This is a genomic window from Leptospira kobayashii (assembly GCF_003114835.2).
In the GTDB taxonomy this organism is placed as follows: Bacteria; Spirochaetota; Leptospiria; order Leptospirales; family Leptospiraceae; genus Leptospira_A; species Leptospira_A kobayashii.
Genome location: NZ_AP025028.1, coordinates 2,079,731 through 2,310,416, shown reverse-complemented (window position 1 = coordinate 2,310,416; position 230,686 = coordinate 2,079,731). Strand labels below are relative to the sequence as shown.

239 protein-coding genes, 8 tRNA genes and 2 pseudogenes (2 of these 249 cut by a window edge) are annotated in these 230,686 nt (G+C 41.2%); 164 read left to right on the top strand and 85 right to left on the bottom strand.

Annotated elements, in window-relative coordinates:
* From rplX to DI077_RS10245, 19 genes are all read left to right on the top strand, one after another.
* Positions 1-122: the final stretch of a 50S ribosomal protein L24 gene (gene rplX, locus DI077_RS10335; RefSeq protein WP_109019464.1), read on the top strand. The gene continues 262 nt to the left of window position 1, outside the view; the window shows 122 of its 384 coding nt (coding positions 263-384); the start codon falls outside the window, past its left edge; it ends in the stop codon at positions 120-122.
* A 2-nt stretch (positions 123-124) separates the two neighbouring features.
* On the top strand, positions 125-676 hold the full coding sequence (rplE, locus tag DI077_RS10330) for a 50S ribosomal protein L5 (RefSeq protein WP_109019465.1): 552 nt from the start codon (positions 125-127) through the stop codon (positions 674-676).
* A 10-nt stretch (positions 677-686) separates the two neighbouring features.
* On the top strand, positions 687-872 hold the full coding sequence (locus tag DI077_RS10325) for a type Z 30S ribosomal protein S14 (RefSeq protein ID WP_108973195.1): 186 nt from the start codon (positions 687-689) through the stop codon (positions 870-872).
* 22 nt (positions 873-894) lie between these two features.
* Complete coding sequence (gene rpsH, locus DI077_RS10320) at positions 895-1,293, top strand: 30S ribosomal protein S8 (protein ID WP_109019466.1); 399 nt, start codon at positions 895-897, stop codon at positions 1,291-1,293.
* A 24-nt stretch (positions 1,294-1,317) separates the two neighbouring features.
* Positions 1,318-1,857 (top strand): 50S ribosomal protein L6, encoded by a 540-nt coding sequence (gene rplF / locus DI077_RS10315; RefSeq protein WP_109019467.1) that lies wholly within the window; start codon positions 1,318-1,320, stop codon positions 1,855-1,857.
* A 9-nt stretch (positions 1,858-1,866) separates the two neighbouring features.
* On the top strand, positions 1,867-2,235 hold the full coding sequence (gene rplR, locus DI077_RS10310; RefSeq protein ID WP_109019468.1) for a 50S ribosomal protein L18: 369 nt from the start codon (positions 1,867-1,869) through the stop codon (positions 2,233-2,235).
* A gap of 1 nt (position 2,236) precedes the next feature.
* Complete coding sequence (gene rpsE, locus DI077_RS10305) at positions 2,237-2,743, top strand: 30S ribosomal protein S5 (protein WP_109019469.1); 507 nt, start codon at positions 2,237-2,239, stop codon at positions 2,741-2,743.
* A gap of 13 nt (positions 2,744-2,756) precedes the next feature.
* Complete coding sequence (gene rpmD, locus DI077_RS10300) at positions 2,757-2,936, top strand: 50S ribosomal protein L30 (RefSeq protein ID WP_109019470.1); 180 nt, start codon at positions 2,757-2,759, stop codon at positions 2,934-2,936.
* 5 nt (positions 2,937-2,941) lie between these two features.
* Positions 2,942-3,481 carry a 50S ribosomal protein L15 gene (gene rplO, locus DI077_RS10295; RefSeq protein ID WP_109019471.1) on the top strand — a complete coding sequence of 180 codons (540 nt, stop codon included), beginning with the start codon at positions 2,942-2,944 and terminating at the stop codon, positions 3,479-3,481.
* A 3-nt stretch (positions 3,482-3,484) separates the two neighbouring features.
* Positions 3,485-4,864 carry a preprotein translocase subunit SecY gene (gene secY, locus DI077_RS10290; protein WP_109019472.1) on the top strand — a complete coding sequence of 460 codons (1,380 nt, stop codon included), beginning with the start codon at positions 3,485-3,487 and terminating at the stop codon, positions 4,862-4,864.
* Positions 4,865-4,866: 2 nt separating this feature from the next.
* Positions 4,867-5,430, top strand: coding sequence for an adenylate kinase (locus DI077_RS10285; RefSeq protein ID WP_109019473.1), 564 nt, complete (start codon positions 4,867-4,869; stop codon positions 5,428-5,430).
* A gap of 10 nt (positions 5,431-5,440) precedes the next feature.
* Complete coding sequence (gene infA, locus DI077_RS10280; protein ID WP_012476295.1) at positions 5,441-5,659, top strand: translation initiation factor IF-1; 219 nt, start codon at positions 5,441-5,443, stop codon at positions 5,657-5,659.
* Positions 5,660-5,667: 8 nt separating this feature from the next.
* Complete coding sequence (gene rpmJ / locus DI077_RS10275; protein WP_002974084.1) at positions 5,668-5,781, top strand: 50S ribosomal protein L36; 114 nt, start codon at positions 5,668-5,670, stop codon at positions 5,779-5,781.
* 6 nt (positions 5,782-5,787) lie between these two features.
* Positions 5,788-6,168 (top strand): 30S ribosomal protein S13, encoded by a 381-nt coding sequence (gene rpsM / locus DI077_RS10270; RefSeq protein WP_109019474.1) that lies wholly within the window; start codon positions 5,788-5,790, stop codon positions 6,166-6,168.
* Between the two features lie 11 nt (positions 6,169-6,179).
* Positions 6,180-6,593 carry a 30S ribosomal protein S11 gene (rpsK, locus tag DI077_RS10265; RefSeq protein WP_109019475.1) on the top strand — a complete coding sequence of 138 codons (414 nt, stop codon included), beginning with the start codon at positions 6,180-6,182 and terminating at the stop codon, positions 6,591-6,593.
* 20 nt (positions 6,594-6,613) lie between these two features.
* A complete protein-coding gene (gene rpsD, locus DI077_RS10260; protein ID WP_109019476.1) occupies positions 6,614-7,246 on the top strand; it encodes a 30S ribosomal protein S4 in 633 nt (210 codons plus the stop codon).
* 31 nt (positions 7,247-7,277) lie between these two features.
* Positions 7,278-8,255, top strand: a complete 978-nt coding sequence (locus DI077_RS10255) for a DNA-directed RNA polymerase subunit alpha (protein WP_109019477.1) — start codon at positions 7,278-7,280, stop codon at positions 8,253-8,255.
* A gap of 1 nt (position 8,256) precedes the next feature.
* Positions 8,257-8,775: a 50S ribosomal protein L17 gene (gene rplQ, locus DI077_RS10250; protein WP_109019478.1), complete on the top strand. Its 519-nt coding sequence runs from the start codon at positions 8,257-8,259 to the stop codon at positions 8,773-8,775.
* A gap of 106 nt (positions 8,776-8,881) precedes the next feature.
* Complete coding sequence (locus DI077_RS10245; protein WP_109019479.1) at positions 8,882-10,696, top strand: ATP-binding protein; 1,815 nt, start codon at positions 8,882-8,884, stop codon at positions 10,694-10,696.
* A 35-nt stretch (positions 10,697-10,731) separates the two neighbouring features.
* On the opposite strand, the gene DI077_RS10240 is transcribed toward DI077_RS10245, so the two are convergent.
* Positions 10,732-12,747: a 1-acyl-sn-glycerol-3-phosphate acyltransferase gene (locus DI077_RS10240; RefSeq protein WP_109019480.1), complete on the bottom strand. Its 2,016-nt coding sequence runs from the start codon at positions 12,745-12,747 to the stop codon at positions 10,732-10,734.
* A gap of 120 nt (positions 12,748-12,867) precedes the next feature.
* Between DI077_RS10240 and DI077_RS10235 the strand changes: the two genes are divergently transcribed.
* From DI077_RS10235 to DI077_RS10220, 4 genes are all read left to right on the top strand, one after another.
* Entirely contained in the window at positions 12,868-13,902 is a 1,035-nt protein-coding gene (locus DI077_RS10235; RefSeq protein WP_109019481.1) for an ATP phosphoribosyltransferase regulatory subunit, read from the top strand.
* Positions 13,903-13,905: 3 nt separating this feature from the next.
* Positions 13,906-15,180 (top strand): adenylosuccinate synthase, encoded by a 1,275-nt coding sequence (locus DI077_RS10230; protein WP_109019482.1) that lies wholly within the window; start codon positions 13,906-13,908, stop codon positions 15,178-15,180.
* A gap of 79 nt (positions 15,181-15,259) precedes the next feature.
* Positions 15,260-15,332 (top strand) — tRNA-Lys (locus DI077_RS10225).
* Between the two features lie 19 nt (positions 15,333-15,351).
* A tRNA-Glu gene (locus tag DI077_RS10220) sits at positions 15,352-15,426 on the top strand.
* Here the strand turns inward: DI077_RS10220 and DI077_RS10215 are convergent.
* Positions 15,405-16,319 (bottom strand): TIGR02757 family protein, encoded by a 915-nt coding sequence (locus DI077_RS10215; protein WP_109019483.1) that lies wholly within the window; start codon positions 16,317-16,319, stop codon positions 15,405-15,407. The genes DI077_RS10220 and DI077_RS10215 overlap by 22 nt on opposite strands.
* The gene (locus DI077_RS10210) at positions 16,285-17,199 is read right to left on the bottom strand and encodes a hydroxymethylglutaryl-CoA lyase (protein WP_109019484.1); all 915 of its coding nucleotides are present in this window, start codon (positions 17,197-17,199) and stop codon (positions 16,285-16,287) included. The genes DI077_RS10215 and DI077_RS10210 overlap by 35 nt, the downstream gene beginning before the upstream one ends.
* A 74-nt stretch (positions 17,200-17,273) precedes the next feature.
* On the opposite strand from DI077_RS10210, the gene DI077_RS10205 reads away from it, so the two are divergent.
* From DI077_RS10205 to tgt, 3 genes are all read left to right on the top strand, one after another.
* Positions 17,274-18,041: an ABC transporter ATP-binding protein gene (locus DI077_RS10205; RefSeq protein ID WP_109019485.1), complete on the top strand. Its 768-nt coding sequence runs from the start codon at positions 17,274-17,276 to the stop codon at positions 18,039-18,041.
* Positions 18,042-18,134: 93 nt separating this feature from the next.
* Positions 18,135-19,631, top strand: a complete 1,497-nt coding sequence (locus DI077_RS10200) for an ABC-F family ATP-binding cassette domain-containing protein (RefSeq protein WP_109019486.1) — start codon at positions 18,135-18,137, stop codon at positions 19,629-19,631.
* Positions 19,632-19,668: 37 nt separating this feature from the next.
* Entirely contained in the window at positions 19,669-21,726 is a 2,058-nt protein-coding gene (gene tgt / locus DI077_RS10195) for a tRNA guanosine(34) transglycosylase Tgt (protein ID WP_109019487.1), read from the top strand.
* Here the strand turns inward: tgt and DI077_RS10190 are convergent.
* Both DI077_RS10190 and DI077_RS10185 read right to left on the bottom strand, forming a co-directional pair.
* Entirely contained in the window at positions 21,721-21,942 is a 222-nt protein-coding gene (locus tag DI077_RS10190; protein ID WP_109019488.1) for a hypothetical protein, read from the bottom strand. The two genes, tgt and DI077_RS10190, sit on opposite strands and share 6 nt — an antisense overlap.
* Before the next feature lie 284 nt (positions 21,943-22,226).
* Positions 22,227-23,243, bottom strand: a complete 1,017-nt coding sequence (locus tag DI077_RS10185; RefSeq protein ID WP_109019489.1) for a tetratricopeptide repeat protein — start codon at positions 23,241-23,243, stop codon at positions 22,227-22,229.
* A gap of 8 nt (positions 23,244-23,251) precedes the next feature.
* Here DI077_RS10185 and DI077_RS10180 point away from each other — a divergent pair, with 8 nt between their 5' ends.
* The 18 genes from DI077_RS10180 to gshAB all read left to right on the top strand — a co-directional run bounded on the left by DI077_RS10180 (position 23,252) and on the right by gshAB (position 39,550).
* On the top strand, positions 23,252-23,872 hold the full coding sequence (locus tag DI077_RS10180; protein ID WP_109019490.1) for an ABC transporter ATP-binding protein: 621 nt from the start codon (positions 23,252-23,254) through the stop codon (positions 23,870-23,872).
* Positions 23,844-24,518, top strand: coding sequence for a heme exporter protein CcmB (locus DI077_RS10175; protein ID WP_242935163.1), 675 nt, complete (start codon positions 23,844-23,846; stop codon positions 24,516-24,518). Before DI077_RS10180 ends, DI077_RS10175 begins: the two co-directional genes overlap by 29 nt.
* A gap of 53 nt (positions 24,519-24,571) precedes the next feature.
* Entirely contained in the window at positions 24,572-25,270 is a 699-nt protein-coding gene (gene ccsA / locus DI077_RS10170; RefSeq protein WP_109019492.1) for a cytochrome c biogenesis protein CcsA, read from the top strand.
* Positions 25,271-25,276: 6 nt separating this feature from the next.
* Entirely contained in the window at positions 25,277-26,416 is a 1,140-nt protein-coding gene (locus DI077_RS10165; protein WP_109019493.1) for a PP2C family protein-serine/threonine phosphatase, read from the top strand.
* Positions 26,401-27,276: a phosphoribosylaminoimidazolesuccinocarboxamide synthase gene (locus DI077_RS10160; RefSeq protein WP_174705619.1), complete on the top strand. Its 876-nt coding sequence runs from the start codon at positions 26,401-26,403 to the stop codon at positions 27,274-27,276. The genes DI077_RS10165 and DI077_RS10160 overlap by 16 nt, the downstream gene beginning before the upstream one ends.
* Positions 27,252-27,500: a phosphoribosylformylglycinamidine synthase subunit PurS gene (gene purS / locus DI077_RS10155; protein ID WP_109019494.1), complete on the top strand. Its 249-nt coding sequence runs from the start codon at positions 27,252-27,254 to the stop codon at positions 27,498-27,500. Before DI077_RS10160 ends, purS begins: the two co-directional genes overlap by 25 nt.
* The gene (gene purQ, locus DI077_RS10150) at positions 27,497-28,153 is read left to right on the top strand and encodes a phosphoribosylformylglycinamidine synthase subunit PurQ (protein ID WP_109019495.1); all 657 of its coding nucleotides are present in this window, start codon (positions 27,497-27,499) and stop codon (positions 28,151-28,153) included. Before purS ends, purQ begins: the two co-directional genes overlap by 4 nt.
* A 51-nt stretch (positions 28,154-28,204) precedes the next feature.
* The gene (locus tag DI077_RS10145; protein WP_109019496.1) at positions 28,205-29,488 is read left to right on the top strand and encodes a sugar phosphate nucleotidyltransferase; all 1,284 of its coding nucleotides are present in this window, start codon (positions 28,205-28,207) and stop codon (positions 29,486-29,488) included.
* Between the two features lie 120 nt (positions 29,489-29,608).
* The gene (locus DI077_RS10140) at positions 29,609-30,847 is read left to right on the top strand and encodes an EAL domain-containing protein (RefSeq protein ID WP_109019497.1); all 1,239 of its coding nucleotides are present in this window, start codon (positions 29,609-29,611) and stop codon (positions 30,845-30,847) included.
* Positions 30,848-30,943: 96 nt separating this feature from the next.
* On the top strand, positions 30,944-31,696 hold the full coding sequence (gene sufC, locus DI077_RS10135) for a Fe-S cluster assembly ATPase SufC (RefSeq protein ID WP_109019498.1): 753 nt from the start codon (positions 30,944-30,946) through the stop codon (positions 31,694-31,696).
* Positions 31,697-32,881, top strand: coding sequence for a SufD family Fe-S cluster assembly protein (locus DI077_RS10130; RefSeq protein WP_242935162.1), 1,185 nt, complete (start codon positions 31,697-31,699; stop codon positions 32,879-32,881).
* Complete coding sequence (locus DI077_RS10125) at positions 32,881-33,192, top strand: Rieske (2Fe-2S) protein (RefSeq protein ID WP_109019499.1); 312 nt, start codon at positions 32,881-32,883, stop codon at positions 33,190-33,192. The genes DI077_RS10130 and DI077_RS10125 overlap by 1 nt, the downstream gene beginning before the upstream one ends.
* 9 nt (positions 33,193-33,201) lie before the next feature.
* Positions 33,202-34,446 (top strand): cysteine desulfurase, encoded by a 1,245-nt coding sequence (locus DI077_RS10120; RefSeq protein WP_109019500.1) that lies wholly within the window; start codon positions 33,202-33,204, stop codon positions 34,444-34,446.
* Entirely contained in the window at positions 34,430-34,840 is a 411-nt protein-coding gene (locus DI077_RS10115) for an iron-sulfur cluster assembly scaffold protein (RefSeq protein ID WP_135354861.1), read from the top strand. Before DI077_RS10120 ends, DI077_RS10115 begins: the two co-directional genes overlap by 17 nt.
* A gap of 9 nt (positions 34,841-34,849) precedes the next feature.
* Positions 34,850-35,173 (top strand): metal-sulfur cluster assembly factor, encoded by a 324-nt coding sequence (locus DI077_RS10110; protein ID WP_109019502.1) that lies wholly within the window; start codon positions 34,850-34,852, stop codon positions 35,171-35,173.
* A gap of 8 nt (positions 35,174-35,181) precedes the next feature.
* On the top strand, positions 35,182-36,942 hold the full coding sequence (gene ggt / locus DI077_RS10105; RefSeq protein WP_109019503.1) for a gamma-glutamyltransferase: 1,761 nt from the start codon (positions 35,182-35,184) through the stop codon (positions 36,940-36,942).
* A 2-nt stretch (positions 36,943-36,944) separates the two neighbouring features.
* Positions 36,945-38,546: a glutamate--cysteine ligase gene (gene gshA, locus DI077_RS10100; protein WP_109019504.1), complete on the top strand. Its 1,602-nt coding sequence runs from the start codon at positions 36,945-36,947 to the stop codon at positions 38,544-38,546.
* Complete coding sequence (gene gshAB / locus DI077_RS10095) at positions 38,510-39,550, top strand: bifunctional glutamate--cysteine ligase GshA/glutathione synthetase GshB (RefSeq protein ID WP_423241789.1); 1,041 nt, start codon at positions 38,510-38,512, stop codon at positions 39,548-39,550. The genes gshA and gshAB overlap by 37 nt, the downstream gene beginning before the upstream one ends.
* Here the strand turns inward: gshAB and DI077_RS10090 are convergent.
* The 9 genes from DI077_RS10090 to DI077_RS10050 are packed head-to-tail and all read right to left on the bottom strand — an operon-like array spanning position 39,547 to position 45,402.
* Entirely contained in the window at positions 39,547-39,789 is a 243-nt protein-coding gene (locus DI077_RS10090; RefSeq protein WP_109019506.1) for a glutathione S-transferase N-terminal domain-containing protein, read from the bottom strand. The genes gshAB and DI077_RS10090 overlap by 4 nt on opposite strands.
* 2 nt (positions 39,790-39,791) lie before the next feature.
* The gene (grxD, locus tag DI077_RS10085) at positions 39,792-40,100 is read right to left on the bottom strand and encodes a Grx4 family monothiol glutaredoxin (protein ID WP_109019507.1); all 309 of its coding nucleotides are present in this window, start codon (positions 40,098-40,100) and stop codon (positions 39,792-39,794) included.
* A 1-nt stretch (position 40,101) separates the two neighbouring features.
* The gene (locus DI077_RS10080) at positions 40,102-40,326 is read right to left on the bottom strand and encodes a BolA/IbaG family iron-sulfur metabolism protein (protein WP_109019508.1); all 225 of its coding nucleotides are present in this window, start codon (positions 40,324-40,326) and stop codon (positions 40,102-40,104) included.
* A 2-nt stretch (positions 40,327-40,328) separates the two neighbouring features.
* On the bottom strand, positions 40,329-41,000 hold the full coding sequence (locus tag DI077_RS10075) for a glutathione S-transferase family protein (protein ID WP_109019509.1): 672 nt from the start codon (positions 40,998-41,000) through the stop codon (positions 40,329-40,331).
* A gap of 20 nt (positions 41,001-41,020) precedes the next feature.
* Positions 41,021-41,293 carry a BolA family protein gene (locus DI077_RS10070; protein ID WP_242935161.1) on the bottom strand — a complete coding sequence of 91 codons (273 nt, stop codon included), beginning with the start codon at positions 41,291-41,293 and terminating at the stop codon, positions 41,021-41,023.
* On the bottom strand, positions 41,277-42,047 hold the full coding sequence (locus DI077_RS10065) for an ABC transporter permease (RefSeq protein ID WP_109019510.1): 771 nt from the start codon (positions 42,045-42,047) through the stop codon (positions 41,277-41,279). Before DI077_RS10065 ends, DI077_RS10070 begins: the two co-directional genes overlap by 17 nt.
* Positions 42,047-42,979 carry an ABC transporter ATP-binding protein gene (locus tag DI077_RS10060; RefSeq protein ID WP_109019511.1) on the bottom strand — a complete coding sequence of 311 codons (933 nt, stop codon included), beginning with the start codon at positions 42,977-42,979 and terminating at the stop codon, positions 42,047-42,049. Before DI077_RS10060 ends, DI077_RS10065 begins: the two co-directional genes overlap by 1 nt.
* 6 nt (positions 42,980-42,985) lie before the next feature.
* Positions 42,986-44,017: an oxygen-dependent tRNA uridine(34) hydroxylase TrhO gene (trhO, locus tag DI077_RS10055; RefSeq protein WP_109019512.1), complete on the bottom strand. Its 1,032-nt coding sequence runs from the start codon at positions 44,015-44,017 to the stop codon at positions 42,986-42,988.
* On the bottom strand, positions 44,017-45,402 hold the full coding sequence (locus DI077_RS10050) for a dihydrolipoyl dehydrogenase (protein ID WP_109019513.1): 1,386 nt from the start codon (positions 45,400-45,402) through the stop codon (positions 44,017-44,019). The genes trhO and DI077_RS10050 overlap by 1 nt, the downstream gene beginning before the upstream one ends.
* Before the next feature lie 295 nt (positions 45,403-45,697).
* On the opposite strand from DI077_RS10050, the gene DI077_RS10045 reads away from it, so the two are divergent.
* Positions 45,698-46,846: a DUF819 family protein gene (locus tag DI077_RS10045; RefSeq protein WP_109019514.1), complete on the top strand. Its 1,149-nt coding sequence runs from the start codon at positions 45,698-45,700 to the stop codon at positions 46,844-46,846.
* A gap of 48 nt (positions 46,847-46,894) precedes the next feature.
* Here DI077_RS10045 and DI077_RS10040 read toward each other — a convergent pair whose 3' ends face one another.
* The 3 genes from DI077_RS10040 to DI077_RS10030 are packed head-to-tail and all read right to left on the bottom strand — an operon-like array spanning position 46,895 to position 49,129.
* Positions 46,895-47,686: an SDR family NAD(P)-dependent oxidoreductase gene (locus DI077_RS10040; protein ID WP_109019515.1), complete on the bottom strand. Its 792-nt coding sequence runs from the start codon at positions 47,684-47,686 to the stop codon at positions 46,895-46,897.
* Positions 47,687-47,702: 16 nt separating this feature from the next.
* Positions 47,703-48,710: a zinc-binding alcohol dehydrogenase family protein gene (locus DI077_RS10035; RefSeq protein WP_109019516.1), complete on the bottom strand. Its 1,008-nt coding sequence runs from the start codon at positions 48,708-48,710 to the stop codon at positions 47,703-47,705.
* The gene (locus tag DI077_RS10030) at positions 48,707-49,129 is read right to left on the bottom strand and encodes a MauE/DoxX family redox-associated membrane protein (protein ID WP_109019517.1); all 423 of its coding nucleotides are present in this window, start codon (positions 49,127-49,129) and stop codon (positions 48,707-48,709) included. The genes DI077_RS10035 and DI077_RS10030 overlap by 4 nt, the downstream gene beginning before the upstream one ends.
* A gap of 107 nt (positions 49,130-49,236) precedes the next feature.
* Between DI077_RS10030 and DI077_RS10025 the strand changes: the two genes are divergently transcribed.
* Positions 49,237-50,133, top strand: coding sequence for a LysR family transcriptional regulator (locus tag DI077_RS10025; protein ID WP_109019518.1), 897 nt, complete (start codon positions 49,237-49,239; stop codon positions 50,131-50,133).
* Here the strand turns inward: DI077_RS10025 and DI077_RS10020 are convergent.
* The 4 genes from DI077_RS10020 to serA all read right to left on the bottom strand — a co-directional run bounded on the left by DI077_RS10020 (position 50,123) and on the right by serA (position 53,594).
* Positions 50,123-50,848 carry an endonuclease gene (locus tag DI077_RS10020; protein WP_242935160.1) on the bottom strand — a complete coding sequence of 242 codons (726 nt, stop codon included), beginning with the start codon at positions 50,846-50,848 and terminating at the stop codon, positions 50,123-50,125. The genes DI077_RS10025 and DI077_RS10020 overlap by 11 nt on opposite strands.
* A gap of 71 nt (positions 50,849-50,919) precedes the next feature.
* On the bottom strand, positions 50,920-51,312 hold the full coding sequence (locus tag DI077_RS10015; RefSeq protein WP_109019520.1) for an MAPEG family protein: 393 nt from the start codon (positions 51,310-51,312) through the stop codon (positions 50,920-50,922).
* Positions 51,313-51,567: 255 nt separating this feature from the next.
* Positions 51,568-52,362, bottom strand: a complete 795-nt coding sequence (locus DI077_RS10010; protein WP_109019521.1) for a hydroxyacylglutathione hydrolase — start codon at positions 52,360-52,362, stop codon at positions 51,568-51,570.
* 2 nt (positions 52,363-52,364) lie between these two features.
* Positions 52,365-53,594 carry a phosphoglycerate dehydrogenase gene (serA, locus tag DI077_RS10005; RefSeq protein WP_109019594.1) on the bottom strand — a complete coding sequence of 410 codons (1,230 nt, stop codon included), beginning with the start codon at positions 53,592-53,594 and terminating at the stop codon, positions 52,365-52,367.
* Between the two features lie 58 nt (positions 53,595-53,652).
* On the opposite strand from serA, the gene DI077_RS10000 reads away from it, so the two are divergent.
* Positions 53,653-54,204 carry a hypothetical protein gene (locus DI077_RS10000; RefSeq protein WP_109019522.1) on the top strand — a complete coding sequence of 184 codons (552 nt, stop codon included), beginning with the start codon at positions 53,653-53,655 and terminating at the stop codon, positions 54,202-54,204.
* A 66-nt stretch (positions 54,205-54,270) separates the two neighbouring features.
* Here DI077_RS10000 and lysS read toward each other — a convergent pair whose 3' ends face one another.
* Together lysS and DI077_RS09990 are read right to left on the bottom strand one after the other, a co-directional pair.
* Positions 54,271-55,761: a lysine--tRNA ligase gene (gene lysS / locus DI077_RS09995; protein WP_174705623.1), complete on the bottom strand. Its 1,491-nt coding sequence runs from the start codon at positions 55,759-55,761 to the stop codon at positions 54,271-54,273.
* A 9-nt stretch (positions 55,762-55,770) separates the two neighbouring features.
* Positions 55,771-56,403, bottom strand: a complete 633-nt coding sequence (locus DI077_RS09990; RefSeq protein WP_109019524.1) for a hypothetical protein — start codon at positions 56,401-56,403, stop codon at positions 55,771-55,773.
* A 109-nt stretch (positions 56,404-56,512) separates the two neighbouring features.
* On the opposite strand from DI077_RS09990, the gene DI077_RS09985 reads away from it, so the two are divergent.
* Positions 56,513-56,594: transfer RNA gene (locus DI077_RS09985), tRNA-Leu, on the top strand.
* Between the two features lie 623 nt (positions 56,595-57,217).
* Complete coding sequence (locus DI077_RS09980; protein WP_109019525.1) at positions 57,218-58,975, top strand: SBBP repeat-containing protein; 1,758 nt, start codon at positions 57,218-57,220, stop codon at positions 58,973-58,975.
* Between the two features lie 221 nt (positions 58,976-59,196).
* On the opposite strand, the gene DI077_RS09975 is transcribed toward DI077_RS09980, so the two are convergent.
* Positions 59,197-59,871, bottom strand: coding sequence for a CDP-alcohol phosphatidyltransferase family protein (locus tag DI077_RS09975; protein WP_109019526.1), 675 nt, complete (start codon positions 59,869-59,871; stop codon positions 59,197-59,199).
* Positions 59,872-59,977: 106 nt separating this feature from the next.
* Between DI077_RS09975 and DI077_RS09970 the strand changes: the two genes are divergently transcribed.
* Positions 59,978-60,054, top strand: a tRNA-Asp gene (locus DI077_RS09970).
* A 68-nt stretch (positions 60,055-60,122) separates the two neighbouring features.
* Here the strand turns inward: DI077_RS09970 and fliG are convergent.
* Positions 60,123-61,142: a flagellar motor switch protein FliG gene (gene fliG / locus DI077_RS09965; protein WP_109019527.1), complete on the bottom strand. Its 1,020-nt coding sequence runs from the start codon at positions 61,140-61,142 to the stop codon at positions 60,123-60,125.
* 131 nt (positions 61,143-61,273) lie between these two features.
* Here fliG and DI077_RS09960 point away from each other — a divergent pair, with 131 nt between their 5' ends.
* Positions 61,274-61,483 (top strand): hypothetical protein, encoded by a 210-nt coding sequence (locus DI077_RS09960; protein WP_109019528.1) that lies wholly within the window; start codon positions 61,274-61,276, stop codon positions 61,481-61,483.
* Positions 61,484-61,565: 82 nt separating this feature from the next.
* Here DI077_RS09960 and DI077_RS09955 read toward each other — a convergent pair whose 3' ends face one another.
* From DI077_RS09955 to pdhA, 3 genes are read right to left on the bottom strand one after another with little or no spacing between them, the layout of a single operon-like run.
* The gene (locus tag DI077_RS09955) at positions 61,566-62,894 is read right to left on the bottom strand and encodes a pyruvate dehydrogenase complex dihydrolipoamide acetyltransferase (RefSeq protein ID WP_109019529.1); all 1,329 of its coding nucleotides are present in this window, start codon (positions 62,892-62,894) and stop codon (positions 61,566-61,568) included.
* Between the two features lie 3 nt (positions 62,895-62,897).
* On the bottom strand, positions 62,898-63,872 hold the full coding sequence (locus tag DI077_RS09950) for a pyruvate dehydrogenase complex E1 component subunit beta (protein ID WP_109019530.1): 975 nt from the start codon (positions 63,870-63,872) through the stop codon (positions 62,898-62,900).
* Positions 63,873-64,796 (bottom strand): pyruvate dehydrogenase (acetyl-transferring) E1 component subunit alpha, encoded by a 924-nt coding sequence (gene pdhA, locus DI077_RS09945; RefSeq protein ID WP_242935437.1) that lies wholly within the window; start codon positions 64,794-64,796, stop codon positions 63,873-63,875.
* A gap of 173 nt (positions 64,797-64,969) precedes the next feature.
* Here pdhA and DI077_RS09940 point away from each other — a divergent pair, with 173 nt between their 5' ends.
* Complete coding sequence (locus DI077_RS09940) at positions 64,970-66,253, top strand: hypothetical protein (protein ID WP_109019532.1); 1,284 nt, start codon at positions 64,970-64,972, stop codon at positions 66,251-66,253.
* A 46-nt stretch (positions 66,254-66,299) separates the two neighbouring features.
* Here DI077_RS09940 and DI077_RS09935 read toward each other — a convergent pair whose 3' ends face one another.
* Positions 66,300-66,563 carry a hypothetical protein gene (locus DI077_RS09935; RefSeq protein ID WP_109019533.1) on the bottom strand — a complete coding sequence of 88 codons (264 nt, stop codon included), beginning with the start codon at positions 66,561-66,563 and terminating at the stop codon, positions 66,300-66,302.
* A gap of 94 nt (positions 66,564-66,657) precedes the next feature.
* A complete protein-coding gene (gene fbp, locus DI077_RS09930) occupies positions 66,658-67,692 on the bottom strand; it encodes a class 1 fructose-bisphosphatase (protein WP_167837113.1) in 1,035 nt (344 codons plus the stop codon).
* 73 nt (positions 67,693-67,765) lie between these two features.
* On the opposite strand from fbp, the gene DI077_RS09925 reads away from it, so the two are divergent.
* The 6 genes from DI077_RS09925 (at position 67,766) to DI077_RS09900 (ending at position 74,164) form a co-directional block, all read left to right on the top strand.
* Positions 67,766-68,593, top strand: coding sequence for a hypothetical protein (locus DI077_RS09925; protein WP_135354862.1), 828 nt, complete (start codon positions 67,766-67,768; stop codon positions 68,591-68,593).
* A gap of 84 nt (positions 68,594-68,677) precedes the next feature.
* Positions 68,678-68,896: a 30S ribosomal protein S21 gene (gene rpsU / locus DI077_RS09920; RefSeq protein WP_109019595.1), complete on the top strand. Its 219-nt coding sequence runs from the start codon at positions 68,678-68,680 to the stop codon at positions 68,894-68,896.
* Positions 68,897-68,917: 21 nt separating this feature from the next.
* Entirely contained in the window at positions 68,918-69,373 is a 456-nt protein-coding gene (locus tag DI077_RS09915; protein WP_109019536.1) for a GatB/YqeY domain-containing protein, read from the top strand.
* 10 nt (positions 69,374-69,383) lie between these two features.
* The gene (gene dnaG, locus DI077_RS09910; RefSeq protein WP_109019537.1) at positions 69,384-71,207 is read left to right on the top strand and encodes a DNA primase; all 1,824 of its coding nucleotides are present in this window, start codon (positions 69,384-69,386) and stop codon (positions 71,205-71,207) included.
* A gap of 16 nt (positions 71,208-71,223) precedes the next feature.
* Positions 71,224-72,996, top strand: coding sequence for an RNA polymerase sigma factor RpoD (gene rpoD / locus DI077_RS09905; RefSeq protein ID WP_109019538.1), 1,773 nt, complete (start codon positions 71,224-71,226; stop codon positions 72,994-72,996).
* 106 nt (positions 72,997-73,102) lie between these two features.
* The gene (locus DI077_RS09900) at positions 73,103-74,164 is read left to right on the top strand and encodes an NADase-type glycan-binding domain-containing protein (protein WP_109019539.1); all 1,062 of its coding nucleotides are present in this window, start codon (positions 73,103-73,105) and stop codon (positions 74,162-74,164) included.
* A gap of 3 nt (positions 74,165-74,167) precedes the next feature.
* Here DI077_RS09900 and DI077_RS09895 read toward each other — a convergent pair whose 3' ends face one another.
* Positions 74,168-75,772, bottom strand: coding sequence for a glycerol-3-phosphate dehydrogenase/oxidase (locus DI077_RS09895; RefSeq protein WP_109019540.1), 1,605 nt, complete (start codon positions 75,770-75,772; stop codon positions 74,168-74,170).
* Between the two features lie 92 nt (positions 75,773-75,864).
* Here DI077_RS09895 and tyrS point away from each other — a divergent pair, with 92 nt between their 5' ends.
* The 3 genes from tyrS (at position 75,865) to DI077_RS09880 (ending at position 78,741) form a co-directional block, all read left to right on the top strand.
* Positions 75,865-77,091, top strand: a complete 1,227-nt coding sequence (tyrS, locus tag DI077_RS09890) for a tyrosine--tRNA ligase (RefSeq protein WP_109019541.1) — start codon at positions 75,865-75,867, stop codon at positions 77,089-77,091.
* A gap of 61 nt (positions 77,092-77,152) precedes the next feature.
* Positions 77,153-78,343: a polysaccharide deacetylase family protein gene (locus DI077_RS09885; protein ID WP_109019542.1), complete on the top strand. Its 1,191-nt coding sequence runs from the start codon at positions 77,153-77,155 to the stop codon at positions 78,341-78,343.
* A gap of 23 nt (positions 78,344-78,366) precedes the next feature.
* Positions 78,367-78,741, top strand: a complete 375-nt coding sequence (locus DI077_RS09880) for a lysozyme inhibitor LprI family protein (RefSeq protein ID WP_109019543.1) — start codon at positions 78,367-78,369, stop codon at positions 78,739-78,741.
* A gap of 73 nt (positions 78,742-78,814) precedes the next feature.
* Here the strand turns inward: DI077_RS09880 and DI077_RS09875 are convergent, their stop codons facing one another.
* The 3 genes from DI077_RS09875 to DI077_RS09865 all read right to left on the bottom strand — a co-directional run bounded on the left by DI077_RS09875 (position 78,815) and on the right by DI077_RS09865 (position 82,843).
* A complete protein-coding gene (locus tag DI077_RS09875) occupies positions 78,815-82,075 on the bottom strand; it encodes an efflux RND transporter permease subunit (protein ID WP_109019544.1) in 3,261 nt (1,086 codons plus the stop codon).
* A gap of 30 nt (positions 82,076-82,105) precedes the next feature.
* A complete protein-coding gene (gene def / locus DI077_RS09870; protein ID WP_109019545.1) occupies positions 82,106-82,645 on the bottom strand; it encodes a peptide deformylase in 540 nt (179 codons plus the stop codon).
* 122 nt (positions 82,646-82,767) lie between these two features.
* Positions 82,768-82,843 (bottom strand) — tRNA-Ala (locus DI077_RS09865).
* 72 nt (positions 82,844-82,915) lie between these two features.
* On the opposite strand from DI077_RS09865, the gene DI077_RS09860 reads away from it, so the two are divergent.
* The 5 genes from DI077_RS09860 to DI077_RS09840 are packed head-to-tail and all read left to right on the top strand — an operon-like array spanning position 82,916 to position 90,778.
* Positions 82,916-83,227 (top strand): hypothetical protein, encoded by a 312-nt coding sequence (locus tag DI077_RS09860; protein ID WP_109019546.1) that lies wholly within the window; start codon positions 82,916-82,918, stop codon positions 83,225-83,227.
* Positions 83,228-83,235: 8 nt separating this feature from the next.
* Positions 83,236-85,980: a SpoIIE family protein phosphatase gene (locus DI077_RS09855; protein WP_242935159.1), complete on the top strand. Its 2,745-nt coding sequence runs from the start codon at positions 83,236-83,238 to the stop codon at positions 85,978-85,980.
* Positions 85,977-86,318 carry an STAS domain-containing protein gene (locus DI077_RS09850; protein ID WP_109019548.1) on the top strand — a complete coding sequence of 114 codons (342 nt, stop codon included), beginning with the start codon at positions 85,977-85,979 and terminating at the stop codon, positions 86,316-86,318. The genes DI077_RS09855 and DI077_RS09850 overlap by 4 nt, the downstream gene beginning before the upstream one ends.
* Before the next feature lie 47 nt (positions 86,319-86,365).
* Positions 86,366-88,018, top strand: a complete 1,653-nt coding sequence (locus tag DI077_RS09845) for an acyl-CoA carboxylase subunit beta (RefSeq protein WP_109019549.1) — start codon at positions 86,366-86,368, stop codon at positions 88,016-88,018.
* Positions 88,019-88,021: 3 nt separating this feature from the next.
* A complete protein-coding gene (locus DI077_RS09840) occupies positions 88,022-90,778 on the top strand; it encodes an ATP-binding protein (RefSeq protein ID WP_109019550.1) in 2,757 nt (918 codons plus the stop codon).
* Here DI077_RS09840 and DI077_RS09835 read toward each other — a convergent pair whose 3' ends face one another.
* The 11 genes and pseudogenes from DI077_RS09835 to ispH all read right to left on the bottom strand — a co-directional run bounded on the left by DI077_RS09835 (position 90,779) and on the right by ispH (position 103,509).
* Positions 90,779-91,834 (bottom strand): protein-glutamate methylesterase/protein-glutamine glutaminase, encoded by a 1,056-nt coding sequence (locus tag DI077_RS09835; RefSeq protein WP_109019551.1) that lies wholly within the window; start codon positions 91,832-91,834, stop codon positions 90,779-90,781.
* Positions 91,831-92,349: a chemotaxis protein CheD gene (locus DI077_RS09830; protein WP_242935158.1), complete on the bottom strand. Its 519-nt coding sequence runs from the start codon at positions 92,347-92,349 to the stop codon at positions 91,831-91,833. The genes DI077_RS09835 and DI077_RS09830 overlap by 4 nt, the downstream gene beginning before the upstream one ends.
* A gap of 18 nt (positions 92,350-92,367) precedes the next feature.
* Positions 92,368-92,847 (bottom strand): chemotaxis protein CheW, encoded by a 480-nt coding sequence (locus DI077_RS09825; RefSeq protein WP_109019552.1) that lies wholly within the window; start codon positions 92,845-92,847, stop codon positions 92,368-92,370.
* Between the two features lie 11 nt (positions 92,848-92,858).
* A pseudogene (locus tag DI077_RS09820) lies at positions 92,859-94,529 on the bottom strand (methyl-accepting chemotaxis protein); the annotation flags it as partial.
* Positions 94,530-94,586: 57 nt separating this feature from the next.
* Positions 94,587-95,711 (bottom strand): annotated as a pseudogene (locus DI077_RS19915) (PAS domain-containing protein); the annotation flags it as partial.
* Between the two features lie 75 nt (positions 95,712-95,786).
* On the bottom strand, positions 95,787-97,913 hold the full coding sequence (locus DI077_RS09815) for a chemotaxis protein CheA (RefSeq protein ID WP_242935156.1): 2,127 nt from the start codon (positions 97,911-97,913) through the stop codon (positions 95,787-95,789).
* The gene (locus tag DI077_RS09810; protein WP_109019952.1) at positions 97,894-98,262 is read right to left on the bottom strand and encodes an STAS domain-containing protein; all 369 of its coding nucleotides are present in this window, start codon (positions 98,260-98,262) and stop codon (positions 97,894-97,896) included. The genes DI077_RS09815 and DI077_RS09810 overlap by 20 nt, the downstream gene beginning before the upstream one ends.
* Positions 98,263-98,270: 8 nt before the next feature.
* Positions 98,271-98,636: a response regulator gene (locus DI077_RS09805; RefSeq protein ID WP_109019951.1), complete on the bottom strand. Its 366-nt coding sequence runs from the start codon at positions 98,634-98,636 to the stop codon at positions 98,271-98,273.
* The gene (locus DI077_RS09800) at positions 98,633-99,949 is read right to left on the bottom strand and encodes an ATP-binding response regulator (RefSeq protein WP_242935155.1); all 1,317 of its coding nucleotides are present in this window, start codon (positions 99,947-99,949) and stop codon (positions 98,633-98,635) included. Before DI077_RS09800 ends, DI077_RS09805 begins: the two co-directional genes overlap by 4 nt.
* A 67-nt stretch (positions 99,950-100,016) precedes the next feature.
* Positions 100,017-102,554 (bottom strand): PAS domain-containing sensor histidine kinase, encoded by a 2,538-nt coding sequence (locus tag DI077_RS09795; RefSeq protein WP_109019949.1) that lies wholly within the window; start codon positions 102,552-102,554, stop codon positions 100,017-100,019.
* Positions 102,555-102,561: 7 nt separating this feature from the next.
* The gene (gene ispH, locus DI077_RS09790) at positions 102,562-103,509 is read right to left on the bottom strand and encodes a 4-hydroxy-3-methylbut-2-enyl diphosphate reductase (protein ID WP_109019948.1); all 948 of its coding nucleotides are present in this window, start codon (positions 103,507-103,509) and stop codon (positions 102,562-102,564) included.
* A gap of 241 nt (positions 103,510-103,750) precedes the next feature.
* On the opposite strand from ispH, the gene DI077_RS09785 reads away from it, so the two are divergent.
* Positions 103,751-104,599: a flagellin N-terminal helical domain-containing protein gene (locus tag DI077_RS09785; RefSeq protein ID WP_109019947.1), complete on the top strand. Its 849-nt coding sequence runs from the start codon at positions 103,751-103,753 to the stop codon at positions 104,597-104,599.
* A gap of 68 nt (positions 104,600-104,667) precedes the next feature.
* Here DI077_RS09785 and DI077_RS09780 read toward each other — a convergent pair whose 3' ends face one another.
* The 4 genes from DI077_RS09780 to DI077_RS09765 form a co-directional block, all read right to left on the bottom strand.
* Positions 104,668-106,113, bottom strand: coding sequence for a lipid A-modifier LpxR family protein (locus DI077_RS09780; protein WP_135354871.1), 1,446 nt, complete (start codon positions 106,111-106,113; stop codon positions 104,668-104,670).
* A gap of 309 nt (positions 106,114-106,422) precedes the next feature.
* Positions 106,423-106,737 (bottom strand): DUF3817 domain-containing protein, encoded by a 315-nt coding sequence (locus tag DI077_RS09775; RefSeq protein WP_109019945.1) that lies wholly within the window; start codon positions 106,735-106,737, stop codon positions 106,423-106,425.
* Positions 106,734-107,204 (bottom strand): hypothetical protein, encoded by a 471-nt coding sequence (locus DI077_RS09770; protein WP_109019944.1) that lies wholly within the window; start codon positions 107,202-107,204, stop codon positions 106,734-106,736. Before DI077_RS09770 ends, DI077_RS09775 begins: the two co-directional genes overlap by 4 nt.
* Positions 107,205-107,819: a TetR/AcrR family transcriptional regulator gene (locus DI077_RS09765; protein ID WP_109019943.1), complete on the bottom strand. Its 615-nt coding sequence runs from the start codon at positions 107,817-107,819 to the stop codon at positions 107,205-107,207.
* Positions 107,820-107,961: 142 nt separating this feature from the next.
* On the opposite strand from DI077_RS09765, the gene ilvA reads away from it, so the two are divergent.
* Positions 107,962-109,209 carry a threonine ammonia-lyase IlvA gene (ilvA, locus tag DI077_RS09760; RefSeq protein ID WP_174705630.1) on the top strand — a complete coding sequence of 416 codons (1,248 nt, stop codon included), beginning with the start codon at positions 107,962-107,964 and terminating at the stop codon, positions 109,207-109,209.
* A gap of 30 nt (positions 109,210-109,239) precedes the next feature.
* Here the strand turns inward: ilvA and DI077_RS09755 are convergent, their stop codons facing one another.
* From DI077_RS09755 to DI077_RS09740, 4 genes are read right to left on the bottom strand one after another with little or no spacing between them, the layout of a single operon-like run.
* The gene (locus tag DI077_RS09755; RefSeq protein ID WP_109019942.1) at positions 109,240-109,434 is read right to left on the bottom strand and encodes a hypothetical protein; all 195 of its coding nucleotides are present in this window, start codon (positions 109,432-109,434) and stop codon (positions 109,240-109,242) included.
* Positions 109,431-110,057, bottom strand: a complete 627-nt coding sequence (metW, locus tag DI077_RS09750) for a methionine biosynthesis protein MetW (RefSeq protein ID WP_109019941.1) — start codon at positions 110,055-110,057, stop codon at positions 109,431-109,433. The genes DI077_RS09755 and metW overlap by 4 nt, the downstream gene beginning before the upstream one ends.
* Positions 110,050-111,198 (bottom strand): homoserine O-acetyltransferase MetX, encoded by a 1,149-nt coding sequence (metX, locus tag DI077_RS09745; RefSeq protein ID WP_109019940.1) that lies wholly within the window; start codon positions 111,196-111,198, stop codon positions 110,050-110,052. Before metX ends, metW begins: the two co-directional genes overlap by 8 nt.
* A gap of 14 nt (positions 111,199-111,212) precedes the next feature.
* Positions 111,213-112,517: an O-acetylhomoserine aminocarboxypropyltransferase/cysteine synthase family protein gene (locus DI077_RS09740; RefSeq protein ID WP_109019939.1), complete on the bottom strand. Its 1,305-nt coding sequence runs from the start codon at positions 112,515-112,517 to the stop codon at positions 111,213-111,215.
* Positions 112,518-112,682: 165 nt separating this feature from the next.
* Here DI077_RS09740 and DI077_RS09735 point away from each other — a divergent pair, with 165 nt between their 5' ends.
* Complete coding sequence (locus DI077_RS09735) at positions 112,683-114,266, top strand: hypothetical protein (protein ID WP_242935154.1); 1,584 nt, start codon at positions 112,683-112,685, stop codon at positions 114,264-114,266.
* On the opposite strand, the gene DI077_RS09730 is transcribed toward DI077_RS09735, so the two are convergent.
* From DI077_RS09730 to DI077_RS09715, 4 genes are all read right to left on the bottom strand, one after another.
* Complete coding sequence (locus DI077_RS09730; RefSeq protein ID WP_109019938.1) at positions 114,231-114,992, bottom strand: RsmE family RNA methyltransferase; 762 nt, start codon at positions 114,990-114,992, stop codon at positions 114,231-114,233. The genes DI077_RS09735 and DI077_RS09730 overlap by 36 nt on opposite strands.
* On the bottom strand, positions 114,993-115,454 hold the full coding sequence (locus tag DI077_RS09725; RefSeq protein ID WP_242935153.1) for a hypothetical protein: 462 nt from the start codon (positions 115,452-115,454) through the stop codon (positions 114,993-114,995).
* A gap of 58 nt (positions 115,455-115,512) precedes the next feature.
* Complete coding sequence (gene fcpB, locus DI077_RS09720; protein WP_109019936.1) at positions 115,513-116,343, bottom strand: flagellar-coiling protein FcpB; 831 nt, start codon at positions 116,341-116,343, stop codon at positions 115,513-115,515.
* 119 nt (positions 116,344-116,462) lie between these two features.
* Positions 116,463-117,713, bottom strand: a complete 1,251-nt coding sequence (locus DI077_RS09715; protein WP_109019935.1) for an AAA family ATPase — start codon at positions 117,711-117,713, stop codon at positions 116,463-116,465.
* Between the two features lie 84 nt (positions 117,714-117,797).
* Here DI077_RS09715 and fliN point away from each other — a divergent pair, with 84 nt between their 5' ends.
* From fliN to DI077_RS09695, 4 genes are all read left to right on the top strand, one after another.
* Positions 117,798-118,313 carry a flagellar motor switch protein FliN gene (gene fliN, locus DI077_RS09710; protein ID WP_109019934.1) on the top strand — a complete coding sequence of 172 codons (516 nt, stop codon included), beginning with the start codon at positions 117,798-117,800 and terminating at the stop codon, positions 118,311-118,313.
* Between the two features lie 6 nt (positions 118,314-118,319).
* Positions 118,320-118,766 (top strand): GNAT family N-acetyltransferase, encoded by a 447-nt coding sequence (locus tag DI077_RS09705; RefSeq protein ID WP_242935152.1) that lies wholly within the window; start codon positions 118,320-118,322, stop codon positions 118,764-118,766.
* 60 nt (positions 118,767-118,826) lie between these two features.
* Positions 118,827-119,510: an Lsa25.6 family adhesin gene (lsa25.6, locus tag DI077_RS09700; protein WP_135354870.1), complete on the top strand. Its 684-nt coding sequence runs from the start codon at positions 118,827-118,829 to the stop codon at positions 119,508-119,510.
* 245 nt (positions 119,511-119,755) lie between these two features.
* Complete coding sequence (locus DI077_RS09695; protein WP_109019932.1) at positions 119,756-120,211, top strand: RNHCP domain-containing protein; 456 nt, start codon at positions 119,756-119,758, stop codon at positions 120,209-120,211.
* Between the two features lie 76 nt (positions 120,212-120,287).
* Here DI077_RS09695 and DI077_RS09690 read toward each other — a convergent pair whose 3' ends face one another.
* The 3 genes from DI077_RS09690 to DI077_RS09680 all read right to left on the bottom strand — a co-directional run bounded on the left by DI077_RS09690 (position 120,288) and on the right by DI077_RS09680 (position 122,719).
* A complete protein-coding gene (locus DI077_RS09690) occupies positions 120,288-121,220 on the bottom strand; it encodes an SPFH domain-containing protein (protein ID WP_109019931.1) in 933 nt (310 codons plus the stop codon).
* Positions 121,221-121,222: 2 nt separating this feature from the next.
* Positions 121,223-122,149, bottom strand: coding sequence for an SPFH domain-containing protein (locus DI077_RS09685; protein ID WP_109019930.1), 927 nt, complete (start codon positions 122,147-122,149; stop codon positions 121,223-121,225).
* Positions 122,150-122,257: 108 nt separating this feature from the next.
* A complete protein-coding gene (locus DI077_RS09680) occupies positions 122,258-122,719 on the bottom strand; it encodes an NfeD family protein (protein ID WP_109020000.1) in 462 nt (153 codons plus the stop codon).
* Between the two features lie 98 nt (positions 122,720-122,817).
* Between DI077_RS09680 and DI077_RS09675 the strand changes: the two genes are divergently transcribed.
* From DI077_RS09675 to DI077_RS09640, 8 genes are all read left to right on the top strand, one after another.
* Entirely contained in the window at positions 122,818-123,258 is a 441-nt protein-coding gene (locus DI077_RS09675; protein WP_109019929.1) for a heme-binding domain-containing protein, read from the top strand.
* Positions 123,255-124,691, top strand: a complete 1,437-nt coding sequence (argH, locus tag DI077_RS09670) for an argininosuccinate lyase (protein WP_109019928.1) — start codon at positions 123,255-123,257, stop codon at positions 124,689-124,691. The genes DI077_RS09675 and argH overlap by 4 nt, the downstream gene beginning before the upstream one ends.
* A 25-nt stretch (positions 124,692-124,716) precedes the next feature.
* Positions 124,717-125,565: a peptidylprolyl isomerase gene (locus DI077_RS09665; RefSeq protein WP_423241787.1), complete on the top strand. Its 849-nt coding sequence runs from the start codon at positions 124,717-124,719 to the stop codon at positions 125,563-125,565.
* Complete coding sequence (locus DI077_RS09660; RefSeq protein WP_109019926.1) at positions 125,565-126,161, top strand: hypothetical protein; 597 nt, start codon at positions 125,565-125,567, stop codon at positions 126,159-126,161. The genes DI077_RS09665 and DI077_RS09660 overlap by 1 nt, the downstream gene beginning before the upstream one ends.
* Before the next feature lie 64 nt (positions 126,162-126,225).
* A complete protein-coding gene (locus tag DI077_RS09655) occupies positions 126,226-127,212 on the top strand; it encodes a hypothetical protein (protein WP_109019925.1) in 987 nt (328 codons plus the stop codon).
* Positions 127,209-128,234 carry a flagellar motor switch protein FliM gene (fliM, locus tag DI077_RS09650; RefSeq protein WP_109019924.1) on the top strand — a complete coding sequence of 342 codons (1,026 nt, stop codon included), beginning with the start codon at positions 127,209-127,211 and terminating at the stop codon, positions 128,232-128,234. Before DI077_RS09655 ends, fliM begins: the two co-directional genes overlap by 4 nt.
* A 54-nt stretch (positions 128,235-128,288) precedes the next feature.
* Positions 128,289-129,671, top strand: coding sequence for an alkaline phosphatase family protein (locus tag DI077_RS09645; protein WP_167837132.1), 1,383 nt, complete (start codon positions 128,289-128,291; stop codon positions 129,669-129,671).
* Positions 129,672-129,677: 6 nt separating this feature from the next.
* Entirely contained in the window at positions 129,678-130,337 is a 660-nt protein-coding gene (locus tag DI077_RS09640; protein ID WP_109019922.1) for a hypothetical protein, read from the top strand.
* Positions 130,338-130,407: 70 nt separating this feature from the next.
* Here DI077_RS09640 and DI077_RS09635 read toward each other — a convergent pair whose 3' ends face one another.
* Complete coding sequence (locus DI077_RS09635) at positions 130,408-131,088, bottom strand: type 1 glutamine amidotransferase domain-containing protein (protein ID WP_109019999.1); 681 nt, start codon at positions 131,086-131,088, stop codon at positions 130,408-130,410.
* Between the two features lie 222 nt (positions 131,089-131,310).
* Here DI077_RS09635 and DI077_RS09630 point away from each other — a divergent pair, with 222 nt between their 5' ends.
* Positions 131,311-132,210, top strand: a complete 900-nt coding sequence (locus tag DI077_RS09630; RefSeq protein ID WP_109019921.1) for a LysR family transcriptional regulator — start codon at positions 131,311-131,313, stop codon at positions 132,208-132,210.
* Here the strand turns inward: DI077_RS09630 and DI077_RS09625 are convergent, their stop codons facing one another.
* The 3 genes from DI077_RS09625 to queF are packed head-to-tail and all read right to left on the bottom strand — an operon-like array spanning position 132,211 to position 133,092.
* Entirely contained in the window at positions 132,211-132,432 is a 222-nt protein-coding gene (locus DI077_RS09625; protein ID WP_174705633.1) for a ferredoxin, read from the bottom strand.
* Complete coding sequence (locus DI077_RS09620; protein WP_109019919.1) at positions 132,432-132,689, bottom strand: SemiSWEET transporter; 258 nt, start codon at positions 132,687-132,689, stop codon at positions 132,432-132,434. Before DI077_RS09620 ends, DI077_RS09625 begins: the two co-directional genes overlap by 1 nt.
* A 1-nt stretch (position 132,690) precedes the next feature.
* Positions 132,691-133,092, bottom strand: a complete 402-nt coding sequence (gene queF / locus DI077_RS09615) for a preQ(1) synthase (RefSeq protein WP_109019918.1) — start codon at positions 133,090-133,092, stop codon at positions 132,691-132,693.
* A 42-nt stretch (positions 133,093-133,134) separates the two neighbouring features.
* Between queF and guaA the strand changes: the two genes are divergently transcribed.
* Positions 133,135-134,946 (top strand): glutamine-hydrolyzing GMP synthase, encoded by a 1,812-nt coding sequence (gene guaA, locus DI077_RS09610; RefSeq protein WP_109019998.1) that lies wholly within the window; start codon positions 133,135-133,137, stop codon positions 134,944-134,946.
* A 1-nt stretch (position 134,947) separates the two neighbouring features.
* On the opposite strand, the gene DI077_RS09605 is transcribed toward guaA, so the two are convergent.
* Complete coding sequence (locus DI077_RS09605) at positions 134,948-135,358, bottom strand: LIMLP_04285 family protein (RefSeq protein WP_109019917.1); 411 nt, start codon at positions 135,356-135,358, stop codon at positions 134,948-134,950.
* 140 nt (positions 135,359-135,498) lie between these two features.
* Between DI077_RS09605 and DI077_RS09600 the strand changes: the two genes are divergently transcribed.
* Positions 135,499-135,572 (top strand) — tRNA-Cys (locus DI077_RS09600).
* Between the two features lie 60 nt (positions 135,573-135,632).
* Positions 135,633-135,716, top strand: a tRNA-Leu gene (locus DI077_RS09595).
* Between the two features lie 15 nt (positions 135,717-135,731).
* Here DI077_RS09595 and DI077_RS09590 read toward each other — a convergent pair.
* A complete protein-coding gene (locus tag DI077_RS09590) occupies positions 135,732-137,687 on the bottom strand; it encodes an O-antigen ligase family protein (protein WP_242935150.1) in 1,956 nt (651 codons plus the stop codon).
* On the opposite strand from DI077_RS09590, the gene DI077_RS09585 reads away from it, so the two are divergent.
* The 10 genes from DI077_RS09585 (at position 137,677) to DI077_RS09540 (ending at position 146,423) form a co-directional block, all read left to right on the top strand.
* Entirely contained in the window at positions 137,677-138,501 is an 825-nt protein-coding gene (locus DI077_RS09585) for a glycosyltransferase family 2 protein (RefSeq protein WP_242935149.1), read from the top strand. The two genes, DI077_RS09590 and DI077_RS09585, sit on opposite strands and share 11 nt — an antisense overlap.
* Complete coding sequence (locus tag DI077_RS09580) at positions 138,485-139,246, top strand: LBBP_01157 family protein (protein ID WP_109019915.1); 762 nt, start codon at positions 138,485-138,487, stop codon at positions 139,244-139,246. Before DI077_RS09585 ends, DI077_RS09580 begins: the two co-directional genes overlap by 17 nt.
* Positions 139,236-139,823, top strand: a complete 588-nt coding sequence (locus DI077_RS09575; RefSeq protein ID WP_109019914.1) for a D-sedoheptulose 7-phosphate isomerase — start codon at positions 139,236-139,238, stop codon at positions 139,821-139,823. Before DI077_RS09580 ends, DI077_RS09575 begins: the two co-directional genes overlap by 11 nt.
* A gap of 3 nt (positions 139,824-139,826) precedes the next feature.
* Complete coding sequence (locus DI077_RS09570) at positions 139,827-140,603, top strand: ATP-binding cassette domain-containing protein (protein WP_109019913.1); 777 nt, start codon at positions 139,827-139,829, stop codon at positions 140,601-140,603.
* Positions 140,563-142,059: an FHA domain-containing protein gene (locus DI077_RS09565; protein ID WP_109019912.1), complete on the top strand. Its 1,497-nt coding sequence runs from the start codon at positions 140,563-140,565 to the stop codon at positions 142,057-142,059. The genes DI077_RS09570 and DI077_RS09565 overlap by 41 nt, the downstream gene beginning before the upstream one ends.
* A gap of 50 nt (positions 142,060-142,109) precedes the next feature.
* Positions 142,110-142,916, top strand: coding sequence for a hypothetical protein (locus DI077_RS09560; protein ID WP_242935148.1), 807 nt, complete (start codon positions 142,110-142,112; stop codon positions 142,914-142,916).
* A gap of 78 nt (positions 142,917-142,994) precedes the next feature.
* Entirely contained in the window at positions 142,995-144,389 is a 1,395-nt protein-coding gene (leuC, locus tag DI077_RS09555) for a 3-isopropylmalate dehydratase large subunit (RefSeq protein ID WP_109019910.1), read from the top strand.
* 10 nt (positions 144,390-144,399) lie between these two features.
* Positions 144,400-145,026, top strand: a complete 627-nt coding sequence (gene leuD, locus DI077_RS09550; RefSeq protein ID WP_109019909.1) for a 3-isopropylmalate dehydratase small subunit — start codon at positions 144,400-144,402, stop codon at positions 145,024-145,026.
* A gap of 11 nt (positions 145,027-145,037) precedes the next feature.
* Positions 145,038-145,418: an FKBP-type peptidyl-prolyl cis-trans isomerase gene (locus DI077_RS09545; RefSeq protein WP_109019908.1), complete on the top strand. Its 381-nt coding sequence runs from the start codon at positions 145,038-145,040 to the stop codon at positions 145,416-145,418.
* Between the two features lie 3 nt (positions 145,419-145,421).
* The gene (locus DI077_RS09540) at positions 145,422-146,423 is read left to right on the top strand and encodes a PLP-dependent cysteine synthase family protein (RefSeq protein ID WP_109019907.1); all 1,002 of its coding nucleotides are present in this window, start codon (positions 145,422-145,424) and stop codon (positions 146,421-146,423) included.
* Positions 146,424-146,482: 59 nt separating this feature from the next.
* Here the strand turns inward: DI077_RS09540 and DI077_RS09535 are convergent, their stop codons facing one another.
* The 4 genes from DI077_RS09535 to DI077_RS09520 form a co-directional block, all read right to left on the bottom strand.
* On the bottom strand, positions 146,483-147,565 hold the full coding sequence (locus tag DI077_RS09535; RefSeq protein WP_109019906.1) for a DUF5777 family beta-barrel protein: 1,083 nt from the start codon (positions 147,563-147,565) through the stop codon (positions 146,483-146,485).
* A 4-nt stretch (positions 147,566-147,569) separates the two neighbouring features.
* Positions 147,570-148,109 (bottom strand): YceI family protein, encoded by a 540-nt coding sequence (locus DI077_RS09530; protein WP_109019905.1) that lies wholly within the window; start codon positions 148,107-148,109, stop codon positions 147,570-147,572.
* Entirely contained in the window at positions 148,106-148,552 is a 447-nt protein-coding gene (locus tag DI077_RS09525; RefSeq protein ID WP_109019904.1) for an LIC11213 family lipoprotein, read from the bottom strand. The genes DI077_RS09530 and DI077_RS09525 overlap by 4 nt, the downstream gene beginning before the upstream one ends.
* A 128-nt stretch (positions 148,553-148,680) precedes the next feature.
* The gene (locus DI077_RS09520) at positions 148,681-150,405 is read right to left on the bottom strand and encodes a patatin-like phospholipase family protein (protein ID WP_109019903.1); all 1,725 of its coding nucleotides are present in this window, start codon (positions 150,403-150,405) and stop codon (positions 148,681-148,683) included.
* Between the two features lie 131 nt (positions 150,406-150,536).
* On the opposite strand from DI077_RS09520, the gene recN reads away from it, so the two are divergent.
* The 8 genes from recN (at position 150,537) to DI077_RS09480 (ending at position 160,958) form a co-directional block, all read left to right on the top strand.
* Positions 150,537-152,246, top strand: coding sequence for a DNA repair protein RecN (gene recN / locus DI077_RS09515; protein ID WP_109019902.1), 1,710 nt, complete (start codon positions 150,537-150,539; stop codon positions 152,244-152,246).
* Between the two features lie 75 nt (positions 152,247-152,321).
* Positions 152,322-152,942, top strand: a complete 621-nt coding sequence (locus tag DI077_RS09510; protein WP_109019901.1) for a MotA/TolQ/ExbB proton channel family protein — start codon at positions 152,322-152,324, stop codon at positions 152,940-152,942.
* Positions 152,943-152,948: 6 nt separating this feature from the next.
* The gene (locus tag DI077_RS09505; RefSeq protein ID WP_109019900.1) at positions 152,949-153,380 is read left to right on the top strand and encodes an ExbD/TolR family protein; all 432 of its coding nucleotides are present in this window, start codon (positions 152,949-152,951) and stop codon (positions 153,378-153,380) included.
* Between the two features lie 4 nt (positions 153,381-153,384).
* Positions 153,385-156,261, top strand: a complete 2,877-nt coding sequence (locus tag DI077_RS09500; RefSeq protein ID WP_109019899.1) for a BamA/OMP85 family outer membrane protein — start codon at positions 153,385-153,387, stop codon at positions 156,259-156,261.
* The gene (locus DI077_RS09495; protein WP_423241741.1) at positions 156,261-158,450 is read left to right on the top strand and encodes an ATP-dependent helicase; all 2,190 of its coding nucleotides are present in this window, start codon (positions 156,261-156,263) and stop codon (positions 158,448-158,450) included. Before DI077_RS09500 ends, DI077_RS09495 begins: the two co-directional genes overlap by 1 nt.
* 48 nt (positions 158,451-158,498) lie before the next feature.
* Positions 158,499-158,939 carry an LIC11625 family surface-exposed protein gene (locus DI077_RS09490; protein WP_109019897.1) on the top strand — a complete coding sequence of 147 codons (441 nt, stop codon included), beginning with the start codon at positions 158,499-158,501 and terminating at the stop codon, positions 158,937-158,939.
* The gene (locus tag DI077_RS09485; protein WP_242935147.1) at positions 158,911-159,834 is read left to right on the top strand and encodes a 3'(2'),5'-bisphosphate nucleotidase CysQ family protein; all 924 of its coding nucleotides are present in this window, start codon (positions 158,911-158,913) and stop codon (positions 159,832-159,834) included. Before DI077_RS09490 ends, DI077_RS09485 begins: the two co-directional genes overlap by 29 nt.
* Positions 159,828-160,958: a glycosyltransferase family 4 protein gene (locus tag DI077_RS09480; RefSeq protein WP_109019895.1), complete on the top strand. Its 1,131-nt coding sequence runs from the start codon at positions 159,828-159,830 to the stop codon at positions 160,956-160,958. The genes DI077_RS09485 and DI077_RS09480 overlap by 7 nt, the downstream gene beginning before the upstream one ends.
* Here the strand turns inward: DI077_RS09480 and DI077_RS09475 are convergent.
* Positions 160,940-161,353 carry a hypothetical protein gene (locus DI077_RS09475; RefSeq protein WP_109019894.1) on the bottom strand — a complete coding sequence of 138 codons (414 nt, stop codon included), beginning with the start codon at positions 161,351-161,353 and terminating at the stop codon, positions 160,940-160,942. The genes DI077_RS09480 and DI077_RS09475 overlap by 19 nt on opposite strands.
* A gap of 14 nt (positions 161,354-161,367) precedes the next feature.
* Between DI077_RS09475 and DI077_RS09470 the strand changes: the two genes are divergently transcribed.
* From DI077_RS09470 to DI077_RS09460, 3 genes are all read left to right on the top strand, one after another.
* Positions 161,368-161,868: a TlpA family protein disulfide reductase gene (locus tag DI077_RS09470; RefSeq protein WP_109019893.1), complete on the top strand. Its 501-nt coding sequence runs from the start codon at positions 161,368-161,370 to the stop codon at positions 161,866-161,868.
* Between the two features lie 219 nt (positions 161,869-162,087).
* Complete coding sequence (locus DI077_RS09465; protein ID WP_109019892.1) at positions 162,088-164,022, top strand: AMP-dependent synthetase/ligase; 1,935 nt, start codon at positions 162,088-162,090, stop codon at positions 164,020-164,022.
* A 98-nt stretch (positions 164,023-164,120) separates the two neighbouring features.
* On the top strand, positions 164,121-164,783 hold the full coding sequence (locus DI077_RS09460; RefSeq protein ID WP_109019891.1) for an LIC11631 family protein: 663 nt from the start codon (positions 164,121-164,123) through the stop codon (positions 164,781-164,783).
* A gap of 3 nt (positions 164,784-164,786) precedes the next feature.
* Here DI077_RS09460 and DI077_RS09455 read toward each other — a convergent pair whose 3' ends face one another.
* Positions 164,787-165,416, bottom strand: a complete 630-nt coding sequence (locus DI077_RS09455) for an LON peptidase substrate-binding domain-containing protein (RefSeq protein WP_167837128.1) — start codon at positions 165,414-165,416, stop codon at positions 164,787-164,789.
* A gap of 42 nt (positions 165,417-165,458) precedes the next feature.
* On the opposite strand from DI077_RS09455, the gene rfaE1 reads away from it, so the two are divergent.
* From rfaE1 to DI077_RS09315, 28 genes are all read left to right on the top strand, one after another.
* The gene (gene rfaE1 / locus DI077_RS09450) at positions 165,459-166,475 is read left to right on the top strand and encodes a D-glycero-beta-D-manno-heptose-7-phosphate kinase (protein ID WP_278321634.1); all 1,017 of its coding nucleotides are present in this window, start codon (positions 165,459-165,461) and stop codon (positions 166,473-166,475) included.
* Entirely contained in the window at positions 166,472-166,960 is a 489-nt protein-coding gene (gene rfaE2 / locus DI077_RS09445) for a D-glycero-beta-D-manno-heptose 1-phosphate adenylyltransferase (protein WP_109019889.1), read from the top strand. Before rfaE1 ends, rfaE2 begins: the two co-directional genes overlap by 4 nt.
* A gap of 65 nt (positions 166,961-167,025) precedes the next feature.
* Positions 167,026-168,648 carry a CTP synthase gene (locus DI077_RS09440; RefSeq protein WP_109019888.1) on the top strand — a complete coding sequence of 541 codons (1,623 nt, stop codon included), beginning with the start codon at positions 167,026-167,028 and terminating at the stop codon, positions 168,646-168,648.
* Position 168,649: 1 nt separating this feature from the next.
* Positions 168,650-169,498 (top strand): 3-deoxy-8-phosphooctulonate synthase, encoded by an 849-nt coding sequence (gene kdsA, locus DI077_RS09435; RefSeq protein WP_109019887.1) that lies wholly within the window; start codon positions 168,650-168,652, stop codon positions 169,496-169,498.
* Between the two features lie 6 nt (positions 169,499-169,504).
* Positions 169,505-170,056, top strand: a complete 552-nt coding sequence (lptC, locus tag DI077_RS09430; protein ID WP_278321633.1) for an LPS export ABC transporter periplasmic protein LptC — start codon at positions 169,505-169,507, stop codon at positions 170,054-170,056.
* Positions 170,053-171,441, top strand: a complete 1,389-nt coding sequence (locus DI077_RS09425) for an LptA/OstA family protein (RefSeq protein WP_109019885.1) — start codon at positions 170,053-170,055, stop codon at positions 171,439-171,441. Before lptC ends, DI077_RS09425 begins: the two co-directional genes overlap by 4 nt.
* Before the next feature lie 46 nt (positions 171,442-171,487).
* Positions 171,488-172,195 (top strand): LPS export ABC transporter ATP-binding protein, encoded by a 708-nt coding sequence (gene lptB, locus DI077_RS09420; protein WP_109019995.1) that lies wholly within the window; start codon positions 171,488-171,490, stop codon positions 172,193-172,195.
* A 4-nt stretch (positions 172,196-172,199) separates the two neighbouring features.
* The gene (gene rpoN, locus DI077_RS09415; RefSeq protein WP_109019884.1) at positions 172,200-173,621 is read left to right on the top strand and encodes an RNA polymerase factor sigma-54; all 1,422 of its coding nucleotides are present in this window, start codon (positions 172,200-172,202) and stop codon (positions 173,619-173,621) included.
* Between the two features lie 3 nt (positions 173,622-173,624).
* Complete coding sequence (hprK, locus tag DI077_RS09410) at positions 173,625-174,587, top strand: HPr(Ser) kinase/phosphatase (RefSeq protein ID WP_109019883.1); 963 nt, start codon at positions 173,625-173,627, stop codon at positions 174,585-174,587.
* Complete coding sequence (locus DI077_RS09405) at positions 174,562-174,840, top strand: HPr family phosphocarrier protein (RefSeq protein WP_109019882.1); 279 nt, start codon at positions 174,562-174,564, stop codon at positions 174,838-174,840. The genes hprK and DI077_RS09405 overlap by 26 nt, the downstream gene beginning before the upstream one ends.
* Positions 174,827-176,647, top strand: a complete 1,821-nt coding sequence (locus DI077_RS09400; RefSeq protein WP_109019881.1) for an LIC_11548 family sensor histidine kinase — start codon at positions 174,827-174,829, stop codon at positions 176,645-176,647. Before DI077_RS09405 ends, DI077_RS09400 begins: the two co-directional genes overlap by 14 nt.
* A 4-nt stretch (positions 176,648-176,651) precedes the next feature.
* Entirely contained in the window at positions 176,652-178,010 is a 1,359-nt protein-coding gene (locus DI077_RS09395; RefSeq protein ID WP_109019880.1) for a sigma-54-dependent transcriptional regulator, read from the top strand.
* Between the two features lie 3 nt (positions 178,011-178,013).
* The gene (locus DI077_RS09390) at positions 178,014-178,835 is read left to right on the top strand and encodes a hypothetical protein (RefSeq protein WP_109019879.1); all 822 of its coding nucleotides are present in this window, start codon (positions 178,014-178,016) and stop codon (positions 178,833-178,835) included.
* Positions 178,836-178,842: 7 nt separating this feature from the next.
* Positions 178,843-180,801 carry a replication restart helicase PriA gene (priA, locus tag DI077_RS09385; RefSeq protein ID WP_109019878.1) on the top strand — a complete coding sequence of 653 codons (1,959 nt, stop codon included), beginning with the start codon at positions 178,843-178,845 and terminating at the stop codon, positions 180,799-180,801.
* A gap of 44 nt (positions 180,802-180,845) precedes the next feature.
* On the top strand, positions 180,846-181,799 hold the full coding sequence (gene fmt, locus DI077_RS09380; RefSeq protein WP_109019877.1) for a methionyl-tRNA formyltransferase: 954 nt from the start codon (positions 180,846-180,848) through the stop codon (positions 181,797-181,799).
* Complete coding sequence (locus DI077_RS09375; RefSeq protein WP_109019876.1) at positions 181,796-182,815, top strand: PASTA domain-containing protein; 1,020 nt, start codon at positions 181,796-181,798, stop codon at positions 182,813-182,815. Before fmt ends, DI077_RS09375 begins: the two co-directional genes overlap by 4 nt.
* Positions 182,816-182,819: 4 nt before the next feature.
* Entirely contained in the window at positions 182,820-183,467 is a 648-nt protein-coding gene (gene rpe / locus DI077_RS09370; protein ID WP_109019875.1) for a ribulose-phosphate 3-epimerase, read from the top strand.
* Between the two features lie 60 nt (positions 183,468-183,527).
* The gene (gene rpsP / locus DI077_RS09365) at positions 183,528-183,785 is read left to right on the top strand and encodes a 30S ribosomal protein S16 (protein WP_109019874.1); all 258 of its coding nucleotides are present in this window, start codon (positions 183,528-183,530) and stop codon (positions 183,783-183,785) included.
* 15 nt (positions 183,786-183,800) lie between these two features.
* A complete protein-coding gene (locus DI077_RS09360; protein WP_109019873.1) occupies positions 183,801-184,031 on the top strand; it encodes a KH domain-containing protein in 231 nt (76 codons plus the stop codon).
* Complete coding sequence (rimM, locus tag DI077_RS09355; RefSeq protein ID WP_109019872.1) at positions 184,021-184,560, top strand: ribosome maturation factor RimM; 540 nt, start codon at positions 184,021-184,023, stop codon at positions 184,558-184,560. The genes DI077_RS09360 and rimM overlap by 11 nt, the downstream gene beginning before the upstream one ends.
* Entirely contained in the window at positions 184,550-185,203 is a 654-nt protein-coding gene (gene trmD / locus DI077_RS09350; RefSeq protein ID WP_109019871.1) for a tRNA (guanosine(37)-N1)-methyltransferase TrmD, read from the top strand. Before rimM ends, trmD begins: the two co-directional genes overlap by 11 nt.
* Positions 185,204-185,211: 8 nt before the next feature.
* The gene (gene rplS / locus DI077_RS09345) at positions 185,212-185,658 is read left to right on the top strand and encodes a 50S ribosomal protein L19 (protein ID WP_109019870.1); all 447 of its coding nucleotides are present in this window, start codon (positions 185,212-185,214) and stop codon (positions 185,656-185,658) included.
* A complete protein-coding gene (locus tag DI077_RS09340) occupies positions 185,640-186,350 on the top strand; it encodes a ribonuclease HII (protein ID WP_341461798.1) in 711 nt (236 codons plus the stop codon). The genes rplS and DI077_RS09340 overlap by 19 nt, the downstream gene beginning before the upstream one ends.
* Positions 186,334-186,990, top strand: a complete 657-nt coding sequence (locus tag DI077_RS09335; protein WP_109019868.1) for a hypothetical protein — start codon at positions 186,334-186,336, stop codon at positions 186,988-186,990. Before DI077_RS09340 ends, DI077_RS09335 begins: the two co-directional genes overlap by 17 nt.
* On the top strand, positions 186,987-187,247 hold the full coding sequence (locus DI077_RS09330; RefSeq protein ID WP_167837127.1) for an EscU/YscU/HrcU family type III secretion system export apparatus switch protein: 261 nt from the start codon (positions 186,987-186,989) through the stop codon (positions 187,245-187,247). The genes DI077_RS09335 and DI077_RS09330 overlap by 4 nt, the downstream gene beginning before the upstream one ends.
* A 34-nt stretch (positions 187,248-187,281) precedes the next feature.
* On the top strand, positions 187,282-188,466 hold the full coding sequence (locus DI077_RS09325; protein ID WP_109019866.1) for a cyclic di-GMP phosphodiesterase: 1,185 nt from the start codon (positions 187,282-187,284) through the stop codon (positions 188,464-188,466).
* Between the two features lie 7 nt (positions 188,467-188,473).
* On the top strand, positions 188,474-188,818 hold the full coding sequence (locus DI077_RS09320; protein ID WP_109019865.1) for a YraN family protein: 345 nt from the start codon (positions 188,474-188,476) through the stop codon (positions 188,816-188,818).
* A 102-nt stretch (positions 188,819-188,920) separates the two neighbouring features.
* Positions 188,921-189,121 carry a hypothetical protein gene (locus tag DI077_RS09315; protein WP_109019864.1) on the top strand — a complete coding sequence of 67 codons (201 nt, stop codon included), beginning with the start codon at positions 188,921-188,923 and terminating at the stop codon, positions 189,119-189,121.
* 1 nt (position 189,122) lies between these two features.
* Here DI077_RS09315 and DI077_RS09310 read toward each other — a convergent pair whose 3' ends face one another.
* Positions 189,123-190,604 carry an ATP-binding protein gene (locus DI077_RS09310; RefSeq protein WP_109019863.1) on the bottom strand — a complete coding sequence of 494 codons (1,482 nt, stop codon included), beginning with the start codon at positions 190,602-190,604 and terminating at the stop codon, positions 189,123-189,125.
* Positions 190,605-190,725: 121 nt separating this feature from the next.
* Here DI077_RS09310 and DI077_RS09305 point away from each other — a divergent pair, with 121 nt between their 5' ends.
* The 14 genes from DI077_RS09305 (at position 190,726) to gspN (ending at position 204,189) form a co-directional block, all read left to right on the top strand.
* Entirely contained in the window at positions 190,726-191,106 is a 381-nt protein-coding gene (locus DI077_RS09305) for a type II secretion system-associated lipoprotein (RefSeq protein ID WP_109019862.1), read from the top strand.
* 11 nt (positions 191,107-191,117) lie between these two features.
* Positions 191,118-192,104, top strand: coding sequence for a M23 family metallopeptidase (locus DI077_RS09300; protein WP_109019861.1), 987 nt, complete (start codon positions 191,118-191,120; stop codon positions 192,102-192,104).
* A gap of 30 nt (positions 192,105-192,134) precedes the next feature.
* On the top strand, positions 192,135-193,049 hold the full coding sequence (locus tag DI077_RS09295; protein ID WP_109019860.1) for a general secretion pathway protein GspC: 915 nt from the start codon (positions 192,135-192,137) through the stop codon (positions 193,047-193,049).
* Complete coding sequence (gspD, locus tag DI077_RS09290) at positions 193,027-194,826, top strand: type II secretion system secretin GspD (protein WP_423241739.1); 1,800 nt, start codon at positions 193,027-193,029, stop codon at positions 194,824-194,826. The genes DI077_RS09295 and gspD overlap by 23 nt, the downstream gene beginning before the upstream one ends.
* A complete protein-coding gene (gene gspE, locus DI077_RS09285; protein ID WP_109019859.1) occupies positions 194,823-196,499 on the top strand; it encodes a type II secretion system ATPase GspE in 1,677 nt (558 codons plus the stop codon). Before gspD ends, gspE begins: the two co-directional genes overlap by 4 nt.
* Positions 196,500-196,506: 7 nt before the next feature.
* Complete coding sequence (locus DI077_RS09280) at positions 196,507-197,733, top strand: type II secretion system F family protein (protein WP_109019858.1); 1,227 nt, start codon at positions 196,507-196,509, stop codon at positions 197,731-197,733.
* Between the two features lie 19 nt (positions 197,734-197,752).
* A complete protein-coding gene (locus DI077_RS09275) occupies positions 197,753-198,226 on the top strand; it encodes a type II secretion system protein GspG (RefSeq protein WP_109019857.1) in 474 nt (157 codons plus the stop codon).
* Positions 198,227-198,325: 99 nt separating this feature from the next.
* Positions 198,326-198,865 (top strand): general secretion pathway protein GspH, encoded by a 540-nt coding sequence (locus DI077_RS09270; RefSeq protein WP_109019993.1) that lies wholly within the window; start codon positions 198,326-198,328, stop codon positions 198,863-198,865.
* Positions 198,819-199,361: a type IV pilus modification PilV family protein gene (locus tag DI077_RS09265; RefSeq protein WP_109019856.1), complete on the top strand. Its 543-nt coding sequence runs from the start codon at positions 198,819-198,821 to the stop codon at positions 199,359-199,361. Before DI077_RS09270 ends, DI077_RS09265 begins: the two co-directional genes overlap by 47 nt.
* Positions 199,361-199,993, top strand: a complete 633-nt coding sequence (locus DI077_RS09260; RefSeq protein WP_109019855.1) for a type II secretion system protein GspJ — start codon at positions 199,361-199,363, stop codon at positions 199,991-199,993. Before DI077_RS09265 ends, DI077_RS09260 begins: the two co-directional genes overlap by 1 nt.
* Positions 199,956-201,056: a type II secretion system minor pseudopilin gene (locus tag DI077_RS09255; RefSeq protein ID WP_242935144.1), complete on the top strand. Its 1,101-nt coding sequence runs from the start codon at positions 199,956-199,958 to the stop codon at positions 201,054-201,056. Before DI077_RS09260 ends, DI077_RS09255 begins: the two co-directional genes overlap by 38 nt.
* Before the next feature lie 3 nt (positions 201,057-201,059).
* The gene (locus DI077_RS09250) at positions 201,060-202,679 is read left to right on the top strand and encodes a cell division FtsA domain-containing protein (RefSeq protein WP_109019853.1); all 1,620 of its coding nucleotides are present in this window, start codon (positions 201,060-201,062) and stop codon (positions 202,677-202,679) included.
* Entirely contained in the window at positions 202,679-203,203 is a 525-nt protein-coding gene (locus DI077_RS09245) for a hypothetical protein (RefSeq protein WP_109019852.1), read from the top strand. The genes DI077_RS09250 and DI077_RS09245 overlap by 1 nt, the downstream gene beginning before the upstream one ends.
* Positions 203,204-203,205: 2 nt before the next feature.
* The gene (gene gspN / locus DI077_RS09240) at positions 203,206-204,189 is read left to right on the top strand and encodes a type II secretion system protein GspN (protein ID WP_242935143.1); all 984 of its coding nucleotides are present in this window, start codon (positions 203,206-203,208) and stop codon (positions 204,187-204,189) included.
* An 88-nt stretch (positions 204,190-204,277) separates the two neighbouring features.
* Here gspN and DI077_RS09235 read toward each other — a convergent pair whose 3' ends face one another.
* Entirely contained in the window at positions 204,278-207,925 is a 3,648-nt protein-coding gene (locus tag DI077_RS09235; protein ID WP_109019851.1) for a vitamin B12-dependent ribonucleotide reductase, read from the bottom strand.
* A 226-nt stretch (positions 207,926-208,151) separates the two neighbouring features.
* On the opposite strand from DI077_RS09235, the gene DI077_RS09230 reads away from it, so the two are divergent.
* Both DI077_RS09230 and DI077_RS09225 read left to right on the top strand, forming a co-directional pair.
* A tRNA-Asn gene (locus DI077_RS09230) sits at positions 208,152-208,227 on the top strand.
* 162 nt (positions 208,228-208,389) lie between these two features.
* The gene (locus DI077_RS09225; RefSeq protein WP_109019850.1) at positions 208,390-209,094 is read left to right on the top strand and encodes a L,D-transpeptidase family protein; all 705 of its coding nucleotides are present in this window, start codon (positions 208,390-208,392) and stop codon (positions 209,092-209,094) included.
* 32 nt (positions 209,095-209,126) lie between these two features.
* Here DI077_RS09225 and DI077_RS09220 read toward each other — a convergent pair whose 3' ends face one another.
* Complete coding sequence (locus DI077_RS09220) at positions 209,127-209,408, bottom strand: hypothetical protein (RefSeq protein ID WP_109019849.1); 282 nt, start codon at positions 209,406-209,408, stop codon at positions 209,127-209,129.
* A gap of 15 nt (positions 209,409-209,423) precedes the next feature.
* A complete protein-coding gene (locus DI077_RS09215; RefSeq protein ID WP_109019848.1) occupies positions 209,424-209,732 on the bottom strand; it encodes a DUF1272 domain-containing protein in 309 nt (102 codons plus the stop codon).
* 126 nt (positions 209,733-209,858) lie between these two features.
* On the opposite strand from DI077_RS09215, the gene DI077_RS09210 reads away from it, so the two are divergent.
* Positions 209,859-211,043 carry a serine hydrolase domain-containing protein gene (locus DI077_RS09210; RefSeq protein ID WP_109019847.1) on the top strand — a complete coding sequence of 395 codons (1,185 nt, stop codon included), beginning with the start codon at positions 209,859-209,861 and terminating at the stop codon, positions 211,041-211,043.
* 184 nt (positions 211,044-211,227) lie between these two features.
* On the opposite strand, the gene DI077_RS09205 is transcribed toward DI077_RS09210, so the two are convergent.
* The 3 genes from DI077_RS09205 to DI077_RS09195 are packed head-to-tail and all read right to left on the bottom strand — an operon-like array spanning position 211,228 to position 212,753.
* Positions 211,228-211,692 carry a hypothetical protein gene (locus DI077_RS09205; RefSeq protein ID WP_109019846.1) on the bottom strand — a complete coding sequence of 155 codons (465 nt, stop codon included), beginning with the start codon at positions 211,690-211,692 and terminating at the stop codon, positions 211,228-211,230.
* Positions 211,693-211,702: 10 nt separating this feature from the next.
* Positions 211,703-212,539, bottom strand: a complete 837-nt coding sequence (locus DI077_RS09200) for an SPFH domain-containing protein (protein WP_135354868.1) — start codon at positions 212,537-212,539, stop codon at positions 211,703-211,705.
* Positions 212,529-212,753 carry a hypothetical protein gene (locus DI077_RS09195; protein WP_109019845.1) on the bottom strand — a complete coding sequence of 75 codons (225 nt, stop codon included), beginning with the start codon at positions 212,751-212,753 and terminating at the stop codon, positions 212,529-212,531. The genes DI077_RS09200 and DI077_RS09195 overlap by 11 nt, the downstream gene beginning before the upstream one ends.
* A 239-nt stretch (positions 212,754-212,992) precedes the next feature.
* On the opposite strand from DI077_RS09195, the gene DI077_RS09190 reads away from it, so the two are divergent.
* Genes DI077_RS09190 through DI077_RS09180 form a run of 3 tightly spaced genes read left to right on the top strand, consistent with a single transcriptional unit; the run spans position 212,993 to position 216,371 of the window.
* Complete coding sequence (locus DI077_RS09190) at positions 212,993-213,682, top strand: succinate dehydrogenase cytochrome b subunit (protein WP_109019844.1); 690 nt, start codon at positions 212,993-212,995, stop codon at positions 213,680-213,682.
* An 18-nt stretch (positions 213,683-213,700) separates the two neighbouring features.
* Positions 213,701-215,626: a fumarate reductase/succinate dehydrogenase flavoprotein subunit gene (locus tag DI077_RS09185; RefSeq protein ID WP_109019843.1), complete on the top strand. Its 1,926-nt coding sequence runs from the start codon at positions 213,701-213,703 to the stop codon at positions 215,624-215,626.
* A gap of 13 nt (positions 215,627-215,639) precedes the next feature.
* Entirely contained in the window at positions 215,640-216,371 is a 732-nt protein-coding gene (locus DI077_RS09180; RefSeq protein WP_109019990.1) for a succinate dehydrogenase/fumarate reductase iron-sulfur subunit, read from the top strand.
* A 92-nt stretch (positions 216,372-216,463) separates the two neighbouring features.
* Here the strand turns inward: DI077_RS09180 and DI077_RS09175 are convergent, their stop codons facing one another.
* Genes DI077_RS09175 through lepA form a run of 4 tightly spaced genes read right to left on the bottom strand, consistent with a single transcriptional unit; the run spans position 216,464 to position 220,775 of the window.
* Positions 216,464-217,438 (bottom strand): glycosyltransferase family 2 protein, encoded by a 975-nt coding sequence (locus tag DI077_RS09175; RefSeq protein WP_242935142.1) that lies wholly within the window; start codon positions 217,436-217,438, stop codon positions 216,464-216,466.
* Positions 217,419-218,378, bottom strand: coding sequence for a PALP domain-containing protein (locus DI077_RS09170; protein ID WP_109019841.1), 960 nt, complete (start codon positions 218,376-218,378; stop codon positions 217,419-217,421). The genes DI077_RS09175 and DI077_RS09170 overlap by 20 nt, the downstream gene beginning before the upstream one ends.
* A gap of 54 nt (positions 218,379-218,432) precedes the next feature.
* Positions 218,433-218,909, bottom strand: a complete 477-nt coding sequence (locus tag DI077_RS09165) for a DUF6790 family protein (protein WP_135354867.1) — start codon at positions 218,907-218,909, stop codon at positions 218,433-218,435.
* A 60-nt stretch (positions 218,910-218,969) separates the two neighbouring features.
* A complete protein-coding gene (gene lepA / locus DI077_RS09160; protein WP_109019839.1) occupies positions 218,970-220,775 on the bottom strand; it encodes a translation elongation factor 4 in 1,806 nt (601 codons plus the stop codon).
* A gap of 124 nt (positions 220,776-220,899) precedes the next feature.
* On the opposite strand from lepA, the gene eno reads away from it, so the two are divergent.
* The 8 genes from eno (at position 220,900) to DI077_RS09120 (ending at position 228,195) form a co-directional block, all read left to right on the top strand.
* On the top strand, positions 220,900-222,201 hold the full coding sequence (eno, locus tag DI077_RS09155) for a phosphopyruvate hydratase (RefSeq protein WP_109019838.1): 1,302 nt from the start codon (positions 220,900-220,902) through the stop codon (positions 222,199-222,201).
* A gap of 1 nt (position 222,202) precedes the next feature.
* Entirely contained in the window at positions 222,203-222,664 is a 462-nt protein-coding gene (locus DI077_RS09150) for an FtsB family cell division protein (protein WP_109019837.1), read from the top strand.
* A 1-nt stretch (position 222,665) separates the two neighbouring features.
* A complete protein-coding gene (locus tag DI077_RS09145; RefSeq protein WP_109019836.1) occupies positions 222,666-223,274 on the top strand; it encodes a ClpP family protease in 609 nt (202 codons plus the stop codon).
* A gap of 82 nt (positions 223,275-223,356) precedes the next feature.
* Entirely contained in the window at positions 223,357-224,286 is a 930-nt protein-coding gene (locus DI077_RS09140) for a YheT family hydrolase (RefSeq protein WP_109019989.1), read from the top strand.
* A 19-nt stretch (positions 224,287-224,305) separates the two neighbouring features.
* A complete protein-coding gene (locus tag DI077_RS09135; RefSeq protein WP_109019835.1) occupies positions 224,306-225,691 on the top strand; it encodes a TldD/PmbA family protein in 1,386 nt (461 codons plus the stop codon).
* 3 nt (positions 225,692-225,694) lie between these two features.
* On the top strand, positions 225,695-227,068 hold the full coding sequence (locus DI077_RS09130; protein ID WP_109019834.1) for a TldD/PmbA family protein: 1,374 nt from the start codon (positions 225,695-225,697) through the stop codon (positions 227,066-227,068).
* On the top strand, positions 227,068-227,616 hold the full coding sequence (locus tag DI077_RS09125) for a DUF4416 family protein (protein ID WP_174705629.1): 549 nt from the start codon (positions 227,068-227,070) through the stop codon (positions 227,614-227,616). The genes DI077_RS09130 and DI077_RS09125 overlap by 1 nt, the downstream gene beginning before the upstream one ends.
* A 24-nt stretch (positions 227,617-227,640) precedes the next feature.
* Positions 227,641-228,195, top strand: coding sequence for a hypothetical protein (locus DI077_RS09120; RefSeq protein ID WP_135354866.1), 555 nt, complete (start codon positions 227,641-227,643; stop codon positions 228,193-228,195).
* A 41-nt stretch (positions 228,196-228,236) separates the two neighbouring features.
* On the opposite strand, the gene DI077_RS09115 is transcribed toward DI077_RS09120, so the two are convergent.
* Positions 228,237-228,989 carry a diacylglycerol/polyprenol kinase family protein gene (locus DI077_RS09115; protein ID WP_109019832.1) on the bottom strand — a complete coding sequence of 251 codons (753 nt, stop codon included), beginning with the start codon at positions 228,987-228,989 and terminating at the stop codon, positions 228,237-228,239.
* Between the two features lie 6 nt (positions 228,990-228,995).
* Positions 228,996-229,352 carry an STAS domain-containing protein gene (locus DI077_RS09110; protein WP_109019831.1) on the bottom strand — a complete coding sequence of 119 codons (357 nt, stop codon included), beginning with the start codon at positions 229,350-229,352 and terminating at the stop codon, positions 228,996-228,998.
* Between the two features lie 76 nt (positions 229,353-229,428).
* Between DI077_RS09110 and DI077_RS09105 the strand changes: the two genes are divergently transcribed.
* Positions 229,429-229,746 carry a hypothetical protein gene (locus DI077_RS09105; protein ID WP_109019830.1) on the top strand — a complete coding sequence of 106 codons (318 nt, stop codon included), beginning with the start codon at positions 229,429-229,431 and terminating at the stop codon, positions 229,744-229,746.
* A 31-nt stretch (positions 229,747-229,777) separates the two neighbouring features.
* Positions 229,778-230,686, top strand: partial view of an LIC12015 family putative lipoprotein gene (locus DI077_RS09100; RefSeq protein WP_109019829.1) — the 5' portion only. The gene runs 612 nt beyond the window's last position; only the first 909 of its 1,521 coding nucleotides appear in the window; its start codon is at positions 229,778-229,780; its stop codon lies off the right edge, out of view.

Sequence of the window (230,686 nt, the reverse complement as noted above, 5' to 3'; positions counted from 1 at the left end):
GCGATCCTAAGGCTGAAAACAAAGCGAAGCCTAAGAAGAAAATTAAGGCTGTACGCCTTGGTTTTTCCAAAAAGGATGGTAAAACGATCCGCGTGACACGTCCGGAAGGTAAAGAAGTATAATTATGGTACCTAGACTTAAACAAAGATACGAAAAGGACATTCGCCCGAACTTGCAAAAGCAACTTGGCTTTGAAAGTGTGATGCGAGTTCCTAAATTAGAAAAGATTGTGATCAATGTTGGTATGGGTGAAGCTCATACCAATCCGAAAGCAATGGAAGCTTGTCTTGTGGAGATCGGTCAGATTACTGGCCAAAAGCCGGTGAAAACTTTCGCAAAGAAGTCGATCGCCGGTTTTAAAGTGAGAGAAGGCATGGTCCTTGGTTGTAAAGTAACTCTTCGCGGAAACTATATGTATGAATTCTTAGACAGATTCATCAACATTGCTCTTCCAAGGGTTCGTGACTTTCGCGGAGTCAATCCAAAAGGATTTGATGGACGTGGTAATTACAACTTATCCGTAAAAGAACAAATCATTTTCCCTGAGATCCATTTTGATAAAATCAATACGATCTACGGAATCAATATCACCTTTGTCACGAACACTGAAGAAGACAAAGAAGCGTACGAATTATTTCACGCCTTCGGTATGCCTTACCGAACGGCAAGTAAGTAGGAGGCAGATTATGGCGAAAAAATCGATGATGGAACGCCACGCCAAAAAGCAAAAATTCAAAGTGAGAGAGTATAATCGTTGCCCTCTTTGCGGTCGTTCGCGCGCATATTTGCGCCGCTTTGATATGTGTCGTCTATGCTTCCGTGATTTAGCTAGTAAAGCTCAGATCCCTGGCGTGAAAAAATCCTCCTGGTAGAATATAGGAAAGGTTATTATAAATGAGTCTTTCAGATCCTATAGCAGATATGCTAACCCGCATCAGAAACGCACAACAAGCGAAACACGAGTTGTGTGTGATTCCGGGAAGTAAAATTAAGAAATCCATCCTAGAACTTCTAAAAGAAGAAGGTTTCGTGGATGAGATTCAAACGGTAAAGAACGGTAGTTTTGATGATTTTCAAGTAAAATTGAAATATGATCCAGACAAAAGACCTGTCATTCGTATGATTGAAAGAGTTTCTACTCCTGGTAGAAGAGTTTACATTCAATCGGAAGAGATTCGTCCGTTCAAAAACAACATTGGAACTCTCATCCTCTCCACTTCGAAAGGAGTGATGACTGGGAAACGTGCGCGTAAACTCAGAGTAGGAGGAGAAGTTCTTTGTAAGGTATTCTAACCTTAGAAAGGATATTGCATCATCATGTCTCGAGTTGGTAAAAGTATTATTAAATTGCCTGCAAAGGTAGAAGTAAAAACGGAATCAAATTTCATTACCGTAAAAGGCCCATTAGGTGAGTTGAAATCACCTCTTTATGAAGGCGTAGTAGCGAAAGTGGAAAATGGGGAATTGGTTTTTACTCGAACAAGTGAAGACCAAAAGACTGTTTCATTGCACGGGCTTGTAAGATCCCTTGCGATGAATAATGTAAAAGGTGTAACCACCGGTTGGGAAAAAAACCTTGAGATCACTGGGGTCGGTTACCGAGCTCAGAAGAAAGGCAAAGACCTAGTGATGAGCTTAGGTTATTCCCATGAAGTGGTTTTCCCTGAACCTGAAGGTATCAAAATCGATGTAGCCGATCAGTTGAAAATTAAAATTTCAGGAATTGATCGTCAATTGGTGGGCCAAGTTGCCGCTGATATTCGTTCTAAAAGACCACCGGAGCCTTACAAAGGCAAGGGTGTGAAATACAGCAATGAATACATCCGCAGAAAAGCTGGAAAAACTGGTAAGAAGTAGTAAGTCGTTATGATTAACAAGACAGCAAAATACATTAAAAGAGAAAGACGGGCAGAAAGAGTACGTTATAAACTACAAGCAAACTCTGGTCGTCCTCGTTTGGTTTTTAACAAATCCAATCGTTATCTGACTGCTCAAGTGATTGATGACACCAAAGGTGTTACAGTCGCTTTTGTTACTACACAAAGTAAGGATTTTCCGAAACATGAAAATTCTAAAAAGAGCAAAGCCGCAGCAGTGCAATTGGGAAAACTGATCGCAGAAAAAGCTAAAACCGCCGGGGTTTCTCAGGTAGTTTTGGATCGTTCTGGTATGGTTTACCACGGTCGTATCGCTGCCTTCGCAGATTCCGCTCGTGAAGGTGGTTTGGAGTTCTAATATGATCCTAGAAGAAGAAACAAAAGAATTTACTGAGAAAGTAGTAAAGATCGACCGTGTTGCAAAAGTAGTGAAAGGGGGACGTCGTTTCTCCTTCAACGCACTTTCTGTAGTAGGGGATTCCAAAGGAAAAGTAGGAATCGGATTCGGAAAAGCTAACGAAGTTCCGGATGCGATTCGTAAATCGATCGAATCCGCTAAAAAGAATTTAAAATCCATTCATTACATCGGACATACCGTTCCACACGATGCGATCGGTAGTTTTAAATCGGCCCGAGTGATTTTGAAACCGGCGACTCCGGGAACAGGAATCATTGCAGGAGCTTCCGTTCGTTCCGTATTGGAAAGAGCGGGGATCCAAGATGTTCTTACAAAATCCTGGGGATCCTCAAATCCGATGAATATTGTTAAGGCGACTATGGATGCACTCCAACAATTGGAAACTCCTTCTATGGCGGTAAAACGTCGTGGTGTGAGCCTAAAACACTTGTTCGGTCAAGATCTATAAAGGAAAGATTGATATGGAAGAAGTATTGGTAACCCAAGAAAAAAGTTCTATCGGTATCATTCCGATGCACAAAAAAACTTTGATCGCTCTCGGTCTTAAGAAAAAAGGCCAAACCAGAAAGCACAAAGTAACTCCTCAATTGAAGGGAATGCTTCGTCAGGTAGGATACCTACTGAAAGTAGATAAGGTATAATTGAAATGGCTCAAACAGAAAAAATTGAACAAGGAAGAGGATTTGGCAAAAAAAGAGCTAAAAAATCCACTTCTTTAGGAAATAAAAACCTAATCCCGATCCCAAAAGGTGCTAAAACCTCCAAGAAAAGAGTAGGTCAAGGTCCGGGTTCCGGACTTGGTAAAACATCTGCCCGTGGTTCGAAAGGACAAAGAGCACGTGCTGCCTCCATGAAACGAGGGTTTGAGGGTGGTCAGATGCCACTTCACAAACGTTTGCCGAAACGCGGATTTACAAATATTTTCAAAGAAGAATTTCAACCGGTTAACCTACTTGCTTTAACAAAAGCGGGTCTTTCCGGTGAAGTGACTCCTTCTGTCCTAAAAGCAAAAAATTTGATCAAAAGTGAAACCGACCTGATCAAAGTTTTAGGAACGGGAGAAATCACTGCGTCGATCACTATTACTGCTGACGGTTTTTCAGAATCCGCGAAAGCGAAGATTGAAAAAGCCGGTGGAAAAGTTGTGATTCGTGAAAAGAAAAAAGAAGAGAAGAAAAAAGCATAACCAATGTTTCAAACAATAGCAAACATCTTTAGAATTCCTGAACTACGCTCCAAGATTTTTTTTACAATCGGTATGTTACTACTTTTCAGGATGGGTACTCACGTTACTATCCCTGGAATCAATAGTTTGATCGTTACAGGAATCACAGCAGATCCAAGTGAAGGTTTTCTTGGGATGGTGGATTTGTTTGCAGGTGGTGCTCTTCTCAAATTTTCTATTTTTGCTCTTGGGATTATGCCTTATATTTCTTCTTCCATCATCATGCAACTTGTGATGGTTCTCATTCCTTCTTTGCAAAAAATGCAAAAGGAAGGAGAAGAGGGAAGAAAGAAAATCCAACAGTACACTAAGTACGGAACTTTGATTTTATGTGCGGTTCAGTCACTTGCAGTGATTCAGCTTGCCAATTCCTGGTCTACAGGATCGGGAAATTCTCCTGCAAAATATCCTGGTTTGATTAACCCTTCCGTAGAAGCTTATTTCCTACCTTTAGCAATGCTTTCCATTACAACAGGAACAGTGCTTTTGATTTGGTTAGGTGAGCAGATTACAGAACGTGGGATCGGTAACGGGATTTCCCTGATTATCTTCGCAGGTATCATCGGTCGTATGCCGGAAGCACTTATCTCTATGTTTACTTCCGATACTTCGGATGCTCTTTCCGTATTGATTCTTTTGATTATTTTTATACTACTTATCGCTCTTACTGTAATCCTTACACAAGGTGTGAGACGAGTTCCGTTGAATTACGGAAAACAAATGGTAGGAAGAAAGATGGTGCAGGCGCGTAGCCAATCCATTCCTTTCAAAGTAAACAGTGCCAACGTAATGCCGATTATCTTCGCATCATCTTTGATTCTGTTTCCTCAAACCATCATTCAATGGTTGTCGTCTAAGGGCGGTCAGTGGGCTGGCTGGGCTGTGATTATGGATTATTTCAATCCTTTCTCTCAGATCTGGTATCATGCTCTATTTTACTTTGTTATTTATACATCTCTCATTATTTTCTTCGCATATTTCTATACTGCGATTCAGTTCAACCCACAAGAGTTAGCTGACAATCTAAAGAAATACGGCGGGTTTATCCCGGGTGTTCGCCCTGGATCGCAAACAAAAGAAATGATTGAAAAGATATTAAATCGGATCACTCTACCCGGCGCGTTATTTCTCGCGGGTCTTGCTCTTGCTCCCTATTTGATTATCAAGTTTCTCAACCTAGGTTCAAACACAGGTGGGGGAACTCTTGTATATACTTTTGGGGGAACTTCGCTTCTCATTATGGTGGGTGTGGCTTTGGAAACATTGAAACAAATTGAAGCCCAACTTCTGATGAGAAATTATGAAGGATTCATGAAAAAGACCAAGATTAAGGGTAGGGCATAGTAATGAAGAGACTCATCTTTATGGGACCTCCAGGAGCTGGAAAAGGTACCCAAGCAGATATCGTTAAAGAAAAGTTTAAAATTCCCCAAATCTCCACCGGTGATATTCTTAGAAGTGCTGTAAAAAATGGCACTGCTATGGGTGTAGAAGCAAAAAAATATATGGACGCGGGAGACCTCGTTCCAGATGCTGTCGTTATAGGCATCATTCGGGATCGTTTAGTCGAGTCCGATTGTGCGAATGGATTCATACTGGATGGATTTCCTAGGACGGTGGAGCAAGCAAAGGCTCTCTCGGAAATCCTCAAAGAGCTTCATATGGAGCTCGACTCCGTTGTCAACCTAGACGTTCCCGATGAAGAATTGGTGAAACGGTTGCTAGGTAGAGCGATCAAAGAAGGACGCTCGGATGACAACGAAGAGACCATCAAAAACCGTCTGCATACTTACAACACAAAGACTCTGCCCCTGATCGATTTTTACAAGGGAACAGGTATCCTTCGGCAGATCAATGGCTTGGGAAGTATGGAACAAATCACCGATTCTATTTTAAAATCGATTCAATAGGAGAATCACCCTGGCAAAGGAAGAAGCAATAACCATTGATGGAACCGTTTTGGAGCCACTACCGAACGCTATGTTTCGTGTAGAGTTGGAAAATGGTCACAAGGTATTAGCGCATATCTCCGGTAAGATGAGAATGCACTATATTCGGATTCTTCCAGGTGATAAAGTTACAGTGGAACTTTCTCCGTATGATTTAACCAAAGGTCGAATTACCTACAGAAAGAAATAGGAAAGAAAATGAAAGTTAGAGCATCAGTAAAAAAAATCTGTCCTGAATGCAAAGTCATTCGCAGAAAAGGTGTGATCCGAGTGATCTGCACAAACCCAAAACACAAACAAAGGCAAAGATAAGAATATATGGCACGTATCGCGGGTGTTGATTTACCATCAAACAAAAGAATTGTGATCGGTCTCACTTATGTCTTCGGAATAGGTAAGACGTCTTCTCAAGAGATCCTTAAAAAAGCAGGGATCGATGAAAGCATTAGAGTAAAAGATCTAACGGACGAACATGAAGCCGCGATCCGTCGGGTTATTGAAGAAGGATACCAAGTAGAAGGGGACCTTCGCTCCGAAGTAAACCTGAACATCAAACGATTGATGGATGTTGGTTGTTATAGAGGTCTTCGTCATAGAAGAGGACTTCCTGTCAATGGGCAAAGAACACGCACAAACGCCCGTACCAGAAAAGGTATTAAAAAGACAGTAGCGAATAAGAAAAAAGCTCCAGGTAAATAGAGGAATCATTCATGGCTGAGAAAGAAGCAAAAGGCAAAAAAGATACCAAGAAAGTCAAAAAAAAGGAAAAGAAAAACGTTCCGAGAGGAAAGGTTTATATTCAAGCTTCCTTTAACAATACCATCGTATCTATTACGGATATGGCGGGGAATGTTCTTTCCTGGTCTTCTTCCGGAATGATGGGGTTCCGTGGTTCTAAAAAATCCACCCCTTATGCAGCTCAAATTGCTGCAACAAGTGCGGCAGAGAAAGCAATTGAAGCTGCCGGACTTTCCGAAGTAGACGTTATGGTTTCAGGACCTGGTATTGGAAGAGAATCTGCGATTCGTTCCCTTACAACAAAAGGTCTACTCATTAAATTGATTAAAGATGTTACCCCTCTTCCACACAATGGATGCCGTCCACGTAAGAGAAGAAGAGTTTAGTAAGGGGATAAGGAAGACATATGGCACGTTATAGAGGACCAGTTGTAAAGTTAATGAGAAGAGAGGGCTTAAACCTCTTTCTTAAAAACAGTCACACTCTTCACAAAGAGAAATCATCATTAGAAAAAAGAAAATACCCACCGGGTTTACCTCCTAAGAAAAAAGGAAAGATAACTGAATACGGTGCGCAACTTCGTGAGAAACAAAAAGTAAAAAGAGCGTACGGAGTTTTAGAAAAACAATTCCGTCGTTATTTCGAAGAAGCTTCTCATACTCCGGGGATTCCTGGTGAAAACTTACTCCAATTCCTCGAAAGAAGATTGGACAATGTTCTTTATCGTATGGGTTATGCGGTAACTAGAAGACAAGCGCGTAACTTTGTCGCTCACAGACATGTTATGGTAAATGGAATTCGCGTAGATATTCCTTCTTACAGAGTGAATATTGGCGATAAGGTTGAAATTCGAGAAAAATTTCAAAAATCCACTTTCATTGAAGAAAATATCAGATTGGCGCAAGCAATCAACAGAACTGCATCTTGGGTTTCGGTTGATTATGCACAGTTCTCTGGGGAAATTTTATCTCTTCCAACAAGAGATCATATCGATATCCCAGTTAAAGAACAGGTAATCGTAGAGTTGTACTCTAAGTAAGCTAACGAATCTAGAGAAGAAGGATACGACATTGTCCCCAAAGAATTTACTAAAAGGTTTTAAAAGACCGAAAAAAATCGAATTCACTACTGATGTGAATACTCCTAATTATGGTAAGTTTGTAGCCGAGCCTTTCGAAAGAGGGATTGGTACAACCATAGGGAATTCTTTAAGAAGAACTCTTATGTCTTCGATCGAGGGAGCGGCTATTTCCGCAATCCGAATCGAAGGTGTGACTCATGAGTTTGCTTATATTGAGGGAGTTGCGGAAGACGTAACTCGTATCATCCTCAACCTCAAACAAGTTCGTATCAAATACGAGCCTGAGGACAAAGAAGCAAGCAAAGTCATTCATATTGAATTGAAAGGTGCTGGATATTTCCGCGCCGGGGATTTGGCGATTGATTCTTCCATAGAAATCATGAACCCGGATCTTCATATTGCTACTTTGAACGAAGACGCAAATCTTATCCTTGATTTGGAAATCCAAAGAGGAAGAGGATATGTTCCTGCAGAAGACAAAAAGAAAGATATCGAAGTTTTGGGAACGATTCCTATCGACTCTATCTTTTCACCGATTCAAAAAGTTCTTTTTGAAGTGTCTGAAACTCGTGTAGCGCAAAGATCCGATTATGAGAAATTAACTTTAGAAGTTTGGACAGACGGTTCCGTATCTCCCGAAGACGCGGTAGCTCAAGCTGCGAAAATTTTAAAAGATCATTTAACCGTATTCATCAACTTTGAAGAAGAAATCGAAGAAGAAGAAGAAGAGTTGGATGAAGCTGACGAAAAATTAAAAGCATCCCTTTCTAAACATGTGGAAGAATTGGAATTATCCGTTCGCGCAACGAACGTTTTGCGAAGCCTTGAAATCGATTTTATCGGTGAGCTTGTGAAACGCAGTGAAGAGGAAATGACGAAATCCAAACATTTTAGTGAACAGAGTTTGCAAGAATTAAAGATCAAACTACAATCGCTTGGTTTGTCTTTCGGAATGAGAGATTTTTAAAATGAGAAAACGTAATAAAGTAAGCCAATTAAACAGATCAGCGGATCATAGAAAAGCAATGATCCAAAATATGGTAATCTCACTCTTTCGTTATGAGAGAATCGAGTCCTCAGTTGCAAAATTGAAAGTTGCTCGTTCTTATGCGGAGAGAATGATTTCCCGTGCGAAAAGAAATTTGGATTCTGCTTTAGGGACTCTTGATGAGAAACAAAAAGCAGAAAAAATTCTACACAACACTCGTTATCTCTACAGTCACTTAGGTAGCCAAGAGATCGTGAACAAACTTCTTGAAGATCTTTCCAATAGATACGCAACTCGTCTCGGCGGATACACTAGAATCGTTCGCCTTGTGAATCGCCAATCCGACAACACGGAAATGGCAATTCTTGAATTAGTAGAACGCAAAACTGCGGATGAGCTGAAAGAAGAAAGAGCTGCTAAACGTGCAAAGGCTGCCGCTCCAAAAGCGAAAGCAGATGCAAAACCTAAAAAGGAAAAGAAAGAGAAAAAAGCGAAATAAGCTTAATATCTTATCCATTTTGTTTTTAAGAAAAGTCCGCACTTTAGCGGACTTTTTTTTTCTTGCCACATAACAGCTTAGTCAATAAATTTTGGCACACTAACCTATGGACTTACAACAATTTCCATCCACTCTTTGGGAAAAAGTGTTCCGGTTAAGTCCTATAGGGGCCACCATTTCCAGCTTGGATGGAAGATATATTCATATCAATGATGTATTTTTAAGCTGGATTGGAAGATCCGAAGACGAAGTCGTAGGTAAAACTCCTTTGGAACTTGGTATCTATTATCATCCCGAAGATAGAGAAAGAATTCGAAATGAGCTATTTACTGCGGGTTTTGTTCATAATTTTGAAGTTAAATTCGAAACAAAAGACGGAGTTGTTCATACGAGTCTCCTCAATGCAAAATTAATCGAAGACGGGCAGTACATTCTTGCTACCGGTCAAGACATTACCGAAATAAAAGACAAAGAAAAAAAGAACTACGAATTGCAGGAAGAGCTTCGGCTCAGTAAGGATCTATTCGAACGAATATTTCGGCTCAACCCAGCCGCAGTGAGCTTATCAGATGCGGAGACGGGGAGATATATCGACGTAAATGCTGCATATGAAACATTAGTAGGCTTCAACCGAAATGAAATTATAGGTAAAACTTCTTTGGAGTTGGGGATCTGGAAAACAAAAATCGATAGAGCTACCTTGCTTGCGGAAGTTTTGAAAAAAGGATGGACCACCGGGCTTGAGGCATCCATCAACCATAGCTCCGGAGCAGAGAAACATGTAATCTCAGGGAATGCGATTTTGCAAATGGATGGAAGACCGAGATTACTTGCCATACTCATTGATATTACCGATTCGAAAAATGCGAAAGCGTTTTTAGAGGAAGCCGTAGTCGCTAGAACCCGAGAACTTGCGGAAACATTGGATGATTTGAAAAAAGCACAAAACCAATTGATTTTTTCTGAAAAAATGGCGGCACTGGGACAATTGGTGGCAGGGGTTGCTCATGAGATCAATAATCCTCTCGGTGCAATCTCGGCTCTTAGTGGGGAAATCCAATCCCATTCTCTCAAAATCGCAAATAGATTGATGGAACTCCGAAAAATATTCGGAAGTCTTTCCGAGACCGACTTACAAAGATGTTGCGAGTTCGTTTCAAAAGTATTTGTTCATAAGCCGATTACATTAGGATTTTCCGATTCGCGCAAAATCAAAAAAAAACTAGAGCTTACATTTTTGGATTGGGGTTATGAAAAAGCGTATGATTGGGCGGATAGACTTCTCGACCTCGGGATTCATTCTTATGTGGGGGAATTTTCCGATCTGTTTGGAAATTTGAAATTCAAAGAGATGTTGGATATTTTGCTCGTGGAATTGCAAATGAATAGAAACCACGAGTCCATTCAATTGGCGGTGGAAAGAACTTCCAAAATCGTTTTTTCTTTGAAAAGTTATTCCCGATTGGATTCCAGTTTGGGAAAACAGGAAACGGATATTGTCGATACGATCGAAACCGTATTAACACTTTATAATAACCAAATGAGAGACGGGGTAAAAGTAAAAACATCTTTTCCTTCCCGGCCTAAAATCAAAGCCTTTCCGGATGATCTGATTCAAGTTTGGACAAACCTAATCTATAATGCGCTTCAATCCATGCAGTTCAAAGGCAATATCTCCATCGAATTGGAAAATCTGAAAGATGTTGTAAAGGTACGGGTCTGTGATGACGGGCCTGGGATTCCGGATGAAATCAAAGAAAAAATATTCGATCCTTTCTTTACTACCAAAGCATTGGGAGAAGGTAGTGGTCTCGGGTTACTAATTGTTAGGCGATCAATAGAAGAAAAACACGGGGGCGAAATAACTTTTCATTCCGTCCCCGGAAAAACAGTGTTTTGCGTTTCTTTACCGAAAGGCTAATGCACCCGTTTCGGTGATATAAATCCGAACAATCCTTATAATCTAGCCAATTGCAACTGGAGGAGCTCGGCGATTTTATCAAAATCCTCGTTCTGAATCACTGCCTTATAAGAAGATGCGACGATAGGATGTTTTTTCTCATCCAAATGAATCAAATTCGGTAGAACTTTCAGTCCATAAAAACCGTTCGTGATTTTTTCAGGCCTTGTTCCATGAGCTAGATCATATCCGTACTTTCTGTCTCTTGTGTCCGATCCGAAACAAGCCAACATAAAATCGGTCATTCCCGAAAGTCCGTTGAAAGTAGCTTGGTCGCCTCCGAGAGTCACTCCGATAGATACCATTTCATTGAAGAAACGATTGGAAAGATGGAATAAAGTATTGTCCACATTTCCACCTAATTCCCGTTTGAAGTATCCTTCGACGAGTCCCATCGCTACGGCGTAGATTGTTTTCAAGGCGCCGCCCAACTGAACTCCTTTCGTATCGTGAGGATTGATCGCGGGTCTTGTAAAAACATAACTGGTATTGAAAAGTAATTGTATCTTTTCGATGAGAGCATCGCTGGAAGCGGAAACCTCAAATCCGGAAATCTTTCTTTCCATAATCTGATCAGGGTAACATGCTCCCGATACCACTGCCAATCTGTCCCTTTCAATTCCCAACAAATCGGTAAGGTCTTCCAAGATGAGTCCTTTTTTCGAACCTGTGAATCCTTTGATCACATTGGCAATCGGGGATTTATTATTTTGAAGATAGGGTTTGATCTTTGGAAAAATAGAATCGAATTCCCAAGGGTTTGTTCCCTGAACGAAAAGAGTAGCTTTTTCGAAAACGGAAGGGTCATCCGAAAAATCTATGTTTGGCGGTAATTTGTAAATCGGATAGTGTATAACGTCTCTTTTTTCCTCATTACTTTGTTTCACAAATTCCGAATTCGGATCATAGATTGTTACTTTTACATTCTTATTGGCTAGTACGCAAGCAACTGCAACGGACATATTGGAAGAACCTATGATCACTATATTTTCTTCCGGAGTCTTCGGCAGGCTGATCAGTGAATTTGATTTTCCGTTTCCTTTGTATAAATTGCGATATGTTCCGTGTTTGTGTTTGTTTAAATTGGAACCTACTAGAAGCGCTAGATTGTCTATGATGAATTGTTTTTTGTCTCCGACTCCCGGAAATTGAATTTGTTCTATGTGTGACGGAAAATGTTCCATCTCCTTTCTTGTTAATTCACCGACTAATACCGGTTTTCCGATAACGAGTTTTCCCACCGCCTGATTGAATAATAACCCTTCAATAGGAAGGATTTTATCGGTTCCTTCCAAAGAGATGGGAAGGATCACTTGATTCGCTACATAATGATATACCGTGTCCACAAACGGCATCAATCTTCCGTCTCTGGAACGAGTCCCTTCCGGGAAGATGGAGATGATTCTACCTTCCGATTTAAGTTTTTGAGAATGTCGGAAAGCACGCATATTGATTTTGGTCATCACATCCGATAGGGAAGGATTGTCCGCCATGTCCTTTTTGGAACATACTAGAAGTGTCCCGAACATATAAAGACCGAGTCGGGTGAAGTCCGGTTCGAAAGCAAGACGACCTGCAATGAATACCAAAGATTCCGCGATCTTTCTTCCTTCCTCGCCGGTATTGTAGAGTAGGGTAAAGATGGCAGGTGCATCCAGATGGCTGAGGTGGTTGGAAATCAGGGTGACGGGGAATTTTCCGATGACTCCGTTCAATAATTTGAGGTTTTCGGCCCCTTCTACAGTGAACTTTTTCATGATCGGATCCAGAAATTTCAGCATAAAATCTCTGGGTTCCTTTTTGATGTCGGTGTAGACTCCGATTTCTTCCAATCTGTCCGGTTCCTGGAAAATCTCCATTACCTGAGGTTTGGGAGTTGCTTGGGAAAGAACTAAAAACTCTTCTAAGATGGATTTTGCCTCTGCTTGCGAAAGGCCGGATTTCATAAATAAGTGAATATTTTCAAAAAATTCTTTGTGCCATCGCCCCAATGTGGCTTCTTTTTCTGTCATGTTTGCCCCTAAACCGACATTAATGTAATGAAAGATATTGATTTGTCTATCCGATTTTTACAAGTGATTGCATAAATCATGTATTTCTCTAATCTGTCTTCTTGGGCATAGTTCCCAATCATGAATTCAGCAAAAAAATTGAAACTTGCAGAAAGAAGATGGATCCCGGACGGATTCCATTTTTTAGGACCGGAAGAAACAAAGAATAGAAGAGTTCTACTCGCAGGACTCATGCAAATATTCGAAAATCATAATTATTCCGAAATCACTCTACCTTCTTTTGATTATTCATCTTCCTTCCATTCTCACCTGGGAGCTTCCGAATCCGCATCTATTTTGCGCGCTCGTGATTGGGACGGGTATGAGCTTTCTCCCAGCGTAGACATCACCTTGCAGGTGGTAAAGGGCATGGCGGCCCGTTCCCATTGGGAAGAGAACCAAAATGTATATTACGTAGGTAGAAAGATTCGGGACCATAAAAAACGGAATGCTTCCAGAAGAGAGATCCTCCAAATCGGAGGGGAGTCCATAGGAAATAGCAGCATAGGAAACATTCTCTCGCAGATTCAAATCTTAGAAAAACTTTGGTTATTCGCTACTGAAAAAGAAAGGGTTAGTTTTGCTTTAGGTCATGCGGGGCTTCTGTCTCTTGTTACCGAGATTTTGGGTTGGGAAGAAGAGTGGGAAGAAATTACAGCTCAGTTATTATTTACAAAAAATCATACGGAGCTGATCAATCTAGCGAGCCGTAAAAATACGGACTCCCATTCCATTGAAATTTTAAAATTATTTTTAAAGCCTGTTTCTTTTTCCGGATTTGAAGAGTTCAAAAAAACATTTTTGTCTTTTGATTTTGCTTCGGATCAAAAAAAGAAAGCGGAAACTTATCTTAATGAAGTCTCCGCTTTAATCAAGGAATGGCAAAAAGCGAACGTTAGTTTTTCCGGGGTTTGGGACCCGGCATTGATTCGGGATGTGAATTATTATACCGGAATTGTTTTTCAAGGGTATAGGGAAGGTCATTCGGAACCGGTATTTGCCGGAGGAGTTTATGACGGACTTTATGAGACCTATACCGAATTGAAGAAAGAGGCCTGTGGCTTCGCATTACATATAGATCCAATAGAAGAAGTATTTTCGGCAAAGGTAAGGTAGATTATGCCCGCAAATTTAGTGGTTGGTGCCCAATGGGGCGATGAAGGGAAAGCAAAGGTAATAGATTATCTATCCAAAGATACTGATATCATTGTACGTTATCAAGGTGGCGCTAACGCAGGTCATACGGTTGTCGTCGGCGGAAAAAAATATGTTTTTCATTTGGTTCCCTCCGGAATCATTTATGATAATACGGTTTGCGTTATCGGAAACGGAGTTGTCCTCGATCCCGATTATTTTTTACAAGAATGCGCAGAATTGGAAAAAAGCGGTTTCAGAGTTTCTGAAAAAATCTTAATCAGTGATTCCTGTCATATTCTTCTCCCCTTTCATAGAATGATCGATGAAGCAAGAGAGCTCGGTTCCAGTCCCGAAAGAAAGATCGGTACTACAAAAAAAGGAATCGGTATGTGTTATGCGGACAAGATGCTCCGTATGGGTCTTCGTGCGGGAGATCTTCTGGATAAAGAAGGTCTCAAGAAAAAATTAGAACATATCCTGGATGTGAAAAATCAGGAACTGGTGAAATACTACGATTTGGAACCGGTTCGTTTTGATGAAATTTATCAAAACCTGCTTCATTTTACGGAAAAGATGGGTAAAAACATCATCAACACCATCTATTACCTCAATTCGGAATTGGAAAAAGGAAAACGAATTCTCTTGGAAGGGGCACAAGGGACCGGACTGGATATCGATTTCGGAACCTATCCTTACGTAACAAGCTCCAATCCCACGACAGGTGGAGCTTTGGCTGGTTCCGGGGTGAATTTTCGCCACCTAAAGGATGTTATTGGTATCACCAAGGCTTATGCTACCAGAGTAGGAGAAGGTCCCTTTCCTTCCGAGATCTTGGGAGAAGCAGGGGATGTGCTTCGTAAGCTCGGAGGAGAATACGGTTCTACCACTGGCAGACCCAGACGTTGCGGTTGGTTTGATGTTCAAATGATCAAACATTCCATTACCGTAAATGGAATCAATTCCCTCGTTCTTACGAAGATTGACGTATTATCCCATTACGAATCTATCCCTGTAGTTATCGGTTATGAGTTGAAAGGCAAGAGATTGGATCATTTTCCATCTCAAGGACTGGAAGACGTCAAACCGGTGTTTGCTGACTTTAAAGGTTGGAAGGATGATATTTCCGGAATTTGTGATTTTGCCAAATTACCACCAACTTGCCAGAGTTATATTAACAAATTGCAAGAGCTGGTGGGAACAAAAATAGGTATTGTTTCCACAGGGCCAGATCGAGAACACACGATTATAATGAAATAAATTCTTTTAGGATTTCGATTATTTTATGTAGTATTGATTGACCGAGTACCCTATGCCATTATTCTTGGCAACAGAGCACGAGTCGTTAGCTCAGCTGGTAGAGCAATTCCCTTTTAAGGAATGGGTCCGGGGTTCGAATCCCCGACGACTCACGAGTTTTAGTCCTGTAATGGTGCCATCGTCTAATGGTTAGGACACAAGGTTTTCATCCTTGCAATCGGGGTTCAATTCCCCGTGGCACTACCAATCTTACAAACACTTCTGATTTTACACCCTGAGCAAATGGATTCTATCTTTACTCCTTTGCATTTCTGAATCATTCCGATTCGAGTCAGATAAAAATCATACAAGAGCGGATCTTCCGGATTTAGTTTTTGAAAAAAATTTCGAACATCAATCGCTTCTTTCATCCCGAATGTTTTTCTTTCCGAGATTCCTAAAATCTTAATCAGTCTTTGGATATGCACATCCAATGGAAAGGGGAGCTCACTCGCACGGATGATCTTGTAGATAGCAAAATCAGGGAACTGTGACCGCACCATCCAACGAAGAAATAAACAGATTCTTTTTTTCGCGGAGGCGGAATTCGGCTCACCGATTAAAAATTTCAAGCCGTTGGAGATCTGATTTGTTCCCTCCAATGAAAGAACTTCGTTTTGCAGCACTTCCTGGAAGCGGGAGATCCCGGGAATCGGATCAAATGTGTCTTCCGAATCCAAAAAATATCTTTCTAAAATTCCAATATTCTTATCGTTGTTAAATGGTATTGTTTTGCGGATTAATCCGGCGATGGCTCTGAGAAAGTTCTGATTGTCCTCTTTTGTTTGAAATCTATAATATCCCATTTTTCGAATGGTATCTTCAAAATAGGAATCTTCCCCGTTTATGGAATCGTAAGGATGCGGACCCAAATTTTCAAACAAGGGAGTTAAAAATTGTTTGATCGCCTTTACATTGCCATATGCATATAAGGCGGAGAAGAGGGAGATGATTTCTTTGTCCTTAACATCTTTGTATCCGTGCGCAAAGATAATGGGATCTGTAGAAAGGTATTTTATATCACTGTATTCCCGGATGGCGTTGTCTAGAGCGGACTTTAATTCCTTAGGAAGATTCTTTTGCTTTGGATTTGGCAACATAGGTTCTGGAAAGAAGAGGACGGTTTAATGCTTTCTCCATAAGAGACGATGCATTTACAAGCGCGTCCAAATCGACTCCCGTGTGATAACCTTCTCTTTCTAGGAAATACACCAGATCTTCCGTAGCTAGATTTCCGGAAGCTCCTTTGGCGTAAGGGCATCCTCCTAGTCCTCCTGCGGAGGAATCGAAAGATCTAAGTCCCATATTCAAAGATTGTTTTACGTTGGAGATCGCCATTCCGTAAGTATCGTGAAAATGGCCTGCCAAAAGACGGGAAGGGATTTCTTTCAAAAGAACGTTTAACAAGGATTCCACTTCGCTCGGAACGGCAACTCCTATGGTTTCTCCGAGAGAAATTTCGTAAACACCCGCTTCCAAAAGTTTTTTTGCCACGGTGAGTGTTTTTTCAGGGGAAATTTTTCCTTCATAAGGACACGCGATGACTGTGGAAATATAGCCTCTAACTTTTACTTTGTCCTCTTTCGCTCTTTGAAAGATTTCCTGAAAGGCGGTTATGGATTCGTCTATCGTCTTATTTATATTTTTTTTGGTAAATGATTCGGAGGAAGCAGTGAATACAGCCACCTCTTTGAACCCGAGTGAAACCGCTTTTTCATAACCTTTGATATTGGGGGTGAGGCTAGAAAGTTGGATTTCAGGATCAATCGGGTTTCCACCAAATATGAGTTTGGTGAGTTCCTCCGCATCTCCCATTTGAGGGACCCATTCTTTTTTTACGAAAGAAGTGGCTTCAATATGTTGCAAGCCTGTCTTAGCCAAAGCTTGGATAAATTCAAATTTGGCGTCTGTGGGAACAATCGCCTTCTCATTCTGAAGCCCGTCTCGCGGACCTACTTCTGTGATTTTTACGAAATTCACTTGCCTTTAGACCTTTCTCTGTAACATCTTTCTTTGGGAAAGGGAACGCAATAGTTTTTCGTATCAAAAATACAGTGCTGGAAATTCGAAATTTAAGTGTTCATTTGGGAAAATCGGAGATTCTTTCCGGGATTCATCTAACTGCAAATAGGGGAAAAATCACCGGTATTGTGGGTCGTTCGGGCTCCGGGAAATCCACATTGTTCAGGAGTATTTTGGGGATTCGAGAGCTGGTTAAATCCTACCGGTTCCAAGGAGAAATTCTCTGGAATGGCGAATCATTACAGTCGAAACAGTTTCAGTCCAATCCACCCATACAGCCGGTCTTTCAAGATCCTTATTCTTTTTTCTCTCCCTTTCAGTCCCTTTTGGAATCCCTTCTGGAACCGACCAAAATCAAAAGGGGAATTTTCCTTTCACCTTCTATTCGTAAGACGGCCATAGAAAACATCGAATCTTATTTGGATCGTTTTCAATTGGATGGATCACTTCTGAATAAAAAGCCTAAAGAACTAAGTGGAGGACAGCTGCAAAGATTTGCCATCTTACGGGCTATACTTTCCGGACCTGAATTGATTTTGTTGGATGAGCCTGTGACTGCTTTGGATGCTCTTGTTCAGATCAAAATCGTATCTCTTATCAAGGAGTTGAACGGGAAAGACAACTTGGGATTTGTATTGGTATCGCATGACTTGGGGCTTGTGAAAAATTTATGCGATGATTTGTACATTCTGGAAAAAGGTAGGATCATCGAATTCGGAAATGCGAGAGAGGTATTTACTAATCCGAAAGAAAATTTTACCAGGGAATTGATCCAAGCTCGGAACCTGAGCGATTTATAAAAATCGAACAGGAATCGCAAATCATCTAAAACAAATTTTGTAGTATTCCCATACCTATATAAAACTTTGGATAAGAAGTAAGGGACAAAGTAGATGATCAAGATTGTAGGCCTAAATAAATCTTATGGGAAACAAGTACTTTTCGATGACTTGAATTTAAGCATCAATCGAGGGGAAAAGATAGGAATCGTAGGAAGAAACGGACATGGTAAATCCAGCCTTTTTCAAATCATCTTAGGATCTGTAGAAGCCGATTCGGGAACAGTGTCCGTTCCTAAAAATTACAAGATAGGACATTTACAACAGCATCTTCAATTCACGCAAAATACGGTTCTCGAAGAATGTGCTCTCGGTCTTCCGGAAGATGAAGAATACGAAACTTGGAAAGTGGAAAAGATTTTATTCGGTTTGGGTTTTACGGAAAAGGATATGGAAAGACATCCTTCCGAATTTTCCGGCGGTTATCAGATCAGGATGAATTTGGCCAAACTGCTTGTGTCAAGTCCCGATATGCTGATGTTAGATGAACCGAACAATTATCTTGATATTGTAACTATCCGTTGGCTTGAAGATTTTTTGAGAACCTGGGAAGGCGAGATTGTACTCATCACTCATGATAGAAGTTTTATGGACAGTGTAGTCACACATGTGGTTGCGATTCACAGAACCAAAGCGATCAAGGTGGAAGGGGATACCGAAAAACTTTATACTCAGATCAATCAGGAAGAAGAGATCTACGAAAAAACCCGTTTGAACGAAGCTAAAAAGCGCAAACAGGAAGAGATATTCATCGCAAAATTCAAAGCTAAGGCTAGTTTTGCGAGCCGAACCCAATCCAGAGTGAAAAAACTGGAAAAACAAGGGGAAATGAAGGCACTGGAAAATATAGAAGATCTGGAATTGTATTTTAACAGTGCCAGTTTTGGCGCCAATCAAATGTTATCTGCTGAAAATCTATCCTTTTCTTATGACGGAAAAGAGCCTCTTCTAATCAGTGATTTTTCCATCAGCGTGGGAAAGAGAGATCGGATCTGTATCATAGGTAAAAACGGAAAAGGTAAATCCACTCTATTGAAACTTCTCGCGGGCGAACTTACAACAACCAAGGGAACCGTTACAAAACATCCCATCCTCAAAGAAGGTTATTTCGGTCAGACGAATAAGCTCAGTATGAATGAGACCGCCACAGTTGTGGAAGAGATCATGAGTGCTGATAAATCTTGTACGGAAGGGAAGGCGAGAAACATTGCCGGGGGACTGATGTTCTCCGGGGACACAGGTTTGAAAAAAATCAAATTTTTGTCGGGGGGAGAAAGGAGCAGAGTGATGCTTGGCAAAATCCTTGTGACTCCCTGTCATCTTTTGTTTTTAGATGAACCTACGAACCATTTGGATATGCAGTCTTGCGATTCATTGATAGAAGCGATCGATGAATTCGACGGATCAGTCGTCATGGTTACGCATAATGAAATGCACCTTCGAAGCGTTGCCACCAAACTCATCGTATTTGACAATAACCAGATCACCGTTTATGACGGTTCTTACGATGATTTTCTTTCCGACATCGGTTGGTCGGATGAGGACGAGTAGGAATTAAAATTCTTCCGACTCAGGTTTTATCTCATCCATGTCCAGATTGAATTTCATCTTAGAAGCCGAAGCGCCCGGAACCAAGGCACGTGCGGGAAGATTTACCACCTTACATGGAGAAGTTTCCACTCCTATTTTTATGCCAGTGGGAACGCAAGCTACTGTCAAAGCGCAGAACGTGGAAACTTTAAAATCAGTCGGCTCCCGCGTCTTACTTGCCAATACCTATCATTTGCTGCTTCGGCCGGGCGCCGAAGTATTTAGAAAATTAGGCGGGATTCATAAGTTTATGAATTGGGACGGCCCGGTTTTGACCGACTCGGGAGGGTTTCAGATTTTCAGTCTTCCCAATGCAAGAAAGATAACCGAAGATGGTGCCGTTTTTCGAAGTTATGTGGATGGACAGAATGTGGTCCTTTCTCCCGAAGTCAGCATTGAAATGCAAAAAGCAATCGGTTCCGATATTATGATGGTTTTGGATGAATGTGTTCCTTCCACAGTGGAACATAAGGAAGCAAAACGCGCGATGGAGGTCACTCACCGTTGGGCAAAACGAAGTTTGAATGCAAGAGGAGAATCCCTTCAGTCAATGTTCGGGATCGTCCAAGGCGCATGTTTTGAAGATCTTCGCAAACAAAGCGCTGAAGTTTTGACTCAATTGCCGTTTGACGGTTTTGCTATCGGGGGGCTTGCGGTTGGTGAGACAAAGGAAGAAAGAAACGATTTTTGCGAACTGTCTGCGTCCTTTCTACCGAAAAACCTTCCGCGTTATCTGATGGGAGTGGGAACTCCATTGGATTTATTGGAAGCGGTACATCGGGGCGTCGATATGTTTGATTGTACCATTCCTACGGAACTTGCCCAGAGAGGGGTGGCATTTACAAGTATCGGAAAATTACAATTGCATAGGACCCTTTATAAGTTCGAAGATTCCGTTCTCGACGAAAACTGTGATTGTATCTGTTGTAAAAATTATTCAAAAGCATATCTTCATCACCTAACAAAATCGAATGAAGTTCTGGGTTGGCAACTTCTTGCCATTCATAATTTGTATTTTTATCATAGACTGATGAGTGAAATGAGAAGCTCCATCTTTCAAGGCAATTTTCTTTCATATTATACCGAGAAAAAAGATAGTCTAAGCCAAAGTGATAATGTATATCCTTCCCATCATATTTTAAAGCCATCGAAAGCAATTCGCAAAAGAAGTCTCGGAGATTATGAAATCATTGAAAATGAAGCAAAAGGATATTGGAGTGTTCGTCAGAAAAGTTCCGGAGAAGTGATGCATTCCGTAAATTCTCCCATGGAGGAAGCAAATCGTCTTTATATCGACCAATCGAATCTAAAGAAGAGGATTTCTTTTTCTGATAATACTTTCGAGAAGTACACTCCTTCTTCTCATGAGGAAATGAATCCGATCATTATATGGGATGTCGGTTTGGGTGCAGCGACTAATGCTATGTCGGCAATACATTCTTTCGAAGAAATAGTGAATCCTAATGCGATGCATTTGATTAGTTTTGAATCCGATTTGGATCCCTTGCGACTTGCTTTAAAAAACAACGGACGTTTTCCTCATTTGTTTCATAAAGCGCCGAAAGAAGTTTTGGAAAAATCAGTTTGGGCATCCGACTCGGGGAACCTAACTTGGAAACTAGTGTTAGGTGATTTCGCGGCTACATTTTCCGGGGAAGAAATTCCCGACATCGTTTTTTACGATCCCTTTTCGTTCAAAACGGATTCTATTTTATGGAAACCTGAATTTTTCAGACTGTTATTTTCATATTTTCAAACACAAGAAAAAACAGTTAGTCTTTATACATATTCTGCAGCAACTGCAGTCCGAGCTGCACTTCTTTCCGTTGGGTTTTGGGTAGGGAGGGGAGTTGGCTCCGGGCCGAAATCCGAAACCACTATTGCGTATTCAAGATCTCCGGAAGGAATTGGAGAAAAAGAGGGACTTTTAGGAAAGGAATGGATCGGGCGTTGGGAAAGAAGTGACGCGCGTTATCCGGTAGATTTGGGTGAAGGGAACAAAGCGGATTGGGACAAACGAATCCTGACACATCCGCAGTTTCAAAAAAACTTATAATTGTTTGATTAGAGATTTCAGATCATTGATCAAAGAAAAAGGTGTGGGTTTGATTGATTCCGCAAGAGTGATCGCGTCTTGAATCATCTTTACCAATACTTGTTTTTCGGCCTGATATGCAGTCTGGGGGATTTTGTTTTTGTTCTTTTTGAAAAGGCCTGCTTTCGTGTCGATGATCTCTATGATTTGGTTTAAATATTGAACTTGATTGTCCATGAATTCGATTCAAAGCACTCTTAAATAAGAAAGCAATCGCTTTTTACCGGATCTCCCGTTTCCGCTACGAATTCGGAAAGTTTTTATTTGATATGCTCAGGTAAAAAGGCGAACTTATTTTAAGAAAAATCCTTAAAACTCCGACTTCGTTTTACAGGAAAGAGGTGATGTGATAGAGAGGATGCATTGGGTGGCGGGTCTAGTTCCCCACCCAAATTCGGGCGGGGTATAACAGAAGCCTCCGAAGACAGCAAAAAAATCCCGTCTCCTAACTTCCTTAAAGTCTATTCGGAATTTTCCGGGGTGACTTCTTCCGAATCGTCCAACTGAGTTCGTTTTGCTTCGGCAAATTTGCGGGCGATGTCTCTTCTTCTCATGATTACTTTTGCCGAGATACTTGCAAAAAAAGGATCGTTTTTGAATTGTAACATCTTTGTATACTCTTGTTCGGCGGTCTCGTAGTCCGTGATTTTAGAAGCGGTCTCCGCAAAATAATAATGAAACTTCTTATCGTAAGGCTTTTGTTTTCCTTCCCCGGTTGTAAGAGAAGTGCGGTTGAAAATTTTATAAGCAATATGATAATTTCCTTTTTCCATTTCCAATCTTCCGAATCCGAGTCTGACATTCGGACTCTCTTCATCAATGGTGAGTGCTTTGTTTAAATAGATAAGCGCTCTGTTTTTCAACCCTGTCGCCAGATAATGATCACTCATTCGAATCAACGCTTCGGTATCATACGGATTTTTTTCCGCGGCAAGTTTGTAATTCATTATCGCATAATATACTTGCCTTGTTAGTTCGGAAAGAATCGCAATATGGAGATAGGTTTTGAAATATTCGGGTACCTCTGCCTTTGCATATTCGAATTGAACGAGCGCACCTTCATACTTGAAATCCAAAGAATACAATCTTCCCAGGTTGTAACGAAACGGGAAAAATTGAGGATCAAATCGAACCCCCGCTTCCAGCATCTTTTTCCCTTCCGCTTTTTCTTTTTCCTTTCCGTTTAAGATAAGTCCGATCGCTTCATTATTCCATTCCCCTGAGTTTTTAATTGTGCGGTCCCCATAGGTGAAGCTCCCTACGGAAGGAGGAGGCGTGCCTTGGAATAATTTTCCTCTGGCTAAGATAAAATCCTCTTTGTGGTAAATAAAGGAACCGTTCGGAAAGTCGGAAGTATCGAATTCCTGGTCTTTTCCCCAAAGGATCTCAGGATATTCCTTATCCCCGATCTGTTTTTGGGCAAGTAAGGGCAGAGACCCAAAAAACAGAAGTGCGAATAGAAAGAGATATCGAAACATGGTGCTTGATGCCGAAAACGATTCTTGAATGTAAGTCTCTCAACTTAACTGTCGGCTACAAAACTCTTTTTCGTAACCTATCTCTTTCTTTTTCGGGGCCTGGGTTGTACATCATTCAAGGAGAAAACGGCGCCGGCAAATCCAGTTTTCTGAAAGAGATCTATCATTATGCTAAGATCAGCGAAAACTGGCATTTCCCCGAAGGGGAAAAAACAATCAGTTACCTCGGCCATGAATTGGGATTGTACACTTCCCTCAGTCTTTCCGAAAATATCAGCTATTATTCTTCCTTAAGTGAAATCAGTTTGAGTGAAGAGGATGTTCTCGCTTGGATCAACCGCTTCAAATTGGAAAAAAGAACGAGAGAACCCGTGTATATGTTTTCCCGAGGAATGAAACAAAAAGCCGCTCTCATCCGAACCTTCTTATCCTCACCGGAAATCGTTTTGCTCGACGAACCTTATACGGGACTTGATCTCAAATCAACGGAACTATTTACAAAGATTCTCAATGAAGAAATGGAAAAGAGAATGATTCTGATTGTCTTACATGAAATCCCGAAAGGATTGAATCATACCGAAATTATAAATCTCTCCGATTATGGCAACGTCTCCTATCATGTTTCTTAAAATCCTAAAAAAAGAATTTTTACTCATTGGTCGTTCGTTAGGTGGTCTTGTTTCCTTATTATCACTTAGCCTTTGCGTTCTTTTTATATTTTATTCGGCAATCGAAGTAAACGAATCTTTGTCTGCGAGAAGTGTTCGCGGACTGAAATGGGCGATCATCTTTTTGCTGAATTTCATTTTGGTAGGGCAATCTCTTTGGGAAGAAAGAGAATCGGGAGGATGGACCGCATCGCTTGCGCATACCTCCGCGGTGTATTTGTATTTGGCAAAATGCACTGTGATCTGGGTTTGTACAAACATTGTAAACGCAGTATTGATTCTTAGCTTCAGCGTTTTTTTTCAATCCTCCGACATTTCCCGATTCGGAGGGGAATGGTTGTTTGCCTGTTTGGGAAGTCTTTCCCTTGTATTTTTGGGAGTTTCTTTAGGGCTCATTGCGGAAGAAAGCCGTTTGAAGGAAATCGTCCTGCCTTTGCTGCAAGTTCCTTTTTCGATCCCTTTGTTTCTATTCGGTTTGGAAGCTGAGGAAAGATTTTGGCTGGAACCGGGATTTCATTGGAAGAGTGTTCTTTTGCTTCTGTTTTTCAGTCTTTTTTACGGAACGATGGGAGGGCTTTTCATTGAGATCACCAAAAAAGAATCCTGATGCCCGCAACTTTTTTCCTAGAATTATTAATAACTGCCTAGAGTCTGGATAGGGTGAGAAATCAAATTCGTATTTTTCCTTTTCCCGGCGATCTTTTCCTGCTCCTCCTGGTTGTCATATCCATACCTTTTATCGTGGTATTCTCCCTTACCTATCCCAACGTTATTTTGGAACAAGGGATGAGTCACAAAATATTCTACTTTCATGTCCCTGTCGCATGGGTGGCGTTATATGGCCCGGTCCTTGCCAGTTTATTTTCTATCGTATATCTTATTACAAAAAAATCAAAATGGGATAATTTAGCTTACACTTCTACACAAATATCCTTTCTATTTGCCTTGGGTGTGCTTTTTTCGGGCCCGATTTGGGCTTACAGTGCCTGGGGTGTTCCTTGGGATCGAACGGATGCCCGCCTTCAGTCTTTTTTTATACTTTGTCTTTCTCTGGTTTCTTATTTTGTGCTCCGTTTTTTAATTTTAGATGGAAAAAGAAAAGCATTAGTATCTTCTTATTTATCACTTCTATGTGCGATCAGTGCGGTTTTGACTTGGGGAGCCATTCGTTGGATTGAAAACCCGGGCAACCATCCCGGAAGCGTGCTTGGAAAGGGAGGAATGGACTCTGATATGAAACTTACTTTTTGGTTGTCCGTAATTTCCTATCATTTTCTGTTTTTGATTTTGTTTTTGGTCGCATACCGTAACCAAAAGATTTTAAAGTTTAGAGACGAACTCCGCGCAAAACAGTCTTAGGAATTTGTGACCAGGTTAAGAGAAAATACAAGCGCAAACCATACCATCCTGATCGTGGATGATGTACCTGAAAATGTAGAGTTATTAAAATATCTACTTACCAGCGAAGGTTTTAAAGCTCTCTGTGCGTATTCTGCAGAAGAGGCTCGCCTAATTTTGGTTAATACATCTGTGGATGCACTCCTTTTGGATGTGAATATGCCGGAGCAGGACGGATTTTCCTTTTGCCGGGAGCTTCGCACAATCGAAAAATACAAACTACTTCCCATCCTATTCATCACTTCTCTGGATCGTGATATCGGCTTCGAAGAAGCTATGAAAAACGGAGGAGATGATTTTATCAACAAACCCTTCAACAAAAGAGAGTTAGTTGCCAAAATCCGTTCCGTTGTGCGAATCAAGGATTTGCAAGATGAACTATTAAGGGAAAAAGCAAAATACGAAAGGGAACTTTTGACCGCGCGCAAAGTACAGGAACAATTGATTCCTGAAAAACAATTCATCTGGAACGGAGTCAAGGCCCAGACTCTTTTTCATCCTTTCTTTCAGATAGGAGGGGATTTTGTGGATTGTTGGGCGGATGCCAAAAAACTTCATATTGTCATTGCCGATTGTTCCGGTCATGGTCCGAGTGCTGCGCTCATCGGCGCCATGTTTAAAATGCAATTATTCAATCTTTCTCCCATGATGAGTCTGAAGGAAAGAGTGGACCACCTTCGTCAAAATATGGAAATCGTTTTACCCGAAGACTATTCGATTACTTTCTGTTATGCGTTTCTGGATCAGGATTTGGTTCTGACTTATATCAATGGCGGTCATCCCGCTCCTTTGCTTTATTCCGAAGGAAAAACAATCGCTCTTTCGGGAATGAGCCCGATGATTATGGGAATCAACTTGAATGCTAAAGATGAAGTTCAAACCGTACGCTTGAGTCCCGGTTCCAAAATTTTCATGTACACTGACGGCGCGAGCGAAGCCATGAACGAAAGTTCCCATTTTATCACGGAAGACGGAATGAAAAATATTTTTAATGAAGCGGTCGAAGAGGGGGGGGATATTTTGGGAATCGTGCAGGAGAAAATTTTGAAATTTTGTGGAAACCATACCCCGGGCGACGATATGGCAATGGTATGCATTCAAATTTGAATACAGAGCCCAGTTACCGTGGGAAAGTCAGGGACGTTTATGATCTGGGAGACAAACTCATCCTTTGTGCATCCGATAGAATTTCCGCATTCGATGTAGTTTTTAAAGAACCGGTTTCGGAAAAAGGTAAGATTTTAAATCGGATCTCCAGTTCCTGGTTCCATTATTTTTCTCATTTTAAAAATCATCTCCTCGAAACCGATTTGAAAAACTTTCCGGAACCTTTTGCCAGTAAACCGGAGTTCGACGGTAGATCCGTTTTGGTTAAAAAAACAAAACGAATCGATTACGAATGTGTGGTTCGAGGTTATATCTCCGGTTCCGCTTATAAGGAATACAAATCATCAGGGACAGTTGCATTTCTTCCTTATCCCAAGGGAATGCTTGAATCTGAAAAATTCCCGGAACCTATTTTTACACCGGCTCGCAAAAACGACGAGGGACATGACGAAAATATCAGCGAAGAAACGATGAAAAACGAAGTAGGAGCGGAACTTTTCAATCAATTGAAAAACACTTCTCTCTCTTTGTTTACGGAAGCACATAATAAAATCAAAACGCAAGGCATCATTCTTTGCGACACAAAGTTCGAGTTCGGGATTTTGGACGGTGAACCCATTTTGATTGATGAGCTTCTCACTCCCGATTCTTCCCGTTACTGGGATGCGGATTCCTATGTTTTGGGAACTACCCCTGCCAGCTTTGACAAACAGATTTTGCGCAATTGGTTGGAAGGAACGGGCTGGGATAAAAATCCTCCTCCACCGAGCTTGCCGGATTCTTTGATTGCTGAATTAAAAGAGAAATATTTATTATTAGAAAAGAAGATCAATTTATGTTTATCGCAAAAATCAATATAACTTTAAAAGACTCCGTACTGGATCCGCAAGGCCAAACAGTCCTTCGTGCCCTCCATGACCAAGGTAAATCCATCGTAAGTGACCTCCGCGTAGGAAAATATCTGGAAGTGAAGATCAATACGGATGACAAGTCAGAGGCGGACGCACTTGCGAAAGAACTTTGTGAGTCCACTCTCGTGAACCAAGTGATCGAAACATACCGATTTGTGACTGAAAAACTATGAAAGTGAACGTGGTTACATTTCCAGGTTCCAATTGCGATCAGGACGTAGGAACCATTCTTTCCAATGTCTATGGGGCAGATGTGAATTACGTCTGGCACAGAGAGCAGTTCAACGATCTTCCGGATCTGGTAGTGCTGCCGGGAGGATTTTCCTTCGGGGATTATCTTAGAACGGGCGCTATGGCAAAGTTTAGCCCAGCTATGGAATCCGTATTCGCCTATGCCAAAAAAGGCGGTCGGATTCTTGGAATTTGCAATGGATTTCAGATTTTAACGGAAGCAGGACTTTTACCGGGCGCACTCCTTCATAACCGTTCTCTGAAATATGTTTGTAAAGACGTGAACCTACTCCCGGTTGCAAACAACAAGATCGCGAAGACGATCCGACAACCTTCTTTAAAGATTCCCATCGCCCACGGGGAAGGTGCCTATTATGCGGACAAAGAAACACTGCAAACTCTGGAAGACGAAGGGAACATTGTATTTCGTTATGAGGAAAATCCGAACGGATCTCTTCATGATATAGCAGGTATTTCCGACAAAGCCGCAAAAATCATAGGAATGATGCCCCATCCCGAAAGAGCGGTCAATCCTTACATTGGAAATGAAGACGGCAAATTGATACTGGATGCGATTTTAGAAAAATTATCATAAATTTTTTTAGACAATTCTTGCTTTTTCAGGATTCTCTTTTATAAACTTTTTATGCGTTTTAAGGAAGACTCCATCGATTCCGTAGACTTTATCTTAAGAAAAGATGAAGTTCTCACCGTGATTCTAGGTGGGGGAAAGGGGACCAGACTTCTTCCCCTAACGGAAAAACGTTCCAAACCTGCTGTAAGTTTCGGGGGTAAATACAGACTCATCGATATCCCTATTTCCAATTCCTTAAATAGCGGCTTCGAAAAGATATTTGTACTCACTCAGTTCAATTCCTATTCATTGAACCGTCACATTCACAGAACTTATTCCTCCAACTCCATCAACCAAAAGAGTTTTGTAGAGATCATCGCGGCAGAACAAACCGTTTCCAGTGTCAATTGGTTCGAAGGAACTGCGGATGCGGTAAGAAAGGTGCTTCCTTACATCCGGGAGCAAAAACCGAAATACGTACTCATTTTATCCGGCGACCAACTTTATAATATGGATCTAGCCAATTTTATGCAGACCCATCTTTCTGATCCGGATACGGAAATCAGTGTCGCTTCCAACGGAGTTTCCGAAGAACAGATTTACGGACTGGGAATTGTAAAAACAACGGAAGACGGATTTATCCGCGAGTTTATAGAAAAACCACAAGACATTCATCAGGTGGAATCTTGCAAACAACCTAATGGAAGTTATTTGGCAAATATGGGGATTTATATTTTTAATACCAAGACCTTGATTGAGGTTTTGGAAGATCCCGGAATGACTGATTTCGGAAAAGAGATTTTACCCAAAGCCATCCGGGAAAAAAAGGTAAAGTCCTATGTGTATGAAGGATATTGGGAGGATATAGGAACGATACGCGCATTTTATGAAGCGAATCTGATGCTCACCGATGATGTTCCTAAATTCAATTTGTATCTGGAAAAAACTCCTTTTTACACCCGACCAAGGTCTCTTCCTCCCACCAAAATCAACCAGGCAGTAGTGAATAAAGCTTTGATTTCGGAAGGGACGATTTTGAACCGATGTGAAGTCCACCGTTCCGTCATAGGAGTCCGCCAGTACATCGATCAGGGAACCAAAATTTATGATTCGGTGATTATGGGACTCGACAATTACGGATCTTTTGACCGAGTGCATGGAAAAATTCCCAATGGAATCGGGCCGGATTGTGAAATCAGAAACGCGATCGTAGACAAAGACTGTGCGATTGGAACAGGTGTTAAATTATTGAATCTGCATTCCTATACCGAATACGAAGACGAATTCGTAAAAATTAGGGACGGAATCATCGTCGTTCCTCGACATACCACTGTGCCGGACGGATATTCTATTTAGCATTGCACAATTTTGCCACAAATGGGTCAAAATATGTCCAAAGTGAGACAGAAATAACGAAAAATTCTTGTCTTACTTTGGACACAAATGAGCATGGAAGCCTAGGGATATCACCGAACCATGTTCATTACAGAAACACATAAGGGTGGCCAGTTCTGGAACGAGTCTCATTTTGTTCCTCACTTCCAGCCAATCGTGAATGCGATCAATCGTTCCATCTCGGCTTACGAGGTACTCGGACGACAATTTGATCCGGACGAAAATACCTACCAATCTCTAGGCGGGCTTTTTCATAACCGCGAGCAGGACATGGTACCTGTTTATAATATTGACCGGGTCCTTCGGGAAAAAGCTGTAAAGCACCTGAAAGACTCTGGGTTACGCACCAAATTGTTTTTTAATATGATGCCCAACTTTCTTTCCCGGGTGCATCACACGGATCTTTTCGCAGAAAATTTTCATATCATCCAACTTATTGAAAAATACGGAATCAATCGCAACCAGGTTGTGATCGAGATCACCGAAGACGAGTTTGACGGTTCGATCGAAAGGTTGATTCAAATTGTTCAAATTTTCAGAGACTACGGTTTGAAGATTGCCATTGATGACTTGGGTTCTGGTTTTTCCAATTTGGAAAGAATCGGTTACCTTCATCCGGATATTATGAAAGTGGATATCCAGATCATGAGAGAAAGTTTGAATAAAAATTCGTTCAAACAAGTATTAGGTGCAATCTCCGAAATGTCCCAAAAATTGGGCTCCCAGCTGCTATTTGAAGGAATCGAAACGGAAGAGGAGGTGAATCTTGCACTTTCGATGGGCGCCAATCTTTTACAGGGATACTATTTTTCAGTTCCCAATCCTCATTTTTTAAATAGAAGTACGTTTTCTGAAAAGATGACCACTGTGCTTGAAAATTTTTCCAATCACAGGTCCAAGGAGCTGATTGAAAAAGGAATCCGCGAACAAAACATCATCGATAAATTGAATGAAGTTTTCAACGGTTTCGAAGAAACAAGCAATGAAGATTTTGCGTTTAACTTCAAAAAGATCGTGGATTCTCTTCCATCTAACATACTGAAGATTTTCGTATGTGACAAGGACGGATATCAAATCACCCCTACTTATGATTTGGTAAAGGAAGCGGGAGAATACCAGGAAAAGATGAACCAGATTGGAAATAATTACGCCTGGAAGCCTTATTTTCTAAAACACAAAGCGGAAGCGGATCGTTTCCGTAAAAAATGGGGGGTCACTTACCCCTTATATGACATTAGGAATCAGAATCAATATGTGATTTTCACATTTTCCCTTTCCGAAAACCGAATTCTAATCGCACAAGTGGATTGGATGGAATAGGAATGGTTTGTTTTTTTCGACTGTCTTGATTTCCTGGTAGTAGGGATTCGTCTAAAAATAGAATCGTTCTAAATAATACTACCAGGGATACCCACCTTGTCCTTCATTCTAGAAATCCGCGACCTACGTGCCGCCGTCGGAGATAAAGAGATACTGAAAGGGGTCAATCTAAACATTGGTCCGGGGCAAGTGCATGCCATCATGGGACCAAATGGTTCTGGCAAAAGCACATTATCAAATATCATACTCGGCCACCCGAAATATAGGATACTTTCCGGAGACATTTTATTCAAAGGTCAGTCCATACTCTCGATGCCCACAGACGAAAGGGCAAGACTCGGTATCTTTTTATCCTTTCAATACCCGACCGCATTACCAGGTGTTAGTATTGGAAATTTTCTGAAATCCATTTTGAAAGCCCATCGGGGAAAAGACATTCCCGTGCGGGAGTTTAAGTCGGAACTGAAGAGTGCCATGTCTCTTCTGGAAGTGCCTGATTCGTTTATTGCCCGTTATGTGAACGACGGTTTTTCCGGTGGTGAAAAAAAACGAGCCGAAATTTTACAGATGAGCCTTCTCAAACCCACTTTGGCAATCCTGGATGAAACCGATTCCGGTTTGGATATTGATGCTCTTAGAATCGTTTCCGAAGGAATCATGGCAAACCGTTCCAGCGAACGTTCCGTCCTTCTCATTACCCATTACCAAAGAATGTTGAATTATGTGATCCCTGATTTTGTACATGTTTTTGCAGACGGAAGAATTTTGGAAACCGGAGGCAAAGAACTTTCTTTGAAATTGGAAGAAAAAGGTTATGATTGGATTTTGGAAAGAGAAGGAGTAAAGTAATTGGCTATCTCCCTGGCAAAATACCCTGGAAATAATTTGATCTCCGCAAACCTACTTGCCGAGTTCAAATCCAAAGTGGGAAAGTCACTAGAGAATACCATACCTCCCGGGCCTCATGATGAGTCTTGGCGCAAATTCCCTTTAGGTCAGTTCAACCTTTCCGACTTCAATTCTTCTTTTGCCGAAGGAGAATTCATAAATATACATTCCAATCTCAGCCGTACGGAATGGACGGAAGAGAACACTTCCAAAGTTTCGCAGGTTTTGGAAGAACTATTGAAACAAGCGAATGGAAATTATTTCGCACTCTTCAGTCTCTTTCATGCAAAAGAATATTATTATTTTGAAGTAGATGAAAACCGGGCGGATATTTTGGATTGGGGGTTTCATTCGGAAGAGACCCTTTCCGTTTCTTCCGTGTTTTTGGTGAGGGTGGGAAAAAACACTTCATCTAAAATCAAAGAAGGTTATAAAACGATTTCCAAAACGGGAAACTTACATCTGTTTGGCTCCGTTAGTTTTTATTGGTTGGAGGAATCTTCCGATTTGAAATTACAAATCAGAGAAGATTACGATTCCGATCTTTATCATTTTCGATCCGTATTTTCGCATCAGGAAAGAGATTCCAAATTGAATTTATCCGCTTTGCCATTGGGAGGGTTTCGGGGAAAAACATTCTATTTTCCCAGGCTTGCTGGAACCGGTTCCGAGGCAAATATCTCCGGACTCACTGCGCTTGGCAAACGGGAGTTTAACGATGTGGAAATACTTGTGACTCATCTGGCCGACCATACAAATAGCAAACTGATTTATAAAACCATTGTCGCAGACAAGTCCCATCATATTTTTACAGGCAATCTGCATATCCCCGCGAACTTGAAAAAAGTCACCGCTCATCAGGAATCCCATAACCTTTCCATGAGTAAAAAAGCGAGAGCTGAGGCGATCCCCAAATTGGAAGTTTTTGCAGAAGATGTTTCCTGTACCCACGGAGCTACCGTCGGGGATATTGACGAAGAACAATTATTCTACCTTCTTTCCCGCGGACTCAATTCCAATGAGGCGAAACATCTACTCGTGTCCGCTTTTTATAATGAAATGATTTCGAAAATCGCATTTTCCGAAGAAGACGCGGCAGTTCTCTCCGTTCTTATTCAGGAAAAGATTTTGGCGGGAGGTGATTGATGGCATTTCAAAAGCTGGCAAAACTCCATGAGATCAAAGAAGGGGAAATGAAAGTGGTGAGCACTCGTTATACGAGAGTTGCACTCACTAAAATAGGCGAAACCTATCTTGCTTTCGAAGATCTTTGCACTCACGACGGTGAAGAGATCTCTTGTGGAAAACTGGTAGGCGAAGTGATCACATGCCCCCGTCATTTTGCAAAATTCAATATCAGAACGGGAGAAGTGGTTTCTTTGCCTGCCACGGAAAATCTCCCCGTGTTCAAAACCAAATTGAACGGTGATGATCTGGAAGTGGATTTGGAGGATTAGAAAAACAATATGAAATTAGATCCTTATCGAATCAAAGAAGATTTTCCCATCCTATCTACGTTGACTCCCAATGGGAAACCTCTTGTGTATTTGGACAATGGCGCATCTTCTCAAAAACCGAAGTCGGTGATCGACGGCACTTCCAAATACTACGAAGAAGAGAATGCAAACATCCACAGAGGGATCTATCATCTCTCCCAGCATGCCACCGAACTATTTGAAAAATCCAGAATCAAAGCATCTCATTTTTTCGGATCCCCTTGTGCCAAATCCATGATCTTCACACGTGGCGCGACTGAGTCCATCAATCTGGTCGCACAAGCCTGGGGAAGAGCCAATGTAAGCGAAGGGGATGAAATTGTACTCAGTGTACAGGAACATCATTCCAATCTGGTTCCATGGCAGATGCTTGCCCAAGAGAAAGGTGCAATTTTACGTTTTATTCCTATCAAAGAAGACACCACTTATGATCTTTCCAACTTGGATTCCATCATAAACCGTAGAACTAAGATCGTTGCAGTATCACATATGTCCAATGTGACCGGAACCATCCATGATGTGAAACCGATCATAACTAGGGCCCACCAAGTGGGTGCTAAAGTGCTTTTGGACGGAGCGCAAGCTGCATCCCATCTGAAGGTGAACTTAACTTCCTTGGATGTTGATTTTTACGCTTTCTCGGCTCATAAGATGATGGGGCCGACGGGAGTAGGAATGCTTTACGGAAGAGAAGAAATTCTGGAAGCTATGCCTCCCTGGCTCGGTGGAGGGGATATGATTGAAAACGTGGATTTGGAAATTTCCACTTATGCAAATCTTCCCGCCAAACTGGAAGCAGGCACACCCAATATCGCGGGTGTGATAGGATTCGCTTATGCATTGGATTATCTCACCAAATTGGGAATGGAAAATATCCATGAACATGAAATGGAAATCACGGAATATGCGCTTACCAAATTAAATCGGTTAGGTGGTATTACCATTTACGGAACGGATGATCTGGACAAAAGAGGAGGAGTGATTTCCTTCACTTTGGAAGGAGTACATCCTCATGACGTGGGTTCGATTTTGGATGAAGAAGGGATTGCCATTCGGGTGGGACATCATTGTTGCCAACCGCTTATGAAACTATGGAAAATTCCAGGAACTTGTAGGGCTTCCTTTTATGCTTATACAACTAAAGAAGATGTTGATTCTTTGGTTGCGAGTTTGGAGAAAGTGAAGTCCATATTTTCCCGTGTTGCCAAAAGATAGTCATATCGATCTTTTTCTCGGTTGGAAAGCATCCGGCAATTGGATTTTACCTGAAACATACGACTCCATTTTAAATGCAAAAAACTCCATGTGCGGAGATGAATGTGATCTCTACATCGAGAGAAAAGAGGATCTGATTCGAATTTTATCTCTCAGAGGAGAATCCTGCTCTATTTGCCAAGCATCTATGGGAATTTTATTTTCAAAACAAACTCTCTGGTCCAAGGATTTTTTTCTGAACCAACTGGAGATTAGAAAAAGCACACTTCAGGACCAAACACTCTCGGACAGGATTCCCGTTGACGAACGAAGGTTCTGGGAGTTAATATTTACTTATCCGAATAGACATCGTTGTGCTCTTTTGCCTTGGGTTGCCCTTGGCAAGGGTTTTTAGGAGGCCAAAATGATTACAATGCCGAACACTTCTTTGGAATGGGAAGTTTATAATAACATACGTGAAGTGGAAGATCCTGAAATCGGAATTACTCTGGTGGAACTAGGGCTTATCTATCAAATCACCGTAGAAGAAAAAAAAGCAATCATAGTAATGACTTATACTTCCATGGCATGCCCCGCGGGCCCTCAAATGAAACAGGAAATAGAAGATCAGGCATTACGAGTCGATGGGATTGATGAAGTCGTTGTGGAAGTAGTGTGGAATCCCAAATGGGACCCGAGAGAGATGGCAAGCGAAGAAGCAAAAATGCAGATGGGAATTTACGATTAGGGACTGTTATGCGGATACCGAGTAAAGTATTTCCGGCTCTTTTACTACTGTTTTCCTTTGGATTTTTTTTCTGTATCCCCGGAACCAAATTCGATATTACCAAACGAAACATTGAGCCGGTTTATATTCCTCAGATTGAAGGATCCGGAGACAAAAAAGACCGTTATGAAATCTCCGGGAATGAATTTATCATTTCAACCGACCATCCTCTCGCTTCCAAAGCGGGAATCGAGGCATGGAAGGCGGGTGGGAATGTAGTGGATGCATTTGTTTCCGCGAGTTTTGCCGTTTCCATTGTTCGTCCTCAATCCACTGGATTGTTAGGTGGAGGATTTGCCATTATCCATTTTCCGGGCAAAAAAATCAAAAAAGCATTCGATTTCAGGGAAAGATCTCCAAAGAACGGTAAGGCGGAACTTTACGTGGATAAAGACGGCAAACCGATTCAGGGGAAAACATTGAATGGGCCTTATGCGGCAGGAGTTCCGGGAATGATCCAAGGGCTTGTGCTTATTCAGAAAAAATATGGAAAACTTCCATTGGAAAAGGTGATTGAGTCTGCGCTTAGTTATGCGAGACAGGGTTTCCCCGTTTATTCCGATTTGGCAAAGACGGTTGAATTCAATTGGAAACATATGAACCCCGAAATGCGATCCATATTCGGAAAGGAAAACAGACCTCTTCGGGAAGGGGAAACCCTCGTCCAGGAAGATCTTGCAAAAGTATTGGAACGGATTCAAACCAACGGAGATTCGGAAATCCGCAAAGGTTTCACTGCGGAAAAGATAATAAGTTATTATTCCGAGTTTGAAAACTATATGGATGCGAATGATTTGGAAACCTATCAGGTTTTTGAAACGGATCCGATCTCAGGTTCGGCTTTCGGGAAAACTCTTTTAACAATGCCTCCACCTTCTTCCGGTGTTCATATGATTACCATATTACAAACTTGGAATGAATTGAATCAAAAAAAATCCCTGCCTACCGGAGAAGTGGGAAAAATAATTAATCTAACGGAAGCAATGCGAGTAGGTTATAGGGATAGGGCAAATTTCGGAGGAGACCCCCGTTTTACGAATGTGGATGTTTCCAAATTCATATCCCATGAATATGCAAAATCGGAAGCAAATGAAATTGAAAAAAAAATCGTTTCTGGTGCTTGGTCGAATGAATCGGGAGCTCTAAAATCGGAATCTTATAATACCACTCATATATCCGTTTTGGATAAAGAGGGAAATGCGGTTTCATCCACTCAGTCCGTCAATGGGAGTTTGGGCGCCAAAGTAGTAGTTCCCGGAACCGGACTCATTCTCAATAATACGATGGATGATTTTTCCGTCGCTCCGGGAGTTCCCAACCTCTACAAACTCATCGGTTCGGAAGCAAATAAGATAGCTCCAGGCAAAACACCTCTTTCCAGCATGTCACCTTCCATCTTGCTCGATGAAAACGGGAAAAGTGAAATCGTAATCGGTGCCCCCGGCGGTTCTCAAATTCCAACTACAATCATCAATACTTTGATACGTTACAAAAAAGACGGATACAGCCTGTACGAAAGTGCATCTTACCCGAGGCTTCATCACCAGTTCCAACCTGATATTTTATTTGTAGAACCTGAATTAAAATCCGTATTTCCGGAAGCGAATTTACCTTTTTACAAAGTCCAATATATTAGACATAGGGCAAAAGTTTTTGCCGTTGCCAGAGAAGGAGACAAACTCATTGGAGTATCCGATCCGCGGGGAGAAGGAATACCTCTTAGTTTTTAAAAATGGCCAAACCTAAATTACTTTCAAGATTTCATAAAAAGACTGCAAAAACTCTGCTGACCGCAGATCATATCGATTGTTTGCTTTCCGCAAAACATGGGTTAGAGAGAGAATCTCTTCGGGTGGATTCCAAAGGAAACATTTCCAGAAAAAATCATCCTACGGCTCTAGGGTCGGCTCTCGTCCATCCTCTGATCAAAACCGATTTTGCGGAACCACAGATTGAATACGCCACGGAAGCCCGCAAAACAATTCCTGACACCTTGCGAGAGTTGACCGAACTTCACGCATTTACACTTCGCAAACTGGAAAAGGAAACGCTTTGGCCTTTCAGTATGCCGAGTCCCTTGCCTAAAGATAATGAAATTCCTATCGGAGTTTACGGAACAAGTAAAGAAGGTAGAAAAAAGAATATCTACAGAAGAGGTCTTGGTTTTCGTTACGGCAGAAAAATGCAAACTATTTCCGGAGTGCATTACAATTTGTCATTTGACAAATGTTTGCTCGGAAAGCTTTCTGAAATCCGTTATAAAAAACCATTGGGTAAAGAAACCCAAAGCCAGATTTACTTTGATACGATTCGGAATTTCAACAGGCTTTCTCCCGCACTACTTTATCTTTTCGGGGCTTCCAGTCTGATAGACGAATCTTTTGTCAAACTGGGAAAAGAATTTAAAAAACTCGATAAAAAAACATATAACGCGCCTTTTGCTACGACTCTTCGTTTGTCTAATATCGGTTACACGAGTGATGTGCAGGCAAAACTTCCCATTTCGGTCAACTCCCTAAAAGATTATGCGACCGATATGTGTATCGCTGTATCCAAACCCTATCCCGGTTATAAAAAGTATTCGGTGAAACCGGAGAACCAATTGAATGATCATTATCTGCAGATAGAAAATGAATTTTATTCGTTGGTTCGCCCCAAACAAGTTCCCCATGGAGACGAAAGAGTTTTGGATGCGCTTATGGAACGGGGAGTCGAGTATTTGGAGATTAGGCTTTTGGATCTGGATCCTTTTTCTCCGATCGGTGTGGAAGAAAATAGACTCTATTTCATTCATATGTTGCTTTTGTATTGTTTGCTATCCGATTCCCCTCCCGCCGATAAAAAAGAGATTAAAATTTGGAGATCCAATCAGGAAAAAACTACTTGGTTGGGTAGAAAACCGAATACATCCATTCAATTTTTAGGTGAAACCTGGAATTTGCACGAGTTCATTTATCAGTTGTTAGCTGAACTGCAACCTCTTGCCGATCTATTGGACAAAAACGATACCGAGAACGGACCTTATTCCAAAGCTTGGGAAGTTCAATGGGAAAAATGGAATGATCCTTCTTTGCTTTCTTCCTCGGTCTCCGAGTTGGATCTGAAAATCAACAAAATGAGTTTTCATGAATTCGGATTAAAACTTTCCGCAAGCCATAGCCAGTTTTTAAGGGAATATCCTTTGACAAAAGAAAAAATGGAATACTTTGAAGCATTGGCTAAAGAATCTTTGGAAGAGCAGAAAGCAATGGAAAACCAGGAAGGTTCCCATTTGAAGAAAAATCAAAAACCGATCCAATTGAAACCGTTAAATATTTGTTCGGCGGGTATTTGATGAGTTCTTTCGAATTGCCTAAAGGTTACGAAGATCTAGAGATCTCCACTCAAATCATCATCCGCGATGCGATTCATCGAAAGATGGAGGTGGAAATCATCGACAGGGGTGAAAACTTTCTAAGACTAAAGCAAGGCAATCATGTTGAATTTATAAAAGAAGCAAGTAAAACCAGACTCGATAGTCTTATGAGCTATCTTGTAATGGAAAATAAAATCGCTTCGAAGTTGATTCTATCGGAAAAGAAAATCAGAGTTCCTATCGGGAAAAATTATTCGAATTTGCAATCCGCTCTCGGTGATTTTAAAATCTTCGAAGATAAAAAGAAAGTAATCAAACCTGTAACGACCAATTTCGGAATCGGAATCGGAATTTCTCCGATAGGAGATAGTTTTGAGAACTTTAAAATATTTGTGGAAAGAGCTTTGTCGTATTCTTCCTCCATCATCATAGAAGAGTTCATCGAAGGGCCCGAGTATCGTTTTTTAGTATTAGGCGATGAGGTGGTTGCTGTTTGCAACCGGGTGCCTGCGAATGTAACTGGGGATGGGAAATCTACTATTTCCGATCTGATTGCCCGAAAAAATGATGATCCTAGAAGAGGGGAAGGTCATAAAACGGCGTTGGAAAAAATTCAGATGAGTGAAATCGAAAAAGAAGTGTTACAAAGCCAAGGTTTCAATTTTGATTCGGTAATTCCATCCGGCCGGATCGCCTATTTACGAAAAAATTCAAATATTTCCACAGGTGGGGACTCCGTTGACTATACAGATACGGTGCATCCCGATTTTAAGAAGATTGCTTTGGATTCAGCGAGAGCGGCAGGTGCGACGATTTGCGGAGTAGATATTATTTCAAGTGAGATTGAGAAGAAGCCGGATCCAAACACATTTGCAGTTTTGGAAATCAACTTCAATCCTGTGCTTTACATTCATGAATTCCCCTATAAGGGAACACCGCGTTCAGTGGGATCGAAAATCCTCGACTTACTCGGGTTTAACTAGGAAAATTTTTTTTGTAAGTAGGCGATGATATCGCCCGACTCGTACATCTTTGTATCTCCGTCCACCAGAAATGGTACTTGAGAAATTCCACCTAAACTCACTACTTCATCACGTCCCTCCGTTCCTCGGGATGCTTCCACCAGAACGAAGTCTTTGTTTTCAACTAGCCCTAGATTTTTCATTGTCCTTATTACCATTTGGCAATAAGGACAAGTTGCATACTGATAGAGCCGAAACATGATTAACCGATTTTTTTGGAAAGTTCACCGGACTGCGCCATTTGCACAGTGATGTCGTGGCCACCAATGAACTCCCCGTTGATATAAAGTTGAGGAATGGTCGGCCAATTTGTAAATTCTTTGATCCCTTCTCTAACCTTCATATCGGAAAGTACGTTAAACGATCCAAAATCAACTTGCAGTTGTTTGAGCACAGTTACGATTCCCGCAGAAAAACCGCATTGTGGCGCATCCGGAGTTCCTTTCATAAACAAAAAAACCTTTTTGGATTTGATCAGGTCTTCGATTTTACTTTTTAATTCGCCATCCATATTATTCACTCCTAGTTTCCAAGCCAAGGGCATGGATCTCCTCTTTTAATTCATCTTTTAATGTTGCGTATACCATTCTATGTTGTTCGACCATGGACTTGCCATTGAATCCGGAATAGGTGACGAGAGCTTTGATATGTACTCCGTCTCTGTACGGATCCAAAATCTCCACCTTCGATCCCGGTAAACCGGTTTGGATTCTGGATTGGATTTCCTCTAGTGTCATGATTAGATTAAACTTCCTAAATAAGAATTATGATCTTTGATATATCGAATGTACTCTTCCGGGACTTCAGGTAAAACAGAATTCTTTACCGAATCTTTGGAAAGTAAAGTTTTTGACCAAAGAGCAAGCTTCGGGAAATTTTCAAAAAATTTCAAATTGGCCTTGGATTTTTCCAAAAAATCAAAACGCATAAATGCAGGTGCGAAAGAAGTATCGATCAATTGAAATGTTTTTCCACTGAAATAAAGGGAATCGGAAAATCCATTCGGTAAAATCGCTTCCAATTGGCTGAACTTTGCATTCAGATCGGAAAGTTTTTTATCGAACTCTTGTTTATCTTTGGTCATTGTGAGCAGATATTGATCCATATTGATGGCACTTGCAAATTCGATCCAAGCACGTTGTTTCGCTTTTTCAATCGGAACCGTAGGGTGTAAGGAAGGAGGATTCACTTCATCCAGATATTCATTGATCACTGCCGATTCAAAAAGAACATGTTCTCCCACTTGCAAAACGGGAACTCTTCCGAATGGAGAGATCTTTAAAAACCAGTCCGGTTTGTTAGCAAGGTCAATATATTTGATTTCATAATCTACTTTCTTTTCCAAAAGAGTAATGACCGATCTTTGAACAAAAGGGCAAAGTTTAAAACTGATAAGTGTAGGTTTTTCCATATATATCCATTAGACGGTTTTTAAGTCGGATAACTAGAGTCAATTTCCAAAGCATGCAGTCCCGTTTTCCATTCCTTTCCGAGAGCTTCGTAAATCGAACGGTGTTGTTCCACCAAAGTTTTATTTTTAAACTGATCCGAGCGAATGTAAATTTTGTAATGAGTTTCTCCGCTGGGGCTCGATCCTACATGGCCTGCATGAAGAAGGGAATTGTCGGTTACTTCAAGTGCAGCAGGCAAAAATGCCTCCTGCAAAATAAGTAGGATTCTTTCTTTTCTAACTTCGGATTCCATATCCTCTTTCCATAAGTTTGACATTAAAGATAAATAGAAAAGCGGAAATGATAAAAAGAAGACTGAGCGAAAAAATGATACTAACATCGCTTATTCCAAGGAATCCGTAACGGAAACTATTCACCATATAAAGAATCGGGTTTGCATAGGATACTACTTGCCAAAACTCAGGAAGTCTTTTCACGGAATAAAAAATCCCTCCTAGATAGGTGAGTGGAGTAAGCACAAACGTGGGAATGATTGTGACATCGTCAAAGCTCTTAGCAAAGAGTGAATTTAAAAAACCGCCCAAAGAAAATAAGATCGAGGTAAGTATTACGGTAACGATGATTACGAACAGATTGTAGATTCGTAAGTCTGTAAAAAACATAGAAGTAAGTGTTACTAAAAATCCGACGAACAGACCTCTTACCACACCACCCAAAGTGTAACCGAGTACGATCGTATAGGGAGAAGTGGGAGAGACCAAAAGTTCTTCTATGTATTTCATAAACTTACTGGAATAAAAGGAAGATACTACATTATTATAGGAGCTGGTGATCACACTCATCATAATGAGACCCGGAACTATAAATTCAATATAAGTGAATTCGCCGATATTGCCGATTTGTTTTCCTACCAGCTCTCCGAAGATCAGAAAATAAAGTGCCATTGTGATGACGGGAGGGATCAGAGTTTGAAGCCAAATTCTGGTGATTCGAATCCATTCCTTGCGGACAATCGTTTGTAAGGCGATCAGGTTTTGTTTTAACATTAGGAAATTTTCCTTCCTACCAAATTGATAAATAATTCTTCCAGACGATTCGCTTTATTGCGAAGACTTACGACTTGTAACTTTTGTTTGGTTAATTCGGAAAACAGATCGTTGATGGATTGTTTTTTGTTGATTTGAACTTCCATTGTCCTTTCATCGGGCCATGTAAACGTGAACTTTTTGGAAGCAGGTTTTGTTTTAGGGACAGATTTTAAATCGATTAGAAATGTTTCCGAATCCAATCTCTGCAATAGTTTTTTCATAGAAGTATTTTCTACAATTTTTCCCTGATCGATGATTGCTATGTTTCTGCAAAGAGATTCCGCTTCTTCCAAATAATGGGTAGTGAGTATGATTGTTTTTCCCTGAGAATTGAGTTCCGTTAGAAATTCCCACATGGAACGTCGGACTTCAATGTCCACTCCTGCGGTCGGTTCATCCAAAATCAGCAATTCCGGTTCGTGAACTAAAGCGCGTGCAATCATAAGTCTGCGCTTCATTCCTCCGGAAAGTTGGCCGGCGGGAGATTTCCTTTTTTCGTATAACGAAAGTTTTTCTAAGTAATAATCAGCTCTTTCTTTCGCTATCTTCAATGGAATTCCGTAATAACCAGCCTGGTTGATTATGATTTGGCTCACCGTTTCAAAGATTCCGAAATTGAATTCCTGAGGAACAATTCCCAGATATGTTTTTGCTTTTTCCTGGTCTTCGTCTATGTCAATTCCGAAGATTTTCACTTTCCCTTTCGATTTGGTGATGAGAGAACTTAGTATTCCTATTACCGTGGATTTGCCTGCGCCATTGGGACCGAGTAGTGCGAAAAAATCCCCTTTCTCCACTTTCAGATCGACTGAGTTCAATGCTTTTACACCTGTCTTGTAGGTTTTTTCCAAACCTTGGATGTCGATTGCATAGGTTTCGTTTGATTTCATATTTGTTTATTTGCCTACTAGTTTACGGGTTAGGTGGTGCGTGGGGTAAAGGTGGCTTCTGCCGGATTTGCGAAGTAATCTTTGTTCTTCCGTCGGGAGCCTGACTATGGATTTACATTCTTCAGAACAGCAATTCTCCATTTTTTCCTGGCAGCTTGTACATTGAACGAATAATACATGGCAGCCTAAATTGGCACAATTGGTATGTCGATCGGAAGGATTTCCGCATTGATAACAAACGGTTAGAATGTCTTCCGTGATTTTTTCTCCCAAGCGGTCGTCGAATACGAAATTTTTGCCTTTGAACTTGGACTTTAACCCTTGTTCTTCGATTTCTTTCGCGTAAGAAATAATTCCGCCTCTGAGTTGATGAACCTTTTCAAACCCTTTGTGTTTTAAATAGGCGCTCGCTTTTTCGCAGCGGATTCCTCCCGTGCAGTAAAGGAGGATCTTTTTATCTTTCTCTTCTTTTAAAATATCTTCTACCATCGGTAGTTCTTCCCTAAAGGTTCCAGCGTCCGGCAGAATTGCATTTTCAAAATGGCCTACTTCAGATTCATAATTGTTCCGCATATCCACGATGATGACACCGGGCTCATCCATTGCTTTATGAAATTCTAAAGGAGATAAATGGGTTCCCACATCGGATGCGTTAAATGTGGAGTCGTCCAAGCCGTCAGCTACGACTTTGTTTTTTACTTTAATGGCAAGTTTCAAAAAGGATTCTTTTTTATCTTCCACTGCATCATTGAAATAGATTCCTGATAATTGAGGAATGGAATTGACGAGTGTTCTTAAATGTTCGTATTCGTCTACGGGAATGGAAATTTGCGCGTTGATTCCTTCCTCTGCCAGATAGATTCTACCTAATGTTCCCAGATCGGACAAGGATTCATAGAGAAAATCTCTGAACTCCTTAGGGTTCTCAATCAGAACATATCTATAAAAAGAGAGAACTCTTCTTTCTCTGGGATCGGAAAGAACTTGTTTTAGTAATGTTTCTTTATCGTAGCGGTTGCAAAGATGTTTTTTAGTCATTAGTATCCCTTCTCTTTGATACGTTCTTCTTTTACTTTACGAAATGCGTTTCTTACAACTTCCGGAAGTGCCGGATGAATGTAGATCATTCTTAACATTTGATCCAAGTTGGCTTTTAAACTCATTGCCAAAATCAATTGGTGAATCATATCACTTGCTTCGTCTCCGATGATATGTGCCCCCAAAATGGTTTCCGTTTCTTTATCAACCAGAACTTTTACAAAACCCACTTCGGACATTCTAGCCATTCCCATTGCGGAGGAAGAATAACGGTTCACTCCTTTCCAATAGGGAATCTTTTTTGATATCAATTCTTCTTCCGTAAGACCTACGGTTGCAATCTGAGGGTGTGTAAATACAGCTCCCGGAACGGGAGGATATTCTATTTTCGTTTTTTTCTTATCTGCAATCAGAGTTTGAAACAGATGTTCTCCTTCAAAATTGGCAGTATGACGGAAGAAATATCTTCCGATTACATCACCAAACGCGTATACGTCGGTGGAACCGGTTTCAAGATATTCATTTACTTTGATATACCCTCGTGAATCCAATTCTATCGATGTACTTTCTATCCCCAAATCGTCGGTGTTGGGTCGAACTCCGGTAGCGATCAAAAGTTTTTCGAAAGATCGGGAGTAGGAATTTCCATACTTATCTTTTCCTGTCAGTGTAAACAGGCCTTTTTCAAAGCTGATTTTCTGCATTTGAAAATGATCATTGATAGGATAGGGGGGATGTTTTTTGAATTCTTCTCTAATTTCGGAATCTACGGAACTTAAAATTTCAGCTCTGGCAAAACCTTCGACTTCCGTTCCATACGCTTTGTATGCAGAGCCAAGTTCCAGTGCAATGTAACCCGCTCCGATCACTGCGAGAGACTTCGGTAAAGATTCCGAACGGAGCGCCTCTCTGGAGGTCCAATAAGGAGTTCCTTCTAACCCTTGTATATCGGGTATATTCGGTCTTGTTCCTACGGTGACAAATATATGTTTGGCTGTGAAAGTTTCTCCGTTTGCTTCTATGACTTTATCCGAAACAAAACGGGCATAATACGGATAATAGTCTATGTTCGGATTTTTTTCATAAGCAATCGGAATGGACCTGGAATCCGCATCCACAGTCTCTGACACCCGTTTGACGATGGTCGAAAAATCCGCTCTGGGTTTCGAGTCGAAATGGAGCGGAAATTTGGAACTATCCTCCGAGAAACGTATGATTTCCGTGGGATAGATCAGCATTTTGGAGGGAATGCAGCCACGGTTCAGGCAAGTCCCGCCGGGGGATTCTTTTTCGAAAGCAGCAACCTTTAGCCCTAGTTTGGAAGGAGGAGTGACCAATTTTGTCCCACCACCCGTTCCAATGACAATGATGTCGTATTCTTTCATGCCTTTGTTCCAGGATTCGAATACCGATGTTTTCTGTAAATGAAGCTAAAATCGATCTGGTGAAAAATCAATAGGGGGGAGTGTTTGGATTTCTGCATAGGAACAGAAATCGTTCCGAAGGAATCCATTTTTATGTAAATTTCGTCGTTTTGGTGGAAAAATATCTAATAAAACGGATTTTATCTGGTAAATTCAGATTATATTTCAAAAAATAGCAGAATTAAGATCTTTTCAGTTAGAATTTACGAGTGATTTCCGGAAATTCTAATTTTAGATTCTTTTCCCGAGGCAAAACATGGAAGTCGTTTTTAGTTCTATTAAAATTTTGATCATCTTGCTCGCGCTAGTCGGTTTCCCGAAAATTGCTTATTTACTTGCAAATCGTTATCGTTTTTTTAAAATACTCGGACCGGTAATCCTTTGTTATGCGGCTGGAATTTTGATCGGCAATATTTTTCCATCGGGTTTTTGGCCCGGAAAGATTCCTGAACTTGTAGCCGATCTTTCCATTCCACTCGCTATTCCTCTACTACTTGCCTCAACCGATTTTTTATATGGAATTAAAAATACGAAAACGGCGCTTATCTCTTTCGCACTTTCTTCGCTCGCTGTCGCCATTTCCACCTTACTGGTTGCCCGCTTTTTGGGTTACTTGCACCCTGAGTCCGATAAAATCGCAGGGATGCTGGCAGGATTGTACACCGGAGGCACTCCGAATCTAAATGCTCTGGGGCATGCCTTGGATACGAACAGATCCACAATCGTACTTGTAAACACAGTAGATGTGTTAGTTGGTGGAACCTATCTTGTTTTTTTACTCAGTTTTTCCAAAAGATTTTTTTCCCAGTTTCTGAAACCGGAGCCTGAGACGGAAGGCTCACATGCGACAACGCCTGAACCTTCCAAGGAAGAAAACAGTTTAAAAGGATCTGTTCAGAGATTTTTAATCGGATTTGTTTTGTCTGCCATCGGATTCGGTATTTCCGTAGGGGTATCCATTCTTCTTGTCGGGAAATTGCACGCCCCCATTATTTTACTTGGAATTACCAGTTGGGGGATAGGAATTTCTTTCGTGAAAAAAATCCGGTCGCTTCGAACGTTTCCGTTCGGCAGTTATTTGATCCTGATTTTTTCCGTTGCAGTGGGGGCACTTGCCGATTTTAGAAGTTTGGTGACTGACGCACCGGGTGTGATTTTATTTGTCGCAATTACAATGTTTGGTGCCATTCTGATTCATTTGCTTTTGGGAATCTTATTTAAGATACCTACGGATACTTGGATAATTACTTCTGTTTCCAGTATTTACGGCCCTGCGTTCGTTCCTCCGGTGACCCAAGCGATTGAAGGAAAGGAAGGAATTTTACTTTCCGGAATCCTTACGGGCCTTATCGGATATGGTGTGGGGAACTACTTAGGTCTTGCGATCCACGCCGTCTTACAATAAACAAAGAGGATTTTGTTTATTGTAAGTTTTTCAAATTTGCTATTTGGGCTAAATCGACTTAATGACTCCTCCGTCGACCCGAACGGCTGATCCGTTGATCATAGATGCCTTTTCACTAGCAATAAAAACTGCAACATCCGCAACCTCTTCCGGTTTTGCAAATCTTTGATTGATGGAAGAAGGGCGGTTTTCTTTGATAAAATCATTTGCCATGTCTTTGTCCGACTTACCTGAGCTTACCGCCAAACTATGAATAAATTCTTCCACTCCTTCGGAAAGTGTCGGCCCGGGAAGGATTGAATTTACTGTCACATTGGTTCCTTTGCAAAGTTCAGCACTTCCTCTTGCTATGGAAAGTTGAGCTGTTTTGCTCATTCCATAATGCACCATTTCTACCGGAATGTTGATCGCAGATTCGCTGGAGACAAAAATCACTCTTCCCCAATTTCTTTTTATCATTCCTTTCAGATAAATTTGGGTCAGTCTAGCTCCGCTAAGCACATTGGTTTCATACATTTGTGACCAATCCTCTCTTGTGATTTCAAAGAAAGATTTCGGTTCGAAGTAACCTGCATTATTGATGAGTACATCCACTTCACCGATCGTTTTATGTAATTTGGAAATACCTTCCTCGGTCGATACATTTCCCACGGCTTCCAGAAATGTTCCGTTTGAAACGGATTGTTTTAATTCTTTGATCGCTTTGTCCACGGCTTCTTTCGTTCTACCGTTGATGTAAACGATACTTCCTTCTTTGGCGAACCCTTCTGCGATCTTGAATCCGATTCCCTTTGTTGAACCCGTAATCAAAATTTTTTTGTCTTTTAAACCTAAATCCATTTTCCTTACTCCTTTTTTATTTCAGTCCGCCTAAAACGATCTTACCTATTACATTACCTTCTAACAAAAGTTTGTGTGCTTTTTCCAGATTCTCTTCCGTCATATCTCCCAAATCGATTGTTTGAGTGGATTTGATTTTACCTTTGTCGACCAAAGACCCGACTTCCGTCAGTAACTTTTGTTGTTCCATTCTGTCCGCTGTTTGAAATAAAGATCGGGTAAACATAAACTCATTGAGAAAACCCGCGCTTTTTTGTTTGAGAAGGTTCAAATCCAAAGGTTGTTTTGTCTCAACAATGGAACAAATATTTCCGAAGGGGAGTATTGCCTTTGCCATATTGGAATAATGCATATCCGTATCATTGAAGCAAAGAATCTCGTGAGCTCCCTCTATGCCTTTTTCCTTCAACTGTTCCGAAAAATCTTTTTTATAATCTATAATTGTATCTGCACCGAGAGATTTGACCCAATCAGCGGACTCTTTTCTACCCGCAGTAACGATGACTTTTGCCCTTGTCATTTGTTTTAAAATTTGAATCGCGATGGATCCGACACCACCCGCACCGCCGACGATTAGAACGTTTTTTTCCAAGGTTCTATCCAATTTCAATTTATGAAAGATCGCTTCATAAGATGTAATCGTTGTTAATGGAAGTGCGGCGGCTTCTTTGTAGGAAAGTGTTTTCGGTTTTTCCGAAACTAAAAACTCATCCACAATATGAAACTTCGAATTTCCACCGGGACGTTGGATTGCGCCCGCATAATATACTTCCATTCCTTTGTGTAAGGTTTTGACCTGCGAACCCAATTCAACTACGGTTCCGCTTACATCCCAACCCAGGACTTTAGGACCGGGGTTGGTAGCGGATAAGGAAGATTTTACTTTATAATCCACCGGATTGACCGAGATGGCTTTTACCTCGACTCGCACATCATGTTCACCGAGAACTTCTTCCCGGTTGTTTATTTTTTGAAATATCGTTTTGTTTTGAAGCGGATCGAATACGGCTGCGATGGAATTCATTTATTTCCTCCGAAAAGATTGTCCAAGGAAAATATCTGATGGGAAAGATTGGTTAATAATAGAAAATAACAAATCATATAAATCATTTGTATTCCTACGATCTCCCATTTTTCCAGAAGGCACATTCCGAAAATCAAACTGCACATAAGTAAACTTGCAATCGTTAAACTCCACTTGATTTGAAATCCCAGCAGTAAAGTAACACCTAATGCAAGTTCCAAGGGAGGGATCAGGTAACCCATAGGTTTTACGATTACTCCGGGTAAAATACTCGAAGCGAACAAATTGTTAATCCAAATTTGAAAACTTTCGTATTTGCTCCCCACCCGGACGAGTCCATGTGCCAGAAGATTTGCCCCTATGGCAAGTCTCATCAAGAGACTTGCGATTTGTAATCCGTTGATTTCTTGTATGTTCATATTTTACCCTATGAGCAATGGGTTCAATTTTGTAAATTTAAAATATACTATCATGTGTTTAGTTGACATATTGTATATTAATAGTATACAATATAAAATGAAACCTTATGAAAATCAGAGATATAGAAGACCTATTTGCTTTTTCTTATGTTTTTGAAGAGAGAAGCTTTACCAAGGCAGCGGAAAGATTAGGCGTAACTAAAGCGGCTGTAGCCAAACGAATTGCCTCTTTGGAATTGGAATGGAAAACCCAGCTTTTCCGAAGAAGCACTCGGATCGTAATGCCGACGGACGAAGGAAATTCCATTTACAGAAACGTGCAAACCGTATTGGATTCTGTGAAGGATTTGGAAGCAAGTTTCGCCGGATCGGAAGAGATGGAAGGAAATCTTCGGATTACTTGCGCGGCTGCTCTTGCAAACCGTTTTGTTGCGGAAACTCTGGGACGTTTCCAGGATCTTTATCCGAAAATTACGATTCAATTGATTGTTACGGACAGTCTTTTGGATTTGGTGGAAGAGAATATAGACATTGCGATCCGGATTGGAAAAAATCCCGCTGCATCTTTGAGTGCGAAAAGACTATTCACAAATGAGATTGCAATCGCGGCAGCTCCTTCCTATTTGCGAACTCATCCGAAGCCGGAAAGACCGGAAGATTTATTTCAACATAATCTCTTGTTTCTGGATATGCATGAGGAAGTTTCTTTTTTAAGCACAAAACTTTCCTTAAGTGAGTTAAAAAACAATCGTCGATTTGTTTGCAATGATGCGGCAAGTCTTATCAAACAAGGACTTTCAGGTAAGGCTCTCCTGATTCGTTCTATTTGGGATTTTCAAGAATACATCCATCGGGGTGAGCTTGTACAAATTTTAGCGAATCATCCTTTGGAAAATTTCGGTGATGTTTGGCTGTTAACACCTATAAGTCGGGTACCTTCCCGAAAGGTAAAAGGGTTGGTTCAGTTTTTTGAAGAAGAAACGAAAAAAATCTTCAATCAATAAACGGATTTCTTCTGCCTTGCGACTTTTCAATCAAATCGTTTTTTCGGATTTCAAAAGTACTGGGCGGATCGAGTCTATTCCATTTTTCGTATAGCATTCGTTTATCGGATGGAATGGGGATATTCCATTGTTTTTCCATATAAAAAAAGATTCGGGCTATATCCCCTCGAATTTCCTCTCGTGGTTCCGCTATTTGATTTTTGAAATCCACTTCAAAATCACAAGTTCCGTATTCTCTTTTTTCTCCTTCTATTTCTCCAAAAAAATAATGAGCACGATCATTATTGATTTCCCCCGGAACAGGGACAAGGTTATGAAGATCGGCTTCGATCAATTTGAATTCAGAGTCTGTTTTTTCGCAGCATTTGCGCCCTCTGATCTTTCTGCCGTCGAATTCACAATCTTTTCTCGTCCAACATTCTCTATCTTTTCCGAAGGAATAAGCTGGGACGATGTGTTCCCATTCGATGAGTAATGCACGGGGACTTGCCGTTCTTGCACTCAATCCGCAGGAACTATCAATTCTGAATCGACCGGTCAATTCTTCATCATCGTCAAATCTGCAGCCGCAATAAAAATCGACCCCGACTTTTCTATAGATTCGTTTCAGAACTTTTTTGGCAGTCGGATAGTCGCTGATTTCGGTTTTCGTCTTTTGGTTGTTTCTCTCTTTCTTTTCGAAAGAAGAAGATTCCTTTTGATCTTCCGCATTCAATCGACAGGAAAAAGAAAATATAAGGGAAAAAAGGAATAAATATACGGATGCGGATTTGATGGTTTTGTCCTCTAAGAATAAAAGGGAAGAAGGTAAAGGGATACGGATAAAATAAGTCCGAAGGTCCAGACTATAGATCGGAACCGGGCCAGATCTGTCAGATAAAAGACCGAGTATGCGATCCTTGCCAGAACGAATGCAACGGAGATGTAAGTCATTAAGGATTGGTTTGCATGATTGATGCTGGAAACGAAAACTCCTATCGCAAATATAGGGAACGCTTCGATAGAATTCTGATGGGCAGCTAAGGCTCGTTTACCGATTCCTGTTAGGCGGGCTTGTTGGTCTCTCGGGTAATGATTGTCGGCCCCACCTTCTTCTTTTGCCATGGCCAAACTGACTGGGATCTTATTTATATAGATAAGCAAAAGAGAAAATAGAATACATACATACGGAATGGTCATAATGCCCCTTGGATTTTTAGTGTATATTTTAAAAATAAAAAGCGAAAGTCAAGTAAAGAAAGATTTGCGAGGGGAGGGGGAGATGGGATTTATTTTTCCCCGCCCGATTTGGGTGGGGAACTAGACCCGCCACCCAATGCATCCTCTTTATCACACCACCTTTCTCTTGTAAAACGAAGTTACGGATTTTCGAAATTTTATTTCGAAAGGTTCGCCTTTTTGCCCTTTGGGGTTTTGGAGTCGACCGATCTCAGCCTACCAAGAGTCTCTGAGTTTGCGCAGTTTGATAAAAAGTTCCTCTTCGGAAAGAGTTTCGGCCGGAGAGAGTTTCGCTGAATTAAGAATAGAGTTTTCCTTCAACCGGAAGAATGGATTGATTTTTCTTTCCATTCCGAAATCGGAAATTAAAAATTCGACATCTTTTCTCTTTGTTTGCATCATGGAACGAACTTTCGTTATGTTATTGTTTTTCGGTTCTATGGATTCGGAAAAACCCAAGTTGTTCTCCCAGTAATCATGTCCGGGATAAAGTAGTACTTCATCGGGGATGGAATAAAATCTATTTTTAACAGTATGATACATTCGGGAAGGATTTCCACCTCTTGTGCAATTTCCCACACCTGCATTGAAAATCATATCTCCGCTGAATACGGAATGGATGCGTGTTCGGGATTGTATTGCAAAACAAAAATGGCAATCGGTATGTCCCGGTGTTTCCCAAGCAACGAGTGAGTCCCCTTCGTTTTCAAAATAAACTCCCGATTCTTTCAGTGTTTCGTCCATGCCCGGAATTTTGCCTCGGGCATCGGGATGGCCGAAGACGTTTGCCTTTGTTTCTTCCTTGAGTTCCAGGTTCCCATGAACATGATCGGGATGTTCATGCGTATTCAGAATGGATTTGAGTTTCAGTCCGTGTTTTTTTAAAGCGGTGATGATTTGTTTTGCATCGTAGGGATCAATGCAAACCGCTTCTCCGTTACGATCCGAATAAATCAGATACGAAAAATTCCGTAAAGGAGAAGCGGAATATAGCTGTAGAACAGACAGCATATCTAATCCAAATAGAGAATCCTTGTTCGTATGGAATGTTGGTGCGCTTTGATTTTGTTTTTCAATTCATCTCCCAAATTCCGATCTATCTCCATGGATAAATAACCTATGTTAGTGGAAGTGCTGAGGTGTTGACTCAGGATATTTCCTCCCATTTCCGAAATGATGGAGTTGATGTCCCTTAGGAAACCCGGTTGGTTTTTATGAATGTTCAGAATTCGATGAAATCCCGGTTTTAAATTTCCAAGTTCGATATTGGGAAAATTTACCGAGAAAGTGGTGGAACCGTTATTGATGAATTTAAGCAACTTTTGAGCCACTTCCGTCCCTATATTTTTTTGCGCTTCTTCCGTAGAGCCTCCTACGTGAGGAGTTAAGATCACATTATTCAAACCTTGCAAAGGACTTTTGAAAGGATCATCATTGGATTTAGGTTCTTCCGGATATACGTCGATTCCCGCGCCTGCGATCCTTCCTGATTTTAAACCTTCCGCCAATGCTTCGATATTGACTACTTTTCCCCGGGAAAGGTTGAGTAGGTAAGAGTTCGGTTTGATATGAGCCAGGTGTGCTTTGTTGAAAAGATTTTCCGTTTCTTCCGTTTCCGGCACATGAAAGGTGATGAAATCGGATTGTTGCAATAATTCTTCGTAGGTTGCTACGGGGCTTGCGTTTCCTAATGGAAGTTTGGCGATAACATCGAAGAAAATCACTTTCATACCCATGGATTCCGCTAGTACGGAAACTTGGGATCCTATATGGCCGTAACCTACGATACCTAAAGTTTTTCCTCTGACTTCAAAACAACCTTTTGCGATTTTATTCCATTTTCCCAAATGAACGTCTCTCGATTGATCGGTAGCCTTTCGTGCAAGCATGATAATTTCGGCTATCACTAGTTCTGCGACGGATCTTGTGTTGCTATAAGGTGCATTGAATACAGGCACTGCTATTTTTTCAGCACCTTCCAAATCGACCTGGTTTGTTCCGATGCAGAAACAACCGATGCTGAGAAGGCGGCGTGCATTCGCCAAAACTTTAGGTGTAACGTTAGTTTTGCTGCGAATTCCGAGAATGTGGATCTCGCCGATACGTTTCGCCAAATCGTCTTCGTCCAAAGCGTCTTTTTCCAATGTAACATCGAACCCGTCTTTTTTAAAGAGTTCGTAGGCATCTTTATGAATATTTTCGAGTAAAAGGACTTTTATTTTTCCCTTGGGATAAGATATCATATAAGAACAGGATTTTTTTCTTTGCGAAACCTTGCATCTCGAAAAACCTGAAAATGATATGGAAAGAAATGACAAGAAAGTCCGGTTCCTCGTTTTAATCATTGGTTTAGTCGCATTCAGTCTCGCCGGCTGCTCCGGGTCCAGGTCCTTTGTAATCCAACACGAACCCAGTTTGGAACAGATCACTGCGGAATCCGAAGAAATCTGCATCGGTAGCAGACTCTATTTTTTTTCCGGCAGACCTTGTATTAAATTGAAAGGCGAAAAGGACAATAATTCGGGAGTCACTCAGTATTACCTTCGTTATGAAATCGGTAGTTTCGACGTGGATCTGGCTTTGGGAACTTCTTTGAAAATCGGCGATACTTGGTTCAATTTGAAAAAATCCTCAACGGATTATTCCAATACGATCGTCGTGAGCTCACTTCTGGAACCTGAAGTTTTGAATGCAATTACTGCGGGAAAATCGTTTGTTGTAAGTTATACGAATCGTGCAAAAACGGAAAATTACACTTTGACCGGCTCACAAGGAACTTATTTGAAAGAAGGACTCATTCGATTGCAAAGACTTTTGGAATCGGAACAAAAAATGGTAATTCAGAAAAAATAATTCTCCAATTGCAAATCCGTCCTGTCCGAATTTGCTTCGGACAGGAACGGACTTTCATTCCGGCTTTTACTCAGGTCTCATCAAAGGAAATAAAATCGTATCCCGAATGGAATGAGAGTCTGTGAGTAACATCACCAAACGATCGATTCCGATTCCCAAACCTCCCGTAGGTGGCAGACCGAACTCCAAAGCACGAATATAATCTTCGTCCATCATAAATGCCTCATCGTCTCCGGCTTCTCTTTGTTTTACCTGTTCTTCGAATCTTTCCCGTTGGTCGAAAGGATCGTTTAACTCAGTAAAGGCATTTCCGATTTCCCTGCCTGCCACATAAGGCTCGAATCGTTCCACATAACGCGGATCGTCTTCCCTGGATTTGGCGAGAGGGGATAGTTCTTTCGGAAAATCAGTGATGAAGATCGGTTGAATCAAATTCGGTTCCACAAGCGCACTGAAAACTTCGTCGCATACTTTCCAAATGGATACCGAGTCGTCCGCATCCACTTTTACCGCTTTCGCTTTTTCCTTTGCTTCGGCAAGGCTTGTTACTTTGCTGAAATCAATTCCCGAATATTCATTTATGATATCCACATAACGCACCCGTTTCCATGGGGGGGTGATATCGATCATCTCTTTGCCATAAGCGAATTTCAAACCTTTGCCGATGGACTCCGCAACGGATACGATCATGTTTTCCGTGAGTTTCAGCATCGATTCCATATCACCGAACGCCATATAGGCTTCCATCATTGTGAATTCAGGATTGTGTTTTGTGGAAATCCCTTCATTTCTGAAGTTTCTATTGAGCTCGAATACACGGTCGAGTCCTCCCACGATCAATCGTTTGAGATACAATTCGGGTGCGATTCTGAGAAACAAATCCATATCCAAAGTATTGTGATGAGTGACAAACGGTTTTGCCGCCGCACCTCCCGCAATCGATTGCATCATGGGAGTTTCTACTTCTAAAAATCCTTCGTTGGTTAAAAACTTTCTAATTTCGGATACGATTCTGGAACGCATCTTGAATGTTTCTCTGACGGAATCATTTACTACAAGATCCACATAGCGCATTCTGTAACGTTGTTCCACATCCGAGAAAGCATCATAGATCACTCCGTCTTTTTCCTTTACAACGGGAAGAGGGCGTATACATTTTGCAAGCAATTGAACAGACGTTAGATGAAGTGTTGTTTCCCCTTTCTGGGTTTGAAAGAGCCAACCTTCCACTCCGATCCAGTCTCCCAGATCCAGGGATTTGAAAAGGGAATAATTCTCTTCACCCAAATCGTCTCTTGTCGCGTAGAGTTGAATGGTTCCTTCTTTATCTTTCAGATGTGCGAAAGATGCTTTTCCCATCACACGTTTTGCGTGCAATCTCCCACCTAATTTGAAACTTTTTTTCTCGGAACCTTCCGGCTCCGGCTGAAAGGAATTTACGAGCGAGCTTGAATGAGAATCGGGAAAAAAGCGCAACGGATAGGGATTGATTCCCTTTGCCTTCCAATCTTTGATTTTTTGAATGCGTTGCCCGACTAGCTCGTTTGTGTCTTTTATATCATCCATTTAGATGACCCCTCGAAAAATAGAATAGATATATCGTAAAAATTCAAGTGATACTTCCCTAAAGCCCGGTTCCGATAAAAACCAATTCGTTGCAGTGAGTTCGGAAGGAAAAGGATAGGCCGAAATTTGCAAAGGTAGAGAAGCTAAGTTTTTTTGGTATGTTTTCAGGATGCGTTTGGTTTCAAATTCCCGTGCCAAAATCAGAACGGATTTCAAATTGTCCGATACAACCAATTTCAAAATATTTTTTGCCGCCTCATCCGTATCTCCCAATTTGTTCGAGGAAATTTTAATCACCTGGACGGAACCGGGAGGAAGTTGAAAGGAAACCAATTGGAGCAAAATCCGATCCTCTCTTTCCTTGGAACCTAAAAGAGAAGAGTCCCCGTCGTCCCGAACAACTAATATCAGTTTTGTGAAGATCTGTTTTTGGTATAAGGATGCGATCTGCTTTAAAAATTTTTTAGAAGGCAGTGGCGAGGTTTCCAGAACTGCAATATCGGATTTATGATAGGGCTCCGAAGTTTTCAACCAATAGGGCGCTGAAATAAATAAGCCTAATAAAATAAGAAGCGGTGATAAAAATCCGAAGGTGAACAATTTCAATCGGAATGTAAGATCTGATACTTGCATGGGACTCTTCTCAACCTTACACGGTGAGGTAAGGGGTGTGACAAGATAAAATTGATCTCCTTGACGAAAGAGAGGTTTTTCTTAACCTGGCAGATAAACAAATCATCTCGCTCGGATGGTGGAATTGGTAGACACGCTACTTTGAGGTGGTAGTGCCGCAAGGTGTGGGGGTTCGAGTCCCCCTTCGAGCAAACAAATCCCCGACATTATAATCTAACTTTGGCTAACTAAAAAACACTTGGGGCTCGAACAGTTTTGCGATCCAAAAATCGTGGCCGATAGGGAACGATTTGCAGGCTTCGAGGACAGGATATCCGAGAAAGAGCAAAACCGTAACTCGTTCGATGTTTCACGCTCTTGTGCGCGTAACCTCCTGTTACGACGCACGAGCTCCGGCCGTCCTGGCCTCCGCCACCGCGAGAAACATCTCACTTACTTTTAAGAGAAGAGGGCGAGTCTCCCTTCGAAGAGACAAATCGCCCGCTTTCTATTTTTCGGGCGAGTCCCCGAACTCTCCGCTTAAACCATCATTAGTTACTTGTTTGGTGACAAATTCGTCCGGGTCAGGGGGACCTGGCTACTCCGGGCTCCGCTAACGCTCCGGTCGCAAACATTTTGCGACCAGGCCCTACGTATCCATCTCGCAAGGCTGATATTTTCTTCGATCGAGACGGCTTTTATTTCCTAGATCCTGGAAGTTTCCCCATTGGATGCGTTTTTCATAATGTAAATAATTTTTTTCTGGTATCCTTTTTTCTGCAAATCACCGCTAATTATCCACTGAGAGCATTTTGACTTCGGGGATTCGATAAAAATGATTACTAGGTTTCATCTATTATTTGTTATCCTTAGCACGATTTTATTTTGCAAATCCCCTGCAATGAACAATCCTTGCGATTTTCATGCACAAGCCTATCATGAGTTATCTGTTTTCCGCACTTTGCTTGGACTCACAATCGGGCCCTGTCTTTCCGTCACCTCCGGTTCGGGGAAATCGACCGCACCTCCCCATATAACCGGTTTCGGTTCCTCCTCCGCCCAATTGAAATTAATTCCTTCGGCAACGGTTCGACTTCTTCCCGTATATACTGGCGACGTATCTTCCTGGACACTTTCCGGATCTTTGCCTTCCGGGTTGACATTCAATCAAACTACAGGGGACATATCGGGAACTGTTCCTGTCATTTCCGGAGGAATGCCTTCTACTAATTATACGATCACCGCCTCCAATCCATACGGAAGTTCTTCCTATGATTTCCCTTTGCAAATACTTGCTTCAGGAGATATCGTATGGACCAAGTTAATCGGTGTAAGCGGATCGAATACTACATCTGCGAACAATGGAATTGCATACGATTCCACCACAAAGAGCGCATATATTTCAGGAACGAGCACGGGGGGAGGAAACCTGGACGGGGAGATTAACTCAAGCCTACCTGGATGGTCTTCCGCACTTGTTTCCCGTTATTCGGAAGACGGAATACGTGCCTGGACCCGCCTCACGGGATTCGGCACCGCTCAGATCAATATTTTCGCAGGACAGATCGCGGTCGATAGTTTAGGAAATATGGTTGTTTCTACTTATGCAGATTTGCAATCAAGTGGTGTTTCTATCACAGTGGATGGCAACCTTGCCAATGCAGGATTCAGGATTCCTTTGGTTATGAAATATGATAAAAATGGAAATCGAATTTGGACCCGATCTAGAAGTTCATCTATCAATGGAGTAATTGTTGGAGCGGGCGTAGATAGCAGTGGCAATGTTTTTGCCGCAGGGGGGTTGTATGCTCCTGGTATGGATGCCCAAACTAATACGGCTTGGACGGATGGAGCTCTACTTTTCTTCAAACATGATTCTTCCGGAAATTGGGCAAATACAGCAGTCCTTTCTAGTTCTTCCGCCAGTGCGAGTCAACATGTGGAAGCAGTTGCGCTAAAAGTAGATAGTCTAGGAAGTATCTATATATCAGGATATAGTAGAGCTACTTCCGTTTGCGCTACTGTCAATGCTCAAAATTCGATTCTCTTGGCCAAGTATGCAAGTAACATGACTTATGTGGGATGTCAAGGTTCAGGCGTTTCAGGTTCCGATTCCAACGGATACGGGATTGCGATAGATTCTTCCGACAATACGTATCTGTCGGGAGCCACACTCGGAAACTTGGATGCAGTTGCGAGAACCGGCACGCTGGACGCTGTACTTATCAAATACAATTCCTCTATGGTAAAACAATTCACCCGATTGTACGGAGTGTCTGCTGGCGCTACCACTTCCAATTCCGTAACTGTTGATAGTTCCGGTAACCTATATATGACGGGTTATACGACAGGAAATTTGAACGGGCAGACCAAATCGGGAACCCAAGATGCGTTCGTTATGAAATTGGATTCTTTGGGAAATGTCATATGGACGAAGCTCCTCGGTGTCGCGACGAAAAGCACTACCGGGAGCGGTGTTGTATTGGATTCGGATGGCGCCGTCTATGTTACAGGTTATACGGATGGAAACCTGAACGGAGAGACCAATGTAGGCACGAATCAATCCGCTTTTCTTATTAAAATCGTGAAGTAGGTTTTGCCCGGTTGCTAACCGGGTAAAAAGGCGAACTTTTTGAAATAAAATTTGGGAAAAAGGTAACTTCGTTTTACAAGAAAAAGGCGGTATGATAGGTAGGAGCCATTGGGTGGCGGGTGGTTAACCCCACCCAATGTCGATAGGGCGGGGATAATATTCTAAAAACTTCCCAACGCAAGTGAGACGTTCCGCGAAAAAGAGCGAGGAACATCGAACGCTTAGAGTTTTCTATATTTCTTGGCCTGTTTTTTATTTTCCGGATCAATCACTAGTTTTTCCGGATGAAACACTACATCCCAATACCTGGTGATATAGGCAATCATCCCGCAAATCAGAACGACCAAAAGCAAGTAGGCGGATAATTCGGGTTTGAGGTAATAACTAGGAACCGAGTCCAGGGTTTGCAAATAAGGCAATAGCATATACCATAACACGGACAAGGCGACAATTCCCACTCCGAATTTACCCCACCAATTGGGTCTGCCTTGGAGTCCCCGTTTCAGATATAAAAATCCTCCGAGCCAGACTCCCAGCACTTCCCGAATCAGATAGATGATTACGATCCAGATGGGAAATCGAAAATAATAAGATGCCACACCCAGGCCTCCGAGAGTTACGAATTTATCGCAAACCGGGTCGAGATATCTTCCCAAAGTTGTTTCTTGGTGGAGTAGTCTGGCAAAAAGCCCGTCCAGGTAATCGGAAAGGACTGCCGCCAAACAAAGAATAATGGAATAGAGTAGATAATCCAGATTTTTCGGTTCTTTTGCATACTTTGCTGTCGTATAAAAAAAGAAAGGCAACATCAGAACACGAGAAACGGATAAAAAATTGGAAACAGTAAAGATCTGTTCTTCAAATAATTCTTTAGCTTTTTTTCCTTCAACCTGCATAATTTCTATACATTCCAGGTTTTAAAAAATCAGTATATAAGCAAGAAAACAATACAATTTCAGTTTGACTCACCGGCCAATTTAAATACTATGGCTACTGGATCGGGGAGTTGTAGCTCAGCTGGTTAGAGTGCCTGCCTGTCACGCAGGATGTCGCGGGTTCGAGTCCCGTCAACTCCGCCACGATCTATCTTTTTTTCACAAATTTCCACTCATCTCCAGCTGTTATGTGGCAAATCGGGAAAGGAATTTCATTCCACGTATTCCTCTTTTTCCTTCTTAAACAAAATCAAATTTTCATCTTCCAATTCCCGTGCAATTTGTACGATTTTGCTTCTGGCTTCGTTGATTTCCCTGAGAGTCACTCTTGGTTTTAAATCAAGTGCATCAAGTATGTCGGAAGCTCTGTTCGCAGACATATTTTTCAGAAATTTGGATCGTATTTCATCTCCTGCTCCTCGGATCGCAAGGGAAATCGCTTCATCATCCGCCAATTTGTTGATTAGTATTCTCATTTCCTTTGCATCCAATTGAAGAATATCTTCAAAAGTATATAATTGTTCCCGAACCTGGCTTGCCACTTCCGGAGAATTTTCGTCTAATTCTTGTAAGATGGTGTCCTCTATTCCTTTTTCCATATAATTGAGGATATTTGCGAGTACATGTGCTCCACCTGCTTCCGAATATTCCCTTTGGTCCCTTTCTTCGTAACGTTTCTTTAGGATTCGTGCAATATTTTGAATCACATCTGGATGTGTTTTGGAAGTTGTGGCAAGCCTCATCGCGATTTTTGTCTGATCTGCCTTGGGAAAAAGTTTCAATACGTCCGCAGCATTTTTCGGATCCAGATTGGAGAGTGTAACGGCGATGACTTGGGGAGACTCGGAAGATAACATGGATTGCAAAACACTTGGTTCCACTCCGTTCAAAAACTCAAAGTCGTTTTTAGTTTCTTCTTTATTGATTTTTTTTAGGATTACATTCGCCTTTTCCGAACCGACTGATTTTTCCAAAAGAGATTTTGCAGTAGCAAGTCCTCCTTTGGCTCCGTCTTTGAGTTCGGTCAGTGTGGAATGAAATTCTGTGAGAATTTTTTCCCTTTCTTCTTTGGAGATCGCCCGAATTCGGGACATTTCCAGAATCACTGACTCGAGCATCGCATCGTCTAGATGTTTTAGGATTTCAGCAGCTTGGTCTCCACCCAAGGAAAGTAGGAGGAGGGCGGCCTTTCGGACACCTGTGGGAGTGGATAGATCATTCGGCTTCTGCATGAGACATAATTCTCCAAATTCAATGCTTATGTCAAAAAAAACTTCTAAACTGAGACAAAAATTTCTAAAGGATTCATAAAACCGTACGATACCTTGCGTAAGTTACAAGACATAAAAAGGAAAAACATCGGATGGATAAAGCAGGTAAATTTAAAAGCACATTGGAAAGATACATTCACTACAGAGGAATTGATATCGTTTTGCACCTCAAAGACGGAAAAGTTGTCGAACTAGACAAAAACCGCCAAATGGAAAATGACACAGTCATCGGAAATCTTGCCGAAGGTGTAGTTCGTATCCCTATCACTGACATTCGTAGCGCTGATTTTTTCGCAGCTTGATCGGAAGAGACCGAACCGTTCAAAATTTACCACAACCGGCGACGATCCTGTCGCCAGGTTTGTGTTTCAAAATCCCTTACATTTAAAATCCCCCGAGTAGACTTGGATTTTCCAAAAACGATTTTAAAGTTCTTAGAAACTCGGCCCCCACAGCTCCATCAATCACTCTATGATCACAAGACATCATAAGGGATAAAACTCTTCCGGCTACCACCTGTCCGTTTTGCACCACAGGTTTGTCCTCGATTCCACCCACAGCCAAGATGGCGCTTTCCGGTTCATTGATGATAGCAGTGAAACGACTGATTCCGTACATCCCCAGATTGGAAATGGTGAAAGTTCCATTGGAAAATTCTTCCGGTTTTAATTTCCGATCTCTTGCTTTTTTCGCCAGATCTTTGACTTCCCCTGAAATGGCAAAAATGGATTTAGAATCCGTATTTCGAATAACAGGTGTAAGTAGCCCGCCTTCCAAAGAAACGGCCACTCCCACATCTATCCTTCCGTATTGCAAAATGGAATCTTCCTGCCAGCTGGCATTTACTTTGGGGTGAAGTTTCAAACTACTTGCCACCGCTTTGATGATGATATCATTTACGCTGACCTTGGGATAGGAATCGCCTAAGTTTTTGTCTTTAAAATCATTCAATGCAGCTCTGAATTTTTCAAGCTCGCTTGCATTCACATCTACATTCAAATAAAAGTGAGGGAGATTTTGTTTGGATTCTTTCAATCGTTTGGCGATCGTTTTTCTCATTCCTCCGATCGGGATGGATTCATCTTTTGCGGCGGTAAAACCCGAAGCCACAAAACCACCTGAGGATTGTTTGTTGCCAAGTGAATCCAATACATCTTTTTTAGTGATCCTACCTTCCGGTCCCGTTCCGATGATGGAATGCAAATCGATTCCGTTTTCAATTGCAATCGACTTGGCAAGGGGGGAAGCTAGTACTCTTGCTTGGCCTCTGATTTCGGGGGAAACTGATTTTGTTTCCGAGACAGTTTCTCTTTTGATTTCAATGACTGGTTTTGTTTCTTCTTTGACCTGAGGAGCCGGGGTTACTTCCGATTTGGATTCTTTAGAGCTAGTTGTTTCTTTTGCTACAGCTACAGTTGAAGGCACAGAAGAACTCTGTGATTTTGCTTTTTCCAGGAGGGAAGTGATGTCTTCCCCCGGTTTTCCGATAATGGCAAGTGCGCGTCCTACTTTTAATTTGGCTCCTTCCGTTTCCAAAATCTTTAACAAGACTCCCGAATCGTAGGCTTCCATTTCCATAACGGCTTTGTCCGTTTCCACCTCGGCCAACACTTCACCGGGAGAAACGGAATCTCCTTCCTTTTTAATCCATTTAACAATAGTTCCTTCTTCCATAGTGGGAGAAAGTTGAGTCATTTCCTGTATTTTAGCCATATATTACCTCAAGATCTCCCTTACCGCTTGCGCGACCCTTTCTGCATTGGGAAGACTTTCCCTTTCCAAATTTGCCGCATAGGGCATAGGAACATCTTTTTGAGTCACTCTTTCCACTGGGTGATCCAGATAATCAAAAGCGTTTTTCTGAATCAGGTAAGCTACTTGCGCACCGAATCCGGCTACCGGCCAACCTTCTTCCACAACCAAAGCTCTGTTTGTTTTTTTAACAGACTCGTAAATTGCCTGTTCGTCTAGCGGACGTAAGCTCCTTAGATCTACGATCTCTATTGAGATTCCTTCTTTTTCCAATATTTTTGCGGCTTCTTCTGCGAAACCGAGTGCCCTCGACCAAGTGATGATGGAAAGATCGGTTCCTTTTCTTTTGATGTCAGCGAGACCTAAAGGGATTGTGTATTCCTGTTCGGGTACTTCTCCTTTGGTTCCGTACAATACTTCCGATTCGATGAATATGGTAGGGTTGTTGTCCCGAATGGAAGATTTGAGAAGACCGTAAGCATCTTTCGGAGTTGCGGGACAGACTACTTTCATTCCGGGGCAATGGGCATACCAGGATTCGAAGGCTTGCGAATGTTGGGCTCCCAGTCTCCCTCCCACACCACCTGCACCTCGAAATACGATCGGCATGGGAAATTGTCCTCCACTCATATAATTCATCTTAGCTGCCGAATTGATGATCTGGTCGATTGCTACGAGTGAAAAATTCCAAGTCATAAATTCGATGATGGGACGAAGGCCGGTCATTGCCGATCCGACTCCTATCCCTGCAAATCCGTTTTCTGAAATAGGAGTGTCGATCACTCTTTCTTCTCCGAATTTGTCGAGCATCCCTTGGGAAACTTTATAAGCACCTTGGTAATGTCCTACTTCTTCCCCCATCAGATAAATCAATGGATCTTTTTCCATCTCTTCCACCATGGCACGATTCAATGCTTCTCTATAAGTAAGAATCGCCATCTATTTGTCCTCCGCGTAAACGCTTTGGTAGAGTTGGGAAAGAGGAGGTTCGGGAGATTCGTCTGCAAATTGATATGCTTCGTCCACTTCTTCCTGAATGGATAAATCCAGCGCGTCCAAATCCTTTTCCAAAATCCCCGCACTGATAAGTTCGGTCCGGGCACGAAAGAGAGGATCTTTCTTTTTATAAGAATCCAATTCTTCTTTGGTTCTGTATTTGGCCGGGTCGGACATAGAATGTCCCCGAAAACGGTAAGTTGAGATTTCAATGAGAGTAGGGCCTTCGCCTCTTCGGGCACGGTCCACAGCCACTTTCACATGGTCGTGTACTTTGCGCACCTCATCTCCTTCTATATGATCGCGAGCCATATCGTAAGCATAAGCGCGAACGGATACGTCCTTTACGGCTAATGCGCGATATTCGGGAGTTCCCATGGCGTAATGATTGTTTTCGCAGATAAATACAACGGGAAGTTTCCAGATGGCGGCAAGGTTCAAACCTTCGTGGAAAGAACCTATGTTAGCCGCTCCTTCTCCGAAAAAACAAATGGTAACGGAATCTTCTTTTTTGTATTTGGAAGAGAACGCAATTCCCGCAGCGAGGGAAATATGCCCTCCCACGATTCCATGTCCTCCCATAAAATGTGCGTTTTTATCGAAGAAATGCATGGAACCTCCGTTTCCTTTGGAGATCCCCGTGGCTTTTCCGAAAAGTTCAGCCATAAGAGGTTTGGGTTTCAGACCTCGGGCCAGCGCATGTCCGTGATCCCTATAGGTAGAAACGATATAATCTTTAGGTTCGAGTGCGGCGATGGAACCGACTCCCACCGCTTCTTGACCGATGTACAAATGTAAAAATCCTCCGATCTTTCCGATGCTGTACGCTTTTGCAGCAGCCTCTTCAAATTTGCGGATAAGTACCATCTGTCTGTAAAATTCATTTAATTCTTGAATCGAAGTTTTGTCTTTCGGGACGGAAGAAACCAAATTTTTGCCTCCAAAAACCTATAAAAAACTACACCATTTAGACGAGATTGGAAAGCAAAAATCTTGCGATCTGATCTGGTATTCTGATACTACTATTAAAGCAAGGTTTCATGAAAATTACAAGCACTGGAATAGAATTTATCGACTTCAATGAATTTAAACGGTTTGCGACAGATTATGATCTGTTAGGTTCCGTTGCCCTAAGCGAGCCGATCATTGATAAGAACGGAAATATTCTCATCAAAGAGAAAGTAGCAATCAAAGAAAATCTTCTGAAAAAACTGGAAGCGATGGAAGGAAAATACATTCCTTCTTTCAAACTTGGAATGTCCCGCGATCTGATGCGTATGCTGAAACAGGTTTTGACAAAAGCGGTTCTAGCACGCATCAACGATAGGAGTAACGAATTTATCAATCATCTTTATGAACAGAATGCGGAAAAGATGGCAAGCCTTATCGGAATCATCCAGAATTCCTTTTATTCCAAACCTTTGGCACTTGCTTTTTTCAAAATACTATTAAACCACAAGGAATTTTTCAATCATCTCTCCGATTTGGGACTATTATCTTTGGGCTCCGTCATTCAAAAACAGTATAATTTGAAGATGGTCAATAGGTATTCGTTTCTTGCGGGATTATGTGCGGATATTTGTACTTTCAAAGACGGAATCTATAAGCAATCGTTAGGTGGTCAAAGCCTTGGGAGAACTTCTTCCCTTTCCGTCGAGATTGCAAGGAAACTTGGACTTCCCGAGGAAATATTGTCCGCGATAGGAAGTCATCCCATTGCCAAATTTGAAATTCCGGGGGCAGTCATTGCAGAGATTAACTCGGAAGAGTTAAGAAGTCATCCTCTCAATCAGGATCTACTTGCGGGGAGCGCACTTGACGGAGACTCGGGAGACGATGATGATAACGAGGATTCCGAATTTTCGGGGGAGACCTCCGAAGTTGTACTCGAGTCTCTTAAGATTGCCCGTTATGTGATTGAAAATTTAAAAGTGACTGCGGATAGGGACACTGTTTCCGAAAAGCTATTGGTGATGTTTACTTATAGTGTGGAGAGAGGACTTTTTCGAAAAGATATCGCCGATCCGATGATCAATTGTTTCAAAGAATTCGATGTTGCGATTAAAAAAATCCGACTCGTTGCCTCAGTAGAAAACAAATGCAAATTTCCTCCCTCTGCCTGGGCTTACCCCAAACCGAAATCCGCTCAGATCTTATGTAAGGATAGAAATTACCAATGCCCTTGGATTGTGAACGGTTGGGATTTGAAAATCATTACTGCTCAGGATCCTTTCGGATATATAGGAACGGCACTTTCTGTGGGAACTTATCCAAAATGTGCTTTGGAAGAAGAATTGCATGAAAAGGTGAAGATTTCGGATTGAAAGGAAAAGAGCCAACCCTGCTGGGTTGGCTTATTGAGATGGTTTCTTAGAAACTAGGTTTTTTTGCGTTAATTGCGTCTTTCGCAGCATCAGCACCAGCTGCTGCTTGTTTTTTTACTTCAGTTTCTGCTTTTTTTACAGCTTCGTTCGCTACAGCTTTTGCTTTCGCTTCTGCATCAGAAACTGCCGCTTTTGCTGCATCTTCGATTGCCGCAGGTGCTTCTTCCACTTTTGCTTCTTCTTTTTTACAGAAAGAAAGACCAGTTGCTAAAACAAGTCCAAATACTAGAATCAATGTTCTTTTGTTCATTTAGAGAATACTCCTTAATCTAAACAGATTTGCCAATTTTAAAGAACTTCCATTTCACGGAAAAGTACATTTGTAAATTTTTTACCGGGCCCCGTTATTTTTTTGGAATAAATTTCAAAAATTCTTCCACTTCGTTTTTGCTTCCGATGATGAGAGTTGTTCTCTCATGAAGATCGGTCGGCTGTAAATCGAGGATTCTTTCTCCTTTTACGGTAACCGCCATCCCTCCGGCTTGTTCTGCGATCAAAGCCATAGGTGCGGCTTCATATAACAATCGTAATTTACCATTGGGGTATTTGGAAGATTTCGTATCGTTCGGGTAGAGAAAAATTCCACCTTTCAATAGATTCCGATGGACGTCCGCTACAAGAGAGCCGATGTAACGGCCTGTTTTCGGCTTTTTTCCACCTTCAATCGACTTGATATGAGAGATATAATTTTGTACTTCAGGACTCCAATACCCCGCATTTCCCTCGTTCGCCGAATATATGTCTCCTTTCTCGGGAGTTTTCATACTAGGGTGGGAAAGTAAAAACTCACCCAAACTTGGATCGAGTGTAAACCCTGTGACTCCTTTTCCTGTCGTAAGCACAAGCATTGTAGAAGAACCGTAGATAATATAACCGGCGCAGATTTGTTTGGAACCTTTTTGGAGTAGGTCTTTGTGTTCCCCGGGTGCTTTTGAACTGGGATCCAGTCTTTGGTGGATGGAAAAAATGGTTCCGATGGAAACATTTGTGTCTATATTGGAGGATCCGTCCAAAGGATCGATCGCCATGGTGTATTTCCCGATGGTGTAACCTTCCGGAATTTGGATCACTTCTTCGTGTTCTTCGCTTGCCAGTACACACAAATGCCCGCAGATTTTCAGAGAGTTGTTGAATGCATTGTCTGCGTATTGGTCCAATTTCATTTGGGTTTCCCCTTGGACATTCGTATCTTCGGTAGCACCTAAAATACCATCCAAAAGACCTGCTTTTCTCACTTCTCTCCCTACAATTTTTGCCGCATAAACCAGATGATTTAAGAGAGCGCTAAATTCTCCCGAAGCGTAAGGGATTTTGAGTTGCTCTTCTATGATGAATTGAGATAGAGAGATGAGTTGTTTTTGTTTTGGAGATGCGTTCACTAATTGCCCCGAGATGGTTTTTCTCTTCATTTTTAGAGCCAAGGCGCACAGGCAATCCGATAATTAAATGAATATGGAATTCCAATCCCCTTATCCGGTCACTGCCACTGAGGATCTAAAGATCACAGAATATCATTTGCGTCGTTTGAGTTATGCATTTTGGAACATGAATGCAGTTTCCGGGTTTCTTTTTTTGGAAAATGAACCTGTATTTCGTTTGGGAGGGGCTGAAAAACAAAACCAACTTCTCCGCCAGATTCTCACCAATATTGAGACTTTAGAGAGAGAATCGGAGGAAATGGTTCCGCTCAAAATCGGAAACTGGGAAGAGGAAGGAATCGCTCTCCAGGCAACTCTGATTCGTTTTCCTCATAAGGAATTATTTGTATTTGCGGTACTAGTTCAAAAAGGGGAAACCGATTTCCCGGAAGCCAAATGGAAACAGCTGGCAAATTCGGTTTTAATCTATCTATCCGTAGGAATTTCCAAACAGGAAAAGACATTACTTAGCTTTCGAAGCTTTACAGAAGTCTTTCGGACCAAAATGGAATCTTCTCTGGAAGAGAGTAAAACCGGTGTTCTCGCATTATTCTACCTCCAGGACTTGTCTCCCTTTTTTAAACCCCTGGGAATTGTCAAAAGCCAGGAAATCATCCGGGAAGTGTCTTCCACACTTCAGGCGATGGCAAAAAACGGAGAATTGTTTTTTCAAATGAATTTGCGTTCCTTTTATCTGTTTTGCCCTCGGGAAACTATGGAGCATGCGAACAAAAGGTTGGAGGGGCTCTATTTTCCGTCCAAACATATGATTTTGGACTACAAATTGCAATTATTCCCCGTCAGTTTGGAAGTAGTCCAGGATTTGAACCAATTTAGTTCATTATTTATGGAAAATTTCTAGTTTTGAATTCTCCCTTATTGACAAGGGAATGTGTTTCGAATTACTGTAAAATTTAAACCATTTCGAGAGGACAGTGATTCGTCTATGACCCCACAAGTAGGGATTTATTTAAAAGAAGGTGAATCTATCGAGGCAGCGCTTCGAAGATTCAAACGTGATTGTGCCAATGCTGGTATCATGAGTGAGATTAAGCGTAGAGAATACTTTGAAAAACCAAGTGTTGTCAAAAAGAAAGCTGTAGAAGCAGCAAGACGCAAAAGAGATAAAAAGAAGAGATTGTTCGCGAAGAAAGACAAACTCTAATTCTTTGTCATTCCATCTCTCATGACCCTCCAAGAGACAATAAATGTTGATCTGAAGCAGGCTCTTAAATCAAAAGAAGAGCCTACTCTTGGAACCTTGCGCCTACTCAAAGCAGACATTCAATATGAGCTTACAAAAACCGGGGCATCGGAACTTTCCGATACTGCGGTGATGCAAATTCTGAAATCTAATTACAAAAAAAGAAAAGATACGGCTGTAGAGTACGATAAAGTAAATCGAAAAGATTTAGCAGATAGAGAAAGATCGGAAGCTGAAGTGATTTTGCGTTACATACCTGCTGAAATTTCGGATGAAGAAATACAAAACGCCGTTTCGAAGCTTGTAAAAGAGTTAGGTGCTAGTGGTCCATCGGACATGGGCAAGGTTATGGGAAAAGTCATGGCAGAATTCAAAGGTCAAAACATCGACGGTTCAAAAGTATCTCATTACGTAAAACAAGCATTATCCAGTCTCTAAAAGCGGTAGCATGAATTCGTATCAGAATTTCAAAGAACGCGTCCGCAGAGAAGTCTCCATCGACTCTTATATCAATCGTTTTGTACCCTTAAGACGTGCAGGCCGTAACCTAACAGGTCTTTGTCCATTTCATAATGAAAAAACTCCTTCTTTCAGTGTAAACGCGGAATCCGGATTTTATCATTGTTTCGGATGCAAGGCATCCGGTGATATCTTCCGCTTTGTTATGGATTACCAGAAAGTGGATTTTATCAAAGCTCTGGAAATTCTCGCCGATTACTCGGGCATTCCCCTTCAGGAAAAAACCCAAAGCGAAGAGGAAGAAGACCGCAAGAAAGAAGCATTGTATCAAATCTCCCAAAGGGCGAAAGAATACTTTCAGAAAAATTTTGCAACCACAGCAGGGGAAGTAGCTCTTAAGTATTTGCAGGAGCGGGGGTTATACGAAGAAGATATCAAAGTTTTTGGAATCGGATTCGCATTGCCCGGATTTGCCAATATCATAAAAGATCTGTTTCGAACTGAGTCTGAAATCAAATTAGGTGAATCTCTCGGTCTTTTGAAACGTCAGGACAAAAACAGGGATCCTTATGATTTTTTCAGAAGTAGGGTGATGTTTCCTGTGATCGATTCCAAAGGAAGGGTGGTTGCCTTTTCGGGGAGAATCGTAGGTCAATCCGAAGAAGCAAAATACATCAACAGTCCCAATTCGCTTATCTATGACAAAAGTCGTATTTTTTATAATTTGAATTTAGCCCAGGATTCCATCAGAAAACACAGGGAAGCGGTTGTCGTCGAAGGAGTGTTTGACGCCATCGGGCTTTTCCGAAAAGGAATCGAATCCGTAGTTGCACCTCTCGGAACCGGATTTACGGAAGGGCATGCCAGAATCCTGAAAAACATGTCGGACAGAGTTGTTCTCATGATGGATTCGGATTCCGCAGGTGTCAAAGGTGCTTTCCGTGCTGTGAATTTACTCAGCAAAGAAGGGATCGAAGTAAGAGTAGCTTCCGTTCCGGAAGGAAAAGACCCTTACGATTATTCATTAAATCATAACAAACAGGAAATCCGTTCCATTTTGGAAAATTCGAGTTCCGCTTCCCAATTTATGATCGGTCAGATTTTATCGGGAACCAGTTCCGTCTCCCAACCGGAGGCTAAACAAGCCAGTATCAAACGGTTGCTAGATTTTGTAAAATCTATGGAAAAAGAGACCGACAAACAAGTCTATTTACAAGAGGGAGCAAAACAATTGGGGCTCTCTTTTTCTGCACTTTTTCGTGATTTTGAGGGGACTGTTCAGAAAAGTTCACCCCCTCCCGGAACCGATAATAAGAGAGCAAGTCAGGGACCGGTTGCCACTAAAAAAGCAAACTCCGCCCAACTTTGTGAAAGAAAGATGATCGCCAAACTGATTCAAAACCAAGAGCTGTTTTCCTTTGCGGATGATGTATTGCAATTGGAATTTTTAGACGAAGCCTCTTCGTTTCTATGGGATTATCTTTATACTAAATTTTTACAAAATGAGCCGATTAGCCCGGCAGAGATTCTTTCCAAAGAAGATATTCCTAAAGAATACCTGGGACTTGTGGCGGAACAGTTTTCTTCGGAAGAAGCGAACGCGGGCAATGGCGATTCTATTTTTAGAGAGCTACTTTGGCAACATAAAGCGCATCAGTACGATTTTGCGATGAACGATATTACAAAACGAATGGGAGATAGTTCTCTCTCACTTGAAGAGAAGAGAGATCTTCTCACCGAACTTTCATTTCTAAAGAATGAAAGGGATAAGATTTGGGAGTATCTCCGAAAACTCCAACCCCAAGAAGTATAAGAGGATATATAGAAAGATGGAAAATTTAGCAGGCCTTCCCGAAGTACAAAAGATTATCTCCATTGGAAAGGCGAATCGGGAAGTATCTTATGATGAAATCAACGAAATCCTTCCGGACAAAATCTTAAATTCCGAAAAAATCGACGACGTCTTTACTCTGTTACATGAGATGGGGATTGAGATCGTTGAGGAATACTCAAAAAAATCTTTGGAAGAATCCAGCAGTCTTACGACTACGAAAGAAGATACTTCCAAAGAGCCGACGGTCAAACCGGCTCGTAAAAAAAGAGAATCCACCGTTTCTTCCAGTTCGGAAGATCCGATTCGACTCTATCTGAAAGAGATCGGTAAGGTTTCTCTGATCTCGGGAGAAACGGAAGTTTTCCTTGCGAAACGAATCGAAAAAGGTGAGAAGATCATCGAAGAAACCATACTAGGTTCTTCCATTCTTCGCCAGAATTTTGCAAAACTCATTCCTAAGATCAAATCCAAAAAGATCAAAGTTTACGATCTAGTCAAAGTGGACAAAATGTACGCTCTGAATCAAGAGCAGGCGGACAAATTAGAAAAAGTATTCTTTGAGAATATGGATCTGATCCAACAAGACGAAAAGGTTTTGAATGAATCGGTCAATCGCATCCGTAAGTATTCCGAAAATTCGAAGAAGTTCAAAGAACTCAAAGAAAAGATAGATGCTTCTTACGGCAAAATCGATGAAGCCATTCGCAAGATAGGAGTCTCTCAGAAAGAGATCCAAAAGATTTCTCAGAAAATCAAATCGATGGTTTTCCGAGTCAAAGAGATCGAAAAACATTTCTTAAAAATCAAAGCCAAATACGGTCATGATGTTCGCGAGATCAAAGGTTTGAATCGTTTCATCGAAAAGAACGAAAACCTGGATGAAATCGAAAAGATGATGGGTTGCGATATTGATGAAGTCAGAGAAGTCATCAAAGACATTCGCAATAACGAGCGTAAACTCCGCCGTATGGAACAGGAAGCGGGTTCTCCTGTCAATGAAATCAAAGATTGGGGCGAAAAGATCATCAAAGGTGAAAGGGAAATTGCACAAGCAAAACGTGAGTTAGTTCGTGCAAACCTAAGACTTGTTGTTTCCATCGCAAAACGGTATGCAAACAGAGGGATGCATTTTTTCGATTTGATCCAGGAAGGAAATATCGGTCTCATCCGAGCAGTGGACAAATTCGAATACAAAAAAGGTTATAAGTTTTCCACTTACGCAACTTGGTGGATTCGCCAAGCGATCACTCGCGCTATTTCCGACCAGGCTCGTACGATCCGGGTTCCAGTTCATATGATCGAACAAGTGAATAAAGTAATTCGTGAAACGAGACTTTTTGTCCAAGAGTTCGGTCGTGATCCTTCCAATGATGAAATTGCAGAAAGATTGGGCTGGCCTGTACAAAAAGTTAAGGCAGTGAAAAACGTAGCACGCGAGCCAATCTCCCTCGAGATTCCTGTCGGCTCGGAAGAGGATTCGGAACTAGGGGATTTTATCGAAGACAAGGATGTGATTTCTCCGCTCAATTCTGCGGCGACTTCCATTCTTTCCGAGCAGATCCGCCAAGTTTTACAAACCCTTCCTGCCCGTGAGCAGAAAGTCATCCGAATGAGATTCGGTTTGGATGACGGATATGCTCAAACATTGGAAGAGGTCGGTTATCAATTCAAAGTGACAAGGGAAAGGATTCGTCAGATCGAAGCGAAAGCACTTCGCCGTCTTCGTCACCCGAGCCGTTCCAAAAAACTCAAAGATTATATCGATTAATCCAAGTGAGGTGGAAAGGAAACTTTCCACCTCGCGCTACTTTCTCCTCTCCCTTTCCCCGTCTTTTTTTCCTTGCCAAACGATAAAAATAGTTTAGTGGTAAGGAATGTTTAAATTCCAGAAGAGCCCAGCCATTCTCATCCTTGCACTTCTTTTTGCTTGCGGACCCAAGTCGGAAAAAGCACTTACTTACCAAAGTTCCGCCTCTGTCGGACAAGTTAGCCCCGAACAACCATGGCGTTATAGCCCGGAGTATGTTTTGGATGGAAAGGTAAACACGGGATTTTGCGCAGATCCCAAATTACCTGATTCAGGATTTACTTTATTTTTGGAAAACCCTTCCGAGTTTTCCGCCATCCAAGTGACCAATGGTTTTGCAAAATCGGCAAATGATGCGATTCAAAATGCCCAGGCGAAAAAAATAAAAGTCAGTTCACTCATTGTTAGTTTTCCGGAAGGAAAAACGAAAATCCATTCTCAGGAATCCGTCACTGTGGAATTGAAACCTGTCTCTTTTTCCGGAACGACTCCCAATGCGGAGTCGGTGGATTTGGGCCAGAAGCTAAAAGGAAATTGGATTCGAATCGAACTTTTGGACTTTCATAAAGGAACCAAATACAAGGATGTTTGTATTTCCGAATTGAAAGTAGGTGAATTAAAAGATTCCAAATTCACCGCTTTTCCGGTCACTAACGAAGAGAAGGTAAAAGCAGTGATAGCCGGCTACGAAGAAGGCTCCAGACATTTCTGGGCATTCCGCAAACTAATCACTGCTAACGAAGCAGGTTCCATTAATTTTTACGACCAGGACTTGGTGTTACCGGTTTATTTTAAATCGGACAACACATTCAGTTTTTCCGAAATGTTCGGTGGAGACCCGAGTGCGGGAGGATTCCAGCCCGCCATCCAGGGAAGGTATTCTATTTTTTCTGCGGGAACCGAAGGCGTAGAACTGATGTTAAACTATTTTGACGCAAACGGAGTGGAAAGAAATGATTCCTGGATTTTCAAAAGAGCGGTTGCTGATGATGAAGATTTTGAAACTTTCAAAACCAAACTGGGAACCAAGTTTTCCGAAGTATTCGACTCCAAATCTTTTTATCTGCTTTTTCTAAAAGAAAAGGAATCGAATCGTTCTTTCTATAATTATGAAATTCCTTTGAAATAAAATCTATCCGATTGTTTTTTCCAAAGAAAGGATCAGATCTTTTAATTCTTTAAGAGATTCCTTTCTTTGGACTTCCGTCCAACCCAAGGTTTTTGCCAGAGATTTGGAAACAGGATCTGCCAATTTTTTTGCAAGTTGCAAATCGAGAAACAATACCCTCCATCTCCTTGCGATGACGTCCGATACGGAATGAGCAAATTCCTTTTCGATAAAATGCTGAATCTCTTCTTCGAAATAACCGCTTCCTTTCAAAATCTCTTTCGGTTTTTTTCCCAGAATACTTTCTGCTTCTCCACCCAGACTATCGGCGATTCGTATTGCATCATCTTTTGTTAGGTTGTACTTGTTCTGAAGTGATTTGTAAAGATTAGGGGAGTAACCTTCTTTTCCGGGGAAAGAAAAATTCATCGTAGAACAATCTTTCTTTTCTGCGAGTCCGCCTTCTTTAATGAGTCGATCCGTCAGATCTTCTCCCATCTTGCGATAGGTGGACCATTTTCCTCCGGACATGGTAACAAGTCCTGAGTCGGAAACCAGGATTGCTTCTTCTCTGGAAATGGATTTCGTGTTTTGCGATCCTTCCGGAGAGATAAGAGGTCTCAGTCCTGAAAATACGGAAAGTATATCGCCTTTGGAAAGTTTGGTGTCGAGATAATCATTTCCCGTTTTTAAGAGAAATTCCACTTCGTCTTTCAAAGGAAGAGGTTCATCGTCAATGGACTTGATGGCGGTGTCCGTTGTTCCGAGCACCACTTTCCCTTCCCAGGGAATTACAAATACGACTCTTCCATCTGCAGTTTTGGGAATGATCATCGCGGATGTGCATGGAATTTTTTCTTTGGAAAATACCAAATGGATCCCTTGGCTGGGAGAAAGAACTGAGTTTGCGTTCGGATCGTCCAATTTTCTGATCGCATCGATCCAAACCCCAGTCGTGTTTGCCACCACCTTAGCCCGGATGGAAACTTTTTTCTTTGTCAAAAGATCCACAGCTTTCACCCCGACGATCTTTCCGCCTTCTTTCAAAAATCCTTCCACTTCCATTCTGGAAACGATGTCGGCGCCCGCTTCTTTTGCCCCCCGGATGGTAGCAACGTTCAATCTGGCATCATTGAATTGAGCGTCGTAATAGGAAATCCCTCCCTTTAACGACTGTTTTTTGAGTGCCGGAAAAGCCTGAAGCGCTTCTTCTTTGGAAATTCGTCTGTGTCCCGGAACCGTAGAGGTGCCGGCCAAAAAATCATACATAGTAAGCCCGATGGAAAAATAGGGTTTTTCATACCAGGAGTAAGTAGGTAAAACGAAGGGGAGGGGTTTTACCAGATGGGGAGCATTTTGAAGCAGTCGCTTTCTTTCTGTTAATGCTTCGTGAATTAATTTGAAATGAAACTGGGCGAGGTAACGAACCCCTCCGTGAATGAGTTTGGTGGAACGGGAAGATGTGCCGCTCGCAAAGTCTTTTTTTTCAAGTAGGGCAACCTTGTAGCCACGGAGACTTGCATCTAAAGCAGTGCCGGCACCGGTTGCGCCTCCTCCGAGGATCAGAATGTCGTAATCGGTGTTTGCTAGGGTTTGGAGGGTTTTGGATCTTTCTTTGGATACTGCCATTTGTACAATTTGCTTTTCTTGCCTATAGAGATTCTTAGGCAAGTGTTGTCATAAGTCACCATTTCATCCATCTAAAAATTTTATAAGTAACTATGAAAACCGAATCAGAGATCAATTTAGAACTAGAAAAAATTCGCCGCGGAACGGTCGAAATCATTAGCGAGCCGGAACTAAAAGAAAAACTGAAAACCAAAGGCAAGTTGAAAATCAAAGCCGGCTTTGATCCCACGGCGCCCGATCTTCATTTGGGGCATTTTGTTCTACTTCGAAAGCTCAGACATTTTCAGGAATTGGGTCATGAGATTTTATTTTTGCTCGGAGATTTTACCGGAATGATCGGTGATCCCACGGGCAAGTCGGAAACAAGAAAGAGACTTACGAAAGAAGACGTTCTCGCCAATTCAAAAACCTACCAGGAACAGGTATTTAAAATCCTGGACAAAGAAAAAACAAAGATTGTCTACAACTCCGCTTGGTGCAGTGAGATGAAATTCGAAGAGGTTCTGATACTTACATCCAAATACACTGTATCAAGAATGTTGGAGAGGGATGATTTTACCAAAAGACACCAATCTGGTAATCCCATTTCCATGATCGAATTTTTATACCCACTTGTGCAAGGTTATGATTCGGTGGCACTTCACGCAGACGTGGAGTTAGGTGGAACGGATCAAAAGTTCAATCTTCTTGTGGGTCGCGACTTACAGAGAGAATACGGTCAAGCTCCACAGTCCGTTGTAACTATGCCTCTTCTTGTAGGACTGGATGGAGTTAAAAAAATGTCCAAGTCTTTGGGCAATTATGTGGGAATTACGGAAAGTCCTTTGGATATGTACGGAAAAATCATGTCCATCTCGGATGAGCTTATGTGGAACTATTTTGATCTATTGACTGACCTTCCGAAAAATACCATTGAAGAAAAAAAGTCCTCCATCAAAAACAAAACGGCGCATCCTAAAGAAGTAAAAACAGAATTAGCATTACTCATCATGGATCAGCTTCATCCGAGTGACGAGAATCGAAATGCCGTTTCCGAATGGCAAAGGATCCACGATCCTAAAAACCGTGCATTGCCGGATGAGATACAAACGGAAAATTTAGGTCCGGAGTTTTTTGCGGAAAAAGCACCTATGCTTGTTTCCGTTTTGGCTCAACTGAAATTCATCCCTTCCGCTTCGGAAGGAAGAAGGCTCATCCAGTCGGGCGGTCTCTATTTGAACGAAGAAAAATTGACAGACCCTGTTTTGGTTTTGGAAAAGGGAAAAGAATACCTGATTCGCCAAGGCAAAAAAGGCAAATTTTTAAAATTAATTACTTAAACCTCCCGAAAGATCGGGGGGGAGAAAGACCGATAATTTACATAAGGTTTCCTATTTCCAGATGTCCGTTGATCCAACCAAAGAAGAAAAAGAAATTCAAGACATCGTCCATGAATTGTCTCAGGACATAGAGAAACACCGCAACTTTGTCAAAAAAGCCCAAAAATTTGTAATTCTATTTTTATCCGGTTCCCTTGTCATGGGGATCGTTATTTTGGTGGGATACTTACTCTATTTGAATTTTTCCGTTTCCAGGCTTGAATCTGTTGTGGAGGAAAAGGATCGCAACTTACAGGAGTTAGAACAAAGTCTTTTTTCTCTTATGTATCAGGAACAATTGAGGGAAGAACAAAGTCTTTCCGCAAATGCCGACTCCGATGAAGAGTTAAAAAGGCAGGTTCAGGAAAATATAGATTACCTAAAGGAAGCAACTCTCGGTAGCAAAGGTAAAAACATACTCCGAGGAAACGAATCTTATCCTGAGATTGCTTTGACCTTCGACTTGGCAACCGGAGAGGAACTTGCCACCTTACTTCAATACATCAAAGATTATGATATCAAGGTGACGGTATTTTTATCGAACGAGAGACCATCGGACGTAAGCGGAAGTTTTTTTATCCGGCAAAACCTGGATATCATCAAAAAGATGGCTAAGACCGGAAAAGTCGAATTTGCAAATCATACCTGGAGTCATTTCAATTATTTCAGATCCGTTACGGAAACCTCCAAAAGAAAACGAACCGTTTTGGAATATCTTTCCAAGCAGGTTTTGGATCTGCCTCGTATGGCGGAGGAGTTGAAAAGAGTGGAAGATATTTATTCTTCTCTCACAAAACAAGAGTTAACAAAGTATTATCGTCTTCCTTATGGGGCAATCAACCAATTGATTTTGGATGCTCATGCCAAAGTAGGGTATACGGATCATATCATGTGGTCCAGAAACAACAAAGGATCTCTGGATCTCCCCGATTATATCCATAGACCTTTTCTGTACAAGCTGAACGGAAAAGGAAAAAAGGAAGTGGTGAAAAATCCCCATTACAAAACGAGCAGGGAGACTTTGGACTATTTGGACTTATGGGAAGCAGGGGATCCGAACGGAATGAACGGAGCCATCATCTTGATGCACTTAGGCGGTCCTCGTAAATTCGACAAATTGATTTATATTTTACCTGAGTTTATCGATAAGATGCAAAAAAAAGGTTATAAATTCGTTACACTCACGGAAGTTTTGAACGAAAAGAAAGATTAAATATTTTAGATAAGGGATATTTTATGAAAACCATTTTAGTCGGAATTTTTGTGTTAGTTGCAGGTTCTTCCTTGTATGCGGACAATTGCGATCATCCGAAGGACGATTTTGACGGTCTGTATTGTTTGAACAAAGTATACATTCAAGCGGACAAGGATCTTAACGATGCTTATAAAAAGTTGAATTCCTCTTTGGCCGCTGATGCGAAGAAAAAATTGAAAGAATTTCAGCTTTACTGGATTCAATCCAGAAACTCGGAATGCAGCTGGAAGGACGAAAGGGGATTTTTCGTAAACCTGAGTTGCGCCGCAAATAAAACCATCTCCCGCACCGATTTTTTAAATGCTCGGATCAGAGAGTGCAAAAGCACGGGCTGCCAACCCAGCCGATTGGAATGACCAGCTAACTTATTTAATCATTTCGGGAAAGGTATCCGGGATAAGATAAATACTATCCCGGATACCTTTTCGATCAAACTTTCGCCAGTTTCTTTTTACTGGGAAACTTGGAGTGAAACCAATCAAAGAAATCGTATAAGGTTTTATAGAATACCGGCACCATGATCAATGTGATAAACGTTGCGAAAGCCAACCCCCATCCGAAAGCAAGCGCCATGGGAACCAGAAAAGGATCTCGTCCTCCGATCCCATAGGCGGTCGGTAATAATCCGAGCACAGTCGTCACCGTAGTAAGTATGACCGCTCTGAGTCGGATCGAGCCAGTTTCAATTAACAAATCGTAGGTGCCCATGTTCGGATTTTCACTTTTCAGTTGATTCGCACAATCCACAAGCACGATGGAATCGTTTACTACGACTCCCGCAAGACCGATGATTCCCAGAAAAGCAAGAAACGATAGATACTCTCCGTGAAGTAAAAAAGCGAAGATAACTCCTATGACCGCAAATGGAATGGCGCTCATAACGATCAGTGGCTGGGAGAGAGACCGAAAAAGTGATGCCAATATCATAAAGATGATGATGAGTCCCACCAGGAAAGATCTTCCCAAGGAAGCCATGGACTCTTCCGTATCCTTGTTTTCACCGGAAAATTTTACCGTATAACCGGGATATTTCGAAATCAGATTTCCCGCCGCATTCTTCGCATCCAAGTTGACTTGTCTGGAAGAAGTTGCGGTCTCGTCGATATTTGCAGTGACAGTGAGTAGTCTTTTTCCGTCCAAATGATTGATGGAAGCTCTGCCGGGGGATCTGTCGTAATTGGTAAGTCTGGATACCGGAATCAAATTTCCCGTCAGGTTGTTTACGTACACTTTGTTCAGATGGGTGAGTGAGCTTCTGTATTCTTCCGGAAAACGTACTCTTACATCCACTTCTTCATCGGCCCGTTTGATTTTTGTGGAAATGGTCCCTTGTAACGCGGTGTTGATGGCAAGTGATACGGATTGTACGCTCACTCCTGCAAAAGAAGCCAGGGATTCGTCTACGGACACACGGATTTCATCTTTGCCTTCGTTGAAATCGTCTCCTATATCATTGACTCCTTTCAATTTTGCGAGAACGTCTTTGTATTCTTGTCCGATTTTAAGCAGAGTATTGAAATCATCTCCTTTGATTTCGATCGCCACCGGTTTACCCACGGGAGGACCACCTGCCAATTTTTCAAATTCCAGATTTACCAACTTTCCTTGAAGGGATAAAAATTGGGGAGGGATCGATTCTTCCTTAAGTTCTCTCATCTTCTTGGAAGAATTCTTTTTTTCCAAACTGATTTTCTCTTCCAGAATTAATAACGATTTGTCATTTAACAAATATTTGGTATTGTTTCGTATCCGATCGATGATTTCTTCCGTAGATATCTCTCTCGATTCTTCGGGAGTCAGATAGACCATGACTTGCGCATAGTTTTTTCCCCGTTTTGTGAAAGGATCGTTCGGATCTTTTTGAATGATCCCTACGCGAGAGATAAAATTTTCCAATTCTTCCTTTGGCAATTGTTTCAAGCTGTGTTCGATCGCTTGGATGTAACGATCTGTCTCTTCCAAGGTAAGTCCTGTTTCTGCAGTCACTCTGACTTGGAACGTTTCGATGGCTCCCGGGAAAAGTTTGAATTTGCCGAACTTGGCCTGCAGAAAAATGGAAAAGATAAATACTCCGAAAAGTATCGAGGTCATCATCAGTTTATGGCGAAGTGCAAAACCTAGAAAGGGTAGATATTTGGTTTTTTTGAACCTTTGAAACCAATCCGATTCTTCCTTTACCTCTCCTTTGAGACTGGAGGATTTGCTGATGTCATAAAGATGGGAAGGGAGCATAAAGAAAGCTTCGAAGATGGATGAGCTGAGAGAGATAATGACCACTAAGGGAATCGAATTGATGAACTTTCCGAAGATCCCGGTCATAAATAGCATAGGACCGAAAGCGGCGATGGTAGTTGTTACTGTAGCTGTCACCGGGGCGATCACTTCGCTTGTTCCCCGTAAGGCGGCCTCGAAAGGCTCCTCTCCCATTTCCAAGTGGCGGTATACGTTTTCACAAATGATGATCGCATCGTCCACTAGAATTCCCACAACTATGATGAGTCCCATCATGGAGATCAAATTCAAAGTAACTCCCAAATAATTCATCACGATGAACGTCATTGCAACCGAAATGGGAATTCCCAGAGCAGTCATCAAAGCCATTCTCCAGCCGAGAAAAACGAATAGAGAGGCAGTAACCAGAACAAGTCCGCCCAATGCATTGGAAGTCAAAACCCCCAAACGTCTGCGGATGTATTTGGAAAGGTCGTTTACAAATGCATAACTCACCGTTCCGTTCGTTTCTTTGATAAACTCCGTAACGATCTTTTTGGATTCATCAACTACGTTGATCGCATCCGCTTTTTCTCTTTTGATGATGGTGAGCGCGATTGCAACTTCTCCGTTCGATTTGTCCAGATAATCCGAATCCTCGAATCCTTCCGTAACACGTGCTATATCTTTGATTCTTACGGATCTGCCGGCATCGTTGGATCTTACGAATACGTTTTCGATCTGATCTGCGGTATCGAATTCTCCTACGGTTCTGACTATGATTTCTTTGGAACGTTCCGAAATGTTTCCACCGGGAAAATTGATATTTCTAAGCCGAAGTGCATTCACCACTTGGGTGGAGGAAATGGACAGTGCAGTAAGTCGATCCGGCATCAGATCCACCTTCATCTCTCTTTCTCTCCAACCTCTTTTGGTAATACGGGCCACTGCGGGAATGTTTTTCAATTTGTCTTCCAGGATCTTTGCCTGGTCTCTCAGTTGTTTGGGCGAAAGAACCGGTTTTCCATCTGCGACTGCGGATGCTAGGTGAACTTCTATGACCGGCTGCCTTGCCGTTGTGATTTCCGTCACTACCGGATCTTCCGCATCTACGGGAAGATCTTGAACCCGATCTACTGCGGATTTGATATCATCCACTACCTTCTTGGTATCTTTGACATTCGGATCTATGGTGATGACTATACCGGAACGATTTTCCAAAGAACTGGATCTGTATTCTTTGATCCCGTCCACTTCTTTCAATGCGTCTTCAATCGGTTTTGTAACTAATTTTTCTACGTCGGAAGGGGAAGCGCCCAGATAGATGGTGTAAACACTTACTATATCGAAGTTGATATTGGGAAATGCTTCCCTGTTCATTGTAGCCGCGGTGAAACCGCCTACCAGAAGGATGAGCGCGGTGAGTAAGTTTACGAATAAACTTTTGGAAAGAAAATATTGAACAAACGAAGAACCCATGTTAGGCCCCAGTGTATTAGATTTTAAATATTAATCAAGAATTTTCCCTTCGGTATCAATGTCTTCATTATAACCGAACAGTTTGGTACTTTTGAGCCGATCCACGTACAAAACCCCGAATAAATGATCGATTTCATGCTGCATAACGATCGCTCTGTAACCTTCGATCGTTTCTTCATGAGGTTCGAAATTTTCATCTCGCCATTTCAGGTTGATTTTGCTGGGTCTTTCTACATATCCTCTCATTCCGGGAACGGAAAGACAACCTTCCCAAAAACCGTCGCCTGCCGGAGCGAGGGGAGTGATTTCGGGATTTATAATCACTTGATTGGGAACTTCCGGAGTTCCTTTGTAGCGCTGGTTATCATCTTCTTGGCCAACGACTACGATTTTTTTTAAAATTCCAATTTGCGGAGCGGCAAGTCCCACTCCTTCTGCAAATCGCATTGTCTCGAACATATCCCGGATTAGTTTTTTGAAATCCTTCGTCTGCACTTCGGACTCCAGAACATCTTCCGCTAATTTTCGAAGTAAGGGATTGCCAATGCGTAAAATTTTTCTAACTGCCATACCTAATAAGGATGAGATTTCAACAGCTCTCCAGGAGATCAAGTGATCTGCGGGTACGAACCGGAAAAAGAATTTGACAACATAAGAAAAACTGAAACTTTTTAAGGAAAAAATGGGAAGCGTGGTGGAGACGAGGGGAATCGAACCCCCGACCTTTTGAATGCCATTCAAACGCTCTCCCAACTGAGCTACGCCCCCGATCAGTCCAGACTTAAGGGCGTCTCCGTGCTTGTCAATCTTAGAATCAGAGGAAGAAGGAACCATTAGTCCATGTCTCAAGAAATCATAGACGAACTTAACAAAAAACTGAAGATCCAGTCTGATATCATCAAAGGCTATGAGAAAGTTCTCCGCCTCAATGAACAAGAGTTAGCTAACGCGGATGAAATCATTCGAATGTATGAGCAGATTAGCGAATACTCGCGAGGAGAACTTCGTGAAGCGAAAGAAACGGTTCAGGCAAGCAGTATAGTTTCCAACTTAAGTAGAGATGAACTCTTGCATGCTTTTGATAGAATTAAATCTCTGGAAGACGCTAACAAAAAACTGCGGGAAGAATCTCTTAACTTCGGCAAAGACTAATCAAATTGGTGTCCAGTTCTTTACCTCCTGTTGTCCAAAGATCAAAAGAGGGAGGTTTTTTCGTTTCTTCCTCTCACGAGCTTACGGATTTATACCATTTCATCTTAAGTCAAGCCAAAAGGCTTGTCTCCGCAAAACACGGGTCATTCTATCTAAAAAACGAAAGAGGCAATTTATCCAGAGTAGGTCTTGTAAAAGACACCCAGGCCGCCGGGAAAATTGCAAAACATGTTTTTTTATCCAAAAAAAGTTTCCTTCTTAAAAAAGGTTCCCATATTACTAAAGATTCTCCTCCTCTGGCCGAATCGTATCTTGCCTGTTATCTGGGAGATGAGATAGGCGATCTTTCTTTGGGAGTGCTTTTGCTGGAAGGCATCAGGCATTTCGATCATTTTTCGGAGCAAGATCTCGATCTTATCAATTATTTCTCTTCCAACCTTACCGCATTATTCAAAGACACCGTTTACTCGGAAGGTGAAAATCGATTCTTCAGCACTTTAAACACCGCAATACTACTTTTATTAGACAATTCGAATATTCATAATAATAACAACCGTTTGGAGTATTTTTTGGAAGAGATCATTCGGGTTTCCGTTTTGATCAACTCTTCCTTGGATCTAAACAAGGTTCTGGAAATGGTGATGGAGTCCGCAAAATCCGTATTCAGAACGGAAGCGAGTTCTCTACTTCTTTTGGATGAGAAAAAGGAATTTCTATTATTCAATACGGTAACCGGAGAAAAAAAGGAAGAGATTTCCAAACTGAAAGTTCCCGTCGGCCAAGGAATTGCGGGAACGGTTGCCATTACAAAACAACCTATGATCATCAATGACGCTCAAAATGATCCGAGAGTGTTTCGTGATGTGGACAAAGCGTCCAATTTCATTACCAGAAATATTTTAGCGGCGCCTCTCATCGCAGGTGACGAAGTGATCGGCGTGATCGAAGCGATCAATACCATTGATCGGAATAATTTCAGCCAAAACGATATAGATTTCTTTTTGTCTTTCTCTTCCGCTTGTGCGGTAGCGATTCAAAAGACAAGCCTACTGGAAAACCTGAATACCGCGAACATAGAACTCAAACAAAAACTCAGTACTTTGGAATCCATTTTCGAACTCGGACAGGCTGTGCTTGAGTCCCATGATGAATTGGGACTTATGTCCAGATCTCTTGCGATTCTAACCAAAGAATTGAATGCGGATGATGCGGGAATGGTCATATTGCATGAAGGGAAACAAAATCTGATTCAGGTTTATGCCAGACAAAACGGAATGGTTTTCGAATCTTTTTACGATTTATCCGAAAGCACTCAGATCATAAATTCGATTCTAAACAGGGAATTTTTTACAGGAACAGTCTCCAAAGAGTTGGAAGAAAGTTTCAACGGATTGGAATCCTTCGTTTTAAAAGACAATTTTGTCGTTTTACCTGTATCACCTAGCGGTAGTTCGTTGAAAGCGGCTCTCTATATCTGCGGTAAAAGGAAAAAGGAACTTTTCGGGGAAGCAGACGTTCGTATCTTGAAAACGATCTCTTCTCCTTTGGCGAAAGCCTATGAAAACCTACGTTTGAATCAGGAAATCATAACCAAAAAATCCATCGAAAAAGAAATCGAGATTACGAGAAAAATTCAAAACAATATTCTTCCCAACTCCATTCTGCAATCGGTTAATTTCGACTTGGGGGTTAAGTCCGTTGCCGCAAAAGAAGTGTCAGGTGACTTCTTCGATTTCCATCCCTACGGTTCCGAACAATTTTCTTTTTTAGTGGCGGACGTTTCCGGAAAAAGTCTTCCCGCAGCTATTTTTATGGCTATGTCGTCTTCGATCATCCGGACACTTTCCCGAACTTCGTCGCTTTCTCCTTCGGAGCTTCTCACGGAAGCGAATAAACTGATCTACGAGGACTCCCAGTCCGGGATGTTCGTAACTTTGTTTTTTGTCAGTTTTGATTCCTCCACGCATAAGATTCGGTTTGCCTCTGCAGGACACAATGATCAGATTTGGATCAGAAAAGATCATAGTTACGAACTGTTAAAAGGTAAGGGAGCTCCTTTGGGTGTTATGCCTGCCGGTCATTATATCGGTGGGGAAATTGATATTTTACCCGGGGATATGCTTGTTCTTTATACAGATGGGGCAATCGAGGAAAAGAACCAATTCGAAGAAGAATTTGGATTGGATCAGCTGATCCGGGAGATAATTGCTCGTAAAGAGAAACCTTCTCAGGTTATAATAGAAGAGATCTACCAAATCATACGCCAATTTTCAGGAAACTCTGAGCAGTATGATGACTTTACAGTGATGATTTTGAAGTTTCCAGAACAAAAGCCGGAGTCATTCGTGAAAAGATTCAATGCAGTTTCCTCTGAAATTCCAAAGATGCGCGAATACTTATCCGAACTTTTGCAGGACAAAATTTCTTTACCGTTCGCGTTTGATGATATTTTGGTCTCGGTGGACGAAGCTGCGACGAATATAGTGATGCACGGCTATAAAAACACAAATATTCCCAATCCGTATTTCGATTGTATGATAGAAATGTTAGGTGATCGGATCATAATTACCCTGGTTGATGAAGGTAAACCGTTTCAGAGGGATAATGTTCCTTCTCCTTCGATCGATGCCAATTTAAAAGGGGAAAGAAAGGGTGGTTTCGGTGTGTTTCTTATGGAAAAACTAATGGATAAAGTCAGTTACGAATTTAAAGAATCCAAAAACTATACCTATATGGAGAAAAAAATATCATGAGCGATGCAAAGATCATCCTTCATTCGGAGAGAGTAGGAGAAACACTAGTAATCCGTCTCCTGGGCAATCTAGATGTGCATAACACTCATACAATTGAAAAGGACTTAATGGCGACTGTGGGAACAGCGACTCATTCCATTATTTACAACCTCAGTGACGTCAATTTTATATCTTCTGCAGGCTTACGCCTTTTAGTAACTACCTTACGAACCAGCCAAGACCGAAAAATATCCATTTCCATCTGCGGACTTCGTCCTGCCGTGGAAAAGGTATTCGATGTGGTCGGGATGCAGCAACTTTTTACTATCTATCCCGACATCAATTCCGCTCTCGCATAAAAATCTCTTTTCTAAGCAAAATAATTCAAAAGATTGGAAAAAACCTTATGGAAACCAAGCAGTATTCCCTAGACAACCCATTCAAAAATAAACAAAACTCCCCGGCCGAAGCCAAGGGAGGGATTTATGACGATGCCTTGAAATTAGGCAAAGAACTGATCGCCAAACCGTTCGAAGGTGGTGGAGAGGATAGAATCCGAGTCCAACATTCCAAGAATAGAATGACTGTTTGGGAGAGGATCAAAGTTCTCACGGATTCGGAACCGAATATCATGTACCAAAACTGGGGCCCGAATTTGGACGGCGCTTCCATCATTACTGGAATCTTAAAAATACGTGGAAGGGATGTTGCCGTTTACGGGCATGACTTCACGCTTCGTGCCGGTTCCATGGATGCAACTAACGGAAGTAAGTTGGCAAGGCTCATCCACATGGCGGGAGAACACGGAATTCCTGTGATCGGTATGAACGATTCCGCCGGTGCCTTTGTTCCTGCGGGAGTGGGTGGACTTGACGGATACTCGGAAGCATTTACCGCACTTCGCAAAATCAGCGGTGTTGTTCCTTCCATTATGTTGATGTTCGGATTCAACGCAGGTGGAGGAGCGTATCTTCCCCGCCAAGGATCGTTTATGATCCAATGCGATAATACTTTCTTCGGTTTGACAGGACCCGGAGTCGTTAAGTCGGTATTAGGTGAAGATGTTTCCGCAGATGATTTGGGCGGACCGAAAGTGCACGGGCAGTCCGGGGTAGTCGATCTTGTCACAGGAGACGAACTCGGTTCTCTTCGCACTGCGATCCGATTGCTTTCCTATCTACCGGATAACAACCGTTCCAATGCTCCTTTTTATCCTACATCGGATCCTATGGACAGGTTCATTTACGAAGAAGATATTTTATTCCGTAAAACTTTCAATAGTCCTACCGGGATGAATACTCCTTTCGATATCACTCTCTATTTACAACAAATCTGTGACCATGGCGAGTTTTTTGAAGTTCAGCCGCAAAGAGCGAGAAACATAGTCACTGCATTCGGTAGAATCGGTGGCAATGTGGTAGGTTTTCTTGCGAACAACTCCGCAGTATCATCCGGACAGATCGATATCGGAGCTTCCCGAAAAGGAACGAGATTCGTTAGATTTTGCAATCTTTACAATATTCCTATGGTTTTTGTGGAAGATACAACAGGTTTCCTACCGGGAAAAGATCAGGAACAAAACGGAATCGTTTTGGAAGGAAGAAAGTTATTGGATTCCATCATCGATCTTCGTACTCCCCGTTTGACTCTTATCATTAGAAATGCATTCGGTGGAGCTTACGCAACATTTAACTCCTATTATACGGGGGCATCTCTGGTTTTCGCACTTCCTACCGCTAGAATTGCAGTTATGGGTCCTGCCGGGAAAGAATATGTTTACAAAGATGAAATCACTACCATTCAAAAAGAGTTCCAGGCAAATCTTAAAAAAGGCATGAGCGACAAGGAAGCCGCAAGTGTGAGAGATGCAAAACTTTTCGAAGTAGGTCAAAGGTATGAAAAGGAATTGATGAATCCGAAAGAGGCATTGTCTCTAGGCTCCGTGTCTTCCATCATCCTACCTGGATTTACCAGAAAGGTTCTGGGAACTAACTTAAATTATTTGATGTCTAAATACACTGCCGCTCCTCTCAGCGGTCCTCAAAGGGAGTTTGAATAGTCCATGCTCGATAAAAATTTAAATCGAATTAAGTTCCAGGAATCCGACTCATCTTGGATTCGTTCTTTCTCCGTTGAATCCATCAAATGTCTGATCGTATGTCGCGGTCCTGTTCGTAAAGAGACCATGGATGTGTTTGATGCAATCGGGATCAGAGAATACGGTATTTTACTTTCCGAAAAAGATTCCATCGTTTATCCGAAAGCACTTGCTCCCGAACTCAGAAACTTCCGTTTTCCTGAAAACGTTCATAGAGTTCCCGATTATATGGGAGCAGGAAAAGAAGAAAAAGAAGCTCGTATCAAACAAATCATCGAGATTGCCAAAACAAACGGTTATACTCATCTTTTTGCTGGTTACGGATTTATGGCGGAAGACGCCGAATTCATCGAAGCGATAGAAGACGCGGGTCTTACGTTTATGGGACCTAGCTCTCATGTGGCACGTGGAGCTGGGGCAAAGGATGAGGCGAAAAAACTCGCTCGTTCCTTGAAAGTATCCGTGACGCCCGGTGTGGACAATATCACTGCACTTGCCTTGGTTCGCAAAACAGGAAATTCCAAAGAGGGATTACTTAAGGTAGCGAAAGAAAACGGACTCAGCTTCGAATACAACGATAAACTTTCTTTGGAAGACAATGCGGAGCTACTGCTTCAAATTTCTTATGAAAAAACAATCGATATTACTTCGATCGCTGATTTGCAAAAAGAATCCGAAATCCAATTGGAAGAAATTTGGAAAAAATTTCCCGGCAAACGGGTTCGTTTCAAATACATCGGTGGCGGTGGTGGAAAAGGCCAAAGGGTCATTAACGACAAGTCGCAGATTGATTCTGCCGTTATGGAAATCCTTGCCGAATCCAAAGTGACCGCAGTCGGTTCCAATCGTAACTTTCTCATCGAATTGAACATTGAAAACACAAGGCATAATGAGATCCAGCTCATCGGAAACGGAGAATGGTCTTTGTCTTTGGGCGGTCGTGATTGTTCTTTGCAAATGCACGAACAAAAACTTTTGGAAATCTCCTTAACTCAGGAACTTCTTCAAAAGGAAGTGGAAGAATGCAAAGGAACCAATCCTAAAAAAGCGGGCATCTTAGAGAAAGATCTACTTACACTTCGTGATATGGAAAACCAAGCCGAAGTTTTCGGTAAGGCGATTCGACTCAATAGTGTTTCCACTTTCGAATGTATCGTAGAGGGAAATAACTTCTTCTTTATGGAAGTGAACACCCGTATCCAAGTGGAACACAGAGTGACCGAGATGGTTTACAAATTGAAATTTGTAAATCCGCAAAACCCGAACGAATATTTCTTTATCGATTCCCTTGTGGAAGCAATGGCGGTATTATCCGTTCATGGAATCAGAGTTCCGAAACCGGAAAGAGTCCTTCGTAATGTTTCCGGCGCGGAAGTTCGCATCAATGCAACTAACAGAAGTTTACAACCTCATGCGGGCGGCATCATACAAAGTTGGTCTCCTCCATTGGAAGGTGAAATTCGGGATGACCAGGGGATTTGCCTGCGTAACCCGGATACAGGTTCCTTTGTGCATTACAATCTTGCCGGTGCTTATGATTCCAACGTAGCATTACTTGTGTCATATGGTGAAACGCGCAAAAAAAACCTGGAAGTACTCAGCAATATCCTTCGCAAAACGGAACTTCGCGGTCAAAATCTGGAAACAAACCTGTTGGTTCATTACGGACTTACGGAATGGATTCTAGGAAAGGATGCGATGTTCAAACCTTCCACTGCGTTTATGATTGCCTATCTCGCAGGAATCGGTTCTTTACAGTCGGTATTAAACGATCTTGATTTGGAATATCTATGGACTGAAAAGTTGAAGAAAGCGGACGCAGAGCTGAAAAAAGTATTATCCAAAAAGATGACGCTTGTTTTGCGACCTTTGGAAAAAATCTTTTCAAACCCTCATCTATTGGGCGGATTTATCGGTCATTATGACGGAAAATTATGGGATCGTAGCGGAGCAAAGGTAGTATTTCTGGAAAATCCGGTATTGATACTGGAAAAACTGTATTACTATCTCAACCTGGAAAATACGGATTCCAAACCTCCTTCGGAAAAAATCTGGGATCATGATGAATCGTTGTTAAACGAAGCAAAAGAGTTTTATGCAGAAGTCCGAACTCGCACTGGAATCGTATCTTGGAAAGAGTTATCTTCCTTACTCGAATCGGGAAAAAATCCGAAACCGGATCGTATCTCCGATGCGGAATGGACCGGTTCGAAAGCGGCTCATGCAGGATTCCAGGCGGGACTTGAGATACTTGCTTTACTTGTAAACGTAGGTAAAAAAGCGAATTTCTTCGGATTGGATATGGATGATTCTTTGGAAGCGATTGTTCCTAAAGAATTCAAAACGGCGGAAACCAGAGATCCTTTGATTAAGATCCTGAACCCACCTCCGAAGATGAGTGGGGACGAAATCGTAGCTCCTATGGGAGGAATGTTCTATTCCAAAGAAGCACCGAATTTACCGACTCTGATTGCGGAAGGAGATCACTTCCAAGCGGGCCAACCTCTATTTATCATTGAAGTCATGAAGATGTTCAATAAGATTCTGGCGCCAGTGAGTGGAACCGTAGTTAAAAATCTAATGGTAGATTCGGACGGTAAGATTGTAAGTAAGGCACAGCCTATTTTCAAGATCAAACCGGATGAAGTTTTAAAAGAAGAATCTCCGGAAGAAATCCGTTCCAGAAAAGTTAAAATTACAACGGAACTGGCTGCAAGCTAATCAGTTGTAAAAATCGATGATCGAACGATGAATGTCACGGAGTGGTAGGATTTTATCCGCTGCTCCGCGACGTATCGCTTCTTTCGGCATTCCAAACACAATACAACTTTCTTCGTTCTGAGCAACTGTTACGGCGCCTGCTTGTTTCATCTCCAATAATCCCTGTGCACCGTCGTCACCCATTCCGGTCATGATGATTCCCTTTGCATTTTGACCTACATATTTAGCGACGGAACGAAATAGAACGTCAACAGACGGTTTGTGTCTATTGACTAACGGGCCATCGCTTACTTCTATATGATACTGAGCTCCCGATCGCTTTACCTGCATATGTTTGTTTCCGGGAGCGATTAGGGCGAGTCCGGGTAGAATCCTATCCCCGTCTTTACCTTCTCTTACTTCTATTTCACAAACGGAATTCAGTCTTTTTGCAAATGCTTCGGTAAATTTTTCGGGCATATGTTGCACGATTACTATACCGGGGCATTTATCCTTTGTTAGTTTGACGAGAACTTCTTCCAAAGCAATGGTTCCTCCGGTCGACGTTCCTATCGCAACGATTTTTTCAGTCGCCTTTAGTTGCGAAATATCGGTAACTAATTTTTGTTTGGTGGCCTCGGGTTCTTTGAAGCTGTATTGAGCCATCTTGCCGAGATCGATATGAGAGGCTGCAAGTACGGAATCCGTCAGAAGTAGTGAAGATTCGTTTAAAAAATCCTTCAACCCGATCTTCGGTTTGGTAATGATTTCGGCCGCTCCCAAACTGAGGGCTGTCATAGCTATATCGGAACCTTCTTCCGTCAAAGTAGAGCAGATGACAACGGGAGTAGGGCGTTCCTTCATAATTTTTTTTAAAAAACTGATTCCATCCATTCTTGGCATCTCAATGTCAAGAATGATCACATCGGGCCAGTTAGCTGCCATTTTGTCCATGGCAAATATAGGATCGACTGCGGCGCCTAAAAATTCAAAGCCGGAATCTTTGGTAAACAAATCTCCTAATACCTGGCGGACTACCGCAGAATCATCGATTACAAATACTTTTATTTTTTTCATTTGGTAGTTTCTGGTGTCTCAAGCCAAACTTCTCCGTCCCAGACAGTAAAAAAAATTTTTCTCGCTTTGGAGCCGCCTGTATTTTCAGAAATAACGGAAATGGAATGATCAGATAATATTTGTTTTGCGAAGTTGATGTTTTTCTGTCCGACTAGTTTCGCATTTGTGAAATTAGATTCTAGTTTCAGATCTTCCTCTTCTCTCGAAAACATATCGGAACCTCCGAAGATTTTAGCTTTAAATTCGGAAATAGGGAGTTTGGTGAGTTTAATCTCTTTTAAAAAAAGGAGAAAAGCTTCTTCACCGTATTTACCCTCTAAAATCTGCATATTAGCGGAATTGTTTCTACCAGGAAGAATGTAATGACTCATTCCTCCGATCTTTTTTTTAGGATGCCAAAGTACAATAGAAACGCAAGAACCGAGTAGGGTTCTCAGCCTTAGATCGGGTCCCCCGAAATAAAAATCACCGGGATTTAAGAATATATCTCGAACTTCGTTAGGTGAATCCATCATATCAAATGAATATACGTGTCAATTTGTAAGAAGACTGGATTTTTCCTGCAATTGATTCAATTCTTCCAAATTTAAAACCTGATCGATTTTAAGTAATATGACGAATCCGTTTTCTATTTTTCCTAGCCCCTGCACAAAATCCAATTTGATTTTGGAACCGAAGCTAGGTGCATTTTCAATGGAAGTGCTTTGAATATCCAATACTTCTTCAACCGAATCGACTAACAAACCTATATCCAAACTTTCCGCGCCTATTGACACTTCCGTGATAACGATGCAGGTTCTCCTGCCGATTTCGGTTTTTCTTTTGTAAAAGCGAATATTCAGATCAAGAACCGGTACTACATTCCCTCGCAAATTTATGACTCCGGGGATGTAATCGGGCATCATCGGCACATTGGTAACCGATTCGAACTCGATGATCTCCTTGATGCGTAGAATACCCAATCCAAAAAGTTCCTCACCAAGTCGAAATGTCAAATACTGTATATCTTGCATGACAGTGCCCCTTAGTATTTTTGAAATCGATGATCGTTATCGGTGTCCGTCGCTTTTTTCGCCGGAACAAAATTTGATACTTGTTTCGGTTTTTTCTGATCTCGATTATCGGAAGTTATACGATTCAATTGAAAGAAGCTGATGGAACTTAATAATTGATTCGCCTGCATTTGTAACTGTTCTGCAATTGCAGCAAGTTCTTCCGAAGCGGATGCACTTTGTTGGGAAACCTGGTCAAGTTGGCCCATTGCTTTATTGACCTCATTTACACCCGAAGACTGTTCTTGACTTGCTGCCGCAATTTCCTGAACCAGGTCGGCTGTTTTATTGATCGCAGGAACTATTTCTTCAATCAGCTTTCCTGCGGTTTCCGCAATTTGAACCGATCCTCCCGCAAGAGAGCCGATTTCATTGGCCGACTTTTGGCTTCTTTCCGCGAGTTTTCTTACTTCGGATGCTACAACGGCAAATCCTTTTCCATGTTCCCCGGCCCGAGCTGCTTCAATGGCAGCGTTTAATGCAAGTAAGTTGGTTTGGTAAGCAATATCTTCTATAATGGAAATTTTTTCTGCAATTTGTTTCATTGCGGACACCGTGTTTTTTACGGCTTCCCCGCCTTGTTTTGCATCTTTCGCCGACTTGGTTGCAATGGAATCCGTTTGTTTGGCGTTTTCCGCGTTTTGATCGATGGATGCTCCCATCTCTTCAAGAGAAGCGGAAGTTTCTTCTACGGAGGCTGCTTGTTCGCTGGCACCTTGTGAAAGTGTGGCCGCAGTGGAAGAAACTTCATCGGCTGCTGTCACCAACGCATCCGTATTGGTTCTCACTTCATTGATGATCTTTATTAACGTTTGCGACGTATTGTTAAACGAATCCTTTAGTTTGGCGAATCCACCTTCGTAATTGTTTACGATTTGTTGCGTAAGATCGCCGTTTTCCATGGCAGCAAGTCCGACAACCAGGTCTTCTACGATTCTAGTTGTTTCAATGGATAGTTTTTTTTGCTCGGTGATATCTGTTGCAAATTTAATCACTTTGTATGGTTTCCCATTCAAATCCAGAATAGGATTATAAGTTGCTTGAAGCCATACTTCGCGCCCTCCTTTTCCGATCCGTTTGTATTCTGCTGTTTGAAATTCACCTCTGTTCAAAGCCGCCCAAAATTGTTTGTATTCATCGCTATTTGCAAATTGAGCTTCCGCAAACATTCTATGGTGTTGACCTTTAATTTCACTCAAAGTGTATCCCATTGCATTCAAAAATAAGTCGTTCGCTACGATAATGGTTCCATCCATATTGAATTCAATCGTGGCTTGGGCTTTTCCGATCGCAGCAATCTGTCCTTCATAATCTATATTCTTTAGCTTCTGTTTGGTGATATCGGTTGCAAATTTGATCACCTTATACGGTTTGCCGTTGGAGTCAAGGATGGGATTGTAAGTTGCTTGAAGCCATACTTCGCGTCCTCCTTTTCCGATCCGCTTGTATTCCGCTGTTTGAAATTCACCTCTGTTCAAAGCCGCCCAAAATTGTCTGTATTCATCGCTATTTGCCAATTGAGCTTCCGCAAACATTCTATGGTGTTGACCTTTGATCTCACTCAAAGTGTATCCCATCGCATTCAAAAATAAGTCATTTGCGGCGATAATGGTTCCATCCATATTGAATTCAATCGTGGCTTGGGCTTTTCCGATCGCAGCAATCTGTCCTTCGTAATTAACATTCTGTAATTTTTGTTCGGTGATATCGGTTGCAAATTTGATCACCTTATACGGTTTGCCGTTGGAGTCTAGGATGGGATTGTAAGTTGCATGAAGCCATACTTCGCGTCCTCCTTTTCCGATCCGTTTGTATTCCGCTGTTTGGTACTCACCTCTGTTCAAGGAGGCCCAAAATTGTCTGTATTCATCGCTACTTACCAATTTCGGTTCCGCAAACATTCTATGATGTTGGCCTTTGATTTCATACAACGTATAGCCCATCACATCCAGAAAGTTTTGATTTGCTGTGATGACGGTTCCATCCAAGTTGAACTCAATGATCGCCTGTGACTTGTTTACCGCATTCAAATTAGCGAGTAGATTATTAAAGAAAGAAAACAAACGACCCAACTCGTTCTTTTGAGATTCGTCAAATCGAATCGCTAATTCCCCGTCGCTCATCTTTTTTATTTTGATAACGGCATCACCAATCATTGACAATATTCCGAATACTACATTTACCGTAGCACCGATAATGATTAAACCTACGAGTAGGTTTAAAATGGTGATTGAAGTTTGGGAATCGGTTAAATCCGTCTCGATATTTTTTACCAATTCATCCGTTTGCGGAGCTGATGAGGTGTTTAAATCCTCGATTGTTTCGACGGAGTTTTTTAATTTCGGTAAAATTCTATTTAAGTATATATTTATCCCTTGCTCTGTAAAACTTCCTGTATCTTCATCTATTTTAGTTTTTGAAAATTCGTTTTTGAGTAATGAGACTTCGTCATGAAAAGAAACGATTTCATCACGAAACTTCTTTAGCTTAGTTTTGTTTTCTGAGGAGGTTTCAGTCTTTTCAATCTTGTCCAGAAGCCCGATTATATCGGAATGATTTGCCTCAATTTTCGAATTTAAGGAGGAAATTTGATTCGTACTTTTCGTATTAAGAAGTTCCGAACTGGTAAATACCTGATCCTTCGTTAATCTTTTCAGATCTTTCAGCCCGTTTTGATTCAAGTTTTCCTGGCTTGTCAGTGCTTTCATGGAATTTGCGGAATGGATAAGTTTATTGCCGCTAAAAATCGTTATTACAATAAACCCGAATGTAATGATCAAAAGAATAAGTAAAAGTTTTACCTTTATTGTAATGTTCTTAAACATAAATATAATCTCCAAAAAAAATATTCCAAGCTACACAATTAATTTTTACAGACTGATTTTTCATAATATCCTCATTCAAAATGCTCTTATTTTTTCCAAGTAAACTGTTCTTTCGAAAAGCGAAGGTAAATCCAAAATCAAGGCCACTTTGCCGTCCGCCAAAATGGAAGATCCGCTCACTCCCTTTACATTATGAAACACATTACCCATCGGTTTGATCACTGTTTGAAACTCGCCAAATAGCTGTTCTACGACTAGTCCCGCTTTGTTTTCTCCCATCCGGACGATAACGATATTCTCTCTTTTTTTCTCATAATCCGCGTTTTGTGGGAAAATGTCTCTCATTTTGATATACGGAATTAAAGATCCGCGTAATGGAAAATAGTTGTTCTTTGTATCCGAATTTTCTTCCGTAAAGTCCAAACATTCCAATACCATTTCCATAGGAATGATGTACAAGGACGATCCCACACTGACTAAAAATCCTTCTATAATCGCGAGAGTGAGGGGCAAACGAATTGTAAAAACACTCCCTTTGTTAGGGGACGATTGTATGTGAATCGTCCCTCTTAAAGCTTCGATTCCCTTCTGAACTACGTCCAAACCTACACCTCTACCGGATACGTTCGTGATAGATGTCGCTGTAGAAAAGCCTGGATGAAATAACAATTTGTAGACTTCTTCGTTGTTATCCGGTTTGTTTCCGGTTACCAATTTTTTTTCGAGAGCTTTTTTCCATACGATATCGGATTGAATTCCTTTTCCGTCGTCTTTGATTTCGATGACTACGGAACCGGTGTCATGGTATGCGTTGAGCCAGATATTGCCGGCTCTTTCTTTTCCTTGTCCTATTCTTTCTTCCGGTGTTTCCAATCCATGGTCACATGCATTTCTGATGATATGGACAAGGGGATCGCCTAATTTATCCACGATATTTCGGTCAAGTTCGGTTTCCTTACCGACAATATGCAAATTGATTTCTTTCTTGAGTTCTTTTCCCAGATCCCTTACGTTTCTTTGGTATTTTTGAAAAATATCTCCGATTTGTATCATTCGGAGTTTCAGAGAGATCTCTCTTACCTCATTCAATAATCGACTCACAAGAAACGACGATTCTTGTAAGTTGGAGTCGTCGGTGTTGGAAACCAGTTGATTTAAGTTGGCAGCCGACACCACAAGTTCACCGACTCTGTTGATGAGCAGATCCACTCTTTTTGAATCTACTTTTAAAATGGTTCCTTGAGTCTGGATCTCCTTTTGGTTCGGAAGGATTTCCTGTTCCTTCTTCGTCTGACTATCATTTTGTGATTCGGGCTTTAGGTGATTGAGGTAGCTGACTAAAGTTTCTTCGTTTAAAATTCCCATCTCTTTCCAAACATTGCCTAGAAAAATTTCTTCTTCGGGGAGTTGACCCGCAAGATAAGAGATATCTTCCGTGTTTGCGCCGGGAGGGAGTATATGTAAAAAACTGTCTGATTCGATGAATTCGAATACTTTTTGGATTTTCTCCAAAGAGGATTCCGATTGAAAACTGATTTCAAATCCAAGAAAGGATTCTTCCGGATTATAGTTTTCGATTGCAGGTAGTTCGGCTGTGATCGTTTTGAGGAATTTGATTTCCCCTAATTTCCTAAGATAGGTTAAAAAGGAAATCGGATCGAGACCATGCCCGAAAACATTTTTGTTCGGACGAAAGGAAATCAGAAAGTAGGGGATAGTGTCCTTATCGGGTATATGTTTGGATTCGATTGTTTCGGATTTTTCTTCAGAGGCAGGTTTTTCAGCGGTGGATACTTTTTTTAGATAAGGAGAAAGGGAATCCAAAATGGCCTTACCCGATTCCAAACGATCTTTCGTAATTTCCGACTTCGGTTCCGTATGAACCAAATATTCAAGATGATCTTTCGCATTTAATAAAATCTCTGTTAGTTGTTTGTGAAATGGAATTTTAAATTCTCTCAGGTCATCCAGTAGATTTTCTACGATATGCGTAAATTTGACGGTTTCTTCAAAGCTAAACATTCCCGATGTACCTTTGATGGTATGTACCGCACGAAAGAGAGCATTGAGTGAGTCCGAATCCGGAGTTTCCTTTTCCATTCGAAGGAGTATGGATTCCATATCTCTGAGAAGTTCATCGGATTCGTTAAAATAAGCATCTATTACTTCGGACAAATCCATATTAACCTTTTTTCGTTCCATAGGCGAACGTGAGTTCGTTTGCGTATTCTTTTTTTATTTTAACTTTGTCTCCGAAGTGATTTACTAACCCTAGTAAATCGAAAATTTTCAAAACGGGAAGAGAGTGGTTGTGAAGTTTGAGTTCGAAGTTTTTATCGGAGGAGTATTTTTTTAGAAACAATAAAAATTGAATGCCTGCCGTATCGATTCTTTGAATACCCGAAAGGTCTACATTCCATGATGACCCTGGTTTTGTCTTGATCTGTATTAGTTTCTCCTTCCATTGAGAAACATACGGAATGGTCAGATAACCTTCCCAAGCAGATTCGATTCCGGATTCTACTTCTCTGAATTTTAAGACGGGGTCCATGTTTTATTCTATACGACTAATTTGGAGATAGTATCTAATAACTCTTCCGGAGAAAATGGTTTTGTAAGCCATGCCTTTGCTCCGGCATCGATTCCCTGTTGTTTCTTTTCCGGTTGGGATTCAGTAGTGAGCATAATGATGGGTGTGAATTTATGTTTTGGATCTTCTTTTATTTTTTTGATAAAAGAGATTCCATCCATATTCGGCATATTTACGTCCGAAACGATTAAATCTACCGTTCCTGCCGAAAGTTGCTTCAAGGCTTCCAGTCCATCGTTTGCTTCCAGCAATTCGAAATTTGCATTTTTTAAATGAACCGAAATAATCTTTCTGAACACCGCAGAATCATCTATGATTAGAATTTTTTTGCTCATGGTTTTTCCTTTATATTGTTTTGGATTGGTAAAAATAATTCGGCAATGACACAAAGACTGATTTCTTCGGAAGTATGATCCGTGGCATTTCGTATAAAAAACATACCATTATGTTTGTTCGCAGTATAGTCTACGATAGTGAGGCCTAAACCCAAGCTGAAAGGTTCATCTTCATGAACTTCCTCGACGGGAGGATGAACTCTGAAAAATGGCAAAATCAGATTTTTTTGAATATCTGTAGGGATGTTTCCGTAAGTATCATCTATGATTTTATTTTTAATTGATAAACAAAAATAACCTTCCACCAAAGTAACAAAAGTGTCTATGTTTGAGTTGGGTGGCGCATACTTGATTGCATTTAATAATAATTCCTTTAGGACGATTTTTAATGAGGGGAGATCACCGGAGAGTGACATATCCCCTTTGAAGATAGGTAAGTTGATCTTTAAACCTTTGTTCTTTATATGGGATTCCAATTGTTCTGCGATTCCAGGAATCTCTTGGATGATTTCCGAGGATTGGATTGGGAGTAAGTCTAGTTTTCTATCCAATTGGAATACAGCTTGTTCCAAGCCGCGTATCATCGATTTTGTATGACGGTTGTTTTCCAAAAGTAAATCGAAGAGTCCTTTATCTATTTTATAATGACTTTCTTCGATCGGAACTAATAGCGATTTTATGGAATCAATGATTGTTGTCATGGCCCCAAAACCGGAACCTTGGGACAAAGTCGTTTTCAGATTGAAGATGGAATTCATATCAATGGAATTATCGGAAGTTTTTCTTGAGGTCTCTTTGTAATTGAGCCATTCCAGTTGATCCCTGAGTTCCTTGCTTTCATCCAGTAATAATTTTTTTTCAATATCTCGCAGGTATCTGTATTCAAGCGATTGTTCCAAAGTCTGTTTGAACAATTCTAGATTGATTGGTTTTATGATGTAATCATAAACACCCATCCGCATGATCTCTATAATTTGCTCGGAACCGTCGAGTGCGGTTTGCACTAAAATGACCGAATCGGGGATTTTTTCTTTGATGATTTTGATGAATGTTTTTCCATCCATAACGGGCATCATTAGATCCACTAAAAAAACACTGAAAGTTTCCTTTGCACAAAGATCCAAAGCCTCTTGGCCGTTATTTGCAATTTTATAGGCTACTTGCATTTGATCGCAGACACCAGCAAGAAGCATTTGATTTTCTTCCAAGTCCTCGACTATCAAAATAGGAAGGTTTGGTCGCCTTCTTAATGAGGTTATCTTTTTTCTTTCTTTCGGAGAGAAGAATAAATCATCATTGTGGGAAGTCATCATTTGATTATCGGATATACTATTCGAATATAGACGATGAATCAATACCTTTCCCAACTCTTTCTAATTATTATTTAGAGTTTGGTAGAACCACCTTGAAACTGGACCCCTTTCCCAGTTCACTTTGCACCTCAATTTGACCACCTAGTAGTTCCACGAACTTTTTCGTGATGGCAAGCCCAAGTCCTGTTCCCTGAATTTCCGTTTGATCTACGGCGGGAAGTCTTGTGAAACTTTCGAATAACATCTCTTGTTGATTTTTAGAAATGCCATTTCCTTGATCCTCTATCGTCACTTCAAAATGGTCTTGGGTGATTTTATGGAATATGGTCACAGTTGAATTAGGGGGAGAATACTTTACTGCATTGGAAAGGATGTTTACAAGGATTTGAGTCAGTTTTTGGGAATCCGTTCGGATTTTTTGAAGTTCTATGTCTCCTTCAGAGAATTTGATCTCGATATTGTTCGCGTTTGCTTGCGGGATCATCATTCCCGTAACCGATTTGATCGTTTCTTGTAAATTAACCTGTGCTATTTGGATCGGCATTTTACCTGCATCCATTTTAGATAGATCCAAAATCCCATTAATCAGTTTGAGAAGGTTATTTCCCGAACCGTGAATGTAATCCAAATATTTTTTACCCAAAGGATCGGATTCGGGGATTTGAATCAGCTGGGTAAAGCCGATGATGGAATTCAATGGAGTTCGGAGTTCATGGCTCATTCGGGCTAAAAAATCCGATTTTAACTTACTCGCCGACTCTGCTGAATCTTTCGCTCTAAGCAAATCAGCGGTTCTTTCTTTTACCAAATCTTCCAAATGAGTCTGGTATTTATTTAGCTCTTCCGCATTGATCTTTCTCTCCAGATAATGGCCGATCCAGGTCGTTACGGTTCGGTAGAGTAGGATGTCTTCTTCTTCAAAATCAAATTGGGTATCGGATTTTTCCCAACCTAAAACACCGAAGAATTCTCCCTTGATGACTATGGGGAATAATATTAAAAAACTGACTCCTCTTTCGAAATACCATTGTTCCTTCTCCGCAAAATTTTCCGCTTTTCCGGAAACGATCTTTCCGTCGAACAAAAGTTTTACCCAACGTCCCAGGTTATGTTTTTCCCAACTTTCTTCGATGAGTAGACTTCTATAACCAAGATAGGTGTGGGATTTGGTTTCTTCCAGAATTAGAGTGAATATATTTTCATTTTTATCATTCCATTCATGTTTCAGTAAAAAAACGGATTCCATTTCCGTGAAAACCAGAAGTTGGCTTAATGCCTGAGATAGGGTTTCATAATCTGTGTTAGGTTGCGTTAGAACTTGGGAAGCGGAAGCGACTCCGATTTCAAAACGAAGTCTTCTCGCCATTTCGTTATCTTGTTTTTTCTTTTCCGTAATGTCTCGTAGTATCGTTAGAGTATGCGTTATATTTCCGCTAGGGTCCCGGATCACGGAGATATTGATCAGACAATCGAATTGTTTTCCGGCTTTCGTATAACCTATGATTTCTTTTTGAACACTTTCTCCTCTTCGAATGGTTTCTTTGAACTCATCTATGACTTCCAGATCGTATTTTTCGGAAAGGAATGTGATTTTTTGACCCAATAATTCAGGTAAAGAATATCCTGTCAGTTTAATAAAGCTCGGGTTTGCAAACACGATCTTAATATCGATTGTTTCTTTCGAATATGTGGATATCAAAACCGCTTCCGAAGTCTGGTAATAGATGGATTCGAATATGAGTAATTGTTTTTGGGTTTGGTACCTGTCTATGTAGGATTCCAGTAAAAATTTAAGTTTATAAAGATCATCATTTTCCTCTTCCCAGTATGAATTGAGATTTGAGAAAAAAATACATCCGCTCCACAAACCTCCGAAATAGATCGGAAAATAAAGATCCGCTTGATCTCCCCGTTTTTCCCAATATAAAATATGAGGGCTTTTTTCTTCGAATAGACTTTGGATTTCGGAAAAAGTTCTTTGCTTTTTTATATCCGGATTTCCGATTTTAAAGAATTGAATCCAGTCTTTTTCAATTTGTTCTCCTTCTCCCAGTTCGTCGGGAAAAATAATCCCTTTTTTACCCATATAAACAAGGCTTTCCGCTTCCACCGTCTTACAAATCATAGTCAAGATTCTTTTTAAAATGATCGGACCGTTGCGAAGATCGGAAATACTCGCATTTATATTATTGAGAGTGGATTGAAATTTAAGTTTTAGTTCTTTTTTTCGTTTTTCTTCCTCTTCATTTGTTCTGTCGGTTAAGATGCAGGAAAAAACGAAGGAAGTGTCATCCGAAAGGGAGGGAATTAGAAATAAAGCATATTCTAATGATATAATCTTTCCTGATCTTTGTATTCCGAATAGACCGGATTCTTTCCGATTTATTCTTAAAGTAGGTTTGATTATATTGGGGAGAAGATCCGTAGTTAGAAAATGATCCGCTTGTTCGTTGTGAAAAAGGATTTTGTAGGAATTGTCATTGGAAGAAAATCTACCGATCACAACTCCTTGGCCTATGTTTTCAAGAGTCTCGTATGCGAGTAATAATTTGTCGATCTTGTCTGTTTTCTCCGAAGAAAATGGATCTAACGAAGATGCGGACACACTGTACCTAATATTGAGTTAACTTTTCTTTCGGAAGTTTAAAATTCATCGTGTCTTCTCTACTGTCAGGGTAAAGAGAAACTTTCGCTTCCGGAAAATGAACTAATAGTTCCTGAACGATCTCGTCCACTAAAATCTGCGGGCTGGACGCACCGGCAGTAATTCCCAATATTTTGATTCCGTTTGATCTTATATGTTCCGGATTTACATCTTCTTTGTCTGTGATCCGATAGGAAGCAGGTTTCGTTTTTTGAGCCAATTGCAACAGACGAACCGAATTCGATGAATTTGCCGAACCGATCACAAGCATGGCATCCACAGATTCGATCATACTCGATACCGCTTCCTGTCTTTCCGTGGTAGCATAACAGATGTCATCTTTTTGTGGATGTTCCACAAATGGAAAAACTTCCTCGATTTTTTTGATTATACTTTTAGTGTCTTTTACGGAAAGGGTGGTTTGCATCAAATAAGTGAGTGGTTTGTCATTGTTGATCTGGCCTTTCAAAGATTCCACATCCTCTTCCGTTTCTACCAGAAACATATTCGCTTCACCCATAGTTCCGATCGCTTCGTCATGGCCTTTGTGACCGATGTAGATGATTTGATGGCTGTCTTTGATATTACGTGCTTTTCTATGAACGCGGGTAACCAGAGGACAAGTGGCATCTCCAATTCGCATTTGGCGGTTTTGCGCTTCATTCACCACTTCGGGAGAAACTCCGTGAGCGGAAAAAATGACGGTCGCACCGTTCGGGGCCTCGGAAAGTTCATCAATGAATTGAATTCCTCTTTTTTTCATATCCTCAACCACTCTTTGGTTGTGGACAATTTCCTTTCGCACATAAAGGGGGGACTCAGGATTCTCCGCATATACGGTTTCGACGAAGGAAATTGCATATTTTACACCGGCACAAAATCCGCGTGGGTTTGCCAAATAGATCGTTTCTAACAAATTTAAAACCTTTCCCTACCGTCTTTCTCGCAAATAAGGAACTTCTGAAAAGATAAATTTTCCGGGACATATTTTGGAAAGGGGAAGTTCGGCTATTATTCGCAAAAAACCGGAAATTATCTGTTATCTAAGCTATCGAATTTACCGACCTTCATTATGAAGAGGCCAAGGATGGCATCTTCGAAAATTCATCAACGTTTTTCCCGAGAGGGAAAGATAACGGATTCAAGGAGGAACCCGGATGATTATCAACCACAATATTAGTGCTATCTTTGCACATAGAACCTTGAAGTCTAACGACGCAAATCTAAGTAAAGATATCGAGAAGTTGTCTTCTGGTATGCGTATTAACAAAGCCGGAGACGATGCTTCTGGGCTAGCGGTATCTGAGAAGATGAGAACTCAGATTTCCGGTCTTCGCCGTGCGGAGCAAAATACTGAAGATGGTATGTCCCTCATCCAAACGGCTGAAGGATATCTCCAAGAAACACATGAAATCGTTCAACGCGTTCGTGTGTTAGCTGTACAAGCAGCCAACGGTATCTACACGGAAGAAGATAGACAACAGATCCAAGTTGAAGTATCGCAACTTGTAGATGAGATCGATCGTATTGCTTCCCAAGCGGAGTTCAACAAAATGAAACTCCTTACTGGGGCGTTTGCACGACTCAATCCTACTGCAAGTATGTGGTTCCATATTGGAGCTAACATGCATCAAAGAGAGCGAGTGTACATCGAAACAATGAACACTGCTGCTTTGGGATTAAGAAACCCTACGGTTCTTACTTTCATTTCTCTTTCGACTGCAGGTAAGGCAAACTCTGTGATCGGATTGTGTGATGATGCGTTAAGAGTTATCTCTAAACAAAGAGCTGACCTTGGTGCTTATTACAACCGTATGGAGCATGCTGCAAAAGGTCTTATGAATGCTTATGAAAATACACAAGCTTCTGAGTCCCGTATCCGTGATACTGACATGGCTGAACAAATGACCAGCTTCACGAGATACCAAATCTTGACTCAGGCTGCAACTTCAATGTTAGCGCAAGCGAACATGAAGTCTCAGTCAGTGATGAGATTGCTCCAGTAATAGGATAAGAGAAGCTAGTCGAAGGGCAGGTGGTTGGGGCCTTTCGACTGTTTCTCGATTTTCTTCTTTTAAAACTTAGTTCCCATCTGAACGCTCAAATAACGGTGATAGGGTAAAAGCCCGTTCCCGGCAACATACTCCAAAGACGAAATTTCCACCCCCATCTGAAAAAATAAGTCCGGTGTCTGATAAACAAATCCTGTAGACAATCTTCCTTGAACCCTTCTCAAAGGAACGCTATAAGTTTTGCTCGCATTCGTTTCATTGTACAATAATAAGGCGGTAATAAGCATACTATCTTCTCCCGAAGACTCGTTAGAATTCAGATATCTGTAGGCTAAAATTTTCGAGTATGCGGAAGCTCCTTTGGTAGGATTTCGAAAAAGAGTGTCGTATACGAAATATTCCACTCCGGGAAAGCCGGAAAGATTCGAATTCGATTCATTTAAGTTTTGCAAGAGAAGTAATTTCAATCCGTCATTCGGGACGGGAGCTCCGTTGAATATGGAATTGAAGACAAGAAAGTTCAACGCCAAAGGTGCATCCGACGGAACAAGAGTTTGGTAGGCTCCGAACCGAGTCAGGGTATTGTAAGCCCGTTCGTCTCCTATAGAATTGTAAAGAGGATCTCCTATAAAAATGGTTCTGCCTTCGGTTAGATAAACGGAAGTTTTGCCGTTTTCCTCGATTGTCGCTGAAAAAGGGTTTTTCCCACTTCCACCTAATGTTGAGTTAACGAACTGGCTTTTTACCATAGGCTTTATATAAAAATAATATTCCGTTTCTTCTACGGGATAGGAAGGAGTAGGATCTGTTATGCTCATTCCTTGTGCTACGGGGGAGCGGACATGTCCGAAACGGAGAACAGGGCCTACGGATAAGGAGGTATCCGAATTTCCCAATTTGATTGTTGTTTGGATTCCCAGATAGGGATTCCAAAAATATTTATAATCCAGATTTAACTGAAATAAATTTCTGTTTCGTAATTGACGATCCCAACCTTGAGGAAGTGGAGAGTCTGTTAGGCGGTGAATTCCCGCTTGTGCCGATTTTCCCCTTACGTTCGGACCCATGGAACCGATGGCAGCTTCGATGGAAAAAGCGCTTTTATCCCAAAAATAACCGGAAATCGATGAGACCATTGCATTTGCGGAGTAAGGTCGTTCTCCGTAAGACGCATCGGAAGAATATAAATTGGAAGGAGTATAGAGGGAATGAGTCAGAGATAGTCCCGAATACTCAGCACTTTTTTGTCCGAAATTAGGAACGATTTTTTCCAAACCGAGGAGAACTAAGCTCGCAGGAAAATATGTTTTTCCATAAAGTCCGTATTCCAACCGGATGCCATTTGTATATTCGCGATCGGAAAAAAGAAATACGTCATTTTCCCAACTGAATTTCAAAATCTGTTTGTTCGTATGTTTTGTTTTCGAATTATCTTCCGCAAAGAGTGTTGAAAAATAAAAACTGCAAATAAAATAGAAGAAAAATATTTTTATAAGAAAACGATTCATTAAAAATGGGGTGGTTTGAATTTGCTTTTCACTCGGACAAAGGCCAAGTCTTTTTCCGCCGCGTTCCAAAATAAATCTTTAGCTTTCTTTTGCTTTTTATTAAAAAAAATGTTTAGTGGAGATGAACCGAACGATGGATTCGGATCAGTTTTTCGGAAACGGCAGAAATGTAACTTAAGAAAAAGAAAAGGATGGCGATGTATTAATTAGATAGTAAATATCGCCGTACAGCTGAAAAGCCCGAAGTTAAACCTTCGGGCTTTTTTGTATCAGTAAATTTTTTCACAAAATTTGAATCTTACTGCAAGATCAATCTTGCTCTTTGAGCCTACTTAAGATCTTTTTATCAATATAAAACGTACCAAATGGGATCATGCAAGCTACTAATACTTTCCAAGTAACCTCTTTGAATTTCCATTCTTGTTCCACACTGATACTCAATGTATTGAAAACAAATAACAAGAATAGAATTCCGTGAATGGGGCCGATTATCTTCACTAAACCAGGCTCTCCGTAAATATGTTTCAAGGGAACTCCGATTCCGACTAATAGAAGCAAGGAAATCCCTTCCGCAAATCCGACTAACCTCAATCTTCCCAAGTTTGATTTTAAAAAATACATCATAATGAATATCCTCTTAGATATGGTCTATTTGCAAAGGGAGAAAATGGCCAGGGAATGGAGATAAAAATAAGAAAGAGGGCGATGGAAAACCAAATGAATGTGGTTTTGAATTTTTCTTTGTCTATGGATTTTCTTTTTGACAGGGCGGATCCTATCGTTATCAAAACAACGGAACTTGTCATAAGCAATATATGATAGATTCCGAAGAATATAAAGTTTCCATCGTGAATGTTTTTTTTCAAATCGGAAAAAAACAATCGGATGAGAGGACTTGAAAAATACAAACTGAAACCGATCGCCAGTTGAATGTGTGAAAAGGTGACAGTCCAATATCGGATACCGTTCTCCAGGTTCGTATAAGTTGTATCCAATCTATATCCTTGATAAGCACGGAAGACGGAATATAATAAGCCGGATAATACGAACCAACGAAATAATGAGTGTAAGGTGATAAGTAAAGAATACATTTAGAAACTTGTTTTGATTTGTAAATCGGGGAGGGAACGTTTTATCAACGATTGAAATGCTTCTTTCGCATAACGATCCGAATTCGGATCACGAACGAAACGAAAAGACACATGATGGACAAGATAGATCCCGCAAAGTTCCCATACGAACCTGTCCGCATCCAGATCCATTCGAAAATGCCCTTTTCCCATTGTTTGCAGGACAAGATGTTTTAAAAATTCCCTCCAATCTTTTTCCTTTTTCAGAAACTCTTCCCGGATCGGACCTTCCGAATCATCCAATTCAAATGCAGCTGCAGCAATTGGACATCCGCCGGGAAGACCTGCCCGGGTCGTCCAACCCAACCAATTGTTTACCAATGCTTCCAGTCTAGGGAGGCCTTCCGGAAATTGCATCGCGGGCTCAACCACCTTAGTTTGTGCGAAATCTACGGTGTAATTGAGGAGTTCTCTTTCCAATTGTTCCTTGGAATGAAAGTGGGCAAAGAGACCACTTTTGGATAAAGACGCTTCTTGGGCCAACTTGCCGAGACTCAGTCCGGAAAGCCCTGCTTGGCTTATCAGTTCCAATCCTTGGTATAGAATTCTGTCCCGAGTGGTGGTATTTGGTCCCAAAGTTTGGATTCTCTTGTTTTGACAATAGCACGACCGGTCATGCTATTGTCAAATGAAATCTGTTTTGAGCGGAAACAAATGCCTGGATTCTTATAAAATTCATTCTCGATTTTCGACGCTTTCTGTTTTCTAGAAGATACAGATGACCTCAAAACGAATTCCTTTGGATATAAACTCCGCCTATGAAGTGCTGAAGCCGATTGTTCTCAAAACTCCTCTTCAATACCATCGCAACTCTTCTGAAAAATTCGGATGTGATGTTTATATAAAACGGGAAGACCTGCAAGTCGTACGTTCTTATAAAATCCGAGGCGCTTATTATTTGATTCAAAGTTTGAACGAAGAAGAGAGGGCTCGCGGTGTGGTTTGTGCAAGTGCGGGCAATCATGCGCAAGGCGTGGCATTCTCTTGCAAATTATTGAATATCAAGGGTGTGATTTATATGCCAGCCATCACCCCCAAACAAAAAATCAATCAGGTCAAGATGTTCGGAGGAACGAATATTGAAATAGTGTTAGTTGGTGATACCTTTGACGAATGCCAGACATTCGCTTTGGAATATTCGGACGTTCATAAAAAAGTCTTTATCCCTCCCTTCGATCATATCAAAGTTATGGAAGGTCAGGGAACGGTCGGTAAGGAAATTTTAGAAGAACAGACGGATATCGATTTTATTTTCGTACCGGTGGGGGGTGGTGGATTATGCGCGGGATTGGGGAGTTATTTTAAAGAATACTCTCCGGGAACTAAAATCATCGGAGTGGAACCGTTAGGCGCTCCTTCCATGACGGAAGCTTTGAAAGCGGGACAACCGGTCGCACTTGGTTCGATCCAGCGTTTTGTAGACGGTGCTTCCGTAAAAAAAGTAGGTGATCTTACATTTCCGATCTGCAAGGAAATACTATCCGATATGCTTCTTGTTCCCGAGGGAAAGGCAAGTTCGACGATTTTGCAACTTTATAATGAAGATGCGATCGTTGCGGAACCTGCAGGTGCTTTGAGCATTGCAGCGCTGGATCAATATGCGGACAAGATCAAAGGCAAAAAAATAGTTTGTATTCTGAGCGGAGGCAATAACGACATCGATCGAATGCAGGAAATCAAAGAACGGTCACTTCTATTTGAAGGATTGAAACATTATTTTATTGTTCGTTTCGCACAGCGCCCGGGTGCCTTGAAAGAATTTGTAAACCATATCCTCGGTCCCAATGATGATATCGTTCGTTTTGAATTCATACAAAAGCACAATAAGGAATCGGGGCCCGCACTCATCGGGATCGAGGTAAAATCGAACGAAGATTTTAAATCTCTGATCCGAAGAATGGATGAATACAATCTCAATTACACTTTGGTAAATCAGAATGAAAATCTATTCGAATACTTGGTCTGATGATGGACCAAGATCGAATCGGCCAAGTTTTCAATTGCCGAATAGTAGATAGGATCCTATAAGAATTACGGCCAAAACGAAAGTAGTGATTAAAATCGTAACGAGTGATTGTCCGAATACGATCATAAGTCCGGCAACCAATCCGACAAAAACGAAAATAGGAACCGTAATCATCGGGATAAAAGACCAAGCGGGATTCTCCGTGACTACAAAGAACTGTGTCAATTTCCCGCTTGGATTACAAACAAAGCTAAGGTGGCAAACAGGTTGGGAAGAATTTTGATTTCCCTTTTCTCATTGAAGAAACTACGACGAATCACTTTGATTTTGTCTTTTTCCAAAAAGTTTTCAAAATCCTGAGAAGATAAAAAATGCAGGTTGGGGGTATCATACCAATGGAAGGGCATAAGTTTTGTCACAGGAGTTCGCCCGCTGAATAAGACGGAAACTCTGATCTGCCAATGGGAAAAATTGGGAAACACTACAATTACTTGTTTGCCGATCCTGAGACACTCTCGGATGATGTCACCGGGGTTTAACGTCTGTTGGATGGTCTGGTTCAGAATGATATAATCGAAACTTTGGTCCAAATGATGAGCAAGTCCGTCATCAATGTCTCCATGATGAACATAAAGACCTTTTTTCACACAGCGTATGATGCATTCGTCGTCTTTTTCGATTCCCTGAACACGCACTCCTTTCTTTTTGAGGAGATACATAAGTTCTCCGTTTCCGCATCCCAAGTCGAGGACACGCTGACCGGACTGAATCATCTTTTCGATATAAAGTATATCTGGACGTTCGGAGACGTCTATGTCTATATGATTTCCGTTTTTACCTTCAGCCATAAATGACTCCGTCCGGATCATCGGTGAATTCCAAAAAGTCTTTGATGATGGAGTCTTGCTCTTCGCTTTGCAAAAGAAAGGAATCATGCCCCGCCGGGTTATTCAGTTCTACGAATATTACTGGGATTGCATTCACTTCCAAAGATTTGACGATTTCTTCGGATTGATAAGGAGGATAAAGCCAGTCGGAAGTATAGGCCACTACCAGAAATCTACATTTAACGCCTGATAGTGCTTTCGTAAGTTCTTTTCCGGTTCCCAGGCTGTAATGATCCAATGCTTTTGTAACATAGATATAAGAATTTGCATCGAAACGGTCTACAAAGGATTCTCCTTGGTAGATCAAATAACTACCCACTGCAAAATCAGTAGTTTGAATATTTCCTTTGGGAGGTTTACGGCCGAATTTGTCCCGCATCATCTCATCGGAGAGATAAGTGATATGCCCCATCATTCTGGCAAGCGCCAAACCTTTCGAAGGTTTGGTGTCATCTTCATACATTCCGTTATTCCAATTGGGATCAGCGAGAATGGCTTGTCTTCCGACTTCGTTGAATGCAATTTGTTGGGCGGAATGTTCTGCGGTAGATGCCATCACGATACAATTTTTCATTTTTTCCGGATAAGCAACTGACCACTGTAAGGCTTGCATTCCTCCCATCGAACCGCCTGCGACCGCAAATAAGGTTTCGATTCCGAATGAAGAAACAAGGACTTCTTGCGCACGCACCATATCGGCGATGGAAACAAAAGGAAAACTGGAACGATAAGCTTTGTTCGTGGCACTGGAAATCGTGAGAGGTCCGCTCGAACCTTTGCATCCTCCGATTACATTGGAAGATATGATAAAATATTTGTCGGTATCGAAGGCTTTGCCGGGACCGATATAAAAATCCCACCAACCGGGACGTTTGTCACCTTCATGAAAACCGGCCGCGTGAGCATCTCCCGAAAGCGCATGGCAGACCAGGATGGCGTTGTCTTTTTTTTCAGAGAGAACCCCGTAGGTTTCATAAGCAATTTCCAAAGGAGAAATGATCTCTCCATTGTCCAAAGTAAGAGAATCAAATCGGGCGATTTTGGTTTCAACAATGCCTACAGACTGTGGATCTTTATGTTCTGAACTCGCAGTAGTAGGCATTTTTATCTCTTAGATCAGATATTTTTGAAAGCCTCTTCTAAGTCTACCAGAATGTCGTCGATGTGTTCCAATCCTACGGACAATCGAACAAAACCCGGAGTAACTCCTGCGGAAATTTGTTCCTCGGAAGTCAACTGCTGGTGAGTCGTTGAAGCGGGGTGGATCGCGAGTGACTTCGCATCACCAACGTTAGCAAGTAAACTAAAGAGTTCCAAACTATCTATGAATTTTTTCGCTTTCTCGATTCCGCCTTTGATTTCAAAACCGATGATGGCGCCGTAAAGACCGCGATGGTGGTATTTTTTGGCAATCGCATGATTTTTATCCGACGGTAGTCCAGGATAATTCACCCATTCCACTTTCGGATGTTTGCTTAGAAACTCTGCAACTTTGAGAGCGTTTGTAGAATGCCTTTCCAAACGAAGTGCTACTGTTTCCACTCCTTGGATGATTTGCCAAGCATTGAAAGGGGAAATGGCAGGTCCTAGATCTCTGAGTCCTTGCACACGGGCTTTCAGGATAAAAGCAATGTTCACACCACCGAACGGTTCGAATTTGCCGAATACATCCCAAAATTTTAAGCCGTGATAAGAAGGATCGGGTTCAGTGAAATTTTTGAATTTTCCATTGCCCCAATTGAAAGATCCACCGTCTACGATGATTCCTCCGATGGAAGTTCCATGGCCTCCTAAAAATTTAGTGAGCGAGTGAACTACAATATCAGCACCGTGTTTCAAAGGATTCACTAAATAAGGAGATGGTAAAGTATTGTCTATCACCAAAGGAACTCCCACTTCATGTGCAATCTTTGCCACAGCTTCTATGTCCAAAGTGTCTAGTTTCGGATTTCCCAAAGTCTCTGCATAGAAAGCACGGGTTTTATCGTTCGCCGCTTTTCTAAAGTTTTCGGGATTGGATTGATCAACAAAATGAACTTTGATTCCCAGTTTTGGAAAAGTGTAATGAAGCAAGTTATAAGTTCCACCATACAAAGAGGAAGAGGCTACAATCTCCTGACCTGCTTCTACGATATTCAGAAGTGCTAGAGTTTCTGCCGACTGACCGGAAGCAGTCGCAAGTGCGGCAACTCCGCCTTCCAAAGCGGCAACCCGTTTTTCCAAAACGTCCGTAGTCGGGTTCATGAGTCTAGTATAGATATTTCCAAATTCCTGCAGACCGAAAAGTCGTGCCGCATGGTCAGTGTCATTGAATACGTAAGATGTAGTTTGGTAGATAGGAACAGCCCGAGAGGTAGTTGTGGGATCAGGTACTTGACCACCGTGCAGTGCAACTGTTTCCGCTTTGAAATTACGAGGCATAGATTTTCTCCTTAGGTAGAATCAAACCTATTTGAGCCAGCCATGCTCTGATGTCAAGAAATTATCCAATAAAGTGAATAATTACTCCGTATTATTGAATACGGTAATTTGTCGGGAAAATTCTTATTTTCAAATGAATTCAATTCGATACTAATTAAGTAATTTATGAAAGCGATCCGGTATTTTGCCATCTCCCTCGCCATTTTTGGCTCTATGCCGCTTTTCGCACAGGTTTGGGTTCCCACGGGAACGGAAACCAGAAGACCTTCCGCCTTACAGTTTGACGCCGGAGTGAACTCTTATCGCGGAGACTATTACGGTTATATTTCTCCCAACATTACATACAACCACGGAAACAATTTCGGTTATTCTTTTTCTCTCCCCGTAAACACCTTGCTGGTAGACAGGGATCCTTTGGCGGAAGGAGCAAAGACCGGAAAGATCAGAGACATTGATTACAACAGCAGAAACGATTATTCCCGTGTATTGAATTATGTTTCTTACGGAACTTATAACCAGCAGGTTCCGGGCAAAGTCACTTATTCCTTTTACACAGGTAAGATGATCGACGGTTATATCGGGCACGGAACCATTGTAAACAAATACCAATCGTCTTCCCGATTCGATTCCTATAACCCCGGTGTGATGGCGGACCTTAACACGGATTACGGTGGTGTTCAGTATTTTTCCAATTCGGTGGCTACTTTCGATGTGAATGCGGCAAGGGTTTATATCAAACCATTCGCAATTTATAATAAAATCAGATCTCTATTCAGCAGTTCTAACGAAGGAATTACCTATCTGATGAACATTCGTGGAAATGTATTGGATGATTCCGGAAGGCTGAGCGTCGAAGAAGAAGCGGGTTTTGATAAAACGAAACCTGGCTCGAAACAAAAAGAAATCAGACCGATTAACAAAGATTCCAGAATGGAAATTGCCGAAAACGATCCTTGGTACAATCGTTTGACTCTCGGATTTACAAATGCATGGGATCGTTCCGCTCCTATGCAGATTTCCTATAACTCCAACGGTTCTCCCGTTACCGAAAAAAATCTGGATAATCCCAAAACCTCGGAAACTTCCAAAGTGAGTATCGAAGGTTTTGATGCCGAGTATCGACTCTTGAATTTGCCATATTTGGAATTGACTCCCTATATGGATGTAAACAAAATCAAAGGTCTTTCCAATTCGCAAGGAACCCATTATGGCGCGGCACTTCGTTTGGGAACGAAAGACCTGAATATCATCATCAAACCGGAAATCAGACATATGACTGCAAATTATGCACCTATGTATTTCGATAGTTTTTACGAGATCGAAAGATTTCAATCTTTCCCTGTGGGTGCGCCCATGCGCACAAAATTCGATACATTAAAAACACAGCCGGAAGGAAATATAAAGGGATACTATCATACGGTTTATATTAATTTTTTCCATTTGGGATTCGAGTTTGCGATGGAAGATTACGGCGGAAAAAACAATAAAAGAATTTTTGCCGCCTCTTATATCCCCCTTGGTTCTTCTTTTTTGTTATCTTTTTATTACACCAAAAAAGGTTATGAGAGCGGGGGACAGGCGTTTCAAATTGACGAGAACGCGCAAGGTGCTGCAGAAATTTCCAAATCTTTCGGTCCGGTTGTTATCAGAATTCAAAACTATAGAAGGTATTTTTTAAATTCTCCCGAAAAAACTTTCCAATCAACGGATGAGTTACGGTTTTTGATTTCGGGAGGAATCAGTTTCTAGCCAAGTATTTGTTTGGTGAAGAAATGCGTGAAAAGCAAATTCCGTACGAAGAATCACAGAGCCGAGAGATACGATCTCGAACGATTGTTTCCTGAAAATTTCCAAATCCGATTCACTCCAACCAGATTCAGGCCCGAAACAAAATGAAAGTTTTTCGGAATGCAGCTTATCTGAAATAGTCTCTTTGAAACTTTCATAAGATATTCCTGTTCTATCGAAAATATAAATCCGATCGGGATTCGATATTCTGTCTTTGTACCAGTTCGAATCTTTATTGTATTCTAATTTAGGTAAGTAGATGTTTCCCGATTGGGCCATTCCCGACTCCATTTCTTTTTTTTCTCCTCCGTTATAAACGGGAGAAGTCCAAAATTCCTTGTTCTTCGCGTATGGATTGGTGAATACCAATCGGGGAACCCCATAAACTCCTGCTAGGTGAAGTATCTTTTTCCCGGTTTGCGGTCTGGGAAGTGCCAAAATGGTTTCTACATTTGCAAATAAGGAGGGTGTTTCTTCTTTCTCCTCCGGCAAAAAAAAACCGATGGATTCTTCTTTGTCGGTAGATTCTAAAATTAATTTTCCTCTTTGTTTGCCGGAAAGGATCACCCGAATTTCTCCATTGGATTCTTTTTTCAATATTTCCAAAAGGTGGGTATTTTTTTCACCGGAGATCCGATAACGGGAGGAACCAAGTTCATCCTCCCTAGAGAGCACAATCCAGTTCAATTATATCTCAAAACCAGGTGGTTTGATTTCTTCTTCCTCTGGGGCTAGGGGGGCTTCTTCCATCGGACCGGAGTTAGGATCGGTTTCTTCTTCCTGAAGCTGCCCTTGTGCATGGGGAAGCGGTTCTGAACTCTTCCAGGATAAATTGCGAACCAAATACAAACCTAAAATCCCGAAAAGCAGGATAGGAATCCAAAATTTCGGATTTTTCCAAAAAACTTCCGATTCTATGTAATTGGTTTTTCTGCCGAATTTCGATTTTAAAAAATCAATCGGTGCATATAACAAATCTTTGATGAGATGGACGTATTCACCTTTGCTTGGCTGGAATTGAAAAGAAGGAATGGTTTCTTCTTCGAAACTTCCCGGTATTTCCTTTTCGTCATTCGGATTGAATTGGAATCGATGGGAGCAAACCGGACAACGAACCAAGATGGTTCCCTGGCTGGCAGGGAACCTCAATGTGGTAGAACAGTTCGGACAGTTTTTTAAAAAGTTCAGGGAATGAACCCTTGAGTTCTTAGTATTTCAAAGAACTTTTTAGAGTCTCAACATTCTTTTTATAATGTTTGTTAGAGTCTCTGTCATTATAGTCAAAAACCTTTGTGAAAAGTTTATCAAAATAGTCTAGGTTTTTGAAATAGAACTGCTTTTTGAAATTATTTCTAATCGGGTTTGTTTTTGTATTCTCAACATTGGAAAGAATGTATTTTCCAACACCTTTTTGAGAAGGAGTTTCCGGGGTGCCCCAGTTTGGATCTCCGTCATGTTGATAAAATAATTCTATCTTTTCGTTATGCGCCGGTTGTGAATTTCCTGCGTTATCGATGATCATGGAAATCACTTTGTCTTCCATTACGAAATTGTTTTGGTAAACATAAGTGCGGATCTTGGTCAAGTTACGCGGTTGCTCTTTTCTTGGATCCGGATCTCCGTTGTTTGCACCTTCAAAAAACAATTCGATGGTTTTAAACTTAGCACCTAAATTGTATTCGGATTTTCCATCTTCAGCGCCTTGGAAATCAAAAACTTCCAAATGGATGCATGTATTTTCCGCTGCTTCTTGTTTTTGAGTCGGTTCACATCTTTCTCCGTCTTGGCTCGGTTTTCCTTTGAAAAGAACCGTGCGGTGAGGAAGTGTTTTCACCTTCATTTTAAAAAGTATTGTATGGCGGGTGAGCTTTTTATTGACTTCAAAGATATTATCATCTAATTCTTTTTCAGTTTCTGAAATAGATTTACCCTCTTGAGTTGTATCGATCCCAGCTGAGCCAGTTCCGGATTCCGGGCTACCTTGTGCGGAAAGCCCTAAACTAAGAAGTAAAATAGGTAGAAATTTTATTATTTTCATGTCCGAGTCCCTAAAACGGTTATATTGAGGATAACTGGATACGGCCACATACCGTAAAGAAATATCCTACTAAATTATCGGAAAATCTTAGCGAAGATTGACACAGAAATCTAATTTTGTCACTTCCAGAGAAAATCCGGGAGAGAATCCAGGTAAAATTGGGATTTAGGGGCTTCCATAGCCCGATTTTCCCCAAAAGTCTCCGTCACCCAGCGTCTTTCCACGTAATCGCAAAAATCTTTTAGGTTTCTCCCGGAGGTCCCATCCAATTTTTCGGAAAGTCTTAGTCGCTCCTCCCAGGAGAGCTGCCTCGCGTAACCTTCCAAAATTTGAGCTCTTTCTTCCTTGTTCGGAAGGGGAAAGAATATCTTTCTGTCGAACCGGGAGAGAAGTGCCGGGTCCAAATCGTTTTTTCGATTGGTCGCACCGATCGTGATGATGTTTGTCTGTTTGGCGAATCCGTCCAATTTACGAAGCAGAACACTGAGTAGATTTCTAGTCGCTTCAAATAAACCGTCTTCTCTGGAAGTGGCAAGAGAATCGATTTCATCTAAAAACAACATGGAGCGATCGAATAGGGATGCTGCATCAAAAACCATGGCTAGGTTTTGAGAAGATTCTCCGTAGTATTTGCTTAATATCGATTCTATGGGAACGTAGATCATTGGCACATTGCATAGATTAGCCGCCACCTTCGCCATCGTAGTTTTTCCCACTCCGGGATCTCCTTCGAATAGGACAGCTCTGGGTAAAATGGAGGTAGGAAATTTGCGGGTGAATTTGGTGATCTCTAAAAATGGCTCCGGACGAAGCAGAGGCATCACCAAACTTTCCATAACTTGTTTTTTTACATTCTCATAGCCGAATACATGGTCGAAGCTCAGAGCATTTTCTTTTAGGTTTTCTTCCGCGGGATCAAAAACTTCAGCACCTAATTTTCGTAAAACTTCTTTGGGATTCGGCTTTGCACCTTCGGTGCCGCTGAAAAAACGAAACAACTCCAAACAGGTTTGTATTTCTTTGAAAGAATAATCTCCTCTTTTGGAAATCTCCGCTTTCAATAGATTGGTTTGGTACATAAATCGAAATCGGATTCGATTCGAAATATTCTTTTCCGGTTCGAAAAGATTTTCGTTCAAAGCCTGGATGCTGAAATAACCTTCTTCAAAATTATAGATCCTGAAATTTTCAATGTAATTCCGGATGATTCCCAGGGATTCGAAAAGCTTTTCCTTTCCGGGATGGGGGCCTGAAAATTTGAAAATGATTTCTTCCTTTTCCGAGAGGAATTGGTAACCATTTCCCCCCAATTCCGTTAAAAACAAATCTTTCGCTTTAAAAAAGTCTAATTGAGGAGAAGGACTGGACATAAGAACGAAAAACAGGAAGATTTAATTTTTTTCAAGGAAGGAATTTTTATTTCACCGACAGTGTAAGAAAGAAGAGGTTTCCGTATGGGCGAGGGTTCATTATCCCAAGAGGATATAGATGCATTATTAGGCGGATTTGGTGGGGGAGGCTCTACACCGGCGGGTGGTGGCGGCGGTCTTGACGACCTGGATGCACTTGTGGGCGGCGCCGGAGGTGGCGGGGACGACGGTCCTTCTTTTGCGGACATTGCTGCGGCACTCGGTCCCAGTTCCACACCCACACCTTCCAAGTCCTCTGCAAAATCCCAATCTTCCGTCGGAGGTAGCAATACAGCAAACCTCAATCTCCTTCTGGATGTCACTCTACAGCTCACGATCGAATTGGGAAGAACCACAATGTTTATCAAAGACGTACTTCAGTTGACCGAAGGAACTGTTGTGGAATTGGATAAAAATATCGGGGAAGAGCTGGATATTCTCGCCAATGGAAAGTTAGTTGGTCGGGGTAAACTCATCGTACTTGATGATTATTACGGAATTCAAATCACTCAAATCGTCGATCCAATGGAAAGACTCGGCGGAGCACCTGCCTTTATATAAACAACAGTGGCCGATTCCGAGATTCATTTTGAAAAAATCGTAAATCCTGATCCGTCCACTCAGGAATTTTTATGGTCTCAATTGCATTCTTACAGCTTATCCAAGCTGAATGATCCTAAAATGGAAGAAACTCAGTTCTTTTGTTTGTTAGCTAAAAAAGAGGACAAGATCATCGCTGCAGCGCTCGGTTATATGTACTTCCGTGGTTTGAATCTTCAATTGCTTTGGGTGGATTCTGAACAGAGAGGAAAAAATTTAGGTAGGGAGATGTTGCAAAGGGTGGAAGAGGAAGCGGTTCAATTGAATTGTTCTTTGATTTTCGGATATTCCTTCGGATTCCAAGCCCCCAAATTCTATCTCCAGGAAGGTTACGAACAAGTAGGGCTTATTTCCGATTTTCCTCCCGGTCATAATTGTTTTTTCCTATCTAAGAAATTATCCGCATCCCGGTAGATCCCTTTTATTTTTTAAAAACACTTGCCTAGATGAATTGAGTTTTCAATAACTTCAGTCATGATTCGTATTTGTTTGCTCACTCCCATTTTTCTTTTCCTATTTCAATGTAAGGGAACGACCTTACCCCTTCCTTTCGGTACTGAAATGCGTATAATGCCTGTCGATACTGCAGGTACAGGTAAAATCGATACAAATGGATATTACCTTCCCGAGAAGGATAATTACAGAGTTGTCTATTTGGAAATTGATAAAAATACGGACGGTTCTTCCGATGAATTCGTTTGGCAAGGACATAGTACAGTTCAAGACCCGAACACTCCTTTAAAGAAGATGGTGAAGGTTCACGAAGAAGTGGATGAAAATTATGATGGGAAAATAGATCTTTTGCGTTGGATGTTACCCAATGAAAAGATCGTAATGGTTCAGAAAGATTCCGACAAAGACGGTTATTTTGAAACCACTCAATATTATAATTTCAATAACAAAGTAGTCCGTAAGGAAGTGGATACTGATAAAAACGGATATGCCGATATTTTTATTTTTTTTGACAGAGCAGAGATTGATTCGGACGCAGATCGAATCCCTGACTTATATGTTACCGGAAAATCCGATTTGGAATTGGAAGAAAAAGCCACTAACCGTAGGGATGCGAAACCTTTGAAAAAAGAAGAATCCTACTTTTTCAATCAAAAGTTAATTCCAGCGGAGTATAGACCCATCATAGGAAGCGGACTTCTCTAAATTTTTTTCTTGCAACCAAACATAGTTCCTTTCAGTTTGGAGAGGAACTATGTTACGTTACCAGGTCATTGCCTAACAAGCCGATTGAGACGACTCTTCTGGGAGTAGTTTCCTTTAATTTATAGCGGTTTGTTGCGGCACAGCTTCAAAGGATACATTCCAGATTTCAGTTTTCTCCATTGGCGGATTCCAAAGGATATGCATCCTTTTCTCTTTAAGAGAGCTTCGCTTGCCGCGAAACGGAAATGACTAAAGCCTTTCACGAAACCCATTTCGTAAAAATTACCAAAAAGAAAAAGTTCGATGATTTTGATTCGGAAGAAGAATCAAAAGAACGAAATAAACAGATTACTTATAGAAACAACTCCTGCCAGGATGAGTTTCGATGTAAACACTGCAAGGCGATGATCGGACGGATTGGTTTTGGAACCAGTCAGAGAAACCATTGCCCCAATTGTTTGCATAGCCTTCATGTGGATAAAAGTCCGGGAGACAGGGCCTCCGATTGCGGAAGCATTATGGAACCGATTTCCATTTGGGTCCGTAAGGAAGAGTGGGTCTTGCTTCACAGATGCAAGGGTTGCGGGGTCATCCATGCCAATCGGATCGGGCCGGATGATAACGAAATTTTACTTCTATCCCTTGCGGCAAAGGCGCTGGCGAAACCTTGCGTACCTTTGTATAAGGAAGAGGAAAATTGAACTCTTTTTGAGATAAAAAAATTCCCCGGAGTTTTCCGAAAATCATTCGGATCCGGGGAATTTTGTAAAATCGGTGTTAGTCTTTGGTTTTCGATTTAGTTCCTGTTAGGTTGGCAATCAGGTTCGGTAGATTCATTACATCCGCAGGGATCAGTATCTCCGTATTTTCTTTGGCAAGATTGAGGAAATTCTGAATGAATGCTTTCGTGATCTGAAGTTTGACTGCGGATCCACCTTCCTGTTCCGCAATGGAACTCGCAACTGCTTCGATACCTTTTGCGCTCGCCTGTGCAATCGATTCGATCTCAGATGCTTTACCTTCCGCAGAATTGATCCTTCTTTGTTTTTCCCCTTCCGATTTGTTGATCGCTTCCTCTTTGAGACCGAGAGAACGATTGATTCTCGAATCTCTTTCTCCTTCCGAAAGCAAAATCTGTGAACGTTTTGAAATTTGAGCTTTTTTCTCTTTTTCCATCGCGTCTAACACTGATTTTGGGGGAACGATATTTAGAATCTCATAACGGTTTACTTTGATTCCCCAAGGACCCGAGGCTTGATCGACTGCGGCAACGATCGTGGAATTGATCATATCCTTTTCTCCCCCGATGGTTTTGTCCAGTTCCATGGTTCCAATGATGGAACGCATAGTGGTTTGCGCCAACTGAATCGAAGCGAATTTATAATCCTGAATTCCATAAGCCGCCCGAACCGGATCGATTACTTTGATATAAAGTACTCCATCCACCTTCACCTGTACATTGTCATGCGTGATACAGATTTGGGGTTGTACGTCGATTGCCTGTTCTTTCAATGACAGATAATAAGCATCCCTGTCCACAAAGGGAACCAAAAGATGAAAGCCTGCGCGGAGTGTCCGGCTGTATTTCCCCAATCTTTCTACGATTAACACGTCTTGTGCGGGGATGATTCTGATGCAGCGAAATATCTTTAAAGCAAGATAGATGGTAATGATCGTCCAAAAACCAATGATTATATAATTTTCATCCATTGTTATTCTCCTTGGTTATTGTTTGGCAATTTTGTGGTGATTCGGGAAAGTCCTTCGAAGACTCCTCCGATATTGGCCAGGTTTTCCGGAACGACTGTGGTTTTGGATGTTTTCAGGATTGTACCCAATGCTTCCAAATACTCTTGGGTGATCTGCAAGCTCACTGCTTCCTTTCCACCTTTTTTGTTAATAGCTTCGGAAACCAATTTCAAACCACGAGCTGTTGCCGTTGCGATGACTTCGATTTCTTTGGCTCTACCTTCCGCTTCATTGACCAGTCTGATTTTTTCTCCTTCGGAGATATTGATCGATTCCTGCCTTTCTCCCACGGATTTGTTCACAAGGGATTCTTTTTCACCTTGGGAAATGGTAATCTCGGCTCTTCTTTCTCTCTCTGCCTTCATCTGGTTTTCCATTTCCAAAAGGATTTGTTTGGGAGGAGTGATGTTTCTGATTTCATAACGGGTCACTTTGATTCCCCAAGGGTCGGTTGCACGATCTATATTGGAAACCACATTCGCATTGATTTCTTCTCTTTCGGATAATAGATTGTCTAACACAAGTTTACCGATTTCGGAACGAAGAGTTGTCTGTGCCAGCTGTGAAGTCGCCAACATGAAATTGTCGATTCCGTAGGATGCTTTTTCGCTATCGATTACCTTCATATACAAAACCCCATCCACTTCTACGGAGACGTTGTCTTTGGTAATACATACTTGCGGATCAATATCGATCGTTTGTTCTTTTAGATTTTGTCTGTAACGGATTTGATCCACGAAAGGGATCATAAAATAAAATCCGGGTTTGAGAACGCCTTGAAATACGCCTAACCTTTCTTTGATGTGTTCGCTTTGTTCCGGAACGATGATGATTGTTTTACTGATGATATAAATCAGCAAAACAAAGATAATAATGAATACAGAGCCCATGTATCTTTCTTTTCTCCTTATTCTGACTAGGACGTTATGATAGACTAGGGCAGGGAAAGAGAAAAGGGATTTTTTATTGGAATCGTTTTTTTTTAAATCGAAAAAGAATCAATCTCCGAGTGAAATTTTTTCCACTGTGAAAGTGAGATTATCACGGGATAAAATTCTTACTTGGGAACCTTTTGGAATTCTTTCCTTTTGGCTGATGGCATCCCAAACAGTTCCTTGGAATCGCACTTTGCCTCCCAACTGTCCTACCAGAATATCCGTTTCGACCGGGACGATTTGTTGTAAATAATCGTCTTTGATAAAAGGATCTACAGTTGATTCCGATTTGAATAATTTTTTGACCGCCGAACCGCCTAAAATCAGTGAGGCAAGTGTTGATATCATCCAGATTACCACTTGAGCCGTAAAACTCATAGGTATCAGTCGCGCGGTAATCCCTGTGATGATTCCACCGATCCCCAAGAACATGATAAATGTACCTGGAAAAACAAATTCTAAAGCTAAAAATAGAATCCCACCTATGATCCAAAGGTAAGGGGATTGTTCGAATAAAATCTCCAATATTTGCTCCTGTAGGGAATCAAGACCGTCCTTTCGCCCATTAGCAAGATAAAAATATACTTTGAATTCATCCTCTTTCCTAAACCCTGTCATGAGATATGAAAAGGGTAGCTTATCTATTTTTGATTCTTTTGGTTCTTGTCCAATTCATCCCTGTGGAAAGAGAGAATCCGGAAGAGTCCGCGCCGATCCGCGTGGATTCTAAATTGAATTCCATCCTGGAGAGAAGTTGTTACGATTGCCATTCCCATAAAACAAAATGGCCGATCTATTCTTATGTATTTCCCCTATCCTATTTTGTTTCCAATCATGTAAGAGAAGGAAGAGAAGAGCTCAATTTCTCCGAATGGGAAAAACTTTCCCTTGATAAAAAGATCAAAAAAGCGGATTCGATTTTGGAAGCGATCGAAGAAGATGAGATGCCCTTGAAATCCTATACTTGGATTCATAGAGATGCGGTCATTGGCGAGGAAGATATAAAAATACTGAAAGACTGGATTTCCGCATTGGAAGAGGAGAGCGAAAAGGAATCTTTATGAAAGAAAAAAAACTTTGGGGAGGGCGATTTTCAGAAGCTCCTTCCTCACTTATGGTTCGAATCGGTGAGTCGATTAGTTTTGATAAGGAACTGTATCGCCAGGACATTACCGGATCGATTTCCCACTCCAGAATGTTGAAGAAGATAGGGATTCTGACCGGCGAAGAACAAAAAAAAATCGAAGATACTCTAAAGTTTATCGGAAAGGAAATAGAGTCCGGCAAATTCGAATTTAAAATAGAAAATGAAGACATTCATATGTCCATCGAATCCCGCCTAACTGATATTTTGGGTGATTTGGGAAAAAAATTGCATACCGCCCGTTCCAGAAACGATCAGGTTTCTCAAGACGTACGTCTTTATCTGAAAGAAGAAATAACAAATATCTTGAGTCTTCTGTTCTCCCTTTTGGAAAGTTGGGTGGAAAAGGCCGAAAAGTCGATCGACATCGTCATCCCCGGATACACTCATTTGCAGATCGCGCAACCGATCCGGGCTTCTCATTATTTTTTATCTCATTTTTGGGCAAATGTTCGTGATTTCGAAGATTTTTTATCCGCAAGAGAAAGGGCCGATGAACTGGTCTTAGGTTCCGGTGCCTTGGCCGGAGTGAATTATGCGACGGACAGAAATTTTTTACAAAAGGATTTGAATCTGGGTAGAATCTCCGAAAATTCAATGGATGCTGTTTCGCAAAGAGACCATATCCTGAAATTTTTATTCGTATCATCCCAGTTTTATATCCATGCTTCCCGGTTTTGCGAAGAGATCATTTTGTTTTCTTCCCAGGAGTTTTCCTATTTCAAACTTCCCGATTCGCTTACCACAGGTTCGTCGATCATGCCTCAGAAAAAAAATCCTGATGTTGCCGAACTGATTCGTGGTAAAACGGGAAGAGTGGTAGGGGGACTCAATCATGTTCTGATGATGATGAAGGGAACTCCTTCTGCGTACAATCGGGATTTTCAAGAAGACAAAATCCCTTTGTTCGATACTGTCAAACAGGTGAAACTTGCCATCGAAGGAATTCGGGAGATGGTGAGTGGGCTCGAGATTTTTCCTGCAAATGCCGTGAAAAGTCTGCGTTCCGGTTTTTCGACTGCAACCGATTTAGCGGATTGGCTCGTTTTTCAAAAAAAGATTCCTTTTCGAACGTCACATGAAATTGTTGGGGAGCTTGTGAAACATTGTTCCTCCAAGGGTTGGGATTTATTTACCATCCCGCAAGGGGAAAGAGGAAAGATCCATGCGGTTTTAGCCGATCCGGGCTATGAAGATGCGATCGTACTCGAGACTTCTTGTGATAAAAAGAATGTTCCCGGGGGAACTTCCAAACCGATGCAGAAAGAGCAGCTAAAGAATGCTAAGCGAAAACTCAAAGAACTAGAAAAACGATTTCAAATTCAATCATCCAAAGGCAAAAAGAATGTTTAAGATTTTTCAAGCGAAACTTATCCTGATATTCGCATTATTCGGGTTCTCTTTTATAATCATCCAATGCGGTGAAAAAAGATTCAAAAAAATAACATACGAACCTATCTCTTATTCCAGCACGAAAGTCATAGTAAAACGTTTGGATACTGTCAATGTAAAGCTTCCTGAAAAACCGGCGGTTTATGCCGTCCTGCAAACAACGGCAGGGGATCTGGTTTTGGAATTATTTGCGGACGCAGCTCCCAAAACAGTACAAAACTTTATCGATCTTGCCCAAGGGGAAAAAGATTTCACAAATGAAAAAGGGATAAAAGAAAGACGTCCCTTTTACGATGGGCTAAAGTTTCATAGAGTGATCCCCGATTTCATGGCGCAAGGCGGATGTCCTAGGGGAGACGGAGGAGGAGGCCCGGGTTATAAGTTTGAAGATGAGATCAATGCGAAAGCGATCGGGCTTGATAAATTAAAAGTGAAAGATGCCCCTCAATACCAAGCCCAATTGCAAAGAGTCGTACTTTCCGAATTCAATATCTTGAGCAGACAACAGTTAGACGAAAAACGTGCGGAAGTCGAAGCCGCTTATACGGATGCTTTGGAACTTCCCGTTATGGAGATTCTATACAGGATCGGATATCGTTTCAATGAAGTTGTTCCTAGTAAAAAAGCAGTCCGACATTCTTTGGCTATGGCCAATGCAGGCCCCAATACAAACGGATCTCAGTTTTTCATCAACCAGGTGGACACTCCTCATTTGGATGGAATTCACACTGTATTTGGTCATTTGGTTTCCGGAGCGGAAGTTTTGGATCGAATCATCGAAAAGGGAAACTTGCAAACTACGATTAGAAAAGTATTAGTGGTAGATAAAAGATAATGAATTACTTAGACGGAGTTGAAATCATTCGAAAATACACTGCCGGCTCCTCCGTGGAACCGGTCTTGGACTTCATTCAACTCGTCCCTCATGATGAGGAAGGTTTTTCCAATGCTTTGGATGAAATCGGTTCCATCAATAAATACCCCGATACCTTGGTCGGTCTTTTGTCCTATATGAGTTTTATATTGGGACAAAAATCAAAAGTCAATGAATTGTATGAGAATGCCTTGGACCGTTACGAGGTGTTGACTCAGATGACTGCGAAACGAAAGCCGAATGAGGAAGAGGCGAAGATCAAACGAACTCTGACCGATTTTATTTTAAAAATAGAAAAGGTATTCGAGATCCAGGATTTAACGGATGAAAGTTTAGTCAAAGAATTGAACCGATTTGTCTCCGAGGCAAATCTTTACGGGATCACTGAAAACGAGATCAAAAACATGAAGATTTCTTCAAAAACTGTGGCACTTGTTGAGTCCCATTTGGACAAACACCGTGAAAATTATTATCAGTACAAAAAGTTTCGTGCGATTATGGTCCGTTTGATTCGGATTGCGGATTATATCATTGCAGAAGCAAAAAGAATGGTCTGATCCGCCCATTTATGTCTTAAAAAATCTCCTAAAGATTTCGGGTTTCTGCCGAAATTGATACTGTATGCGAGTATCTTTGGTCGGATTTCTGATTTTGTCTTTCACCAGCTCTCTTTTCGCCATTCCCGATAGGGACGCACGCGGAGAAAGAGTGGAAAATTTTGTCGCTCTTCAATCTAAAATCAAAGTTAGTCTGGCCAAAAGAAATTTTACGGAAGGAGAAAGAATTCCCTTACAATATTCGATTCAAAATACCGGAAAAGAAGTCGTTCGCATTTTTCCAGCCGGGGATTTTCGTTACTCTTTTCAGATCATCATCAAAGACGAAGACGACCGTTTGGTGGCTCCTCTGGAAGATCCCGAGTTTCACGATCCTATCTTAAAAAGAAGAACGACTGTTGTGAATCTTGTAGGCGATGAAAACAAAGAAATCGCACTCCATCGAAACGAATCCTTTTCCAAGATCATTTACCTGGATGAATATTACTCCTTTTTGCCAGGTAAAAAGTACTTTATCACCGGTTATTTTTATCCCAATTATACGGAAGACAAAGATTCTTTTTTAAGATCTGAAAATACTTCTTCCTTTCTTTTGGAAAAATCGAATAAAGAAAGAAACTTTACCCCTCTCGCGCAAAACTTAGGAGAAACCGGATTTGTCACTCCGGAAGAAACTATCTTTTTATTCCTCGGGTCTGAAATGAAGAAGAATTGGGAATCTCATTTCAAATGGATCGATTTTTCGGAATATATCTTAAATTATGACCGGTTTAGTACCGTTTATGCGGAAAGTCATGCAAGTGACAAAGATGCCATCGTGGAAGAGTTCAAACGATATCTTACGGAATCACCTTCCGGCAAATTGAAATATTTCAAAGTTCTTTCCGTGGATTATCCTTCTAAAAACGATGCGAGAGTCCAAGTTTATGTGGAAAGAATGATCGGGCGTTTTAAAACAAGATATGAGTACAGTTATTCCTTAAAAAAAGACGAAGGAAATAGAGTTGGATATTGGCAAATTAAGAATCTACTGGTTAAGGTAAAAAAATGACCGAAATTCTCTCACAGGACGAAATTGATGCACTGTTAAACGCCATCTCTTCAGGAGAGGTGTCAGAAGATGAATATTCTTCCGTAGGTGAACAGAAAAAAGTTAAGATCTACGATTTCAAAAGACCGGATAAGTTTTCAAAAGACCAGATTCGTACTTTGCAGATGATGCATGAAACTTTTGCACGTCTTGCTACGACAGGTCTTTCCGCACAGCTCCGGGCACTTGTTGTAGTTCACGTTGCTTCGGTGGATCAGTTGACTTACGAAGAATTTATCCGTTCCATTCCGAACCCGACCACCCTTGCCGTTATCAATATGGACCCTCTTCGTGGATCTGCCATCCTTGAAATCGATCCTTCCATCTCCTTTACAATCATCGATCGTTTGTTTGGTGGTAAGGGAGAATCCTCTAAAGTAAACCGGGAACTTTCCGATATCGAGCTTTCGGTAATGGAAGGTATCATCGTAAGGATTTTAGGAAACCTGAGAGAGTCATGGTCTACCGTAATCGACCTTCGTCCTCGTCTTGGAAATATTGAAACAAACCCTCAATTCGCCCAAGTGGTTCCTCCGAATGATATGGTGGTATTAATTACACTGGAAACAAAAGTAGGGGAAGTAGAGGGGATGACAAACCTTTGTATTCCCTATATCACGATTGAACCGATCATCAACAAACTTTCCGCGCAGTACTGGTATTCCTCGATTCGTAAAGGGGAAGTGGACGAAAACAGAGCGGTCATCCAGGAACGATTGGACCAAGTCAAAATCCCTTTGATCTCCGAAGTGGGGAGCGTGGATATTTCGTTAAACGATCTGATGAACTTGCATACAGGAGACGTGATCAAATTGGAAAACACTCCGATCAAAACTGATCTCACCGTGAAAGTAGGGGATCGCAGCAAGTTCAAAGCTACTCCTGGTAGAGTGGGAAATCGTCTGGCCATTCAAATCGGAGATTCCATCGAAGACATTCCTGATGAATTGTTAGGATCGACCCGTTCCGAACAAGAATACTAATTCAATCTAACTTTAGATTAAATGTATCCTTTTTCGCAAAAGAATTTCTTTCCCTTGAATAAAAACAAGGGAAAGATTCTTATTTCTGCAACTTTCCCGTTTATCATTAAATCGATTTGTTTGTCCTGGCTTTTTTCCATCGGATTTACCTTTATACTGATTTCTTTTTCTTTTCAAAACCTGAATGCAAAGCCCAAAAAGAAAAAGGAAACCATAAAACAAAAGTTAATCGTTCTTTCCGTCGACGGATTCCCCGGATACTATTTTGATTCCCCTGAAATCCTAAGTCTTATTCCTAACTTAAAAGAGTTTTCTGAAAAATCTTCCTTTTCCCGAGAGATTCAAACCGTAAATCCGAGTGTTACGTATCCGGCCCACACTTCAATGGTCACCGGTGTCGATCCGAGCGTACACGGAATTTTAAACAATACCTTAGTCGATCCGTTTGAAAAGAACGATGGTGGCTGGACTTGGTATTCGGAAGACATCAAAGTAAAAACCCTTTGGGATTATGCCAAATTAAAATCAAAAAAAACTGGGAATGTATTTTGGCCTGTTACCGTAGGAGCTGATGTCGACTACAACCTACCGCAGATTTGGCGAAAGAGAATCCCGGAAGACGATAAACTTTTGCGGGCACTCTCGAGCAAAGGACTGCATAAACGTGCGGAGCTTGCGGTAGGAGAACCTTTAAATGATGTTACTAAGGACTTGGTTAAATTCAGAACCGGTTTTTGGATGTTTGAAACCTTTCAACCTGATTTGCTCCTTTTATATACCACTGATTTGGACAGCACTCACCATGCTTACGGACCCGGTTCGGCAGAGGCAAAAGAAAAACTAAAACAAATCGATTCCGAGTTCGGAGAATTCATCAGAGCGTTGGACTTATACAATCGTAAGGATCTGGCATTACTTCTTATTTCCGATCATGGTTTTTCCTACGGAGAAAGTTTATGTCAACCTAACGTATATTTGCTGAATAAAGGCTGGATTCAAACTGATTTGCAAACATATGATTTTATTTTCAAAAGTTCCGGAGGATCAGCGATTTTGCTTCCGGGCAATCGAAATGTTCTGACCGATGAGGAAAGAGTTTCCTTAAAGAATGATTTGGAGATGAATTGTCCCGGAACCAAATGGAGAGGGGATAAGGAAGATATCGCAGAGTTAAGAAAATCCCAACATCCTGATGCATTGGGCTTACTATCTACAAAGGCAAAAATCTATATTTCCGGTTCCAGGAAAGGACCCGTTTTTCAAACCGTAAAACAACCGATCTACGGACATGGGTATGACAATCAGAATCCTGAGATGAAAACCATCGGGGGATTTTATTTGAAAGGTATGAAAAACAGAGATGATTGGAAGATGGATTCGGTAAAAGATGTTTTTGCAAATGTTTGCAAATATTTGAGCCTGGATTGTAAAAACTGAAAACAAATGAACGATAAGATTTATAAGTTCGGTGCAATATCGTTTATTTTTTCAGGGTTTTTATTTCTTTCTTACTTTATCCTTTCGAACTTAGTTCCTGTTGCACCTTCCGATAAATTATTGTTAAATGACTGGATTGAAGAATGGAAATTTTTCATTCAAATGATGGATGAATTGCTTATTTTCGCTACTGTCTTTCTGATGCCATCCATCTATGTCATTGCCAGGATTCTGAATGCAAATCACTCTCCCTTGGCATTGATAGCCAGTTTTATATTTATGTTTTTGATCGTTCCCATCTTTATTCTCATTGATTTGTTAGTGGGTCGCTTGGTTTATCCGGTTTTTAACTATCAGATGTCCAATGATATTATTTTGTTTATCTTAAGCCTTTCTGTAGGTTCGATGCACTGCATTTCCCTTTTACTTTCTATCTCGATTTTTCTTTTTACTCTTTCTTTTCGAAATCAATACCACGACATCTTTCTCATCATAATAGGTGTATTGACATCTATCTGCCAGATCGTCGGTGCTTATCCTTGGCTAATCAACTCAAAATTGAATCTAATCTGCCAATTATCATTTCCGATTTGGCTCATCTATATCGGAATTTTACTATTAATAAAAAAAAAGATCTTTTTACAGACATCGAAAACAACAATATGATAAAAGAAGATATATAGGAAGCAGCCGGAAATGTATGATGCTACCTATATATGATAGTTTTTAATGCGCGTTAGTTTCCGATCTTTGCCAGTAATTTTACCATTTCGGAACCTACTTTTTTCGCAGACTGAGGATTCTGACCTGTGATCAAACGCTCATCAACTTCCACATGTTCTTTCCATGGCGCTGACTTTTTATAAATCCCTCCTCTTTCCTTCAGCTTTTCTTCCAATAGAAAAGGAACAATATTTGTGAGTTTTACCGCTTCCTCTTCTTCATTTGTGAAACCGTTTACCTTTTTTCCTTCTATCAGATACTTTCCATTGGAAAGTTTCAAATTGATCAGCCCGGAAGGTCCGTGGCAAACGGCTGCAACGATTCCACCGGATTCATAGATCTCCGCAGCTTTTTTTCCAATCAAAGTGGAATCGGGAAAATCCCACATCGTACCATGTCCGCCCGCATAAAAAATGGCAACGTAATCTTTTGAGTTTACTTCTTCCGGTTTGAAAGAATGGGAAATCTTTTTTTGATAGATAGGATTTTCCCAAAACTCTTTATTGATCGGATCGTCGAGATCCTTTCCATCCACGGGAGAGAGTCCTCCTTTCGGACTGACAAAGTCGATTTCGTAACCTGCATTTTTTAGCTCCTTCCAAGGATGACTCACTTCTCCCAGATAATACCCTGTAGGCGAACCGGAACTTCCTTTCACCCCGTGACTTGTAATTACAAACAATATTTTCTTCATTCTATTTTTGCTCCCTGTCTCCGCAGATAACCCCATGTTAAGGAAAAATATTCCTAAAAAGATCCATTTGATCATTTTCATTTTTGACCTATCCTCGCTTTCGGGAAAATATCCCGGTCTTTAAGTATCTATTCTTTCGTGTTTATTTTAAAAGCAAGCAAAGCAATATATAAAAAAAACAATGGTGTTTATAGATCAGTATAAAAATATTTATATTAATATATGATAAATCTGGAACTGTATCGGACTTTTTTCACCATTTATCGGGAAGGCACTCTCACCCGCGCCGCTCAAGTATTGCTTATGACTCAACCGGGTGTCAGCCAACAACTTCAAAGTCTGGAGAATTATACCGGCAAACAGTTGTTTGAGAGAACTAGTCGCAAAATGATTCCTACGGAGTATGGGAAAATTCTCTATTCGCAAATTGTAGGCCCGTTGGAAAGATTGAACGGGATAGAAAACGAATTCAGAAAGACCAATCTGAAAAAAGAGACGACTATCCGACTCGGAAGTCCTATTGAATTTTATTCGGAGTATCTTCTTTCTCTTTTTACCAGACCTGATTTCGACTTTCAAGTCAGCTTCGGAATTGTTACCGAGCTCATTGATAAATTGAAAAAAGAAGAAATTCAATTGGCCATTGTCAGCCAAAAGATACAGGATCCGGAGATCGAATATGAAACATTCACGGAAGAAAAGTTTATTTTGGTAGGGTCGCCGAAATTGAATAGATCCGATTTTCCGGGAAAAAACAAGTCGGGCAGGGACTGGGATTTGGAAAAGGAAAAATGGTTATCCGGGCAAAATTGGTATGTTTACAGCTCTGATCTTGCGATTGTTCGTAGATTCTGGAAAGAAAATTTTCAGAAAAGACCGTCTATCAAACCCAAGTTGGTCTTACCGAATTTGAAATTGATATGCGAGAGTTTACTGTTAGGTGAAGGGGTAAGTGTTTTGCCTTCCTATCTTTTCAGAAAGAAAAAACAGAATTATGTATGGTTTCCCGAATTTAGAGAAGCAACGAATACTTTGTATTTCGCTTCTTTGGCCGGATCAAAGGAAAAAAATCGGGATACCAAATCTCAAATCATCAAGATGGTAGAGAAAGAAAAGGTTTAATTATCTTTTCCAGTGAATGCATTCACCGGGGCATTCGTCCATTTCTTTCTGTACTTTTTTAACCTCGTCTTCAGGAATGACAGCATCATTGATGAATTCTCCTCCGATATGAGTTTGGGAGAGATCGTCTTCATCCATCATAAAGTATTTGGGAAAATTATCAGCGCATTGATTGCAGGAAGTGCAATTGTCTTTGTCTACATAAGCTTTTTTCATATCTATCAATTCGGATCCTCCGATTTTAATTTATAAATGAGTATCGTACTTACAAACACCAATGTAAAACCGTTGGCGAGTATGATCGGCATATCCGAAATCAAAATTCCATAGAAGAACCAGAGTAAAACTCCCAAGCCCAGAAGGATGTACATATTTCTGGAAATATCCCTGGTTTGTTTGGTCAGTATCACCCGAAGCACCTGCGGCAAAAACGACAAGGTAGTGAATATCGCCGCTATGTATCCTAGAATCACTTCCATACTATTTTTTGTATTCCCGACTCACTATAGTTTTGACTCCTCCGCGGATATTGTAGTCGCCGATCACTTTTAAATAATTGGGATCGACCGCTTGAATCAGATCTTCCAGAATTTTATTGACTACATTTTCATGAAAAATCCCTACATTTCGAAATGCCAGAACGTATTCTTTGAGAGATTTCAGTTCGATGCACTTTTCGTTGGGGGAATACTCTATGAAAATGGTTCCAAAGTCTGGCAAACCTGTTTTGGGGCATACTGCCGTGAATTCAGGGATGGTGAATTCGATTTTATATTCCCTACCTGAGTAGACATTGGCAAACCATTCGATTTCCGGGGTCTTCCAGGAGGGGATGTGGTCTTGTTTGTCCTCGTAGAGAGAAACGGATTTTTTTTCCGACATTTGTTTACCCTGGCATTTGCAAAATTATTTTGGAACCATCCCATGAAAAGTGATAAAAAAATCGCGGTTATTGATTTCGGCAGCCAATACACACATTTACTTGCTTCTAGAATTCGCAGGCTAGGAGCTTACACGGAAATCCTAAGCAATGAAGAACCACTCTCGGTTTATTCCTCTTATGCAGGCCTCGTATTATCGGGAGGTCCTTCCAGTGTTTATGAAGAAGGCGCACCGTTACTGCCCAAAGAGTTTTTTCAACTCACAGTTCCCATCCTGGGAATTTGTTACGGCCATCAACTTTTGATGAAAACCTTAGGAGGAGAAGTCGTTTCCTCTTCCAGCAAAGAATATGGTCCCGCTACCCTTAACTTGGTTTCCGGTAAAAAATCAAAACTAACGGAAAAAGTTTCCGTTCATTCCAAAGTTTGGATGAGTCATGGAGATGAAGTTACAAAACTCCCGGACGGATTTGAGATTATGGGAGATTCGGATAATTGTCGTTATGCTTTCGTTTCCGACGAATCCAGAAATTACTTTGGAATCCAATTTCATCCTGAAGTGACCCATTCCGAAGAAGGGGAAACTATACTTGGAAATTTCATCCGGATTTGCGGACTTGCCAATTCATGGAATTTGACTTCCTTTCTTGAAAGGGAGATAGACATTCTTAAGAAAAAAGTTCCTACCGATAAAAACGTATTTTTACTCGTTTCGGGAGGTGTCGATTCATCCGTCGCCTATTTATTATTAGCCAAAGCTTTGGGTAAAGACAGAGTGAAGGGATTACTTGTTGACACCGGTTTTATGCGAAAGAACGAAGTGAGCGGACTTAAGGAAAATTTGGACAAACTGGGATTTGATCTGACCGTCTGGGATGAGAGCTCCGAATTTTATCGACTCCTGGCCGACAAGTCGGAACCTGAGGAAAAAAGAAAGATAGTAGGAGATCAGTTTTTAGAAGCACAGTCCAAAGCTATCGATTCCTTAGGATTGGATTCCGAAAATTGGATTTTGGGACAAGGAACGATTTATCCCGATACGATCGAATCCGGCGGAACCAAACATTCCCATAAAATCAAAACCCATCACAATAGAGTACCCGCCATTCAGAAGCTGATCGAATCGGGGAAAATCATAGAGCCCATCGCCGAACTGTACAAAGACGAAGTTCGATCGCTCGGAAAACTATTGGGGTTACCCGATCTTTGGATTGAAAGACATCCTTTTCCGGGACCTGGGCTTGTGGTACGGATGATTGCATCTCAGGAAACCAAAGATAAAGAGGGGGAAAGGGAAGCACTCTCTTTGGCAAAGGGTTTGGATCCTAACGCGAACGTAGGTGTTTTACCCATTCAATCCGTGGGAGTGCAGGGAGACCAAAGAAGTTACGCTCACTGTGCGGTACTGAATGATTTTACCAAAGATTGGAAACAGTTGGAAGATCTCTCCATTCAAATTACAAACGGGATCAAGACGATTAACAGGGTTGTTTTTGCTCCGGATCTATCAATTCTTCCTGAGAGATTTTTTTATAACCGGATCAAAATGGACAAATTTCACTCCGATTTGCTCAGGGATGCGGATTCCATTGTAACGGAACATCTCTACAAGGAAAAAATCCATACAAAGATTTGGCAGATGCCTGTGGTACTTGTTCCTGTGGGGCTCCGGCCTGATAGTTTCGGAATTGTTCTGCGCCCCGTAGAATCTCAGGAAGCGATGACTGCCAATTTTTACCAAATGGATCGTGATATTCTTAGTCGCATAACAAGTGAAATACTGAAAATAACTAGTATCTCACTTGTGCTCTACGATCTAACTCATAAACCACCCGGTACGATTGAGTGGGAATAGTTTAAGGAAGTAGTATCCAAAGGATCGCCATCGTTCCCATGGCGATTTCCGGAAAACGGCGGTCAAAGAAGGACTTAGGTTCTTCTTTTTTCTCTTCCGGTCCGGTGCCGGTCACTGCCGCCTCTTTCGTTTCTTCTTTTTTATTCGAACCGAACATTCTGGAAAAGAAACCGGGTTTTTCCGCAGGCTTCGCATCTTCCCAAACTACAGGAGATGTAACAACTGTAATTTGATTCTTTTTAAACGTTTGTTTGGTTCCATCCTTTGATTCCACTAGGACTTCCGAAGGACTCGGGTTGGATGTCTTTACATTTTCAATCAACTGTTTGGAAGCTTTGATCGTGACCGAATCAGCATAAAGCGAAGAAACCAAAAAGGAAAAAAGCAAAGTATAAAGTAAATTTCGATTCATACCATCTACAAAGAGGGAACTTGTTTCTCTCGCAAATGGATTTCTTTCCGAATTATTACATTCAGGTTAAAATGTGGGAGTTAATTGCATTTGACAGGGGGCTTCGAAATTTTAGCCTATCCAAAGTCCCTATGACAAAGGGCGTCGTGGCCAAGTGGTAAGGCATGGCTCTGCAAAAGCTTGACCGCCGGTTCGAATCCGGCCGACGCCTCCATATGATTTCTTTTCCCTTGACTTTGGGACATTAGAAAAAATCATAACTTTAGGCAAAACTGCCTGGATGGTGGAACTGGTAGACACACAGGACTTAAAATCCTGTGGGAGTAATCCCGTGCGGGTTCGATTCCCGCTCCAGGTAAGATGTTTTCCTTCTTTATTCCCCGCAATTTTCACTGATTTTTATCTTAGGGATCAATTTCTGCGCAAGTTTTTCCTTTTCATTCTTCCAAATATATTCAATCCCGAAATCTAAAAAGTAAATCTCTTCCGAATTTGAAAATAGAATATTAGAAAATTCGAATTTGTTTTCTCCTTTTTGCAGTGGGAATTTTTTCTCGGAAAGAACTCTTTCCGAATGTGCTTTGTATTTTTGGTCTTGGTCGAAACTTTCTCTTTCTCTTAACTCGATTTTTACCTCGTCCGGAAAAATTCCCTCCGAATGATCCGGTAGATCGATTTGGAGGGAATAAGGTTCGTCCCTTTTCTTCTTTTTTCCGTTCAAATTGGCGAAATGACTGAGGCAACCTTCCAGTTTGAAATAAAAGAAATTGTCTTCCGAATGGGGGAGCATCTGCATATTGCCACCTATCGTTTTTTGTGCGATAGGTGATAAAAAGTTATTCGCATCTCTTGTTCTGTGAAGAAATAATTCGTCTTCCTTTGTTTTTGTGCCAAGATAGATCAGACTTAATGAAATAAGTAAGGGAAACAAAATAAATAAAACGAAATGTTTCAGTTTTGTTTGGAAAGGAATGTTTGTAGTGTTCCCAGGGATGAGTGCCAGAATGCCTAAAAACGGAAGCATGACCTCGTCATCTAACAGATAACATTGAAAAAAACCTGCAATGAAAACGGAATAAACACCCAAATACTGTCCGAAATGTTTCGGGTTTCGCAAAAACGAAATCAGAATTTGAATCCATAAAAAAAGAAATAATACCGCCGCTACAACACCTCCCAAGCTTACAAAATGTAAAAAATCATGATGTGCATGGGATTTTGGCGTAATGGAAATTTCATAATACAGATAAGGTTTTTTCTCTATCAGATCCAGATAGGAAGACTCGAATTCCTTTTTATAATTCCCTGCGCCCACTCCGAAATAGGGATGGGTTTCGATTATATTTCTGGTTCCTTTGTGAATCCATACTCTTTGGTTTTCCAAAGTTTGTTTCGTAAATAATTGATCTATAGATCTTTGAAAAAGCCAATTGGATCTGTATAAGACAAAAAAAACAATAAGGAATAGTGAGCTAGCGAATATAATGCGAATGTAAAATTTCCCGAGAAATCTGCAGATTGATTCCCAATTGATTTTACTTTTGACAGATAGATAAAAAATCAAGGAAACGGAGAGACCGATCCAAATCGAACGGCTTTGGTTTAAAAATAATAGTAAAATTCCCGAGGAGGAAAGAACCAAATGAAAAAGGACTACCCAGGCAAACTTTCCTTTCCGTAATTTTTTTAATTTTAAAAGTCGAAAGGTTTTTAGGATTAAAAACGGAAGAAACAAAGACAATAGCCCGCCGTATGTTAGGTGGGTGTTCTGGAATCCGATCGGCAGATAGATCGGTATACCTAGAATAGGAAGGTGTCCGATGAGATGTGGGAGTCTTTTCCCATCCAGATATTGAAATCCGTCCATTACGAAACTTGCCAACCGGTAGGGAAAAACAGCGGAAATTAGTCCGGAGAGAATTAAGAAGCAGGCACCTATCTGAACGAATCGCCTAATTTTCGTTTTGTCCTGATTCGGTTGGCTTTGTAAAACCGGCAAGATTAAAAACATCCAAAAATCGCTGAATTCGGAATGAGTGAGAACTTTCTTCCATTCTGGGAAGTTTTCGATGCCGGATAAAAAGCGAATTCCAAAGATCCAAAGATAGATTCCGATTCCAATCCAGAAAATAGGAATGTCCCTCGGCTTTGGGAATCGAAAAACCAATACAAAACAAAGCAAGGAAAGTATGGCGGAGATTTGAGAGACCGATACGGAAAAAGGAACTGCGACCCAAAACAAAGAGAGAAAAACTACAGTGAGCTTTTGAAATGTTTCTTTCCTAGACATGCTTGGTTGGGAACTTAGGATGGTGGCAGTGTTTGGCAAACCAAAAAGAAAACTTTCCCTTGCGATCATCACTTTTAACGAAGAGAAAAATATCCAAGCCTGTATTGATTCCATAAAGTCAATCGCAGACGAAATTGTGATCTTGGATTCTTTTAGTACGGATAAAACAAAATCCATCTCCAAAAAAAACCCGAAAGTCCGTTTTTTTGAAAACTCTTTCCAGGGACATGTGGAACAAAAAAACCTGGCTATTTCTTACTGCAAACACGAATGGGTTTTATCTTTGGATGCGGACGAAAGGGCGAGTGAAGAATTACAAAAATCGATTCTCTCTTTTTTGGAAAAAGATGAGGTGACTGAAGACGGTTTTCAGATCGCAAGGTTAACACATCATATGGGGCGTTGGATTTATCACAGCGGTTGGTATCCTCAAAGGCGTTTCAGGCTGTTTCGAAAAGATAAGGCAGTATGGGTGGGAGAAAATCCTCATGATTTTATCGAATTGAAAGATTCTTCCAAAGGAGGAGTTTTACAAGGAGATATACTTCATTATAGTTTTCTCGATTTCTCCCATCAAATCACAACTATCAATCAATTTTCTTCTATTGTTTCTTATACCCGTTATGCGAAGGGTAATTCTTTTTCCCTCATCAAATCCATTTTGAAGCCGATCGGAAAATTTATTGAAATCTATATTATGAAACGGGGATTTTTGGACGGAATTCCGGGACTATATATTGCCTTAGCATCCTCTTTTTCCACATTTTTGAAATATGCAAAGGTATACGAATTGGAAAAGAAGTTCATCGAAAAACCGTCTAATATGAGAAAGGATTATGGCGAAAAAAAATAAACCTTCTCTTTGGAGTCGCATTCTTTCCTCAGTATTCGGTTCCGATTCGAAATCGGAAATCGTAAAAACCAGAAAGAAAGAGCCGCAACATTTTAATCTGGAATGGAAGATCGCTCACGATAAATACAAAGATCTTCTTCTCACCAAACAGATAGAAACCGGTTTGGTTGTGGAAAGAAAAGGGTATAAGTTGCACAAAACGAATGATAGGTTGTTTCGTTTGGAAGGAGAAAATTTTTCCGTTGTTATCGCTACGGGAAATTCTCTTTATCCCAATAAGGATGGAAAAACCACCGGGATACTTTTTGTAGACGAAGGGGAATTGAACCAGGCGATTCAGGCCGATTTTTCCCAATTGGAAGGCTTTCTCGATCGTGTGAGTATTCCCAAAACCGATACTGGAGTTCTTTCCAATTCATCAAAGGTGAAGGACTGGAAAATGATTTTGACTTGGGATCTATTTTGGAAAGAACAATTATTATTACAGATTTCTCCGAATAATATGGCGCTCATTATATTGGCATTAGGTGAAGACGGACGTAAGTTTTTCGAGTCGGTTGCGACTGACCGTCAGAAAAAATTGGTAAGAGATGAATTCTTTTTTCTAAACCAGGGCAAAATATCATCTACGGACAATCCTCATGGAAAAAACAAAAACCTATTCGGATTCGGTGCTGCCATGCGCGAATTTTCCGACAAGATAACCTTAATACAGAATAAAATGGAAAAAGAAAATGAATCATAATACTTTAATAACTTCGCATATAGAGGATTCCATTCGGACAAAACAATCGGTTTTGGAATCGTTGATTCCTTCCATCGAGGCTGCGGGCAAGTTAGCGGTTGAGAGTTTGAATTCCGGAGGAATGTTGTATTTTTGCGGAAACGGCGGGTCCAGTTGCGACGCTTCCCATATTGCTGCGGAGCTTGTGATTCGTTACAAGTCGGGTAACGAAAGAAAGGCGATTCCTGCCATTGCACTCAATGCGGATCAGGCGGTTCTAACCGCATGTTCCAACGATTACGGATATGAACATATTTTCAAAAGACAACTGGAAGCATTCGGCAAACCGAACGATTTGTTCGTGGGTCTTACCACTTCCGGAAATTCCAAAAACATCTTACTTGCTTTGGATGAAGCAAAAAGAATAGGAATGAAATCTTTATTACTTTTGGGTGGTGACGGTGGAAAAGCAAAAGGTCTTGCCACTCGGGAAATCATAGTTCCCTCGAATGTAACTGCAAGAATCCAGGAATCCCATATTCTGATCGGTCATATACTTTGCAGTATCATAGAAAAGGAACTTTTTGGATTGGACTAAAAAATGTCTAACCCTCTCGTTTCCATCCGGTCTGCCAATCTATTCACTCCGAATGGAACTAGGATTTGGAAGGATTTAAACTGGGACTTATTTTCTTCCGAGATTCACGCATTGATCGGAGAGTCAGGTTCCGGAAAAACCACACTCGCCTATTCTTTGTTCGGTTTACTTGGAGAAGGTTGGAAGTATGATTTTTCGCATTGGGATGTTTTAGGACATGATCTTTCCTATTGGTCCGGTCCATTCGGAGAAGAACTGAGAGGTAGATCTATTTTTTTAGTCCCACAAAATCCGAATCTTGCATTTCATCCCTATCGAAAGATAAAAGACCAGGTGATCGACTTTTTCCGATTGGGGCTTAGAAGCTCAAAAGATCCTAGAGAGATTCTGGAACTTTGGGAAGAGATGGGGATCACCCGTCCGGAAGAAAAATGGAATTCCTATGCAAATGGACTTTCCGGGGGAGAAAAACAAAGAATTTGTCTATCTTTGGCACTTCTGGGGGACTATCGTATTTTGGTATTAGATGAACCGACTACCGGCCTGGATGCAAATACCGAAAAATGGGCGCTTCGGGCCATCCGAAGGAAGGTAGAGGAAAGTGATCTCGGAGTCATTTTTATTTCCCATGACCTAAGGATCGTCGAAAGTATGGCCTCCCGGATTACGATAATGAAAGAAGGGAGTACAATTGAAAGCTTCCCCATCAAGGACAGAAAAATTGAACCGACTACGGAATATGGTAAGGAATTGGAAAAGGCAAGACGGTTCTTTTTGTAAGTCTAGGTTCGTTCTTATTTTTCTATCTCTCTGTTTCGGAGGAGAGGTTTTTGCTGAAAAAAGATTTCAAATCATCGATTGGGATGTTTCCGGATATCCTGAAATCCAAGTGGATTTAAAAACCAGAATTCCTTTTTCCGCTTCCGATTCGGAAATTCAGATTTTAGAAGATATTGCCGGTGCAAAGAAAGTAAGTACCAGTTATAAACTCACAACCGATTCGGAACCCACTCCCGTTCATTTTTATCTATCTATTCCCAGTTATGCGAATTGGGAAGAAAAAACCTGGCTGGTTCAATTTGCCGCCAATATTGCCTCCATTGCGGAAAAATCCCGGGGGAAATTCTTTCTCAACGTACAATCCGATGATCAGTTTTTATTTTACGAGGGAATTCCCGCCTCCAAACTATCTCCTTCTTTTTCCCTGCCCAAAGAAAAGGAGCCGAAATATCCTATCAGATCTTGGGAAAAGGTAATCGGAAGAATCCAATCCGATTCGAATGTTTCCAAAGTAATGATCGTTGTTAGCTTTCAGACGGATTGGATGGACAAATTCAGAATTGCCGAGTTCGCAAGAAAGGTAAATTCGGAAAACCTGGATTTTATCATCATCGCACCTACCACAATCGAAACAACGAAACTGGCAAGTTATGTGAAAGGAAAGTTTTATCCGATCACTAGACAAGAATCCTATATTGAACTTTACCAGGAATTGAACCATTTGATTTTACCGAAGGTAAGACTGGTTTATCTTTCTCCTTGGAATCTTTCCCTTTGGAAAAACAATGAAATACTAACTGATGTTATTATCGGAGAAGGGGATCGTTTGAGTTTTAAATATGAGATTTCCTTTTTGCATAGTTTTTACAGAAAAGCAAAAGATCCTCTCGTATTTTATCCGGTTCTTCTATTTTCCATCATACTTTGTCTTTCCGTTCTATATTTTTTAAGAGGATATTCTGCTCCTAACCTCCAGGAAAAAAAGGCTCCATCTCCACCGGAGAAAAAGAATATCCCGACGACGAAAGACTTTGAAAACGAAAGAAATAAAAACGAATTGGAAGTCTACGAACGGGTGTATGGCGATTCTTTGGAACGAGCCCGTGAAAACGAAATCATTTCCCAAATGATTGAAAGGGAAGAAGTCAGCGGGGAATCTTACTCCACGGCGGTTTTGATTTTGAAAGAAGGGGTATTTGCGGGAACGCAGTTCTCAATTCGATCCGACGAGGTTTTAATCGGGTCGGGGGAGGCTTGCGAAATCGTTTTACAGGATTCTCATATAGAGCCGGTCCATGCGAAAGTTAAGAAAGTAAGAGGCCGTTATCTTTTGTTCGATTGTGCATCCGAATCCGGAGTTAGTTTGAACGGCAAAAAATTATTACGTCCCAAAGCGCTTTTCGACTTGGATGAGATTAAAATCGGAAGGACTTTAATTTCCTTCCGGGGCAGATAATTGGATTGGAATTCTTCGGACGTATGTTATTCTAAATGAAGGCAAGAGATATGAAGATTGTTTTATTACTTCCGTTCATTTCTATTTTTTCTATCTTTTGTTCCGGAAAAACGGCAAACAGTAGTTCTGCGACTGCGTTGCTTCTTGCCAACGAATCCGGAGTAACCGGATGTACGATTGCCGGCATAGGAAACCAAATCAAAGCGGGTTATACCGGAATTACCACCACCTCAGGTAAGGTTCAATTCAAATTGGTGGGTGATACTTATTATGCAGTTATGCAGATTACGGGAGCACAGATCGCCACGAACGTAGTCTTCAACCAGGATATTAACATGTCCGTTTACTCTTCTTCCAGTTGTCCTCTGAAGTTGGACACAGACCCTCTTACAAAGGACGGAACCGAATACACCCGAACCGTAAGTAATGGTGCGACTACGTTTGCCTTTCTCAAAGCCGGCAGTTATTTATTCTATCTTTATCAAAAACAAAACCCTGACAACGCACCACTGACTGTGATTACAACGGGAACCCCGGTGCAATCCCTCTCCGGAGGAAGCCTTACGGATCTTTTGAATGGTAATTCGTCGACTACTTTTAAATTCGCTTGTGACAATCCGAGTACAGGGATCTGCCAGAATTACTACGGATCTTTCACAGATTGTTTGTCCGGAGGAACCAAACAGACTGCAAAATGTACGGAGGATGCGACTGTAGTTGGTTCATGCAAATTGAAACAATCAGGTATCGGTGCGATTATTTCCGTTTATAAGCCGCCACTGGTTTTGGCCACCGCCACTTCCGCCTGTTCCTCCCCCGGAACTTTCCAAGCAGGCACTTCCGTCCAAACTCCTTAGTTTGCTCGGATCTGTTTTCAAATTCTCTGGACGCATTACCCCTAGTCTAAGGTATGACTATGGTAGGGGACCTTTCGCATGAAAACGATGTTTGAGAAAATTTGGAACGACCATCTTGTCGATGAGGAGAATGGAACTTGCATTATTTATATAGATCGTCACCTCGTCCATGAAGTCACAAGCCCGCAGGCTTTCGAAAATTTAAAATTAACAAATAGGAAGGTGCGTCGTCCCGATGCGACTTTCGCTACTATGGATCATAATGTTTCCACTCGTTCCAAAGATTGGAAGACGGCAGATCCTATCTCCGTTTTGCAGATGCAAACCTTGATGGACAACTGCAAAGAAAACGGAATCGCTCTTTTTGATACAAATCATCCTGACAACGGAATCGTTCACGTAGTTGCTCCGGAACTAGGGATCACTCACCCCGGTTTAACAATTGTTTGTGGAGATTCCCACACAGCCACTCACGGAGCATTCGGAGCACTTGCTTTCGGAATCGGAACATCCGAGGTGGAACATGTCCTTGCTACCCAAACCTTAGTTCAGAAAAAACCTAAAACTTTGGAGATTCGGGTGGATGGCAAACTTTCTCCGTTGGTCTCTGCAAAAGACATTGTTCTTGCTATCATTGGAAAAATCGGAACCGACGGTGCGACCGGTTATGTAATCGAATTTACGGGAGAGGCAATCCGAGCACTTTCCATGGAAGGTCGTATGACGATCTGCAATATGGCGATTGAAGCGGGAGCCCGCGCAGGACTTATTTCTCCTGATGATACTACTATTTCTTATCTGGAAGGCAGAGACTATTCTCCGAAAGGAGAGGAATGGACCAAAGCGGTCGCCAAATGGAGGTCATACGCTACTGACCCTGGTGCCAAATTCGATAAGACAGTTGTTTTGAATGCAAATGAAATTGCACCGATGGTATCTTGGGGAACTTCTCCTGGACAAGTGGTTCCTGTAACCGCTCAAGTTCCCGGCCCGAATGATTTTACGGATCCGATTCAGAAAAAATCGGCGGAATCGGCGCTCGCCTATATGGGGTTAAATGCAGGTCAGAAAATTTCCGAGATTCAGGTAAATAAAGTATTTATAGGTTCTTGTACCAATTCGCGCATAGAAGATTTGCGGGTGGTTGCGAACACAGTGAAGGGTAAAAAAGTGAGTAGCACTGTAGAAGCGATCATCGTACCCGGCTCCGGTAGAGTGAAACGCCAAGCGGAAAAGGAAGGACTAGACAGGATTTTCCTCGAAGCGGGTTTTCAATGGAGAAATCCGGGATGTTCCATGTGCCTCGCTATGAATGATGATGTACTTTCTCCGGGAGACAGATGTGCCTCCACTTCCAATCGTAACTTCGAAGGAAGACAAGGAAAGGGCGGACGAACCCATCTAGTAGGGCCTGCAATGGCAGCAGCCACTGCGATCGAAGGCCACTTCGTAGATATCAGAGACTGGAAATAAGGAAAAATTCATGAAAGCATTCACCGTTTTAAATGGAATCGCAGGATTACTGGACAAAGCAAACGTAGATACGGATCAGATCATCCCGAAACAATTTTTAAGAAAAATCGAACGCTCCGGATTCGGTAAACATTTGTTTCATGACTGGAGATTTTTGGACGATGCGGGCGAAAAACCGAATCCTGAATTTGTTTTGAATTTACCCCGTTACCAAGGTGCAACCATTCTTGTTACCCGCGATAATTTCGGATGCGGTTCTTCCCGAGAACATGCTCCTTGGGCTTTGGAGGATTACGGATTCCGTTCAATCATCGCCCCTTCATTTGCGGATATTTTCTTTAGCAATTGTTTTAAAAACGGAATGTTACCGATCGTTTTGGATGAATCCAAGGTAGAGGAGATCTTCCAAACCGTTTCTAAAAAAGAAGGGGCAAAGCTCACTGTCGATTTGGAAAAACAATTGGTATTCACGGAAGAAGGGAAATCGTATCCGTTTGAGGTTGATTCTTTCCGTAAACATTGTTTACTCAACGGTCTGGATGACATCGGGCTCACTCTTCAAAAAGCGGATAAAATTAAAAAATTTGAAGAATCGAATCAAAAAGATGTTCCCTGGCTGTATAGAAACGTAGTATAATATATTCCATTATGATAAAACGACTCATTCCTTTTTTAGCATTAGCATCAATTACAACGCTTTTTGCAGCAGACGACCTACTCATCCAAGATACGAAACTCGGTCTTGGAAAGGAAGCTCTTCGCGGAACAACCGTTAAGGTTCATTACACCGGAAAATTAACCAATGGAAAGGTATTTGATTCTTCCGTTGAGAGGGGAGAACCTTTCTCTTTTGATTTGGGTTCTGGGCAAGTGATCCAAGGTTGGGAAAAGGGAATCGTAGGAATGAAAGAAGGTGGAAAACGCAAATTGACTATCCCACCTAAATTCGGTTATGGTGCAAGAGCGGTCGGGCCCATCCCTGCGAATTCAACTCTGATTTTTGACGTCGAGCTGATCCAAGTAAAATAATCCATGTTAGAACCGATTACAAAAGGTATCGATGACCTAGGAAACAGCCTTCTACTGGCACTGAATAGTGTACAAGGTATCTTTGGAAAGGAACTTTCCGTTGCCAATCCGATCAAAGACAGCATTTTACAATTGGTTGGCAACACGCCTCTCATTCGTTTGAACCGAATTGGTTCGGAATATACAGGCATTCATTTTTATCTAAAGGCGGAATTTCTAAATCCAACCGGTTCCGCCAAAGACAGAACCGCGCTTGCCATGTTCATTGATGCGGAAAGACGCGGAAAACTGAAAAAGGGAATGTCCGTGGTTTTGTACGGAGCAGGTTCTTCTTCCATCAGCTTTACCTGGATTGGAAAATTAAGAGAGTATCCTGTTTATTGTTTAGTACCTCTTCATACTTCTCAGGAAAGGATTCAGATTTTAAGAAGTTACGGTGCGGAAGTGTCTGTGACAAATGAATCCGATGGGGCCAGACTTGCGGAGCTTGCCGCTTCCAAGGCTCAAAAAGTAAACGGTTGGATTCCTGATGAGTCTGCAAATCCCGCAAATCCCAATTTTCATTTTAAGACTACAGGTCCCGAGATTTGGAGAGATCTGCAAGGGAAAGTGGGAGCGATTGTTTCCGCACCCGGAACCGGCGGAGCCATCACAGGAATCGGAAGGTATTTGAAGTCGCAAAACTCCCGTTTGAAGGTAGTGATTGCAGGAAAACAAAATTCATCCTTTCTGCGTTATGGCAGAGCCAAGGACAAAATGGAACAGGAAGCGATTTCTCTTCCGGCAGTTTACGATCCCAAACTTATCGATGAGTATTTCAATGTATCGCCTGAAGAGGCACTCCATCTTCAAGCGGATCTTTATGAAAAAGAAGGCATTTTTGCAGGACTTACTACAGGTACAGTGATCGTAGGTGCTTTGCGATTGTCCGAAAAAATCAGAGAGTCCGTGAGTAATGAACGGGATCCTTTCAATATAGTCATTCTCTCTCCTGATCGGGATTAAACATCACGATCAGTTTCGTTTCCGTTCGTCACACTTAGATTTTTTAAAAGATTTTCCGATTACCAATTTTCCTTTTCTTTCTCTTCTCCCAGAGAAAACTGTCTCAGTATATTAAACCCTAGAGAAAATTCCTTTTTGTTATAATCATAGTCCGCACCCCTGAGAAGCTGAGTGTGGGCTAAAGCTCTTGTATTGGAGACAAAGAACTGGAATACATGGCCTCCCGTTTCAATGTCCACCCCCATACCCAAAGGAACAAATCTATGTTCTACGGATTTGTCCAGTATCAGGTTTTTTAAAATGATTTCATTCATGGAAACGGAACCGGTCGTTAAACCTCTGTTAATTTGATCTCCTGTGAGTTGGGTGATTCCGTCGATTGTGGTTTTTTGAGACTCTACCGAATAATTGTCTCCGAAATAATCCCTTTTGGGTGTGAGAATGGATTCAAAGCTGATATCGACTCTGCTTGTGATTTTGAATCTACCTCCGATGGAAAGACCGGTTCTCGAGTTAGAGATATTATAGGGCGCAAAATTCCTATGAGTGTACATAGGAGAAGCTTGGATCGAGATTCTATCCGTAAACTTTCTGGAGATAAGTAAAGACCCCATGTATGATCTTTTGTCCTGATCCGTTAATTCATAAGTGTTCAGGCCGCCGTTGATCCGGTTGTCAAGAGTTGAATTTCCTGTCCAGGAACGGGTGTAATACGAGAATATCAGGGATTGATCGGAAGTCTCCTGACCTGCCACTCCGAAAAGACTCACAGTAAAAGGAAACCAATCTTGCGACACCAATCGAAACTTGGTTCTTGCTTCGTAAGTTTTGAATTGCGAAGTTCTCGCGATCCCAACACTCCATCTGTCAGTAATTCCGTAATCCAAAGAAAGTTGCGTATTGGCACCTTCATCCAATCCTAAAAAATTATCGGACCCGGGTTTCGCACTTCCGAATCTATGATTGAATCGGAATACCAGATTTTTCGCTCCGATGTCTTCCGTGCTCGGCATATAGATCAGACTTGTTCCCATAAAATGAGTTTGTGGCACAGGGTCTGCAAAACCTGGGAATGAGAATACAAGAAGGAAAGAGGATACTACCGACAGGCAGTTGAATTTGAATATTTTGAAATAGGTCATTGAATTACTCTGAAATGAAACTTAATTTGACTTTGACTTGGATTTCGGGATTGATCTTCATGATGAGCAACTGCGGCACTTTTATATTATAATCTTCTAATTTAATTGTAAAATAGGAGAGTAGTTCGAAAGTGCCTGACCGTTTTTGAAGATTTCCTGTGAGTGAAACATTTTCTTTCTTTTTACCGTGGAGTTCGAGACTGCCGGTTGCCTTTACTTCCCCTTCCTCTTTGATTTCGGAAATTGATCCTGAAAATATAGCGAGAGGATGAAGTTCCGTTTCCAGATAATTATCATGCAGATGTGATGTTTGTAGTCTGTTAGGTGTCTTTAGATCCTTCAGATTGACTTCTATGAAGATCTGTTTCGACTTGATATCCACCCAACCGGAGACAGTCATTCCTTCTCCGGTGATTGTCTCCAGACTGGACTCGGATTTGAAATAAACTTTTCCGGAATTTACGGTCCAACGTTTGGATTCGGAGCGGATTTCATTTGCAAATATGAATCCGAAAAATAGTGATAAAAGAAAGAAATACTTCAAGGATTGGAACCACCTAATATCCAACAGTAGATGGCTTTGTCTACGGATTGGTTTGTGTTCACAGCCATGGAGCCTGTGGATTGAGCGATGTAGATGGAGGAAGTAGTGGGAGAACCGGGAACCGTATAGGCTTTCACAGCTGCGTAATTTGTAGTATTGTATTTGGTAGTTCCATCATGACAGCCGGAAGAGCCGCATGTGGAATTAAAACCGGCCGTTGCCAAAGAAGAGAACGCAGGGGCAGCTACTTCACATGTGGGAATGGGAAATTTGCCGGTTGTGGTGCTTGTGGAGGACGAAGATCCTGAGCGGGACAATTGGGAAAGCAGTGCCGCACCTATGGCAGTGTCTTTGTCTTTCTCACTTGCCTTTTCATTTGCACAAGCGGTTAAACAGCCGAGTAAAACAATAATACCGAAACTTGAAATGGATAATTTTGACATAAAGACCTCTGGATTTCTTTGTATTTCTGAATCTTTCCAGTATCCTGGACTTTCTGTATAATAATTTATTTACCAAGAAGAAAAGGAAATCCATTTCCAGTATAAAGAATTCAACAAAAATCGTATATTTACTTCTGGTATAGTTTTTTAATGTCCGAAAGAGAATCCCGGGCTACTTGTTCCCCCAATTGAATGAATTCTTTGTTTCTCCAAAACTCAAACCAATTCGAATTTTCAAGAATCGGATTGAGGTAAACATCCGCATCTTGTGCGGAATATTTGCCGATTCGATACTGGAGAGAATACAAACTATTTACAATGATATCAAGCACATTCAAATTCAATAATTTGTTTGTTTTCATCGTATCTCTGGACGAAGGCATCGAATTGACGGCAATGATCTTTTCCACTCCTTCCAACTTCAATGGAGAAACAGGAAGGGGATTTACAATCCCTCCGTCCACATAGATTTTTCCGTTTTCCTGAGGCTGGGGAACAAATACTCCCGGGATGGAAATACTGGCCATCACTGCATCGAGTACTCTTCCTTCGGAAAGTACGATTTCCTTTCTGTTTGTGATGTCGCAGGAAACAAGTCTGAGTTTGATCGGAAGGTCTTCGAAATAAAGTTCTCCCAGATACTTTTCCAATAAACTTCTTACGTTCTTTCCATGCAGAAGACCTTGTCCCGGAAAGGAAAAATCCACCAATTTCAACATTTTGAAAATAGAGTCGATTTCGTTTAACAAAGGTAAAATTCCTTTGTAACCGAGTCCGCTGGCCCAAAAAGCCCCTATAACGGCACCTATACTGGTTCCGGAAATGATATCCAAGGCAAGTCCTTCCTCTTCAAAGACTTTCATAATTCCCACTTGAGCAAGACCTAAAGCGGCTCCTCCTCCGAGTGCAATCCCCACTTGGACTCCCGAAAATTCGCGCGCCTTTCTACGGATATGAATCTCCAATTTTCCTTCGTCAATGATGGATTCGATTGCGGTTTCGTGATAAAGCACTTCATTGGACTTGGATTCTTCGGAAATACATTCTTTCAAAGGATCGAAAGGATTTTCTTCCGTAGGTTTGTTTTTTCCTACCAGATTGACTATATTATCCGATTCTTCCAAAAGGGTTCGTATGAGTTCGGGAGGATCTTCCGGAAAGATTTCCAAAAATATAAAGGAATGAGTTGGGTAATGTCTTCCCAATGTTTCTTTGATTTTATCGGGGTCTTTGAATCTATATTGTTTCAGTGCATCCGATTTTATCATATCGCTGACCGTTTGTTGGTTGAAACGGAGTATGACTGTTTTTTTTCCCGACTCTTCTTCGATGGCTTCCGCCAATTTGGTGGAATAAAAATTCATTGCAAAAGGGGATGAATGGATAAAGCAAACCACTGAGTTACGAAAGTATTCCTTGCTGCCCAAAAGTTCGTTTCGCAAAGTCTTTGTTAGCATTTTGGAAAATGTTGTGGAAAGGAAAGGGATTTTGCGGATCAGTTCCTGAAAGTTGTTTTGGGATAATACCAGAAATCTGGACTCGGACAATGTTTTGGCATGATGGGAATGATCCTCCCCTGTTAAGAGAGAGTGGATTCCGAAGTATTCTCCCTTTTTGAGAACCTGCAATTCCTCTTCCTTGATCTCTCCCTTCGCAGGGATATAAATCCGGACGGACCCGGAAAGAATCAAATAGAGACTTTGGTTGTTTTCCCCTTTTTTATAGAGTAATTCATCTCTTTTGGATTCTACGATCTGTACACTTTCTGCGACCCATTGAAGTTCCTTTTTTTGCAAACTTCGGAACAGGGGAAGCCCGGAAACCAAGTGGATTTTGCCTTCGATATCTTTCATTTAAGCCAACTCTTCTGCCAGATTCCAGGATCTAATCGAAAAGAAATTTTGTTTTTCACCGATTTCAAAGTTTTTTGTTGACTAATTATCCGTTAAGTAGTTATCATGTGTATAGCAAATAGGAGTTTGGTATGATTACACATTTAAAAATTCGCGACTTCGCCTTGATTGAATCCCTGGATTTGGACTTTCAGACAGGGCTTTCTATTTTCACAGGAGAGTCAGGTTCAGGCAAGTCTCTCGTTTTTGATGCGGTAACATCACTCCTCGGAGGGAGGTGTTCCACTTCCAATATTCGAACCGGAAAAGAGAAATACTCCCTCCAAGCGATTGTTTCGTTAAAGGATCACCCCGAGGCAAAAACATATCTCACGGAACAGGGATTTCAATGGGAAGGAGAAGAAATTATACTCACCAAAGAGTTGTTAAAAGACGGAAAGGCAAGAGTCAAAATAGGAGACTCTCTCGCTTCTACGACTCATTTGCGGGAACTGGGAAAGACGATTGCGGAAATTCACAGCCAGAATGAACAGCTTTTCCTTTTGGAAAAATCCCACCAATTGGAGTTTTTGGATCGTTTCGGTCGTTTGGAATCTTTAAAGGCAAAAGTAAAACTTTCCTTGCAAAACTTCCGTCATTGGAAGGAGAAATTGACCAGCTTCGAAGAATCGGTTTTACATTCCAAAAAAAGAAGGGAAATTCTAAATTACGAAATCGGAGAAATCGAATCCATTTCTCCCAAAGAAGGTGAAGATGAGTCTCTCGCCCAAGAAGAAAGATTTCTCGCGAACGGGGAAAAGTTATCGGAAAACTACCGTTATATTTTAGAAGAGTTGTCCGATAAGGAAAATTCGATTCTCAAGGTTTTTCCTTCTCTTCTGCATTCCATAGAAAAGATCACTCAGCTTGTTCCTGAAAAAATGCCCATTCGGGAAGAATGGGAAGATGTATACGATCGTTTGAAAGCGCTTAAGTCCACTCTCAGAGAAGATGAAGAAGAATTATTTTTCAGCCCGGATCGTTTGGATATGGTTCAGACAAGACTACAGGAATTGACCAAACTTAAAAAAAAGTATTCCTCTTCGGTTGCGGATATTCTACTCCAGCTGCAAGAGAAAAAGGCGGAATTGGAAAAATGGTCCTTGGAAGAAGACGATCGGGATTTTTTAGTCCAAAAACACGATCAGTCCCTTGCCGAACTGAAAGAACTTGTATTCCAATTGTCCAGATCCAGACGCAATATTTTGAATTCTTTCGAAGAGGAAGTTCAGAAAGAATTACAGGATCTGGGAATGGAGGGAGCCCGTCTGCAGGTTGTTTTACGATGGGAAGAAAATCCGGACGGGGAAGTGGAAGACGGAACTAAGTCTTATTTCCTATCAGAATCGGGTCTTGACCAAGTGGAATTCTATTTTAGCGCCAATTTGGGAGAAAAACCAAGACCTCTCCGTAAAGTAGTGTCCGGGGGAGAATTGTCCAGGGTGATGCTTGGACTCAGGAGTGTCCTTGGGAAATTCTGTCCCTCTCCTCCGATTTTGATTCTTGATGAGGTGGATACCGGTTTGGGAGGAGAAGCTGCGAATGCTTTGGCCACAAAACTGAAACGATTGTCACGCAATTCACAGATTCTGCTGATCACCCACACACAACAGATCGCTGCGTCTGCGGATTCTCACTTCTTGCTTGCGAAATATGCTGAAAATGGACGCACTTTCAGCCAGGCAAAAATTTTAAATTTTGGGGAACGCAAATTGGAGCTGGCTCGGATGATCGGAGGAAAACAAGTCACTCAAGGAGTTCTCAAAGCCGCAACAGATTTATTACAGAAGAAGGCGGTTTAATTGGATTAAAATAGTATTTGGCGAAAAAGGGAAGAAAGAAATCCTTATTCTGTAATCCTGAATTGGGGTCATTTAATGTTCTTTCCTTTCGCTAAATCAGATTCAATTATTTCTTCCGTTCCACCTGAAACGATACCGATTGTAATTATCTTCGTATCTATTGTTGGTTTTACCATTATCATTGAACGACTTGTTTTTTTCTGGAAGTTGAAACCCATCCCTCAGGATGATTTGAAAAAAATCAGAGAACTCGTTCGTGAAAAAAAATGGGACGAGGCAAAAGATCTTCTTTCTCAAAAGACGATTGCTCCCGCTTCCGTAGTATTACAATTAGCCTTCGATTTGAAGCGCAGAAATGTGGAGTATCTGGAGGATGATGTAAGGCAAGAAGGCTTTCGCCAAATCAGTCTTATGGAAAAATACCTTACCAGTCTCGGAACGATCGCTACCATTGCTCCTCTTTTGGGTGTACTTGGAACCGTGATCGGAATTGTTCGGTCTTTCGCAGAAGGTGCAGGAACCAAGGGAGCGGAAGTAGGGATTTCGGAGGCCTTAGTAACGACTGCTATGGGACTCGGAGTCGCGATTCCCGCTTACGTGTTTTACAATTATTTTTCCCGTTCGAAAGAAGAGCGGATTATCGAATTGGAAAATGCAACGGATCTTGTGCTTCCCTACGTAACCAAGCAAAAATAAGTTATTATGAAGTTTCGCAAGAAGCAACAATCATTCAGCAATATCGAACTTGCGCCACTCATTGACGTTATTTCTTTTATTGTTATCTATTTTCTTATGAATGCTACTCTGGAAAAGAATACCGCTTTGAAAGTGGAACTTCCCAGATCTTCCAGTGTAGCCAAGGAAAAAGTAAAAGATGAATTGATCATCACTGTCGATAAACAGGGCAAAGTGTTTTTGGATCAAAATACGGAAGCAGTTGCACTGGATTCTTTAACTGAGAAGATCAACGGATTTTTAGGGCCGGAAAAAGAAAGAGACCCAAAAAAGAATAAAGTAATAATCCGCGGAGATGGCGGTGCTTCTTACCAAATTGTTGTAAAAGTAATAGATGCTGTGAATGCAGCGGGTGTTAGCCGATTTAACTTAGCAATGGTAAAAGGTACTTCAAAATAGATTTTTGAAATCGAAGAAATTATATTCCTTTTCTGCAGTCATATTTAGCATCGGACTTATATTTTCGGTGCAGTGGCATGCTCTCTACTCCAACCGAACCTCTTTTGTTAATAAAAAAATCACAAAGATAGAATTTCAGGGAAATAGAAACACGTCTTCAAGCGATATCCTGGAGATGATGGAGATGCGGGTTGATGTTCTTCTGACTACGGAAATGATCAATGCGGATATCCGCTCTTTATTTCAATCCGGATACTTTTTCCAAATCGATATTCAGGGAGAGTTGGACGGAACCGACGGAGTTAAGGTTCTAGTCGTAGTTCAGGAGAGACCGAGGGTCAAAGACATTGATTTTATCGGTGCGGATGAGGTTTTTCCTTCCGACCTAAGGGAAAAAATTCCTCTGAAGGAAAATGAAGTAATCACTCCCAAAAAAGTCGCCCTATCCAAAGAAGTAATTCTTAAAAAATATAGGGATGAAGGCTTTTTTCTTGCCTATGTTCGGTTTGAAACCGATCCCATCGACGAAGAAACGAATACGGTTCGCGCCAAATTCATTATTGATGAAGGGGAAGAAATCCCTGTTTCCAAAATCAATATATTCGGAAATTCGGAAGTGGATACTTATGAATTGCAGGGAATCCTCGATCTAAAGGAATCCGGTATTATTGAATCGGGAGTATTTAAAGAATCCGCATTCGAGTCCGACAAACAAAAGATTATCGGTTTTTTAAAATCCAAAGGTTATGTGGATGCGGAACTAAGTAACGACGGAACCAATTGGGAAATCAAATGGGAAAATCCCAAAAAGAAAGACAAGCGGGTTGTGATCGTAAACTTCAAATTGACGGAAGGAGATCAGTATTTTTTCAACGGATATTCAACCGCTCACGATATGACTCTTGCTCCCAACGGGATGCCCTTATACCTCAACAAAGAAAATAATCCTGTAGGAACTCCTTCGGAAGAATGGAAACCGGTCTATGAAATCAAACACATAAAAAGTCTGTATGAATTCGGAGACAATGATATAGGAGAAGTTTTCGACGAATCCAAATTTCAAAAAGACAGAGGGACGATTAACGAAAATTATTCGCAAAAAGGTTATCTGTTCGCTCAAGTCATTCCCAGACGTCGAATTGTAGAGCTATCGGAAGATTCCCTGAGTCGGTATGAAAACTGTTCCAAAAGAACGAATCCCGATGCCATAAAGGAATGTGAAGAGGAATATTCCAGATTAAACATCGCAAAATTAAGATCTCTTTATGATGCAAATAAAGGTCTTCGGGGTAAAAAATTCATCCATGTGGATTTTACTATCCGTGAAAACAATCTTGCATTCGTTGAAAATATCATCATCAAAGGAAATAAGAAGACATTGGATCGGGTGATTCGAAGAGAACTTCTTTTCAAACCAGGTGATCTTTTCAATTCCATGCTCGTGAACAGGTCCAGGGAAAGAATCTTTAACCTGGGTTATTTTAAAGAAGTAAACTTCAATATGCGTCCCGGTTCCGATGAGACCAAGATGAATTTGATCATCGAACTTGTGGAACAACCTACCGGAACCGTTTCCATGGGTGGTGGTTACGGAACCATTACGGGATTTTCCATTTTTACCCAATTGGGTGAAAACAATCTTAACGGAACAGGGCAACAGATTCAGGGAAGGATCGAATTCGGACCGATCAGAAGATACTTTCAATTGTCTTGGACGGAACCTTGGTTATACGATAAACCATGGTCATTGACTCTTTCCGCTTTTTATTCCGCAAGAACACTCTATGTGGGTGCGACTTCCATCACTGAAAACAACAACCAGGGAATCAAGGAAACCGCTTCCTATGAAAGAGCAGGGGTTGGGGTAAGTGCGGGGATAGGACATCGTTTTTTGATCAACTGGACGCATTTTCATCGTTACTCTCCTTCCTTTTTCGCATCTACAAGGCCTACTTCGCTCGTATCGGATCAGGTATTGGCGGAGGTAGATCGGGGCTGGCAATTTCGCTCCCAACTAACAAACGGAATTGCTTATGATAGCCGAGACAATGTTTTCAATGCGACTCAAGGGTTTAACTTGGTTTTTTCCTTGGATAACGTCGGTCAGGTTTTGGGCGGTGAAAGCCATTTTGACCAATACAGTCCAATTATGGAGTATTATCAAACTTGGTTTGATTATACTTTTTTCGGACTTATCAGAAAGAATGCTCTCAGACGTTGGAGAGTGGTTCAACAATTCAGAACTTCCTCCGTTTTCACATACGAGAGAGCACCTTTCCGTAAAAGCCAGGACAAAGAAAAAGTTCCTTATATCCAAGTGCAGGATCGTCTTTATTTAGGTGGTTACGAATCCTTAAGAGGATGGTTTTTCGATGATAAATATTATCCGGATGAATGGAAAAACGGTGCGGCGAGTAGGGTACTATTTACATCGGAACTACGTTTCCCGATCGAACCTTCCTTATTATGGTTCGTAGTTTTCTGGGATGCCGGTGCCATGTATGAAGAGGTCAATAAAGCAGTCGGTGAAAGAAAGGACTATTTCAAAGCATATGACCAGACGGTTTTGAACCAACGTTATACTCAACCTTATGAAACTTATTTTTACGAACATTTCAATCAGTACGGACAACCGCTCGCCGAATCTCCGTTAGATCTCAATGATCCGGGGAGATTGGTTCTATCCAGTAAAAATATGTCATTACAGAATTTCAAATACTCCTGGGGATTCGGGTTAAGGATTCAAATTCCCGTATTGCCTTTACGTTTGTATTTCGCTCAAAAAATACGTTATACCGGTTCGGGGGAACATCCTTTCTCCACGTATCCCGACTCTAATACGTTTCAATTTGTATTCGGAATTGGAGATTTACGTTTTTAGTGGATGCTGACCTAAACGAAGAACAAGCGTTAGCAGTTCAGACGGTAGAAGGTCCTGTTTTGATTTTGGCGGGAGCCGGATCCGGTAAAACAAGAGTCATAACTTACCGGATTGCCAAATTAGTTAAGGAACACTCCGTTTTTCCCAACCGTATATTAGCGGTTACATTTACAAATAAAGCCGCGCAAGAAATGAGGGAACGTTGCCAGTCTCTTCTGGAAATTAAAAAAGGAGATTCCGAACCTTTTATACGAACCTTTCACTCGCTCTGTCTTTATATTTTGAGAAGAGAAGGAAAGTCCGTCGGACTTGGATCCAATTTCACCGTATACGATAGCGATATGCAGGAATCTCTGATCAAAGAGATTTTAAAGAAAAGAGATTTGGATACAAAAGAGTTCAAACCTTCCCATCTCAGCAATGCTTTCTCTCATGCAAAGGATGCTTTCCTTACAGCGGAAGAGTATTCCAGGAAGAACCAGGATGACGGATATGCCCGTACCATTTCGGATGTTTTTTTGGAATACGAAAAGGAAAAACTGAAACGAAATGCGGTCGATTTCGGAGATTTGATTTTACTCACAGTCATTTTATTTCGGGATTATCCGATGGTTTTGGAAAGATACCAGAATTATTGGCAGTATATTATGGTGGATGAATACCAGGATACGAACAAAATCCAATACCATCTGGTGCAGTTGCTTGCTTCCAAAACGAAAAACTTATGCGTAGTAGGTGATGATGACCAGTCCATTTATTCCTGGCGCGGAGCGGATATTACGAACATTTTGAACTTCAGTAAGGATTATCCGGAAGCACTTGTCGTTAAGTTGGAAGAAAATTACAGATCCACGAAAACGATCATCAATGCGGCAGCGAGTGTGATCGCCAATAACACGATCAGAACGAAAAAAACTTTGAGAACAAACAATCCTGCGGGTGAAAAAATCAAAGTTACTCTGTATCAGAATGAAACGGAAGAAGCCAACGGAATTTTACAAAAAATCAAAAGATACAAGAAGCCTACTTCTCGTTATGCGGAACATGCGATTTTTTACAGGACCAACAGTCAGTCCCGCTACTTTGAAGAGACTTTCAGAAAAAACGCGATTCCTTATAAAATATTCGGTGGATTCCGTTTTTTCGACAGAAAAGAAGTCAAAGATTTGATCGCATATTTATCCATTATCATCAACCCTTTGGATTCCACATCACTCCTTAGGATTATCAATTCCCCTCCCAGAGGAATCGGTGAAACTACGGTGGAAAGATTGATTTCTTATTCCGTCCAGGAAGGAATTTCGCTTTACGAGTGTTTATCGAAGAAAATTCCGGAGATTAAAAAAGGAACTGCACAAAAATTAAAGGACCTATCCACTTTGTTTGAAGATTTGATGAGCGATCATGAGAAACAGGAACCTGCGTCCGACATCGCTTATGAATTGATCGAACGATCCGGTTATAGGGAGTATTTGGAAAATGAAGATACCGAAGAAGCATTTTCCCGATTGGAAAACTTAAACGAATTTGTAAACGCTCTCAAGGAATACGAGGAGAACTCGGAAAATCCGAGTCTGGAAGAATATCTGGGAAACATCTCACTCATCACAAGTGAAGATAATACAAAGGATCTTGCCGATTATGTAATCCTTATGACAGTGCATAACGCCAAGGGTTTGGAATTCAAACATGTTTACCTGGCAGGGATGGAAGAAGGTACATTCCCGCATTTTTTAGCGAGTGATACGAAAGAGGGTGTGGAAGAAGAAAGAAGGCTTTGTTATGTGGCGATTACCAGAGCACGTGAGCATTTGGAAATCAGCCTTTCCCGTTATACCCGCAAATTCGGTGAAGTGGAAGCTAGAATTCCTTCTCGATTTCTGGAAGAAATCCCCTCTGAACATTTGAGCGGGGATTGGTTCGAATCCAGCTATGGTGTAAGGAAACCAAGCCATTCCCCGCAGGCTTCCCGGACGAGCCAGAAAGAGGAAAAAAACGAATCCATTCATTCCCAAAAAAATTCAGGCACATACAAAGTGGGAATGAAAGTCCGTCACAAAGTGTACGGAGAGGGTAAAATCAAGTCGGTCTCCGGATCAGGGGACAATCAGAAAGTGGAAGTGGTATTCGGAAGCCATGTAGAGAAAAAATTCTTATTGGCATACACTCCCTTGGAGATTATATTATAACAAAGATCCTTCGGATCTTGATTCGGTTCTCATTTCTTCGGAGGTTGTATGAAAGTTCTTTTTTTACTTATTTTTACGCTGTTTTTCGGCCAGATTCTTTTTGCTCAAGCAGCAGAGACAGGCGGCCTTGCGGAAGAGTTCACCAGGCTGGAAGATTATCTTCGCAACCAAAAGCTCACACCGGAAGAGAAAAAAAAGATTTTTGAAACCAATGTGATCAATTCTTTAAGAGTGACTCTTGCCCGCAAAGTGAGAGAGCCTAAAAAAGAGTTAAAAGATTTAAAATTTCAAGATGTAAAAACAGAAAGACCTGAAGGAACTAACAATCTTTATGTGAAGTATAAAAATTTCGTTATTTCCTACTCTTATAGCGCTGATCCCGAATCTTATTATATTTCCCCGTTCGAGGAAAAGGTTTTGGAAAAACCGAATGGCGCTGATTTGAATGCGGCTCATTCGGATGAAAAAGTCGTTACTCCTCCGAAATAAGGGAGACTCGAATCTATTGCTGATGGACAAAAAAGAATTCGAGGAAGTTTGGAAATGGGTACTTTATGCCGGGGATAAAATTCTCTCTATTTATCAGACCGATTTTCTTGTAAAAGACAAGGGAGGAAACGATCCGGTTACCGAGGCTGATCTACTTGCGAATGATATACTTTACGAACAAATTTCCAAAAATTTTCCCGATCACGGGTTTTTGTCGGAAGAGAGAAAGGACGATTCGGAAAGGTTGGATAAAGAGTGGGTCTGGATTCTTGATCCGATCGATGGAACCCGCGAATTCGTAAAGAAAAACGGTCAATTTGCGTTGAGCTTAGGTTTGGCGAAAAACGGAGAACCTTATTGGGGGGTTATTTTTAATCCGGCAACAGGAGAATTCTTTTCCAAAGATGAAGCCAGTTTTTCTGTAAAACTTTCGGCCCCTTTTTTATCTTCTAAAAACATACAATTGATCGAATCCGAATTATCCAAGCCTGCGCGGGAAGAAGGGAATTTTTTTGCATCAAGCACCAAACCAAAGTTATTCGTGTCTCTTTCCGAGATGAAAGAAGGACTTTTTTCTGAGGACACTTGGAAGGAAAATTTTGAAGTGATTCCTTTGGGAAGCATCGCATACAAATTGGGTTTGTTATCCGCAGGAGTAGGTGATTTGATTGTTTCTTTGAAACCGAAAAATGAATGGGATATTTGCGGTGGAATTTCACTCCTCTCTTCTCGAGCCTTTCGGTTTTTTCCTTTAAAAAACGAAGAATCCTATTCTTTTAATAATAAAGACACTCGTTCGTACGGGCTGGTAGCAGGAACCAAAAATGCGGTTGATTATCTTTTGGATAAAATTCCTGTTGAGTCTTTGACTTCAAAAGTAAGGGACAAATGGTAGAAGTGATTAAGGTAGGAATGGATGCAAGACCGCTCTCCACCCGAATTTCGGGAGTGGGCAGGCTCATTGCGGAAACCATCAAAGCATTTCCAAATCCTGAAAAATATCATTTTTATCTATTTTCCCATCTTCCGATCCACAAGGATCACGACTCTGTTTTATCCTTGCCCAATATAACCTTCGTTTCGCGAGGGGGGATTTTCAAATGGAAAGGAGGGATTTATTATAATCTGTTTCTTCCTATTCTTTTTCGATTTTTTAAATTGGATTTGTTTTGGGGTTCCCAGCAGATTCTTCCTCCTTTTTTACCACGCAAATTGAAAGCGGTTTTAACTTACTGCGATCTGGTTCTTTATCTTTATCCTGAAACAATGAGACCTTTGGCCCGGATTCAACAAAGAATGTTTCAAAGATATTCCGTAAACAGAGCCTCCCATATTCTTTCCATCTCCAAACAAACGAGCGAAGATATGTGTTCCTTTTTTGGATATGATCCCGAAAAAACAGGGGTATCTTATCCGGGAGTGAATCAAAAGGAAATCGACCAGGCACTTCTCGGTACTCCTTCCAGAAGAGTGACCGATTTGGGAGAAAATTACATACTCTCGGTATCAACAATCGAACCTAGAAAAAACTATCCTTTCTTATTGAAGGTATTTCGGGAATATAGAAGGCTGAATCCTAAAGAACATCAGAATTGGGTGATCGTCGGTAAGATCGGTTGGGAAAGCCAGGAATTTATCGAAGAATTGAGACAGGAACAATCGTTATTCGGTGATTTACATATTTTGGATTCGATTGCCGATGTTGATTTGCAACATATTTATAAAAATGCGGGTCTCTTTTTATTTGCTTCGCATTACGAAGGTTTTGGGATTCCCATGTTGGAAGCGATATATCAGAAAAAATACTGTATGGTTTCTGATATTCCTACGTTTAGAGAGATTGGTGGAACCGGGGTTACTTATTTGCCTTATAAAACCGATGCGGATGCGAAGGAATGGGCGAACGAGATTTTGAAATTTTATAAAAATCCCATTCTGCCGACTTCCGATATTTCTTCTTTTACTTGGGAAAATACGGCAAATATTACCGAAAAAGCGTTTCAAAAAACATTAAAATAACGCTGAAACAAATTCTTTTTTCTTTCCACAATTCCAGAATATAAAATCAGATTTTTCTGAATCAATGATTCGACGTGTAGGTGGAATTTATCTTCCGTCATCGCCTGAATTTGAAAAGACCATTCTTTGGAATGATCAGAGATTCGAATCTTGTCAGCAAAGATTTCGATAATATCCTCTTCCGTCCAATCAGCTTTTGTTTTTATCCCTTCACGAAAGAAAGTAACGGAATATAAGTTCTTTTTTTCCTTCCAAATAACTAGCGTTTGTATGTTTTTTTCATACGGTTCTTTGTCTTGCAGGATCATGGAAATCCCTTTGCCCTGCCAGTTGCCAGTGTTATAGTTTTTCCACTCGGGAAGAGACGAGAAATAGTTGTAAGGTCGAAAATTCAAAAAAAGCTGATCCTATGAGATATTTCTCAATTTCCATATTATTTCCGATAGTTTTTAGCTCTCTCACTTTTTGCAAAAATACACAAGATCCTACAAAAAGCTTAATGGACTTGGAGTTATCAACTACAACCGAAGAAAAGGTAAACTTCCAAAACTTCAAAGGAAAGGTAGTTGTCTTGGATTTTTGGGCGACTTGGTGTGAACCTTGTACCAAGGCGGTTCCGGTTGTGAATGCTTGGAAAAAATCGAAAGAGGGAAGCGATTTTGTTTTTTATGGGGTGAACACTGACACGGATCTTTCCAAGGAAGTCATAGAAAAACACAGGAAAGATTGGAAAATGGATTACCCGACTGTTTTGGATGGGGGTTGGAAGTTAGTGGAAAATTATAAAGTAGAGGGGATGCCTTGTTTGCTTGTTTTTGGGAAGGACGGATCCATTGTCTATCGACAGTATGGATTACAAGCGGAAGACCTTGCCGGACTACTCATTCGATCTCGTCTTTGGAATGATTGAATTGTGATGCAGTGTTGTGCACTGCTAAATATCTTTGTTTGGCGGGAATTAGTTTTTGATTAAGTATTTGATTGGCTAATATGCACTGCACAATAACGAAAATACAATGAATTAAAAAACTAATTCAATGTTAAAGATGAAAAGGACTTGACTGGGTGTGTCAAAATTAGTCCTCTTGAGTTACCTTTTTTACATTTGTGATCCAGAAAGGAGTCAATAATGCCAGCCAATTTGCCCGAACTCTTCCAGCAGAGTGCTGAAAAATTTGGGAATCGCCCAGCGTTTTTTAGCAAAGACGAAACTAAAAATTATAAGCCAACGACTTTTAAAGAAGTCTACGATTTAGGATTGAATCTAGCGGAAGCCTTGATTGATCTTGGAGTCCAAGCTCGCGAAAATGTCGCTTTGATTGCAGACAATCGTTTGGAATGGATTGTAAGTGATTATGGTATTCTTATCGCCGGTGCGGCGGACGTTCCTCGTGGAACGGATGTTACCGATTCAGAAATCGTTTATATTCTAAATCACTGTGAAGCTAAAGTTGTATTTTTAGAAAATGATAAAGTTTTAGAGAAATTTCAAAAAAACCGTTCTCAGTTCGAATTTGCAAAAACCATCGTGATTATGGACAAAAAGTCCACTGCTACCGGTGTCCTCAAGCTGGATGAACTTCTTTCGAAAGGAAAGGATCTGAGAGACAAGGGTTCTAAAAAAGCAGAAGAACGCATGAAGGGGATTAAACCCGACGATCTTTTTACAATCATCTATACTTCCGGAACTACGGGAATGCCAAAAGGCGTTATGCTGATGCATTCCAATATGCTTCATCAGACAAGTTCCATTTTATCAAACATGATCCAAATTCGTTCCGAAGAAAGAATGTTATCCATTCTTCCTGTTTGGCACGTGTTTGAAAGAGTGTTCGAATATTTGGCGATTGCAGCCGGATGCGCCACTTATTATACGAATGTTCGCGATCTAAGAGACGATATGAAAAAAGCCAAACCTACGTTTATGGCTTCCGCGCCTCGCCTTTGGGAAAGTATTTACAACGGTATTTATACGCGTATCAGCGATCCTAAACAAACACCTGCTATCCGAAGAGGTTTGTTCAAGTTAGCATATTTCTTTTCAAAACATTTCAATGCTTCCGTGCGTTTCCTAAAAGGAAACCAAGTGGATTACACAGGAAGAAATCCGATTGCCTCTCTTTTTCTGGGAGTCTATCACCTGGTAATTGCGATTTTGACAGCACCGTTGTATTTCCTTTTGGATCTCATCGTTCTTTCTAAAATCAGAGAAGCAACCGGCGGAGAGTTAAAAGCTTCCGTATCCGGTGGTGGAGCTTTGCAAAAACATGTAGATGCTTTCTTCAATGATATTGGGATCAATGTATTGGAAGGATACGGGATGACTGAAACTTCTCCGGTGATTTCCGTAAGAACTTTCAAACATTTGGTTCAAGGTTCCGTAGGTGTAATCACTCCCGGTTCTGAAGTTCAATTACGTGACGATTCCGGAAAAGTATTAGCGCATATGGATGCCAACCAAAAGCTGATCGCGGGAAAATTCGGGCTTCGAGGTGTAATTCATCTACGCGGTCCGCAAGTGATGAAAGGTTATTATAAAAACCCGGAAACCACAGCGAAGGTGATCAAAGACGGTTGGATGGACACCGGTGATATCGGTATGTTCAATTTTAAAAAGACATTAACCATCACTGGTCGCGCGAAAGATACTGTAGTTCTTTTGGGTGGTGAAAACGTAGAGCCGGTTCCAATCGAGAATAAACTCACCGAATCTCCTTACATCTTTCAAGTCATGGTCATCGGCCAAGATCAAAAAAATCTAGGCGCGATCGTGATCCCTGATTTCGAGAAATTGGGAGAATGGGCAAAGGAAAACGGGATCAGTGAGACCGATAAACAAAAGTTGATTGAGAATCCTAAGGTTATCGATTTTTACAAAAAAGAAATCAAGGCTTTGAATAATGTTAAAACAGGTTTCAAATCTTTCGAACAAGTAACTCCTTTCTTTTTGATTACAAAACAATTTGAAGTTGGGGATGAGATGACAAATCTTCATAAAATGAAACGTCATTTGATCACTGAAAAATATAAAGATAAGATCGCATCGCTTTACGCAGCGGAGTGATCGGTTTTTCATAGCCCGATTTTTTCGAATCAAAGCCGCTCGGAAGAGCGGTTTTTTTTTGCCTGTCTCTTTTTTTATCTTCTGCCGATAGATTCAAGGTGAGCTCCTCTGATGGCAAAATTTCATCCTTAGAACCTTCCGTTTTCTATCCATACATCCACCAGGATTTTTATGGGATGGATTCTTTGTTCTTATCTCCTTTGCAAAAAAAGGAAATTTGGGACTTCACAAGTGTGACTCAGATTCATACCTCTTTTTTGGCATTTTTAACTCTTCGATCATTTCTTTCTTTCGAGGAAAATGGGATTCCATTGACCTTAACAGGACTCCCTCGTATCTGGAAATCCTATCTTTCCAAAACCAATTATTTGCAAATCAATCCTTTTTTGACTACGGATGATTTTGTTCCCAGTTTGATCGGAGAAAGAGAAGAAGAATCCCATGAGAAGGATTTTTCTTTTGGAAGTTCTTGGAAACATTCTTTGCGTTGGGAATATTCCGGTGCAGGGAAGAAGGTAGTATTTTTTTGCGCCAGCGGAAAGGATAAAGAGGAATCGACCAGCTTGTCCGAACTACTTTCCCAATTCCTGATCGATTCTCAAAAAACGGACAGGTTGACCCGAGCCTATATCAGGAAAGAGACTTCTTCCTATCTTTATTTGCAATCTCCGGAGCAAATCCATCCCAGAGTATTTTTTAGAGAAACGCAGAACATACATTCTCCTTTTTTACTGTTTATCGCAGAACTGACTCCTGCTTGAATTTTATTCCCTCATATTGAGGGAACGAACGATTTGGATGAGTTTATTTGCTTTTTCAAAGATGTTGGCTGTCGCGAGGATCTCTTGTTTGGCGGAAAATTCATAATTTAACAGAGAAGCAATGAAATCAATCGGAAACGGGTGTTTGGTGATGTGATTCATTTTCATGATCAGGTTTTCCTCGGCTCCTTCCGAAAGTAATATTCTTTTTGTCAAAACCAAAAGCTCTTCTACAAGATTTTGGAAGTCCGGATCATCCTTTCTGTTCAATTCCTGTTTTATTTTTTCCACTTGCGCAATTCGAAACGGCTCTGTGGATTCATAGCTTACCAATTTTGCAGTGCCCATTCCTTCCAAGATGATATTGGATCTTCCGTCGGGGAGGCCTTCTTTTTGAATGACATGGCCCCATCCGAAAATCGACTCAATCGGAGGAGCACTCGATTCTAAATAATTCCAATCCTTTTTGTAAGGAGCTATCGCCATTTCGTTTCCATTTTCCAGACAAAAATCCAGCATTAGCCTATACCTTGGTTCGAAAATATGTAAGGGTAAAAAAGTACCAGGAAATAAGAATACTTCTGGTAGAGGAAATATCGGCAACGTGAAGGTTGACACGTAGAAAGGTTGCATATTTTCTGATAAGCTGTAAATCTAAAAAGAATAGAGAACAAATTGAAAATCAATTCATTAAAGTTAAAGAAGGCTTTCTCCCAGCTAGGAGAACAAAAGATAATGGTGGTGGGAGATTTGATCCTGGATGAGTATCTTTTCGGATCTGTAGACAGAATTTCGCCGGAAGCTCCGGTGCCTGTTGTTTGGGTGAGAAAGGAAAAACAAACTTTAGGTGGTTCCGGAAACGTAGTTAAAAATCTTTCCGCATTTTCCAGCCCTTCCATTGTTTTGGGACGATGCGGTGCGGACAAAGCCGGTGAAACATTGAAATCTTTGCTTCTTTCCGAAAAAGTCTCCCAAGAAGACATTCAGTTGCTCGAATCAAAAGGGATTCCTACGATTTTAAAAACGAGAATCATCGCTTCCCAACAACAAGTTTGCAGAGTGGATCGGGAAGAAATCATCCCACTTACCCAAGAAGAAGAAGACCAAGTGATTTCTCAGGTAAAACAAAAAATCGGTGAATCAAAAGCGATCATCCTATCCGACTATGACAAGGGTTATCTGACCCTTCGACTGATCTCAGAAATTATAAAATTAGCGGTTCAAAATCATGTGATCGTAACTGTCGATCCTCAAGTGAGTCATTTTTTTCAATACAAGGAAATCGATATCATGACTCCCAATCACCATGAAGCGGGAAAAGCATTGGGTCGAAAGCTTTCTTCGGAAAAAGAAATAGAAGATGCTTGTCTTGAAATTGCGGAAAAAACAAATCCAAAAGCGGTGATGATCACCCGAGGGGACAAAGGAATGACTGTTTACGAGACAAAATCGAAACAATTCTATCATATACCTACTGTCGCCAAAGAAGTGTTTGATGTAACGGGAGCGGGTGATACGGTGATTTCCGCTTATACTGCATTTCTTGCGGCGGGGATGTCCATATATGAATCAAGTCTGATTGCAAATGCAAGTGCAGGTGTGGTTGTTGGGAAATTGGGTGCCGCTACTCTGGATACGAATGAAATCGAAGAGAGTTTGTTGCAACTGGGACTTTTGGAGAAAGGACTTTGAGCTATTTTACATCCCTTGCGGATAAGATCATTTCTACGGACCGGATTGAAGAGAAACGGCTCTCTCTGGAAGGTAAAAAAATAGTATTTACTAACGGCTGTTTTGATATCTTACATCCTGGGCATGTAGAATATTTGTCCCGTGCGAGAGACTTGGGAGATTTGTTATGGCTTGGATTGAATTCCGATTTGTCGGTTCAAAAATTAAAAGGACCGACAAGACCGATCAATTCTTTGGAAGATCGTGCGAAGGTTCTCGCGGGTCTCGCCTGCATTGATCTTATTTCCTCTTTCGAAGAAGAAACTCCTTTGCATCTCATCCAAAAAATCCGACCGAGCATCCACACAAAGGGAGGGGATTATTTGGCAGAAAAGCTACCGGAATACGGTTTAGTAAAATCCCTTGGCGGAGAAGTGGTCATTCTGCCTTTTTTACCAGGGAAATCTACTACATCCATTTTGGAAAAAGCGAAGACCCATCTCTAAACGGTATTGATTTTGCGGTTATCTCCTCCAATTTGTAAAAAACGTCATTTTGCCTGGAGTAAGAATTGTCCAAGACCAAATATATTTTTATCACCGGAGGGGTTTCCTCCTCTCTAGGAAAGGGAGTCACTGTTGCTGCCCTGGGTTGTCTCTTGGAGGCAAGAGGTTATTCCGTATCCTTACAAAAAATGGATCCTTATATCAATATAGATCCGGGAACGATGAGTCCTTACCAACACGGAGAAGTTTACGTTACCGAAGACGGTGCGGAAACGGATTTGGATCTCGGTTATTACGAACGTTTTACTAAATCAAAATTTTCCCGTAAAAACTCCGTTTCCACGGGACAGATTTATCATGCTGTTATCGAAAGAGAGAGAAAAGGGGATTATCTCGGCCGTACCGTACAAGTCGTACCTCATATTACGAATGAAATCCGAAATCGTATTTATACCTTGGCCCGTGACAATGAAACCGATTTCGTAATTGTGGAAATCGGAGGAACCGTGGGGGACATCGAATCCGTTCCTTTTCTGGAAGCCATCCGGCAAATGCGTTACGAACATGGCGCAAAACAAGTGTTATTTATGCATTTGACTCTTGTCCCTACGATCACTGTAGCAGGCGAGGCGAAAACAAAACCGACCCAACATTCCGTAAAAGAACTTTTGGCATTGGGAATCCAGCCGGATATTCTGGTTTGCCGGATCAATAAACCGATGTCGAAAGAGATGAAAAGTAAGATCTCTCTCTTTTGCAATGTTCAGGATCAGAATGTAATCTCCGCCGTGGATATTTCCACATCCATCTATGAAATTCCTTTTATGTATCGGGAAGAAAAGTTGGATGAAGTCGTGTTAAACGCGCTCGGGATGGATCTTCGAAAATTGAATTTTTCCCATTGGGAAAATATGATCAAAAAAATCCGGAACGCAAAAAAGACCGTTAAAGTCGCGTTAATCGGAAAATACATATCGTTACAAGATGCCTACCGTTCCGTTTACGAATCTTTGGCCCATGGCGGAATCGCAAACGAAGTAGAAGTGGAAGTTGTCAAACTGAATCCGGAAGACATCGATTCCAAGAATGTAAAGGAACTTCTGAAAGGTGTGACCGGCATCTTGGTTCCGGGAGGATTCGGGGAACGCGGGATTGAAGGTAAGATCGCTTCCATTCAATATGCAAGAACCAAAGGGATTCCTTTTTTCGGGATTTGTTTGGGAATGCAATGTGCGGTAATCGAGTTCGGTCGTAATGTCCTGGGATATAAGGATGCGAATTCCACCGAGTTTCAACCTCATTCCGCTCATCCGGTGATTTCCATGATTGAAGAACAAATGGAAATCGAAAGAATGGGAGGCACAATGCGTTTGGGTGCTTATCCTTGTGTGGTGAAAAAAGGATCTCTTGCATTCCAAGAATACAAAACCGAAAGAATTTCGGAACGACATAGACATAGATTTGAATTTACTCTCCGGTTTAGAGAAGAGTATGAGAAAAAAGGAATGAATCTAACCGGATTTTCGCCTGACGAAAGTTTGGTGGAAATCGTTGAAGTTCCGAACCATCCTTGGTTTGTGGGTGTTCAGTTTCATCCTGAATTTCAATCGAAACCTACTGACCCGCATCCTTTATTTGCAGGTTTTATCAAAGCAGCAGCGAAGCTGGCGAAAAAGACGGAAGGTTGATATGAGCGATTTAATTGAAGAAAGAGAATTTTTCGGTAAAAAAATCGGCGGACGAAATCCATTTTTTCTAATCTCCGGTCCTTGCGTTATGGAAAACCAGGATCTATTGGATCGGGTTTGCGGAGAGATGAAAGACATTTGCGACGAACTCGGGATTGTTTATATATTCAAATCTTCCTTTGATAAAGCGAACCGTTCTTCCATCAATTCTTATCGCGGCCCCGGAATCGATGAAGGAAGAAGACTACTCGATTTTATCAAAAATAAATACAATGTACCGGTGTTAACCGATGTACATGAAACCAACCAAGTGGATCCTCTGAAAGATACTGTGGATATCTATCAAATTCCTGCATTCTTATGCAGACAAACCGATTTGATTGCAAAGGCAGCCGAAACTGGAAAATGGGTGAACGTAAAGAAGGGTCAGTTTATGGCACCGGATGACACCCGTCATATCAAGACCAAGATCCAAGAATCGGGTTCTGAAAAGTATATGGTAACGGAAAGAGGAGCTAGTTTCGGATATGGAAATTTGGTTTTCGATATCCGTGGAATTCCTATGATCCATAAACACGGGATTCCTCTTGTATTTGACGGAACTCATTCCGCGCAATTGCCGGGTGGAGCCGGAAATATCACGGGGGGCCTACGCGAATTCATTCCTCATATGATGAGAGGTGCAGTTTCCGTTGGAGTGGAAGGTTTGTTTATGGAAGTTCATCCTGATCCGGAAAAGGCTCTTTCCGATGCAACGACCCAATTTCCTCTTCATAAAGCAAAATTCCTTTTGAAAAATCTTTTGGAAATAGATCGTTTCGTAAAAACAAAAGTTTTGGGATTAGATTAATTCCTTTTGATTCCGGTTTCAGCCATGCGAGTCTTTTTGATTTTATGCCTAATTTTTGTTAGTTGTAAGGACAAAAAATATCTTCGTGTCGAAGAAGAAAAAGAATCGGGATCCATGATCTCCCTTCGCGATTTTTCTCGTATTTCCTATACGAAAGCCGGTGATTTGGAATGGAAACTTTTAGGAAAGGAATCCTATATTTTCCCGAAAGAGAATCGAACGGTTGTTTATGGGTTTCAGTTTTACCAGTATGACGGCGGAAAATACAAATCTTTTTTAACCGGAGAAAGAGGGGAAATCAATCATACCGAAAAATCAGTAGTTTTGAACGGAGATGTAAAATTGAAAACGGAAGAAGGCCGCCAATTGCATTCCGAGTCTCTCAAATACAATCTGGAAGATAAAACATTGTCAACAGATGATGATGTGGTTATTTATTCGGAAGGAACTACCATTCGCGGGAAAGGACTTCGAGCGGACCGTGGTTTGAATAAGTATACCGTTTTGCGTCCCACTGCAATCACTGTGGGTGGAAGCAATCCTTTAAAAGACAAATGAAACAAATCGGATTCGTTTGTCTTTTTTTATCTTTGGTGTCCTTGGTATATGCGAACAACATTGATATTCCCATATTGATAGGAAGCGATGATATATTTCGCATAAGCCCTGCCGATCCGAACATCACCAAAACCAATGATAAAAAGAAAGAGAAAATACCTGTTATGTGGGGTGGGAATACCCTGACTCAGGAAGAGAGACTGATCAACGGATTTCAAATGAAGGTTTTTATCTTGGGTGGCGGTGCTTATATAACTCATAAAAATGTGAAATTGAATGCACGCGAAATTGAAGTGATCGGCGAAGACGCTCTGATCGGAAATTTGAAAGGACAAGTAGTGGTGGAAGACAAAGAAAACGGCGCTACTTTGATCGCTTCCAAAGGTGTTTATGATAAATTACTCGGCACGGTGACTTTGGAAAATCATCCCGTTCTGATTCATAAAAAGGACGGAAAGACGGTTAGGATTTCCTGTCATTCTATTGTACGTTATTTGGAAGAAGCGAGAACCGTTCTATCGGGAAAGGTGGTTGTCACTTCTCTTGATTTTCAAGTATTCGGAGAGGACGCGGTTTATTTTGAAAAAGAAGATAGAATCGATTTGGAAAACGAACCGTTTTTATTTTCGGAGAATCGTTTTTTGCAAGGTAAAATTCTTTCCTATTATGTAAAGGAAGGAAGCATTACTCTGGACGGGAATGCGGCAATCTATCAAGTCAGTTATGAAAAAGGAAATGAAAACATAGAAGAGTCCCGCAAAAATTCGAAAGAAGTTAAAAATAAAGAACCTGTGGAAAAAGAGAAAATAAGAATTATATCCACTTTCAGCGGCGATCGACTTGTTCATAAAAATAAAGCTTCCGAATCTTTTACATCCATGAAAGGAAATGCATTTTTGCATAGGGAAGATTCCGAATTCAAAGCGGAAGAAATCGAAAGCACTCGTAATAATAAACTGATCCAGGCGAAAAAGAATGTCACTTATTTGGACAAAAAGAACGCCTATCGAATGCAAGGTGGATATCTTGAATACGATAAGGAAAAGGGTTATTCCTTTTTGTCGGAAAACCCTCAGATCTTCTTTTTGGATAAAAAAACTTTGGAAGAAAAAGGAAATCTTTCTAGCGTTTTCATCGAAAGATTTGATGAAAAGAAAGAAGCGGTAGCCCGTGGAAATGTGAATATCCAAACTCAAACAGCTAAAGCGACGGGCGAATTTGCGACATATTTTGAAGAAGAAGACAAATTGGTTTTGGAAGGAAATCCGACCCTAGTCAGAGACGGAACAAAGGTGTCTGCCGGAAGGATTATTTTATTCCCATCTGAGGATAAGGCTGTATTAACGGACGGATTAAAAGTACTAAACGATGACAAAAAAAACTAAACAAATTCTTGCATCAGAACCGGAGACCCCGATAAAAACTTTCCGAATGGAAAATCTTGTTAAGATCTATAACAAGAGAAAGGTGGTCGACGGAGTCAGTTTTTTCATCCGCAAAGGCGAGATCGTAGGTTTGCTCGGTCCTAACGGTGCAGGCAAAACAACTTCTTTTTATATGAGTGTAGGTTTTGTCACTCCGGATTCCGGAACTGTTTTCATTGATGATGAGGATCTGACAAAATCACCGATGCACATCCGTGCGCGTATGGGAGTCGGTTATTTAGCACAGGAAGCGTCTATCTTTAGAAAATTAACTGTGGCGGAAAATCTGGAAGCCATTTTGGAAACGATGAATCTTCCCGGAGATGAAATCGTTAAAAGAAGAGACTCTCTCCTTATGGAATTACAGATCATGAGAGTTGCCAATCAAAAAGGCTTTACTCTTTCCGGTGGGGAAAGACGCAGATGTGAAATTGCTCGCGCGCTTGTAACGAATCCTGATTTCATACTACTCGATGAACCTTTTGCCGGAGTTGACCCGATTGCAGTGAAAGACATTCAGAATGTGATCCAGTCTTTAAAGAAAAGAGGATTGGGAATCTTGATTACAGATCATAACGTAAGGGAAACATTGAAAATTACGGATAGAGCTTATATCATGTACAGCGGTCGGATTTTGATTTCAGGAACTGCAAATGATTTGGTAAGCGATCCGGAAACTCGTCGTATATATTTGGGAGAAGATTTTACTCTTTAAGTCCATGAAACTCGGAAACAGCTTATCACAAAGGCAAACTCAAAGATTGGTTATGACGCATGATCTGCGTCAGTCGATCGAGCTATTGTCTCTGTCTACTCTGGAATTGTCGGATAAGATTCAAAACGAGTTAATGGAAAATCCCATGTTGGATGAAATCGGTCTGGATGAAAAACCGAAGATGCCCGAACTTTTTTCTTACGAAGAAGTCAAAAGAATCGAAAAACTCAATCATGAAAAAAGTACAGATGTAAATTGGCAAGAAACTTATTCGATAGAAGGACCGAGGACTTATAACCAGGAAGCAAGCGATAGAAATCAAAAATATATCGAATCGACAACGCGTGGAGAGTCGTTAGAGGAACATCTATTAGGCCAACTTCGGTTGATACGATTGACCAATTCCGAGTTCGAAATGGGCGAAGTTTTGATTTCAATGATTGATGAAAAGGGTTTCCTGAACCATGACTTGAGTGAAATCGCAAAAGAAATGGGTTATAGCGAAGTTAAGCTACGTAAGGTGCTCCGGCTAATCAATGAATTGGATCCTATCGGGATCGGAGCAAAGGACATTCAGGAAACTCTACTCATCCAAGCGAGGATTCTTTTCCCTGAAAATATACTTTTGCATAAACTGATCGATGAATTTTTAAATGATTTGGAAAGGATAGATTACAAAAAAATCGCCAAAAATCTCAGAATCACTGAAGATGAAGTTTCACAGCTTGCCCGTTTTATCAAAAAACTGGAACCGTATCCTGCCACTCTTTACCAAGGCAAAAAAACAGATTATGTTGTTCCGGATGTTGTTGTAAAAGAAATTGGAGGAGAGTTCAATATATTCATCAATGACGAATGGCTTCCCAAACTTGCCATCCAAGACGAATATAAGGAATTATTGAATACAAAACTTCCTGCGACAGACAAGGAATATTTTCAAACCAAGTTCAGTTCCGCTCAGTGGCTCATTCGCTCCATCCAACAGAGACGTCAGACTTTGCAAAGAGTGGTGAGTTCCATCATCGATTTTCAGGTGGATTTTTTCCGAGGCGGTATCACCCATATCAAACCGCTTACTTTGAAAGAAATCGCAGAAAAGCTCAGCCTGCATGAATCCACCATTTCCCGCATAACAACAAATAAATACATTCAAACGACTTGGGGAATTTTCGAATTGAAATGGTTTTTCTCTTCCGGAGTAAAATCGATGGAAGGTGGAAAGGAAAGTTCCAAAAAGATCCATGAAATCATCCGCAATTTGGTGAAGGCGGAAGATGATACGAACCCTCTCTCCGATCAGGATATCGTTGATATTATGGAGAAAAAAGGGATTGAAATTGCCAGAAGGACAGTTGCAAAATATAGAAAGGTTTTGAAAATTTTACCTTCAAACCAACGCAAACGAATTAGTTCATTAAAAGGTTAAACCATGCCCGTACCGGGAATTACAGTGGAAACGATACTCCGAGAACATGAGGATCTTAAGCTTGTATTGATAACAGGCGAAGAAGGATTAACCAACCGCATTAATAATGCAGAGATCAATCGCCCGGGGCTTTCCCTTACCGGCTTTTTCGATTTTTTTGCCAATGATAGGATTCAGATTTTCGGCAAAGGAGAGTGGGCTTATCTGAATTCACTCACTCCCGAACATTTGAACGATATCACTGAAAAGTTTTTTCAATTCCACCTAAACTGTATTATATATACTCACGGAAACGAACCTCAGGCTCCTTTTGTTGAAATGGCAAGACAAAAAGGTATCCCTTTGTTTTTGACTCCCGTCTCCACTCATCGATTCATTACTTTGATTTCTCAAATTTTAGACAGGGCATTGGCACCTCGTACGATGCGTCATGGAGTTTTGATCGAAGTATTCGGTATAGGAACTCTACTTACGGGAAAGTCAGGAGTGGGAAAAAGTGAGACTGCTCTCGAACTGATCGAAAGAGGGCATCGTCTGGTTGCGGACGATATGGTGGAAATCAGAAGGCTCAGCGAAAGTTATTTGATAGGATCATGTTCCGATTTGCTTCGCCATCATATGGAAATCAGAGGACTAGGGATTTTGAACATCAAAGATCTGTTTGGTGTTGGTTCCGTTCGTGACCACAAACTGATCGAACTCATCATCAACTTGAAAGAATGGGAAGAGCATGCCGAGTATGAAAGAACAGGCATTGAGCTCAGCACGGAAGATATATTAGGTGTTTCCATTCCTTATATTGAAATTCCGGTGAAACCGGGAAGAAATATTCCGATCATTGTAGAAACCGCAGCAATGAATCAGCGTCTTCGAAAAATGGGAAAGAATAGCGCGAAAGAATTTTCCACAAAACTAAATACATATATCCAACAGAGCAAAATTGAAACAAATCCAGTTAAAGATTAACGAAGAGTCAATGGGCTTACATGCGAGGCCCGCCTCTTTATTCGTAAAAGTAGCAGCTTCCTTTCCGTGTGAAATTTTTGTCATCAAGGATGATATAGAAGTCAATGGAAAATCGATTATGGGACTTATGATGTTGGCCTTAGGTGCCGGTGTGGAATTTTCCGTAAAAGCGGATGGGAATCGGGAAGACGAAGCGTTATCCGCAATTGAAAAGCTCGTCAAAAATAATTTTGAACTAGATGTTCCTAAATAATTTACAGTCCAGATTTCGGATTTCAGAAGAAAACCGTTATTATCTTAGGGACGCATTTGTATTTCTTCTCACCATCAGTGTAGCAGTCACTCTCTCCGAAATTTTCATATTTAGAAGGGATGATGAAGTTCCTTTTACGGCAAAAATAGATACTTATCTATTGCTTTTGATTCCGTTTTTTATCTTAGCATTGATGATTTCCTATGTTTACCGTAACAAAAGGAATTTGGAAACGGGTAAAATCAGAAGTTCGATTCGTTACAGACTTACATTAGCTTTTCTCTTTGTGGCACTTCTTCCTTCGTTGCCTATTTTTATTCTTTCTTCCAATTTAACCGGAAAGTTGATTGAAGGATTTTATCGGGTGGATATTTCCAATGCTTTGAAATCCGCTGTGGTATTGATTTCATCGGAAGAGAAACCGGCCGAAACAAATCTGTTTTACAAAGGCAATCACCTATTCAATCAAATCAAAAACACTCCCAAAGACAGTTATCTGATCTTCAGAAAAGCCGTTGAACTGGGATTTTTCGATAAAGAAGACTATTATCTTTGTTATACGGAAGGGAGTGTTGTTAAGTTCGAATCGAAAGGGCTTTATAAATACATAAACGATCTTGAATTCACTCAACTGAAAGACAATCAAAACGTATTGGATGCAAGGCTCTATCGTGAAGATATTTCCTATTACTTTCTGTTATTTCCTCTGGCTGAAGAAGTGAATTTGATTTTGGGGCAGAGAATTCATAGAGGTTCCGAGACAGAGGTTCTGAATATAATAAACGCAACTTCAACTTATAATACAGTTAGGATTTGGAAAGAAAAAATTCCACATAGTATCCGTTTAACGATAGGTATTTTTTCCTTTTCCATGTTTTTTGTGGCTATTCTGTTTTCATTCGTATTCGCCCGTAAAATTTCAAGACCTATCATCAATTTGGCGAATGCAACTAAGAAAGTATCTCTCGGCGAGTCCGATGTAAAGATTGAAATGTCCGAAGACGGAGAGATGGGAATTCTGATTGACTCTTTCAACCAGATGGTTGCGGATTTAAAATCCAAATCGGAAGAATTGATGCACACGCAAAGAATTGCCGCTTGGAAGGAAGTTGCGCAAAGAATGGCGCATGAAATCAAAAATCCTCTTACTCCGATCCAACTTTCTGCGGAAAGAATCCAAAGAAAATTTCAAAATCAAAATACTGAAAATCTAACTTCGGTGATTAATGATGCAACCGAAACTATCATCGGTCAGGTGAGGGTTTTGGAACATCTGGTTAAGGAATTTACCGAATTCGCCCGAATGCCCGTACCTGTACTTATCAATCAGAATTTGAATCCTATTCTTTTGGAAGCGGTAAGACTCTTCCAGGAATCTACGGATATAGAATTCGAACTGAAACTGAGCGAAACTTTGCCTGAGTTGTTCATCGACAAACGCCTTTTTTTGGGGGTGATCAACAATCTTTTGAAGAATGCTGTAGAAGCCATTCAGTCGGATAGCGGTTCCAACGAAGACGTGGATCTTTTGACCACCAAAGCTAAAAAGATAAGACTTACGGCAAGGCTCCAAAAGAAAGCGTTGAGAAAATCGGTGATTATCGAAATCGAGGATTCCGGGCCGGGGCTTTCTTCCGATTTGCGGGAAAAAATATTTGAACCTTACTTTTCTACAAAGGAAAATCATGGTTCTGGGATCGGTCTTGCAGTAGTCCAAAAAACAATCATAGATCATCATGGCCATATATCGGTGGAAGATTCGAAATTGGGCGGATGTAAGTTTAAGATCGAACTCCCGTTAGGTTAGTAGTATGCAGAAGCTAATTTACATTCTTGACGACGAAAAGGAAATTCGCAAATCTCTCAGAGCCATTCTGGAAGACGAGAATTATCTGGTCGAAGACTTCAGCAATGGAAAAACCTTAATCAAAGCACTGACAAAAGATAGACCGTCACTTATCCTTTTGGATGTTTGGGTGGGAAAGGAAGATGGGCTTACCATTCTGGATGAATGTAAAAAAATATATCCCACCATTCCGATCGTAATGATTTCCGGTCACGGAACCATCGAACTTGCAGTAAGTGCTACTAAAAAAGGTGCAAATGATTTTTTGGAAAAACCTTTGTCGATTGAAAAAGTGATCCAAACCATAGAGACCGCCCTTCAAAAATCGACCGATTCCGAATCGGAGACTCCAAATATCAAATTAGAATATGATGAAATACTCGGGGTCTCTCCCGGAATTAGAAAGGTCAAATTTGCAATTTACCAGGCGGCACAGACGAACGCTCGTGTTTTTATTTTTGGAGATAACGGAACGGGTAAGGAATTGGTTGCCCGAGCTATCTTTCAAAATTCAAAAAGAAGGGACTTACCTTATATAGAAATCAATTGCGCGGCGATCCCCGAGGATTTGATCGAATCCGAACTTTTCGGATATGAGAAGGGGGCATTCACCGGAGCTACCGACCGCAAAATCGGTAAATTCGAACAAGCGCATAATGGAACTTTGTTTCTTGACGAGATTTGCGATATGTCCCTTGCTACCCAGGCAAAAGTACTTCGGGTATTGCAGGAACAAAGATTCGAACGGATCGGTGGAAATGAAACCATTCAGGTGGATGTTCGTGTGATTGCTGCAACCAATATCAATGTGGAAGACGCGATCAAAGAAGGAAAATTCAGAGAGGATCTGTATTATAGATTGAATGTAATTCCGATCGAACTTCCTCCGCTTCGAGAGCGTAAACAGGACATTCCTATTTTAGTGGAACATTATCTCAAAAAATCGATCAAAGACAATGACCTAACACCTAAAACAATCGACAGGGAAGCTTTGGATCTACTTGTGCAGCATTTTTGGCCCGGAAATATCAGGGAACTTCGAAATATTCTGGAAAGACTTTCCATTATGGTTCCGAACGATACGATTCGCCAAAAGGATGTTAAAGATTCGCTTCTGGGATTTAAAAAAGCGAACGAGATGGCGGAACGGGGAGATTTAAAACATGCGAAAGACGAATTCGAGAGACAGTATATCATCAAAACCCTTCAAAACTTCGACGGAAATGTAAGCCGTGCTTCCAAAGCTTTAGGCATTGAAAGAACACATCTTTATCGCAAATTAAAATCCTTGAACATCCAGGTGGATCAGTTGGTGGAAAATTAAAGAATGAATCAGAAGGAATTATTCAACCAACTTGTGGATATTATCGAAGAAACGAAATATTTTCTCAAAAAACAGTCTTTACCTATATTTCATTTGAATCATGAACCTGATCCGGGTGATATCCATTTTCCATGGAAAGCATTGACCAAAAAAAGCTCGGAACAAAAAGCAAAGGAAACAAAAGAAAAACAAAGAACCAATAGGGAAGTGGTCAATTTTCCTTGTACACTATGTTCGGGAAAGATCTCGGGTATAAGGAATTTTTTCTATAGAGGTAGGAAACCGATCTTAGTTTTGCATTATTCCGGTGCAGTCTCGCCCAAAGACAAACCCTTTGTGAAAAGAAGCCCCAATCAGATTTTTAGGGAAATTTTGACTGAGAAAATCTGGAGTTCTCTGATTGAGAAAGCATTCGGATTTTCCTATCAGGAGTTTTTTTATCAAGAGTATCCGGCTTGCAATTTTTCAAATACAAATTCGAAAGAAGAAGATTGGAAAACCAGGATTGATACATGCAAGATTCATATCCAGGACAATATTACCGACTTCGATATCCAAGGGATCGTCCTTTTGGGATCTTCCGCCAGGCTTGTGTTTGGTGATAAAGCAAAAGATCATTTGGGAAAGATCGTTCATTGGGATTTCGGCGATAAGAAAATTCCCGTATTAACTCTCAGATCTCCTGAGGCGCTTGTATTTCTTGAGGAAAAATCGAAATCGAACTCGGGAGAAGAGAGTGTTTTGTTTCAATACGCGCAGGAAAAACAATCCCTTGAAACTCAATTTTTAGATCAATTGAAATCCATTTCCAAATATATTTCTTAAATATTATATGATCAGTTATGTAGAGGTCGCTGTCAATGTGAGTTGGAATGATCGGTCTTTGACTTATCTGCTTCCTGATGATGTTACCGGTATTAGTCCTGGTGTTCGTGTAGTTGTGGAAGTGGGGAATGAAGAAGTGGAAGGAATCGTCCTTGAGTCTCACAACAACGAGCCGAATTACAAAGTAAAAAAAATCATAAAGGTAATAGATTCCTCTCCTGTCATCACGAAAGAACAGATAGAATTAGGAGATTGGATGAGCGAGTCATATCTGTCTTCTTTGGGAGAAGCATTATTTAAAATGCTTCCTCGAGGAAAAAGAAAAATAAAAACTCACCGATCCGACCTGATAATCAGACACGAGAATTTACAACAACTGAACGATGAACAAAAATTAGCTTTTGAAAGCATCCTTCGTTCTGGTCCCGAAGAAATTGTGCATTTGCTTTTCGGAATCACGGGGAGCGGTAAAACGGAAGTATACATTCATCTGATGAAACATTATTTGGAAAACACGGATGGATCCATTCTTTTTCTTGTTCCGGAAATCAGTCTGACATTTCCCACAGTACAAAGAATCGAAAGGATTTTTCCCGGTGAGATTGCCATTTTACATTCCCATCTCCGCACATCCGAAAAGTTTCAAAATTATACTGATGTTTTGGAAGGTAAAAAACGGATCGTGATCGGGACCAGATCCGCAGTATTTGCACCTTTGAAAAATATAGATTTGATCATCATTGATGAAGAGCACGACGGATCCTATAAGGAAAATTCAAACCCTCGTTATCATGCCCGCCAGGTTGCCCTCCAAAGGATCAAAGAACGTTCGGGAAAGCTGGTTATGGGAAGTGCCACACCCAGCCTGGAAATATTTTTCCAGGCAAAGCAGGGACGAATCGGGTTTCATAAATTAACCAAAAGAGCGAATCCGAACGCTACACTCGCCAAAATAGAAATCGGAAAAATGAAAGATGATCACCAATTGGTTTCGGGAGATCTGCAATTCAGAATCCAAGACCGGTTGAAAAAAAAAGAACAAACCTTGATTCTTCTGAATCGAAGAGGATATAGTCCTTTAATCCATTCCAAATCCAAAAACGAATTTTTACCTTGTCCTAAATGCACTTCTTCACTTTGTTATCATAACCAGGGTTTGGTGATGTGTCATCTTTGCGGTTATAAAATTTCTTTCAAACAATTGCAGGCGGAAGAAGGTGAAATCGAACTTGTGGGAGCTGGTACTCAGAAACTGGAAGAGACTCTTGTTTCCATCTTTCCTCAAGCAAAAGTAGAAAGACTGGATCAAGATTCTACGCGCAATAAAGATATAGTAAAAGAAGTGTTGGAAAGATTGGAATCCAAGGAATTGGATATTCTTACCGGCACCCAAATGGTGGCCAAGGGTCTCGATTTTCCGAATGTAACATTGGTTGGGATTTTGAACGCCAATCACGGGTTAGGCGTTCCGGATTTTAGAAGTGCCGAAAGAACTTTTTCTCTTTTAGCTCAAGTGGCGGGACGTGCCGGGCGTGGGGATATCCCCGGAGAAGTATTTATCCAAGCTACGGATCCCACTCATCCGGTGATTCAAATGGCGCTTCGCCAAAATTACGAAGAATTTTACGAATGGGAAATAGCATTTCGACATTCCTTACGATATCCTCCTTTTTCACGGCTTGCAAGACTGGTATTTCGATCCAAAGACGAAGATCGTTCCGCAAAACTATCTGTTCATTATAAAGAAGTTTTAGTTCATTTGATAGAAGAGGGTGATGGGATCGACATTCTGGGCCCTTCTCCCTGTCCTTTTTATAAAATTGATAATAATTTCAGACATCATATATTGATCAAATCGAAAACCATTCAAAAAATCAGAGAAGTATTGAAAACACTGAAAGAACAAGTGAAACAGGATATCCGGTGTTATGTGGAATACGACTTTGATCCGGTGGATTTGGTTTGATTCCATTCCCGAATCGGTAAAATCTGGAATAGAAAAGGAAAATCATGTCAATCTCTATCGGTTATTTCGGATCACCCTCACATTCTGCAAAATTATTAGGCTTGTTGCTTGAGGCGGGCATATCCGTTGACTTTGTTGTTACCAATCCCGACAGACCTGTGGGAAGAAAAAAAGAACTCACTCCCACTCCTGTAAAACAACTGGCATCGGAACATTCCATCCCGATCATTCAATCGGAACGACTTCGTTTGGATGAAGATGCGAAAAAGAAAATCTGCTCCTATCCTTCTTCCATTCATATCGTTTATGCCTACGGTTCGATCATTCCCGAAGTGGTGTTTCAGTTTCCCAAATACGGAAGCATCAATTTGCACGGAAGTTTGCTTCCTAAATACAGAGGTGCTTCTCCCGTTCAATCTTTTTTATTGAGTGGGGAGACTATCTCAGGATTTACGATCCAACATTTGGCAAAGGAAGTGGATTCGGGAGATATAGTCGTTCAGGAAAGTTGGGTAGTCGGACAGGAAGAAACAACCAAAGATTTGTTAGACGCTATCACTGCAAAAGGAGCTCTTCCTTTGATCGATATGATTCGGAATTTGGAATCAAAACCGCTTCCCAAAATCCCCCAAGACCATTCCCTCGCCACTCATTGCCGCAAAATCGGACCGGAAGATAGATCCATAAACTGGACCCGTTCCGCATTTGAAATTCACAATCAAATCCGAGCTCTCTATCCCGACCCTTTGGCATACACTGTTTTTCGCGAAAAAAGAGTGATTATCAACCGGTCTTTTTTTACCGCCGATCTAAGACCTATTACATCGGATCTTCCCCTCGGAAGCTTTTTAATCGGTGAGAAAAAAAGACTTTTCTGCGTCTGCGGAGACGGAAACCTGCTAGGTATAGAGACTCTTCAGCCTGAAGGGAAAAAACCGATGAGCGGTTTCGATTTTTTTAACGGAGCAAGGGCATCCCTTGGAGAAACATTTACGTGAAAGAGAAATTTCTTAAAATCCTACCTTACAGTGGTTATGTTTTATTTATCAGCCTCGGGCTTTTGATTTTTTTTGTGGGAGCATTCCTTGTGGTCGTGGTTCGTACCAAAGACGAACAAAAGGTTACAATGCCTTTGATCATCGGAAAAAATTACATTGAAGTGCATAATGAGTTACAACGGTTGCAATTGAAAGTGAGATTGGAGACTCTTCGGATTCCTGAAAAAACGGACGGGGTGATTTTATCTCAGTCCATCGATCCGGGAAAAGAAGTGGAAGCAGGTTCAAAACTTTATGTTACCGTCAATGTGGGATTCGACCGGATTACCGTTCCCGATCTGAAAGGTCAGGATTTGAAACGGGCGAAAGCCGTTTTGGAAAAGGTACTTGCAGGAGATGTTTACGTTCCTCTGACCATTGGAGGGATTACCTATGTTCCTTCCGTTGGGGACGAACCTCCTGATACTGTGATCGACCAGATTCCCGCCCCAGGCAAAGAAACTCATTCAGGTGAAAAGATATTTTTACTTGTTACCGAGTCCAGCGCCAAAGAAAAAACTAATCAAAGTAATGCGGAAGTCTTGAAAGAATCCGATTTTTTAGGAGTCCCTCTTCCTTTTGCGGTGGATTCCTTTCAAAGAAGAAAAATTCCCTATACGATTACCGAATTTAAAAAACCGGAATTCCGAGATGACAATGGAAAGATCAGCTCCATCAAACTCACTCCCAAAGGCGCGGTTATGGATGTGAATTTTTTAAAGGCTGAGGAAAAACTGAATTATGTATATGAATCCGTAAGTTACGAAGTGGATGATAAGGATATTTATACTGCCACTCTCACTTATACGGATGAAAGATCCGGGAATGAAGTGAAAAAAGACATCCTTAGTTCTCAAAACCTGGAAGAAGATCAGGTTGTCAACCTCGCGTTTTATCGCAGCAAGGAAACCAAGCTGACGTTAGTTGGCCAGAATACCGGTGAAGCCAAGTCTTGGACATTCAAAGGAAAATACTAAATCTATGAAAATTTCCGCCTCTATCCTTGCGGCAAAAATGACCGCATTATCCACCATTCTTCCTACATTTAAAAAAGAGAATATCGATTACATTCATATGGATGTAATGGACGGAAACTTTGTCCCTCAGATTTCTTTTGGGGAAGCGATTACCAAAGAAGTGGGAGAACTCACTGATATCCCTTTGGATGTACATCTTATGGTCGCAAAACCGGAAGATCATGTTCAAAAATATTTGGAATTGAAACCTTACTGCGTTACATTTCATATAGAAACGACTCATTTTGCAGTTCGGTTGGCAGAAGAGATCAGAAAGGCAGGTTGCAAGGTAGGAGTTTCTCTGAATCCTGCGACTCCTCCGGAAGCGATTTCTACGATTCTACCTTATCTTGATTTGGTACTTTTGATGACGGTTGATCCCGGTTTTTACGGCCAATCCTTTATCAAAACCGGATTTGAAAAAATTGAAAAGGTTCGCAAGATGACTTCTCCCTACGGAATCGAGCTGGAAGTGGATGGAGGAGTCAATGAATCCAATATCCGGGAGCTGGAAAAACTGGGAGTGGACTTGTGTGTTGTCGGTTCCGGGCTATTTAAAACCGGAAATCCGAACGAACAGGGAAAAAAATTGAAGGATTTGGCGAAGGGTTAAAACTCACTCTTGACAGGGGAGGCTAGTTTTTAAAACCTGTAGCAAAAGAGGTACACTTTCTTGGTAAAGTTAAGATTACAGAGAACTGGAACGAAAGCAGATCCACACTACCGTATTGTTGCGGCGGATATCCGATCTCCTCGTGACGGTCGTTTCATTGAGGCTGTAGGCCATTTTCACCCAACTGCATCTGCGGTAAAACAGTCTGATTTCAATGAAGAGAAAACTCTTTCTTGGCTCAAAAAAGGCGCGCAACCAACTGACACTGTCCTTGCTCTTCTTAAAAAGAACGGCATCTGGTCAAAATACAAAGGTTAAGATTCTAGTATCCAAATGGAATCACTTGTTCGTTATATAGTTCATTCCCTAGTAGACCAACCTGACCAGGTAGTTGTAAATCAAGTGCCTGGAGAAGAGGAAACGGTCATTGAGCTTCGAGTGGCTCAAAAAGATTTGGGAAAAGTCATCGGAAAAAACGGTCGCATAGCAAAGTCTTTGCGAACAGTTCTCCAAGCCGCTGGCACCAAACAAGGCAAAAACTACACTTTAGAAATTGTCGACTGATCCAAGTATCATCAAAGTCGGCGACTTTGGTGCAACCCACGGAATCAAAGGTCTCATTCGAATCCATACAGAGGGTGAAACATTAGCAATCCTCAAGACTCCGATTGTTTGTTCCGTCGAGTTAGTCGGTGGAACAAAAAAGCAAGTTAAGATCCTTGAAATCAAAAAACATTCCAGCTTCTATTTAGCGAAATTGGAAGGATATGAAACCCCTGAAGCTGTTGTGGTATTCCGCCAGGCAGGTATATTTTTAAAAAAATCGGAACTTCCCAAACCGGCTCCGGGCGAAGTCTATGTATTGGATTTAATCGGTTTGGAGGCAACTCACGTGTTGGGGGAAAAGGGACTCGGTTACTTTGTAAAGGAAGTCATCGACAATGCAGCCCATCCTATTCTTCGTTTTGTTGCAAAAGAAGAAATAGAACCAAAGGAAGTTCTCGTCCCGTTTTTAAATAAATACGTGGGGGATTGGGATTTGCAAAAAATCCAAATCGAAGTGATTTCCTGGGAGGATTGGTTTGCAGTTTAATTTTATCACTCTTTTCCCTGACAAAATCGAATCCTATTTTCAATCCGGAATCCCAGGCAAAGCCAAAAACAACGGCTTTATCGATATCAATACAATCCATTTGAGAGACTTTGCCGGCAACAAACACCAGAAAGTCGACGATACGATTTACGGAGGAGGACCGGGCATGTTATTGCAGGTTGGTCCGGTATATCGGGCACTTGAGTCCTTAGGAGATAAAAAAGGTCTTGTAGTTCTCATGTCTCCTTCAGGCGAATTGTTCGATCAAAAATTGGCAAAAGAACTCTATGCGAGTTCCGATTGTTTTACCTTTATTTCCGGCTACTATGAAGGGGTAGATCATCGGGTTACGGAGCATTTAATTGACAGGGAAGTGGCTATTGGAAACTATGTAATTTCATCAGGGGATTTAGCTTCCTTGGTTGTGGCGGACTGTATTTCGCGTTTTGTTCCGGGCTTTTTGGGCAAGGAAGCGAGCTTGGAAGAAGAGTCTCACAACGAAGAAGAAGAGTTGGAATACCCTCAGTTTACCAAACCTTACGAATTTATGGGTTGGACTGTTCCGGATGTACTTGTGAACGGCAATCACGAAGAAATCCGAAAGTGGCGGCAAAATAACCGCAAGACAAGAAATCATTCTTAGAGGAAGCCATGAATCAGATCTTAGAAAAGGCGCTAGAAGGCGAGTTTAAAAACGAGCTCAATTTTGAAATCGGTGATACGATTAAAGTTCATTACAAAATTGTTGAATCTGGAAAAGAAAGAATCCAGGTTTATGAAGGCGTTGTGATCTCGATTTCCAACAAAGGCGCAAGCAAAACTTTTACAGTAAGACGTATTTCTTATGATATCGGAGTGGAAAGAATTTTCCCTCTTCATAGCCCTCGAATCGCAAGATTAGAGTTGGTTAGAAAAGGTAGTGTAAGACGTGCTAAACTTTACTACTTACGTGAAAAAACAGGTAAGTCGGGAAGAATCAAAGAAAGAAAAGGTGGCCAAGCAATGGTTGCCAAAGAGAAAAAAAGACAGGATGAGGCGATTGCTACCAAAACTGCTGCAACGAAAGCAGCTGCTGCCGAATCCGCTCAACCGGCATAGATCTTTCTTTCGACAAAGCTCCGAAAAGGCCTTACTTTCCGGAGCTTTCCCTTCCCAAACATCTCCCCATTCTCTCCATTGACGAAGCCGGGCGCGGCACATTAGCCGGCCCTGTCGCTATAGGCATGGTCTCGTTTGATATTGAAACAATAGAAAAAATCCAATCCGGGGAAGTTCTGAAAGGAATTCGGGATTCCAAACTTTTGAGTTTGGAAAAAAGAAGATTTTTTGCGGAAGAAGTTAAAAAACTAGCGAAAGTTTGGCGAGTCGTGTTTGTTTCTCATAAGTTTATCGATCGTTACAATATCAATCAAGCTATCTTTTACGGAATCAACCGTTCCATCCCTAAAAATCTTATCCCTCATCCGTTTCTATTTGTGGATGGGAATTATAAAATTAAAATCTCCAAACCAATCGAAGGTTACTTCTCATTGCCAAAAGGAGATGATCTTATGCCTAGCATTTCCGCCGCATCGGTTCTTGCTAAAACCTATAGGGATGATTGGATGGAGAAAATGGAAACTGTCTTTCCCGGTTACGGGTTTGCCAAACATAAGGGTTATGGAACCGAATTCCATCGAAATCAGGTCAAAAAACTGGGAATTTCCAGAATCCATAGGTTGAGTTTTTTAAAATTTCTCCGAGAGGAAGTAGTGAAAGAAGAACTATTTCCAAATGATCCACTCGCTTGATTCCTTAATTCTAAGAACCTTTCTATCTACCCAAGGTAGGTGGAATGAAAAGCTGGTTGATCCGAAAGAGTTCAAATCCTCTGTTCCGGTTCATGGAACCCATACTTCACAACTTTTAAAAAACAATCTTAAAAATCCCGATTGGTCGGGAAGCAATAAACAAGAGTTAGCTTCTTTTCTGAAAATACGAAACGGATTCTTTAATGAATCCAAGACGGAACAATGGCAACATGCAACGGAGAAGTCCGATCCGAAATCCATCGAATGGAAACCTCTTTGGAATTTTCTCTTTCCTGAAATCCAATGGACCAAAAACAGAATTCATTTCCAGGATAAGAAGAAGAAACGTTCCTTTGAAGGTTTTTTTCAGAAAGAAGGAGAGGCGGATTATTATTTTTGCGCTTTGTTCGAATCTTTGATTACGGGAAAAATATGGATTTTGTTCTATTTTTCAAATTCTTCTCCCGAAGAAGGAATTTTGGAAATGAAAGCGAATTTGCCTCACACTTTAACTAGGTTGAAAAAGGATATTCCCAAACTAAAGCCCGCTTTTTCAGGGATTGGAGAGATCCGTTTCTTTATGGAACCTAACAGAGATTCTGCTGAATTCGAATCCGAGATCCGAGGGATGTTCGCGTGAAAAAGAAAGCAGTCGCGCTTCAGTTTGATTCCAAGATTCATAAAGCCCCATTTGTACTTGCTTCCGCAGAAGGAAGAAAGGCGGAACAAATCTGTAAGATTGCGGAAGAAAATGAAATCAATCTGATCGAAGATAAACTATTGGCGGATTCTCTTGCCAAACTCCCCGTAGGCACTGAAATCCCCAGGGAACTTTACGATTCCGTCTCGGTTATATTCCGATATCTACTTTCCCTACAAAATGAGAAAAACAATTGATCCCATAGCAACTTCATAGTAAAATTTGCCAAACATGCGAAAGATACCGATTCAAGACCTGGCGGCAGGAACAAAATTCAACCGTTCGGTTTACTTAGACAAAGACACGGTGCTCGTGAGCTCTGGACAACCTATCACCCAGCAGGACTTAGACAGACTCAGACAATTCGGAATTTCTTTTGTTCTTACGGACGGGGAACTTGTTACTGAGAAAGAATCCATCAAAGCAAGTTCCGAAAATTCCAATTACCTCGATACAAATCTCCCTTTATCTCATAATGATGAGACTTCCGCTCGGGGAAAGTATATCCTGGATAAAGCAAATGGCAATAAAGTGGAGTTTACCGCTTTATTCAAAGACTGTTTCGAGCTGGTTCAAAAAACATACAGATCCGCTTCCGAAGGAAAATACACTGAAATCAGGGAATTTCGTGATATTGCAGAGAGAATCACTGATCATGTAAAATCAAATCCGCAGTTGCCCATTTTATTATTTGCACATTCCCATTCGGGTTATTATCTATATTCTCATATCTGTTATGCGACCTTTTTTTCCATTCTGCTCGGAACTTATTTGGAGTTTTCGAGGCCCAAGCTGATTGATCTGGCAATCGCCGCCATATTTGCAGACATGGGAATGGTCACTGTTCCGGAAGAAGTTTCCGAGAAAAAAACAGCTTTAACGGAGCTGGATCATAAGACGATCAAAAGGCATCCCGTTACAGGTTATCAAATTCTCACTCAAAGATTGAAACTTAAAAACTCACTTGCGATCGTTGCCCTTCAACACCATGAAGCGGTGGACGGTACCGGTTATCCTCAGAAGATCACTTCCAACGAAATGGAAGAACTGACAAGGGTATTTATGATTGCGGATCAGTTTTCCGCAATGATAGCAACTAGACCTTATCGACCCGCATTTCTTCCTTATGATGCGATGAAACTTATGATCAGTGTGAATGTAAATCGTTTCGATTTGAAAATGGTTCGGTTGTTTCTAAATAAACTGGGAATGTTTCCCATCGGATCGGGAGTTTTATTGTCTGATAATCGAACCGGAATCGTAATTGATTCCAACAAAGACAAACCTCTCCGTCCGGTCATTCGCATAACAAAAGATGCTGAAGGCAATCGGTTGAAACTTTTGGAATTTGTGGATTTGATGATCGATTTGAATACGTACATCCAAAAAGCCATCCCGTTCGCTCAAATTTATTAAAATATCGGTGAAAAAAACAGAGTTAGGCAAATGGGGAGAGGATTTCGGAGCGGATTACCTGGATTCCCTGGGACATTCCATACTCATTTCCAATTTCAGAAATAGATTCGGGGAATTGGACATAATCAGCTTCTCCGGGGAAGTTCTTTATTGCACCGAGGTAAAAACCTGGAACCAAACCCGCCATTTCCATCCTTTGCAGGTCTTTAATGAGACAAAAAAGAATCGAATGAGGAAGGTATATTATTATCTGACCAAAACTTATCCCGCGCTTTCTCACCTAACAGTGTCATTTTGTTTGCTCCATATAAACGAAAAAAGGGAAGTGAGTTTTTATTCCCATCTATTCTAAAATACTTCATCAAGGGTTTTTTCTTACCCGCCGATGGATTCAGTATCCCTAACGGGATCTGCTCTCAAGGATGAGAGTATGTTCGTTACAAGGAAGTAACTCATGAGACAATTTAGTATATTAGGAAATCTTGCTGAAACCGATGAATTCGGACCGGATCCCGTTCTTTTGCGCAAAAGGGGAATGGCATCCACAATCGAGAAAAAAAGCGCTACTTATAAGAAAAAAGTAAATGATCCGGCTTATATGGATTATGCGATCAATAAAATAGCTATGGAAATCTCTCATTTTATCTCGAAGTAGGTTAACAAAATTCTTGTAACCAACTTCCGGATGAAATCATTTCAAATGCTTCTAAAAAATGTTTCCCCTCTATTTCAGATGATAGGTTCCAATCCGCAACAGTTCTGGATAGAGACATCCAATCTCTTCTTTTTCGAAAGGAGAAATTGTTTATTTTGTATTTTTTACAGTATTCCTCCAAGAGATCTTCTTTTATAAGATTTGGTTTCCGTTTCCAACTTTCACTTGCCATTCTTTCTTGCCTGAATTGAAAACTATCTTCCAGTTTTTGTTTCATGTCCTTTTCTTTGATTTGAACTTTTCTCTTTTCATCATTGGAAAAAAGAGAAATCACCAAACAGATTCTGTCCAGAAAGGGCCCTGATAATTTTCTTAAATAAGATCTGATTCTCTGATGGGAACAATTGCAAAGTTTTTTGCTTCCGTAATTTCCGCAAGGGCAGGGGTTCATCGCGCCCAAAATCATACAATCCGCAGGCAATATTTCTTTTCCATTTACGCGCGTTATATGAATTCTTTTTTCTTCCATAGGCTCCCTCAGGCTTTCTATGGATTTTTCTTTGAATTCTCCCAATTCGTCTAAAAACAAAATCCCTCCTTGGGCGAGCGATATTTCTCCCGGTTGGATCGGAGTTCCTCCTCCTACCAGGGATTGTTCGGTGCAAGTATGGTGGGGGGAGCGAAACGGACGTTTTCCTACTTCCAATGCCCGCCCATATAAAACCGTACTAAGGCTTCCTTTGAAAGTGGACTCCACTTCTTCTTTGGTCCAGCTTGGTAAAAGAGAGCTCAGCATTTTAGCGAGCATCGTTTTGCCTTCCCCGGGGTTTCCTATCAAAAGAGTATGATGACGTCCTAAAGCGGCAATACAGAGCTGGTACAAGGCAGCAGATTGGGAATCGGAGAGAAATGCGGAAGACCAGGATTCTTCCGGCTCTCCGATCAAAGGGATTTCGCATTTTGCTGTTTTTTCCACGGTGGAGGGAAAAGACAAATCACTCAGGCTTTCTAAGAATATGTAGTTTCCCTGCGGGATGATTTCCCCCCGAAGAGATCCGGGCAAAATCACAGTGTCAGTTTCCGAAAAGTTTCGGAACCAAAGCAAAGGAAGAAGATCTCTTTCTCCGAGTACATTTCCATTCAAACTGAGAGACCCCAGTATAATCGTATTTTCGGGAAAAGAAAATTTCGCCTGTCCTGTAGCTTTTAAAATACCTATGGCAATGGCCAGATCCAAAAAAGCGCATTTCTTTGCTAGGTGAGAGGGGGTGAGATTGACCACGATCGTATCCATGGGAAAGGAAAATCCACTTGCTTCCATCGCCATTCTGATCCGATCTCTGGATTCCTTCATACTTTGCGAGGCATTTCCCAAAAGATGGAACAAAGGAAGTCCTTTTTTAATCCCGATTTCAACCTGGATGGGACTCGCTCCTCTTTTCTCTAAATGCAAACTCGTTACTTCTGCCAATTGTGGAAACATATATACCTGTATAAAAGGAATAGGCGGGAATTATCGGTGTTTGGTTCGAAAAAATAAAAATTAGCTTTCTTTTTTAAGCAAATTCTGTTCTCTTTTCAAAGAGTTTGTTTAGGTAGGTAGGTTGTTTCGGTTCCATTTATTATTCATTTTGCTCTTCTTCTTTAGTTGTTCTCATAGATTGATTGAAAAAGAAAGATTAAGAGAGATTAACGCTTATTATGATGAGAAAGTTTATCTCCTCAAAGAAGATGTGCGTCTCTCTCCCGAAGAGATTTGGAAAAAAGGCACTCAGGTGCGAATCTATGTGGAATCCACCCCATCCTTACTCAAACTTAAGTTCTATCCGGCGAATGAGTCGAGAGAGAACTCCGTAGGCAAGCTTGCTGCCTACATAATCAATGAAGATGTGAAAAAATTAAAATACGAGTTCGAAGACGTTGATGCCTGGGTTCAGGATAAGTTTCAAGTCTTTGAACCGAAAGATAAAAAAACAAAAAAGTAGTTAGGTTTGGGATGCTTCGATTTTTACATGCGATTTCTTTCTTTTTCTTAAATTCAAGATTCATTGGTTTCTTATCCGATATTTTTTATGTGAGAAGGATTTTTCTGGTATCTACCTGTCTTTTTTTGACAGCCGGCCTCCAAGCCAACCCATTTGCCCGTTTTAACGAGGAAGTGGAAAGATCTCTCACGACACCTCAATCTTCCGGCATGTTTAAGCTCTTTGGAAACCAAGATGCCGAAATCCAGAAATTATTTGCGATGGGGATCAATTCCGGAGAAGAAGAAGATGAGGAAGTCGCTTCCTTCGACCTTCCCAAATACATCAATGTTTCTCCTGTGATCAGCAATACCGTAGTTCATGAGTCCGGAATCGTAATTAAAAAGTATACCGTCCAAAAAAAGGATAATCTTTCTAAAATCTCCCGTGCTTTCGGTTCTGATGTTGCCCGGATCAAAAAACACAATTCACTTGTTTCCACCAATTTAAAATTGGGACAAATTTTAGAGATTCCGGTCCAAACCAAAAATGCTTCTTCTTCCCGGGTGATCAAAAAAAAGATCTTCATCCTTCCTGTCCCGCAAAGCAGAGTGACTTCCCGTTACGGAAGAAGAGTGGATCCGTTTAATAAATACAACCGTGTTTATCATACCGGCCTAGATCTGGCTGCAAAAGTGGGAACCGCGGTTCTTGCCTCTGCTGATGGGGAAGTGATTTTCACAGGAAGAAACGGCGGTTACGGAAACTCAGTCATCATCCAACACAAAAATGGATATAAAACGGTTTACGCCCATTGCTCACAGATTTTAGTTGAGGTGGGGGAAGCTGTTAAAATGGGAAGAGTCATCGCTGCCGTAGGAAGAACAGGGACTGCTACTGGCGCCCACCTTCATTTTGAGGTTTTTCGCAATGGAAAACTGATGAACCCAGAAACTGCACTTAATTTCACAGAAAAGTTCGTAACCAAACTCCCGAAATCGGAAGTTGCTGGGATTTAAAAGGGAACTGTTCCCAAGGGAACATCGCTTATGAATTCTGTTTTCGCACGCATTCAAAGTAATAAATTTTTTACGCTTATACCTGCGGTTATTTTATTTTCTTTCTCATTGGCTTATCTTTCCCGACTGATCTTACTTCTTATTTTCAGTACGGAGTCCGGTGCGAGTCTTGCTTCTCTCCCCAAACCTAAATTAGCAAAACAGGAAGTGGTACTTGCCGTTACCACCTATGAAGAATTGGTTTCCGGGAATTTGATTCGCGGAGTGGTTTATGATCCGAACCAAGCAAGTAACAAAGGACCCGACGGTCAGGATCTGGATCCCGAAATTGCAGCTGATAATGGTGATGCGGACCAAATGATTGTTACAGGAACCCTTTCGGGACATTGGTCTTTTGCCCGGGTGACCATTCGGGAAAAAACGGCCAACGACTCGGAAGAATATGCGGTAGGGGAAATGGTGGGAGGGTATAAGGTCCAATCCATAGAACAACATTATGTAGTGTTGAAAAAGGGTGGCTTAAGCCTAAGGGTGAATATTGGCGAGACCCCAGCTCAAGCTAAGGAAAGAATCCGCCCTAAAACCGAGGAAGGAGCACCTGCACCACTTGCCTCCACTCAAACGGTTCAAAAAGTCCTTTCCAGAGAAGACGTGAACCGAAAACTGAAAGATCCGAATACCATTTATAAAAATGCCCGTTTTGGACCTCATTTAGTTGATGGAAAGATTGAGGGATACAAACTCTACCAAGTTGCAAAAGACCATGTTTTTTATGCCTTGGGAGCCAGAAGCGGGGACATTGTGAGAAGGGTGAATGGAATGCCTTTGAACGATACTGAGAAAATGTTAGAAATCTGGGGTTCTGTGAAACAGGCTCCTAAAATTACAATCGATTTGGAAAGACAAGGCAAGATTATCACATATGAGTTTATTATACGGAACTAGAATGAAACGAAATTTCGCAGTTTTATTGTTATTTGCTATTTTCTATCTGATTGTGACTCCTACCTTCTCCCAAGAGAAGGTAAAATTAAAATCCAAATCGGGAAACAATTCCAGTGCGGAGCCGGTCAGTTTTACTGCGGATTGGAGAGATACGGAACTCAAAGATTTCCTTATGGGAATGAGTGCCATCATCAAAAGAAACATTCTGATTGATGATTCCGTGAAAGGCAAAAAAGTTACGATCATCTCTCAGAAAAGAGTCAAAGTCGATGATGCCTACGGATTTATGAAATCCGTGCTAGAGTCCCAAGGTTTCGGTCTGATTGAAGAAAACGATCTCATCAAAGTGGTAAAGATAAAGGACGCACTTGCCAAATCCCAAATCGTTCGCATAGGAAAAGATCCGATTCCGGAAAGTGAAATCGGTTTGAATAAAACGATCACTCAAATCGTTCCTTTGGAGTTTTCAAATGCTCTCGAACTCGAGCCGATCTTAAAAAGAGTCACTTCCGTTGATACCGATATCATCATTCCTAAAAATCAAAACACTTTAATTTTCTCAGGTTCCACTGCGGACATTAACAAGTTACTTAAGTTAGTTGATAATCTTGATGTTAGAATCGAAGGCCCCGGTGCGATTTCCTCGGCGGGAGACATTCATATCTATACATTGGAATACAATGAAGCTGAAAAATTGGCTGCAATTTTAGTTAAATTGGATATGCCGGATGCTCCCACCGCTCCGCCGGGAAGTCCTCCCGCAGAAGGGGGAGAAATCAAACAACCTCCTCCTGTTGTTCCAACTCCGCAAAATCAAAACCGTCCTCCCGGCGGAAAACTGGAAAAAATCAAAGCAGTCGCTCACAAAGAATCCAACTCTTTGATCGTAACTGCAACCCCGCAAGAATGGGAAGAAATCAAAAAAATCATCAAAATTCTGGACTCTGCCAGAAAACAGGTGTTACTCGAGGTTTTGATCGTGGAATTGACCTCTACGGATCTGAACGACTTCGGTATCGACTGGCGTTACCAAAAACTGGCGTATGGGCAGTTTAACACAGGTCTTGCGGCAACGGGCGGGGTTATTGATAAAAACGGTCGACCTACGAACGTAAACACTTTGTCCGGATTCTCCCTTGGGTTCTTAAAGAGAGGTGGGGAACAGATCATAGGTATCTTAAATGCCAATTCCACAAATGAAAACTTCAATGTATTGTCCGCTCCGCAAATTCTAACTTTGGACAATCAGGAAGCGGAGATCAACGTCGGACAGGATGTGCCCGTCAGAACCCAAAACAGAAATGCGGGAACAGGTGGAGACAACGCTGTAACGGTTGCGAACTTTGAATACCGACCAACAGGGATTAAATTAAAATTCACTCCTCATATCAATAAAAACAACCGCATCACTTTGGATTTATACCAGGAAATTAAGAACGTTGCGGGAATTTCTTCCGAAGCAACGGGAGGAAACCCTACCTTCAATAAACGGGATATCAAAACTACAATCGTAGTGGACAATATCCAAACTATTGTTATCGGGGGATTGCTTTCCAACGATAGACAAAAAAAGGTTCAGAAGATCCCGATTTTAGGTGAGATCCCTTTGATTGGAAATCTTTTCCGAAGAACGACAAACCAACTTAGAAAAACAAACCTAATGGTATTTTTGACTCCGCATATTCTGGAAGACAGGGAAAAATCCGATCGTATGACCATTCAAAAGAAAAACGAACAAGAAAGAATGGTCGAAGATAGAGATAAGAGATTGAGATGAGAAAAAGCCTAGGGCAAATCCTCTTAGAAGACGGGATTCTTACTGTTAAGGATCTCGACGATTTAACCAAACAACAAGAAAAAACAAACCTCCCTCTAACGCATATTATACAAAAGAAGGGTCTTGCTTCGGAGATAGATATCCTCAAGGCACTTTCCAAATTACATAGATTGGAGTTCCGTGAAAAATTGGAATTCCAGCAAAACGAAGAAATTTACGCACGCATTCCTCTAAAACTCGTTCAAAGATCCAAAATAGTACCTTTTTCCGTTGAAAAAAACAAAATCAAAGTAGCAACGAGTGATCCTACTGATTTGCATCCTATGGATGATATCCGCTCCTTTTTGAAAGGTTATGATATAGAATTTGTTTTAGCTCCCGAACAGGAAATCATGCGAATTGTACATTCGCAATTCGATAAGAGTACTGCCGAAGCGAAAGAGATGATGGATGAGATGGACGGGTCTTTCGGAGACCTTTCCGATGCATTCGAAACGGATGCGCTTGATCTTTCCAACGAAGCACCTATCATTAAGATGGTGAACGTGATTCTTTCGCAGGCAGTTTCGGAAAGAGCTTCGGATATTCACATCGAGCCGTTTGAGAAAACAGTCATCGTACGTTACCGGGTGGACGGGGTATTGCAAAAAGTCCTTTCTCCCCCTAAGTCATATTTGGCGGGAATTTCCACTCGTATCAAAATCATGTCCAATCTGAACATCGCAGAGAACAGGCTTCCTCAGGACGGTCGGATCAAACTCAGGCTTGCCGGAAAAGACGTGGACGTAAGGGTTTCCATCATTCCTTGCCAGTTCGGCGAACGGATTGTAATGCGGTTATTGAATAAAACCGATCAGAAATATTCCATTTATACGATGGGATTCACCGATCATATTCTAAATACATTCAAGGATTTGATTTACAAACCCTACGGAATCATTCTGGTAACGGGACCTACCGGTTCGGGAAAATCAACCACTCTCTATTCCGCACTCACCGAAATCAATACGGAAGAAAGGAACATCATCACTTGCGAAGATCCTGTGGAATATCAGATTGATGGTATCTCTCAAATGCAGATGAACGACAAAATCGGACTTACGTTTGCAGCGGGACTTCGTTCTATTCTTCGTCAGGATCCGGACGTGGTAATGGTGGGGGAAATCCGGGATGAGGAGACCGCGCGGATCGCCATTCAAGCTTCTCTTACGGGTCACTTGGTATTCTCCACACTGCATACGAACGATGCCGCCTCATCTGTGACTCGTTTGGCGGATATGGGGATCGAGCCTTATTTGATTACTTCCACGGTTCTGGGTTTTATGGCGCAACGACTGGTGCGTGTTATTTGTAAGGATTGTAAAGTAGCTTACAAACCTACCGACAAGGATTTGGCGGGTCTTGGAATTTCCAGAAAAGAACTGAAAAATGGAGTACTTTACAAAGGTAAAGGATGTCCAACCTGTATGAACTCAGGTTATAAAGGTAGAACAGGTATTTACGAGCTGATGATCATCGACGATGATATTAAAAAAGCCGTTTTACAAGGTGCTGACTCCAACCGGATCAAGGAAATCGCATTAAAAAACGGACTTTCTACATTGAGAGATTACGGAAAAATCAAAGTGATCCAAGGGGTTACGACTCCTGATGAAGTGATTCGGGTAGCGTAATCATCCCATGCCATTATTTACGTACGTAGCATTCAACCGGAAGGGCAAAGAGGAAAAGGGCATTGTAGATGCAAACAATGTTCAGGCTGCCCGTAATAAATTAAAAGTGAAGGGACTTTACGTCCGTTCGATCTTGGAAGACCGCGAAAAAGAAGAAAGGGAGCTATTTCCTTTTCTTTCCCAGTTTTTATATCGTATTCCCAGAAAAGAGGTAGGACTTTTTTCCAAACAGTTAGGGACTCTTTTGGGGGCAGGAATTCCGCTTGACAGATGTTTGGCGTCTATCATCGATCAGACGGAAAACATCTACTTAAAAAAAGTTTTAATAGAAATCAGAGCGGACATCACGGAAGGTCTTTCCCTCTCCGAGTCCATGAAAAAACACCCGACCGTTTTTCCCGACCAGTATCCTTCTTTAATTTCCGTCGGAGAATCCACGGGAAATTATGAAGATACTCTTACCCGTTTGGCGGAACTGGAAGAAAAATCTGCGGAGCTAAAATCAAAAGTCCAGGTAGCGATGATTTATCCCATCATCATGGGAACATTGTCTTTGGCAGTGTCCGTGTTTTTACTCATCGTAGTGATTCCTCAAATTGAACAATTATTCGCATCCTTCAATGCTACCTTACCTTTGATCACAAGGATAGTCATCGGATTATCCTATTTTTTAACCAACTATTGGTGGTTGATTATTATCAGTTTGGTTGTAAGCGGATTTAGTTTCGGAAAATGGAAAAGTACCGAAAACGGCAGAAAGTCTTGGGATCGGATTCTTTTGAAGATTCCCGTGATCGGTCCGCTACTCAAAAAAGTGATGGTTTCCAATTTTGCGAGAAATCTATCCATTCTCCTGATGAACCGTGTTCCCTTGATTACATCTTTACAGATCGTGTCGGATGTGGTAAACCATACGGTGTTTAGGGAAGAAATTGCGCAAGCCATCATCAAAATCAAGGAAGGTGGAAAACTTTCCGATTCTTTGCAAGGATCTCAGATTTTATCTCAAATGGTGCTAGGTATGTTGAACGCTGGAGAAGCGTCCGATAGAGTTCCCGAGATGATGACCAAACTTTCCGAAATTTATGAAAGTGAAGTGGATACTGCAATAAAATCTTTGACCCAATCCTTGGAGCCGATCATGATTTTAGTTATGGGTGGTATCATCTTCACCATCATGGCGGCAATTATGACGCCAATGTACAAACTGACTCAAGAAATTCAAAATATGTAATGTTTAGGGGTAATGAATAATGAAACGAATCGGAAAAAATCGCAAATCTAGAGAGGGACTTACCTTGATCGAATTAACAGTGGTAATCCTTATCATTGGTTCGCTTATGGGGATTCTATATGCCGGTTTTAAAAACTTTGGTAGTGGAAATGACAGCCAAGCTAAACTAAAGATTCAGAACGATAGCCGCATTCTTGAAATCAAATTAAGAGAGTATTTCGATAAATTTTCGAAGTATCCTACCGAAGAACAAGGGTTACGTGCTCTGATCGAACGGCCGGATGATGAAGAAATCGCGGCGGATTATGAACCGCTCATCAAAGATAAATCGGTTTTGAAAGATCCTTGGGGAACTCCTTATCAAATGAAATATGATGAGAATAACAACTATCAGATCCTAACTCTCGGAGCTGATAAAAAAGATGGCGGAGAAGGTCGTAACAAAGACTTCAATATCTTGGATTCCGAAGATTATCCGACAGCTTTAAAATAAATGAAAGTTTTTGGCGGGCAAAAAGCCGGCCAGAAATCGGTTCGATCCGGGTTAACCATTGTCGAACTGGTTTTAGTGATCTTTATCGTGGGTTTCCTTATGGTCTTTATCGGAGGAAGCCTTCGAAACCTACTTGTTCCTTCTACGGAAGACATATCCGCCAAACTTTCGGAATCCTTTAAGTTCGGGGCGGAGAAAGCTCAGCTAACAAATCAATCCGTTGCTTTTAAATACAATTTTGAAACGGCAGAGTATCAGTTTTTTTTACTCAAACGCGAAGAAGGCGGAATTGAAGAAGAGCCTATATTGAAAAAAAACAAACTTCCTTTTTATTCCAAGATTTTGAAAGCAAGAGATGTTTCCGGTAAGGTCACTTACCAAGGTGTTTTAAAAATATTATTTTCCCCGCAAGGAACGACAACGGATATATTTTTATACATTGGTTCCGAATCGGAGATCAAAAAAACGATGCAGTTGTATCGTTACGGGGGTAAGATCAAAATTCACAAAGGCGAATATATTTATGAAGAACCCTCCAAACAGGAAAAAATTTCTTACGGATTAGATGAGCGCGATGAGCAAATGGATCAAAATGCAACCGGTAGCAAACAAGGCAAACCTCCTTCGTCCCCTAAGTAGACGAGGCTTTACCTTAGTTGAAGTCACCATAGGTATGGCTATGGCCGCTGTTGCCATGGTTTATACTTATAGTATGATCGCGGACGGAATGAAATACCAAAAGAAGGGAGTTCAACTTTCCAATGCGGTTCACTTGGCTAAAATCAAAATGGCCCAAGTGGATTCTTCCACTACGATGCAATCGGATACTTCCAAAGGCGAAATTCCTGGATTTCCCGGGTATCGTTTTGAAACGGAAATCAAGGAAGAAGAAATGGACCTTCTGAAACTCGCGGCTGGACCGAATGCGGAGGAATTGAAAAAAAAAGCTCCGAAAGATATGTTAGGTGATAAGGACGTGGGCCTGAGTGATTTGATGAAAAAAAGAAGTCAGACCAAAAACTTCGAAACCGGTGGTATTATGAAGGTTTTTCGAGTGAAAGTTTCCATTACTTACCCGGATGGAATCAAGGACGCTACCTATACCGTAGAAACATTCAGGTCTACTAAATACTAATGAAACTAAGGCGAGGATTTACATTAATTGAAATTTCCATCGTGATTATGGTGCTTGGAAGTATATTCACGGGAATCTTCATGGTGTTTTATACCTCGAATAACATCGCAAAGAAAGGCGCTTCTCAAAAAGGAGCGAACAGAAAAGATATTTTATATGCTGTGGAAAATATCCGCGCTACAATCACCAGAACTTATTATATCGATAATCAAAGAAGAGTTTTATTTGCAGGAAAAACGGAAGGGGTTCCCGGAGAAAGAAACGATAGGATTAGTTTTTGCACTTCCAATCCTTATGCGGAAGAGGAGGATAGCGCTTCTGTCAGAGAAGTTTCATTTTACTTGCGTAAGATGGAGAATCCTAAACTTCCGGACCTTTATTATTTAATTCGGCGGGAAGATGAGATGGTGGACAGTTCCCCAACCCAAGGTGGAATTGAACATATCTTACTCGAAAATGTAAAAAGCTTTCAATTGAAATATTCGGAAAGAGGGGACAAATGGGTGGACGATTGGAATTCAAAGACCACGAAAAAAATCCCTCGGCTCGTACGTGTGGAAATCATATCTCTTGTAGGAAATAGTTTTTTAAAATATGAATCATTGGCGCATCCGGGCATATTATACAAATAGAAGAAGGCGTGGTGGGTTTATGGTGCTTGTGCTGATCATGGCACTTGGATCAGCGTCCCTATTCACTGCGGGAAAATTCTTTCAGGATGCCGCTACGGAATATCAGATTGCACGAACGCAAGCGGACGGATTCCGAGCTCATATGTTGGCTAAGGCGGGATTTATGGGTGCCGTCGGGGCATTGAAAAAGATTCCCGAAGATGTACTTTATCAATCAGGTCTTGCTTTGGACCCACCTCCGATTCCTCTCGGGGGAGGAGTGATTTATTATACAATGAGTCCGGAAGACGGGAAAATCAATGTCAATTCTCTCGTAAAAATCTACGACGACCAACCGAACCAAAGATCAATCGAAATGATGTCCCGATTGTTTTATCAATACGGATTGAAACGGGAGATGATTTTTCCCATACTCGACTGGATCGATGAAAATCATCAGGAAACCGGGGGAGGTGCGGAACAATATTATTATTCCAGATTGAAACCTCCCAGAAAAATCAAAAATGCTCCTTTTTATTCCCTCTCGGAACTTCTGAATGTAAAGGGGTTTGATCGCTCCATTGTCTATGAATCTTTGAAACCGAAAGACTATGATAAAAACAATTCCAAGGACTTTTTAACGGAGGAAGAAAGAGCGCTTCGTTCCGATAAAGACTATGTGCTTTCCAGCAATATCACTGCCTATCTACCTTACGGGGATTCCTATGACGATCGGATCAATATCAACACCGCGCCTTATTTTGTGCTCATGTCTCTTTCCGATTTTATGACCAAACAAGCGGCGATGAAAATTTTGAAACTCAAGTTGCAGAAAGGAGGGTACATTAAAGAGTTGAAAGACTTGGAGAAGGAACCCGAATTTCAAGTGAAAACCTCCGGAGAATTGACCCTTTATAAAGAACTAGCGGGGGAAGGAACAGAGGTTTCAGGCGGAAGAATTAAGACAAAGGGAGAAGTATATAAAATCACTGGGGTCGGAATCATCAAAGACAAAGTTGTTCGCAAAGTAACGGGAATCTTTGATCTCACAAACAACCAGATGTTATACTACACGGAAGATTAGAAAATGTTATCATTTGATCAATACCTTGCCATCGACTACGGAAGTACTTTCCTAAAAGGAGTACTCTTTAAAAAAGTCCTTGGAAAGATTACAATACTAAGAACGGAAACCTTGTCAGTTGTGGAACTGGATGAAAATGAAGGTGATCCTTTCGAATACAATATCGTTCGGTTTATACAGTCGTTTTTTCCCGAAGAGACGAACTTCCTAATCAACTTGGGAATTCAAAATCTGTTTGTTCGGGATTTGAGTATTCCTCTGATCACTGAAAAAGCGATCAAAGAAGTTTTGCCATTTGAAGTGGAAAATCTGGTTCCCTATCCTATGGAAGAGTTGGAAGTCATAGGCAAAACATGGAGGATCGGAAAGGAAGCTTCGGAAGTCATTTCTTTCAATGTTCATCATTCCGAATTAAACCGTGCACTGAAACCTTTTATCAAAGGGGACCTTCATCTAAATTGTTTGTCTTTGGATTCCTTCGTTTTGTCTTCTCTTGTTTCCAAAAATTATAATATTTTAATTAAAGAAAAATCAATCCTTCAGTTGGACATCGGTGGAAAGTATTCCATATTCAATATCTTACATGAAGGTAAACTTCGCCATACCAGACAAATTTATATGGGCGGCGAAGAGATTACGGAAGAAATCGTTCGTGTATTGAAAGTGGATTCTCCCCGTGCCGAAGAGATCAAACATTCCATTGATTTTTCCATATTCTCAGATTTGGCTTCGGAAGCGGAATCCAGATTTTTAACCAAGTTTTCCATTTCTCCCGTTGCTTACAAAAGTATAAAAAAATTCATTCAAACCAAATTCGAATCCATTATTCATGAAATGGAAAATAGTATTTTTTCTTTACCAGAAAATGAAAGACCCGAATTACTTTTGTTATCAGGTGGGGGGAGTATATTTCTTGATTTGACGGAGCTTATGCAATCCAGGCTCGGGATTGCGGTGAGTAGATATGAATTTTTAGGAATAGATGATCCTACTCTTGTTACCGCAATAGCAACGGGAGTTCATTACGAATCCCGCAACCAGGTTGACTTTTTAGGAACCGGATTTGCAAAAAGAATCAATACCAATTCCTTTCGATTGTCCGCATTCAAACCTCATTTGGTGTTGATCAGTATATCGTTGTTACTTTTGTTAGGTGTGTTTATCATCGGGATTATTTTGGACAATCGAAAGATTGCAGCGAACAAAAAAATTCTGACTGAAAAATACAAGATAGGGATCGGCGGTGAGATTTCGGAAGACGAAGATCCCCTTATGACTGCCGCATCCAAGCTGAAAGCGGAGAAGAAAAAAACGGAGATTTATCGTCTTTTTCTTTCGCAGGAAAGTATTTTGGATCTTTTGAATGAAGCGACCGAACAATTTCCGTCCTCGGAAGTTTTGCCTTTTGTTTTGGATCAATTCAACTTTGATGAAAACGAAATTCAAATTTACGGTAGGGTAAATGAATTCGGTGAAATAGGTATCATTCAAGCAGCACTTGAAAAATCGGAAAAATTCACAAATATCCAGGTTTTAAACAAAAGACTTATCACCGGAGTTAACAAATACAAAGTAAGCTTTAAAATCAAAATGGATATTGTCATTCCAAAGGATGAGCCATAATGTTAGATCGGTTAAATGATAGAGAACGGATGCTTGTTATCGGCGCCGTGTTTTTGGTGGCAACACTCGGAATTTATACGATTCTTTCCATTTTTGTAGATTTAAGAAACAAACTTACGGAAGAAATTTATGAAACCCGTTCCCAAGCGACTCAGTTGGACCGGGTGATTCGGGAATTTAATTATTTAAAAAGTCTTCAAACCGGTGGAAGCGAAGAAGATGTAAGCGTAATGTATTCCAAGTTGGATCAAATTATGGTTCGTTATAACCTGAAAGATAAAGTTCAGACCATGAAGGATACAACGACTGTTATTCGAAAGGATTATAATAAAATCCAGATCGATGTATCGTTTCGATCCGTTTTGCTTCAGGATGTAATCAAGTTTATTTATGATATTGAAAAAAACAAACAGGTTCAGGCAAAAGTGGATTATCTTACTTTTAGAAAACCTTTTGCAGAAAAAGAAATTTACGATGTGAATCTAAAGGTTTCATCTTACAGTAGAATCACAAAAGGAAAATAATTGTGGCCAAAGAAAAAGACATTGATTTAGATCCTGAATTGGAAGATGAGCTTTCGGAAGACGAACTAATTCAAGAATCTCTTCTGGAAGACGGGGAATCAAATGAGATTTCCGAGGGAGAGGAAGACAATAAACAGTTAGATTCTTCCAAAATTCTAATGTTAGTCGGCCTTGGGATTCTGGCTTTTGTTTTCTTTTTCTTTTTTACATTTCCTTTAAATGAAATCGTACGTTCCGTTCTTGCTGAATCTTCCAAAGAAACAGGTATCGTTCTCGAAGCAAAAGAAATTCATTTTCCTTTTTTCGGAAGAAAATCTTTCGACTCCTTTGTTGCACAATTTGCAAGCGGCACTGTTATAAAAGCGGAAGAGTTGAGTTTTTCTTTATCCTTATTCGGACTAATGAGCAGTCGTGTGGAAGGGGACGCTGAAATCGGTTTTTTGAAATACGAAGGAGGAGAGTGGTCGGTACAAGCGAAATCCGTAAGTTTTCCGATTAAAATTTCCTCTATTGATGACAAGATAACCCGTTGGAATGGAGAAGGAGAGATCCTTTTATCCGGTGGAAAGTTTTTTGAATCAATGGAAATTCCTATGCTAGGAAGTTTGAAAGGACATGAAATCAAAAAAGCAAGTTTTCAATTCAAGATCCGTTCCGGCAAAGTGATGATCGAAAAAGGACTCATTGACTCAAGTATCGCCAAGATCCAATTCCAAGGTGTTATCCGGCTTTCGGACAGTATCTCTCTTTCTCAATTGGAGATCAAAGCTTGCGCTAGTTTGAATGATAAATTTGCACAGGAAAGACAGGACATCGCAGGTCTTGTGACTCTTTTGCCGCAAGAAAACGGTAAAATCTGTATTCCCATTCGAGGATCCATCTCTTCGCCTAAAGTGGATATTCCCAACTTGAATCAATTAGGTGGCACTAACTCGAATATTCAAACGGAACAACCATCTGTAGAACCGAATCCGCCCGCTCCCTAGTTCCCTAGCTCGAATCCATAAAAAAAGCACCTAATCTTTAGGTGCTTTTTTCAATCTTTCAGAAACTGTTTTTAAACTTAGGTTGCTCTTATGAGCAACCCGTGGTCGAACCGCAAGAGATACATTTCAAACAAGCTCCATTACGAACCATTTGAAAGGACCCGCACTCGGTGCAGGAATCTCCCGTATAACCTTTGATTCTTGCTTCTGCAATGTTCTTTAACGTTTCTGCAGCAGTAGCCCCTGTTCCTTGCGAACTGGCAGTCCCTGCAGCAACGGCTCCAACTAATGCAGGAGATTCTTGTTTTTCTTCTATCACAGACTTCATGGATAGAGGAGAAACTTGTATCGGAGTAGAAACGTTGCCACTCCGTTCAGGCTTTCCCACTATTGGTTCTTTTGTTTCTGCTTTTCTGCCTAGTTCGTCCGTTCTTAAATCTTCCGGAGAAACTTGAGCCAGATCATATCTACCGAGGTAGGTGATCGCTAACTCTCTAAAGATATAGTCGATTACGGAAGTAGACATTTTGATATGAGTGTTGCCGGAAACCATTCCGTTCGGTTCGAATTTGAAGAATGTAAATGCATCTACAAACTCTTCCAATGGAACTCCGTGTTGTAGTCCGAGAGAGATCGCAATTGCAAATGCGTTCATAAGAGAACGGAAAGCAGCTCCTTCTTTGTGCATATCTACGAAGATCTCACCTAACTGACCATCTTCGTATTCGCCGGTTCGCAAATAAACCTTATGTCCGCCAACCATTGCTTTTTGAGTGTAACCCGCTCGGCGGTGCGGTAGTTTTCTTCTTTCTGCAATGTATTTATAGACTAATTTTTCCGCTGCTTCCGTTACCGTTTTAGGAGCGGATGCTGCCAGATGAACCGTTTCTTCTTCCTCTTCTCCCACTGCACTTAAGAGTTGGAACACTGAATTCAGCGGTTGAGAAAGTTTGGATCCGTCGCGATAAAGAGCATTTGCCTTAATCATCACTTTCCAAGACATTAAGTATGCATCTTTTACATCGTCAACAGTCGCTTCTTCAGGAAGGTTGATGGTTTTGGAAATCGCTCCGGAGATAAAAGGTTGTGCAGCTGCCATAATACGAATATGGGATTGGTAAGAAAGGAAACGTTTTCCATACTTACCGCATTTGTTTGCACAATCAAAAACCGCGAGATCTTTCTCTTTGATATAAGGAGCGTTTTCAATCGTCATCGTTCCGCAAACATAGTCGTTTGCTTGCGCGATTTCATCCGCAGTAAAACCAACTTGTTCCAGCAAATTGAAATTCGGATTGTTATAAACACTCGGATCGATTCCCAAAGTTTTACTTAGGAAGTCTTCGCCTAAAGTGTATTTGTTGAATGCGAATTGAACATCAAAAACGAAAGGAAGTTGTTTTTCCAGTTTTTCCAGAATCTCTTCTGTAAAACCTTTCTCTTTGAGTCTTGCCGTATTCAATCCGGGAGCTCCGTTGAAAGTAGCGTGACCTTTGCAATAGTTCACAATCGCATCTTGTTCCGCTTGGCTATAACCTAGTTTTTTAAGAGCAATCGGAACCGATTGGTTGATGATTTTGAAGTAACCGCCACCTGCCAGTTTTTTGTATTTTACAAGTGCAAAGTCAGGTTCGATTCCCGTAGTATCACAATCCATAACAAGTCCGATCGTTCCTGTAGGCGCGATCACAGTGACTTGTGCATTTCTATATCCGTAGAGATTACCTAGTTCCAACGCTCGGTCGGAATCTTCTTTCGCTGCTTGCAATAGGTAAGTAGGGAGATAAGAAGGATTGATTCCGATCGGAGTGATGGTAAGTCCTTCGTATTCTTCTTTAGGAGCATTATAAGCGGCTCTTCTATGGTTGCGAATCACTCGGAGCATATGCTCTTTGTTTTTTTCGTATCCGTTGAATGGACCTAGTTCCTTTGCCATTTCCGCAGAAGTAGCGTAAGCAGTCATATGTAGGATGGAGGTAATGGCACCGGTTACAGCCATTGCTTCTTTGGAATCATAAGGAATTCCCATGACCATAAGAAGTGAACCCAGATTCGCATAACCCAAACCAAGTGTTCTGAACTTATAGGAAAGTTCCGCGATTTCTTTGGAAGGAAACTGCGCCATAAGAACGGAAATTTCCAGAATGATTGTCCAGATTTTGCAAAGGTAACGATATCCTTCCACGTCGAAGCTACCATCTTCTTTCAAAAACTTAACTAAGTTTGCAGAAGCAAGGTTACAAGCAGTGTTGTCCAGGAACATATACTCGGAACAAGGATTGGATGCATTGATCGTTCCGTCTTCCGGACAAGTGTGCCATTCGTTGATTGTAGTATGATATTGTGTTCCCGGATCCGCAGAACTCCAGGCAGCGTTGGAAATTTTCTCCCAAAGATCACGAGCTCTCACCGTTTTTGCCGGTTTTGTTTCTCTTTTTTCTCTGCTTGCTTTTTCCCGTTCCGTTCTATTGTAAAGGTGGAAGGGAAGGTCTTTTTCCACAGCTTCCATAAACTCATTTGTAATTCGAACGGAGTTATTCGAGTTTTGACCGGAAACTGTATTGTATGCTTCCGATTGCCAGTCAGTAGTCAACTCTTCAAATAGAATGTCTTTGTACCCTTGTTTGGAAAGGTCGATCACTCGTTTGATGTAATTGTCTGCGATAAAGGATTTGCGGGCCTTCTGAATGGCTTTTTTTAAGAGCTCATTTGCAGTAGGATCGTATGCCTTTTCTTCTCCCAAAGTTGTTTTTCCTTGGGTACAAGCAGCCATGATTTCATTGAGAAGTTTGTTATTCAGAATGGAACCTGTGACAAGAGAAGCTACTTTTTTCTCTTCCTGTACTTTCCAATCAATGAACTCTTCGATGTCCGGGTGATCCATATCCAAACATACCATTTTGGCAGCACGTCTTGTGGTTCCGCCTGACTTGATGGCACCTGCGGCTCTATCTCCGATTTTCAAGAAAGACATGAGTCCGGAACTTTTTCCACCACCTGACAAGGATTCGTTGGCTGCTCTTAGGTTGGAGAAGTTAGTTCCTGTTCCCGAACCGTATTTGAATAGTCGGGCTTCACGAACCCAAAGATCCATAATTCCGCCTTCGTTTACCAGGTCATCGTCTACGGATTGAATGAAACAAGCATGCGGTTGCGGGTGTTCGTAAGAAGATGCGGAACGAACTAATTTTCCCGACTTGGGATCTACATAATAATGGCCTTGCGACTTGCCATCGATTCCATACGCCCAGTTGAGTCCTGTGTTAAACCACTGAGGGGAGTTAGGTGCTGACATCTGACTTGCCAACATGAAGATTGTCTCTTCATAGAAAGCTTTTGCGCTTTCTTCATCGGAAAAATAACCGTATTTGTAACCCCAATAGGTCCAACATCCGGAAAGACGGTGGAATACTTGTTTGGAGTCTGTTTCTCCTATGAAACGATCTTCCGGTTTGAGTGCGGATAATTTTTCATCGTCGGGAACGGATCTTTGGAGCCACTCAGGGATTCCGTTTTCTTTGAGTTTTTTGAGGTACTTTGGCACTCCCTTTCTACGGAAATACTTCTGTGCCAGGATGTCTGTGGCAACCTGCGACCAAAAGTCCGGAACTTCTACGTCGTTGGCTTCGAATACAGCCGAACCATCCGGATTTGTAATCTTTGAATCCTTTTTTACCCATACTATATTCGGGTAAAGACCAGTATTTCCCTTTGTAAAATGCCTCTCAATTCTCATGCAGACCCCGTCTCAAACAACAAACCGTTTTATTATATATTTCTGACCCAACCAGGAGTGGTTAAGGATTATGTCACTATGAAGGGAAGCAAATTAGGAAACATTCATTTTTATAGAAAACTCGCCTGATTTTTCCGATTTTTTTAGGATTTAAATGATTAAGTCTCATTTTTTTTAAGTTGACCGGAGAGGTTTCTTAAATATTCTGTCCAGAGAGATTGGTTATTCCCCTTTAGCTCAGTCGGTAGAGCAAATGACTGTTAATCATTGGGTCGCTGGTTCGAGCCCAGCAGGGGGAGCCAATTTTTGCTTCCTTTTTCCCTTTTTCGATCACCTCCGGTAGCTTTTTTCCCCATTTTTCATCCCAGCAGTTTTGTTTTTTAAGAGAATCCGACTTTTCTAAAGCTGTCCATTTCCAAATTCTAGATTCATCTTACAACTTTTCAAATAGAAGGAAAGAAAATTTGAAATTTTCCCGTTTCCGGCTCCCAAAAATCCATTTCGTTTTAGTGACTTTCGTTTTGAGTTTGTTTTTATTTTCTCGGGGCATTGTGGCCAATGGGGCGGATAAAATCTCGGATTCCGATCCGAAACAATTGGTTTTTGTAATCCAGGAACCGAATCAAACTAGAGGGAGGATTCATTTTTACGAGCTTATCGACGGGGAATGGGTGGAAAACCTTCCTTCTTTTCTTGTATCTATCGGCCAGACAGGGATGATTTCTTCTTCTCTCAAACAGGAAGGGGATGGTAAAACTCCTACGGGAGATTATCCTGTTTTACGTGTTTTCGGTTATGATGAAAATCCGACTTTAGGATTTCCTTACCATAGGATCACAAAAGATGACTATTGGGTAGATGATGTAAAATCAAAATATTATAATTTACATATAAAACATAAGTCGAAATCAAAATCAATTCATCCTTTACTTCGGGCCGACGGCTTCTATCGCCTTATGATAGTTATAGAATACAACACTGTGAATCCGGAGAAGGGCAGGGGAAGCATGATTTTCATCCATCCCTGGGAAGATTTGACAAAGCCAACCTTCGGTTGTATCGGGGTGCCATTTGAAAAATTGAAAGAAATGGTGTTTTGGTTGAAGTTTGAAAAAAATCCCAGGATCTTTATTTCCGAAAATAAATCCGAAGACAATGTGACTCCTTAATATCTATTAGTCGATGGAGTGGGTCTGGTTTATTATCCGGTCGCAATCAGGACCGAGCAAATAAGAAGTATTAAACAAACAGGCGCCCAAAGAATTCTTTCCCATTTGCTCGGTGTAATTAAATTCAAAACAACTCCGATCGAAAAAAATCCTACCACGATCCAAATGATCTTTGCCGAAAAAGAATTCCAGTCGGGAAATACGATACCTGCCCGGGTAAAAACGATCGTACCGATGATTCCTAAAATCAGCATCTGAAAGATACAAGCGATTCGCATTTTAAAAGGATAAACACCGGGATATTTTCCGCCCATGGATTATTTTGGCTCTTATCTTTCTATAGGTGCAATTTTAGAAATTTCTTTCGCAAATAAAGAATGTTCCGTTTGGTTCAAGGGTTTGTGAATCGCTTTGGTACTTGCGGGATATTTGGATAAGCTGTTATTGTTTTTCCAATTATTCTTGGGACGAATCGGCCTTGGACTGAAACCTCCGCCGCAATTGGGGCAGACATTTTCTAAAAAACTTTCGTAACAATGAATACAAAATGTGCATTCAAAAGAACAGATCATTGCTTCGGTAGATTCGGGCGGAAGTAACTTACCGCAATTTTCACAATTGGGTCTGAGTTCTAACATAATCGTAATGTTTCATTTTTGAAATATTTTGAGCAACGAGGATTTGATCTTTCGGGAAGAGTAAAATCGCCTGTAAAAAATATTCATTGATCGGAGATCTTTGTAGTGATAAAATATTTCCATTCAATGTCAACACAGCAACGGTTTTTCGTTTTCACATTTCTTCTTATTACTCTGAATATAGGATGTCAGGAACCTAGTGTTCGACTGGAAACAAATGCCTGTTCCTCTCCGATATCCGATTCATTTTGGCAACCTGCAAATGCACATGAGTCGGGCTTTGCAACAGACGCGTTTTGTCAGGTGCTGAAAGAATACTCTGAGAAAAACAATCTCTTACATTCTCTTTTGATTGAGCGTCATGGTAAGCTTGTCGCTGAAATTTATCATAATGGAAAGGACAGCCCTTTGAACATAAGATACGGTTTTCGTTTGCCTTTCGATGGAGAATCCGTTTTCGACAAGGACAGTTTGCATGATGTGCGATCTGTAAGCAAAAGCGTTGTATCTTTGTTATTCGGAATCGCGGTGGAGAAAAAACTTATACATGAAATCGATTCCAGTGTGCTTGCTTCCTTTCCCGAACTAGCTGATTTGGAAACAGTCCAACATAGCTCGGTTACCTGGAGACATTTGCTTACGATGAGCAGCGGTCTGGATTGGAAAGAATGGGCTCGCGGATTTTTGACAAATGATGAGGCAAGGTTGTACTGGAAAAAAGACCTGGTGAGATTTGTTTTTGAACGACCCATGATTGCGCCTGCGGGAAAAGTATTTAATTATAACGGCGGAGGGACTTCCGTTCTTGCGGAAATTCTTACGAAAGAAACCGGAAAATCTCTGGAAGATTTGGCGGCCGAATGGCTTTTTCATCCGATCGGAATTAATGATTATGAATGGGTAAAGGATCGGCACGGACGCGCACTTGCTTTCGGAGGATTGCGCCTGCGACCCCGTGATATGTTAAAATTAGGAAGGCTTATGTTGAATGGAGGTGTATGGGAGAAAAAGCAAATCGTTCCCAAAAACTGGATTGAAGATTCACTCAAATCACATATTACCACAAATATCACAATACTCACCGGTGACGATAGTCCTTTAGAATACGGATACCAATGGTGGACCGGAGAAACTCGTCTTTCCAATCGAACTGTCTCTTGGCAAGCGGCTCTCGGAAACGGCGGACAACGGATTTATATTGTTCCTGATCTGGATATGGTTGTTGTTACGACTGCGGGAGAATATGGTTCCGCAAGCATTGGCAAAGAGGTTGGCAGATTACTGGATAAAATCCTCGCGACTGCAAATTGAAAAAGGAGTACATTTAGTTTTGAAGCATACTTCTCATTTGGAATACCTCTACTTTTGAAACAATATGCAACTTCCCATAATCTATATTATGTCTCATTAGATTTTGAAACCCATTGAGTAGAAAGTGTTCTCATGTATACTTTTCCAACCGGTTCTTAGCCGGATTAAAGAATATAAGTCACTCTCATTCCTCATATTCGGAAATGTATTTCAGATCTTCCTTGGTGATTAACATTCGAACTCCGTCTTCCGTGCCGAAAGCAACGGAATGCAATTCTATTTTTTCTATATCGGCTGCATACGAACGGATGATTTCTTTGCAATGAACCGAGGTATCCGGTTGCAAAGGTCTGTCCAGTTTACAAATCAATTCCGGTGTTTTATAAGTTTCGGGAATGAGTATCAGTCCCTGTTTATCCACCGCAAATAACAAAGCGGAAAAACTGCGGATATTGGAAAGAGATAGATTGGTGACTGTCAGGTTCAAATGAAGATGTTTGGGCGACTTTGCGACAAGACGTTTGAATTCAAGAAAGACCGGTTGTCCCGCTAGTTTTGCACTCTCCTTAGCACCTGTTTTTTCCTCACCGAAGCTGATACATCCTTCCGAAAACAGCACACATAATAGAAAGATTGCAAAACGTTTCATTGGGCCGGTCTTATTTATTGAAAGGAACCAGTATTGTCGATTTATCACCTAGCATTTGTTGGGGGAGCCTACCATCCCATTTTTCAATCCACATTTTTTGGATCATAAGGGGTGTGAGTTGTTGGGATTCCAGTCTGATTTGGTTGGCAGTACCTTCCGCCTTCGCTTTTTCTATTTTGGCTTGGGCAACGGCTTCTCTCAATTCGTTTTCCCTTTGTTCCGCTTTTTGAATCTGTTCTATTTTTGCATCTAGAGCTTGTTTGACTTTTTCGGGTAATCTCATGGTTCCGATCCAATAAAGTCTCTCCACTATGATTCCTTTTGCAGCAAACTCCTGTTTTACGGCTTCGGTCGATTTTTCAATGAGTTCCACTCTTCCCTGCCCGTAAATCATATCGGAAGTCATACTGGATGCGAGTCGGTTCAATACATCCCTTACCGCAGTGCGCAAAACACTGTCTGTAATTTCATCAATTCCTCTTCTGTAAGTTTGGAATAACACATTCGCTTTGTCCGGTTCCACTCGAAATTGAATTCCCACATCCGCATTGACCGTCAGACCTTCTTTAGTTTGGATATCTATGGATTCGTTTGTTTCCGAATCTTCCTGATAGTCCGCCGTCCACACATAGGTTTTGGTAAATGTAGGATAGAGATAAAGCTCTTCGTTGATTCCCACCCAATAACGACCCACTCCCAATTCTTCCGAATCAACTCCTTTGCTCGAACCGAGTAAGTAAACCTTTACACCAACATAACCTGCCGGTACTTTTTCACAACCGGTAATAAAGAAGGTGGAGGCAATGATAAGCAAAAAGACCGATGCTAAGAATTTTTTATTTTTCATGAGTTTCCTTTATCCAATTTTTGAAATGATCCTTTGCGATCCAACCCACTATCGGTGGAATCCAGGATATGACAAGTACGCCTAAACCTAACAAGACTTTAGAATCTTCATTGCTTGAGATCAGACTGGGCAATTGGTACGCATACAGAAAAAAATAAAAGCATAGAGATAAAAATCCGGAGAAAAATAGGAAAATCTTAACTTTTATATCCATGAATCACTCTTTTTTCTTTTTACTTGCCCGGAATTTCTGGAAAATCTAAGGAATTTGAGAATCAAGGTCAAATGAAAAATCAGATTCCATGCCAAAATAGATTTAAGAATTTACGAAACCCGTACGGGGTTCTAGCGTGGACTTATCCAAATGAGATATTGCCTTCTACTACATTCAAAGGAAGAACAAAATCATTTAGGACAGCACACCACACCTAATCTCGCTTCAGGAGCAATTCTATGACCTTGAGTCTGGACTTCTTTCGTTCATCCATAGGAAAGAAGATCATTATGGCCATCACCGGATTTATCTGGTTCGGTTTCGTGATCGCGCATATGCTGGGAAACTTACAAGTTTTTCAAGGACCCGAAAAACTAAATGCTTATGCTAAGTTTTTAAAAGATCTTGGACCCTTACTTTGGGTTGCACGCATCGGTTTACTTGTCGCTTTTTTCGGACATGTAATCACGGCTATACTTCTTAAAAAAGAAAATTCCGCAGCAAGACCGGTTGCCTATAAAAAACAAGCTACGATCCAAGCCTCCGGAGCTTCCCGCACAATGTTTTATAGCGGACTACTGCTTCTTACCTTTCTTATCTACCACTTGCTTCATTTTACTTTCGGTGTAACCAATCCTGATCATTACACTTTCGAGTACACTTTGAAAAACGGAGAAGTAGTTCATGATGTGTATGCTATGGTGATTTTGGGATTTCAGCAACTACCGATCGCTCTCGCATATATCTTTTTTATGGTTTTTCTCTCCCTTCATTTTTCCCATGCGCTGGCTTCCATGTTTCAAACTCTTGGCATCCTTGCCCCGAAACATTTTCCGGTGATTGAAAAAACCGCAATCGGTTTAGCGCTAATAGTATTTATCGGAAATAGTTCCATGCCAGTTTCCATCCTGCTCGGATGGGTGAAGTAACGGATAAGAGGAGAAGTTATGAAATTAGATGCAAAAATACCATCCGGTCCGATTGAAAATAAATGGGACAAACACAAACAAGATATCAAACTTGTAAACCCGGCAAACAAACGTAAATATAAAGTCATTATCGTAGGCTCCGGTCTTGCCGGTGCTTCCGCTGCGGCAACATTATCCGAGTTAGGTTATGATGTTTCCGTTTTTTGTTTTCAGGATTCACCCAGACGCGCCCACTCGATTGCCGCACAAGGCGGGATCAACGCTGCGAAAAACTACCAAAACGACGGAGACTCCGTTTACCGTTTGTTCTATGATACGGTCAAAGGGGGAGACTTCCGCGCTCGGGAAGGTAACGTTTACCGCCTAGCTCAAGTGTCCACAAATATCATTGACCAATGCGTTGCCCAAGGAGTTCCTTTTGCCCGCGAATACGGAGGAACTCTTTCCAACCGTTCCTTCGGTGGTGCACAAGTATCCCGTACTTTTTATGCAAAAGGTCAAACAGGACAACAATTGCTGCTCGGCGCCTACTCTGCCCTTGAAAAGCAAATCGCAAAGGGTGCGGTGAAAATGTATGCAAGAACGGAAATGTTGGAACTCGTTTTGATAGACGGTCATGCCAAAGGAATCGTAGTTCGTGATTTGGTTACCGGTGAGATTTCTTCTCATGCTGGTGATTCGGTGATCCTGGCAACGGGGGGATACGGAAACGTATTTTATCTTTCCACCAATGCGAAAGGTTCCAACGTAACGGCTACTTTCCGTGCTTATAAAAAAGGTGCTGCTTTCGCAAATCCTTGTTATACGCAAATCCACCCTACTTGCATTCCTCAATCGGGAGATTATCAATCCAAACTGACACTTATGTCCGAGTCTCTTCGTAACGACGGAAGAGTTTGGGTTCCTAAAAAGAAAGGAGACCTTCGTGCTCCTCATGAAATCCCGGAAAACGAAAGAGATTATTATCTCGAAAGAAAATACCCTTCATATGGAAACTTAGCTCCTCGTGATATTTCATCCCGCTCGGCAAAAGAAGCATGTGACAACGGTTTGGGTGTCGGACCTCTTGTAGGTGACAAACGACTCGGTGTTTATTTGGATTTTTCCGATTCCATCAAAAGATTGGGAGAGCCGGTAGTAGCGGATCGTTACGATAACCTTTTCCAGATGTATGAAAGAATCACCGGTGAAAACCCATACAAAGTTCCGATGCGTATTTATCCTGCCGTCCACTATACTATGGGTGGTCTTTGGGTGGATTACAACCTGATGTCCAATATTCCCGGATTACATGTGTTAGGCGAAGCGAACTTTTCCGATCACGGAGCCAACAGATTGGGTGCCTCGGCACTTATGCAGGGACTTGCGGACGGATATTTCGTGATTCCTTATACGATCGGAGACTACTTCGCAAAAGAAGGTCATAAAAACATTTCTACGGATCGTCCTGAATTCAAAGAAGCGGAAGCTCGTGTTAAAGAGATGACTTCCAAATTTCTTTCCATTAACGGAAAAAGAACCCCGGATGATTTCCATAGAGAACTTGGGAAATTGCTTTGGGACAAATGCGGTATGGCAAGAACGGACGCTGGACTCAAAGAAGCGCTTAAAAAGATTCCTGAGCTGAAAGAAGAATTCTGGAAAAACTTGAAAGTAGCGGGTAACGGCGGAGAGCTCAACCAGGAATTGGAAAAAGCGGGACGCACTGCCGACTTCTTAGAGTTTGGCGAACTTATGTGTTTGGACGCTCTCAAACGGGAAGAATCCTGCGGAGGTCACTTCCGGGAAGAATACCAAACCGAGGAAGGAGAAGCGCAAAGAAACGATGACAAGTTCTGTCACGTAACCGCTTGGGAATACAAAGGAGACGGAAAAACTCCTGAAGAACACAGAGAACCTCTGGAATATGAAAACATCCACCTTGCCGTAAGGAGCTATAAATAGAATGAGCGAAACAATGAAATTACACCTCAAAGTTTGGAGACAAAAAAACTCTAGTGATAAAGGAAAGATGGTCAGCTACGAAGCTGATAATGTGAACGAACACATGTCTTTTCTCGAAATGTTGGATGTTGTCAATGAAGGTTTGATCTCCAAAGGGGATGAGCCGATTGCTTTCGACCATGACTGCCGTGAAGGAATTTGCGGAATGTGTTCCATGGTGATCAACGGTGTTCCTCACGGTCCTGAAAAAGGAACGACCACATGCCAGCTTCATATGAGAAAGTTCAATGACGGAGATACCGTTTATATCGAGCCTTGGAGAGCAAAAGCTTTTCCAGTGGTAAAAGATTTAGTGGTAGATCGTTCTGCATTTGATCGTGTCATCCAAGCAGGCGGTTATGTATCCGTAAATACAGGCGGTGCTCCTGACGGAAACGCGCTTCCCATTTCGAAAGTGAACGCCGACCTTGCAATGGATGCTGCAACTTGTATCGGATGCGGTGCTTGTGTCGCTGCTTGTAAAAATGCATCGGCTATGCTATTCGTATCCGCAAAAGTTTCGCATCTCGCTCTTCTACCTCAAGGTCAAGTTGAGAAAAAAGAAAGAGTTCGCAAAATGGTGGCGGCAATGGACAAAGAAGGATTTGGAAATTGCACAAACCAATACGAATGTGAGGCTGCTTGTCCGAAAGAGATTTCGGTAAATTTTATCACAAAACTCAATAGAGAGTTTATCGCTAGTTAAGCGAATTCTTTTCTAAAGTTTCTTTTTTAGAATCAGAACCCGGGGGATTTTCCTTCGGGTTTTTTATTTAGATCATTTGGGAGAATAAAAAATTAATTCCAATCGGATTCGTTCAGAAGAACGTGCATAAGATCCCCGGGTGACTTACTCTCCCTTTCCAAATCATCTTTAAAATGATGTAAAAAACCGATTTCCTTATTTCTTTTTTTTCTTCCCGCTTCCAATACTTGAATTCGATTTAGAATGCTCGTCTTCAAGAGATCTTTTTTTTCCGAATGGGAACCGGGCTTATTTATATTTTCTTCCAGAGTGGAATTCCAAAGTTTCAGTTGGGAATACAATCGAAACCGTTCCATCGCGTTGTACTTGCCGGAAAGTTGATCCGTATGCCCTCCGTGGCGAATCATCAATTCTTCTTCCAAAAGTCCGACCAATTCGTTTTCAACTGTTATGCGAATCCAGAGATCGTAGTCTTCACAAGTAAGAAGTCTTTCATCGAACCCCCCTGTTTCTTTCCACAATTCCTTATTTAGAATCACACTGGAGGGAGTGATCAGACAAAGTTCAAGACTTTCCCGAAAGATATCCCCTTCTCTTTTCCTATGTTTGTCCAAAGGTTTTACTTTGTTTCCGTTTTTGATCCATATCTCATTCGTTTGTGAAATTCGAATTTCAGGATGATCTTTATGATAATTGATTTGTTTGGAAAGTTTTTCCGGTAGCCAAAGATCATCCGAATCCAAAAAACAAATCCATTCTCCGCCGGATCTCTCCACTCCGAAGTTGCGCGCACTGGATACTCCCCTATGAGTTGTTTGGTGAAGCTGTATGGATTTTGTATTTTTACCGAAACTGGTAAGCTTCGATTTCCATCCGGGATAAGCACTGAGCAAAGCGGACCAGGTAGTATCTTTCGAGCCGTCATCTACGACAATCAGCTCCCAGTTTCCGTAAGTTTGGGAAATAACGGATTCGATCGCTTTCTTCGTAGCATCAGGACGATGGAATGTGGGAAGGATGATGGAAACAAGAGGAGTAGACATGGATTTAAAGGGAATACTTTTCAAGGGAATCGGCTATTTCGGACTCTAAGAGTAGATCCAAATGATTCAAGAGTCCTCCTTGGTGTAAATAAATCCATTCCGATTCCCTGTCTTCCTTTGACGAAAGAAAATCGTTCGGAGAGTCCGCTAAATCTTGCAAACAATTCCAGGATTTGGCGCTATAAATCGGTTCCAGTAAAATCCCTGTTTTGCGGTAAACTTCCCTTATCATTTCCTTCTCGTGGCCAATCTTTCCGAATTTTTGATTTCGCCCTGGCTTCAAGAGAAAGTATTCTCCCAAGTCGTTTTCCGTCAGATGAAGGGATTTCAGATAAGAAGGAAGATTCTTTAGAAAACGATCTTCGGTTTCCCCTATCAATATCCCGGCTACCTTCACCTGTGTATTTTTAAAAAAAGTAACCGCAGAAATAAAACTTAGTCCGGAGCCGATCTCTAAAAACAATAAGGAAGTTTTGGTGAATTGATTTTTTATCGTTTTCCAGAGGATATTTAACTGAGATAAGGCGGAAAAATGTAGTCCGTATTCCGGAACGGAAAATACATTCTGATCCTCTTTCTTACCCGCTGCAAAGAATGAATCAAAACAGTCTTTTCTAGTCGGAAACACGAAAACATTTGTGCCTAAATTTTTAACCAAAATTCCGTTTGCAGTTGTGATATTCGGGTCCCTATTGTACGCATAAACGTTGATTTCGAATCCTGCCGAAAAAAATAGAAAACTGTAAGCGGATAAAAAATTACCCGGGAGAGCACCAACAAGTCTGATCTTTCGGATTTGTTGGTCACTTAGAAATTCCAAAAGACCGAATGCCTTTCTGATTTTCGTTCCCATTCCGAAGCAGAGTTTGTCTTCCCGAATGATTTGAATTTTTTTATGAGTGAATGATATTTCCGAGATATCCAGGAAAGGTTTTCGGATCTGGCTTCGGATTTTTTCCAACATATATATGGATTCTCGGAAAACAAACGTTAAGTTGTTGTTCCACGAGGGTTATATCTATGTTTTATGACGGAAGAAAAAAGAATCCAAGAAATAAGCAACAACGATCAGAAAACCCCATAAATCGGAAATCAGTGCCGTTCCTTCCTTCAGATTCACATGTTCAATACCGCGAATCACATGCAATAGCCCGGCCATCCCCAGATAAAGACCTCCAAGAGTCGCCGCCGGACGTAAAGTAGGAAAAAATAAGGAGAGCGCAGCAAGCCCACCCATGAGCAGATTGGCAAATCCTAATTCCCTGATCACCAGATATGCTGAATCGTTTAATTGCAAAATACTTGCGGTAAATGCAGGATTCGCAATTTGATTTACACCTGCACTGATAAGCCTTATGCCGATGGCCCAAAAAATGAACCACTTCCATGTAAGATCAAAAAACCTAGCTTGCGGAGAGCGATAGAAAAACTCTCCAAGAACAGAGAAGAGAGGCACTACTAACATTGTCGCTGCAATATATATGACATATCCCATTCTGCGACCTTGAACCTACCGGATTATTAAGTAAAGTGGTTTCCCGGGATTGAGAAAAGATCAATCCCCGGTTTTTAAAATAGATAGGAAAGCTTCCTGAGGGATTTCCACAGATCCGATCTGCTTCATTCTCTTTTTACCTTCTTTCTGCTTTTCCAATAGTTTTTTCTTTCGGGAGATATCTCCACCATAACACTTTGCAGTTACGTTCTTCCGAAGAGCGGAAATGCTTTCGCGCGCGACTACTTTCGCACCGATTGCTGCTTGCAAAGGAATCATAAATTGGTGTCTGGGAATCAGATCTTTCAGTTTTTCGATGATGATCCGTCCACGATCTTCCGCTTTCGATTTATGAACAATCGAAGAGAGCGCATCCACAGGTTCCCCATTCACAAGGATATCCATTTTTACCAATTTGGATTCCCTGTATCCGATTTCTTCGTAATCGAGAGACGCATAACCTTTGGTATGCGATTTTAGTTTGTCATAAAATTCGAAAATTAATTCAGCAAGAGGCAACTCATAGGTCAATTGAACTTTGTCTTTGGAAAGATAAACAGTATCCATATGAATACCCCGTTTATCGATGACAAGCGACATGATATTTCCCACATAATGATCGGGAGCGATGATAGTCGCTTTTACATAAGGTTCTTCCGATTTGTCGATCGTAATTGTTTCCGGCCATTTGGAAGGGTTATCGATTTCATAGACTTCCCCTTTCGTGTTTGTAATTCTAAATTTTACCGACGGAGCCGTTGTGATCAGATCCAGATTGAATTCCCTTTCCAATCTTTCCTGGACGATTTCCATATGAAGTAGTCCCAAATACCCTACGCGGAATCCGAATCCGAGTGCTACCGAATTTTCCCTTTCGAAGGTAAGTGCGGAATCGTTTAGTTTTAATTTTTCAATCGCATCTACAAATGCGTCGAAGTCCTCTCCGTTGATGGGAAAAAGTCCGGCAAACACCATCGGTTTTGCGTCTTTGAATCCGTGAACGACTGAATCCGTCGGGTTGTTTGCGAGTGTGACAGTGTCGCCTGTTTTTGCATCACCCATCTTTTTCATACCCGCTACCACATAACCTACGTCACCCGCCTGTAAGCCGTCCGTGCTAACCATAGTAAGACGATTGACCCCTACTTCTGTGACAGGAAACTGACGGCCTATGTTCATCATATGAATTACATCGCCTTTTTTCAATTTCCCGTCGAATACTCTCAACTTTGCCACCACACCCATATAAGTATCAAAGAAGGAATCGTAGATAAGTGCTTTGAGAGGTTTGTCTATATCGCCTTTCGGTTCCGGAATCAGATAACAAATAGCTTCGAGTACGTCTTTTACATTCAAGCCGGTTTTGGCGGAGATAGGGATCGCTTCCTCCGGGTCGAGTCCGAGTGATTCCTCAATCATCAGTTTGCACTTGTCTATGTCTGCGGAAGGAAGGTCGATTTTATTGATAACAGGAATGATGCGAAGATCCAATTCCATCGCCAAATATAAGTTAGCAAGAGTTTGCGCTTCCACACCTTGGCTTGCGTCTACAATGAGCAATACTCCTTCGCAGGCGGCAAGAGAGCGGGATACCTCGTAAGTAAAATCCACGTGGCCAGGCGTATCGATCAGATTCAAATGATAAAGATTCCCGTCTTTGGCCATGTAGTCGAAAGAGGCGTTGTTTGCCTTAATCGTAATTCCTCTTTCTCTTTCTATATCCATGGAATCCAGGATCTGGTCTTTTTTGGTTCTTTGGTCTGTGACTAGCCCTATTTCCAATAGCCTGTCCGCCAAAGTAGACTTTCCATGATCCACGTGGGCTATGATGGAAAAATTTCGGGTAAATTTTTGGCGTTCGTTCAAATGATCCTCTGCTTTTTAAGTCATTTTCTCGCAAGGGATAGGATTGTCTAAAAAGTTTATTGTCAGACCATTAAAAATCCCTACTATGGAAGCATAGAAAACCCTAGGAGAAACGAAGACCTATATGGCAGAAAAATCAATCATCCGTTCCATCAAAGCTCGAGAAATCATGGATTCCCGAGGAAACCCCACTGTAGAAGTGGATGTGACTTTAGAAGATGGTTCCTTTGGACGGGCGGCAGTTCCTTCCGGCGCTTCCACTGGAGAACACGAGGCGGTAGAACTTCGTGACGGTGATAAAAAAAGATATCTTGGCAAAGGCGTTACCAAAGCGGTCGATAACGTAAATTCCAAAATCACAAAGGCACTGATCGGTCAGAACGCTCTGGACCAAATCGCAATCGACGGGACAATGATCAGTCTCGACGGAACTTCCAATAAATCTAAGTTAGGTGCCAATGCTATTTTGGGAGTCTCATTAGCAGTTGCTAAAGCAAGTGCAAATCACGTAGGTTTGCCTCTGTATCGTTATATCGGAGGATCTTTTGCCCGTGAACTTCCCGTTCCTATGATGAATATCATCAACGGAGGAGCACACGCTGACAATAATATCGATTTCCAGGAATTTATGATCCTTCCTGTTTCCGCTCCTAATTTTAAAGAAGCCCTTCGCATGGGTGCTGAAGTTTTTCATAACTTGAAGTCGGTTCTTAAATCCAAAGGTTTGAATACCGCCGTGGGCGACGAAGGCGGATTTGCCCCGAACCTATCTAGCAATAGTGAGGCGATTGAGGTGATTTTGCAAGCGATCGAAAAAGCAGGATACAAACCTGACACTGACATCAAAATCGGGTTGGATTGCGCCGCTTCCGAGTTTTATGATGAGAAGAAAAAGAAGTATGTTCTCAAGGCTGAGAAAAAGCCGGAAAAAACTGCGGAAGAACTCATCGAATACTACTCAAATTTAGTTTCAAAGTATCCGATCATTACTATGGAAGATGGTTTGGATGAAAACGATTGGACCGGCTGGAAAAAACTTTCTGAAAAATTGGGTAAAAAAATCCAGTTGGTTGGTGACGACTTGTTCGTAACCAATATTGAAAAACTTTCCAAAGGGATTCAAAAGGGAATCGGAAACTCCATCCTGATAAAGGTGAATCAAATCGGGTCTCTGACAGAAACTCTTAGCGCTATCGAAATGGCAAAAAAAGCACAATATACCGCAGTGATCTCTCATAGATCGGGAGAAACTGAGGATGCTACCATTTCTCATATCGCAGTGGCAACCAATGCAGGCCAGATCAAAACTGGATCTCTCAGCCGCACGGACAGGATTGCCAAATACAATGAACTTCTTCGTATAGAAGAAGAATTGGGAAAAACGGCAGTATTTTCAGGAAAGGAAACTTTTTACAATCTGAGATAATATGACCCCTATCAAAGCCGCTTTAGCCATCTGTTATCTTTGTACTGTTTTCTATTGCTTAGTTTTGTCTTCTTCAGGAATGGCAGAACGAAAAGCTTTGGAAAAGGAGTTCACAAAGGTGGCGGAAGAAGTCGAGCGGCTTGCCATTGAAAACCAAGTTTTGGAGGAAAAGGAAAAACGCCTCCAAAATGATTCGTATGCTTTGGAAAAGGAAGCACGCAAATACTATCTGCTTTCCGAAAACGCCCACGTAATTAAATTTGAAGAAACCAAACTGGCAAAAGATGAGGCAGTGTCGAAAACGGCAAAATTAGCGAATCTCAATTCCAATCTTTCTTTGAAAGAACCGCCTTTATTTTTACTTAGATTTTTTTATCTTTCTTTCAGTGTTTTCTTATGTCTGGGAGTTTATTGGAAGCTGAAAAGCTTGCCTCCCCAGTCTAAAGGGAAAAGACTGAATTAATATGCCAGAAGAAGAAACACCAGAAAAAGAAATTACAGAAACACTTCAAGATCTCATCAGCGATAAAAACATCGGGAAAAAATTTCTAGAGAAACGTAAGATCTTTCTCTGGGGCGCTGTTACTGATGAAACCTCCAAAGACATAACCAACAAACTACTCTACCTGGAACTTATGGATCCGGGCAAACCGATTACCTTTTATATCAATAGCCCGGGCGGCGTTGTCACTTCCGGAATGGTAGTCTACGATACCATGCAGATGATTTCCTCACCCGTTTACACGGTTTGCATGGGTATGGCGGCATCCATGGGCTCTATGCTACTGATTGGGGGAGAAAAAGGACATCGTTATATTTGGCCGAATGGCAGAGTGATGATTCACCAACCTTCCATAGGTGGTCAGTTCCAGGCTCCTGCGACCGATCTTTTGATTCATGCCAAAGACATCATGAAAACAAAAGAAAAGTTGAATCGAATGCTTGCGGAAGCTTGCGGCAAAACCTATGAACAGATGGTAGAAGATACGGATCGCGATAATTATATGGATGCGGATGAAGCCGTAGCCTATGGAATCGTTGATAAAATTGTAAATACGATAGACGTTGGCTGATCATTCGTTTACCCCTAGAAGATTTTTAGAAGGCAAACACCTACAAACGGTTTATAATGTACTCTTTCCTCCGGACAATTCTCTGGAGGAAGAGTTCTACTCGGAAAGCATCATTATCCCTACGAACGACCGTTCCGGGGATATGTTGTATGTAGAACACAACCCCCCTCTTTCCCAAATCAAAAAAAACTCGGTGAAATGGAACGGCATCTATCTGGTGTTAATTCACGGGATGGAAGGTAGTTCCGAATCCCATTATATGGTGAGCGTGGGACGGGAAGCTCTGCTGCGTGGTTACGGAGTGATCCGAATCAATCTTCGGAATTGCGGAAAAGGGATCGGACTTGCCCGATTGCCGTATAATGCGGGTCAGTCGGATGACCTGGAAACCGTTCTTGATTTTACGCGCAAAACTTTTACTACGAATTTATTTGTAAGCGGATTTTCACTGTCTGCAAATATGGCACTTAAGTTTTTCGGAGAGGGCCGTCCCAAAAAGGCACTGGCTTTCACTGCGACCTCACCTCCTTTGGATTTAAAAAGAAGCTGTGACTTTATCGATTCCAAAGCGGGATTGTTTTATAAAAACCATTTTCTTTCCACGATGAAAGACAAAGTGGCATCGGGTATATACGATGTGTCCGATCAGGTGATACAACGGGTTCTTAAAAGTAAGTCCTTTTTTGACTTCGATGATTTTTTTACAGCACCGCTTGCCGGTTACAAGAATGTTTTGGAATACTATCATACCTGTTCCAGCATTCATTATCTTGCCGGAATTAAGATTCCTTGTTTGATCGTACATGCGGAAGATGATCCGGTGGTTCCCTCCCATGTTTGGCATGAGATCGATTGGAAATTATATCCGAAGATAGAAACCGTTCTTACTGAAAAAGGCGGTCATGTTGGATTTATTTCCGACCCAAGTCCGGACTATCCCGAAGGAAGATGGCTTCCTAAGATCCTAATGGATTTTTTCGATAAACAAAGAAAGTTATTAAAATTAAATTAGAAGTTCCTGGAGACCTAATATGAGAGATCTGTTAAAAGAATGTTTGAGTGAAGAAAATGGTCTTGTAGAACTTCGTTACCACCATAAGGAAAACCGTTCCTTTTTTGCCGAAAAAGGAAGAATCGAATCTTCCGCACTTCGCAAAAGAAGCGGAGTGGGAGTCAGAGTGCTTCACAACGGAACCTGGGGATTTGCATCCACGGGTGAAGTTTCGAAAGCTTCCATTCAGAATGCAATTCGTATCGCAAAACAAGCTGCCACTGTTTCCTCTTCTCTTCGGGGAGAAAAAATTTCCAATCTTCCCCCTGCTCTTTTTGCCAAAGGGGATTTTATAGGAAAAGGGATTGAGGATTTCAGAAATCGGAGCGTAGAAGAAAAATTAAATTTGGTATTGGATGTTCAAAACAAAGCTCTGAAATCTTCCGCAAGCTTACAGTCGGTCGGTTGCGGTTACTCCGAAATCTACGAAGAAAAAGCGATCGTTACTACAGACGGAGCCGATAGCTTTTTTTCCATGGTTCGGCCTGAGTTTCGTGTGAACGCTGTAGCCTCTGACAAAGGAAAACTGGAATCCGGTTCCCATTCGATCGGAGTGACCGGAGGATGGGATTGTCTTTTTCGGGATAAAAAACCGGAAGATATTTCCGAAGAAGCATGTAAAACCGCCATCGACTTATTAACCTCCTCTCTTCCCGATGGAGGACTAACTACTGTTATTCTTTCTCCTTCGATCGTAGGTTTGCTTGTGCATGAAGCGATCGGTCACACCGTAGAAGCCGACTTTGTTTTGGCAGGTTCCGTAGCCCAAGGAAAGATAGGAACCAGAGTCGGTTCGGATCTGGTATCTCTTGCCGATTCAGGTGTATCCGAATACTCCGAAGGTGCCGGTGGAACCATTCCTGTGGACGACGAAGGTGTGATCCCTCAGAAAACAATGATCATCCAAGACGGAATTTTAAAATCCTATCTTCACAACAGAGAAACCGCTCACAAGTTCAATGTTGCACCTACTGGTTCTGCAAGGGCTTGGGAATACTCGGATGTTCCTTTGATTCGGATGAGAAATACATATTTGTTACCGGGTAATTCCTCATTGGAAGAAATGATCGCGGGAACTAAAAACGGTTATTTTTTAGACGGTGCCAAAAACGGACAAGCGGATGCCACTGGTGAATTTATGTTCGCCGTTCAAAAAGCTTACAAAATAGAAAACGGAAAAATCACAAAACTACTGAAAGGTGCAACTGTTTCAGGACTCGCCTTTGACGTATTGCAAAATGTCGATATGGTTTCCAAAGAATTCAAATGGGATTTGGGGAGCGGTCATTGTGGAAAAGGACAACCTGCGAAAGTGGATGCCGGTGGACCTTATGTTCGCACAAAAGTTCAGTTAGGTGGTAATTGATTCATGGATAAGGCTTTTATAGAAAAAAAACTGGAAGAACAAAAAAATCATCTGGAATCCCTTGTCAAAAAAGCAAAAGACAACGGGATTTCCCAGGTGGAAATATTTTCCAGTTACGGTTATGCCGAAGAAGTCACTCTCGAAAAAAACGATTTGAACAACTGCACTGCCACGGAAGAAAATATGTTCGGAATCCGTGTGATCGAAAACGGAAGCCAGGGATTTTTAACCACAAATCATTTTCCGACCCTATGGGAATCCATCCAGGAAGCGAGAGACCTTGCCCGCAGTCAAACTACACCTGACTCCGATTTGGTGCTTCCTGATCCTCAAACTTTGGAAAAAAGAGCCAATCAATATGATGAATCTTTGGATGCATTGGGTTTGGAACATCTTGTTGAAATTGCTAAAACCACATTAGGTTGGAAAAAAGAACTTTTTCCGAAAGTGAATTTGGACTCAGGCGATATGTCCCTGTCCAAAGGATTTAAACTTATTGTTTCCTCCAAAGGTGTGAATGCAAGCGAGCTGGGTGCGGGGATTTCCGCTTCGGTTATGGGAATGGCTGTCGATGGAAGCGATGTAGGTAGTTTCGATTATGATTCCGCAAGCGGAAACGATTACCCCTACTTTGCAAAAAAATGGGAGAGAGCCTTCCGAGAGTTCGGAGAAAAATGTATGGGTGGCTTGGGCGCGAAGGCCATTCCGGGGTTTAAAGGTTATATACTTTTGCCTCCCGAAGCAGTTTATTCTTTTTTTCTAGGATCTTTTATCGGTTCTTTGAACGGAACGAGCATTCGAAAGGGAAAAAGTAAGATGGCAGGTCAATTGGGGAAACAAGTTGCTTCCTCAAAACTTTCCATTTGGGAAGACCCGACTATTTCAGGTTATGCGGGAACCACTTCTTTTGATAGGGAAGGTCAAGCCACTCATAAACAATCCATTTTGAACCAGGGCGTTCTTGATACTTATTTTTATAATACCTATGAAGCAAAAAAAGCCGGCCTGAAGGCATCCAACGGATTTGCTACGGGTGGGGCACAAAGTCTTCCCGGTTGCGGCCCGAGACAACTTCAGATTGCACCCGGAGATTCGAACAAAGATGATTTTTTCAAGATGAAAGACAAGGTTCTATTTGTGAATAGACTTTCCGGAACAAGTGACGGACCTTCCGGTGATTTTTCCGGGGTGATCAAAGGAAGTCATCTTTTGGAAAACGGAGTGAAGACCCCAGTGAAGGAAGTTCAGGTTGTAGGAAATGTTTATGAAGCACTCAATCAAATCGTAAGCATTTCGAAAGAAGGAGAACTATTGGGAGAATCCTATTGGGCTCCCTATATGCTTTTGGAAGGATTTACCATCACCGGAGCATCCTGATGGCAATTAATCCGATTGTTGTGGAAACTTTGGAGCGCCCACTGGGCGCTTCCTTCTTTCTAATTGTATCTTACCAGAACGACGACACTTACTTCGAATTAAAATCCATTACCGAAAAAAAATTTTCCAAATCGGTTTATGAATCCAGTCCTATGCCCAAATGGGAGTTAGATGATGTTGATAGACTGACTCAGATGCCCGGTAAAAGCACAAAGATACTTTCTTTTTTACAAAGAATCCATCGTGAAGAACTCGTTTTGATCAAAAGAGAATGCGTTGAGATCCAGTCGGCACTCCGCAAAAAAGATCCCACTTTGCGCCTCATCCCGGGCTACTTGACCTCTCATAATGTAGTAATTTCCCAATCCAAGGATGATTTTCACAGAGTGTATCTTTTCCAAGGTGTGTATTCGGAGATTATCTATGTATTTCGGGGAGGAAAGTTTTCCGTTCTGGACACTGCTCCCGGATTTTTCAAAACAAAAGAATCAGTTTATTTTTTTAATAGCTTACATGAATCCTATGAATACAATAAGTTTAAGTCTTAGATGTATACATTTGGAATCCCCATTTTGAATCGCTTCTTCTTTTTACCTTCCCTGGTTTGGTTCTTAATCGGTTGTAATCCCGAAGTCTCTAAAGAAAATCGGATCACAAATCAATTATTATGCGATAATTTCGATTCTAAGGTATTCTGTATCGAACCAAAGGAAAAAATCGGAACTGTTTTGATCCCCCGTACGGAAACGAAAAGAGAGGAACGGTCATGGGAAGATTTTTCCAATTATCTTTATTTTAAAGTAAGGGAAACTCCCGGTTTTTTGCTTACCTTTGAAAGAAATTTCACGCAGGAAGAGAGATCTTCCATTCGAAAGGAATACGTCGCTTATATAGGTTTGAATGGGGTGAGAGAAAGAATGGAAGGATTCGAGCTCGGTGAAAACACGATTGCTTCCTTTCACTATTTGGGCGCTCTTCTCAAAGAGGAAAAGAGACATACCGGCGAGGCAAAAAAGAAAGTCAATTTGGGAAAAGGCTTAAGCCTTGTTTTGGAATTCGAATATCAATTGCCCAAAGACAAAAAAGGGCAATTGGTCCGTGAAATCGATCTTAGGTGGAAGCCTTAAACTCGCACTACCCTACCTTTTCGCATTCCATCCTTCTTTTTCTATTTTTGCAGATATAAATCCAATGGGGAAAAGAAAAATTCCGTAGGGATATATCTCAAAAACAAAAATGAAAAGAAAGAAATGACGATTGCGCTGGAGATGGGTATCAATAGATTGTCATCTATCAGTCCTTTGGCGACTGTGGAAGAAAAAAATTCCGTGAGGCAGGCCGCAAGCACTCCCAATGCTAAAATCAATATGGGAAACAAGGAGATTTCTTCCCCCCATTTCAAACTTAAAAAACTTTCCGGCTTTGAAACTGTAAATAAAATCAGAACAATTAAACCTATAACAAATGCGGATACAAAAAATCCAATGATCCCTTCTCTCGATTTTCCGTTATAAAAACGGTTTTTGCCATATTTCGATCCTATATAAGCAGCGGTCGGATCTCCTATCACAAGAAACAGAATGGAAAGCACTGCAATCTCGGGAGGAAAAAATAAAACCACCAGGAAGTTTGCAAAAAAATAAGGAACTGTTCCGTTGAATCTGGTGCGTTCCGATTCTTTCATTAAGAACCCGAAATATTTGAAGAAAAACGCTTCGAAAGACGAGGAAGTGAGTCGGATCGATTCCAAAATCACAAGTAGGAAAAGAAAAATTCCCAAGTAAGTAACTATGACAGCACGGCTGGCATAGACAAATCCGTTATAGTCTCGGAATAAATCCAGATACAAACTAACAGGGATAATGAGCCCCAATACATGCCAAATTTTCCTGGAAAAGTTAAAACCGTTTTTATCAGACAAATTCTTCTACCTTAATCCTCGGGTTGCCATTTTAAAAGCCCCCTCTTCGTTCGTCGCAATCGGAAATAGATTTCTAATCCCCGCCATTTGGAATGCTTGCCTTATGGAAGCAGGGATATTGATGAGAATGATTTTATGTTTTTGAAGGAAGGATTCCTCATTGAGAGTACGGAAGGCTTGGATCCCTTGGGTAGTCACCATATTCAATTCCTCCAAATCCAGGATGACCGGACCGTGTTTGAGAGAGGATGTCACGGACTGAATGCATTTTGTGGCTGTAAAATTGTTCAAATTGCCCTGCAATTTGGTCACGTAAACAGTATCTATTTTTTCAGTGGCAACGACTAGTTCGTCGAGACTCATAAATTTTTCGCAATTTCATTTTTCATTCTTGCACTCCCTGGCAAGTAAATAAAAACTTTTGGATGGAGACCCAAGTTTGAAGGCAAAAGTAGCTCATCTCTTTAAAAAATTAGAGGAAATTGAGCGTGATGGTGTGGAATTAAAAAAGCTCACGGATCGCATCGCAGAAGATAGGGAATATTCCCCCATTTTACGGGAATCCTTCCAAGCAGAAATGCACAAACTGGAAGAACAAAAATCCGAAATTCTGAAAATTTCCATTTCTCAAATACCAGACAGTCTTTCCGGAAAATTGGACAGATCCCCCAAAGGAAATTTTACTTCTTCCCCCGAAACGGAAACTCCCTCCTCTTCCGATAAAAAGAAAACCGACAAACCGGTTCGCAAATATTGATCTTTTCTCATTTAAAATAAAAGGAAATCGAATGAATTTTAAGAAACATTTTTTGGCTTATCTATTGATAGGAATAAGCACCCTAAGTTTAGTTCAGTGTTCCAAGGACTCTGAAATTCTAGCTACCTATGATGGCGGAACGGTAACTCGCGGAGAAATGAACTTTGTGATTGAAGCCTCCAAAAGAGGACAAGCGGAATCGCAACCGGTCAGTCCCGATATCCAACTAAAAATTTTGGAAAGCATCGCTCTTGAAAAAATTCTACTCTTGGATGGGATTCAATCCAAAAAGGTAGATCCTGCCGATGTAAAAAAAATAGAAACACTTGTGTCTGATTTTTTAAAATTCAATGTTTATATGCGTGAATATACAAAAGAAGCGGTTAAAACAAAACCTCTCGAATTTGTAGATTTGCAAATTGCTTTGATTCGAGGTGCAGACCCGGCTGAAAATGAGAAAAAAGCGGATGAGTTACTTTCTAAATTGAATTCCGCATCCAAAGCGGAAGTTAGCAAATTGATCTCTGAAAATACTGCCGATGTAACCCGTAAACCTGTGGGTGGAAAATTAGAACCATTTTGTGTAAATTGCAGCATCACTCCTTTGGAAGATATCATCTCGGAAGCAAGAAAGGTAAAAAAAGGTCAGTTCGTAAAATACAGCAAAGAAAAGGAAAATCAAATCATCTATCTGGTGCGTATCACAGGAGATGAAAAGGTTCACCCTGAGAGAGTCGTAAAATACCTAACTTCCGTATTTGAAGACTTTAAAGACGAAGCAACCAAGTATGGCGCATCCATCACTCCCGACGAAGAAACTAAAAATGCAATCAGCTATTTTACGGAAGGGAATTTGGAAGAGAAAGGACAACAGTTCGCACAACATACTTTAAAACAATTCGAACAAGGTCTCTACCAAAAGGAAATGACTCGATTGAAA

Bases quoted from the DNA above. Each gene is read 5' to 3' on its own strand.
- metX (WP_109019940.1), bottom strand. From the start codon at position 111,198: ATGCCTACTACTGCGAGTTCAGAACATAAAGATCCACAGTCTGTAGGC.
- DI077_RS10145 (WP_109019496.1), top strand. From the start codon at position 28,205: ATGCGTTTTAAGGAAGACTCCATCGATTCCGTAGACTTTATCTTAAGA.
- DI077_RS09740 (WP_109019939.1), bottom strand. From the start codon at position 112,517: ATGCCTCGTAATTTCAAAGCGGAAACAGTTGCACTGCACGGTGGTCAA.
- DI077_RS09960 (WP_109019528.1), top strand. From the start codon at position 61,274: ATGGATAAAGCAGGTAAATTTAAAAGCACATTGGAAAGATACATTCAC.
- DI077_RS09565 (WP_109019912.1), top strand. From the start codon at position 140,563: ATGGTAAGGAATTGGAAAAGGCAAGACGGTTCTTTTTGTAAGTCTAGG.
- DI077_RS09805 (WP_109019951.1), bottom strand. From the start codon at position 98,636: ATGAGCAAAAAAATTCTAATCATAGATGATTCTGCGGTGTTCAGAAAG.
- DI077_RS09180 (WP_109019990.1), top strand. From the start codon at position 215,640: ATGAAATTACACCTCAAAGTTTGGAGACAAAAAAACTCTAGTGATAAA.
- DI077_RS09675 (WP_109019929.1), top strand. From the start codon at position 122,818: ATGAAAAGGGTAGCTTATCTATTTTTGATTCTTTTGGTTCTTGTCCAA.
- recN (WP_109019902.1), top strand. From the start codon at position 150,537: ATGATTACACATTTAAAAATTCGCGACTTCGCCTTGATTGAATCCCTG.
- gshA (WP_109019504.1), top strand. From the start codon at position 36,945: ATGGCCAAACCTAAATTACTTTCAAGATTTCATAAAAAGACTGCAAAA.
- metW (WP_109019941.1), bottom strand. From the start codon at position 110,057: ATGGCTGAAGGTAAAAACGGAAATCATATAGACATAGACGTCTCCGAA.
- lptB (WP_109019995.1), top strand. From the start codon at position 171,488: ATGGAAAATCTTGTTAAGATCTATAACAAGAGAAAGGTGGTCGACGGA.
- DI077_RS10190 (WP_109019488.1), bottom strand. From the start codon at position 21,942: ATGGACAATCAAGTTCAATATTTAAACCAAATCATAGAGATCATCGAC.
- DI077_RS09940 (WP_109019532.1), top strand. From the start codon at position 64,970: ATGAAAATTACAAGCACTGGAATAGAATTTATCGACTTCAATGAATTT.
- DI077_RS09990 (WP_109019524.1), bottom strand. From the start codon at position 56,403: ATGCAAGTATCAGATCTTACATTCCGATTGAAATTGTTCACCTTCGGA.
- DI077_RS09690 (WP_109019931.1), bottom strand. From the start codon at position 121,220: ATGGATGAAAATTATATAATCATTGGTTTTTGGACGATCATTACCATC.
- DI077_RS09535 (WP_109019906.1), bottom strand. From the start codon at position 147,565: ATGACCTATTTCAAAATATTCAAATTCAACTGCCTGTCGGTAGTATCC.
- DI077_RS09485 (WP_242935147.1), top strand. From the start codon at position 158,911: ATGAAAAAGTCGTTACTCCTCCGAAATAAGGGAGACTCGAATCTATTG.
- DI077_RS09280 (WP_109019858.1), top strand. From the start codon at position 196,507: ATGCCATTATTTACGTACGTAGCATTCAACCGGAAGGGCAAAGAGGAA.
- DI077_RS09560 (WP_242935148.1), top strand. From the start codon at position 142,110: ATGAAGATTGTTTTATTACTTCCGTTCATTTCTATTTTTTCTATCTTT.
- DI077_RS09900 (WP_109019539.1), top strand. From the start codon at position 73,103: ATGTTTAAATTCCAGAAGAGCCCAGCCATTCTCATCCTTGCACTTCTT.
- DI077_RS09215 (WP_109019848.1), bottom strand. From the start codon at position 209,732: ATGTTAGAACTCAGACCCAATTGTGAAAATTGCGGTAAGTTACTTCCG.
- DI077_RS09825 (WP_109019552.1), bottom strand. From the start codon at position 92,847: ATGCAAGATATACAGTATTTGACATTTCGACTTGGTGAGGAACTTTTT.
- rplF (WP_109019467.1), top strand. From the start codon at position 1,318: ATGTCTCGAGTTGGTAAAAGTATTATTAAATTGCCTGCAAAGGTAGAA.
- DI077_RS09540 (WP_109019907.1), top strand. From the start codon at position 145,422: ATGTTAGAACCGATTACAAAAGGTATCGATGACCTAGGAAACAGCCTT.
- DI077_RS10285 (WP_109019473.1), top strand. From the start codon at position 4,867: ATGAAGAGACTCATCTTTATGGGACCTCCAGGAGCTGGAAAAGGTACC.
- DI077_RS10060 (WP_109019511.1), bottom strand. From the start codon at position 42,979: ATGAAATCAAACGAAACCTATGCAATCGACATCCAAGGTTTGGAAAAA.
- fmt (WP_109019877.1), top strand. From the start codon at position 180,846: ATGTCAATCTCTATCGGTTATTTCGGATCACCCTCACATTCTGCAAAA.
- DI077_RS09655 (WP_109019925.1), top strand. From the start codon at position 126,226: ATGCGAGTATCTTTGGTCGGATTTCTGATTTTGTCTTTCACCAGCTCT.
- DI077_RS09315 (WP_109019864.1), top strand. From the start codon at position 188,921: ATGAGACAATTTAGTATATTAGGAAATCTTGCTGAAACCGATGAATTC.
- DI077_RS09575 (WP_109019914.1), top strand. From the start codon at position 139,236: ATGAATCATAATACTTTAATAACTTCGCATATAGAGGATTCCATTCGG.
- def (WP_109019545.1), bottom strand. From the start codon at position 82,645: ATGGCAGTTAGAAAAATTTTACGCATTGGCAATCCCTTACTTCGAAAA.
- DI077_RS09605 (WP_109019917.1), bottom strand. From the start codon at position 135,358: ATGAATCGAAATTTACTTTATACTTTGCTTTTTTCCTTTTTGGTTTCT.
- DI077_RS09325 (WP_109019866.1), top strand. From the start codon at position 187,282: ATGCGAAAGATACCGATTCAAGACCTGGCGGCAGGAACAAAATTCAAC.
- dnaG (WP_109019537.1), top strand. From the start codon at position 69,384: ATGAATTCGTATCAGAATTTCAAAGAACGCGTCCGCAGAGAAGTCTCC.
- DI077_RS09850 (WP_109019548.1), top strand. From the start codon at position 85,977: ATGAGCGATGCAAAGATCATCCTTCATTCGGAGAGAGTAGGAGAAACA.
- fcpB (WP_109019936.1), bottom strand. From the start codon at position 116,343: ATGAAAATAATAAAATTTCTACCTATTTTACTTCTTAGTTTAGGGCTT.
- ilvA (WP_174705630.1), top strand. From the start codon at position 107,962: ATGACCTCAAAACGAATTCCTTTGGATATAAACTCCGCCTATGAAGTG.
- argH (WP_109019928.1), top strand. From the start codon at position 123,255: ATGAAAGAAAAAAAACTTTGGGGAGGGCGATTTTCAGAAGCTCCTTCC.
- pdhA (WP_242935437.1), bottom strand. From the start codon at position 64,796: ATGGTACTTATCCGCAAATTTGAAGAGGCTGCTGCAAAAGCGTACAGC.
- rplQ (WP_109019478.1), top strand. From the start codon at position 8,257: ATGAGAAAACGTAATAAAGTAAGCCAATTAAACAGATCAGCGGATCAT.
- DI077_RS09975 (WP_109019526.1), bottom strand. From the start codon at position 59,871: ATGCAGGTTGAAGGAAAAAAAGCTAAAGAATTATTTGAAGAACAGATC.
- DI077_RS09885 (WP_109019542.1), top strand. From the start codon at position 77,153: ATGTCCGTTGATCCAACCAAAGAAGAAAAAGAAATTCAAGACATCGTC.
- DI077_RS09255 (WP_242935144.1), top strand. From the start codon at position 199,956: ATGAATCATTGGCGCATCCGGGCATATTATACAAATAGAAGAAGGCGT.
- tyrS (WP_109019541.1), top strand. From the start codon at position 75,865: ATGAAAACCGAATCAGAGATCAATTTAGAACTAGAAAAAATTCGCCGC.
- DI077_RS09270 (WP_109019993.1), top strand. From the start codon at position 198,326: ATGGTCTTTATCGGAGGAAGCCTTCGAAACCTACTTGTTCCTTCTACG.
- rpsH (WP_109019466.1), top strand. From the start codon at position 895: ATGAGTCTTTCAGATCCTATAGCAGATATGCTAACCCGCATCAGAAAC.
- DI077_RS09935 (WP_109019533.1), bottom strand. From the start codon at position 66,563: ATGAACAAAAGAACATTGATTCTAGTATTTGGACTTGTTTTAGCAACT.
- DI077_RS09545 (WP_109019908.1), top strand. From the start codon at position 145,038: ATGATAAAACGACTCATTCCTTTTTTAGCATTAGCATCAATTACAACG.
- purQ (WP_109019495.1), top strand. From the start codon at position 27,497: ATGAAAGTGAACGTGGTTACATTTCCAGGTTCCAATTGCGATCAGGAC.
- rpsD (WP_109019476.1), top strand. From the start codon at position 6,614: ATGGCACGTTATAGAGGACCAGTTGTAAAGTTAATGAGAAGAGAGGGC.
- DI077_RS09510 (WP_109019901.1), top strand. From the start codon at position 152,322: ATGTTCTTTCCTTTCGCTAAATCAGATTCAATTATTTCTTCCGTTCCA.
- DI077_RS09300 (WP_109019861.1), top strand. From the start codon at position 191,118: ATGCTTCGATTTTTACATGCGATTTCTTTCTTTTTCTTAAATTCAAGA.
- tgt (WP_109019487.1), top strand. From the start codon at position 19,669: ATGTCCAGATTGAATTTCATCTTAGAAGCCGAAGCGCCCGGAACCAAG.
- DI077_RS09660 (WP_109019926.1), top strand. From the start codon at position 125,565: ATGAATTACTTAGACGGAGTTGAAATCATTCGAAAATACACTGCCGGC.
- DI077_RS10180 (WP_109019490.1), top strand. From the start codon at position 23,252: ATGCCGAAAACGATTCTTGAATGTAAGTCTCTCAACTTAACTGTCGGC.
- DI077_RS09775 (WP_109019945.1), bottom strand. From the start codon at position 106,737: ATGATGTATTTTTTAAAATCAAACTTGGGAAGATTGAGGTTAGTCGGA.
- DI077_RS09640 (WP_109019922.1), top strand. From the start codon at position 129,678: ATGAACGATAAGATTTATAAGTTCGGTGCAATATCGTTTATTTTTTCA.
- rplE (WP_109019465.1), top strand. From the start codon at position 125: ATGGTACCTAGACTTAAACAAAGATACGAAAAGGACATTCGCCCGAAC.
- rplO (WP_109019471.1), top strand. From the start codon at position 2,942: ATGGCTCAAACAGAAAAAATTGAACAAGGAAGAGGATTTGGCAAAAAA.
- DI077_RS09480 (WP_109019895.1), top strand. From the start codon at position 159,828: ATGGTAGAAGTGATTAAGGTAGGAATGGATGCAAGACCGCTCTCCACC.
- DI077_RS09145 (WP_109019836.1), top strand. From the start codon at position 222,666: ATGCCAGAAGAAGAAACACCAGAAAAAGAAATTACAGAAACACTTCAA.
- DI077_RS10175 (WP_242935163.1), top strand. From the start codon at position 23,844: ATGGCAACGTCTCCTATCATGTTTCTTAAAATCCTAAAAAAAGAATTT.
- DI077_RS09130 (WP_109019834.1), top strand. From the start codon at position 225,695: ATGGATAAGGCTTTTATAGAAAAAAAACTGGAAGAACAAAAAAATCAT.
- DI077_RS09400 (WP_109019881.1), top strand. From the start codon at position 174,827: ATGTTCCTAAATAATTTACAGTCCAGATTTCGGATTTCAGAAGAAAAC.
- DI077_RS10125 (WP_109019499.1), top strand. From the start codon at position 32,881: ATGGCATTTCAAAAGCTGGCAAAACTCCATGAGATCAAAGAAGGGGAA.
- DI077_RS10050 (WP_109019513.1), bottom strand. From the start codon at position 45,402: ATGAAAGAATACGACATCATTGTCATTGGAACGGGTGGTGGGACAAAA.
- priA (WP_109019878.1), top strand. From the start codon at position 178,843: ATGATCAGTTATGTAGAGGTCGCTGTCAATGTGAGTTGGAATGATCGG.
- DI077_RS09950 (WP_109019530.1), bottom strand. From the start codon at position 63,872: ATGGCGATTCTTACTTATAGAGAAGCATTGAATCGTGCCATGGTGGAA.
- DI077_RS09425 (WP_109019885.1), top strand. From the start codon at position 170,053: ATGAAACAAATCGGATTCGTTTGTCTTTTTTTATCTTTGGTGTCCTTG.
- DI077_RS10230 (WP_109019482.1), top strand. From the start codon at position 13,906: ATGCCCGCAAATTTAGTGGTTGGTGCCCAATGGGGCGATGAAGGGAAA.
- DI077_RS09165 (WP_135354867.1), bottom strand. From the start codon at position 218,909: ATGGGATATGTCATATATATTGCAGCGACAATGTTAGTAGTGCCTCTC.
- DI077_RS09860 (WP_109019546.1), top strand. From the start codon at position 82,916: ATGTCTCAAGAAATCATAGACGAACTTAACAAAAAACTGAAGATCCAG.
- rpe (WP_109019875.1), top strand. From the start codon at position 182,820: ATGAAAATTTCCGCCTCTATCCTTGCGGCAAAAATGACCGCATTATCC.
- DI077_RS09770 (WP_109019944.1), bottom strand. From the start codon at position 107,204: ATGTATTCTTTACTTATCACCTTACACTCATTATTTCGTTGGTTCGTA.
- DI077_RS09200 (WP_135354868.1), bottom strand. From the start codon at position 212,539: ATGAAAAATAAAAAATTCTTAGCATCGGTCTTTTTGCTTATCATTGCC.
- queF (WP_109019918.1), bottom strand. From the start codon at position 133,092: ATGTCGGAAAAAAAATCCGTTTCTCTCTACGAGGACAAACAAGACCAC.
- gspD (WP_423241739.1), top strand. From the start codon at position 193,027: ATGAGTTTATTATACGGAACTAGAATGAAACGAAATTTCGCAGTTTTA.
- rpoD (WP_109019538.1), top strand. From the start codon at position 71,224: ATGGAAAATTTAGCAGGCCTTCCCGAAGTACAAAAGATTATCTCCATT.
- eno (WP_109019838.1), top strand. From the start codon at position 220,900: ATGGCAGAAAAATCAATCATCCGTTCCATCAAAGCTCGAGAAATCATG.
- DI077_RS09275 (WP_109019857.1), top strand. From the start codon at position 197,753: ATGAAACGAATCGGAAAAAATCGCAAATCTAGAGAGGGACTTACCTTG.
- DI077_RS09980 (WP_109019525.1), top strand. From the start codon at position 57,218: ATGATTACTAGGTTTCATCTATTATTTGTTATCCTTAGCACGATTTTA.
- DI077_RS09265 (WP_109019856.1), top strand. From the start codon at position 198,819: ATGCAACCGGTAGCAAACAAGGCAAACCTCCTTCGTCCCCTAAGTAGA.
- DI077_RS10090 (WP_109019506.1), bottom strand. From the start codon at position 39,789: ATGTTTCGGCTCTATCAGTATGCAACTTGTCCTTATTGCCAAATGGTA.
- fliN (WP_109019934.1), top strand. From the start codon at position 117,798: ATGGGCGAGGGTTCATTATCCCAAGAGGATATAGATGCATTATTAGGC.
- DI077_RS09580 (WP_109019915.1), top strand. From the start codon at position 138,485: ATGGCGAAAAAAAATAAACCTTCTCTTTGGAGTCGCATTCTTTCCTCA.
- DI077_RS10235 (WP_109019481.1), top strand. From the start codon at position 12,868: ATGAATTCAGCAAAAAAATTGAAACTTGCAGAAAGAAGATGGATCCCG.
- DI077_RS09335 (WP_109019868.1), top strand. From the start codon at position 186,334: ATGATCCACTCGCTTGATTCCTTAATTCTAAGAACCTTTCTATCTACC.
- DI077_RS09245 (WP_109019852.1), top strand. From the start codon at position 202,679: ATGTTAGATCGGTTAAATGATAGAGAACGGATGCTTGTTATCGGCGCC.
- DI077_RS09715 (WP_109019935.1), bottom strand. From the start codon at position 117,713: ATGTCCAGTCCTTCTCCTCAATTAGACTTTTTTAAAGCGAAAGATTTG.
- rpsE (WP_109019469.1), top strand. From the start codon at position 2,237: ATGATCCTAGAAGAAGAAACAAAAGAATTTACTGAGAAAGTAGTAAAG.
- DI077_RS09630 (WP_109019921.1), top strand. From the start codon at position 131,311: ATGATAAATCTGGAACTGTATCGGACTTTTTTCACCATTTATCGGGAA.
- DI077_RS10160 (WP_174705619.1), top strand. From the start codon at position 26,401: ATGCATTCAAATTTGAATACAGAGCCCAGTTACCGTGGGAAAGTCAGG.
- rpmD (WP_109019470.1), top strand. From the start codon at position 2,757: ATGGAAGAAGTATTGGTAACCCAAGAAAAAAGTTCTATCGGTATCATT.
- DI077_RS09830 (WP_242935158.1), bottom strand. From the start codon at position 92,349: ATGATGGATTCACCTAACGAAGTTCGAGATATATTCTTAAATCCCGGT.
- DI077_RS09810 (WP_109019952.1), bottom strand. From the start codon at position 98,262: ATGGACCCCGTCTTAAAATTCAGAGAAGTAGAATCCGGAATCGAATCT.
- DI077_RS10010 (WP_109019521.1), bottom strand. From the start codon at position 52,362: ATGCTGTCTGTTCTACAGCTATATTCCGCTTCTCCTTTACGGAATTTT.
- secY (WP_109019472.1), top strand. From the start codon at position 3,485: ATGTTTCAAACAATAGCAAACATCTTTAGAATTCCTGAACTACGCTCC.
- kdsA (WP_109019887.1), top strand. From the start codon at position 168,650: ATGAGCGATTTAATTGAAGAAAGAGAATTTTTCGGTAAAAAAATCGGC.
- grxD (WP_109019507.1), bottom strand. From the start codon at position 40,100: ATGGATGGCGAATTAAAAAGTAAAATCGAAGACCTGATCAAATCCAAA.
- DI077_RS10110 (WP_109019502.1), top strand. From the start codon at position 34,850: ATGATTACAATGCCGAACACTTCTTTGGAATGGGAAGTTTATAATAAC.
- DI077_RS10070 (WP_242935161.1), bottom strand. From the start codon at position 41,293: ATGGAATCCGAAGTTAGAAAAGAAAGAATCCTACTTATTTTGCAGGAG.
- trhO (WP_109019512.1), bottom strand. From the start codon at position 44,017: ATGACTAAAAAACATCTTTGCAACCGCTACGATAAAGAAACATTACTA.
- DI077_RS09360 (WP_109019873.1), top strand. From the start codon at position 183,801: ATGGAATCACTTGTTCGTTATATAGTTCATTCCCTAGTAGACCAACCT.
- DI077_RS09260 (WP_109019855.1), top strand. From the start codon at position 199,361: ATGAAACTAAGGCGAGGATTTACATTAATTGAAATTTCCATCGTGATT.
- DI077_RS09895 (WP_109019540.1), bottom strand. From the start codon at position 75,772: ATGGCAGTATCCAAAGAAAGATCCAAAACCCTCCAAACCCTAGCAAAC.
- DI077_RS09205 (WP_109019846.1), bottom strand. From the start codon at position 211,692: ATGAAACGTTTTGCAATCTTTCTATTATGTGTGCTGTTTTCGGAAGGA.
- DI077_RS09915 (WP_109019536.1), top strand. From the start codon at position 68,918: ATGACCCTCCAAGAGACAATAAATGTTGATCTGAAGCAGGCTCTTAAA.
- DI077_RS09505 (WP_109019900.1), top strand. From the start codon at position 152,949: ATGAAGTTTCGCAAGAAGCAACAATCATTCAGCAATATCGAACTTGCG.
- DI077_RS09845 (WP_109019549.1), top strand. From the start codon at position 86,366: ATGGAAACCAAGCAGTATTCCCTAGACAACCCATTCAAAAATAAACAA.
- DI077_RS09235 (WP_109019851.1), bottom strand. From the start codon at position 207,925: ATGAGAATTGAGAGGCATTTTACAAAGGGAAATACTGGTCTTTACCCG.
- leuD (WP_109019909.1), top strand. From the start codon at position 144,400: ATGAAAGCATTCACCGTTTTAAATGGAATCGCAGGATTACTGGACAAA.
- DI077_RS09295 (WP_109019860.1), top strand. From the start codon at position 192,135: ATGAATTCTGTTTTCGCACGCATTCAAAGTAATAAATTTTTTACGCTT.
- DI077_RS09955 (WP_109019529.1), bottom strand. From the start codon at position 62,894: ATGGCTAAAATACAGGAAATGACTCAACTTTCTCCCACTATGGAAGAA.
- DI077_RS10245 (WP_109019479.1), top strand. From the start codon at position 8,882: ATGGACTTACAACAATTTCCATCCACTCTTTGGGAAAAAGTGTTCCGG.
- DI077_RS09185 (WP_109019843.1), top strand. From the start codon at position 213,701: ATGAAATTAGATGCAAAAATACCATCCGGTCCGATTGAAAATAAATGG.
- DI077_RS10120 (WP_109019500.1), top strand. From the start codon at position 33,202: ATGAAATTAGATCCTTATCGAATCAAAGAAGATTTTCCCATCCTATCT.
- DI077_RS09220 (WP_109019849.1), bottom strand. From the start codon at position 209,408: ATGGGCGGAAAATATCCCGGTGTTTATCCTTTTAAAATGCGAATCGCT.
- DI077_RS09190 (WP_109019844.1), top strand. From the start codon at position 212,993: ATGACCTTGAGTCTGGACTTCTTTCGTTCATCCATAGGAAAGAAGATC.
- DI077_RS09195 (WP_109019845.1), bottom strand. From the start codon at position 212,753: ATGGATATAAAAGTTAAGATTTTCCTATTTTTCTCCGGATTTTTATCT.
- rpsK (WP_109019475.1), top strand. From the start codon at position 6,180: ATGGCTGAGAAAGAAGCAAAAGGCAAAAAAGATACCAAGAAAGTCAAA.
- rplR (WP_109019468.1), top strand. From the start codon at position 1,867: ATGATTAACAAGACAGCAAAATACATTAAAAGAGAAAGACGGGCAGAA.
- DI077_RS10000 (WP_109019522.1), top strand. From the start codon at position 53,653: ATGGAAAGAAATGACAAGAAAGTCCGGTTCCTCGTTTTAATCATTGGT.
- rpoN (WP_109019884.1), top strand. From the start codon at position 172,200: ATGAAACTCGGAAACAGCTTATCACAAAGGCAAACTCAAAGATTGGTT.
- guaA (WP_109019998.1), top strand. From the start codon at position 133,135: ATGAAAAGTGATAAAAAAATCGCGGTTATTGATTTCGGCAGCCAATAC.
- DI077_RS09635 (WP_109019999.1), bottom strand. From the start codon at position 131,088: ATGAAGAAAATATTGTTTGTAATTACAAGTCACGGGGTGAAAGGAAGT.
- rpsM (WP_109019474.1), top strand. From the start codon at position 5,788: ATGGCACGTATCGCGGGTGTTGATTTACCATCAAACAAAAGAATTGTG.
- DI077_RS09470 (WP_109019893.1), top strand. From the start codon at position 161,368: ATGAGATATTTCTCAATTTCCATATTATTTCCGATAGTTTTTAGCTCT.
- DI077_RS10045 (WP_109019514.1), top strand. From the start codon at position 45,698: ATGGAAGTCGTTTTTAGTTCTATTAAAATTTTGATCATCTTGCTCGCG.
- leuC (WP_109019910.1), top strand. From the start codon at position 142,995: ATGAAAACGATGTTTGAGAAAATTTGGAACGACCATCTTGTCGATGAG.
- DI077_RS09685 (WP_109019930.1), bottom strand. From the start codon at position 122,149: ATGGGCTCTGTATTCATTATTATCTTTGTTTTGCTGATTTATATCATC.
- ggt (WP_109019503.1), top strand. From the start codon at position 35,182: ATGCGGATACCGAGTAAAGTATTTCCGGCTCTTTTACTACTGTTTTCC.
- DI077_RS09570 (WP_109019913.1), top strand. From the start codon at position 139,827: ATGTCTAACCCTCTCGTTTCCATCCGGTCTGCCAATCTATTCACTCCG.
- hprK (WP_109019883.1), top strand. From the start codon at position 173,625: ATGCCCGTACCGGGAATTACAGTGGAAACGATACTCCGAGAACATGAG.
- DI077_RS09250 (WP_109019853.1), top strand. From the start codon at position 201,060: ATGTTATCATTTGATCAATACCTTGCCATCGACTACGGAAGTACTTTC.
- DI077_RS09835 (WP_109019551.1), bottom strand. From the start codon at position 91,834: ATGAAAAAAATAAAAGTATTTGTAATCGATGATTCTGCGGTAGTCCGC.
- DI077_RS09880 (WP_109019543.1), top strand. From the start codon at position 78,367: ATGAAAACCATTTTAGTCGGAATTTTTGTGTTAGTTGCAGGTTCTTCC.
- rplS (WP_109019870.1), top strand. From the start codon at position 185,212: ATGAATCAGATCTTAGAAAAGGCGCTAGAAGGCGAGTTTAAAAACGAG.
- DI077_RS09525 (WP_109019904.1), bottom strand. From the start codon at position 148,552: ATGTCAAAATTATCCATTTCAAGTTTCGGTATTATTGTTTTACTCGGC.
- DI077_RS10065 (WP_109019510.1), bottom strand. From the start codon at position 42,047: ATGTTAAAACAAAACCTGATCGCCTTACAAACGATTGTCCGCAAGGAA.
- DI077_RS10325 (WP_108973195.1), top strand. From the start codon at position 687: ATGGCGAAAAAATCGATGATGGAACGCCACGCCAAAAAGCAAAAATTC.
- rpsU (WP_109019595.1), top strand. From the start codon at position 68,678: ATGACCCCACAAGTAGGGATTTATTTAAAAGAAGGTGAATCTATCGAG.
- DI077_RS09875 (WP_109019544.1), bottom strand. From the start codon at position 82,075: ATGGGTTCTTCGTTTGTTCAATATTTTCTTTCCAAAAGTTTATTCGTA.
- DI077_RS09390 (WP_109019879.1), top strand. From the start codon at position 178,014: ATGAATCAGAAGGAATTATTCAACCAACTTGTGGATATTATCGAAGAA.
- DI077_RS09840 (WP_109019550.1), top strand. From the start codon at position 88,022: ATGCTCGATAAAAATTTAAATCGAATTAAGTTCCAGGAATCCGACTCA.
- rpmJ (WP_002974084.1), top strand. From the start codon at position 5,668: ATGAAAGTTAGAGCATCAGTAAAAAAAATCTGTCCTGAATGCAAAGTC.
- serA (WP_109019594.1), bottom strand. From the start codon at position 53,594: ATGATATCTTATCCCAAGGGAAAAATAAAAGTCCTTTTACTCGAAAAT.
- DI077_RS09395 (WP_109019880.1), top strand. From the start codon at position 176,652: ATGCAGAAGCTAATTTACATTCTTGACGACGAAAAGGAAATTCGCAAA.
- DI077_RS09465 (WP_109019892.1), top strand. From the start codon at position 162,088: ATGCCAGCCAATTTGCCCGAACTCTTCCAGCAGAGTGCTGAAAAATTT.
- DI077_RS10075 (WP_109019509.1), bottom strand. From the start codon at position 41,000: ATGGAAAAACCTACACTTATCAGTTTTAAACTTTGCCCTTTTGTTCAA.
- DI077_RS10015 (WP_109019520.1), bottom strand. From the start codon at position 51,312: ATGACCATTCCGTATGTATGTATTCTATTTTCTCTTTTGCTTATCTAT.
- DI077_RS10215 (WP_109019483.1), bottom strand. From the start codon at position 16,319: ATGTTGCCAAATCCAAAGCAAAAGAATCTTCCTAAGGAATTAAAGTCC.
- DI077_RS10040 (WP_109019515.1), bottom strand. From the start codon at position 47,686: ATGGATTTAGGTTTAAAAGACAAAAAAATTTTGATTACGGGTTCAACA.
- DI077_RS09125 (WP_174705629.1), top strand. From the start codon at position 227,068: ATGGCAATTAATCCGATTGTTGTGGAAACTTTGGAGCGCCCACTGGGC.
- DI077_RS09800 (WP_242935155.1), bottom strand. From the start codon at position 99,949: ATGATGACTTCCCACAATGATGATTTATTCTTCTCTCCGAAAGAAAGA.
- DI077_RS10140 (WP_109019497.1), top strand. From the start codon at position 29,609: ATGTTCATTACAGAAACACATAAGGGTGGCCAGTTCTGGAACGAGTCT.
- DI077_RS09150 (WP_109019837.1), top strand. From the start codon at position 222,203: ATGACCCCTATCAAAGCCGCTTTAGCCATCTGTTATCTTTGTACTGTT.
- lsa25.6 (WP_135354870.1), top strand. From the start codon at position 118,827: ATGATTCGTATTTGTTTGCTCACTCCCATTTTTCTTTTCCTATTTCAA.
- DI077_RS09735 (WP_242935154.1), top strand. From the start codon at position 112,683: ATGAAAGCGATCCGGTATTTTGCCATCTCCCTCGCCATTTTTGGCTCT.
- DI077_RS09785 (WP_109019947.1), top strand. From the start codon at position 103,751: ATGATTATCAACCACAATATTAGTGCTATCTTTGCACATAGAACCTTG.
- fliG (WP_109019527.1), bottom strand. From the start codon at position 61,142: ATGCAGAAGCCGAATGATCTATCCACTCCCACAGGTGTCCGAAAGGCC.
- DI077_RS10080 (WP_109019508.1), bottom strand. From the start codon at position 40,326: ATGACACTAGAGGAAATCCAATCCAGAATCCAAACCGGTTTACCGGGA.
- fliM (WP_109019924.1), top strand. From the start codon at position 127,209: ATGACCGAAATTCTCTCACAGGACGAAATTGATGCACTGTTAAACGCC.
- DI077_RS09455 (WP_167837128.1), bottom strand. From the start codon at position 165,416: ATGCAACCTTTCTACGTGTCAACCTTCACGTTGCCGATATTTCCTCTA.
- DI077_RS09780 (WP_135354871.1), bottom strand. From the start codon at position 106,113: ATGAATCGTTTTCTTATAAAAATATTTTTCTTCTATTTTATTTGCAGT.
- DI077_RS09925 (WP_135354862.1), top strand. From the start codon at position 67,766: ATGGAATTCCAATCCCCTTATCCGGTCACTGCCACTGAGGATCTAAAG.
- DI077_RS10030 (WP_109019517.1), bottom strand. From the start codon at position 49,129: ATGAACATACAAGAAATCAACGGATTACAAATCGCAAGTCTCTTGATG.
- DI077_RS09210 (WP_109019847.1), top strand. From the start codon at position 209,859: ATGTCAACACAGCAACGGTTTTTCGTTTTCACATTTCTTCTTATTACT.
- DI077_RS09520 (WP_109019903.1), bottom strand. From the start codon at position 150,405: ATGAAAGATATCGAAGGCAAAATCCACTTGGTTTCCGGGCTTCCCCTG.
- DI077_RS09110 (WP_109019831.1), bottom strand. From the start codon at position 229,352: ATGAGTCTCGACGAACTAGTCGTTGCCACTGAAAAAATAGATACTGTT.
- purS (WP_109019494.1), top strand. From the start codon at position 27,252: ATGTTTATCGCAAAAATCAATATAACTTTAAAAGACTCCGTACTGGAT.
- DI077_RS10185 (WP_109019489.1), bottom strand. From the start codon at position 23,243: ATGTTTCGATATCTCTTTCTATTCGCACTTCTGTTTTTTGGGTCTCTG.
- DI077_RS10240 (WP_109019480.1), bottom strand. From the start codon at position 12,747: ATGACAGAAAAAGAAGCCACATTGGGGCGATGGCACAAAGAATTTTTT.
- DI077_RS10035 (WP_109019516.1), bottom strand. From the start codon at position 48,710: ATGAATTCCATCGCAGCCGTATTCGATCCGCTTCAAAACAAAACGATA.
- DI077_RS09170 (WP_109019841.1), bottom strand. From the start codon at position 218,378: ATGTTGGAAAAAATCCGAAGCCAGATCCGAAAACCTTTCCTGGATATC.
- DI077_RS09490 (WP_109019897.1), top strand. From the start codon at position 158,499: ATGAAAGTTCTTTTTTTACTTATTTTTACGCTGTTTTTCGGCCAGATT.
- gspE (WP_109019859.1), top strand. From the start codon at position 194,823: ATGAGAAAAAGCCTAGGGCAAATCCTCTTAGAAGACGGGATTCTTACT.
- DI077_RS09695 (WP_109019932.1), top strand. From the start codon at position 119,756: ATGACTAAAGCCTTTCACGAAACCCATTTCGTAAAAATTACCAAAAAG.
- DI077_RS10200 (WP_109019486.1), top strand. From the start codon at position 18,135: ATGATCAAGATTGTAGGCCTAAATAAATCTTATGGGAAACAAGTACTT.
- DI077_RS09310 (WP_109019863.1), bottom strand. From the start codon at position 190,604: ATGTTTCCACAATTGGCAGAAGTAACGAGTTTGCATTTAGAGAAAAGA.
- DI077_RS09815 (WP_242935156.1), bottom strand. From the start codon at position 97,913: ATGGAACGAAAAAAGGTTAATATGGATTTGTCCGAAGTAATAGATGCT.
- DI077_RS09620 (WP_109019919.1), bottom strand. From the start codon at position 132,689: ATGGAAGTGATTCTAGGATACATAGCGGCGATATTCACTACCTTGTCG.
- DI077_RS09135 (WP_109019835.1), top strand. From the start codon at position 224,306: ATGAGAGATCTGTTAAAAGAATGTTTGAGTGAAGAAAATGGTCTTGTA.
- DI077_RS10025 (WP_109019518.1), top strand. From the start codon at position 49,237: ATGAAAATCAGAGATATAGAAGACCTATTTGCTTTTTCTTATGTTTTT.